General features: G+C 41.9%; 179 protein-coding genes, 15 tRNA genes, 1 other RNA gene and 1 pseudogene. 98 read left to right on the top strand and 98 right to left on the bottom strand.

Features of this window, described 5'->3' with window-relative positions; genetic code table 11:
• Nucleotides 1-279: 279 nt before the first annotated feature.
• Nucleotides 280-564, bottom strand: a complete 285-nt coding sequence (locus AC5YCI_RS04000) for a hypothetical protein (protein ID WP_496128253.1) — start codon at nucleotides 562-564, stop codon at nucleotides 280-282.
• Between the two features lie 168 nt (nucleotides 565-732).
• Here AC5YCI_RS04000 and AC5YCI_RS04005 point away from each other — a divergent pair, with 168 nt between their 5' ends.
• The 7 genes from AC5YCI_RS04005 (at nucleotide 733) to pal (ending at nucleotide 6,820) form a co-directional block, all read left to right on the top strand.
• Nucleotides 733-1,638 carry a TonB family protein gene (locus tag AC5YCI_RS04005; RefSeq protein ID WP_496128252.1) on the top strand — a complete coding sequence of 302 codons (906 nt, stop codon included), beginning with the start codon at nucleotides 733-735 and terminating at the stop codon, nucleotides 1,636-1,638.
• A 189-nt stretch (nucleotides 1,639-1,827) separates the two neighbouring features.
• A complete protein-coding gene (ybgC, locus tag AC5YCI_RS04010; RefSeq protein WP_496128251.1) occupies nucleotides 1,828-2,235 on the top strand; it encodes a tol-pal system-associated acyl-CoA thioesterase in 408 nt (135 codons plus the stop codon).
• A gap of 24 nt (nucleotides 2,236-2,259) precedes the next feature.
• Nucleotides 2,260-2,958 carry a protein TolQ gene (gene tolQ / locus AC5YCI_RS04015; RefSeq protein ID WP_496128250.1) on the top strand — a complete coding sequence of 233 codons (699 nt, stop codon included), beginning with the start codon at nucleotides 2,260-2,262 and terminating at the stop codon, nucleotides 2,956-2,958.
• Nucleotides 2,958-3,404: a protein TolR gene (gene tolR, locus AC5YCI_RS04020; RefSeq protein ID WP_496128249.1), complete on the top strand. Its 447-nt coding sequence runs from the start codon at nucleotides 2,958-2,960 to the stop codon at nucleotides 3,402-3,404. The genes tolQ and tolR overlap by 1 nt, the downstream gene beginning before the upstream one ends.
• 3 nt (nucleotides 3,405-3,407) lie before the next feature.
• Entirely contained in the window at nucleotides 3,408-4,766 is a 1,359-nt protein-coding gene (gene tolA / locus AC5YCI_RS04025) for a cell envelope integrity protein TolA (protein ID WP_496175261.1), read from the top strand.
• Between the two features lie 170 nt (nucleotides 4,767-4,936).
• Nucleotides 4,937-6,214: a Tol-Pal system beta propeller repeat protein TolB gene (tolB, locus tag AC5YCI_RS04030; RefSeq protein ID WP_496128247.1), complete on the top strand. Its 1,278-nt coding sequence runs from the start codon at nucleotides 4,937-4,939 to the stop codon at nucleotides 6,212-6,214.
• 27 nt (nucleotides 6,215-6,241) lie between these two features.
• Nucleotides 6,242-6,820 carry a peptidoglycan-associated lipoprotein Pal gene (gene pal, locus AC5YCI_RS04035; protein WP_496128246.1) on the top strand — a complete coding sequence of 193 codons (579 nt, stop codon included), beginning with the start codon at nucleotides 6,242-6,244 and terminating at the stop codon, nucleotides 6,818-6,820.
• Nucleotides 6,821-6,853: 33 nt separating this feature from the next.
• Here the strand turns inward: pal and AC5YCI_RS04040 are convergent, their stop codons facing one another.
• On the bottom strand, nucleotides 6,854-7,039 hold the full coding sequence (locus AC5YCI_RS04040; protein WP_496128245.1) for an NF038105 family protein: 186 nt from the start codon (nucleotides 7,037-7,039) through the stop codon (nucleotides 6,854-6,856).
• A 183-nt stretch (nucleotides 7,040-7,222) separates the two neighbouring features.
• Between AC5YCI_RS04040 and AC5YCI_RS04045 the strand changes: the two genes are divergently transcribed.
• The 5 genes from AC5YCI_RS04045 (at nucleotide 7,223) to AC5YCI_RS04065 (ending at nucleotide 10,490) form a co-directional block, all read left to right on the top strand.
• Nucleotides 7,223-8,197: a class 1 fructose-bisphosphatase gene (locus AC5YCI_RS04045; RefSeq protein ID WP_496175262.1), complete on the top strand. Its 975-nt coding sequence runs from the start codon at nucleotides 7,223-7,225 to the stop codon at nucleotides 8,195-8,197.
• Between the two features lie 48 nt (nucleotides 8,198-8,245).
• Complete coding sequence (locus tag AC5YCI_RS04050) at nucleotides 8,246-9,022, top strand: TrmH family RNA methyltransferase (protein WP_496128243.1); 777 nt, start codon at nucleotides 8,246-8,248, stop codon at nucleotides 9,020-9,022.
• A gap of 157 nt (nucleotides 9,023-9,179) precedes the next feature.
• Entirely contained in the window at nucleotides 9,180-9,794 is a 615-nt protein-coding gene (locus AC5YCI_RS04055) for an RNA polymerase sigma factor (RefSeq protein WP_496128528.1), read from the top strand.
• Entirely contained in the window at nucleotides 9,791-10,111 is a 321-nt protein-coding gene (locus AC5YCI_RS04060) for a hypothetical protein (protein WP_496128242.1), read from the top strand. Before AC5YCI_RS04055 ends, AC5YCI_RS04060 begins: the two co-directional genes overlap by 4 nt.
• Entirely contained in the window at nucleotides 10,101-10,490 is a 390-nt protein-coding gene (locus AC5YCI_RS04065) for a DUF3106 domain-containing protein (protein WP_496128241.1), read from the top strand. Before AC5YCI_RS04060 ends, AC5YCI_RS04065 begins: the two co-directional genes overlap by 11 nt.
• A gap of 26 nt (nucleotides 10,491-10,516) precedes the next feature.
• Here the strand turns inward: AC5YCI_RS04065 and hda are convergent, their stop codons facing one another.
• Nucleotides 10,517-11,224, bottom strand: coding sequence for a DnaA regulatory inactivator Hda (gene hda, locus AC5YCI_RS04070; protein ID WP_122899650.1), 708 nt, complete (start codon nucleotides 11,222-11,224; stop codon nucleotides 10,517-10,519).
• Between the two features lie 40 nt (nucleotides 11,225-11,264).
• Nucleotides 11,265-12,467, bottom strand: coding sequence for a chloramphenicol efflux transporter CxpE (gene cxpE, locus AC5YCI_RS04075; RefSeq protein ID WP_496128240.1), 1,203 nt, complete (start codon nucleotides 12,465-12,467; stop codon nucleotides 11,265-11,267).
• A 134-nt stretch (nucleotides 12,468-12,601) separates the two neighbouring features.
• Between cxpE and purM the strand changes: the two genes are divergently transcribed.
• On the top strand, nucleotides 12,602-13,672 hold the full coding sequence (purM, locus tag AC5YCI_RS04080) for a phosphoribosylformylglycinamidine cyclo-ligase (RefSeq protein ID WP_496128239.1): 1,071 nt from the start codon (nucleotides 12,602-12,604) through the stop codon (nucleotides 13,670-13,672).
• A 6-nt stretch (nucleotides 13,673-13,678) separates the two neighbouring features.
• On the top strand, nucleotides 13,679-14,308 hold the full coding sequence (purN, locus tag AC5YCI_RS04085; protein ID WP_496128238.1) for a phosphoribosylglycinamide formyltransferase: 630 nt from the start codon (nucleotides 13,679-13,681) through the stop codon (nucleotides 14,306-14,308).
• 32 nt (nucleotides 14,309-14,340) lie between these two features.
• On the opposite strand, the gene AC5YCI_RS04090 is transcribed toward purN, so the two are convergent.
• Nucleotides 14,341-15,129, bottom strand: coding sequence for an alpha/beta fold hydrolase (locus AC5YCI_RS04090; protein WP_496128237.1), 789 nt, complete (start codon nucleotides 15,127-15,129; stop codon nucleotides 14,341-14,343).
• Nucleotides 15,126-16,148 carry a signal peptide peptidase SppA gene (gene sppA / locus AC5YCI_RS04095; protein ID WP_496128236.1) on the bottom strand — a complete coding sequence of 341 codons (1,023 nt, stop codon included), beginning with the start codon at nucleotides 16,146-16,148 and terminating at the stop codon, nucleotides 15,126-15,128. Before sppA ends, AC5YCI_RS04090 begins: the two co-directional genes overlap by 4 nt.
• Before the next feature lie 120 nt (nucleotides 16,149-16,268).
• Here sppA and AC5YCI_RS04100 point away from each other — a divergent pair, with 120 nt between their 5' ends.
• Nucleotides 16,269-17,261 carry a lysophospholipid acyltransferase family protein gene (locus AC5YCI_RS04100; RefSeq protein WP_496128235.1) on the top strand — a complete coding sequence of 331 codons (993 nt, stop codon included), beginning with the start codon at nucleotides 16,269-16,271 and terminating at the stop codon, nucleotides 17,259-17,261.
• Here the strand turns inward: AC5YCI_RS04100 and AC5YCI_RS04105 are convergent.
• From AC5YCI_RS04105 to AC5YCI_RS04115, 3 genes and pseudogenes are all read right to left on the bottom strand, one after another.
• Nucleotides 17,194-19,602, bottom strand: a pseudogene (locus tag AC5YCI_RS04105) (DNA internalization-related competence protein ComEC/Rec2); the annotation flags it as partial. The gene AC5YCI_RS04100 and the pseudogene AC5YCI_RS04105 sit on opposite strands and share 68 nt — an antisense overlap.
• 83 nt (nucleotides 19,603-19,685) lie before the next feature.
• Nucleotides 19,686-20,366 (bottom strand): lipoprotein-releasing ABC transporter ATP-binding protein LolD, encoded by a 681-nt coding sequence (gene lolD, locus AC5YCI_RS04110; protein ID WP_496128234.1) that lies wholly within the window; start codon nucleotides 20,364-20,366, stop codon nucleotides 19,686-19,688.
• The gene (locus tag AC5YCI_RS04115; protein ID WP_496128233.1) at nucleotides 20,359-21,594 is read right to left on the bottom strand and encodes a lipoprotein-releasing ABC transporter permease subunit; all 1,236 of its coding nucleotides are present in this window, start codon (nucleotides 21,592-21,594) and stop codon (nucleotides 20,359-20,361) included. The genes lolD and AC5YCI_RS04115 overlap by 8 nt, the downstream gene beginning before the upstream one ends.
• A 24-nt stretch (nucleotides 21,595-21,618) precedes the next feature.
• Between AC5YCI_RS04115 and AC5YCI_RS04120 the strand changes: the two genes are divergently transcribed.
• Nucleotides 21,619-22,194 (top strand): PilZ domain-containing protein, encoded by a 576-nt coding sequence (locus AC5YCI_RS04120; protein WP_496175263.1) that lies wholly within the window; start codon nucleotides 21,619-21,621, stop codon nucleotides 22,192-22,194.
• Here the strand turns inward: AC5YCI_RS04120 and AC5YCI_RS04125 are convergent.
• On the bottom strand, nucleotides 22,174-23,085 hold the full coding sequence (locus AC5YCI_RS04125) for a DMT family transporter (protein ID WP_496128231.1): 912 nt from the start codon (nucleotides 23,083-23,085) through the stop codon (nucleotides 22,174-22,176). The genes AC5YCI_RS04120 and AC5YCI_RS04125 overlap by 21 nt on opposite strands.
• Nucleotides 23,085-23,555, bottom strand: coding sequence for a YaiI/YqxD family protein (locus tag AC5YCI_RS04130; RefSeq protein ID WP_168401668.1), 471 nt, complete (start codon nucleotides 23,553-23,555; stop codon nucleotides 23,085-23,087). Before AC5YCI_RS04130 ends, AC5YCI_RS04125 begins: the two co-directional genes overlap by 1 nt.
• Nucleotides 23,556-23,782: 227 nt before the next feature.
• On the opposite strand from AC5YCI_RS04130, the gene AC5YCI_RS04135 reads away from it, so the two are divergent.
• A complete protein-coding gene (locus AC5YCI_RS04135; RefSeq protein ID WP_496175264.1) occupies nucleotides 23,783-24,712 on the top strand; it encodes a hypothetical protein in 930 nt (309 codons plus the stop codon).
• Between the two features lie 40 nt (nucleotides 24,713-24,752).
• On the opposite strand, the gene serC is transcribed toward AC5YCI_RS04135, so the two are convergent.
• The 8 genes from serC to AC5YCI_RS04175 all read right to left on the bottom strand — a co-directional run bounded on the left by serC (nucleotide 24,753) and on the right by AC5YCI_RS04175 (nucleotide 33,450).
• Nucleotides 24,753-25,835, bottom strand: coding sequence for a 3-phosphoserine/phosphohydroxythreonine transaminase (serC, locus tag AC5YCI_RS04140; protein ID WP_496128229.1), 1,083 nt, complete (start codon nucleotides 25,833-25,835; stop codon nucleotides 24,753-24,755).
• 169 nt (nucleotides 25,836-26,004) lie between these two features.
• On the bottom strand, nucleotides 26,005-26,472 hold the full coding sequence (locus AC5YCI_RS04145) for a hypothetical protein (RefSeq protein WP_496128228.1): 468 nt from the start codon (nucleotides 26,470-26,472) through the stop codon (nucleotides 26,005-26,007).
• A gap of 43 nt (nucleotides 26,473-26,515) precedes the next feature.
• On the bottom strand, nucleotides 26,516-26,863 hold the full coding sequence (locus AC5YCI_RS04150) for a hypothetical protein (protein WP_496128227.1): 348 nt from the start codon (nucleotides 26,861-26,863) through the stop codon (nucleotides 26,516-26,518).
• A gap of 126 nt (nucleotides 26,864-26,989) precedes the next feature.
• Entirely contained in the window at nucleotides 26,990-27,391 is a 402-nt protein-coding gene (locus tag AC5YCI_RS04155) for a DUF3887 domain-containing protein (RefSeq protein ID WP_496128226.1), read from the bottom strand.
• A gap of 62 nt (nucleotides 27,392-27,453) precedes the next feature.
• The gene (gene gyrA / locus AC5YCI_RS04160) at nucleotides 27,454-30,390 is read right to left on the bottom strand and encodes a DNA gyrase subunit A (protein ID WP_496128225.1); all 2,937 of its coding nucleotides are present in this window, start codon (nucleotides 30,388-30,390) and stop codon (nucleotides 27,454-27,456) included.
• A 307-nt stretch (nucleotides 30,391-30,697) separates the two neighbouring features.
• Entirely contained in the window at nucleotides 30,698-31,630 is a 933-nt protein-coding gene (locus AC5YCI_RS04165; RefSeq protein ID WP_496128224.1) for an FAD-binding protein, read from the bottom strand.
• Between the two features lie 15 nt (nucleotides 31,631-31,645).
• On the bottom strand, nucleotides 31,646-32,395 hold the full coding sequence (locus tag AC5YCI_RS04170; protein ID WP_496128223.1) for an electron transfer flavoprotein subunit beta/FixA family protein: 750 nt from the start codon (nucleotides 32,393-32,395) through the stop codon (nucleotides 31,646-31,648).
• A gap of 449 nt (nucleotides 32,396-32,844) precedes the next feature.
• Nucleotides 32,845-33,450 (bottom strand): LysE family translocator, encoded by a 606-nt coding sequence (locus AC5YCI_RS04175; RefSeq protein ID WP_496128222.1) that lies wholly within the window; start codon nucleotides 33,448-33,450, stop codon nucleotides 32,845-32,847.
• A gap of 112 nt (nucleotides 33,451-33,562) precedes the next feature.
• Between AC5YCI_RS04175 and AC5YCI_RS04180 the strand changes: the two genes are divergently transcribed.
• On the top strand, nucleotides 33,563-34,051 hold the full coding sequence (locus AC5YCI_RS04180; protein WP_122899692.1) for an Lrp/AsnC family transcriptional regulator: 489 nt from the start codon (nucleotides 33,563-33,565) through the stop codon (nucleotides 34,049-34,051).
• A 40-nt stretch (nucleotides 34,052-34,091) separates the two neighbouring features.
• Here AC5YCI_RS04180 and AC5YCI_RS04185 read toward each other — a convergent pair whose 3' ends face one another.
• The 6 genes from AC5YCI_RS04185 to AC5YCI_RS04210 all read right to left on the bottom strand — a co-directional run bounded on the left by AC5YCI_RS04185 (nucleotide 34,092) and on the right by AC5YCI_RS04210 (nucleotide 39,399).
• The gene (locus tag AC5YCI_RS04185; RefSeq protein WP_496128221.1) at nucleotides 34,092-34,460 is read right to left on the bottom strand and encodes a hypothetical protein; all 369 of its coding nucleotides are present in this window, start codon (nucleotides 34,458-34,460) and stop codon (nucleotides 34,092-34,094) included.
• Between the two features lie 132 nt (nucleotides 34,461-34,592).
• Nucleotides 34,593-35,513, bottom strand: coding sequence for a tyrosine recombinase XerC (locus AC5YCI_RS04190; RefSeq protein ID WP_496128220.1), 921 nt, complete (start codon nucleotides 35,511-35,513; stop codon nucleotides 34,593-34,595).
• A 46-nt stretch (nucleotides 35,514-35,559) separates the two neighbouring features.
• Nucleotides 35,560-36,405, bottom strand: a complete 846-nt coding sequence (gene dapF / locus AC5YCI_RS04195; RefSeq protein WP_496128219.1) for a diaminopimelate epimerase — start codon at nucleotides 36,403-36,405, stop codon at nucleotides 35,560-35,562.
• A gap of 13 nt (nucleotides 36,406-36,418) precedes the next feature.
• Nucleotides 36,419-37,663 (bottom strand): diaminopimelate decarboxylase, encoded by a 1,245-nt coding sequence (lysA, locus tag AC5YCI_RS04200; RefSeq protein WP_496128218.1) that lies wholly within the window; start codon nucleotides 37,661-37,663, stop codon nucleotides 36,419-36,421.
• A gap of 42 nt (nucleotides 37,664-37,705) precedes the next feature.
• Complete coding sequence (lptM, locus tag AC5YCI_RS04205) at nucleotides 37,706-37,879, bottom strand: LPS translocon maturation chaperone LptM (protein WP_496128217.1); 174 nt, start codon at nucleotides 37,877-37,879, stop codon at nucleotides 37,706-37,708.
• 119 nt (nucleotides 37,880-37,998) lie between these two features.
• Nucleotides 37,999-39,399 (bottom strand): amino acid permease, encoded by a 1,401-nt coding sequence (locus AC5YCI_RS04210; RefSeq protein ID WP_496128216.1) that lies wholly within the window; start codon nucleotides 39,397-39,399, stop codon nucleotides 37,999-38,001.
• A gap of 296 nt (nucleotides 39,400-39,695) precedes the next feature.
• Between AC5YCI_RS04210 and AC5YCI_RS04215 the strand changes: the two genes are divergently transcribed.
• On the top strand, nucleotides 39,696-41,042 hold the full coding sequence (locus tag AC5YCI_RS04215) for an alanine/glycine:cation symporter family protein (RefSeq protein WP_496128215.1): 1,347 nt from the start codon (nucleotides 39,696-39,698) through the stop codon (nucleotides 41,040-41,042).
• A gap of 50 nt (nucleotides 41,043-41,092) precedes the next feature.
• Here AC5YCI_RS04215 and AC5YCI_RS04220 read toward each other — a convergent pair whose 3' ends face one another.
• The gene (locus tag AC5YCI_RS04220) at nucleotides 41,093-41,464 is read right to left on the bottom strand and encodes a hypothetical protein (RefSeq protein ID WP_496128214.1); all 372 of its coding nucleotides are present in this window, start codon (nucleotides 41,462-41,464) and stop codon (nucleotides 41,093-41,095) included.
• 161 nt (nucleotides 41,465-41,625) lie between these two features.
• Here AC5YCI_RS04220 and radA point away from each other — a divergent pair, with 161 nt between their 5' ends.
• Both radA and AC5YCI_RS04230 read left to right on the top strand, forming a co-directional pair.
• Entirely contained in the window at nucleotides 41,626-43,020 is a 1,395-nt protein-coding gene (gene radA, locus AC5YCI_RS04225; protein ID WP_496128213.1) for a DNA repair protein RadA, read from the top strand.
• Nucleotides 43,021-43,133: 113 nt separating this feature from the next.
• Nucleotides 43,134-44,141, top strand: coding sequence for a Tim44 domain-containing protein (locus tag AC5YCI_RS04230; RefSeq protein ID WP_496128212.1), 1,008 nt, complete (start codon nucleotides 43,134-43,136; stop codon nucleotides 44,139-44,141).
• A 202-nt stretch (nucleotides 44,142-44,343) separates the two neighbouring features.
• On the opposite strand, the gene AC5YCI_RS04235 is transcribed toward AC5YCI_RS04230, so the two are convergent.
• Nucleotides 44,344-45,537: a trypsin-like peptidase domain-containing protein gene (locus AC5YCI_RS04235; protein WP_496128211.1), complete on the bottom strand. Its 1,194-nt coding sequence runs from the start codon at nucleotides 45,535-45,537 to the stop codon at nucleotides 44,344-44,346.
• A gap of 137 nt (nucleotides 45,538-45,674) precedes the next feature.
• Between AC5YCI_RS04235 and AC5YCI_RS04240 the strand changes: the two genes are divergently transcribed.
• From AC5YCI_RS04240 to AC5YCI_RS04265, 6 genes are all read left to right on the top strand, one after another.
• The gene (locus AC5YCI_RS04240; RefSeq protein WP_496128210.1) at nucleotides 45,675-46,433 is read left to right on the top strand and encodes a Nif3-like dinuclear metal center hexameric protein; all 759 of its coding nucleotides are present in this window, start codon (nucleotides 45,675-45,677) and stop codon (nucleotides 46,431-46,433) included.
• A gap of 140 nt (nucleotides 46,434-46,573) precedes the next feature.
• Entirely contained in the window at nucleotides 46,574-47,200 is a 627-nt protein-coding gene (sodB, locus tag AC5YCI_RS04245) for a superoxide dismutase SodB (RefSeq protein ID WP_122899714.1), read from the top strand.
• Between the two features lie 135 nt (nucleotides 47,201-47,335).
• Nucleotides 47,336-47,411: transfer RNA gene (locus tag AC5YCI_RS04250), tRNA-Asn, on the top strand.
• Nucleotides 47,412-47,590: 179 nt separating this feature from the next.
• Nucleotides 47,591-47,666: transfer RNA gene (locus AC5YCI_RS04255), tRNA-Asn, on the top strand.
• 172 nt (nucleotides 47,667-47,838) lie between these two features.
• Nucleotides 47,839-47,914, top strand: a tRNA-Asn gene (locus AC5YCI_RS04260).
• Nucleotides 47,915-47,965: 51 nt separating this feature from the next.
• Nucleotides 47,966-48,430, top strand: coding sequence for a DUF2726 domain-containing protein (locus AC5YCI_RS04265; RefSeq protein ID WP_496128209.1), 465 nt, complete (start codon nucleotides 47,966-47,968; stop codon nucleotides 48,428-48,430).
• Here AC5YCI_RS04265 and AC5YCI_RS04270 read toward each other — a convergent pair.
• A complete protein-coding gene (locus AC5YCI_RS04270; protein WP_496128208.1) occupies nucleotides 48,420-48,638 on the bottom strand; it encodes a hypothetical protein in 219 nt (72 codons plus the stop codon). The two genes, AC5YCI_RS04265 and AC5YCI_RS04270, sit on opposite strands and share 11 nt — an antisense overlap.
• A 101-nt stretch (nucleotides 48,639-48,739) precedes the next feature.
• On the bottom strand, nucleotides 48,740-50,479 hold the full coding sequence (locus AC5YCI_RS04275) for an FAD-dependent monooxygenase (RefSeq protein ID WP_496128207.1): 1,740 nt from the start codon (nucleotides 50,477-50,479) through the stop codon (nucleotides 48,740-48,742).
• Nucleotides 50,480-50,645: 166 nt separating this feature from the next.
• Here AC5YCI_RS04275 and AC5YCI_RS04280 point away from each other — a divergent pair, with 166 nt between their 5' ends.
• Complete coding sequence (locus AC5YCI_RS04280) at nucleotides 50,646-51,518, top strand: LysR substrate-binding domain-containing protein (protein WP_496128206.1); 873 nt, start codon at nucleotides 50,646-50,648, stop codon at nucleotides 51,516-51,518.
• On the opposite strand, the gene AC5YCI_RS04285 is transcribed toward AC5YCI_RS04280, so the two are convergent.
• From AC5YCI_RS04285 to glnA, 5 genes are all read right to left on the bottom strand, one after another.
• The gene (locus AC5YCI_RS04285; protein WP_496128205.1) at nucleotides 51,515-52,750 is read right to left on the bottom strand and encodes an alpha/beta hydrolase family protein; all 1,236 of its coding nucleotides are present in this window, start codon (nucleotides 52,748-52,750) and stop codon (nucleotides 51,515-51,517) included. The two genes, AC5YCI_RS04280 and AC5YCI_RS04285, sit on opposite strands and share 4 nt — an antisense overlap.
• Nucleotides 52,751-52,831: 81 nt before the next feature.
• Nucleotides 52,832-53,710 carry a 4-hydroxybenzoate octaprenyltransferase gene (gene ubiA / locus AC5YCI_RS04290; protein WP_496128204.1) on the bottom strand — a complete coding sequence of 293 codons (879 nt, stop codon included), beginning with the start codon at nucleotides 53,708-53,710 and terminating at the stop codon, nucleotides 52,832-52,834.
• Nucleotides 53,711-53,721: 11 nt separating this feature from the next.
• Nucleotides 53,722-54,189 carry a chorismate--pyruvate lyase family protein gene (locus AC5YCI_RS04295; protein WP_496128203.1) on the bottom strand — a complete coding sequence of 156 codons (468 nt, stop codon included), beginning with the start codon at nucleotides 54,187-54,189 and terminating at the stop codon, nucleotides 53,722-53,724.
• Nucleotides 54,189-54,467 (bottom strand): hypothetical protein, encoded by a 279-nt coding sequence (locus tag AC5YCI_RS04300; RefSeq protein WP_496128202.1) that lies wholly within the window; start codon nucleotides 54,465-54,467, stop codon nucleotides 54,189-54,191. Before AC5YCI_RS04300 ends, AC5YCI_RS04295 begins: the two co-directional genes overlap by 1 nt.
• 95 nt (nucleotides 54,468-54,562) lie before the next feature.
• Nucleotides 54,563-55,978: a type I glutamate--ammonia ligase gene (glnA, locus tag AC5YCI_RS04305; protein WP_496128201.1), complete on the bottom strand. Its 1,416-nt coding sequence runs from the start codon at nucleotides 55,976-55,978 to the stop codon at nucleotides 54,563-54,565.
• Between the two features lie 852 nt (nucleotides 55,979-56,830).
• On the opposite strand from glnA, the gene AC5YCI_RS04310 reads away from it, so the two are divergent.
• From AC5YCI_RS04310 to AC5YCI_RS04335, 6 genes are all read left to right on the top strand, one after another.
• Entirely contained in the window at nucleotides 56,831-57,418 is a 588-nt protein-coding gene (locus tag AC5YCI_RS04310) for an anthranilate synthase component II (protein WP_496128200.1), read from the top strand.
• 11 nt (nucleotides 57,419-57,429) lie between these two features.
• Nucleotides 57,430-58,476, top strand: a complete 1,047-nt coding sequence (gene trpD, locus AC5YCI_RS04315) for an anthranilate phosphoribosyltransferase (RefSeq protein ID WP_496128199.1) — start codon at nucleotides 57,430-57,432, stop codon at nucleotides 58,474-58,476.
• Between the two features lie 13 nt (nucleotides 58,477-58,489).
• Complete coding sequence (gene trpC, locus AC5YCI_RS04320; protein WP_496128198.1) at nucleotides 58,490-59,296, top strand: indole-3-glycerol phosphate synthase TrpC; 807 nt, start codon at nucleotides 58,490-58,492, stop codon at nucleotides 59,294-59,296.
• Between the two features lie 10 nt (nucleotides 59,297-59,306).
• The gene (locus AC5YCI_RS04325) at nucleotides 59,307-59,990 is read left to right on the top strand and encodes a Smr/MutS family protein (protein ID WP_496128197.1); all 684 of its coding nucleotides are present in this window, start codon (nucleotides 59,307-59,309) and stop codon (nucleotides 59,988-59,990) included.
• A 93-nt stretch (nucleotides 59,991-60,083) separates the two neighbouring features.
• A complete protein-coding gene (folE, locus tag AC5YCI_RS04330; RefSeq protein WP_171525750.1) occupies nucleotides 60,084-60,632 on the top strand; it encodes a GTP cyclohydrolase I FolE in 549 nt (182 codons plus the stop codon).
• A 47-nt stretch (nucleotides 60,633-60,679) separates the two neighbouring features.
• Nucleotides 60,680-61,036 (top strand): cupin domain-containing protein, encoded by a 357-nt coding sequence (locus AC5YCI_RS04335; RefSeq protein ID WP_496128196.1) that lies wholly within the window; start codon nucleotides 60,680-60,682, stop codon nucleotides 61,034-61,036.
• A gap of 20 nt (nucleotides 61,037-61,056) precedes the next feature.
• Here the strand turns inward: AC5YCI_RS04335 and AC5YCI_RS04340 are convergent, their stop codons facing one another.
• A complete protein-coding gene (locus tag AC5YCI_RS04340) occupies nucleotides 61,057-62,436 on the bottom strand; it encodes a GGDEF domain-containing protein (protein ID WP_496128195.1) in 1,380 nt (459 codons plus the stop codon).
• A gap of 413 nt (nucleotides 62,437-62,849) precedes the next feature.
• Between AC5YCI_RS04340 and AC5YCI_RS04345 the strand changes: the two genes are divergently transcribed.
• Entirely contained in the window at nucleotides 62,850-63,176 is a 327-nt protein-coding gene (locus AC5YCI_RS04345) for a hypothetical protein (RefSeq protein ID WP_496128194.1), read from the top strand.
• Nucleotides 63,177-63,226: 50 nt separating this feature from the next.
• Nucleotides 63,227-63,781: a DUF4385 domain-containing protein gene (locus AC5YCI_RS04350; RefSeq protein ID WP_496128193.1), complete on the top strand. Its 555-nt coding sequence runs from the start codon at nucleotides 63,227-63,229 to the stop codon at nucleotides 63,779-63,781.
• Here the strand turns inward: AC5YCI_RS04350 and AC5YCI_RS04355 are convergent.
• From AC5YCI_RS04355 to hemE, 4 genes are all read right to left on the bottom strand, one after another.
• Nucleotides 63,759-65,651, bottom strand: coding sequence for an Lnb N-terminal periplasmic domain-containing protein (locus tag AC5YCI_RS04355; protein WP_496128192.1), 1,893 nt, complete (start codon nucleotides 65,649-65,651; stop codon nucleotides 63,759-63,761). The genes AC5YCI_RS04350 and AC5YCI_RS04355 overlap by 23 nt on opposite strands.
• 41 nt (nucleotides 65,652-65,692) lie before the next feature.
• Nucleotides 65,693-66,157, bottom strand: a complete 465-nt coding sequence (locus tag AC5YCI_RS04360) for a DUF3015 family protein (protein WP_496128191.1) — start codon at nucleotides 66,155-66,157, stop codon at nucleotides 65,693-65,695.
• 172 nt (nucleotides 66,158-66,329) lie between these two features.
• A complete protein-coding gene (locus tag AC5YCI_RS04365) occupies nucleotides 66,330-67,127 on the bottom strand; it encodes a DUF817 family protein (protein ID WP_496128190.1) in 798 nt (265 codons plus the stop codon).
• Nucleotides 67,128-67,136: 9 nt separating this feature from the next.
• Nucleotides 67,137-68,207: a uroporphyrinogen decarboxylase gene (gene hemE / locus AC5YCI_RS04370; RefSeq protein ID WP_496128189.1), complete on the bottom strand. Its 1,071-nt coding sequence runs from the start codon at nucleotides 68,205-68,207 to the stop codon at nucleotides 67,137-67,139.
• 204 nt (nucleotides 68,208-68,411) lie between these two features.
• Between hemE and AC5YCI_RS04375 the strand changes: the two genes are divergently transcribed.
• On the top strand, nucleotides 68,412-69,641 hold the full coding sequence (locus AC5YCI_RS04375; RefSeq protein ID WP_496128188.1) for a L,D-transpeptidase family protein: 1,230 nt from the start codon (nucleotides 68,412-68,414) through the stop codon (nucleotides 69,639-69,641).
• 140 nt (nucleotides 69,642-69,781) lie between these two features.
• Nucleotides 69,782-70,480: a pirin family protein gene (locus AC5YCI_RS04380; RefSeq protein ID WP_496128187.1), complete on the top strand. Its 699-nt coding sequence runs from the start codon at nucleotides 69,782-69,784 to the stop codon at nucleotides 70,478-70,480.
• A gap of 36 nt (nucleotides 70,481-70,516) precedes the next feature.
• Here the strand turns inward: AC5YCI_RS04380 and AC5YCI_RS04385 are convergent, their stop codons facing one another.
• The 4 genes from AC5YCI_RS04385 to greB form a co-directional block, all read right to left on the bottom strand.
• Nucleotides 70,517-73,279, bottom strand: coding sequence for a M16 family metallopeptidase (locus AC5YCI_RS04385; protein WP_496128186.1), 2,763 nt, complete (start codon nucleotides 73,277-73,279; stop codon nucleotides 70,517-70,519).
• 154 nt (nucleotides 73,280-73,433) lie between these two features.
• Nucleotides 73,434-73,524, bottom strand: a tRNA-Ser gene (locus tag AC5YCI_RS04390).
• Nucleotides 73,525-73,700: 176 nt separating this feature from the next.
• A tRNA-Ser gene (locus tag AC5YCI_RS04395) sits at nucleotides 73,701-73,791 on the bottom strand.
• A 95-nt stretch (nucleotides 73,792-73,886) separates the two neighbouring features.
• Nucleotides 73,887-74,375: a transcription elongation factor GreB gene (gene greB, locus AC5YCI_RS04400; protein ID WP_496175265.1), complete on the bottom strand. Its 489-nt coding sequence runs from the start codon at nucleotides 74,373-74,375 to the stop codon at nucleotides 73,887-73,889.
• A 359-nt stretch (nucleotides 74,376-74,734) separates the two neighbouring features.
• Between greB and AC5YCI_RS04405 the strand changes: the two genes are divergently transcribed.
• Complete coding sequence (locus tag AC5YCI_RS04405; RefSeq protein WP_496128184.1) at nucleotides 74,735-75,847, top strand: MltF family protein; 1,113 nt, start codon at nucleotides 74,735-74,737, stop codon at nucleotides 75,845-75,847.
• Between the two features lie 47 nt (nucleotides 75,848-75,894).
• Here the strand turns inward: AC5YCI_RS04405 and AC5YCI_RS04410 are convergent, their stop codons facing one another.
• Together AC5YCI_RS04410 and ttcA are read right to left on the bottom strand one after the other, a co-directional pair.
• Nucleotides 75,895-76,278, bottom strand: coding sequence for an SCP2 sterol-binding domain-containing protein (locus tag AC5YCI_RS04410; protein ID WP_496128183.1), 384 nt, complete (start codon nucleotides 76,276-76,278; stop codon nucleotides 75,895-75,897).
• Between the two features lie 137 nt (nucleotides 76,279-76,415).
• Nucleotides 76,416-77,339 (bottom strand): tRNA 2-thiocytidine(32) synthetase TtcA, encoded by a 924-nt coding sequence (ttcA, locus tag AC5YCI_RS04415; RefSeq protein ID WP_496128182.1) that lies wholly within the window; start codon nucleotides 77,337-77,339, stop codon nucleotides 76,416-76,418.
• A 494-nt stretch (nucleotides 77,340-77,833) separates the two neighbouring features.
• On the opposite strand from ttcA, the gene AC5YCI_RS04420 reads away from it, so the two are divergent.
• Both AC5YCI_RS04420 and htpX read left to right on the top strand, forming a co-directional pair.
• Nucleotides 77,834-78,694 carry a lytic transglycosylase domain-containing protein gene (locus AC5YCI_RS04420; RefSeq protein WP_496128181.1) on the top strand — a complete coding sequence of 287 codons (861 nt, stop codon included), beginning with the start codon at nucleotides 77,834-77,836 and terminating at the stop codon, nucleotides 78,692-78,694.
• A gap of 123 nt (nucleotides 78,695-78,817) precedes the next feature.
• Nucleotides 78,818-79,723: a protease HtpX gene (gene htpX / locus AC5YCI_RS04425; RefSeq protein WP_496128180.1), complete on the top strand. Its 906-nt coding sequence runs from the start codon at nucleotides 78,818-78,820 to the stop codon at nucleotides 79,721-79,723.
• Between the two features lie 42 nt (nucleotides 79,724-79,765).
• On the opposite strand, the gene AC5YCI_RS04430 is transcribed toward htpX, so the two are convergent.
• The 3 genes from AC5YCI_RS04430 to AC5YCI_RS04440 form a co-directional block, all read right to left on the bottom strand.
• On the bottom strand, nucleotides 79,766-80,320 hold the full coding sequence (locus tag AC5YCI_RS04430) for a DUF4112 domain-containing protein (protein ID WP_496128527.1): 555 nt from the start codon (nucleotides 80,318-80,320) through the stop codon (nucleotides 79,766-79,768).
• Between the two features lie 84 nt (nucleotides 80,321-80,404).
• Nucleotides 80,405-81,736: a magnesium transporter gene (gene mgtE, locus AC5YCI_RS04435; RefSeq protein ID WP_496128179.1), complete on the bottom strand. Its 1,332-nt coding sequence runs from the start codon at nucleotides 81,734-81,736 to the stop codon at nucleotides 80,405-80,407.
• A 95-nt stretch (nucleotides 81,737-81,831) separates the two neighbouring features.
• The gene (locus AC5YCI_RS04440) at nucleotides 81,832-84,930 is read right to left on the bottom strand and encodes a multidrug efflux RND transporter permease subunit (protein WP_496175266.1); all 3,099 of its coding nucleotides are present in this window, start codon (nucleotides 84,928-84,930) and stop codon (nucleotides 81,832-81,834) included.
• 198 nt (nucleotides 84,931-85,128) lie between these two features.
• Between AC5YCI_RS04440 and AC5YCI_RS04445 the strand changes: the two genes are divergently transcribed.
• Entirely contained in the window at nucleotides 85,129-86,262 is a 1,134-nt protein-coding gene (locus AC5YCI_RS04445; protein WP_496128177.1) for a glycerophosphodiester phosphodiesterase, read from the top strand.
• A gap of 55 nt (nucleotides 86,263-86,317) precedes the next feature.
• On the opposite strand, the gene AC5YCI_RS04450 is transcribed toward AC5YCI_RS04445, so the two are convergent.
• Nucleotides 86,318-87,937 carry a YadA C-terminal domain-containing protein gene (locus AC5YCI_RS04450; protein ID WP_496128176.1) on the bottom strand — a complete coding sequence of 540 codons (1,620 nt, stop codon included), beginning with the start codon at nucleotides 87,935-87,937 and terminating at the stop codon, nucleotides 86,318-86,320.
• A gap of 560 nt (nucleotides 87,938-88,497) precedes the next feature.
• Between AC5YCI_RS04450 and AC5YCI_RS04455 the strand changes: the two genes are divergently transcribed.
• The gene (locus tag AC5YCI_RS04455) at nucleotides 88,498-88,881 is read left to right on the top strand and encodes a hypothetical protein (RefSeq protein ID WP_496128175.1); all 384 of its coding nucleotides are present in this window, start codon (nucleotides 88,498-88,500) and stop codon (nucleotides 88,879-88,881) included.
• Nucleotides 88,882-89,221: 340 nt separating this feature from the next.
• On the opposite strand, the gene groL is transcribed toward AC5YCI_RS04455, so the two are convergent.
• From groL to AC5YCI_RS04475, 4 genes are all read right to left on the bottom strand, one after another.
• Nucleotides 89,222-90,856 (bottom strand): chaperonin GroEL, encoded by a 1,635-nt coding sequence (groL, locus tag AC5YCI_RS04460; protein ID WP_496128174.1) that lies wholly within the window; start codon nucleotides 90,854-90,856, stop codon nucleotides 89,222-89,224.
• A 51-nt stretch (nucleotides 90,857-90,907) separates the two neighbouring features.
• Nucleotides 90,908-91,198 (bottom strand): co-chaperone GroES, encoded by a 291-nt coding sequence (locus AC5YCI_RS04465; protein ID WP_067729023.1) that lies wholly within the window; start codon nucleotides 91,196-91,198, stop codon nucleotides 90,908-90,910.
• Nucleotides 91,199-91,383: 185 nt separating this feature from the next.
• Nucleotides 91,384-92,154: a metallophosphoesterase family protein gene (locus AC5YCI_RS04470; RefSeq protein ID WP_496128173.1), complete on the bottom strand. Its 771-nt coding sequence runs from the start codon at nucleotides 92,152-92,154 to the stop codon at nucleotides 91,384-91,386.
• Nucleotides 92,135-93,070 (bottom strand): diacylglycerol/lipid kinase family protein, encoded by a 936-nt coding sequence (locus AC5YCI_RS04475; RefSeq protein WP_496128172.1) that lies wholly within the window; start codon nucleotides 93,068-93,070, stop codon nucleotides 92,135-92,137. Before AC5YCI_RS04475 ends, AC5YCI_RS04470 begins: the two co-directional genes overlap by 20 nt.
• A gap of 414 nt (nucleotides 93,071-93,484) precedes the next feature.
• On the opposite strand from AC5YCI_RS04475, the gene AC5YCI_RS04480 reads away from it, so the two are divergent.
• The 3 genes from AC5YCI_RS04480 (at nucleotide 93,485) to AC5YCI_RS04490 (ending at nucleotide 97,461) form a co-directional block, all read left to right on the top strand.
• Entirely contained in the window at nucleotides 93,485-95,314 is a 1,830-nt protein-coding gene (locus AC5YCI_RS04480; RefSeq protein ID WP_496128171.1) for a phosphoenolpyruvate carboxykinase (GTP), read from the top strand.
• 307 nt (nucleotides 95,315-95,621) lie between these two features.
• Nucleotides 95,622-96,938 (top strand): MFS transporter, encoded by a 1,317-nt coding sequence (locus tag AC5YCI_RS04485; RefSeq protein WP_496128170.1) that lies wholly within the window; start codon nucleotides 95,622-95,624, stop codon nucleotides 96,936-96,938.
• 94 nt (nucleotides 96,939-97,032) lie between these two features.
• Nucleotides 97,033-97,461 (top strand): hypothetical protein, encoded by a 429-nt coding sequence (locus tag AC5YCI_RS04490; protein ID WP_496128169.1) that lies wholly within the window; start codon nucleotides 97,033-97,035, stop codon nucleotides 97,459-97,461.
• A gap of 24 nt (nucleotides 97,462-97,485) precedes the next feature.
• On the opposite strand, the gene AC5YCI_RS04495 is transcribed toward AC5YCI_RS04490, so the two are convergent.
• Nucleotides 97,486-98,154, bottom strand: coding sequence for a class I SAM-dependent methyltransferase (locus AC5YCI_RS04495; RefSeq protein WP_496128168.1), 669 nt, complete (start codon nucleotides 98,152-98,154; stop codon nucleotides 97,486-97,488).
• 311 nt (nucleotides 98,155-98,465) lie between these two features.
• On the bottom strand, nucleotides 98,466-99,314 hold the full coding sequence (folD, locus tag AC5YCI_RS04500; protein WP_496128167.1) for a bifunctional methylenetetrahydrofolate dehydrogenase/methenyltetrahydrofolate cyclohydrolase FolD: 849 nt from the start codon (nucleotides 99,312-99,314) through the stop codon (nucleotides 98,466-98,468).
• A 154-nt stretch (nucleotides 99,315-99,468) separates the two neighbouring features.
• Between folD and AC5YCI_RS04505 the strand changes: the two genes are divergently transcribed.
• From AC5YCI_RS04505 to AC5YCI_RS04525, 5 genes are all read left to right on the top strand, one after another.
• A tRNA-Cys gene (locus tag AC5YCI_RS04505) sits at nucleotides 99,469-99,542 on the top strand.
• A gap of 10 nt (nucleotides 99,543-99,552) precedes the next feature.
• Nucleotides 99,553-99,638, top strand: a tRNA-Leu gene (locus tag AC5YCI_RS04510).
• Between the two features lie 118 nt (nucleotides 99,639-99,756).
• A complete protein-coding gene (locus AC5YCI_RS04515) occupies nucleotides 99,757-100,479 on the top strand; it encodes a hypothetical protein (protein WP_496128166.1) in 723 nt (240 codons plus the stop codon).
• A 110-nt stretch (nucleotides 100,480-100,589) separates the two neighbouring features.
• Nucleotides 100,590-100,675: transfer RNA gene (locus tag AC5YCI_RS04520), tRNA-Leu, on the top strand.
• Between the two features lie 68 nt (nucleotides 100,676-100,743).
• Nucleotides 100,744-100,829: transfer RNA gene (locus AC5YCI_RS04525), tRNA-Leu, on the top strand.
• Between the two features lie 108 nt (nucleotides 100,830-100,937).
• Here the strand turns inward: AC5YCI_RS04525 and AC5YCI_RS04530 are convergent.
• From AC5YCI_RS04530 to rlmE, 4 genes are all read right to left on the bottom strand, one after another.
• Complete coding sequence (locus AC5YCI_RS04530; protein WP_496128165.1) at nucleotides 100,938-101,252, bottom strand: DUF5713 family protein; 315 nt, start codon at nucleotides 101,250-101,252, stop codon at nucleotides 100,938-100,940.
• Between the two features lie 75 nt (nucleotides 101,253-101,327).
• Nucleotides 101,328-102,182 (bottom strand): dihydropteroate synthase, encoded by an 855-nt coding sequence (gene folP / locus AC5YCI_RS04535; protein WP_496128164.1) that lies wholly within the window; start codon nucleotides 102,180-102,182, stop codon nucleotides 101,328-101,330.
• Nucleotides 102,183-102,253: 71 nt separating this feature from the next.
• A complete protein-coding gene (ftsH, locus tag AC5YCI_RS04540; RefSeq protein ID WP_496128163.1) occupies nucleotides 102,254-104,149 on the bottom strand; it encodes an ATP-dependent zinc metalloprotease FtsH in 1,896 nt (631 codons plus the stop codon).
• 136 nt (nucleotides 104,150-104,285) lie between these two features.
• Nucleotides 104,286-104,936 carry a 23S rRNA (uridine(2552)-2'-O)-methyltransferase RlmE gene (rlmE, locus tag AC5YCI_RS04545; RefSeq protein ID WP_496128162.1) on the bottom strand — a complete coding sequence of 217 codons (651 nt, stop codon included), beginning with the start codon at nucleotides 104,934-104,936 and terminating at the stop codon, nucleotides 104,286-104,288.
• A gap of 195 nt (nucleotides 104,937-105,131) precedes the next feature.
• Between rlmE and yhbY the strand changes: the two genes are divergently transcribed.
• Both yhbY and AC5YCI_RS04555 read left to right on the top strand, forming a co-directional pair.
• On the top strand, nucleotides 105,132-105,455 hold the full coding sequence (gene yhbY, locus AC5YCI_RS04550; protein WP_496128161.1) for a ribosome assembly RNA-binding protein YhbY: 324 nt from the start codon (nucleotides 105,132-105,134) through the stop codon (nucleotides 105,453-105,455).
• Nucleotides 105,456-105,464: 9 nt separating this feature from the next.
• Complete coding sequence (locus tag AC5YCI_RS04555; protein ID WP_496128160.1) at nucleotides 105,465-106,004, top strand: DOMON-like domain-containing protein; 540 nt, start codon at nucleotides 105,465-105,467, stop codon at nucleotides 106,002-106,004.
• A gap of 33 nt (nucleotides 106,005-106,037) precedes the next feature.
• On the opposite strand, the gene AC5YCI_RS04560 is transcribed toward AC5YCI_RS04555, so the two are convergent.
• Nucleotides 106,038-106,607, bottom strand: coding sequence for a hypothetical protein (locus AC5YCI_RS04560; RefSeq protein WP_496128159.1), 570 nt, complete (start codon nucleotides 106,605-106,607; stop codon nucleotides 106,038-106,040).
• A 310-nt stretch (nucleotides 106,608-106,917) separates the two neighbouring features.
• Here AC5YCI_RS04560 and carA point away from each other — a divergent pair, with 310 nt between their 5' ends.
• The 7 genes from carA to AC5YCI_RS04595 all read left to right on the top strand — a co-directional run bounded on the left by carA (nucleotide 106,918) and on the right by AC5YCI_RS04595 (nucleotide 114,706).
• Complete coding sequence (gene carA / locus AC5YCI_RS04565; protein WP_496128158.1) at nucleotides 106,918-108,060, top strand: glutamine-hydrolyzing carbamoyl-phosphate synthase small subunit; 1,143 nt, start codon at nucleotides 106,918-106,920, stop codon at nucleotides 108,058-108,060.
• Nucleotides 108,061-108,073: 13 nt separating this feature from the next.
• Complete coding sequence (gene carB / locus AC5YCI_RS04570) at nucleotides 108,074-111,304, top strand: carbamoyl-phosphate synthase large subunit (protein ID WP_496128157.1); 3,231 nt, start codon at nucleotides 108,074-108,076, stop codon at nucleotides 111,302-111,304.
• Between the two features lie 92 nt (nucleotides 111,305-111,396).
• Entirely contained in the window at nucleotides 111,397-111,873 is a 477-nt protein-coding gene (greA, locus tag AC5YCI_RS04575; protein WP_496128156.1) for a transcription elongation factor GreA, read from the top strand.
• Nucleotides 111,874-112,073: 200 nt separating this feature from the next.
• The gene (locus tag AC5YCI_RS04580) at nucleotides 112,074-112,700 is read left to right on the top strand and encodes a CatB-related O-acetyltransferase (RefSeq protein WP_496128155.1); all 627 of its coding nucleotides are present in this window, start codon (nucleotides 112,074-112,076) and stop codon (nucleotides 112,698-112,700) included.
• Nucleotides 112,701-112,739: 39 nt separating this feature from the next.
• Nucleotides 112,740-113,639 (top strand): hypothetical protein, encoded by a 900-nt coding sequence (locus AC5YCI_RS04585; RefSeq protein WP_496128154.1) that lies wholly within the window; start codon nucleotides 112,740-112,742, stop codon nucleotides 113,637-113,639.
• Between the two features lie 65 nt (nucleotides 113,640-113,704).
• A complete protein-coding gene (locus AC5YCI_RS04590; RefSeq protein ID WP_496128153.1) occupies nucleotides 113,705-114,055 on the top strand; it encodes a hypothetical protein in 351 nt (116 codons plus the stop codon).
• Nucleotides 114,056-114,262: 207 nt separating this feature from the next.
• Nucleotides 114,263-114,706, top strand: coding sequence for a universal stress protein (locus AC5YCI_RS04595; RefSeq protein ID WP_496128152.1), 444 nt, complete (start codon nucleotides 114,263-114,265; stop codon nucleotides 114,704-114,706).
• On the opposite strand, the gene AC5YCI_RS04600 is transcribed toward AC5YCI_RS04595, so the two are convergent.
• The gene (locus tag AC5YCI_RS04600) at nucleotides 114,690-115,052 is read right to left on the bottom strand and encodes an MGMT family protein (RefSeq protein WP_496128526.1); all 363 of its coding nucleotides are present in this window, start codon (nucleotides 115,050-115,052) and stop codon (nucleotides 114,690-114,692) included. The two genes, AC5YCI_RS04595 and AC5YCI_RS04600, sit on opposite strands and share 17 nt — an antisense overlap.
• Nucleotides 115,053-115,110: 58 nt before the next feature.
• Nucleotides 115,111-116,610, bottom strand: a complete 1,500-nt coding sequence (locus tag AC5YCI_RS04605) for a cation:proton antiporter (RefSeq protein ID WP_496128151.1) — start codon at nucleotides 116,608-116,610, stop codon at nucleotides 115,111-115,113.
• Nucleotides 116,611-116,807: 197 nt separating this feature from the next.
• Between AC5YCI_RS04605 and AC5YCI_RS04610 the strand changes: the two genes are divergently transcribed.
• Complete coding sequence (locus AC5YCI_RS04610; RefSeq protein WP_496128150.1) at nucleotides 116,808-117,365, top strand: hypothetical protein; 558 nt, start codon at nucleotides 116,808-116,810, stop codon at nucleotides 117,363-117,365.
• Here the strand turns inward: AC5YCI_RS04610 and ypfJ are convergent.
• Entirely contained in the window at nucleotides 117,358-118,260 is a 903-nt protein-coding gene (ypfJ, locus tag AC5YCI_RS04615; protein ID WP_496128149.1) for a KPN_02809 family neutral zinc metallopeptidase, read from the bottom strand. The two genes, AC5YCI_RS04610 and ypfJ, sit on opposite strands and share 8 nt — an antisense overlap.
• Before the next feature lie 43 nt (nucleotides 118,261-118,303).
• Nucleotides 118,304-119,227 (bottom strand): DUF808 domain-containing protein, encoded by a 924-nt coding sequence (locus AC5YCI_RS04620; protein WP_496128148.1) that lies wholly within the window; start codon nucleotides 119,225-119,227, stop codon nucleotides 118,304-118,306.
• 158 nt (nucleotides 119,228-119,385) lie between these two features.
• Between AC5YCI_RS04620 and trpS the strand changes: the two genes are divergently transcribed.
• Nucleotides 119,386-120,399 (top strand): tryptophan--tRNA ligase, encoded by a 1,014-nt coding sequence (trpS, locus tag AC5YCI_RS04625; protein WP_496128147.1) that lies wholly within the window; start codon nucleotides 119,386-119,388, stop codon nucleotides 120,397-120,399.
• A gap of 340 nt (nucleotides 120,400-120,739) precedes the next feature.
• On the opposite strand, the gene sucD is transcribed toward trpS, so the two are convergent.
• The 9 genes from sucD to sdhC form a co-directional block, all read right to left on the bottom strand.
• Nucleotides 120,740-121,651 carry a succinate--CoA ligase subunit alpha gene (sucD, locus tag AC5YCI_RS04630; RefSeq protein WP_496128146.1) on the bottom strand — a complete coding sequence of 304 codons (912 nt, stop codon included), beginning with the start codon at nucleotides 121,649-121,651 and terminating at the stop codon, nucleotides 120,740-120,742.
• A gap of 11 nt (nucleotides 121,652-121,662) precedes the next feature.
• Nucleotides 121,663-122,829: an ADP-forming succinate--CoA ligase subunit beta gene (gene sucC / locus AC5YCI_RS04635; protein WP_496128145.1), complete on the bottom strand. Its 1,167-nt coding sequence runs from the start codon at nucleotides 122,827-122,829 to the stop codon at nucleotides 121,663-121,665.
• Nucleotides 122,830-123,006: 177 nt separating this feature from the next.
• Nucleotides 123,007-124,440, bottom strand: coding sequence for a dihydrolipoyl dehydrogenase (gene lpdA / locus AC5YCI_RS04640; protein ID WP_496128144.1), 1,434 nt, complete (start codon nucleotides 124,438-124,440; stop codon nucleotides 123,007-123,009).
• Nucleotides 124,441-124,500: 60 nt separating this feature from the next.
• Nucleotides 124,501-125,715 carry a 2-oxoglutarate dehydrogenase complex dihydrolipoyllysine-residue succinyltransferase gene (gene odhB / locus AC5YCI_RS04645; protein ID WP_496128143.1) on the bottom strand — a complete coding sequence of 405 codons (1,215 nt, stop codon included), beginning with the start codon at nucleotides 125,713-125,715 and terminating at the stop codon, nucleotides 124,501-124,503.
• 18 nt (nucleotides 125,716-125,733) lie between these two features.
• Nucleotides 125,734-128,553 carry a 2-oxoglutarate dehydrogenase E1 component gene (locus AC5YCI_RS04650; RefSeq protein ID WP_496128525.1) on the bottom strand — a complete coding sequence of 940 codons (2,820 nt, stop codon included), beginning with the start codon at nucleotides 128,551-128,553 and terminating at the stop codon, nucleotides 125,734-125,736.
• A gap of 812 nt (nucleotides 128,554-129,365) precedes the next feature.
• Nucleotides 129,366-130,076 (bottom strand): succinate dehydrogenase iron-sulfur subunit, encoded by a 711-nt coding sequence (locus AC5YCI_RS04655; RefSeq protein ID WP_496128142.1) that lies wholly within the window; start codon nucleotides 130,074-130,076, stop codon nucleotides 129,366-129,368.
• A 14-nt stretch (nucleotides 130,077-130,090) separates the two neighbouring features.
• Complete coding sequence (locus AC5YCI_RS04660; protein ID WP_496128141.1) at nucleotides 130,091-131,989, bottom strand: FAD-binding protein; 1,899 nt, start codon at nucleotides 131,987-131,989, stop codon at nucleotides 130,091-130,093.
• Between the two features lie 12 nt (nucleotides 131,990-132,001).
• Entirely contained in the window at nucleotides 132,002-132,367 is a 366-nt protein-coding gene (sdhD, locus tag AC5YCI_RS04665; protein ID WP_496128140.1) for a succinate dehydrogenase, hydrophobic membrane anchor protein, read from the bottom strand.
• A complete protein-coding gene (gene sdhC, locus AC5YCI_RS04670; RefSeq protein ID WP_122902215.1) occupies nucleotides 132,367-132,765 on the bottom strand; it encodes a succinate dehydrogenase, cytochrome b556 subunit in 399 nt (132 codons plus the stop codon). Before sdhC ends, sdhD begins: the two co-directional genes overlap by 1 nt.
• 1,010 nt (nucleotides 132,766-133,775) lie before the next feature.
• Here sdhC and gltA point away from each other — a divergent pair.
• On the top strand, nucleotides 133,776-135,053 hold the full coding sequence (gltA, locus tag AC5YCI_RS04675; RefSeq protein WP_496128139.1) for a citrate synthase: 1,278 nt from the start codon (nucleotides 133,776-133,778) through the stop codon (nucleotides 135,051-135,053).
• Between the two features lie 49 nt (nucleotides 135,054-135,102).
• Here the strand turns inward: gltA and AC5YCI_RS04680 are convergent, their stop codons facing one another.
• Complete coding sequence (locus AC5YCI_RS04680; RefSeq protein WP_496128138.1) at nucleotides 135,103-135,588, bottom strand: type IV secretion protein Rhs; 486 nt, start codon at nucleotides 135,586-135,588, stop codon at nucleotides 135,103-135,105.
• 252 nt (nucleotides 135,589-135,840) lie between these two features.
• On the opposite strand from AC5YCI_RS04680, the gene AC5YCI_RS04685 reads away from it, so the two are divergent.
• The gene (locus AC5YCI_RS04685; RefSeq protein WP_496128137.1) at nucleotides 135,841-137,466 is read left to right on the top strand and encodes an NAD+ synthase; all 1,626 of its coding nucleotides are present in this window, start codon (nucleotides 135,841-135,843) and stop codon (nucleotides 137,464-137,466) included.
• A gap of 194 nt (nucleotides 137,467-137,660) precedes the next feature.
• On the opposite strand, the gene AC5YCI_RS04690 is transcribed toward AC5YCI_RS04685, so the two are convergent.
• A tRNA-Met gene (locus AC5YCI_RS04690) sits at nucleotides 137,661-137,737 on the bottom strand.
• A 166-nt stretch (nucleotides 137,738-137,903) separates the two neighbouring features.
• Between AC5YCI_RS04690 and AC5YCI_RS04695 the strand changes: the two genes are divergently transcribed.
• Nucleotides 137,904-138,317: a hypothetical protein gene (locus AC5YCI_RS04695; RefSeq protein ID WP_496128136.1), complete on the top strand. Its 414-nt coding sequence runs from the start codon at nucleotides 137,904-137,906 to the stop codon at nucleotides 138,315-138,317.
• Between the two features lie 39 nt (nucleotides 138,318-138,356).
• Here the strand turns inward: AC5YCI_RS04695 and AC5YCI_RS04700 are convergent.
• The 4 genes from AC5YCI_RS04700 to coaD form a co-directional block, all read right to left on the bottom strand.
• Nucleotides 138,357-138,433, bottom strand: a tRNA-Met gene (locus tag AC5YCI_RS04700).
• 72 nt (nucleotides 138,434-138,505) lie between these two features.
• Nucleotides 138,506-138,883, bottom strand: an RNA gene (gene rnpB / locus AC5YCI_RS04705) — RNase P RNA component class A.
• A gap of 26 nt (nucleotides 138,884-138,909) precedes the next feature.
• Nucleotides 138,910-139,173 carry a YfhL family 4Fe-4S dicluster ferredoxin gene (locus tag AC5YCI_RS04710; RefSeq protein ID WP_496128135.1) on the bottom strand — a complete coding sequence of 88 codons (264 nt, stop codon included), beginning with the start codon at nucleotides 139,171-139,173 and terminating at the stop codon, nucleotides 138,910-138,912.
• 1 nt (nucleotide 139,174) lies between these two features.
• The gene (gene coaD / locus AC5YCI_RS04715; protein ID WP_496128134.1) at nucleotides 139,175-139,666 is read right to left on the bottom strand and encodes a pantetheine-phosphate adenylyltransferase; all 492 of its coding nucleotides are present in this window, start codon (nucleotides 139,664-139,666) and stop codon (nucleotides 139,175-139,177) included.
• A gap of 160 nt (nucleotides 139,667-139,826) precedes the next feature.
• Here coaD and smpB point away from each other — a divergent pair, with 160 nt between their 5' ends.
• Nucleotides 139,827-140,303, top strand: coding sequence for an SsrA-binding protein SmpB (smpB, locus tag AC5YCI_RS04720; RefSeq protein WP_122901633.1), 477 nt, complete (start codon nucleotides 139,827-139,829; stop codon nucleotides 140,301-140,303).
• A 50-nt stretch (nucleotides 140,304-140,353) separates the two neighbouring features.
• Here the strand turns inward: smpB and AC5YCI_RS04725 are convergent, their stop codons facing one another.
• The 3 genes from AC5YCI_RS04725 to rluD are packed head-to-tail and all read right to left on the bottom strand — an operon-like array spanning nucleotide 140,354 to nucleotide 142,798.
• Nucleotides 140,354-140,914, bottom strand: a complete 561-nt coding sequence (locus AC5YCI_RS04725; protein ID WP_496128524.1) for a flavodoxin family protein — start codon at nucleotides 140,912-140,914, stop codon at nucleotides 140,354-140,356.
• A gap of 30 nt (nucleotides 140,915-140,944) precedes the next feature.
• Complete coding sequence (gene pgeF, locus AC5YCI_RS04730; protein WP_496128133.1) at nucleotides 140,945-141,694, bottom strand: peptidoglycan editing factor PgeF; 750 nt, start codon at nucleotides 141,692-141,694, stop codon at nucleotides 140,945-140,947.
• A gap of 51 nt (nucleotides 141,695-141,745) precedes the next feature.
• Complete coding sequence (rluD, locus tag AC5YCI_RS04735) at nucleotides 141,746-142,798, bottom strand: 23S rRNA pseudouridine(1911/1915/1917) synthase RluD (protein ID WP_496128132.1); 1,053 nt, start codon at nucleotides 142,796-142,798, stop codon at nucleotides 141,746-141,748.
• Between the two features lie 71 nt (nucleotides 142,799-142,869).
• Between rluD and AC5YCI_RS04740 the strand changes: the two genes are divergently transcribed.
• Both AC5YCI_RS04740 and AC5YCI_RS04745 read left to right on the top strand, forming a co-directional pair.
• Nucleotides 142,870-143,826, top strand: coding sequence for an outer membrane protein assembly factor BamD (locus AC5YCI_RS04740; protein WP_496128131.1), 957 nt, complete (start codon nucleotides 142,870-142,872; stop codon nucleotides 143,824-143,826).
• A gap of 138 nt (nucleotides 143,827-143,964) precedes the next feature.
• Complete coding sequence (locus tag AC5YCI_RS04745) at nucleotides 143,965-145,854, top strand: DNA primase (protein ID WP_496128130.1); 1,890 nt, start codon at nucleotides 143,965-143,967, stop codon at nucleotides 145,852-145,854.
• 10 nt (nucleotides 145,855-145,864) lie between these two features.
• Here AC5YCI_RS04745 and hemA read toward each other — a convergent pair whose 3' ends face one another.
• Complete coding sequence (hemA, locus tag AC5YCI_RS04750) at nucleotides 145,865-147,148, bottom strand: glutamyl-tRNA reductase (RefSeq protein WP_496128129.1); 1,284 nt, start codon at nucleotides 147,146-147,148, stop codon at nucleotides 145,865-145,867.
• Between the two features lie 78 nt (nucleotides 147,149-147,226).
• Between hemA and AC5YCI_RS04755 the strand changes: the two genes are divergently transcribed.
• The 11 genes from AC5YCI_RS04755 to panD all read left to right on the top strand — a co-directional run bounded on the left by AC5YCI_RS04755 (nucleotide 147,227) and on the right by panD (nucleotide 153,251).
• Nucleotides 147,227-148,939: a tetratricopeptide repeat protein gene (locus tag AC5YCI_RS04755; RefSeq protein ID WP_496128128.1), complete on the top strand. Its 1,713-nt coding sequence runs from the start codon at nucleotides 147,227-147,229 to the stop codon at nucleotides 148,937-148,939.
• A gap of 3 nt (nucleotides 148,940-148,942) precedes the next feature.
• Nucleotides 148,943-149,521 carry a lipoprotein insertase outer membrane protein LolB gene (lolB, locus tag AC5YCI_RS04760; RefSeq protein WP_496128127.1) on the top strand — a complete coding sequence of 193 codons (579 nt, stop codon included), beginning with the start codon at nucleotides 148,943-148,945 and terminating at the stop codon, nucleotides 149,519-149,521.
• A gap of 9 nt (nucleotides 149,522-149,530) precedes the next feature.
• Nucleotides 149,531-150,361: a 4-(cytidine 5'-diphospho)-2-C-methyl-D-erythritol kinase gene (gene ispE, locus AC5YCI_RS04765; protein WP_496128126.1), complete on the top strand. Its 831-nt coding sequence runs from the start codon at nucleotides 149,531-149,533 to the stop codon at nucleotides 150,359-150,361.
• Nucleotides 150,360-150,434 (top strand) — tRNA-Gln (locus AC5YCI_RS04770). Before ispE ends, AC5YCI_RS04770 begins: the two co-directional genes overlap by 2 nt.
• A 30-nt stretch (nucleotides 150,435-150,464) precedes the next feature.
• A tRNA-Gln gene (locus AC5YCI_RS04775) sits at nucleotides 150,465-150,539 on the top strand.
• Between the two features lie 18 nt (nucleotides 150,540-150,557).
• A tRNA-Gln gene (locus AC5YCI_RS04780) sits at nucleotides 150,558-150,632 on the top strand.
• Nucleotides 150,633-150,722: 90 nt separating this feature from the next.
• Nucleotides 150,723-150,797 (top strand) — tRNA-Gln (locus tag AC5YCI_RS04785).
• A gap of 36 nt (nucleotides 150,798-150,833) precedes the next feature.
• Nucleotides 150,834-151,787 carry a ribose-phosphate pyrophosphokinase gene (locus AC5YCI_RS04790; RefSeq protein ID WP_496128125.1) on the top strand — a complete coding sequence of 318 codons (954 nt, stop codon included), beginning with the start codon at nucleotides 150,834-150,836 and terminating at the stop codon, nucleotides 151,785-151,787.
• Between the two features lie 98 nt (nucleotides 151,788-151,885).
• Complete coding sequence (rplY, locus tag AC5YCI_RS04795) at nucleotides 151,886-152,182, top strand: 50S ribosomal protein L25 (protein WP_496128124.1); 297 nt, start codon at nucleotides 151,886-151,888, stop codon at nucleotides 152,180-152,182.
• Nucleotides 152,183-152,201: 19 nt separating this feature from the next.
• Nucleotides 152,202-152,780, top strand: a complete 579-nt coding sequence (gene pth / locus AC5YCI_RS04800) for an aminoacyl-tRNA hydrolase (RefSeq protein WP_496128123.1) — start codon at nucleotides 152,202-152,204, stop codon at nucleotides 152,778-152,780.
• A gap of 90 nt (nucleotides 152,781-152,870) precedes the next feature.
• Entirely contained in the window at nucleotides 152,871-153,251 is a 381-nt protein-coding gene (gene panD / locus AC5YCI_RS04805; protein ID WP_122901651.1) for an aspartate 1-decarboxylase, read from the top strand.
• A gap of 57 nt (nucleotides 153,252-153,308) precedes the next feature.
• On the opposite strand, the gene AC5YCI_RS04810 is transcribed toward panD, so the two are convergent.
• Complete coding sequence (locus tag AC5YCI_RS04810) at nucleotides 153,309-153,803, bottom strand: DUF1289 domain-containing protein (protein WP_496128122.1); 495 nt, start codon at nucleotides 153,801-153,803, stop codon at nucleotides 153,309-153,311.
• 159 nt (nucleotides 153,804-153,962) lie between these two features.
• On the opposite strand from AC5YCI_RS04810, the gene trhO reads away from it, so the two are divergent.
• The 3 genes from trhO (at nucleotide 153,963) to AC5YCI_RS04825 (ending at nucleotide 156,404) form a co-directional block, all read left to right on the top strand.
• A complete protein-coding gene (gene trhO / locus AC5YCI_RS04815) occupies nucleotides 153,963-154,895 on the top strand; it encodes an oxygen-dependent tRNA uridine(34) hydroxylase TrhO (RefSeq protein ID WP_496128121.1) in 933 nt (310 codons plus the stop codon).
• Nucleotides 154,896-155,001: 106 nt separating this feature from the next.
• Complete coding sequence (locus AC5YCI_RS04820) at nucleotides 155,002-155,616, top strand: DedA family protein (protein WP_496128120.1); 615 nt, start codon at nucleotides 155,002-155,004, stop codon at nucleotides 155,614-155,616.
• Nucleotides 155,617-155,879: 263 nt separating this feature from the next.
• On the top strand, nucleotides 155,880-156,404 hold the full coding sequence (locus AC5YCI_RS04825; RefSeq protein WP_496128523.1) for a hypothetical protein: 525 nt from the start codon (nucleotides 155,880-155,882) through the stop codon (nucleotides 156,402-156,404).
• A gap of 41 nt (nucleotides 156,405-156,445) precedes the next feature.
• On the opposite strand, the gene AC5YCI_RS04830 is transcribed toward AC5YCI_RS04825, so the two are convergent.
• Both AC5YCI_RS04830 and AC5YCI_RS04835 read right to left on the bottom strand, forming a co-directional pair.
• Nucleotides 156,446-156,970 (bottom strand): YecA/YgfB family protein, encoded by a 525-nt coding sequence (locus AC5YCI_RS04830; protein WP_496128119.1) that lies wholly within the window; start codon nucleotides 156,968-156,970, stop codon nucleotides 156,446-156,448.
• Nucleotides 156,971-157,042: 72 nt separating this feature from the next.
• On the bottom strand, nucleotides 157,043-157,249 hold the full coding sequence (locus AC5YCI_RS04835) for a PA3496 family putative envelope integrity protein (protein ID WP_122901603.1): 207 nt from the start codon (nucleotides 157,247-157,249) through the stop codon (nucleotides 157,043-157,045).
• Nucleotides 157,250-157,608: 359 nt separating this feature from the next.
• On the opposite strand from AC5YCI_RS04835, the gene rpoD reads away from it, so the two are divergent.
• The 6 genes from rpoD (at nucleotide 157,609) to AC5YCI_RS04865 (ending at nucleotide 164,115) form a co-directional block, all read left to right on the top strand.
• Nucleotides 157,609-159,501 carry an RNA polymerase sigma factor RpoD gene (gene rpoD / locus AC5YCI_RS04840; protein WP_496128118.1) on the top strand — a complete coding sequence of 631 codons (1,893 nt, stop codon included), beginning with the start codon at nucleotides 157,609-157,611 and terminating at the stop codon, nucleotides 159,499-159,501.
• Nucleotides 159,502-159,626: 125 nt separating this feature from the next.
• Entirely contained in the window at nucleotides 159,627-159,914 is a 288-nt protein-coding gene (locus AC5YCI_RS04845) for a YbeD family protein (protein WP_496128522.1), read from the top strand.
• A 110-nt stretch (nucleotides 159,915-160,024) separates the two neighbouring features.
• Nucleotides 160,025-160,684 (top strand): lipoyl(octanoyl) transferase LipB, encoded by a 660-nt coding sequence (gene lipB, locus AC5YCI_RS04850; RefSeq protein ID WP_496128117.1) that lies wholly within the window; start codon nucleotides 160,025-160,027, stop codon nucleotides 160,682-160,684.
• 65 nt (nucleotides 160,685-160,749) lie between these two features.
• Nucleotides 160,750-161,292 (top strand): hypothetical protein, encoded by a 543-nt coding sequence (locus tag AC5YCI_RS04855; RefSeq protein ID WP_496128116.1) that lies wholly within the window; start codon nucleotides 160,750-160,752, stop codon nucleotides 161,290-161,292.
• On the top strand, nucleotides 161,285-162,469 hold the full coding sequence (locus AC5YCI_RS04860) for an iron-containing alcohol dehydrogenase (RefSeq protein WP_496128115.1): 1,185 nt from the start codon (nucleotides 161,285-161,287) through the stop codon (nucleotides 162,467-162,469). The genes AC5YCI_RS04855 and AC5YCI_RS04860 overlap by 8 nt, the downstream gene beginning before the upstream one ends.
• A 251-nt stretch (nucleotides 162,470-162,720) precedes the next feature.
• Nucleotides 162,721-164,115: an APC family permease gene (locus AC5YCI_RS04865; protein WP_496128114.1), complete on the top strand. Its 1,395-nt coding sequence runs from the start codon at nucleotides 162,721-162,723 to the stop codon at nucleotides 164,113-164,115.
• Nucleotides 164,116-164,160: 45 nt separating this feature from the next.
• Here the strand turns inward: AC5YCI_RS04865 and AC5YCI_RS04870 are convergent, their stop codons facing one another.
• The 8 genes from AC5YCI_RS04870 to rplU all read right to left on the bottom strand — a co-directional run bounded on the left by AC5YCI_RS04870 (nucleotide 164,161) and on the right by rplU (nucleotide 170,433).
• The gene (locus AC5YCI_RS04870) at nucleotides 164,161-164,628 is read right to left on the bottom strand and encodes a hypothetical protein (protein WP_496128113.1); all 468 of its coding nucleotides are present in this window, start codon (nucleotides 164,626-164,628) and stop codon (nucleotides 164,161-164,163) included.
• A 98-nt stretch (nucleotides 164,629-164,726) separates the two neighbouring features.
• Nucleotides 164,727-165,203, bottom strand: a complete 477-nt coding sequence (locus tag AC5YCI_RS04875; protein ID WP_496128112.1) for a tRNA (cytidine(34)-2'-O)-methyltransferase — start codon at nucleotides 165,201-165,203, stop codon at nucleotides 164,727-164,729.
• A 31-nt stretch (nucleotides 165,204-165,234) separates the two neighbouring features.
• Entirely contained in the window at nucleotides 165,235-166,611 is a 1,377-nt protein-coding gene (gene cysG / locus AC5YCI_RS04880) for a siroheme synthase CysG (RefSeq protein WP_496128111.1), read from the bottom strand.
• 79 nt (nucleotides 166,612-166,690) lie between these two features.
• The gene (gene serS, locus AC5YCI_RS04885; protein ID WP_496128110.1) at nucleotides 166,691-167,962 is read right to left on the bottom strand and encodes a serine--tRNA ligase; all 1,272 of its coding nucleotides are present in this window, start codon (nucleotides 167,960-167,962) and stop codon (nucleotides 166,691-166,693) included.
• Between the two features lie 102 nt (nucleotides 167,963-168,064).
• Nucleotides 168,065-168,829 carry an RsiV family protein gene (locus AC5YCI_RS04890; RefSeq protein WP_496128109.1) on the bottom strand — a complete coding sequence of 255 codons (765 nt, stop codon included), beginning with the start codon at nucleotides 168,827-168,829 and terminating at the stop codon, nucleotides 168,065-168,067.
• A 138-nt stretch (nucleotides 168,830-168,967) separates the two neighbouring features.
• Nucleotides 168,968-169,654, bottom strand: coding sequence for an outer membrane lipoprotein periplasmic chaperone LolA (gene lolA / locus AC5YCI_RS04895; protein ID WP_496128108.1), 687 nt, complete (start codon nucleotides 169,652-169,654; stop codon nucleotides 168,968-168,970).
• A gap of 194 nt (nucleotides 169,655-169,848) precedes the next feature.
• A complete protein-coding gene (rpmA, locus tag AC5YCI_RS04900; RefSeq protein WP_122901581.1) occupies nucleotides 169,849-170,103 on the bottom strand; it encodes a 50S ribosomal protein L27 in 255 nt (84 codons plus the stop codon).
• 18 nt (nucleotides 170,104-170,121) lie between these two features.
• Complete coding sequence (gene rplU / locus AC5YCI_RS04905; RefSeq protein WP_122901579.1) at nucleotides 170,122-170,433, bottom strand: 50S ribosomal protein L21; 312 nt, start codon at nucleotides 170,431-170,433, stop codon at nucleotides 170,122-170,124.
• A 408-nt stretch (nucleotides 170,434-170,841) separates the two neighbouring features.
• On the opposite strand from rplU, the gene sdsA reads away from it, so the two are divergent.
• The 9 genes from sdsA to AC5YCI_RS04950 all read left to right on the top strand — a co-directional run bounded on the left by sdsA (nucleotide 170,842) and on the right by AC5YCI_RS04950 (nucleotide 182,855).
• Entirely contained in the window at nucleotides 170,842-171,819 is a 978-nt protein-coding gene (gene sdsA / locus AC5YCI_RS04910; protein WP_496128107.1) for an All-trans-nonaprenyl-diphosphate synthase, read from the top strand.
• Nucleotides 171,820-171,826: 7 nt separating this feature from the next.
• Nucleotides 171,827-173,872 (top strand): site-specific recombinase, encoded by a 2,046-nt coding sequence (locus AC5YCI_RS04915; RefSeq protein WP_496128106.1) that lies wholly within the window; start codon nucleotides 171,827-171,829, stop codon nucleotides 173,870-173,872.
• A 138-nt stretch (nucleotides 173,873-174,010) separates the two neighbouring features.
• On the top strand, nucleotides 174,011-174,619 hold the full coding sequence (locus AC5YCI_RS04920) for a phosphatase PAP2 family protein (RefSeq protein WP_496128105.1): 609 nt from the start codon (nucleotides 174,011-174,013) through the stop codon (nucleotides 174,617-174,619).
• A 26-nt stretch (nucleotides 174,620-174,645) separates the two neighbouring features.
• Nucleotides 174,646-175,890 carry an efflux RND transporter periplasmic adaptor subunit gene (locus tag AC5YCI_RS04925; protein WP_496128104.1) on the top strand — a complete coding sequence of 415 codons (1,245 nt, stop codon included), beginning with the start codon at nucleotides 174,646-174,648 and terminating at the stop codon, nucleotides 175,888-175,890.
• A 9-nt stretch (nucleotides 175,891-175,899) separates the two neighbouring features.
• The gene (locus tag AC5YCI_RS04930; RefSeq protein WP_496128103.1) at nucleotides 175,900-179,076 is read left to right on the top strand and encodes an efflux RND transporter permease subunit; all 3,177 of its coding nucleotides are present in this window, start codon (nucleotides 175,900-175,902) and stop codon (nucleotides 179,074-179,076) included.
• On the top strand, nucleotides 179,076-180,533 hold the full coding sequence (gene adeK, locus AC5YCI_RS04935) for a multidrug efflux RND transporter AdeIJK outer membrane channel subunit AdeK (protein ID WP_496128102.1): 1,458 nt from the start codon (nucleotides 179,076-179,078) through the stop codon (nucleotides 180,531-180,533). Before AC5YCI_RS04930 ends, adeK begins: the two co-directional genes overlap by 1 nt.
• A 98-nt stretch (nucleotides 180,534-180,631) precedes the next feature.
• The gene (locus AC5YCI_RS04940; protein ID WP_496128101.1) at nucleotides 180,632-180,982 is read left to right on the top strand and encodes a YbjQ family protein; all 351 of its coding nucleotides are present in this window, start codon (nucleotides 180,632-180,634) and stop codon (nucleotides 180,980-180,982) included.
• A 3-nt stretch (nucleotides 180,983-180,985) separates the two neighbouring features.
• Nucleotides 180,986-181,423 carry a YbjQ family protein gene (locus tag AC5YCI_RS04945; RefSeq protein ID WP_496128100.1) on the top strand — a complete coding sequence of 146 codons (438 nt, stop codon included), beginning with the start codon at nucleotides 180,986-180,988 and terminating at the stop codon, nucleotides 181,421-181,423.
• Between the two features lie 292 nt (nucleotides 181,424-181,715).
• On the top strand, nucleotides 181,716-182,855 hold the full coding sequence (locus tag AC5YCI_RS04950) for a GGDEF domain-containing protein (RefSeq protein WP_496128099.1): 1,140 nt from the start codon (nucleotides 181,716-181,718) through the stop codon (nucleotides 182,853-182,855).
• Nucleotides 182,856-182,860: 5 nt separating this feature from the next.
• Here AC5YCI_RS04950 and AC5YCI_RS04955 read toward each other — a convergent pair whose 3' ends face one another.
• Both AC5YCI_RS04955 and AC5YCI_RS04960 read right to left on the bottom strand, forming a co-directional pair.
• Nucleotides 182,861-183,667, bottom strand: a complete 807-nt coding sequence (locus tag AC5YCI_RS04955; RefSeq protein WP_496175267.1) for an SDR family oxidoreductase — start codon at nucleotides 183,665-183,667, stop codon at nucleotides 182,861-182,863.
• Nucleotides 183,668-183,677: 10 nt separating this feature from the next.
• Nucleotides 183,678-184,337, bottom strand: coding sequence for a hypothetical protein (locus AC5YCI_RS04960; RefSeq protein WP_496128097.1), 660 nt, complete (start codon nucleotides 184,335-184,337; stop codon nucleotides 183,678-183,680).
• 160 nt (nucleotides 184,338-184,497) lie between these two features.
• On the opposite strand from AC5YCI_RS04960, the gene AC5YCI_RS04965 reads away from it, so the two are divergent.
• A complete protein-coding gene (locus AC5YCI_RS04965) occupies nucleotides 184,498-187,392 on the top strand; it encodes a valine--tRNA ligase (RefSeq protein ID WP_496128096.1) in 2,895 nt (964 codons plus the stop codon).
• 66 nt (nucleotides 187,393-187,458) lie between these two features.
• Here the strand turns inward: AC5YCI_RS04965 and AC5YCI_RS04970 are convergent, their stop codons facing one another.
• Nucleotides 187,459-188,235 (bottom strand): hypothetical protein, encoded by a 777-nt coding sequence (locus AC5YCI_RS04970; RefSeq protein WP_496128095.1) that lies wholly within the window; start codon nucleotides 188,233-188,235, stop codon nucleotides 187,459-187,461.
• A gap of 92 nt (nucleotides 188,236-188,327) precedes the next feature.
• Nucleotides 188,328-188,572 (bottom strand): integrase core domain-containing protein (locus AC5YCI_RS04975; protein WP_496175268.1); only part of this gene is annotated, 245 nt, incomplete at its 5' end.

Here is a 188,572-nt window from a genome sequence, read left to right on the forward strand (position 1 = left end):
TAAAGTATGAGGTCGACCTGATTTCTTTTTGAGTGATTCTGCTATTTCTAGAACCTCTACCATCTCAGTAAAAACTTGTCGAGGTACGCCAACTAAGCGTTTGAATTCAGAATCTGAAAAACGGTTTAATTTCTGATATCTCATGAAATTTATATGGAGGTGATTTTTACTTTCGCAAGAGGTCTAATTTTCTTCAAAATCCTGAGCTTTATTTATAAAATTATGAACAATATTAATATATTCCGCACCTAATTTTCTTAACTCTCTTTCTTTAACGATTTACTTCTCAAGGTTGATTTGATTGTTTAAAGAATCAAAAGACATCTCTGTTAATTTAAAACTTTTCTGTCCATACCAATAAGCCAACCCTGTAGCACATAATCCTAAAAACACAGCGATTCCTGTGGCATAGTCAAAAGCAGCTATCGACATATCAGTACTTTTTTCAAATGATTTTATTGCTGTGGTATCTGTAGAGACATTTAAATCAAGATAAATCTTTTCACCATTTGGTTGTTGTAAAACAATCATCTGATTTTTTGCTAGTTGTTCTGTATCTGCCATTTTCCCCTCTTAAAATAGCAACCATATCAAGCGGCTATCGTATAAGCAAAAAGCCAAAAATTAAATAAAAACTAAGCTTTAAAAATTACACTTGAGAATGAGAATTATTTACTTTAATTATCCATTAAATTTCTTTATGATCAGACACAAATTTATAAGGGAATTCTAATGAATATTAAAATTTTAGGACTAAGCTTTTTATTATTGAGTCCACTCATTGCATTACAAGCACAAACGCCAAAAACAGTTGCACAAGTGCAGCCACAATGGAAAACACCCCCAACACTCAATTACACAAACAAAGACCTAGAAAATCAAAATCGTAAAACCACCTTACATATCATGGGTAATCCTCAAGGGAAAGTCATCAATACCCGCATCATACAAAGTTCAGGCATCGCTGCACTGGATCAAAAAGTGCAAGATGCTGTTATGGCCAGTGAATTTCTCCCCTATCCGAATGTATTTGAAGTGACGCAATCCTTTGAAATGACCATCTCTCCATTACAAGACAGTAAAATTTGGTTAGTAAAACCGTATATTTCTTATCAAAACCTCGACCTACAAGGCCAAAACCGTTATCTGACCTTACAAATTACCCGCGACCCAAAAGGCTTTATTGATGCGATTACAATCTTACAAAGCACAGGCCTTCAACATTTAGATGAAAAAATCATTGCACAAGTCAAAGATGCACGCCTTAACCCTAAAACCACCCCTCAAAAATTAACCCTACCTTTGAGCTTAGGCACACGATTTAACCAACAACAAAGCCGTAAAGTGACATTAAAGGATGATCTGCCTGTTAATGAAGCTGCTAAAATTTGGCGTCATTTCCCGCATATTCAATACACGCAACATGATCTGGCTGGGCAAACTCGCCATTTAAGCTTTCGCCTCAGCTTTAATGAAGCAGGCAATCTCGCCAAAAGCACCCTCACACAAAGCAGTGGCATCCCACAATTAGACGCCAAGATCTATCAACAAATTAAAACTGCGCTGCTTTATAGTCACCACGCGCCTGTCACCTTAAATATTCCAATCGTCTTAACAGCAAAAGATCCCCAGCAATGACCCTCAAACCTCAGCCAATATCTAGTGCCTGACAGGATACTTTTTGCCAATACAGCTTTTTTATAATTGGTGACTTCAGCCATAGGCGATGAGATTGATTCTGCTAAACTTCGCATAATCCTAACACTCGCTTTAAAGTCTGATGCAGGCGCGGCAGACATATTTTAGATTTCATACTGGAACGCACTTATGAGCAATAGATTTGAATTCCCTATTCGTATTTATATTGAAGATACTGATGCTGGTGGTATTGTTTATCATGCGAACCATATTCGCTTTATGGAACGCACGCGTACCGAATGGTTACGTGCTTGCGGGATCGAACATTATTGGCATCAAAAAGATTACAACTTTGTGGTGCATAAAATTAACTTAAAATATATGCGTCCAATTTTAATGGATGACTTAATTACCGTAACTGCAACTGTTGTTTCTTGTAAATCAACCTCATTTGTATTGCAACAGAATATTTATCGTGGTGAAATCATGCTAGCTTCAGGTGAGGTCGAGTTGGCATGTATTGATGCCAATATGAAACCTCGCCGACTTCCAGAGGAAATGCGTGAACTCATACGTAACACCATGGAAGCGGATTAGAAAAATGAATTGGCACATGTAACTATGGCAACACAAATCGAATCTTCCCTACACATCTCAGATCTTATTTTACAAGCGAGTCCAGTGGTACAACTGGTGATGCTGATTTTATTATTGGCATCCATTTGCAGTTGGTATTTGATTGCTAAGTTACATTTGACCTATAAAAAAGCCAGCCGTGATGATGAACATTTTCAAAAAATGTTCTGGTCTGGCGCTGAATTATCCACCTTGTATAACAATGCCCAGCTCAATACCAAACGTACTGGTCTTGAAGATATTTTCTATCACGGTCAAGGTGAGTTTTTAAAATTACAAAAACGCCATGCCTCTGTTGCGCAAAGTATTGACAGTACAGAACGTATTTTACGGGTGGGTTTAAGTCGTGATCAGGCGCATTTAGAGCAAGGTTTAGGCATATTGGCCAGTATTGGTTCTGTAGCACCTTATATTGGTTTATTTGGTACAGTATGGGGCATTATGAATGCCTTTATTGGTTTATCGGATGTCGATCAAGTCAGTCTTGCCACTGTTGCTCCCGGTATTGCCGAAGCCTTAATTGCTACTGCCATTGGTTTATTTGCCGCGATTCCTGCGGTTTTAGCCTTTAACCATTTTACCAGCCAAGGCGATCAAATTTATAGCGACCGCGCCTTGTTTGCCGAAGAAATGGTGGCCCTGTTACAAGCACAATCTGTAGGTAAACCACAGGACGATGCCTAATGCGACACTCAGGCCGTTTTAACCGTATTAAAAAACCACTCAATAGTGATATGAATGTGGTGCCCTACATTGACGTCATGTTGGTGTTATTGGTGATCTTTATGGTCACTGCACCCATGATTACCAGTGGCATTCAAGTTGATTTACCTAAAGCCAATGCAACACCACTTGAAAATAAATCGCCGCCGGCGATTGTGACCTTAGATCAAAATGGTCAGTATTTACTTAAATACCAAAACCATAACAATGATCAAGCCTTAAGCTTGGCTGAGTTAGAGGCTGTGCTACAAGCAGCGCAAAGCGAACAACAGCAGCAAAATAGCGAGCTCACAGTGGTGATTAATGGCGAACAATCACGCCCGTATGGCGAAGTGATTCAACTGATGAACCAGCTGCAAAATTCCGGTTTAAGCAAAGTTGCCTTGCTGACCGAGCCGGTATCTTAAAAAATGAAAAACTTTCAAAAGCCCCCATTTGCGCAAAAGAAATTAGCGCTGGCTTTTACAGCAGGCGTGCATGTGCTTGCCATTATGGGTTTACTCTACGTAGGCATGAGTAAGCCACTACAGCCCCCTAAGCCTCTAGAAACTGTGCTGATCCGTCCTGAAGATTTAGTGCCTGAACCTATAGTTGAAGAAAAAACGCCTGCTCTTATAGAAGAGGCGGAAAGCGCAGATACAAACGTAGCGAATCAAATTACCCAAACCGCAGCGCCTACTGCTAATGCGCCTGTGATTCCTGTGCCCGTACCGACTCCTAGCCCCAAAGTACAGCCAGATAGTAATCAGCTCAACGCGCAAAAAGCAGCCGAACAAGCCAAACGCGCCGAACAACAAGCCGCCCAAGATGCAGCAAAAGCCCAAGCACAAAATAAAGCGGCAGAAACTGCACGCTTAAAAGCCCAAGCTGAAGCAGATGCTGCCAAACAAGCCGCGGCTCAAGCTAAAGCTGACGCTGCCAAAGCCAGTGCCGCAGACAAAGCCCGCGCTGAGGCGGCTGCGCAAAAGGCTGAAGCTGCGGCTAAAGCCAAGGCTGATGCGGCTGAAAAAGCTAAAGCGGATGCCGCTGCAAAAGCTAAAGCCGATGCAGCTGCAAAAGCTAAAGCCGAGTCTGCTGCCAAAGCCGAGGCAGCTGCTAAAGCTAAAGCCGATGCAGCAGCCAAAGCCAAAGCCGATGCAGCAGCAAAAGCTAAAGCCGAGGCTGCTCAAAAAGCCAAAGCCGATGCAGCTGCTAAAGCTAAAGTCGATGCAGCTCAAAAAGCCAAAGCCGATGCAGCTCAAAAAGCCAAAGCCGAGGCAGCTGCAAAAGCTAAAGCCGACGCAGCTGCTAAAGCCAAAGCTGATGCGGCTGAAAAAGCTAAAGCCGACGCAGCTGCAGAAGCCAAAGCCGATGCAGCAGCAAAAGCCAAAGCCGAGGCTGCGGCAAAAGAACGTGCCGAGGCTGCTGAACGTGCCAAAGCCGAAGCTGCGGCTGAAGCAAAAGCCTCTGCTGCGGCCAAAGCCAAAGAAGAAGCTGCCGCTAAAAAAGCTGAAGCGAGAAAAATTGCCTCTACTGCTAAACGTGACTTTGAGAGCAAAATTCGTCGTGCGTGGGATATTCCAAGTGGTGCAACAGGACAAAGCGCCACTGCCCGTGTCACTTTAAGTGACAGCGGTAGTGTCCTGTCTGTAGTGGTCAGTTCAAGTAATCCTGACCTCAAAGCCAGTATTGAAGCTGCTGTACGTGCAGCTGCACCGTACCCAATGCCCTCTGATCCAGAGGCACGCAGTCAGGCACGTAGCTTTACTTCAAGTTTTACCGCCCGATAAATCAAAAGCGCGATTTGAAGCCAAAATCGCGCGTTTTTTCCACTCAAATTTACAAAGTTTGAGTAATAAAGCGCTCAACTGGGGCTTTTTTATTACAGAATATCTGTCATGATAACCAACAAAATTTTCACAAAAATTCAAATCTTTTGAGTATTTAAAGGACTAAGGATATGACGCGTAAACACCTACTCGGCTTAGCATTAATGACCGCCTTAGGCGCGAGTCTTAGCAGCCAAACCTTTGCTCAACTCCATCTAGAAATTGTCAAAACTGCCGAAGAAAGCCCTAAAATTGCCATTGTCCCGTTTAGCAGTGACTCTAGTATTTATCCGATTGTCGAAAATGACTTAAATCGTTCAGGCAAATTCTCAAGCGCCTCGAAAAACTTACCGGCAACTGCTGCCAATGATCAGCCTAATGCAGGTGCTTGGAAAGCAGCAGGGATTCCTTACTTAGTTACAGGATCAAGTAAGACCAATCCAGATGGTAGTATTGCCATTCATTATCAACTCTATGATGTAGAAAAAACCACTTATCTACTAAATGAAATGCTCACTGTACCTGCTTCACGCACGCGTCAGGCAGCACATATGATTAGTGATACTATTTTCCAAGCCTTAACAGGCATTGCTGGCGATTTTAGTGGTCGTATTGCCTATGTACTGCGTAACCCAGCCACACCTGAGCAGCGTTATACCTTACAAATTGCCGACACCGATGGTGAACAGCCAAAAACGATTCTGACTTCGCGTGATCCTATTCTATCGCCAGCTTGGACACCCGATGCCAAAAGTATTGCCTATGTATCGTTTGAAACTAAACGTCCTGCGATTTACTTACAAAATCTTGCTACAGGCAGCCGTGAAAAAATCACCAGCTTCCGGGGTTTAAATGGTGCACCAAGTTTCTCACCCGATGGCAAAAGCATGTTATTTACTGCATCCATGCATGGCAACCCAGAAATCTATCAAATGGATTTAAGCACGCGTAGCTTACAGCGCATGACCAATAACAGCGCCATTGATACTGAAGCACGTTATACCCCAGATGGTAAAGGCTTTATCTTTACTTCAGATCGTGGTGGCTCTGCACAAATTTATCGTTATGACTTTGAATCGGCTGATACCAAACGTGTCACCTTCCGTGGTGCTTTTAACGCGCGCGGTACTTTAAGTGCAGATGGCAAAAAAATTGCTCTGGTCCATCGTCCAAGTGGCAGCAACTATAAAGTTGCCATTCAAGATATTAATAGCGGCGTGACCAATGTGCTCACCCCAACCAGCTTAGATGAATCACCAAGCTTCTCACCAAATGGGCAAATGGTGGTGTATGCCACACGCGAAGCGAATCGTGGTTTATTGTCAATTATGTCACTCGATAGCCGTTTCCGTGTCAACTTACCAAGTGAAGTGGGCGAAGTACGTGAACCTGCTTGGGCACCCAAATAAAGCTTAAATTAAATAAGGATGATGAAGATGAAAAAAATGCCAACGCTGCTCTTGCCAATTTTAGCAACAGCCCTACTCTTTACAGGCTGTGCCAGCCGTAAACCGGTTAATCCAGTGATTAGCGATAACGCTTTAAACAACAACACTCCAAGCGTTACAGTCGATACTCAAGGCTTAAGCGAAGATGCAGCGCTTGCTGCACAAAGCTTAACCGGTGCTTCAGCCAAAGGGGTCACTGAAGCCAATAAAGCCTTTTTAGCCAAACGTGTGGTGCATTTTGACTATGACAGCACAGAACTCTCAACTACAGATGTACAAACCCTACAGGCCCATGCTCAGTTTTTAATGGCCAATGCCAATTCACGCGTTGCTTTAACCGGCCATACCGATGAACGCGGTACACGTGAATACAACATGGCACTCGGTGAACGTCGCGCTAAAGCGGTAGAAAGCTTTTTAGTCAGCAGTGGCGTTAGTGCTACACAATTAGAAGCGGTCAGCTATGGTAAAGAAATGCCTGTCGCAACCGGTAGTAATGAAGCAGCATGGAAAGAAAACCGCCGCGTAGAAATCAATTACGAAGCAGTCCCGCCTTTGCTCAAATAAAGCCTAAAAAAAGCGCTCATTAGAGCGCTTTTTTTATGACGGCTGTTGCTCATCCTGTTTAGGTTGCAACGATTCAATTAAATCATGTTTGTTAAACTCTTTATATTCAGGTTTAGCCTCATAGTCCTGCCAAGCTTGTTTAATATTGTCGGCAGAAATCTCATCTAGACTAATTGCTTCACTTGGAGTTGGGGTTGCATCAAACTTATGTGTGGTCATTGCGATCCTCCTCGCCTTATTTCTTATCCTTTAAATCAACATAGCAGTTTTTAATGAACTTGCAAGGGTAAAATCATAGCAAAAGGTCGAGTTTAATTTTTCTTTTTGTTGGTTCTCCTCTAAAATAGCGGCCATCTTTTCTTATTATCTATGTGTGCATGAGCACTGCGGAGTTTTCCAGCGATGGCATATCTTACTCTTTCCCAATTTCTACAACAACAAAGCGGGAACTTAACACCTGAACTCGCTCAAGTGATTGAAACAATTGCAAACACGTGTAAAAGCATTGATGTATTGTTACAAAAAGGCGCGCTTGCCGGTGTATTGGGCAGCGCACAACATGAAAACGTACAAGGCGAAGAGCAAAAGAAACTCGACGTCATTTCAAATGACTATTTAATTGATGCCCTGAAAGTTCACCCACATGTCGGCGGCTTAGCCTCTGAAGAGTTAGACGAATTTACCCCTGCACAAGAGAACGGTGAGTTCTTGGTGCTATTTGATCCGCTAGATGGTTCAAGCAACATCGATATTAACATGTGCGTAGGTACCATTTTCTCAATTTTGCCGGCTAAAAATGCAGTAACGCAAGCGGCTGACTTTATGCAAGCAGGTCAGCAGCAAGTGGCTGCAGGTTATGTGCTCTATGGTCCATCAACCATGATGGCGTTAACTGTTGGTGCAGGCACGGTGTTCTTTACCTTTGACTTAGACAGCCAAGAATTCTTGTTAACCACACAAGACATTACAGTTGCAGCAGACACCAAAGAATATGCCATTAATGCCTCAAACCAACGTCATTGGGAGCAACCAGTACAACGTTATATCGATGAATTACTAGCAGGTAAAACTGGTCCACGCGAAAAAGACTTTAATATGCGTTGGGTTGCATGTATGGTGGGTGATATTCACCGTATCCTGTGCCGTTCTGGTATTTTCATGTACCCATACGACTTAAAAGATCCGAAAAAAGCCGGTCGTTTACGTTTAATGTATGAAGCGAATCCAATGAGTATGCTCATGGAACAAGCTGGCGGTGCCTCAACCACAGGTCGTGTACGTATTTTAGAGATCCAACCAACTGACTTACACCAACGTGTACCTGTCATTATTGGTTCAAAAAATGAAGTTGATCTTGTGACCAGCTACCATAACTAATCTTTGAATGCCCATAAGCTCTTCAGTTTATGGGCATGAGCTTCTCCCATGTCGACTATTTTTTTAGAATCTAAAGATAATCCTAAGATTAAGCATTTACGTGCTTTAATTGAACAAAACAGCTATCGCAAAAAGCAAGGTCAAACTGTGCTTGAAGGTACACACTTGTGCCAAGCATGGTTAGAACAAAATAGGAAAATTAACTCAATTTTCACGACTGAAAAATCACTCACCCATCCAGAAATTTGCGACATTTTAGACCTTTATCAAGGTTCAGTTTTTGTCATTGCAGAAAGCTTATACCGTGACTTAAGCACCTTAGGTACCACCTTACCGTGCTTAGCCGTGATTGATCAGCCCACCTCACGCCAAAGCCTTGACTTTGCAGCAGATACATTAATTTTAGAAAACGTACAAGATCCGGGTAATGCAGGTACTTTACTACGTTCTGCAGCCGCTGCTGGCATCAAGCAAGTCATTTGTACCAAAGGTTCAGCATCTCTGTGGTCACCACGCGTATTACGTGCGGGTATGGGGGCGCATTTTAGCTTACAGACTTTTGAAAATGTGACTTTAGAAGACGTGTTATCACGTTTTGAAATTCCAGTGTATGTGACCAGTTCACACCAATCCACTAGCCTCTATGAACAAGATCTCAGCCAAGCGTGTGTTTGGATTTTAGGCAACGAAGGTCAAGGTGCATCTAGCTATGCCCTAGAACATGCCAAATCTGTGGCCATTCCACAGCCGGGCGGTCAAGAATCTTTAAACGTGGCGATTGCAGGTTCGATCTGTTTCTTTGAAATGGTGCGTCAGCGTCTGTAATTGTGTGTTTTGTTTTAACGTTGAACCATCTACTTAAAATTTAAAGTACACTAGAAAAATAATTAAAGAATTGTCAACCCAATCATTATTTCCAGCGTTATAACACTATGACAATGGAAATAATGCTGGGTATCCAATGACAGGATTTTCCATCTCTATGGATTTAGCACCCAAACAGTCTCAAAGCCAAGATGCCAGTATTCTTAAGAGTACGGCCGAGCAACGCCTTAAGCTTTTTATGCAAGAGGTGACTGGACGCGCTTTAGTCATGATGGAGAGTGCCACCCAAGGTCAACAAGGTATTGCTATGGACTTAGTCCAAGAGGCTTTTATCTCATTGCATAAATCCTATAGCGATCGCCCCAATGATGAATGGTATCCCCTGTTTTACACCATTTTAAATAACAAATTACAAGATTGGCGACGTAAAGAAGCACGGCGCGCCAATCCATTTTCTTTCTTTAAAAAAGTCAGCTTGGATGATGAAGAGATTGAACTGCATGATGTCGTTGATGAACATGCCATTAATCCAGCCGATTTTGTTGACCAACATGTCACTGCTGAAGAAATTCAAGCAGCGATTCAACAACTCCCCTTACGCCAGCAACAAGCCTTTATGCTCCGCGCATGGGAAGGGTTTGATACCCACACCACCGCACAGATTATGAACTGCTCAGAAGGCAGTGTAAAAACTCATTATCACCGTGCGATTCAAGGCCTGCGTGCCACGCTCGCACATTTAAATCCACATCTGGGAGGGTCATCAACATGAAACATGATGATTACTTAAAACAAGTCACTTCCAAACTCGATCACTTAGCTGACCGTCCCCACGACAAAGCCCAAGTGATGAATCAGGTCTTTGAACGTATTCAACATAAAAAGACATCACGTTACGGTTTATGGAAAATGTCAGGTTTTGCCTTAGCGGCTGCCATCACCGGCATCGCAATTTTACCGCACTCAAATGACATGACTGAACAACCTGTTAATCAAGCCGTTGTATCACCAAAACTTTCGCCACAGATGGTTGAAGATTTGGAAATGCTGATGGTGCTAGGTGAAGACCGAGGTCCGCATGGCAGCTAAGAAACTGGCTTTAGCCTTGTGTGCCATTGGCTTTTTACAAAGCAGTTTTGCAGGCTTTGAACGTTTTTGGCTATTTTCTAAAGATGCCAATAGCCAAGTCGACAGTTGGGAAAGCATGTCTGAAGCTGAACAAATGGCAGCGATTAAACGCTATCAAAGTTTAAAAGAATTACCACAAGAACAAAGCAGTAGCTTGCAACAGCGTATTGATTGGTTTACCCAATTGCCCGAGCAAGAAAAACAAAAGATGCGTGAAGTTTGGCAAAAAATGAGTAGCACTGAACGTCGTGAACTTGGACAACGCTTAGAAAAAGCCCGTCCTGAAGAGCGTAGTGCCATTCGTGATGAATATATTGTCAAATACACGCAAGCGGAATAAAAAAAAGCCTCATCAGAGGCTTTTTTTTATTCTTGATATTCATCAATTAAAGCAAAAATCTGTCTTAAAGTCGCACCGCTAAGCTTAGTTTTTTCACCTTTTAACAATTGAATCAATTGCTCTAAGCTTTGCAATAAAATGGAGGCTTGGTGTGGGCCATGGTTAAGCAAGTAATCAATAATTTGCTGATCAATATGAATACCACGGCGATCAAGCACAGAATTAACCAAGGCATAGCGATCGGCATATAAACTGCCATTGGGGACACGTACACTCACCGCTTGGGTTAAGCGTGACTGTAAATCAGGTAATTCAAGTTTCAGTTCAATTGGTGCCATACGCGATGAAAACACCAATTGGCCACCTTCTTGATTATTATAATTAATCAGATGAAATACTGCCTTTTGCCAATGTGGCACGCCACTGATTGCCTCAATATCATCTAAGGCGACTAAGTCATAACGCTCAAGTGAGGTAATGGCTTCTGTTGGCGCATCGAGCAACTCAAGTAAAGATACTTGAATGGCAGATTTACCCACATCAAGATAAGAGTCGCAAATCGCAGAAAGCAGATGACTTTTTCCAGTCCCTGCCCCACCATAGACATAAAAACGACTGACTAAACCAGCATGAAGCTGACGGACTGCATCAATCACGTGTCCCCATCCTGGACCCGAAAAATCGCTAATTCGAGCGTCGAGTTGAGGTTCAATGTCTAATTGCAGTTGGCGCATATATGTCGTATAGCCTTTTCACTTACATGTTATTGTCAGGTCAATCCATCTTACTCGATTTTTCATTGAGTTGCTGCGTTTTTAAGTCAGGATTTTTCATTTCTACATGTACATCGACTTGCTCTGTGACGATGTTTACTGCGCCATCTTCGGTCGCATTAACCGTGAGTTGCGGCTGAGCTTGATAAAGTTGACTGGTTTCGTAAAATTCCCGCACATGACGCAGTAATACTACAATTACAGCAGCCACAGGTAAGGCAATCAGCATGCCTAAGAACCCAGCCAATTGTGCACCTGCCAACACGGCAAAGACCACGGCAACTGGCGATAGACCAATTTTATCACCCAATAAAAATGGCTGTAAAATATAACCCTCAATGGCTTGCCCGACCATAAACACTACTAGTACCAGTGCCAACTGCATCCAATCTAAACCAAATTGGAAAAGACTGGCAATCACCGCAGCAATAATACCGACAGCAAAGCCTAAATAAGGAATGATGCTGGCAAGGCCTGCGATCATGCCAATGATTAAGCCTACTTCCAAACCAATCAATTGTAGACCGACGGCATAGACCACACCCAACAATACCATGACCAAAAGCTGACCTTTTACAAAGGCACCTAAAACGCTGTGACACTCGCCCACTACATGCAAGGTATTGGCTTCATAACGACGTGGAATTAAGCGACGTAAACCATCGAGCATACGATCCCAGTCCAGTAGGAAATAAAAGGCAATAATCGGAATTAACACCACCGTACCGCCAATCTGAATAAAGTTTAAACCCGACTGTGCTAACTTTAGCGCCATGGCTTGTACACTGTCAGCACTATAGTTGGTTTGCACATAATCCATAATCACGGTAGAGAACTGTTGGGTATCAATTTCCATTTCATCGACATTAAAAGTCTCAGATACCCAAGGCAAGAAAGTATAATTAACCCAATGAATCCCTGCAGGAATACTGTCTCTTGCATACTTTAACTGCTCCCAAATCAGCGGCACTAAGTACCAAACTGCTAAGGTCATTACAATGGCAATACCCACAAAGACACAGGTAATCGATAGCCATCTTGGTAGACCATAATCATGCAGCTTATCGACCAAGGGGCTAAATAAATAGGCGATTAAAAACGCACCGACAAAGGGAATAACCACTGGTTTTAATAAGTAGAGAATCCAGACAATTAGAGCGATGCCCGCCAATATAAAAATACGACGCAAGGTTTTGTCACCCATAATTTCGCCTTTTTCCTTGTTATTGGTTATGAAACTTAAAATATTTCAATAAAGATAGCATTTTGCCTCATAAATAACATAAGAGTTTCGTATATTCAGGTTATAATCGCCGCGCGAATGCGGAGACTTCAATTATGAGCAACTCAACTTCTACCCCAAACACCGGTTTAAGCTACAAAGACGCGGGTGTCGACATTGAAGCGGGCGACGCGTTAGTCGATCGTATCAAATCAGTCGCAAAACGCACATCACGTCCAGAAGTGATGGGAGGCCTTGGTGGCTTCGGCGCTCTTTGTAAAATTCCTAAAGGTTATGAAGAACCTGTTCTCGTATCAGGCACAGATGGTGTTGGTACAAAATTACGTTTAGCACTTAATTTAAACCGTCATGACACCATTGGTCAGGACTTGGTGGCAATGTGTGTAAACGACCTTCTTGTCTGCGGTGCTGAACCGTTATTCTTCCTTGATTACTATGCAACAGGTCACTTAAATGTGGACGTAGCAGCTAATGTCGTAACAGGCATTGGTGCAGGTTGTGAACTTGCAGGCTGTGCGTTGGTGGGCGGTGAAACTGCTGAAATGCCAGGCATGTATGAAGGCGAAGACTATGACCTTGCAGGCTTCTGCGTAGGTGTGGTTGAACACAGCAAAATCATTGATGGCTCTAAAGTAAAAGCGGGCGACGTGTTAATTGGTGTGGCATCAAGTGGTGCACACTCAAACGGTTACTCTTTACTTCGTAAAATCTTAGACGTAAAAAATGTTGATTTAACTCAACTCGTTGACGGTCGCCCACTTGCAGATGCTGCAATGGAACCGACTCGTATTTACGTAAAACCAATTCTTGAATTACTTAAATCTGTTGATGTACATGCCATGGCACACATCACAGGTGGTGGTTTACCTGGTAACTTACCACGCGTATTACCAAACGGTGCACAAGCGATTGTCAATGAAGGTTCATGGGAGTGGCCTGAATTGTTTAAATTGCTACAACGTGAAGGCGGCGTAGAACAGTTTGAAATGTACCGTACATTTAACTGTGGTGTTGGTATGGTGCTTGTGGTTGATGCAGCCGATGCAGACAAAACTGTTGAACTTCTTACCAGTCTTGGCGAAAAAGCGTGGGCAATGGGTTCAATCGTCGATAATGCTGAATCAGTTGCTGGTGCAGATGAAAAAATCCGCGTTGTATTCGCTTAAGTTGTAATGATTAAGATTGCAGTTTTAGTTTCAGGTAGCGGTTCTAACCTCCAAGCCTTGATTGATGCCAATCTATCGGGGCAAATTGTTGGGGTTATTTCCAATAAACCTGAAGCCTATGCCTTACAGCGTGCCCAAAGAGCTGGTATTGCCACGGCAGTCATTGAACATAAATACTATCCAAGTCGTGAGAGTTTTGATGCTGTGATGCATCAACAACTCCTCGATTGGGATGTAGATTTAGTGATTTTGGCTGGGTTTATGCGTATTCTAAGCGCAGACTTTGTGCAAAACTGGCAGGGTAAGATGATTAACATTCATCCTTCGCTGTTGCCACATTACAAAGGTATGCATACCCATCAACGTGTGCTTCGTACTGGCGATGCCTATCATGGCTGTACGGTACACTATGTGACTGCGGAGCTTGATGCAGGTCAAGCCTTAGCACAAGGTGTATTACGTGTTGGTACACATGATAACGAAAGCAGCCTCGCTGAACGTGTGCATAGACTTGAACACTTGATCTATCCGCAAGTAGCGGAGTGGATTTGTAATGGCACTTTAGTGCATACAGCACAAGGTCTATTGTACCGGGGTCAGCCTTTGACTGAACCGCTACAATTTACCAAGCTTTAAAGCATAAAAAACGCAGCCTCGGCTGCGTTTTTTTAAATCAATTTCTTTAAATATTGCACCAGCTCAACTGGATGTTCTAGTGGGAACATGTGGCCCCCTTTAAACACGCTATAAGGAATACCGAGTTTTTGCTGAATCCGCTTAGGAAAGCCTTTTTCATTAAAAATACTGTTTTCCCCCACCACCAAATGCATCGGCACACTTGGTTCAGGTATGGGCTGCCAATATTTTGAAGGATTAGTTCTAAAAATATTCACTTCATCCATTTTAGCAATGGTTAAGGTCACACCACCACGTATGGGATCATCTGTTAATGCATGCTGAATATAAGCATTGAAGCAATCATCATCAAAGTCTTTATAAAAACCTTTAGGACGTAAACTGAGCGCTGCTTGCTCACGACTGTCCCAATGATCACGGCGCTTTTTAGACAAGCCGGCAGGACTCAGTTGATCCAGCTTCTTCGGCTGTAAACGTTTCATCAACGCTAAGGCCAATGCAGTTTTACCGACCAATAAAGGTGGATCAAGCAAAATCACTTGATTAAATAATTCAGGTCGCGCATAGGCCGCTTGCATCGTCAACACCGAACCCAATGAATGGCCAATCCCAATTACAGGCCGCCCTGCCGCTTGACGTACAATGCTATCAACCACTTGTTGAGTTAAGCTTTTCCACCCCTCATCAATGGGATAGCGTTTATCTGTGCCTAAAGGCTCGGTATATACCACATCGTACTCATCTGAGAGTAAATCAAAGAGCTTTTGATACACCTGACTCGGTACACCATTGGCATGCGCGAAATGAATTAAAGGTTTCATCTTAGTTTTGGGTCTTGTTCTGTTTGCAATTGTTGTTGCACAGATGATGCAATACCTTGACCAATTTCGCTACCCATACGACCTAAAATCGAATCTAAAGGATTATGTTCAATGGTGTAATTGACGGTTTTATCCAACTTAAGTTCACGTTTGAGGGTGTTGATGCTGCCAATACGATCCGCAACACCTAGTTTAACGGCTTGATCACCCGTCCAGAATAGCCCTGAGAAAATTGCCGGGTCATTGGATTTGAGTTTATCACCACGTCCATCTTTCACCGCTTGAATAAAGTGACTATGCACGTTATTTAACACATCTTGCACATGCGTTTGCTGCGCAGGATCAATCGGTTGGGTCATCGACAATAGAGCTTTGTTGTCACCTGCGGTCATGGTGCGATCTTGTACGCCTAATTTTTGCATTAAGCCATTAATGCCATAATTGGGCATAATCACCCCAATTGAACCGACTAGGCTTGATGGATTGACAATAATTTGATCAGCTGCAGAGGCAATATAATAAGCACCTGAAGCACCCGTATCGCCAATCACGGCATAGAGTTTTTTCTCGGTATGCTGCTGTTTTAAATAGCGAATCTCTTGCCAAATTTCATCGGATTGAACTGGTGAACCACCCGGTGAGTTAATGTTTAATACCACCGCTTTGGCTTGGCTATTGCTAAAGGCTTTATTTAAGGCTTTGATGGTATTTTCACTGTTGACACTTTGTTTATCTGCACCAATGGTACCAATCACATCCACCACCGCCAAATGCGCCGAACTAGTCCCTGCAACCGCATCACTTTTACCGGCGCTAGAGCACCCTCTGCCCATCGCTAAAACAATAAACAATAAATAGGCAAAGGTCAGACATTTAAAGAAAATACCCCAACGGCGTGCACGGCGCTGTTCTTCTACCGATGCCAAAACCGCTTTTTCAAGTAATTTCCATTCTGGTCCTGTGGGTGGTGTAGGCTGTACCTTTATTTCATCTTGTGGTTTTGGTGGCCAATCGGACATAAAAATGACCCAATGTAATTAAAATTGCCCTCATTATATACAATGATTGTGCTTGCACTGTCTAAAGTCGTTACTTTTCGCCTATAATAATTTTCTTTTCTGGCGAAATCTTATCCCTCCATGACTGAGCCCATTCAACAGACCTCGACCTATCGTTTGCTCAACTTTGTTAGCCGCCAACCGATACAGTTATCACGTTTTGTTGCCAAAATGTTAGCTGGTTTGGTGAATAATTTTAAGATTTCTAAAACATCTAATACCATTCGTCTTAACTTACAAATTGCCTTTCCAGAGATGACAGCGCAAGAGCGTGAGCGGATTTGTCGTGCAGCAGTTAAAAATGAACTGTGCTCCTATTTTGAGTTTTTTAGTATTTGGGGTTCGAGCAACCAAAAAAATATTAGCCGTATCCATCATATTCACGGTCGTGAAATTTTGGAAGCCGCTTTAGCCGAACAAAAAGGCGTGGTTTTGGTGGTTCCACATTTTGGTACATGGGAAGTCATGAATGCGTGGGTAGCCCAGCACACCACCATGACCATTATGTATAAGCCAGTTAAAAATCCAGCAGCTGATCAATTTGTACGTCAGGCACGTAGCCGTGAGCAAGCCAATCTGGTGCCTACCGATGAGTCTGGGGTACGGCAAATTTTTAAAGCCTTAAAACAAGGCGGTACTACGGTAATTTTACCAGATCATACCCCCAATATTGGCGGAGATATGGTGCCGTATTTTGGTGTACCTTTAGCGTCCAGTAACTTAAGTGCCAAACTGATTCAAAAAACCAAAGCCAAAGCCATTTTACTCTACGCTCTACGTAACGATCGCGACGGTTTTGATATGTATATGGAAGCCATTGATGACGCTATCTATCAAGGCAGCGCCAACCAAGGTACAGAAATTATTCATCATGCGCTTGAAGATCTGATTCGTCGTTATCCAGAGCATTATCACTGGAGCTATAAACGCTTTAAGGCCAATCCTGCTTTGAGCGGTTTATATAATGCGCCAACGGCTGAGGCCCTCGCCCGAGTTGAGGCATTACGCGTTGCAGCCACAGCCGCTCGCGACGCTGAGCTTGCAGCAACAGCTGATCTTGATCATTCATCATAAAAGTTAAACTGCCCTGCTCAATGGTACTTAGCATTGGTATGTTTAAGGCGTGTAGACGTGCTTGTACCTCTTCAGTGGGATGACCATAACGATTGGCAAATCCCGCTGAGACAACGGCCACTTGAGGGCGATAATGCTGTAAAAAAGCATAGGCAGAACTGTGTTTACTGCCATGATGGCCTAAGACCAACACATCCACCTTTAAATGTGGATAATGCAGTAACAGTTGATGTTCAGTTGGCCAACCCGCATCGCCCATCAATAAAAAATGTGTCGTTTGGCTTTGGCCTTGATACGTCACATACAACACACAAGAGGTCTCATTTTTGGCCTGATTGGCCGTGGCTAAAGCGCTTTTCGGTGGTGAAAGCACTTCAAAACTCAGCCGCTGCCAATGCCACTTTTGCCCACGTTGGCAATACTCAAACGGAAGCGAATGCTGACCTAAAGATTCATTGCTCATGAGGTTGGCAATCTTGATTTTTGCTGCTACCGCCGGATAAGCACCACTATGATCTTGATCTAAATGGCTTAAGATCACTTGATCGAGCTGTTGAATGCCACTACGCAACAAAAACGGTAAAATTACATTTTCGCCTAAGCTAAAACGGCGTTCATCTGGACTACCCCCCACATCTACCATCAGTGCTTGTCCTTGATCACGAATCAAAACCGCCTGCCCTTGCCCCACATCTAAGACATGTAGTTCAAATGGCTGACGGCTATGGTCATAAAAAAATATTGGCATTAAACAGACGAGTGCCCAAAATTTAGGGATTAAACCACGCGGTAAAAACAAGATCACTAGGGCTAAAATCAGCGCGATGAGTTGCCAAAAATTCATGGCCCATGGCAGCAACTGCGGTTGAAACCAAGCATCTAAAAGCTGTAAAACCGCCAACAAAACGCTCAGTATCGCATCATTTATATGCCATAACATTGCGCCTAGCGGCTCAGACAGCAGCCACGCTACACCTGCTACAATATCTAGTGGCACTACCACTAAACCCAAATAAGGAATGGCAATTAAGTTACTGATTGGGCTGATCCATGCCACTTGCTTAAAAAAAATCAGCATTAAAGGCAGCAAGGCAATAAAAATTTTCCACTGCGATTCCACCAACAAGCCTATAGCCTGCTTTACACGCTGTATTGTGCTAAAAGCCGTTTGATCTTGGCGCTGTATCGTTTGGTAAATTCTAAGCAAAATAAAACATGCGCCATACGACAACCAAAAGGCTGCGGATAACACACTAAAAGGATCAAATAACAACAGTAAGGCCGCGCTATAAGCCAATAATTTTAAAGGCTGTAAGGCTTGACCAAACAGTAACAGCACACAGCTTAAACTTACGATCAGTAGTGTGCGTAATGCTGGAATTTCAAAGCCCACAAAAGCACAGTACAAGGCCACAGCAATGACAAACGGCGCAATCAGGACATAGGTTTTGGGCAATTTCAAATAGAGCTTAGGCTGATAGCGACCAATGAGTTGTTGTAAACCCCAACACAACATAGCCGCAAAAATCAGTACATGTGGCCCAGAAATCGCCAATAAATGACTGATACCCAAACGGCGAAAATCGTCTTCCGTCTCAGGAGTTAATAAACTGCGATCCCCAGTTAACAAGCCGAGTAATAGCCCTTTATGCTTCATGGGTTGCTGGATCATAAACTCACGTACAGCCAGACGCTTTTTTTCAATACTCAGCTGTAGTTTTTGACCTAAACCAAGGGGATAACGTTGTTGTAATTGCTGCACTTCACTGGCAGATAAAGGCCGAAGCTGCTCAATACGCAGCGTCGCCATAATGTTTTGTTGTACATACCATTTTTCTTGATCAAAAGCCCCACGCGTGGCATAGCCATGTGCAGGTCGCACTTGCCCCTGAATCTGATAATACTGCCCCAGTTGCAAAACGGGGGTTTTGGCTTGCCCCGTTTTTTCATTAATCGCCGTATAACTAAGCCAAGTGACGGGCTCAGGCTTAAAGCCTAACACTTGTACCGCTTGCACAATGCTGCGTTCACTGCGTTGATTAAGTCGCTCGACATAAACCACCACATCTACCGCTGCAATTTGCGTTTCGCGTAAGGCCAATCTTTGTTCTAATGCCGACTGGGCATAGCTATACCCGAGCACACATGCCACGAACATGCCAAGCATGGCATTGCCAACACCTAACCACACCTGTTGCAATTGATGCTGTAGATACAATTGCAGGAGTAACAGCAGCAAAAACAGCAGCGCCAGCGCAAAACCAATCTGAGGCAGACCTGCAATCTGCTGCCCCATCAATGCAATGCCCGTTAACCATGCCAAAGCTAAACCAATGTACATGCTCCAACCATCCCGTGTCAGCGCTTACAGACATGATAAAGCCCACCGAAGTGGGCTTCAATCAAAACGCGATAACAGGTATTTTAGTCGACCCAGACCCCATCTTGCATATGCAAAATTGAATCGGCTGCTTTGGCTAGTTCTTCATCATGAGTCACAATCAGCATCGCCATATTAAACTCACGGCGTAAATCCGTCAGCAACTCAAAAATTTTCACTGCGGTTTTACGGTCTAAATTACCCGTAGGCTCATCAGCTAGCATTAAAGCCGGCCTAGCCACGAGTGCCCGCGCCATGGCGACACGCTGACGTTCACCCCCAGAGAGCTCACCTGGTTGATGAGTTAAACGATGCGATAAGCCCACCCGTTCTAGTAAATATTCTGCTTGTGTTTTCACCTTTTTAAAGCTAGCCCCTTGGCGCAGCATTAATGGCATAGCGACATTTTCAAGCGCAGTAAATTCAGGCAATAGATGATGGAATTGATACACAAAACCTAAATGTTCATTTCTTAAAAAACCACGCTCAGCTTCGCCTAAAGTGTCAAAACGCTGGCCTTGTAAATACACTTCACCACTGGTCGGGCAATCGAGCCCACCCAAGACATGCAACAAGGTACTTTTACCCGAACCACTTGAACCCACGATCGAGACAAATTCACCCGCCTTGACCCCAAGGGATAAGTCTTTAATCACTTCAACATGGTTTTTACCATCATTAAAGGTTTTGTTGATGTGACGCGCTTCTAAAACAAAATTACTCATAGCGTAGCGCCTCCGCAGGTTGAATTTTGGCTGCGCGGAGCGCTGGATAAATTGTGGCTAAGAAGCTTAATACCAGCGATAAACTCACAATGATTAGCACATCTTGCCAACGCAAATGCGATGGTAAATAGTTAATAAAGTAAGCATCAAATAAATTTAAGCCTAAAGTGTTGTTGAGCCAGCCAATCACCGAGCTGATGCTTGAGGCAAAAGCAACACCTAAGATTGCTCCTGCAACTGTACCAATCACACCAATAATCGTGCCTTGCACCATAAAGATTTTGGTAATCGTGGCAGGTGAAGCACCCAAAGTACGTAAAATCGCAATATCGGCTTTTTTATCCGTCACCACCATCACTAGGCTTGAAACAATATTAAACGCAGCAACTAGGACAATTAAGAACAGCAATAAACTGACCATCGCCTTTTCCATCTGAATGGCGCTAAATAAGTTACCGTGGGTATAGGTCCAATCTGAGGCATAGAAACCACCTGGTAAATCACGCACAATTTCATTGGCGACGGTAGGTGCGGCAAAGATATCATCGAGCTTCATACGTACGCCTTGTGCACCATCGGGTAGACGTAACAAGGTCGAGGCATCATTTAAGGCAATATACCCCATCATCGAATCCACTTCAGCACCAATACTAAAGATCCCGACAATTTTAAAGCGTTTAAAACGCGGTACCACACCCGCTGGTGAAGGCGTCGCTTCTGGCAGCACCAAGGTAATATTATCACCAATGCCTAAACCTAAGGCATCGGTCATTTGTTTACCCAAAACAATACCAAACTCACCTTTTTTTAAGTCATCTAAATTACCCGCCACCATATGGTCTTGAATAATAGAAACCTTGCGCTCATATTGTGGCTCGATCCCTGTGACCATAATACCAGAGACTTGACCGTGCGCAGTGAGCATGCCTTGCAATTGGGTAAAAGGTGCTGCCCCAACAACATGTTTATTTTGCTCTACTTTTTTGGCAAGTTCTGGCCAATCTGTTAAAATTTGTGTAGACGAAACTGTGGCTTGTGGCACCATTCCTAGGACACGATTTTTAAGTTCACGGTCAAAACCATTCATGACCGACAGCACTGTAATCAATACCGCGACCCCAAGGGTCAACCCGATCATTGAAACCAGTGCAATAAAAGAAATAAAGTGGTTACTCCGCCGTGCGCGAGTATATCTCAACCCTATATACAGCGAGATTGGTTTAAACATACCATCTAGTCCGAGGTAATAATCATGGAAAATATTCAGCCTCAACACGAGCGCACTGAGCGTCGCGTGATGTCTCGTATTGATGCCGCTTTAAGAATAAATTATCAGTTAATTTCTGAAGCTGCTGCCTTAGCTGATCCCTATGCTGCCAATTTCATTTTACCGCGTTACTTTTTACTGCAAGCCGAATTGGATCAGTTTGATCATGCTTTGACATTTGAGCTGAGTAAATTAACTGAAAAAGATCAACAAATTGCTAAAATCTTATCCTTATTCAATCAAAAATTAAACTTATTTACAGGCGCATTATACGATTCTATTGTACAAAGCATGTTACCTAGCCCTGAGCGAGTCAATTTTTCTGAAACAGGCTTAAGCTTTTATAGCCGTGAAGAAATTAGCAAAGGTAGCTATTTGCATGTCACATTAAGTCATGCTGAGAATTTTTTTCATATTGCCGCCAGCGTGCAAGTGATCTATAGCCAATTGCAAGCCGATGGACAATATCGTAATGGTGCCTATTTTGTGACTATTTCAGCGCAAGATCGAGCTAAACTTGCTGAATGTATTGAAAAAAATTTAGCCGATTTTTCGTTGTAAATTACGACTGGTTTTAAAATCACGATAGAAATATACCGCTAAACCGAACAGTAATACTCCAGCACCAACAAACACCATCAAAGAGAGTTTTTCTTGATTCAGCCATGCACCCAAAAAAATAGCCAACATCGGCGTCATGACCGTGGTTAAGGATAAGGTGGTGGCTTTAATATTTTTCACCAATTTAAAGTAGCAAAACATGGCAATTAAAGATGCCATAATCACGGTATAGAGCAAGGCTCCAATACTCTTTAGGCTTGGCATAGCAGTTGGTGCATATTGCCAAATAAACGGCAAGATACATAAGGCCATGAGGGTCGAAACTAAAATCGAACCTGTGGCCTGTGCCACTGGGGCAACATGCATGGCATTGACTTTTTTGACCCAAAAAATCGAAGCCGCATAGCTCAAGACACTTATCAGCATTAAGGCAATACCAATGGGATGAACATGCTGATTTTCACCTGCAAAGCAAATTAAACTTAAGCCAAATAAGGCAATCAACATCCCAAGCCATTGCATGAGATGCAGTTTTTGCTTAAAAAAGCTCAGTCCAATCAGACCTGCCATAATCGGTGCTAGACCAAACATCAGCGCAATCAGACCTGAACTTAAATAGGCGGTTGCCATATAAGTAAAAAATTGCGAACCAATCAAACTAAAAGCACCGGCTAAATAACTATGCAGCGCGACTTTATTGAGAGGAAAATTTTGCCTAAGAACCAGCATTAATACAGCGGCTAAAGGTAAAGCAATAAAAAAGCGTAACACCAATGCCCATAACGGATGTAGATCATCCACACTCCAAACAATCGCTAAAGGCGTGGTCGACCAAATAAATACCAATAAGGCATAGGTCAAGATTAAATTGCTTTTGCTTAAATTGGCCATTACTGCGCGGTCTTACGTTTTTGCTTAAAAATGGTTTGATCTAGGCTATTGGAAAATTCACGCTTATCACGCTCGGATAAAGGCGGTGGTCCACCAGTTTGTACGCCTGCACCACGTAAGGTTTCCATAAAATCACGTAAATGTAGGCGCGCTTTAACATTGGCCTCAGTATAAATTTCACCGCGTGGATGGATCGCAATTCCACCTTTTTCAATCACTTGTGCCGCAAGTGGAATATCTTGAGTCATGACAATGTCATGTTGTTTCATACGCTCAATAATTTCTTTATCGGCTTGGTCGGCACCGCTCATCACTTGAATGGAATTAATTCGTAGTGACGGACGAATGCCGACATTTTGGTTGGCCACAAAGGTCACTTCAAGCTGATGACGGTCTGAGGCACGCATAATCACATCACGTAAAATTTTAGGTAATGCATCTGCGTCAACCCACAATTTAAATGGCAGCACTGCCGCATCCTAAATTTAAAAACTCAAAGCTTAGTGTAGCAAAATTGTGGCGGTCGCGCTGAGCTAAGCTAAGCTTAAACCAGATTTTAAGAGGCAATGTTTTAGAATATCTGTACAGTAATACGCTAGGCGTTTGTATTTATTTGCCTAAATTTGAGGCATGTCCCTTGAAAAAATTAAATCATCCTCGATTAAATAACTAAACCACTCAAAGTTCTATTGTGCATATGAAAAATCAAAATAGACCAGAAATGATCACCATTGAAGATCAAAACTTTGGCAGCCATGTTGAGCATTGGAATTTACTTACCGAAAATCCAAGCAGCGATGTGCCCAAATGGATGGGGCTTGCGCTGGATGCGCCTGTGATGCCGATGGGTCTATGCACGCAAGAGTGTGATATGGATGCCAATACTTGGCTGATTCAAGGCCCAAAACAATCGCATATTTTGATCAATCAAGTGATTGATGTCGAAAATAATCGTCCCAAAAAAGTTAAAACTGCCTTTCCTAGTTTTACAAGCCCATATAAAGTGCAAGCACAAGTCGAACGCATTATTACCTGTAAAACCAATACTCAAGCGGTATTACGTTTAAACTTGGGCAATAACAATATTGTCTATGCCTTTGATAGTTTATATAGCGTCAATCATCATTGTTATGACGCAAAGCAGCCGTATATTGCCGAACTGAATGCTTGGGCCTATGAATTAGAAGCTGTTGGTGAACATGAACAATTGGTGGTGGATGACCCTGCCTCAATTAAACATCACCGCGCGTTAAATGATATTTTAGCGGCCAATGATGGTGTTGCGCCTGCGGACTTACATCAACAAATTCAAGCATGGCAACCTAAATCTGAAGAAGATAAGGAACCTGTTACGGTTGATTTCTCTAAGATGGTCGCCTACTTGTATGGTGAAACCTTAGGTCAAGAAGATGAAGCATGGTTCCAAGGTCAAGTGGTAGGTAAAACCAGCATGCAATTTATGCAGCAAGATTACACGCTTTATGACGTCACTCTATTACGTGAAGATAATTCTGAAGCGACTTTAATTCGCATTGCCACGCGTGATCCGCAATACAGCAAGTTTAATGTGGGTCAATATATTCGCGGTAATATTTGGCTACAAGTCAATATTCAGCAATCTGCATAAAAAAAGCCCAAGTTTAACTTGGGCTTTTTGACTTTAAGGCTTAAGCATTGCGTTTAGCAAAGTCATCCATAAAGTTAACTAAAGCTTGTACACCTTCAAGTGGTACAGCATTATAAATGCTGGCACGCATACCGCCCACTGAACGGTGACCTGCGAGATTTAATAAATTGTTTGCTTCAGCTTCAGCCAAGAACTGTTTTTCAAGCTCAGGTTTTGCCAAAGTAAACGGTACGTTCATAATCGAACGATATTCTTTGGCAATTGGATTGGCATAGAAATCGCTAGCATCGATATAGCCATACAGTAATTCAGCTTTGGCTAAATTTACCTTATGGATTGCCTCTACGCCACCTTGCTCAAGTAACCATTCAAACACCAAGCCTGATAAATACCACGCATAAGTAGAGGGTGTATTCACCATTGAATCATTTTTGGCTTGTGCTGAGTATTTTAAAATGCTTGGGATGCTCTCTACAGCTTGATCAAGTAGATCATCACGAATAATGACTAAGGTTAAACCTGCAGGGCCAATATTCTTTTGCGCACCAGCATAAATTAAACCAAACTTAGATACATCAATCGGTGCCGATAAAATGCTTGATGATAAATCGGCAACCAATGGTTTATCCGTTTCAGGAATGTTTTTAAACTGAAGACCACCAATGGTTTCATTATCCGCATAATGTACATATGCTGCATCAGCAGATAAGTTCCAAGTATCTTGCTCAGAAATCGCTAACTTGCCAGCGCTGTCTTTAATGCCTGCTTCAATGACGTTAATGTCGCCATAACGTTTCGCTTCTTTAAGCGCTTTTTCTGACCAAATACCAGTATGGATATAATCAGCTTTGCTGTTTTTACCTAACAAGTTTAAAGGAATCGCTGAGAATTGTAGCGATGCACCACCTTGTAAAAACAAAACTTTGTAGTTTTCAGGAATATTCATGAGCTTACGCAAGTCTGCTTCAGCTTTGGCTGCTACCGCAACATAGTCTGCACTACGGTGGCTCATTTCCATAATGGATAAGCCTTTGCCTTGCCAATCCAACATTTCAGCTTGAGCTTTTTCTAAAACGGCAGTGGGTAATGCAGCAGGGCCAGCACAGAAATTGTACGCGCGCATGATTTTTCCTTGTCAATGTGAAACACAATAGAAATGGCATTTAAGCATATCTTGTGCACTCTTGCATAAAATTATTTCAATCTAATTTTTCAAATACAGTTAAAAAATCAATATAGATTCAAGAGATAATTTGAATAAAAAAGAGATAAGTTTATTTGCATGGATTATCTTAATGCTTTTCAGTGACAATTTTTTCACAATAGCGGCGTAACATCTGACTATAAAATCGCCATGCACCATAGAGTAAAATTAACATTAAAAGTTCAGCAAAAAATAAGCCTGTACAGTCTTCGCCTAGATAAGATCGACCTGTGAGGCGACCTAGTCCAAAACTCATGGCTATATCTAATAGGCTCAGCGTCAAAGCCCATCGCGCAAAACGCGCATATGAACGCTGTAAATCTTGATGACCTTTATCAGCTGTGTTTTTATACAACAGTGCACAACAAAAATGTGCCGTCAGAGCTAATCCCGCAATACTCAATGCCTGATAGAACACATCCGTATGAGGAATCTCCCAGTAACGAATGCCTTTACCAATCATCGAAGCTCCCACCATAATACAGCTAAAAATTGCGATGGTGATGATGATCAATTTGATCCAAAATAAAGATTGCTGCTGCGGTCGCTGATTCATATAAATGAGGCTATTTTATAATAAGAAACGAGATGAGATGTATTCATGGCAGATTAGAATGCTTATTTTTGTGGATATGACGCAGTATGAAATATCGTAGCCCCCAATATCCTACACACATCACTACACTTAAAATGATGCTGGACAGGTGCCACTGCGTTGATACTTTAGAATCAACAATATAATCGCCCGTACATAAATCTGCCACGACAACCAAAATTGCATAAGGCCATAACATGACAATAGGTTCGGGCTGCTGCCGCATGCGCTTAGCATATAGGCCAAACCCCAAACTTAAACTGAATAAACTTAAAGCTAATTTACCCAATGCTGTCATCGCAATGCCTAGTTGGACAAGCGCATAAAATCCCAGATAGTTTAAACTGACCATACATAACAATGCCAAACATACGGCGCAAGCTTGTCGTATAGGCAACTGAATCAGCATAAAAAAGGTCAAATCACAAAAGTATTTGACCTTATCATCTTTGTAAATGACACGCAAATGCTGCTGTATTTATTCACCAAACACTTGAATATTAATATTGGTAATTTTTTCGCTGCCACTAGGTTTGTCAAAACTGACATCGTATTGCACTAAGTTTTTTGGATAGGCAATTTCATAACTGACTTTATATTCACCTGCATTTGGCATGCTTTTGCTCATAATTTTCTTATATTTTATTGTCTCTTTAGGAATTGAGCTGGCAAATTTCTTTAACAGTTTTGGATTTTCTGTAAAATGTGCTTGTAGTTTAGGGTCTAAATGCTGTACAAATTTTTCAAAATCACGTTGGCTTAAATCTTGATAAGCGGCTTCGGCAGCTTGGGCTTGCGCTGGGCTTGGATCAGCTAAATCTTGTTGTCCACAACCCGCTAAAGCCAATACAGCACCACATGCCAATAATTGAGTTTTCATCGGTTTATCCTAAAAAATTAAAGAAAAAAGGACGCCGAAGCGCCCTTTTTTAAAGTCAAAGCTTAGTCTTGAGTCACATCTTGTGATACGTCAGTCATTGACATCTCTGTATCAGCAACGATTTCAATTTCATCTTCTTCGACAGCTTCAATAGCTTCAACGCCCACTAAGGTTTCGTCTTCTGCTAAGCGAATCAGACGTACACCTTGAGCATTACGACCCGTTTGCGCAATTTCAGAAGCGCGCGTACGAACTAAAGTACCACCATCAGAAATTAACATCAGTTCTTTGCTGATATCAATCGCAACCGCACCGACCAATTCACCATTACGCTCTGAGGTCTTAATGGCAATCACGCCCTTACCACCACGTTTTTTGGTTGGGAAATCATCTACTGGGGTACGTTTACCATAGCCATTGGCAGAAGCACACAGCACTTCACCGGTTTCAGGCACCACGACTAAAGATACAATACGACTAATGAATGCGCTTTCGCTGTCTTCATCATCATGGTCGAGCTCTTCTTCAACGTCTTCTACAGCTGCGCCAATGGTCACACGCATGCCGCGTACACCTTTGGCCGAACGACCCATGGCACGTACATCAGTTTCTGCAAAACGAATCGCTTTACCTTCGTTAGAGAACAACATGATTTGCTGTTCACCATCGGTAATTGCCACACCAATTAAGGTATCTTCTTCATTGAGTTCAATAGCACGTAAACCATTTGAACGTACATTACTAAATTGATCTAACTCAACACGTTTGACCGTACCTGACGCGGTTGCCATAAACACAAAGTAGTTTTTGCGTAGGTTAATGGTTTCAGCGGCAAATTCAGCCAACAACGCATCATCAAATTCAGCCGTTTCTGCTTCAAGTTCAGTGCTGAGTTTTTTCAACACTAAACGTAATTCATCTGACAATTCATCACTGCTGTCATCAAAATTAGTTAAGGCTTGGCTTAAATCTGCAAAGTGCGTAGCAACTACAGCATTTTGCTGTAATTTGGCAGCATTATTGGCAACCAATGCTTTAAAGTCGGCAATACGAACTTTAAATTTCTTCGGTACGTCAATTACCGGTAAAATTGCAGTGATGCTTTCATTGGCTTCAAGCGGCAATAAGTTGATGATTGGACGACCTTTGGCACCACGTGAGGCTTGTGGCACTTCAAATACGCGTAAACGATAGACTTTACCCACATTGGTAAAGCACAGCACGGTTGCATGGTTTGAAGTCACAATCAAATGACGAATATAGTCATCTTCTTTCATGGAAGTTGCCGATTTACCACGACCACCACGGCGCTGCGCTTGATAATCAGACAATGGCTGAGTTTTTGCATAACCTGATTGAGAAACAGTGAGTACCACTTGTTCTTCAGGAATCAAATCTTCACGTGAGAAATCTACGCGTGATTCAACAATTTCGGTACGACGTGCATCACCATATTGTTGTAAAATCAACACTAACTCTTCACGAATCACCGTCATTAAACGACTAAAGTCATTTAAGATATCGGTTAGATCGGCAATTTGCGCCAAGATTTCAGAATATTCAGCTTGTAACTTGTCTTGTTCTAGACCCGTTAAACGGTGCAAACGTAACTCTAAAATAGCAGCAACTTGCGCTGGCGATAAGCGGTAAACATTGGCATTTAAGCCAAATGGACGCTGTGGATCTTCGCCTTCAATCTCATCAGGACGAATCGACACAGAACCTGCCGCATCAAGCAGTGCTTGTACGCCACCCGCTTGCCATTCACCCGCTTGTAACAATTCGCGTGCTTCAGCAGGATTGGCTGAGGAACGAATGGTTTCAATGATCGAGTCGATGTTGGCAAGCGCAACGGTTAAACCTTCTAAGATATGCCCACGTTCACGTGCTTTACGCAACTCGAACATGGTACGGCGTGTCACTACTTCTTGGCGGTGACGAATAAATGCCGCGATAATATCTTTTAGGTTCATCAATTTAGGCTGACCATTGTCTAGGCAAACCATATTGATGCTAAATGAGTTTTCTAATTGCGTGTTTAAGAACAGATTATTCACAATCACTTCAGCGTTTTCACCACGCTTTAAGTCGATTGCAATACGCATACCCTCTTTATCAGATTCGTCGCGTAGTTCTGAAATCCCTTCAAGTTTTTTCTCTTTTACCAGTTCCGCAATACGCTCAATAGTTTTGGCTTTATTGACCTGATAGGGAATTTCAGTAAAGACAATGGTGGTACGACCAGTTTTGGCATCTTCTTCAAAATGGTATTTACCACGAATATGCAAACGACCTTTACCAGTACGGTAGGCATCGACAATGCCCGATTTACCGTAGATGATGCCACCTGTTGGGAAATCTGGGCCTGAAATATGTTCCATTAAACCTTCAATGGAAATATTCGGGTTATCAGCATACGCAAGACAAGCATTGATGACTTCAGTCATGTTATGCGGTGCCATGTTGGTTGCCATACCTACCGCAATACCCGTTACCCCGTTAATGAGCAAATTAGGTACGCGAGTTGGCATGACTTGAGGAATACGCTCAGAGCCATCGTAGTTATCTTCCCACTCCACCGTGTCTTTTTCTAAGTCAGACAACAATTCATGGGTAAGTTTTTGCATACGCACTTCGGTATAACGCATTGCCGCAGCAGAGTCGCCATCAACCGAACCAAAGTTACCTTGGCCATCGACCAATTGGTAACGTAAGCTAAACTCTTGTGCCATACGAACAATGGTTTCGTATACAGCAGAATCACCATGCGGGTGATATTTACCGATTACATCGCCGACAACACGGGCAGATTTTTTATACGCTTTGTTATAATCATTGCCTAATTCGTGCATAGCGAATAGCACACGACGATGCACAGGCTTTAGACCATCTCGAACGTCTGGTAATGCACGAGATACAATCACACTCATAGCATAATCGAGATATGAACTCTTCAGTTCATCCTCAATGGCAATCGGTCTAATTTCCGATACGCTCATGCATACTCCTTATTCTATAAGCCCAAATTAGGCTTATATTCATCACTTAAATCTTGCAAACTTTTAGCTTAAAAACACTAAGCTAAAATCTAAAAATCAGCCGTAAATTATAGCATAAAAATGCTCTATTGCGCCGATTGTCATGCGCTTAATTTGAGTTAATTTTCTCTATTTTTTATGATCATTTTGGTGAGTTGAACTTGCATTTTTTTTTGCATTTTAAATGCTTCTCTTACCCATTTTGCTCAAGCACATGCCATAAAAAAAGCCCCTGTTTAAACAGGGGCTTTTTTTCTACTGGGTAGAATTAGATTTTAGATACTAATTCAGGCACCACAGTATTTAAGTCGCCCACTAACCAGTAGTCAGCCACTGCATTAATTGGTGCTTCTTCGTCTTTGTTGATCGCAACGATCACTTTAGACTCTTTCATACCTGCCAAGTGCTGGATTGCACCTGAAATACCCACTGCGATATATAGGTCAGGGGCAACGATTTTACCTGTTTGACCTACTTGCATATCGTTTGGTACGAAGCCTGCATCTACCGCAGCACGTGATGCACCTTGCGCTGCACCTAACTTGTCCGCTAACGGATCAAGAATAGTGTGGTAGTTTTCACCAGAACCCACACCGCGACCACCTGATACTACAATACGTGCAGCAGCAAGTTCAGGACGCTCAGATTTCACGATTTCTTCGTTGATAAAAGTAGATACGCCTGCGTCACCTTGTGATGCAACCGCTTCAACTGCTGCAGAACCACCTGTTGCAGCAACTGGATCAAACGCTGTACCACGTACCGTACCCACAACAATAGATTCAGAAGACTCTACAGTTGCAATCGCGTTACCTGCGTAAATTGGACGCTTGAAAGTATTTGCAGATTCAACAGCAATGATGTCTGTAATCATGCTCACATCAAGAAGTGCAGCAGCACGTGGTAATACATTTTTACCAGATGTCGTAGACGCTGCTAAAACGTGTGAATAACCTTGTGCAACTTGCGCTACAAGTTTCGCTACGTTTTCAGCCAATTGGTTGGCATAAGCTGCATCGTCAGCAAGTAATACTTTGCTTACGCCTGCAACTTGTGCTGCTTGGTCTGCAACCGCTTGCGCGCCTGAACCTGCAACCAATACTGTGATATCACCACCGATTTTTTGTGCTGCAGCAACAACGTTTAAAGTCGCAGCGTTTAACGCTTTGTTGTCGTGTTCAGCAATAACTAAAATAGCCATGAGTTCAGTCCTGCCTTAGATCACTTTCGCTTCGTTTTTAAGTTTTTCTACAAGCTCATCTACAGACTTCACTTGTACGCCCGCTTTACGTTCTGCTGGTGCTTCAACTTTCACTGTTTTAAGTTTAGTGGTTGCTGTTACGCCATAATCTGCAGGAGACTTAGTTTCAAGCGGTTTTTTACGCGCTTTCATGATGTTTGGTAGTGCCGCATAACGTGGCTCATTCAAACGTAAGTCAGTTGTGATAATTGCAGGTAAGCTTAATTCAACAGTTTGTAAACCACCGTCGATTTCACGCGTCACTTGCACTTTAGCACCATCTACTTTGACTTCTGAAGCAAAAGTACCTTGACCTGCGTCAAGCAATGCACCAAGCATCTGACCCACTTGGTTTGAGTCATCATCAATGGCTTGTTTACCTAAAAGGATCAATTCTGGTTGTTCAGCTGCAACCACACCTTTTAAGATTTTTGCCACTTCTAATGCACCAAGGTCATCAGCAGTTTCAACCAAAATACCACGGTCTGCACCAAGCGCCATTGCTGAACGAATTTGTTCTTGCGCTTCTTTAGGACCCACTGAAACCACGATGATTTCAGAAACTGTTCCCTTTTCTTTTAGACGAACCGCTTCTTCCACTGCGATTTCACAGAACGGGTTAATGGACATTTTAACGTTAGTAAGGTCAACCCCACTGTTGTCCGGTTTAACACGAACTTTAACGTTGGCATCTACCACACGTTTTACTGCAACAAGAGCCTTCATGTAATCCTCGGCTGTTTTAGCAAATTAAATATTGAAAAAAGTTAAAAACTTTTCACTTAAAATTTTTTAGGTGCCCTATCTTGCAATGCACACGGCATTTCGGTCAAGCATCATTTAAGTAAAGCTGAATAAAAAGATGCTTTTTTTACTGAACGATGCGTTCATGTTTTTTTTAACTGGATAAATTGACAGCATCTTGTGCAATTTTTGTTATTTTTTAATATTTGATTTATATTATTTTTTTCGCTGATTTTAAACATCAGCTGTGCTTATTAAAAAAAATATAGCTTTTAAAAGCCTAGACCAAAGACTAAATTTTAGGCAAAAAATATAAAACTGATGCGTAAAAATTGGATGCTTTTTAGTCAATTTACTGGCTTTTTATTTTGCCAAGCCCTCAGAATTTGCCATAAAAAAGCATGCTGTATAGAGCATGCTTTTGAAAGCTGTTAGTTGATAATCAACCATGTGGCAGCCAGCGCCAATAAACCACCTGAACCCGCATCAATCCATTTTTGTTTACGTGCATCGATTTGGGTGTTTTGACTCAGCTTGGCAAAGATTAAACTTAAACTGCAATACACCACAAAAATTAAGCCAATAAAGATCAACGATAAAATCAGACCTTGCGTTACAGTGTTGGCAGATTGATCAATAAACTGCGGTAAAATCGCAAAATAAATCAACATGCCTTTAGGATTTAACAGCGCGGTAAAAAAGCCTTTTTTAATCGGGCTCGCTACAGCTTTATTTTCAATGCGTAAATTTTTATTTTGGAACACTGATTTGATTAAGCTAAAGGATAAATATAAAAGATAGGCAATCCCTAACCAGCGAATACTTTCAAATAAAATCGGGAAAGATACAATAATTGCAGCAATACCAAGCGCCACTAAAATAGAGTGTACCAAGTAGCCGCAACACACCCCAACCGTTGCCATCATGCCCGCTTTTGCATCTTTACCCAGCACTTGTGACAAGATAAACAGCATATCTGGTCCAGGTGTAAAAATTAAAGGGATTACCGTTAAGGCAAATAATGCAAATACAGACATGTCCTTCTTCCTATCTGTTTTTAGAAAACACAAATAGTATCTGTGAATTACTACAAAATAGGATTGCAATTATTCTATAATAAGACTTATTTTTCGAATTTTCTTCTATTTTATGAAGCTTTCTCCTAAACATATTTCAGTAAAGTTAGATAGGATAGACAAAACTATCATTCAGGCTTTGCAAAATAACGGCCGTATTCAAAACAATGATTTAGCCCGTGAAATTGGATTGTCGCCTTCATCTTGCCTACGTCGCGTCAAACTCTTAGAAGAAGCGGGCGTGATTCAAAGTTACACCACAGTGGTTGACCCACAAAAAGTCGGGTTACAACTGATTTTATTCTCACGGATTTGGTTGGTGGGACAAGATGCCGAAACCATTGACACCTTTATTGAGGCGATGCGTGAATTACCGCAAGTCATGGAATGCTATATTATTTTAGGTGAATGCGATGCCATGCTCAAAGTGGTGGTGCCCGATTTAGAAAGTTATCGTAAGTTTCAATCGACACATTTGACCAAGAAAAATGGTATTACCAGTGTTAAAACGGATTTACCGAGTCAAATTATTAAACAGAGTTTTCAATTGCCTTTGGATTAAGTACTTGTATAAATATGCCCTCAAACCTGAGGGCATTTTTTTAAGCTTGCTTGGCCGCTAAAAAATCACGATGCACATGACTTAAATCAATCAAGTCATATTGGCTTAAATGAAAAATTTGCCACACAGCTAAGAAATCTTCTTTTAAATCAATCTCACCTTTGACCACAGGACGCGCTTGCCATTGCTGATCCGAAATCCATAAAAAGGTTTGACCAGTAATATCTATGGCTTGTGCTTTACCTTCAGCATTTAGGCCTTGTACTTGAGCAGCAGCGGGTAAGGCAGCTTCAAGTTTAGGCAGCGTAATTTCAACAAAATGTTTAATTTGACGTAAACCATAGCCTGCAAAAATTTCTTTTTGTCTTGGGCTGAGTTGTTGATATTTTTGTTCAATGTCCGCAATCATACTGCTTGCCTATACACACTTTAAATAATCTTAAATTCTGCTGCTCTTTATAGCTTAAATTGTGCTGTTTTATTATTCGACAATAGTTTAAAAAATAATCTTGACTTTAACAGAGCGACACGCAAGCACGGTTTAGTTTTTCTGTTGCTGGGCGCGTGGATGTGCTTGGTCATAGACTTGGGCCAAACGATCAAAATCCACATGGGTATAAATTTGCGTGGTGGTCAAGTTGGTGTGGCCTAACATCTCTTGCACTGCACGCAAATCACCACTATTGGAGAGTAAATGACTAGCAAAACAATGTCTTAATAAGTGCGGGTGCAAATCAATATTGACCCCGGCACGCTGTGCTTGATATTTCACTCGATTTTCAATTTGTCTGGCACCTAAACTTGTACCTCGCTGACTGACAAATACAGGCGCATGCGGGCCAAACTCAGCATTGAATTGGGTATATACTTTTAACCATGCAAATAAGCTGTCTTTGGCTTTGGTACCAAATGGCACAATACGGGTTTTATTGCCTTTACCGGTAATTCTTAATAATTGCCGATTAAAATCGAGATCTTTAATGGTGAGGTTTTGAATTTCAGCTAAACGTAAACCGCTTGAATAAAATAACTCTAATAAGGCTTTATCACGTAACCACAGCAAGGCTTGTTGGGGCTCAGTTGGCGCAGGCTGATCTAAAATTTGATTGACCGTTTCAATATCGAGCATACCCGGTAAAGCACGGGGCTGGCGTTTAATTTGAAAATCTGCCGCCGGATTATGTTGCAGATGATCGCCCTCTACCGCCCATTTCATAAATTGGCGAATCGCAGAGAGTAAGCGTTGAATGCTATTACTACTCAACTGTTGTTGTTCAATTTTTTCAGCCACATATTCACGTAAATCACTACTTTCCAAATCAGTGAGATTTAAGTTTTTTTGCGCACAGAAATCTAAAAAATCACTGACATCACGCTGATAGGCCACTAAGGTATGCGGTGATTGTTGCTGCACTTCACGTGTAGTCAGCCAAAGGCCAAGTAATGCTTTAGGATCGAACATAATGCCTCAAAAAAGTGAAGCCGGTAAATTTACCGGCTTAACACCATTAACCTTGGAAATAGCTCAGGTCAAGTCGACCTTCATAGACATTTGCAGTTGGACCGGTCATCCATACCACATCGCCTTCTTGCCATTCAATCAGCAGCTTACCGCCAGCCAGTTCGATTTCTACCGAATTGCCCAGTAAACCACGGCGCATGCCTGAAACAGCTGCCGCACAAGCCCCCGTACCACAGGCTAAGGTTTCACCCACACCGCGTTCAAAGACGCGTAAGCGAGCAGATTTTTCGTTAATAATCTGCATAAAACCAGCATTGACTCGTTGTGGGAAACGCGCATGTGATTCTACTTGTGGTCCTAAACCGGCCACATCAGCAGTCAGCACATCATTCACAATCGTCACTGCATGCGGATTGCCCATATTCACCACATCAATCGTGAGGTGTTCTTGATTGGCTACTTCAAGTTCATACAAAGGCGCAGCAGCATCGGCCATAAATGGGATCTGTTCTGGTAAGAATTTAGGATAACCCATGTTCACCCGCACCCAGCCATTGGCACCGAGTTCTGGTTCGACAATACCTGCTTTGGTTTGTACTTTGATTTTGGTTTTGTTGGTCAGTTGACGCTCATGCACAAAACGTGCAAAACAACGTACCCCATTACCACACTGCTCAACCTCAGAACCATCGGCATTAAAAATGCGATATTTAAAGTCGACGTTAGGTAAATCAGGTGGCTCGACTACAAGCAACTGATCAAAACCAATGCCAAAGTGACGATCAGCCAGACGCTGAATGGTGAGCGTATCTAAATAAGCGCGCTGGCTAATTAAATCCACCACCATAAAGTCATTGCCTAGACCATGCATTTTGGTAAATTCTAATAACATCTTGTTTTATCCTTTAAGGCAACAGACGTTCACGTTCCCAAAGCGATTCAATCGTTTCACGCTCACGAATCACATAGGCATTTTCGCCATCCACCATCACTTCTGCAGCACGGCCACGGCTGTTGTAGTTTGAGCTCATCACAAAGCCATATGCACCCGCACCCATAACGGCTAACACATCATTTTCTTGAATGGCAAGCTCACGCTGTTTACCTAAGAAGTCACCGGTTTCACAAATGGCACCTACGACATCCCATTCTTGAGTCTCGACGTCAGTACGTGGGCAAACCGCTTGAATATCCATCCACGCCTCATATAAAGCCGGACGAATTAAGTCATTCATCGCTGCATCAATAATGGCAAAGTTACGGTGTTGTGTCGGTTTAAGTAAATCAACTTTAGTCAGTAACACACCGGCATTGGCAGAAATACTACGCCCAGGTTCCATATACACTTTAAGGCCCAATTTTTCTAAAGCTGGACGTAAAGCGTTGGCATATTCAGTGACGGTAGGTGGTACTTCATCTTTATAGGTTACGCCTAAACCACCACCAATATCGATGTGTTTAAGAGTAATCCCCATGTCTTTAAGTGTGTCGATCATGACAATCACACGATCTAGCGCATCGACAAAAGGCTGCGTTTCTGTAAGCTGTGAACCAATATGACAGTCAATTCCCACAATCTCTAAATGCGGTAATGAGGCTGCATAAGCATAGGTATCAAAGACGCTGTCTGATGGAATACCAAATTTATTTTCTTTTAAACCGGTTGAAATGTACGGATGGGTTTTTGCATCGACATCTGGATTGACACGCAATGAGATCGGTGCTTTTTTGCCTAAACGTGCTGCTACTTTTTCAATTCGGTCCAGCTCGGCATAAGATTCAACGTTAAAGCAAGCAATCCCGACGTCCAAGGCTTTTTCAATATCGGCTTCTGATTTACCCAAACCAGAGAAGACGATTTTACTTGGCTCACCGCCTGCTTTCAGGACACGTGCCAATTCGCCACCTGTCACAATGTCAAAACCTGCACCTTGCTTGGCCAATACATTGAGTACAGCAAGATTCGAGTTTGATTTCACCGCAAAACAGATCTGATGATCGATAAACTCAAAAGCACGATCCATATCTGCATAATGTTTTTCAAAGGTTGCCTTTGAATATACATATAACGGTGTACCATGTTGTTCAGCCAATGCTTGTAATGAACATTGCTCGGCGTGCAACACCCCATCAATACGGGTAAAACTCATGAATCTATCCTTTTTCAATATACGCTAAGGTGTAGCGGCAAATTATTGCGGCGCTACAGGTTGTGACTGCTCGGTAGGTTGCGCTGGGTAAAGCAAATATTTGGCACGGTGGTCGTAGTCAGGATCGCTTGGCAGTTGCAAAGCACCCGTTTGACCACAGGCAGATAAAGCAAGACTTAAGCAACACACACTTAAGACACAAAAGGCTTTCAACATCACGATTATCTCTAGATAATTTTGATGCAGTATAACGCGATCATTTCGCTGACCCAAGAGATTAACCATAGATAAAAAAAAACGCCAGCACTCGCTGACGTTTTTTTAATTCAAATTAATTATTTGTTTTTGGGCTTATAAAAACCAAAATAACCTAAAGCCAAGATCACCAGCCATATCGGACTGACCAATAGCGCTTGACGGGTATCTTCTTCTAAAGCCAACACCACAATCATACTGAGGAAGAATAAAATCACCACTGCACACGTGAACAAGCCACCTGGCAATTTAAAACGAGATTTGGCATGTAGCTCAGGACGTGTTTTGTAATACACGATATAGCTCCACATGATAATAATCCACACACAGATAAATAAAATCGTAGAGAGCGTTGTGGCTAAAGTAAAGGCACGTACCGTATCTGGCACAAAGTATTGTAATGCTGCACCAAGTAATAAACATACCGCTGAGAAATACAATGCATTGGCAGGCACAGCACGTTTATTCAGTTTAGCAAATGATTGTGGCGCTTGTTCTTCACGCGACAAACCAAACAGCATACGCGAAGTGGAAAACACCCCACTGTTCATCGATGACATGACCGATGACAACACCACCAAGTTCATAATAATTGCCGCAGCTGCAATGCCTGCTTGGCTAAACAAGTTGACGAATGGCGAGATATTCGGATCAATTTGATTCCAAGGAGTCACTGACATCACCACCAGCAACGCCAACACATAGAAAATAATGATACGAATTGGAATAGAGTTGACCGCTTTAGGTAAATTCTTTTCAGGGTCTTTGGTTTCCGCAGCCGTGGTTCCCACTAATTCCACCCCAACAAAAGCAAAGATGGCAATTTGGAAACCGGCCAAAAAGCCCATTGCCCCAGTTGGGAATAAGCCACCATGTGACCAAATATGGCTAAATGATGCCACATGACCAGTATCTGAGGTAAATCCAGTAAAGATCATCCATAGACCGACCCCAATTAATACCACAATGGCAATAATCTTAATGAGGGCAAACCAAAATTCTAATTCACCAAACAGTTTAACCGTGACTAAGTTTAAACCCATGATAAAAATAATCGCGGCAACACTAATCATCACCCCCTCAAATGGAGTAAAGGGTAAACCATGATTAAAGAACTGCAGGTAGTAAATGATAGCGGATAAATCAGCGATCCCGATGGTGATCCAGCATAGCCAATAGGTCCAACCGACAAAATAGCCGGCCCAAGGCCCAATCAAATCCGTTGAAAAGTCGATAAATGATTTGTAGTTGAGGTTTGATAGCAATAGCTCGCCCAAGGCGCGCATCACTAAAAACACCATAAAACCAATAATCATATAAATGACGACAATAGAGGGTCCAGCAAGGCTAATCGTTTTGCCTGAGCCCATAAACAAACCTGTACCAATGGCACCGCCAATTGCGATCAACTGTAAATGACGATTGGACAAGCTTCGTTGTAATTCGCCCGAATTTGGCGAATTGTGTTGTTGATTTGACATTATTTTCAATTCATCTTCGATGTCCATCGCGACAAATTAGCTTAAAAGTGCTAAAAAACAAAAAAAATATCGCATCATCTATATTTTCTACAGATTTTATCAAATTCATTTATTTTTCTTATGCTCAAAATCAATAAGTTAAGCATCAGCAGAAAAATGCACGCAATAGTCACCGTCTGCTTGAAAAATGTGCAGTTTTATGTGAAGAATGTTGGCTTGACTAAAATTAAAACAGAGCACAAGCATGGCATATCACTTGCATGCTGTTGATCCTAAACACAACAAGAAGAGAACGTATGCAGTTACAGAGTTTGATGGAAACCCTTAGCGGCTGGGTTTGGGGTCCTTATATGCTCGTCCTGATTGTCGGGACAGGTATATTTTTGACCTTCCGCTTACTATTTTGGCAATTTCGCATGTTGCCTTTGGCTTTTAAACAAGTCTTTGGCAAACATCCACAGCATAAAGATGGCGATATTTCACAGTTCGCCTCCTTAATGACCGCCCTGTCTGCCACCATTGGTACAGGGAATATTGCAGGGGTCGCAACCGCCTGTGTTTTAGGTGGGCCAGGGGCCGTTTTTTGGATGTGGATGACCGCACTTTTTGGCATGGCGACCAAATATGGTGAAGGTGTGCTGGCAGTCAAATATCGGATTAAAAACGAAAAAGGCGAAATGTCAGGTGGCCCGATGTATTACATTGAACGCGGCTTAAAATGGAAATGGTTGGCACTGATTTTTGCCCTATTTGGCACCTTAGCTTCGTTTGGGATTGGCAGTTCAGTGCAATCCAATACCGTGGCCCTTGCCGTCGAAAATAGCTTAGGCATTGACACCTGGATCACCGGCATCATCATCACAGTTTTTTCAGCTTTAGTGATTTTAGGCGGAATTAAAACCATTTCCAAAGCATCATCAGTGATTGTACCCATTATGGCCATTGGTTATGTCTTGGGAGGTTTAGTTATTATTTTTAATAATCTTGAATTGGTAATCCCTGCCTTAAAGATGATTGTAACCTATGCTTTTACTGGTGAAGCGGCACTCGGCGGTGCAGTCGGTGCTGCGATTCGTTATGGTGTGGCGCGTGGGGTCTTTTCCAATGAGGCAGGTATGGGTTCAGCCCCAATTGCAGCTGCAGCAGCGAAAACCGATCACCCTGCCCGTCAAGGTTTAGTCTCTATGACCGGTACTTTTATTGATACTATTATTGTCTGCTCAATTACCGGTATTGTATTGGTGATGGGCTTTATCATAGCGGGCAATAGTTTTGGTGAGCAAACGGGTGCGGTACTCACCATTAGCGTGTTTGACAAACTATTACCAGGTGTTGGCGGTTGGGTGGTCACTTTTGGTATTATTTTCTTTGCATATTCGACCATTTTAGGTTGGAGCTATTATGGCGAAAAATGTGCCACTTATTTATTGGGTGAAAAATTCGTACTGCCCTATCGCATTATTTATATTGCCTCAGTTTTTATTGGTTGCGTAGCCACCCTTGATTTAGTCTGGTTATTTGCTGACACCTTTAATGGTTTAATGGCAGTACCTAACTTAATTGCCCTATTGCTGTTGTCTGGGGTCATTGCCAAAGAATCCAAAGATTTTATCGCACGGCGTAAATCCGGCGAATTGTACTAAAATAAAAAGCCACGTTTAACGTGGCTTTTTTTATTGTGGCTTGAAAGGACTTATTGTAAGCGTGTGGTCATGGCAACTGCACGATCCGCCATCAGTTCAAGTGCCGTTTCTAAAGACAAGACAAAGAAATACACGCCTTCGAGTTTCATATTACCATCATCATCTTCTAAATACTCGCACAGCTCACGATATAGCGCATCATCTTCATCAACAGCGAGGTCAATGTAAGTATGCTGTAATTCATGATCATTTAGGCTTTCTTCTTCTAAACCTAAACAATCTGTATAGGCAATTTCGTGGTCTTCTAGCCATGCCAAGACAATTTCATTGATTGGACTGTCTGGATCTTCAAAATGAAGAAACAATACATCACGGTTTTTTTCACGCGCAATGGCATCAATATAAGGAATTGGTTGTGACATGCACGATTTCACTTTTATAAATACAATATCGCATTATACGAAGCAAATGCTGACGGTTGTATTTTTTTAGCTAAATAAAGCGACAAAGTGTGTCGTAAAAATTTGGGATTTAAGCACAGCCTCGCTATGCTTGAGCAGTCTATGGAGTGTTGTGCAAAATTATGGCCAAAGCAAAAAGTGTGTATCGCTGTGAACAATGTGGCGCAGATCATCCCAAATGGTCAGGTCAATGCAGTGAATGTGGAGAATGGAATAGTTTAGTTGAAGTGAGTGTGGCCCCTGTGGTGACACACCGAGCTGCCAGCAAAAGCAGCGGCGGGGGGTATGCAGGTCAAGCTGCCACCATTACTACACTCAATCAAGTTTCTGTATCACGCGAAACGCGTTTACATACTGGCATTGGTGAATTTGACCGCGTTTTAGGCGGCGGTTTAGTTACAGGCTCTGTGGTGTTAATTGGCGGTGATCCGGGGATTGGTAAATCAACCATTTTGTTACAAACCGCAACCCATATGGCTTCACAAGACAGTGCAGCACTTTATGTGACGGGTGAGGAATCTTTATCGCAAGTCGCACTACGCGCACAGCGCCTAGAACTCCCTACTGAACATTTAAAAGTCATGGCCGAAACTTGTGTGGAACGCATTTGTGAAGTGCTGGCGCAGCAGCGCCCTGCTGTGGCTATTCTAGATTCGATTCAAACTTTATATACCGAAAGCTTACAATCTGCCCCAGGTGGCGTATCGCAAATTCGTGAATCAGCTGCCATTTTAACCCGTTATGCTAAAAACAGCGGCACAGCCTTATTTATTGTTGGTCATGTCACCAAAGAAGGTTCTTTGGCAGGCCCACGCGTTTTAGAACACATGGTCGACTGCGTGTTGTATTTTGAAGGTCAGTCAGACTCACGCTATCGTATGATTCGTGCGGTCAAAAACCGTTTTGGTGCGGTCAATGAACTGGGCGTATTTGGCATGACCGATAAAGGCTTACGCGAAGTGGCCAATCCATCTGCCATTTTTTTAAGCCGTTATGATGAAGCAATTCCCGGTTCAATTGTCATGATCAGCCGTGAAGGCACACGCCCATTGTTGGTAGAAGTACAAGCCTTGGTCGATGACGCGCATGGTCAACCGCGCCGCGTGGCACTCGGTTTAGAGCAAAACCGCTTAAATATGCTGCTTGCAGTGATGCATCGTCATGGTGGAGTGCAAACCTCAGGTCAAGATGTTTACGTGAATGTGGTGGGCGGCTTAAAAATCACCGAAACAGGTTCCGATTTGGCTGTGCTACTGGCCTGCGCCTCAAGCTTACGAGGTAAAGCGCTGCCACAACAATTGGCAGTATTTGGAGAAGTCGGTTTATCAGGTGAAATCCGCCCTGTTCCAAATGGGCAAGAACGTTTAAAAGAAGCCATCAAACATGGTTTTAAATATATTATTTTGCCGCGTGGTAATGCACCACAAAAAGACATTAATGGCGTCACCATCGTCAGTGTGGCGCGTTTACACGAGGCATTATCAGAAGCAATGCGTTTGAGTGAAGAATTAACCTAAAGGCTTTGTATGTAAATCCTGCAAGATGCAAAAAAATATATTTTTATTGTTGAAATTGTCTAGAAATGACGGCATAAATACAGGGTAAAATTTTATTTTTTAAGGATACTTTGATGGAAGTTCGACAGCGTAGTTTGATTACAGGTATTTTAGCTGCTGCTCTTTTGGTTGCACCAATGGCAGAAGCGAAACGTGCTGGTAGTGGTAAAAGTCATGGTATGAGCCGTCAAGCTGCACCTACTCAATCGTATCAACAGCCGCGTCAAGCCACCCCTGCTCAACAACCTGTCGCACCTGCTACTGCTCCAGTACAACAAAAATCTGGTCCGGGTGTTGGTGGTATGGTTGCAGCTGGTGTTGCCGGTGCAGCGATTGGTGCTGTAGCAGCCAATGCTTTAGCAGACGATAAACCAGCATCACAAGCACAAGCAGCTTCTGAAGTTGCCCCAGTTGAAGAAGAAAAAGGCGGTATTCCAGGTTGGATTTGGATCTTACTCGCTGCTGCCGTTGCTTTCTTCTTGTTCCGTAAAATGGGCGCAAAAAAAAAAGTAGCTTCTAATCCATACGCACCAAACAATGGCGCCAATAATGCGCCATTTGGTCAAGTGCCACCTGCTGCATCAAATGATAACTCAAATATCTTTGGTCAAAATGTAGGTGGTTCTACACCAAGCAACAATGCCCCATTTGGTCAAGCACCGCAACAAGCGCCAGCGTTTGGCACAGCCTATACCAATAGTGGCAACCAATTACCAGATGGTACAGAACCTGCTGCCTTCTTACGTATTGCACGTCAACGCTTTAACCATATTCAGTCGATGAATACTGCCAGCAATATTGGCGAAATTCAGCGTTATTTAACCCCTGATCTGTATCAGTCAATGTATCAAGACATTATGGCCAATCAAGATCAAGACGTTGCTGAGTTCTCGAACTTAAATGCCATGGTGGTTGAATCGACCACTGAAAATGGTCAATACATTGTCAGCGTACGCTTTACAGGTACAGTCAGCGAAGACTTAAACAGCTTGCCACAACCATTTACTGAAATTTGGCACTTTGTTAAACCTGCAGGTTCTAACCAAGATTGGTTAGTAGCAGGCATTCAACAAGAAAGCTAAGTTTTCAACTAAAAAAAGCCTGTGCCTGTCACGGGCTTTTTTTATAGCTATTGTTTAGTTTTTTGATCCGTGATCCGTAATCCGTAATCCGTAATCCGTAATCCGTAATCCGTAATCCGTAATCCGTAATCCGTAATCCGCAGATTAAGTTAAATCTTAAAAACAACAGCAATAAAAAAGCCCCTCTTGAGGGGCTTTTAATTTAACGACTTTGCGGTAATGGAATATATTGATGATTTGAATTTTGCTGAGCCACTGCTGGTCGTTCAGCCACCATCACCTCAGCCTCTAAGGCTTGGTCTTTACGTAGCAAGCTAATTTTCACTTTGCTATTGGGTACTTGCAAACCTACATAATTAACCAAGAAGCTCGCTGAGTTGATTTCCTCACCATTGACTTTCATCAACACGTCACCATTTTGGATACCCGCTTTAGCTGCAGGGCCATTTGGTTCAACCTCTGCCACTACAACCCCTTGGGTTTTTGTAGCTAACACATCGGTTTGTTCCACAGGCAACAATTTTAAGCCAACATAACCACGAATCACTCGCCCATGTTGCAAAATTGAATTTAACACATGCTGACAGACAGGTGCAGAAATGGCAAAACCAATACCTAATGAGCCACCCGACTGTGAGAAGATCGCGGTATTTACCCCGATTAAATTACCTGCCACATCAATTAATGCACCACCTGAGTTACCTGGGTTAATGGCTGCGTCGGTTTGTACAAAATCTTCATAGTTGTTAATTCCAAGACCTGAACGACCTGTCGCTGAAATAATCCCTTGGGTGACTGTTTGCCCTACGCCAAACGGATTACCAATCGCCAGCACCACATCACCCACTTCATTACCACTGAGTTTAAATGGCAATACAGGCAGTTGATCCAGCTCAATTTTAATGACTGCCAAATCTGTTTCAGGATCAGAACCAATCACTTTAGCTAACGCACGGCGACCATCATGCAGCGCCACCACAATTTGATCTGCTTGTTCAATCACGTGGTTATTGGTCAGGATGTAACCATCTTGACGGACAATCACCCCAGAACCTAGGCTATTTTCATTACGATCTTGGGTAAATTGATCTGGCAATTGGTTGCCAAAAAATTCACGAAACATCGGATCATTGAGTAAAGGGTGATCGACTTTTTTGACCTTTTGCGTAGTAAAAATATTTACCACCGCAGGCGCCGCCACTTTGACCGCAGCGCTATAGGAGGCAACCCCACCAGTACGGCTAGTATTGACTAAAGGCTCGACTTTTTCGGCCGGCATTTTTACGCCATCAACTGCCACAGGCGCAGTTGGTTTTTGTTGTTGTTGCCATATAAAAAATCCAGCAATCACCAACACAAGTAAGACCCAAGGTAACCAGATTAAGGTGCGGCGCACAGTTGTTTTCCTCTATTTAATATTGTCATCATGCCTAATATTTAGTGTGTATTGTAAGCCCAATTGACACATTGTTTTGTTGGCTTTAGTTACAATTTAACATAGGCTAAATACATCACTACACTCGAGAATTTACTATGGCAAAGTTAAGCGACATTATTCAATGGTGTGATCACACTTTAAAAGCACAGGAGTTTAAAGATTACGCACCTAATGGTCTGCAAATTGAAGGCAAAGCTGAAGTGAATAAAATCTTATGTGCGGTTACTGCCTCACAAGATGCGATTGATGCAGCCATTGCTCAAGGCGCAGATTTACTCTTAGTACATCATGGCTATTTTTGGAAAGGCGAAGCTTACCCGATTACAGGTATGCGTGGTAAACGCATTAAAAGTTTGATTCAACATGATATTTCTTTGGTAGGTTACCATTTACCTTTAGATAGTCACCCCACTTTAGGCAATAATACTGCAATTGCTGATCTTTTAGAACTTGAAAATATCGAAGCACTTGATCCATCAGAGCGTCACCCTATTGGTAATATCGGTTATTTAAAAACACCAATGTCCCCAGAAAGCTTTAAAGCGTTACTGACCCAGCGTTTAGGTTTTAATACCATTCATTTAGCAGCAGATAAAACGAGCATACAAAAAATTGGTTTTTGTACCGGTGGTGCACAAGACTTTATTCATAAAGCTGCCAGCCAAAAGTGTGATGCCTATATTTCAGGTGAAGTCTCAGAACGCACTTTTTATGAAGCACAAGAATTAGACGTACACTATTATGCCTGTGGGCATCATGCGACAGAACGCTATGGTGTGCAGCGTCTAGCCCAAGCCTTAAGCGCCGAATTTGGCATCGAAACGGTGTATTTTGAATTGAATAACCCGATCTAATCTTTTATTTTTATTTATCTGTATAAATTCAGGCTTTATTGTGTATTGTTATTAAAGATCAATGCGCCATTTGGTCCAGAATCGATTACAATAACCACACTTTTTAATCTCAAAACCCAGCATTAGCAAGGAATTGAAACATGACAACGATTACTTTACCGGCTCTTCCGTACGGTTACGAAGATCTTGCTCCACACATCAGCAAAGAAACTTTAGAATTTCACCACGACAAGCACCATAATACTTATGTTGTTAACTTAAACAACTTGATCAAAGGTACTGAACTTGAAGGTAAAACTTTAGAAGAAATCATCAAAGCGTCTGCTGGTGATGCCTCTAAAGCAGGTATCTTCAACAATGCTGCACAAGTTTGGAACCACACGTTCTACTGGAACTGTATGGCTAAAAACGGTGGCGGTGCTGCAACTGGCGCGTTAGCTGCTAAAATTGACGAAGCGTTCGGTTCTTACGAAAAATTTGCTGAAGAGTTTGCTGCTGCTGCAACAACTCAATTCGGTTCAGGTTGGGCTTGGTTAGTTGCTGACGAAGTAAACGGTAACTTATCTATCCTTAAAACGTCTAATGCTGATACACCAATGGCTCACGGTAAAGTTGCTGTATTAACCATCGACGTTTGGGAACACGCTTACTACATCGATTTCCGTAACGCACGTCCTGCATACATCAAAACTTTCCTAGAAAGCCTTGTAAACTGGGATTACGCGAACGCGAAATATGCCGGTCAAGAAGCTGGTGTTGAAAAATAAGTTTTATTTTTCAGTGTAAAAAATCACCCGCTTTAGGGTGATTTTTTATTTTTTGTTTAAAAATAATGCAAGCAATTCATTTATATTAAAAAATTATTGACCATCTAGAAAAATTCTCTATAATCGCTCTCAGATTCTCCAATAGCTCAGTCGGTAGAGCGACGGACTGTTAATCCGCAGGTCCCTGGTTCGAGCCCAGGTTGGAGAGCCAAGATTCTTAAAAAACCCACTCTTTGCAGTGGGTTTTTTATTGACTAAAGTTTCACAATATTAAAAATACTTTAGATTTAAACCACTTGCTTAAATTTAAATCATTTAAAAGCAATTTAACTGATTTTTTAAAATTCTCACTTGACCCCTTTTAAAAATTCTCTATAATCGCTCTCAGATTCTCCAATAGCTCAGTCGGTAGAGCGACGGACTGTTAATCCGCAGGTCCCTGGTTCGAGCCCAGGTTGGAGAGCCAAGATTCTTAAAAAACCCACTCTTTGCAGTGGGTTTTTTATTCTTTAAAATATATGCCTGTGCCCTAGTTTTTATCTAATTTCAAACAATCTGCTTGTTTTTAAAACAGTTATGATTTTTTTAACTTAAATAACTTGACGCCATAGCAATTTGCTTTATAATCGCCTGCAGATTCTCCAATAGCTCAGTCGGTAGAGCGACGGACTGTTAATCCGCAGGTCCCTGGTTCGAGCCCAGGTTGGAGAGCCAAAATTCTAAAAACCCACTCCAATTGAGTGGGTTTTTTCTTATGTGTGATTTATGCAAGTATTCAGCTTAACGCAAATCATCTTCTTTATGATTGGCTGCATGGCAACATTGGCCTTGGTGTTGCTTGTGCTTCGTCGCCCTGCTGCACCCCAAAAACCTAAAACCTATTATCCTAAAAAAGTCATTACCAATTTTGAAAGTAAACTTTTCTTTCAACTCAAAGCCGCTTTTCCAGAACCCAACTATTATATTTTGGCGCAAGTCGCATTTACTGCTTTAATTACCAGTCAAGATATTCAGGTTAGAAATAAATTTAATCGCAAAGTCACGGACTTTGTGGTGCTAAATAAGCACTTAGAAGTGCTGGCAATTATTGAACTCGATGATCCTAGCCATATAGGCCAAGAAGCACGCGATGCTGCACGTGATGCAATGTTTCATGATGCTGGCTACCGTGTGATTCGTTATACCGCCATTCCATCGGTACGCCAGCTACAAAAAGATCTTAAGGCTTAGGACTGGCTTCTGAAGCGGCTTTTTCTGCAGCTTCACGCGCGGCAATACGATCTAAAATTTCTTGCTGCTGTTTTTGATAAGCTTGCTGATTTTTAGCATCACTCTTAATCGCAAAAAATGCCACTGCCACCAATAAGACCGGAATGATTAAACCTAGACTTGCCAGTAAAATAACTTTAGGCGTTAAACGTTTGCTATTTGTCGACATCAATGACACTCCATAGCGTTAAACAAAAATAGGCGCATCATTCTAGCAAGCCCAGTTAGCAAAGCAATGAAAAAAGCCGACCTCATGTCGGCTTGTCTATTTTAGAGATTTAAGTTGAGCTGCTGCAAGACGTTGCTCAGCGTGGCTTGATGATCCACATCTGCTGTGACAGAGGACATACGCCATGCAATATAACCATCTGGACGCACTAAAATCGCGCCATTGTCATCTATTTCAGATTTAGCCTGCCATGTGGCATAGACATCACGATAATCACGCGAACCAATCTGAATAACATCTAAGTAGTCTAGGCCTAAGGCTTGTACGGCTTCACGCCACGCTTTACCCGACAATCCTGTGATCAAAGTAAAGCGACCTTTCCCTGTGATATCTAGCGTGGAATGTTTACGTCCTTTGCGATCGACCAACCACGTATGTGGAATTTTGGCGCCTGGTCGCGTGGTGGCTTGTAAATACAGTTCTTGATCTTTGACAAAGACTTCTTCAGATTCATCAGCAATCACAGCCGATGATTGATAACGTTGATTCAGCTCTACCCCTTGGGCATTAAACTCATGATGTTTAATTTCTAGAGCTTGATAAAGCTGTTTACGTATTTTTGCTGCTTCTTCAGTTTCTGCAAAAATACGTTCTAACATTTGCGCTTGGGTTTGAATACCTTGATCAAAACCAAAAACCTGTTTTAAATATTTATAGTCAAAGCGTGATTGATTAGCACGCGCTACAATTTGTTTACCTACAGGTGCACGTTCATCACTATAGGATTGCAATAATTCAGGTTGTGCCCAGCCTTTCACCGCATAAGCCAATTTCCAAGCTAAATTAAACGCATCTTGCATACAGGTATTTGAACCTAAGCCACTTGATGGTGGATGACGATGCACCGCATCCCCCCCACAGAAGACTCGACCCTTTGAATAATGAGTGGCATAGGTTTGATTAACATACCAATATGAGAGTTTTTCAATCTCTAAATCTTCAACATGTGCACCCACAAAAGCATCTAAACGCGCTTGCACTTGCTCTGTGGTGACTTGTGGCTCGCCTTGGCTAATATCAAAGCCCCAACCCATAATCCATTCATTCCATGGGCTAATGGCGCGTAATAAGCCCATACCAATCTCACCAAAGCCCGCTTCAGGATTAACAATCCATTGTAAAATTGCCGGACGATGCTGCACATATTGGCTTAAATCAGCTTTAAAGGTCACATATACCGTACCTGCACGCGACATGACACCTTCTAATGGCAACTCCAACTCCTCAACCACTTTAGAGCGCGCGCCATCCATACCCACCAAATATTTGGCACGTAGACTAAATTCAGTATGGGTAATTTTATTTAAGAACCGTGCAGTAACACCGTGTTCATCTTGTTCATGGGATAAATATTCGGTATTAAAATTATAAATCGCGCCACGCTCGCCGGCATTTTTCACCAACAAGGCTTCCATTTTGGGCTGAATTAAATCAATTAATGGACATGGGCTGCCTTTTAAATAGTCGCCATAACGTTCATCACCTGTTCCCCAAGCGCTCATACGAGCAATTTCTTCTCCCACCAAACTGGTGGTAATTAGACTCTCGCCCATTTCGTGCCACGGCGTAGCAATTTGTTTGGCTTGCTCTTCGACCCCCAAATCACGCAGCACTTCCATGGCACGTTGATTGGTAATATGCGCACGGGGACTGTTGGCCAGCCAATTAAATTGGGTAAACAGTTGAACTTTGATGCCATAGGTGGCCAAAGCCAAACCTAAAGTTGAACCTGCCGGTCCTGTGCCAATCACCAAAACGTCGGTGTCATAATGCGCTGCCATGTGCGACTTCCTCTTACAGCAAGGGCTTAAATTGATGCCTCAGTATAAAAACTGTCTATCATGCTGCAAGGCATATAAGTTTTGCCTATAGACGCCTAGATTTTCCCTATACTTTAGGAGGATTGTTGTTTACATTAAATCGGCTAAAGATTCACAGGGCTCAACGATGGAACTGCGTCATTTACGTTATTTTGTGACTGTGGCAGAAGAACACAGCTTTACCAAAGCCGCGCAAAAATTATTTACCACCCAACCGTCCTTAAGTCAGCAAATTAAAGATTTAGAACAAGAAGTCGGAGTGCAGTTACTCGATCGCTCTGCTCGTCAAATTAGCCTAACCCAAGAGGGGCAAGCATTTTTAAGCTATGCACAAGCTGCATTAGATAATGCTCATTTAGCCATTGCCGCAGCACGCCAAGTGGCGCAGCAAAAACAGAATCAAATTCATATTGGTTTTTTAAACGTGGCAGAAATTAAACTCATGCCGCAGCTGTTGGCCAAGCTGAAACAGCATATGCCAAGCTTGCAATTACATATTCAAAGTTTGACCTGTTTAGAGCAAATCCAAGCCTTAAAAAATGCTGAACTCGATTTAGCTTTTACTCGTTATCAGCTAGATGAGGCTGAATATGCGCATCATTTAATTTTACAAGAACCTTTGTATTTGGTGGCATCACAAAAACTGTATCCACACCAGCAACCCATGTCTAAAAAAACTCTCCAGCGCCAAACGTTAATTTTATGTGAACAAACTGCCTCACCTGTGCTGTATGAAAAAATCCAACAGCACTTTGATTTCGAGCAGATGCAAAAACAACAATTGATGTGGGTGACCAATGTTTTACAGCATATTAATTTAATTAATATGGGCTTTGGGTTTAGCTTTTTACCCGAATACGCTTTAAAATTTTTAAATCAGGATATCGTTACGATTAAAACTGAGTTTGCCTTACCGCAATTGGCACTCTATGCCAATTACCGTAAGGACTCAGCCAATCCAGCACTGGGCTTTATTTTAAAAGAACTACAAGCGCTTTAACGTGCTGGCATATGTTGCTGAATAAACTCCACCACTTCTTTATTTTTAAATACAATGGCTTGAGTATGCGTTGCACCTTCGACCAAATGCAGCTCGACCTCTGTACCTTTGGCGGCTAACTCTTCAGCCAACTGCTCAGTCACCACATAAGGCACAGCAGCATCCAGTTTACCTTGTACAATCATGACCGGCTTGGCAATGTATTGGGTTGCCGGTTGATTCTCTGCTAAAAAGGCAGCAATTACTGGATTTTGGTCAAAGTTTGGCGTTAAGCCCGGATAGTCTAAAACAGTTTTCCCTGGATTTTCTGCCACATATTGCAAAATATCTTGGGTAAAACGTGGGCCTAATTCACTTAAACATAAACCATTATCACCCGTAGTGCCTAAAGCGGCAGCTACAATTGGTTGGGAGCGCGACTCAAATACACTATTATAGTCAAAATCTGGCTTATAAGCTTGAATCCCTGTGGTGACATAGGCGGCATAAGACAATAACTCAGCATAACCTGCAGCTGCGGTGCCCTTTTCAACTAAACCCACACTTTCTGCTAAAAGCACATCTTTTAATAAGTTCGGAGCAATATGTTGAATGATATAGCCCAAACTTGAAGCAGGTGCAGCTGCCACTGCTCCCAAATAATGAGCATCTTGCTGGGCAAACTCAGCTGTAGCAAGTGAAGCATGCCCGCCTTGTGATTGGCCAATACTCATCCATGTACCTTTAGCCTCCTTCGCATAACGTTCTTGATAGGCTTTTTGTGCATAAATCGCCGATTTAGCTGCACTTTGTAAATGTAGATAAGGATGAATCCCTTTTTCACCTAACCCTTCGTAATCAGGTGCCACAATCACATAGCCTGCGGCCAATAAACTTTCAGCCAATATTCTAAAACGTGGATTGAGTTGATTATTACTTGGCGCACACTGATCGCCACTGCCCACCGTGCCATGTTCCCAAACCACCACACGCCAACCGTCCTTAGGTTTTGCTGTACGTGGCGTGAAGACCAAGGCAGAAGCTGTTACTGGCTGGCCTGTGACACTAGGCATGGTATATTTCATGACATTAATACGACTAGCCGCCAAAACACGATCATGCTGATAGTTGCTTTCACTCAGATAAGTGTCATAACGAGCCGCGCTATGGCTGTCATTGTCATCATTACATGCAGTTAAAAACAAGCTGCTACTACACGTCAGGGCAAGTAAGGTCTTTTTCCAAATTGACATTTTTTATTCCTAATTGATTTTATTGTTATGCCTTGTTAATTAAACATAAAAAAAAGCATCTGACTAGGATGCTTTTTAAAATTAAATCAGACTCAAGAAAATACCTAAAAAGAATATCAGTCCAACCCAGCGATTGTGCCTGAATGCCCAAAAGCACATCCCTGGTCGTTTATCTTTCGTTTTTGTCCATTGGTAAATAAAATCAGCCGCAATCACCAAGAGCGCAACTAAGCCAAATGGCATGAGTAAGTTTTCTAAATATAGAGCGCTGCTAAATAAACTGAGTGCCAGTGCTTGTAGTAAAGCAATGATTTGGATGTCATAACGTCCAAACAAAATTGCGGTAGATTTCACCCCAATCTTTAAATCATATTCACGGTCAGTAATAGCATATTGAGTATCATAGGCTACAGTCCATGCCAAATTACCAAAATACAGTAACCAACACGTTAAATCAGGGGTTTGTCCCACTGCAGTATAAGACATCGGAATCGCCCATGAAAATGCTGCGCCCAATACCACTTGTGGCAAATGGGTGTAACGCTTCATAAAGGGATAAACAAAAGCTAAAGCCAATGCCCCAAATGACCAATAAAAGGTTTCAATGGGTAAAAACAGTAGCATCAACGCACTCGCAAGTACCAAGCCTAAAAACACATAAATCGCTTCACGCGCGCGAATCACGCCTGTAGCCAAAGGCCGTGTTTTTGTTCGCTCTACCGCACCATCAACTTTACGATCAGCAAAGTCATTAATGGCACACCCTGCGGCACGCATAAAAATGGTGCCTAATATCATGGGAATAAGGATATTTAAGCTCGGTGTACCTTGATTAGCAATCCACAGCGCCCACATCATTGGCCAAAACACCAATTCGGTGCCAATCGGTTTATCAAAACGACATAAATAATAATAAGCGCCAATTCGCTCGCGCCAAGTGGTTGCGTGTACCATTGCCATATTGATTTCGCCTACTGCTTTTGAATAAAGTCATAAAAAGCGGGTAAAAAACTCTCTTGTACGATAAATTTACACCCATGCCAAGTATAGCAGCTCTGACGTGTCCAACCATCTTCAAGCCACAAGACACGGCGCTCACATTGAGGTGTGGTTCTTTGAAATAAGTACCAACCAATGGGTTTTTTACCAATATGTCGAAAAATACGCGCTTTTTTTTGCAAGCTTAAAATGGGAAAAATACTTTTGGCTTTGACCCAAGGCTGCGCATCTGAGCCATATAAATAGGCTTCTCGTACCCATGCCGTATGCTGATACGGCATCTGCAACCATTTGGCGTCCACAAAGCTCAAACGCGCAAAATGCTCATGTAACGGTTGCACCCGAAACTGCCCTCGCCCCAGTTGGGTGAGCTGCTGGGTTAAAGAACCTTCTGCATAAAGCCAAGCCTGAAGCTCGGCAGGTATTGGTAGTTTGGACATTAGGCTGTATCAGTTTTAGCAATCACTTTAAATTGACCTTGCGGTGTTTTAATTAAAATAAAACCTTCTGCACTTAAATAAAATTCTTGAGGATAGTCAAAATCTAAAGCCAGTTCAGGGTTTTTAAGCTCGACAAATTGCGCCTGTTTATAACCTTCAAGCGTACGCCCTAGTTCCAAATAGGTCACTTCTGAAAAATTAAGTTTAAATCCCTTGTCATGATCTTGTGGATCATTCCATGGGAAAAAGCCGGTATGTTTTTTACGTGGTTTTGCCATAACGCTTCAATTCTGGTGAAATCATTTGATCTTAAAGTAAATATACAAAAAACCCGCGACAAGCGCGGGTTTTTTTCACTTTTAATTCTAAAGAATTACAAGCTGTAGTACATATCAAATTCAACTGGATGCGTAGTGGTATTCAAACGACGCACTTCTTCAGTTTTAAGTTCGATATAAGCATCTAGCATTTCTTTGGTGAATACACCACCTTTAAGCAGGTAATCGTGATCCGCTTGAAGTGCTTCTAATGCCATATCTAGGCTATGTGCCACTGTTGGGATTTTCGCTTCTTCTTCCGGTGGAAGATCGTATAAGTTTTTGTCTGCAGCTTCACCTGGGTGAATCTTGTTTTGAATACCGTCGATACCCGCCATTAACAATGCCGCGAAACCTAAGTACGGGTTCATCATTGGATCAGGGAAACGTGCTTCAATACGCTTGCCTTTCGGGCTAGATACGTAAGGAATACGGATCGATGCAGAACGGTTACGTGCTGAGTAAGCCAACATAATCGGTGCTTCATAATGCGGTACTAAACGCTTGTACGAATTCGTAGACGGGTTAGTAATTGCATTTAATGAACGTGCATGTTTAATAATACCGCCAATGAAGTAAAGCGCCATTTCTGAAAGACCCGCATATTCATCACCTGCGAACAAGTTTTTGCCGTCTTTAGAAATTGACATATGCACGTGCATACCAGAACCGTTATCACCTACCATTGGCTTCGGCATAAAGGTTGCAGTTTTTGCATACTGGTGTGCAACGTTCCACACCGCATATTTAAACTGTTGAACTTCGTCCGCTTTACGAACCATGGTGTTAAAGCTTACACCAATCTCAAGCTGACAAGATGCAACTTCGTGGTGATGAACTTCAACGCGACCAGGACCCATGATTTCTTCAATTTTTGCACACATATCAGCGCGCATATCTTGTGAAGAATCTACTGGTGGTACTGGGAAGTAACCGCCTTTCACACGTGGACGGTGACCTGAGTTACCCGCTTCGTAGTCTTTACCCGTTGACCAAGCAGCTTCTTCAGCGATTAATGTATGGCGCGCGCCAGACATATCGATGTCCCATTTTACTTCGTCAAATACGAAGAATTCCGGTTCTGGACCGAAGAATGCAGTATCACCGATACCTGTAGATTTTAGGTATTCTTCAGCACGACGAGCAATCGAGCGAGGGTCACGTTCATAACCTTGACCAGTTGAAGGTTCAATGACATCACACGTCACAACAACTGTAGGTTCTGCAAAGAACGGGTCGATAAAACCTGTTTCTGCATCTGGACGTAAAATCATGTCTGATGCTTCAATGCCTTTCCAGCCAGCGATTGACGAACCGTCAAACATTTTACCGTCTTCGAAAGTATCTTCGTCAATACTGTCTGCTGGGTAAGTGACATGTTGCTCTTTACCCTTAGTATCCGTAAAGCGGAAATCGACCCATTTTGCGCCACTTTCTTCGATGAGTTGAAGGACCTTGTTCGCCATGCTCATTTTGCTCCGATGATTTTTTGTTGCACTCAACCGTGCGTGTTAGTAGTTGGCTGTTGTAAAGCAATTCCCATACCAACTTTTAAAAGCCATGCTAAAACGTTGAAATCTTTGCCAGGATACGCGATTTAAGCCAATTACTTTGCCGCTATTATACTGTGTAGACAGGGAAATGCACCATATTCAAACATGCTTGGGCGCAATTCTTATAAAACAACCAACACATGCTCTATAATAGTGCATTAACCTGCAAAACTCAGCAACTTCCGTACATTTTTCGAGCAAAAAATAGCCTGTATTTTTAGATTTATTAAGGATAGATTCAAATTGGGAAAGTTTTTTATCATCAATTGGTCTTAATTGTTTAAAACATCAACAATTGTTTTTATATAAGCGCATGATTTTAGAAAATTAGTTAAATTTTATCTTTGTTTTATATAAGAAAAAAACAATCTCTTTTACTTTTTAATAGCTTTTTCAGATGCTAAAACCAGATTTAATTCAGCACAATCTAGGTGCATTTTTAATTCTTGATTCGCTTAGGCGACTTAACAAATATTGATTAACTGCACTACAAAGTTCATTGTGTTGCCTTGATTTGAAGCATGCCTTGGCTTTGAGTGATCACTTGGTTGTGTGCTGAGCTGTAATCAAGTCGGTTAAGGCGCTTTTTAAAGCTTCAAGTTCAGTAAAATGCGGATGAGCTCGAAATAGTTCAGCAGAAAATGTAGATTTTTTGTTATGATGCCAATCGTCTTATTTTTCACCCAATCATTTTGGTTGATTCTTGAGATGAACTCTATATTAGGACAACTTCGCACAGTTAAGTGCATAATTTTTCAATAGGTTAAGCTCATGCTTTTAATGATCGACAACTATGACTCCTTTACTTATAACATCGTGCAATATTTTGGCGAGTTAAACCAAGAAGTAAAAGTAGTCCGTAATGATGCCGTGACGTTGGAAGATATCGAGCGATGGCAACCGAAGTATTTGGTCATTGGGCCAGGACCATGTTCACCGAGTGAAGCCGGCATTTCAATTCCTGCCATTCAACATTTTGCTGGCAAGATTCCCGTGCTTGGGGTGTGCTTAGGCCATCAAAGTATTGGACAAGCCTTTGGCGGCAATATTGTGCGTGCCAAACGCGTGATGCATGGTCGTTTATCGGATATGTACCATACCGATACTGGAATTTTCAGCAATTTACCCTCGCCTTTCTCAGCAACGCGTTATCACTCCTTGGTGATTGATCAAGCGACTTTGCCTGAGTGTTTGGAGGTGACTTGCTGGACCAATGAAGCAGATGGCTCCATGGAAGAAATTATGGGCGTTAAACATAAGACATTGCCGGTAGAAGGCGTGCAGTTCCACCCAGAATCCATCTTAAGTGATCATGGCCATCAAATCTTTAAAAACTTCCTTGAAAATTATGCAAATTGATTGAGCGCACTATGAATATTCAACAAGCCTTAAGTAATATTACTAAAAACATCCATTTAACTGATGCACAAATGCAAGATGTCATGCGTAGCATCATGTCTGGCGAAGCCAGCGATGCACAAATTGGCGCCTTTATGATGGGTTTACGCTTAAAAGGCGAAAGTATCGAAGAAATTACCGCTGCTGCGCGGGTGATGCGTGAGTTTGCGATTAAAATTGATGTATCTGATCTTGACTATTTAGTCGATATTGTCGGCACAGGCGGTGACGGTCAAAACTTATTTAATGTGTCTACTGCTTCAAGTTTTGTGATTGCTGCCGCAGGTGCCACCATTGCTAAACACGGTGGTCGCGGTGTATCAGGTAAATCAGGTTCTTCAGATTTACTTGAACAAGCAGGCATTCAGCTTGATTTAAATATGCAACAAACTGAGCGCTGCATTCGTGAAATGGGCGTGGGGTTTTTATTTGCACCCAATCACCATCAAGCCATGAAATATGCTGCTGGTCCACGTAAAGAGTTAGGCTTCCGTAGTATTTTTAACTTACTCGGCCCGCTCACCAATCCTGCTGGAGTCAAACGTTTTGTGATTGGGGTGTTCTCGCAAGAATTATGTCGTCCAATGGCAGAAGTATTGATGCATTTAGGTGCAGAGCACGTCATGGTGGTCCATTCACATGATGGTTTAGACGAAATTAGCCTCGCCGCTAAAACCTATGTGGCAGAACTCAAAGACGGTGAAATTTTTGAGTGGACCATTCAACCGGAAGATGTCGGTATTGAATCACAAACTTTAAGTGGTTTAAGCATTGAAAGCCCAGCCGATAGCTTAAAACTGATTAAAGATGCGCTCGCTAAGAAAAAATCAGCGATTGGCGAAAAAGCCGCCAACATGGTTGCGCTGAATGCCGGTGCAGGTCTTTATGTCTCTGGTTTATGCGTCAACTATAAACAAGGTGTGGCCTTAGCGCATGACATTATTTATGGTGGTCAGGCACTCGAAAAAATGGGCATCTTAGCCGAATTTAGCAAAACCTTAAAAGAATACGACGTTTAACAGGATGTAGACCATGATTGAGATTGCCAACACGATTTTAGGGAAAATTGTTGAGCGTAAACATGATGAGTTTAAAGCACGCTTAAAACAAAAAAGTTTGTATGATGTCGAGCAACTCGCACAAGCGGCAACCCCAGTGCGCGGTTTTGCGCAAAACTTGCAAGGCAAACGTCCAGGTGTGATTGCTGAAATAAAAAAAGCCTCTCCCTCTAAAGGCATTATTCGTGAAAACTTTAATCCTGCAGAAATTGCCGAACAGTATGAAGCCGCGGGTGCTGCCTGCTTATCTGTACTGACAGATGTAGACTTTTTCCAAGGAAACGACGAAAATATCCAGATTGCACGCACACATTGCAGCTTACCTGCGCTGCGTAAGGATTTTTTAATTGATCCTTATGGGGTCATTGAAGCACGTGCTTTACATGCTGATTGTATTCTGTTAATTGTGGCCTGTTTGTCTGACCAACAGTTAGAAGAAATGTCAAAAACCGCATTTGAACACCATTTAGATGTATTGGTTGAAGTACATGATGAAGCAGAACTTGAGCGTGCCTTACAATTGTCTGAGCGTTGTTTACTTGGCGTGAATAACCGTAACTTAAAGACCTTTGACGTTGACCTCAATACTTCGTTACGCTTGAAAAAGCTGCTTGAACCCTCACGTTTGTTGGTGACAGAAAGCGGTATTGCCACCCCTGCTGATGTCGCGATGATGCAAGCCAACGATATTCACGCCTTTTTAGTGGGCGAAAGTTTTATGAAACAGCCTCGTCCTGATCATGCCTTTAACGCATTATTTGGGCAGCCTCAACCAATTTAATTGATCTCCTATGAGTAATAACGATTCTTCCCTGTCTAAAGACCAGTACAACCTACTGAAAGCTTTTAAGAAACAGATTACGAATCCGCATGCAGCGGTCAAAGCACCTGAACCCAAAGTGGTTGAGGTGGCTGACCCTGTAGCTGAAGACATGGCTTTATTTGCCAAAGAAATGCGTGGTGTAAAAAAACTTGCAACCAGCAATACTGCCAAAACGCCAGTGATCAGCAAGAAAAAATTAGATGCGCAGACTCTAGCAAAACGGGCAGCAGCCATGGGGCCAATGGAAACTGATGAGACTTTGCTCTCAGATACGGTTGCCACTTTGAATCCTGTCGGTAGTCAATCCAATTTAAGCTATCGTATTGCCACTTTGCAGCATAGAGTGTTCGAGGATTTAAAAGCTGGTAATTTACGTTGGTTTGAAGCGGTCGATCTACATGGTTGTACCGTAGAAGAAGCACGCGTTGCTGTGCTGCAAATTATTCAAATGGCCAAAGACGAAAACCAAAACGTGATTAAAATTGTACACGGCAAAGGCCCAGATGCAATTTTAAAAACTTATGTTAACGGTTGGCTACGCCAACACCGTGATGTTTTGGCTTTTGTCAGTGCGCCTGAAAAACAAGGCGGTACTGGAGCGGTATTAGTGTTACTAAAACGCACAGAAAAAAACCCAAAGTTTAATCAGTAATCGGATTTTTCCCCAAAGGCGGGCATTTTGATAGTTTTCTGTTACAATGCCCGCCTTGTTCAATCTCAGTGTAAGTGAACACGTCTTATGTCTATGCAGCAATCCTACGCAAATATCCTAACTGCCGTTGGTGAAGATCTAGATCGCCCAGGTCTTAAAGATACACCTGTGCGTGCTGCTAAAGCTTTTTCGTATTTAACGTCTGGTTATAGCAAAACATTAGAAGAAGTGACCAATAACGCAGTCTTCCCTTCTGATAACCGCGAAATGGTGTTAGTGAAAAATATCGAATTTTATTCACTCTGTGAGCATCATTTACTGCCATTTTATGGCCGTGTGCATATTGCTTATTTACCAGAAGGTAACGTTTTAGGCTTATCTAAATTTGCCCGCATTACCGAAATGTTTGCGCGTCGTTTACAGATTCAAGAAAACCTAACCCAGCAAATTGCCGAAGCTGTTGCAGAAGTCACAGGTGCGCGCGGTGTTGCTGTGGTGATTGATTCCGCCCATATGTGTATGATGATGCGCGGTGTAGGCAAACAAGAATCAACTACGCGAACCGTATCTTTTACAGGTGATTTTAAAACCAATAAAGATGAGCGTCGTGAATTCTTATCTGCAGTGCCAGAAAGTTATTAAGCAAATCAGCCTCAACATGTTTGAGGCTTTTTTATGGATGAATATATATGACACAGCTTTACATTGCCGGACAAGGCCTTGCTACAAGTGAATCAAGCATCGACTATCCACGCCCTGATCGTTTAGTCAAAAATAATCCCCAGCGTTTAACCCAAAGTTTATATGAACATCCCAATATGAATGCTGGCATTTGGCAATGCGAAGTGGGCGCTTGGCATATTGTCTTCGCTGAAAATAAACAAGAATTTTTTCACGTCTTAGAAGGTGTGGTTCGCTTGCACGATCAAAATCAAAGTGTGGTAGAGATTAAAGCCGGTGATGCAGGTGTCATTCCACCGGGGTTTAAAGGCACCTTTGAAGTGGTCGAAACAGTCAAAAAATACTTTGTGGTGGTAGATGCATAGCATCTACCCTTTACACATAATTATGCCAACTCAGGCACAGGGGTGTGACAGAGTAACTGACTATATACTCGATTGCGACCTTGTTGTTTGGCCTGATATAAGGCCGCATCGGCAGCATCTAATAAGCGTTGATAATCAGGATGTCCATCATAATTGACGCAGCCAATGCTCACTGTTAGTTGTACATTCTCACCATTGGCGAGCGCCAGTCGCTGTGCTGCAATATGGGCACGAATATTCTCTGCAATTATCTGTGCCTGAGCAAAAGATGTGTCTACCAGTAATACTAAAAACTCTTCACCGCCGACACGAAATGCATAGTCACTGCCACGAGTATAATGCCTTAAGGTATCTGCGATCATTTTTAACGCCAAGTCACCTTGGGCATGGCCATAACGATCATTGAGCTGTTTAAAGAAATCTGCATCAAGAGCAAGTAAAGCCAATGCCGCATGATTTTGACGAGAAAAATGAATTTCACGGGCCAAAATGGTATTTAAATACCGCCGACTCATTAATTGGGTTAAAGGATCATTACCCGCTTGTAAATAATCCACCATTTGAAACAGCTGTTCTAACAAATTTTGAATTTCACGGTTAATCTGACGAATCTCTTGAATAGTTTCTAAGGGATCTTGATCGAGTTGCTTCGTTTTTAAATCATCTATATCTTGAATACGCTGTAAAATTAAATCGACTTGTGCCGTACCTTGAAAGGCATAAGCTGCTTTATGAATGAACCATAAACCAAATTCAGATTTAGACAAAACCGGATACTGGCGTACATCTTGATGAGAAAACACCCGATACATCAAATCATTTTCCCAATGAAGTAGACTGCTGCGCTGATGATCTTTTTGGATCGCTACATCTTGTATGGCAGAAAATGCCCGATAGCTTTGTTTGTTTTCGTGTTTCTCTACCGTATTTTCCTCATAAGAACAACACATCACTTCTGTCGTTAAACCAATCACTTGGATAAAGTAACTATTTAGACGAGCATCATAGGCTGTAGGATGTTCTGCCTGTACTCGAAAAATATTGGCATAAATTTCACGTACGCCTCGCATAATTAACCATGACGGAATACCCACCCGTGCATGAACACGCCCCACTTTTTGCTGTTGTTCAATTGCGGCTTGATATGTATTTTGCAGAGGGACTTGAAAGGTTGCCAGTAACCAGTTTTTCAGCGTCTGCTTAAGGCGCTTTTGCACGATATCATCGCCAAAAAACTCTGCGGCTTTAGGTAACAACAACATTTGTTCATAAAATGCCAGTACCAAACAGTCCACATGTCGAGCAATAAACGCTGCGGCTAACTTCAATTCGTTGTGTTGATACTGCTGACAAATACTTTGCCAAGCCAATACTGTGTCTGATGGAACAAGCGCTTGCATGGAGGGAGAAACCGTCAAATTTGACAAAACGCCATCATAATCTTCTGCATAAATAGACACAATTCTAGATTTCTAAAAATTAGTCATTTACAAAAAAGTGCTCTCATTTAATTTGCTTTTTCAGTTTTTCTGATCACTATCGCGATTAAATGCAAGTCTTTTCAGTTCAATCATGCACATGAATCCGATTCAAGCCACCCTCATGCCAATCAACATACATTCCCTGCATTAAGCCATGAAAACTTCGCGAAAATATCAATGCGTGCTTAAAATCTAGACTCATTTTATCTGTATTTTTTAATTTTTATTTAAACTTCTTACAGCGAATCTACATATCACTACATAACTACAGCCCTATGCAACAAATTTTGAGCCTACATTAAAGAGGTCAATCTACACAGGATGGAATCCACATGGCAGCAACAGCAAAAAAAACCGAAAAGAAAACCTCGACTGCAAAAGCCAAAAAAGCCACTGAGGACAAAGTCAAAAAGTCCAACAAAACCAGTAAAGCAGATCAAGACAAAGCAGTAACCAAAAAGGCCAAAACAGTCAAAAAACCGGCTAAAAAAGCTGAGACCAAAGACACAAAGTCCGAAGTTAAGAAAATAGCCAAAACCAAGAAGTCGGATACTGACGCTAAAGTCAGCAAAAAGGCAGCAAGCACTAAAAAGCCAAGCAAAGCCAAAACCACCAATAAGGCTAAAGCGACCACAAGCAAAGCTAAAAAAGACAAATAAGCCACGATAAAGCCCCTCTACAGGGGCTTTATTTGCGATCAGGAGTACATATGCCCAAGACAACAGCAGAGGTCCCACGGCGTGCAGCACGCGTAAACTCGAATAGTTTTGACTATAGTTTAGATTTCAAAACAATTAACTTTAGAGAGCGTCCAGAACTGTATCGTATTGGACGTGGTGAACAAGGGGTGTTGTTGGTTGAACCCTATAAGTCGGAAATTTTACCGCATTGGCGCTTTGCTGACCCTGCAAAAGCCACTTTAAGCAGTGACACAATTTACCAACTTTTTTTAGATTATTTAAAACAACATGATTTTATTGGCGCAGATATGGCACGTAAATTTCTACAAATGGGCTATACCCGTGCGCGACGTTATGCCAACCATAAAGGGGGTAAAAAATACAAGGGCCCTGTGCCTGTAGATAAAAAAGGCTTGAGCGGTGCACATGGACGCGAAGAATTGCCTCGCTCAGCTGAAGATCCCATCAAGGCACAAGCCGCAGCCATTTTTAAGCAAAAATGGGATATGGCTCAACAGCATCCTGACTACTTAGCACAAAAACAGCAGTTTCTAGCATGGATTAAAAATACTGTACAAAGCTAAAACTCAAACGATCCCAATTTTTGTGGTCTTGTAATTGATATTCATAACCCACACGTAGGGTCTGATTAGGCTGAATCACGTATTGCAACTCTGTTTTGGCCTTCATTTGCCATTGATCAACATCATCCCAAAATGGCAATTCGACCTGCACAACACTATTGATCTGATCCGACCATAAACTTTGACAACCTGCTGTCGGACCAATTCCAGTGCGCCAGCCCAAGTCTAATGCTTTACCTGCCTGAAATTGATTTTGTAATTGCCCATAGCATAAATGTTGATCACGGCCGAGCAACCAGCTGTAACCTAACTGGGTTTTTAAATTCACTAGCCCGTGCTGATCATCCTCACTAAAATTGCCATGCCGATCAAGCGCTTCTTGTTGCCAGCCCAAATTAAAGCCCCAGCTAATATCACTTTTAAATGCCGTGATAGGACTATAAGAATTAACACTCAATAGATTCAATTCAGTGAGTTTAATTCGATCATCACGATATTGCACTGCCCCCTCTAACACCTGTAATTGTGTGCCCAAACGAAAACCAGCTTGCGGATCGATTAAATCGTGATAAGCCTGTCGATGCGAAATTTCAACAAACTCTTGACCTTGTACCTGCCCTACTTTTAATTGAATATTCTGAGCATGGTGACTTTGACTTGGATCAAGCTGTGGCTGTATCGGTAAATCACGTTGTTTCTCTACCTCTAAATAGCTTCTTAAACTCAAAATACGTCTTAATTTGGGTTGCGCCTCACTCGCTGCGACTTCTCGGCTGGTGAGCTGCAGATACAAAGCGTCATAAGCCATTTCTAAAATTTTAGCTTGTTCTAATGGATCATAGTGGCGTATGAACTCTGCCATTTTTTCGCTAGGTTTTTGCGTGAGTTGCTGCGCTACCAGTGCTAGTTTTTGTCCGTGTGCTTTCGCTTGCGTATTTAATTGGGTTTCTAACGCTGGACGATAAACCACATCTTTAACCAAACCATGTGCTTGAATCGTTTTTAAAGTCTCAACTGGAATGGCAATGCGTTGAAACTGTTGTTGTAGGTTTAATGCAGGTCGGACTAAGTCAATCAGACCCAATAAGCGATAAGCACAGTTATCTGAAATAAAATAATACGGGAAAGAAACATTTTGCATTTCCCATAAATGCTGCACCATAAATTGGGTTTCTTCAGGTGTTAAATTGAGTTCATATTCCCATAAGTCTCGACTTTCAAAATCGCCATATTCTTTTACCTTACGGTAGTAGGGTAAAATCGAATATTCCCCTGGGTATTGTCCAGTTAGTCCTTTGAGGGCAAATGACCAATCACTTTGTCCTGCCACCGTAGCCGCATAATTCACTGCATAAGAAACCAGGCTTAAATCTTGGCTTTTCTCCGGATCAATCCTGAGTAAAGTATGCCCAAACATCGAACTCGGATTGCCCATAAAGTCAGTGGCATAAATTAAAGTGGCCCGATGCGGCTGGATCTGTTGCCACCAAGCCTCTAGTTTAGGACAACTCACTTTAGGCAAAGCATGTAGATCAATATTTAATTGTTGAATTAACCATTGGCTGCGTGCGGGAAAACGACAACGCATGGCTTGATCAGGTAGAGCATTTTGAAATAAGGCTTCAACATGGGCCGCTAATTCTTGTTGAGGATTTTTTTGTCCATTGGGCGTTAAAAAGAAACCTGTATAGCTGACCTCACTAAGGCCAGACTGTTGATAGGTCAAATGTTGCCAAGTAGGATGTTGATGCAATTGCAAGCGTTCAGCCTGTTGGATATAGCTATTATGTGCAAAGCTGATACTCGGGACTAAGCTTAATACGAAGGTAAAACACAGAAAGCGTGGCACTGATAAAGATGCTCTAATCATAAGTCAAAGGAGTGCTCTGCCCGAAGGCAGAGCCTAGTCTGTTAAACGTAAGCTTTAAGTACGTCGTCTTGAGCCATCACATGTTGTAAAGATGCCAAAACTTCTAAGCTGTTTTCAGAGGCATAAATTTTTGTAAAGTTGGCTTTAGAGACCGCAAAGAAATGCGCTTTATCTTGGGCTTTAATATTGAGTAATTCTGCCAAAACGTTGAGGTTCTCACCTTCACCCACCGCCATATCACGCGCTAGATTTTCTGAATTTTCATTGGTAAAGGTCACCACTTTAGCGGACACAGTACCATTGCCATTACAACCGAGCGTACCAAAGGTAATACCAAACAATTGGTTTAAGAAAATACCATTGGTGGTGGCTGCCATAATTTTTGGAATTTTACCTGATTGACCTGCCCAGACTTGAGAGCCAATACCACAACCGGCATCACTATCTGCAAATGCTGTCATTGAACCCAAAGCAAGTACACATCCTAGAACAACTTTTTTTAACATATGGAAATCTCCAGCAATTCTTATGGTTTTTTAGTTATTGTGTATAAAAATTATTCTACACATCTTTAAAATAGCCGTATCATTTTTAAAATACAAAACTTTTCTTTTCAGTTTAATCATAAAATTAATAAGCTTCTATTTTTAAAAGATAAAAAAAGCGGGAATTTCCCGCTTAATGTAATTGCCAGGTCCCCTTGTCCGAGCGTTGGCCTAAAATTTTGAGTACCAAGACCAAACTGAGCAACAGGAGTAAATACCAAGAACCAAGTTTCCCCCACCCAACCATATGCCATGCATCCACTTGGCTTGGATACAACCAAATTTGATAAAAGGTACTGATGTTTTCAGCAATCCAAATTAAGAAAGCCAATAACCAAAGTACGGGTAATATAGGTAGGGTCAATTGATGCTCGGCCAGAGAAAAACGAATCTTGGTTGACCAAAACATCCATGTACTCCATGCAAATAAAGCATAGCGAATATCAGGTACAAAAAACTTAGTCATAAAATTCATATAAGACAGCACAGCCAAGATCAGCATATGACTAAATCTAGGTAGATGACTGACACTCACCTGATATAAACGCAAGGATCGGGCAAAAAAACTCCCCACTGCCGAATACATAAAACCTGCAAACAACGGCACGGTTAAAATTTTAAACACTGCAGGCTGTGGATAATGCCACGAGGCAATCGCAGGATGGGTTAAAAAGATCTCCATGATCATTGCCATGATATGAAATAAGGCAATCACTTTGGCTTCAGCCCAAGATTCAAGCTTTAAATATAATAAACAGGCTTGAATTAGCAATGCATAGATCAACAGATAGTCATAGCGGAATAAACCATAAAATTCCTGACTCCCCATAGAGGCCGTTAAAGCAAAGGCAAGCAGCAATAAAATACCAAATAAGGCAGCCGAAGCTGCCTTATAGGAGAATTCTATGCTGGATTTAAAAATATTCAGCACAACTCAACCTTATAAATATTTAGCGCTATATTCATGTACGGTATCAATAAAGGCTTTAGGATGCTCAGGATTCACCCACTGGGTAATACCATGTCCTAAATTAGCGATATACCCGGTTTTTTCACCACCTGCATAAGCATCGTCAAGCATCGCTCGAGTCGCTTGAGCAATCGCTTGTGGTGTGGCATATAAAGTTGCAGGGTCTAAGTTACCTTGGAGTGCCGCACGGCCTGCTACAGTTTGACGGGCAACTTGCAAGTTGGTTGTCCAATCTAAACCAAAGGCATCTGCACCGGTTGCAATCATTGGCTCTAACCACTGACCACCACCTTTAGTGAATAAAATCACGGGAATTTTACGGCCCTCTTTTTCACGTTGTAAGCCGGCCACAATTTTTTGCATATAGTTCAGTGAGAATTCTAAATACTCACGATGCGCAAGCGCTCCGCCCCAGCTATCAAAAATTTGTACCGCTTGTGCACCCGCATCAATTTGCGCATTTAAATAATCGGTCACTGCCACAGCCAAACGATCCAATAAAGCGTGCAATACTTCAGGCTGTGCATACATCATCTGTTTGGTAAAACGAAAATCTTTGCTTGAACCCCCTTCAACCATATAGGTCGCCAAGGTCCAAGGACTACCTGAAAAACCAATCAGTGGAACTTGGCCACCGAGCGCTGAACGAATCGTGCTGACCGCATTCATGACATAATCTAAATCAGATTTGGCATTAAAAGCGGGTAAGTTGGCAACGTCTTGTTCAGTACGTACGGTTTTATGAAATTTTGGTCCTTCACCCGCTTCAAAATATAAACCTAAACCTAAAGCATCAGGCACAGTTAAAATATCAGAAAACAAAATCGCAGCATCTAGATCATAACGGCGTAGCGGCTGTAAGGTGACTTCACAGGCAAAATCATTGTTTTTGCAAAGAGACAGGAAATCGCCTGCTTGAGCACGGGTGGCGCGATACTCAGGTAAATAACGGCCCGCTTGGCGCATCATCCATACAGGGGTGGTATCTACTGGCTCACGCAATAAGGCACGTAGAAAACGATCGTTCTTTAAGGTCGTCATTACTTTCCTATCTCAATCTATAAGTCTTAAGCGCATCATAACAAAAAGGCTCTAAATTGAATAACTTCTTGTGTGGCAAAAAAGCGATTAGGCTAAGTGGGAAAATGCATCCTGACACAAAACAACTACTGCAAAACAACCAATTTTCTGTAATACTTGTCACGTTTCTATCAATGTAAATGAATAATTTTAAGGTTGAATTACATGTTCGTTCGCACAGTGCTCGCAATGAGCTTAAGTTGCATGCTTGCTGGTACGGCTTTTGCCACAGCGCCTGCTGAACAACCATTAAAGCCTCAAGTGGTGTCTAGTGCGGTAGCTGATCCAATTGATCCGTTAGCGACCACTGCTTCTTCTGCACAGATTACGCAACAAGAACAACAAGACTTAAATCAAGCGTCAAAAACGCTCGATGATTTACAAAAAGCTGAAAATATCAATGCAGCCACAGGAATTGAACCGGCGAGTGCTACGACAGTACCAACATCGGAGCCAACAGTAACAACGTCTACGCCTCAACCTGCTGTAAAAGCTTCTTGGACCCTAGATGGCTTAAACAATGCCACATGGTATGAAAATATTGGTAAAGGTCAATTTCCTGTCTACGCACGTGCGCATGTGATGTTAAGCAATTCATATGCATCACCGGGTGCTATTGATGGTAGTAGTGGTAAAAACACCCTTAAGGCTATCTCTACTTTCCAACAAATCAACGGCTTAAAACCAACAGGTGAACTGGACAAAGCCACTTGGGATGCTTTGGTTGCCAAACAAGGTTCACGCCCTGCTTTTGTGGAATACACCATTACTGCAGCTGATGCCAAAGGTCCATTTGCCAAGTCAATTCCACGCGATTATGCCTTACAGGCCAAAATGCCAGGTCTGTACTACACCAGTTTGGTAGAAATGTTGGCTGAAAAATTTCATATGGATGAAGGTTTCTTAAAACAACTTAATCCAAAATCAGGCTTTAAAGTGGGTGATCGTATTGTCGTGGCAAACGTCAGCAATAAATTACCTGAAGATATTCATTTGATTGTGGCACATAAGGGTGCTAAACAGCTGTATTTATTTAACAGCCGTAACCAGATGATTGGTTCTTTCCCAGCAAGTATTGGCAGTACCAGTACTCCTTCACCAACGGGCACTTATAAAATTACTGGTGTAGCGCGTAACCCGTATTATAGCTACTCACCATCAAATTTTATTCAAGGCAATAACACCAAACCTCTGTCTTTACCACCAGGTCCAAATGGTCCAGTCGGTAATATTTGGATTGGTTTAAGTAAAAAATCATTTGGTATTCACGGTACACCAAGCCCATCGATGATTTCTAAATCATACTCACATGGTTGTATCCGTTTAACCAACTGGGATGCCAATAATTTAGGCAGTAAAGTCAAATCTGGCGTTACAGTTAAATTCTTAGAGTAATTCAAATGAGTCCGCTTAGGCGGGCTTATTTCTTACCTGATCGTTTCATATTTAGAACAAAGTGTCACTTTTATCGGCTTTAGTCTTATATTTCTTCAATCTATAATGCTCAGCAACAGATAAGAAATATGGAGCGACACATGAACGCTTATTTACACCGCAGTGAAGATCGTGGCCACGTCAAAATGGGCTGGCTAGACAGCAAACATAGTTTTTCGTTTGGCAGTTGGTATAACCCCAAATACATGGGTGTTAGCAGCTTAAGAGTGATTAATGACGACCACATTGCAGGTCAGCAAGGTTTTGGTACGCATCCACATGACAATATGGAAATCTTAACCTGCGTGCTCAAAGGTACCATTTCCCATAAAGACAGCATGGGTAACAGTGGCGATATTAAAGCTGGCGAATGGCAGTTGATGAGCGCAGGCAGTGGGATTCAGCACAGCGAGATGAACCGCTATGATGAAGAGGTGCATTTACTGCAAATTTGGATTCACAGTAATGAGCATGACGCTGTACCCACTTATCAACAAATTGAATGTGACGTCACCAAGCAACCGAACCAATGGCATGTGATTGCAGGTGCTAAAGCGCATGCCCACATGCATTTACGCCAAAATGCTGAAGTAAAATCTGCTTTACTGGAGCAAGATCAGATCTTAGCGGTTAAAACTGAATATGGTCTTAACTATATTCATGTGATCAGTGGTGCTGTAGAAATTGGCGAGCATCTAGTCAAAGCAGGCGATGCTTTGTTATTTCGTGATATTGCTGAAGTTAAAGCACTGAATGCTGCACAGATGATTTGGTTTGATCTCACTGAACAAGCTAAATAAAACAAGCCCGCAATTGCGGGCTTGTTTATGCCTTATTTATTCAGGCTTGCCATATTGATCTGCCATCACTTCTATTAACTGCTCGGGCTGAATATAAGTTTGAATAACACGATGAATATCTTTGGTGGTGAGTTTAGCAAAAGCTTGATCACGCTGGATTCGGCTTTGCATATTTTCATCATGCTCTAGTTGACTGGTTAACATTTTGTGAATATTACGTTCATCTTCCAAATTGGTTACGCGACGTTTTAAAATGGCGGCTTTGGCTTCTTCTAGCTCTTGCGCTGTCACTCCATTTTGAATTAACTCACGCAAAACTTGATGTATGGCTTTTGAAACTTGCTGTGCTTGGCCTGCAGAATAATTCGCTGCAATCGTTAAAGCCCCTGACTTCACCTCTCGATGAGTATTTAAGCTACTACTAAAGCCATACACCAAACCATTTTTTTCACGTAATTGTTTAGCAAGACGTGAGGAAAGCTGTGAATGACCTAAAATATGATTAAACACTGTGAATGCAGGTGAATCGGGATCTTCACTACTCAGTGGTAAAGTTAACATCGCTACATAACTGCCAAATTCACGCGGTTCCGCAAAAAGATGATGTTGCTGTGCGGTATAGGCTTTATAACGCGGCAACACACGAGCAAATGAGCTCTGCCCCGGCCAGTAGCCTAACTCTTTTGCCAAGAATTGCTGCATAGTATTGGGATTAAACTCACCCGTCACCGCTACTTGTGCCTGCTGTAAATTAAAAAACTCCTGATAAAAAGCTTTCACTTGAGCATTACTGGCCTTTTTTAACTGCGCTTTACTGAGTTCAGGCTCGAAATGATAACGCATATCTCCGGGTTGATATTGTTCTAGAATTTGACCCAGTTTTAAAGCAACCACCGTATCAGGTTCAGTATAAGCGCGATCTAACATGGCAAGACTTTGCTGACGAATCAGTTCAAACTCTTTCTCTTCAAATTTGGGCTGTTTTAAGTTATCTAAAATAAATTTGAAATAATCGGCAAAATACTCTTTTTTGGCAGACACCTGAATGGTAAAACTATTACTACTGCTTGATACATTTGCACGGCCACTGACACGAATAGACTCATCAATCAGTTTTTGACGTTCATACTGTTCTGAACCACGCAAGAGTAAGTAGGCTGTCAGGCCAATCAACTCACTGCGGTTAAATAAACTCTCTGCGTTACCAAAATCTATAGAAATGGTGGCATAGGTTTTATCATCACGCGTGGTGGTTGGAAACAATGCATATTTAACACCGTTCTCTAAACGACCACGCTCAATTTGTTGATCCACCTGATTAAGCTTCAGTTTTGCAGTTTTCACATAACTTTTAACTTCAGTTTTATAGGTTTTTACGTCTTTGAATGCCACCTCAGGTACATCTTGCTGATCTAAGGTTTTGGCTGGAGTAGTCGCTTTTTGCGTTGCCGCTTGTTTTTGCTCTTCAGGTGTCGGGGTAATCGTCGCACTTATCCGATTCTTAGCACTTAAAAACTGATTGAGACTTTGATTTACTGTATTAACATCTAAAGCTTGTAATTTCTCTTGATCACTAAAGAAAGCTTGCCATTGCCCTTCACGATCCACCACATAATGACTTATTAGACCCAACATTGCTGCTGAGCTTTTTAAGATATTTTCCACACCATTTTTTTGCATGTCTTTAATACGTTGCAATTCAGTATGATTAAAACTTGCTGGAGAGTGTTCAACTTGCGCAAGTAAGCTAGTCTGCACCGCTTTAGCATCATGCTGCGGTGAATAGACTGCTGCCATGACACTGACATTACGTTCTTGATCGCTTGCATCTAAAGCCATGACCCCAGTAGCAATGCCTGATTCAACCAAAGGTGCGTATAATTTGCCTGTCGGTTCTAAACTATATAAATAAGGTGCAAACGATAAGGCATAACTTAAAGTTTGATCCTTAGGCTGCATGTAAAAATTCACCTGTAGATAGTCACTGCCTTTTGCGACACTAAACTGACGTTGCTGTATATTATTTAAATCAAATTTTATTTTGGCCGCCGCGGCTGGCAAAGCACGTTTGGCAATTGGACTAAATTGTTGATCAATCTGCTTTAATACTGCAGCTTTATCAAATTTACCTGTCATGACCAATACCGCATTATTGGGTGCATACCAATCTTGGTAATATTGCTGCAAATCAGGCAAAGTAATCGATTCAAGCTCTTTAAGATCACCAATGGGTAAACGCCCCAAATGTTGATTGCCGTAGGCTGATTTGACCATTTGATCCATCAGTACTGCCATGGGTTGATCTAAACGTATTTCACGCTCACGTTTAACAATATCAATTTCACCGGCAATCCATTTTTCTTGCAAAACCAAGTTGTGCATACGCTCGGCTTCTAGATGCAAAATCTCATTCACTGCTTTTTGTTCAGCACGAATCACATTGCTATACTGGGTTGAATAGTAACTGGTACTGGCATTGTTAGAGAGTGTATGCTGATTAAGACGACGTTGAAATTCTGCACCTGCAACCGCCTTGGTGCCTTTAAATGCCAAATGCTCAAGTAAATGTGCTAAGCCACCCTTGCCTTGTGGGTCATTGAGTGAGCCTGTTAAATAAATGGTATTCATATAGACACGGCTTTCTTTGGGATTTTCTGCCAAAATCACCCGCATACCATTTTTAAGTTGATATTCTTCGATGTTATGCGCTGAATGTAAAAGTACTGGTGTTGCTCCGACGGTCATACTGCCGGCGAGCAGCCATAAAGACACAGACAACTGTTTAATGCGCATTAACATAAATTAGACCTAATCATAGTAAATTTTTATTCTCATTTTTTATGAGAAAAATAAAGTAATGATAATTATTCACATTTATATTGGCTTGTCTACTTTTACAGCAGAATCGAGATATAAAAAAAATCCCCAATCATTGATTGGGGATTTTTGAATTTGGCGGAAGCGGTGAGATTCGAACTCACGGAGGGGTATAAGCCCTCGTCGGTTTTCAAGACCGGTGCATTAAACCGCTCTGCCACGCTTCCATGTGCGCTATCATATAAAGATTTTTTAAATTTGGCAAACCATTTTTAGCAAGCTTGCTGATTTTTACAGCAAAAAATGCTTCAAAAGTAAACATTTGAGTTTTTAGATAAGTTTTGCCCTATTTAACACATTTTGAAAAAAAAATCCTCAATCATTGATTGAGGATTTTTGAATTTGGCGGAAGCGGTGAGATTCGAACTCACGGAGGGGTATAAGCCCTCGTCGGTTTTCAAGACCGGTGCATTAAACCGCTCTGCCACGCTTCCATGTGCGCTATCATATAAATATTCTGTTGGCTTGGCAAATATTTTTTTACTATTTTTCGGCTATTTGCACAAAATAGCGGCAAAAAATACGTTATTTAGCAATTTTTAGGCATGTCATAGCGAATTTGATTAATGTACCAAACTTTTTTACCCAAAGGTGTGACCACCGTCACCTCGTCATCAACTTCTTTGCCCAATAATGCGCGAGCCATGGGCGAATCAATCGAAATATGCTGTGGATGGTGATCATAAATTTCATCCACGCCCACAATTCTTAAAGTTTTGACTTCACCTGCTTCGTTTTCAATTTCAACCCAAGCACCAAAATAAACCTTCCCCAATTGCTGCTCAGAAAAGTCGATAATCTTAAGTTCTTCTAAACGCTTGCCTAAGTAACGTACACGGCGATCAATCTTACGTAACAGCTGCTTATTATACTGATAATCGGCATTTTCTGAGCGATCACCAAGGCTTGCAGCCCAATTGACTTTTTTAGTGATTTCAGGCCGTTCGTGATGCCAAAGCTGCTGTAACTCAGCCACCAGTTTGTCATGCCCAGCACGGGTAATCAGATTAGATTTCATAGAAAATTGACAATCAGATGTATGTAAATTTAAAACATTTTTGTCGACCTTATAACAGAAAAACACAAATCCGCAAAATTTAAAATTTTATATTATTAAAAATCAACAACTTAAAAATTATATTTTATTTATTTTTTCAGCAAAATTTGACAAGGCGGATTTTCACATTTATTATGCCGCCATGTTTATTTATTGTCCATTTTTTAATCACTGTAGTTTTTCTACACAATTTTCAATTTTTCCCATGTCATTTTGAATGACGTTCATGACTGCCCACCCCGAATTGAATTTATCACTCTTGACCAAGTGAAGGCTTTGCTTTGACTTGACGGGCATAAATTACTTGTAGCGGAGACAACATGCACAGTAGTTCAACCTCAGGCGCGAGGCTTAGCCTTAAATCTGTTACTTCCTCTCTTCCAGTAAAAGCACTTGCACTTGCAACAGCCATTATTCCGTTTCACAGCATTAACGCCAGCAAAGCGCATCAATATGATCAAGTTGTGAATCAGAAAAAACTTACCGTGGTCAGTGTGGCCAACCCAACGACTGTATTTGAAGATGGTCGTCATTTACATGGTTTTGGTTATGATTTGGTACGTAACTATGCCAACAGTTTAAACGTAAAGCTTGATTTTAAAGTGGTGCAGGATAATGCCACTGCTTTAAAATGGGTGGCGCAAGGTAAAGCCAATTTTGCCATGACCACTGCGAGTGTTTCGAGCATTGAGCAAAAAAAACTGACTTCTTTTTCAGCCAGTTGTGGTGATTTATCTAGCTTACAGAGCAATGGCTTAAATACCGAATTGAACTGGGTATTTAAACAAGCGGACGATCCATTATCTGAAACCGCCAACGGCTTTGTTTGCCGTGCTAAACAAAGTGGTTCAATGCGTCAGTTAGCCTCTTTTTATAACCGCAATGTAGTCAAACCTGAAACATGGCGTGTTATTCAGCGCGATTTGAAAAATCGTATGCCAATTTATAAGACCAACTTTACCCAAACGGCTCAACAATATGGCCTAGATTGGCACTTATTGGCAGCCATTGGTTATCAAGAGTCATATTTAAAGCCCAATTCAGTTTCGCCTACAGGCGTGCGTGGCTTAATGATGTTGACCAATAACACGGCTAAAGCGATGGGCGTCAGTAACCGTACTGATCCAAAGCAAAGCATTCAAGGTGGTGCGAAGTATTATGATCAAATGCTGAGTCGTTATAGCCATATTCCTTTCCCAGATCGTAACTGGTATGCCTTAGTCGCTTATAACATGGGACCGGGTGCTGTGGCTGGAATTCAGAAAAAAATCCGTGCTCAAGGCAAGGATCCGAATAACTGGGTAAATTTATATGCCTATTTAGATCGTAACAAAGCCAGCAATGGTCGTTACCGTCAAGCAGTACAATACGTGACCCGTATTCGTGCTTATTTAGAGCATATTAAAACCACACCACAATTGGTCAATATCTAAAAAAAAAGCTTAACCCGAGGGTTAAGCTTTTTTTATTGCAACATGCGTTAAGCAGTAGCTGCTAAAATATTTTTGAATAAGGCTTTTTGTTCAGCACTTGGTTTTGCGGTTTGTAGAGCCATCAGTTGTGACATATCACCTTGTACTTTAATCTTACCGGTCATAAACGCTTGCATGGCTGCCGTCATATCAAACTCTAAAAACACTTTACGTAAGGTTTCACCATCCATCGTTAAAGTGGTTTTGGCTTGTTCAGCGAGACCTTTTTGCAGCTTACCACCTGCCAGTGCAAGTTCTGTCGTACCGGCTGCATCATTGACAATTAAGTTGATGGCTAAGGCATTTAACGCAGGAGGTAAATTCAGCTCGCCCGCCTGTGCTGTTAATGATTCTACTGTTGCAAACCAATCATCCGTTAAAAACGCTGGCATGTCTCATCCTCAATTATTTCTGTTATTGCTAAAATGGTTTTACTCTTTTATAGCATGTAATCACCTATTTAGCCCATGCTTTTTTTAAGATAAAAAAATAGGTGTCATCAAGACACCTATTGATTGAAGCCTATTACTTATTCAGCAGCAAAGCCTAGGTTCACCATAGTAATACGTTTACTTGCGCCTTCTGTTTCATCTACTGTACACGTACCTTTAAAGTCAAATTCACGTTCGCTATCTAAAGCTTCAAAGTCAAATAAGTCACGGTCGGCCAGTTGCGATGGTGAAACGTTTTGTAGTGCACCAAAAATGCTGTGTAGACGTTTTGGATGCTCTTTATCCCATTGACGTAACATGTCATTAAGCATGGCACGCTGTAAATTCTCTTGTGAACCACATAAATTACATGGAATGATTGGGAACTTACGCATCTCTGCGTATTTAATAATATCTTTTTCTTCCACATAGGCCAGTGGACGAATCAAGATGTTCTTTTTGTCTGAAGACAAGAGTTTTGGTGGCATTGCTTTTAAGCTACCACCATGGAACAAGTTCAAGAAGAAAGTCGCTAAAATATCATCACGATGATGCCCTAACGCCACTTTGGTCGCGCCAATTTCTTGAGCAAAGCCATATAACGAGCCACGGCGTAAACGTGAACATACCGCGCAGTACGTTTTACCTTCTGGAGTCAGCTTTTTAGTAATACTGTAAGTGTCTTTTTCTAAGATATAGTACGGAATGTTATTTTCTTCTAAATAACGCGGCAGTACATCTTCTGGGAAACCTGGTTGCTTTTGGTCAAGATTGACTGCAATCACATCAAAGTTAATCGGTGCAATACGCTTAAACTGCAACAAGATATCAAGTAAGGTATAACTGTCTTTACCACCTGAAATACACACCATGACTTTGTCGCCATCTTCGATCATTTTAAAATCACGAATAGCATGACCGACCTGACGGCGTAATTTTTTCAAAAGACGATAGTACGCAGAGCTGGTTGGGAGTTCTGGCTTAAAATTAAAGCCTTGATTGGACTCAACTGGCGAGAACATAGACGAGATTAACCCATAAATACAAATAACGCGGAATTTTAGCCGATTCAAGCTTAAAGCGCAGCAAAAGAATGTAAATTCTGCCCAAATGCAAGTGCTGTCATCAAATTGTCGCTAAAGGGTTGATAAATTAATCAATCTAATATTTTTGCAACAAAATTTTGCTCAACACAGTTGTTCGACACACTTTTCCACAAAAGCTGTGGATAACTTTGTGGATTCTCTAACACTTGACAAGGTCTGCCGCCCATCTAATAAGGCTTCTATTTAAATTGATCATTTTTTGATCAATTTAATATTTGTTTTTAATCAATAACTTAAATATGTCAAGTCGATGAAAATAAAAAAAAATTAATTTTTTTTTATTTCTGAGCTGCTGTTTTAACACCCGTTTTTATAAACAACTTAATAATTAAACAATCAAGAGCTTTCGTGATGGATTTTTTTTGCTAAACTGAAGGCTATTGTTTGGGGACAGATTTTAAATTACTACAATGAAAATCGACTTCGCCATTTTGGGGATGTGTACAACTGTGGTGAGCTTATGCTGGAGTAGCTTCAGTTTTGCTGGGGAAACCATCTATCAACTCAAAGATCAGAACGGCACCACTTTATTAACCAATAAACAGACCAAGTACACACATTTAAAGGTTGAGAAAAAGACCTTCTATCCTGACAGTAATATTCATTCTTATGGTAATTATGGCGCTAACGAAGCGGCAGTAGCCCCGAGTCAAAGTCGGAATAAAAATGCCTTTGATCATATTATTCAACAAGCCGCGCAGACACATGGCGTTTCTGCAGGTTTAATTAAAGCTGTCATGCACACCGAATCAGGATTTAATGTACATGCACGCTCCCCTGTCGGTGCACAAGGTTTAATGCAACTGATGCCAGCCACAGCTAAACGTTTTAATGTCTCTAATGCCTATGATCCGCAGCAAAATATTATGGCGGGTGCTAAATATTTAGCCTGGCTACTCAAACGCTTTAATGGCAATACCTCTTTAGCACTGGCAGGCTACAACGCAGGTGAAGGGAATGTGCAAAAATACGGGGGTATTCCACCGTTTCGTGAAACCCAAGATTATGTACGCCGCGTCAATAGCCGCTATCAAAACCTATATGCGGGTGGCTTAACTAGCACGCCGCGCTCTGCGATTCAAAACGCTAGCCAAGCTCCACAAGGTGCAACAGTTATTGCTCAATCGAGCAACTATAGCCAAACTACCACCCCAAGCTATAGCCGTGAGGTGATTCGTTTAGCTGATGGCAGTTATACTGATCGTCCGGTACGTGGTTCATATAGTACAGGTCATGCGATTGCTTCAGCTTCGATTACTTTTGACAATTAATCCGATTTTTTTGCTCAAGTTTGGTTATTTTTTCTTGAATTTTCAGCTCATTCACCGCATATTGAAAGATATGATTTTCATTCATAAATCAGATTATATTTTTACGATAAGAGGATTTTCTCAATGATGCGGATTGGTTTGTTCTTGCTAACCAACCTCGCGGTACTGGTTGTAGCTGGCATTATTTTGTCACTCTTCGGTGTCGGTAGTTACCATGGCGCGGGTGGCTTGAATCTAGGCAACCTGTTGGTGGTCTGTTTTGTGTTTGGTATGGTCGGCTCAATGATTTCGCTATTCATGTCGAAATGGATGGCTAAAAAGACCACAGGTACAGAACTGATTGACCCAAATGCACCTCGTAACCAAGCAGAAGTTTGGTTGTTACAAGAGGTTGCGCAGCTTTCTCAACGTGCTGGTATTAAGATGCCAGAAGTTGGTATTTTCCCATCTTATCAATCGAATGCCTTTGCAACCGGTTGGAACAAAAATGATGCTTTGGTTGCGGTTTCGACTGGTTTACTTGAGCGCATGAATAAAGATGAACTGCGTGCAGTATTGGCCCATGAGATCGGTCACGTTGCCAATGGCGACATGGTGACACTTGCCTTAGTACAAGGTGTAGTCAATGCCTTTGTCATGTTCTTTGCGCGTATTGTCGGTGACTTTATTGACCGTAACGTGTTTGGTCGTGAAGAAGGTGAAGCCCCTGGTCTTGCCTATTTTGCCATTACCATTGTACTCGATATTGTATTTGGTATTTTAGCCTCAGCCATCGTGATGTGGTTCTCGCGCTACCGTGAATACCGTGCCGATGAAGCAGGTGCACGCTTAGCTGGTAAACAAGCCATGATTTCTGCTTTACTTCGTTTACAAGCAGAAACTGAAATGCCAGATCAAATGCCAAAAGAAATGAAGGCATTCTCAATTTCAGCCGGTCAAGAACAAGGATTTAGCTTAGCCGCTTTATTCCAAACCCATCCGACCATTGAACAACGTGTAGCAGCTTTACAACAACTTGATTGTCCTTAATTGAAGTTGCTTGATTAAAAGGCCTCCTCTCTAGGGGGCTTTTTAATGGCCAAATATATTGATTAACCCAATCACGCCAAAATACAGTGCCACTAAAAAAACAATGATAAACAATGCACCAAGTAAATCAGGAATGTGCACCCAAAGCCAAGCCACAACAGGATGACGCCAAAACTTTGAATGTTGCTGCTTTTTTTCTAATTCTTCATGTAAAAATGGATGCACAATGTGATGATCGCTTTGGATTTGATATTCTTCGCGAATATGTTCATGCACCACATTTAAGGCTCTTTTACTCGGGCGAATAAAGACATCAAACACTGTACCCGCCACAGGAATAAAGCCAACCACTGCATCCATCACAGCCAATTTAATCACGGGATTAAGCTTATGCTGTGGCACGCCAATTTGGCGGGCCTTATAAATGGCATAACAGGTCAAAGCAAAACCGGCAAGATCTCCAGCCACAGGTAAGGTACTTAAAGCTGCATCAGCGCCTACGCCCTGTTTGGTAAATGGAATCCGCACCAATGAGTCCATCATAGTGGCAAATTTAGCCAAATCTCGCTCTAGGCGAATAACTTCTTGGCGTGACATTTTCGCTTGCTGTGCTGTTGGCATAGTGGACCTTGATGTATAAATGCTATTGAAAGCACATAAAAATGTATGGATTTCCTCAAGTTAAAATAACAGTTGCGAGGCGATAAATAAATACACCACTACGCCTGTTGCATCACAAATTGAGGTCACGAGTGGCCCTGAGGCACTGGCAGGATCAAGTTTAAGTTTGTTTAAAATAAACGGTAAGCTCATACCAATCAGTGCGCCTAACAACACAATGCCCATCATACTAAATGCCAAAACAACCGCCACCATGATATCACCGCGGATATAGCCTAAAATAGACACTGCAATGGCCATGGTAGCGCCTAAACATAGTGCCACTAAGCTTTCACGTCCAAGTAAGCCAAACCAGTCTTTAAGCTCCACATCTCCAGTGGCTAAAGCACGTACCATTAAGGTGGCAGATTGTGAACCAGCATTGCCGCCACTGCCCACCAGCAGCGGTAAGAAAAAGACTAATACAATATGCGTGGCGATAATCTCTTCAAAGTGGGCAATCCCTAGACCTGACAATAAACTCCCAAAGACTAAAATGACCAGCCAAAAGACACGTTTTTTATATAGGGTGAAAATTGAGGCATGTTTGAGGCTTAAACTGCCCTCATTTTGCACGGCGCTGCCCTTTAAAAAATCTTCATCAGTTTCAGCACGCATCACATCCATGGCATCATCATAGGTCACAATACCCACAAGACGTTGTTGTGCATCGACAATCGGCAAAGCCAAAAAATCATAATGTGCCAGTCGTCGAATCACCTGTTCTTGATCCTCTTCAACATGTGCATAAATTAGATCCTGACACATGGCCTCAGCAATCTTGATACTAGGCTCAGCCTGAATGATTTGTCGCAGTGAGATTACCCCTAACAACTGCTGTGCAACATCAACCACATAAATCAAATTTAAGGTTTCACGATCCGCAGCAACTTGGCGTAACGCCTCAATTGCTTGTTGTATACTCATATCGGGGGCAAGTGTGACAAAGTCAGAACTCATAATCGAGCCGGCTGAAAAATCAGGATAGGCGGTCAACTCACTGAGCTGTTGCTGTATCTGTGGTGGTAGATGTTTTCGTAGTTGTTGCTGTAAATCGGGCGCTAATAACTGATAAAGATCGGTCCGATCATCAGAATGCATCTGCTCTACAATGCCACTTAAATCTTGCACATGTAAATGCTGTGCCAATTGTACTTGCATAGCATGCGGTAAATGTTCAAAAATGCGGCCACGTTGTTGGCTGTTGCACAGTACTTGAATTTGCTCAGCCAAGCTTAATTCCGCTACAGCATCACTAATGGTTTGATGATGGCGTGTTGCAAAAAGCGTATCTAACTCGTTGGCTCGATCTTGCTTGAGACGCTGCAATATCTGTTGTTTTATATGATTCATCGCAATTTTTTAGCATTGTTTAACTTTATTCAAACAGATTTTACCGCCCTTAGATAGCGATAAAAAAAGGGATGCTTGCGCATCCCTTTAAAGATTTACTCTGTTATTGGCTTTAGCTTGGTGTTGCGACGAATCAGTACATACATAAACGGAATAAAAATCAGTACCAATACAGTACCAAAAATCACACCGCCCAAAACACTGGTGCCAATTTCTTGACGGCTGGCTGCGCCTGCACCGCTGGCTAAGACTAATGGCACAATGCCGGCACCAAAGGCCAGTGAAGTCATCAAAATTGGACGTAACCGTAAACTTGCCCCCTCAATCGCCGCTTCTATCACATTGACTCCACGCGCTTGTGCCAATGCTGCAAATTCAGCAATTAAGATGGCATTTTTACACGATAGACCAATGGTGGTGAGTAAGGCAATTTGGAAATAAATGTCATTTGGAAAACCTGCCAAATAACTAAAAATCATATTACCACCAACACCCAATGGAATTGCGGTCATCACAGCGGCAGGAATTGACCAACTTTCATATAAAGCTGCAAGGCATAAGAAAATAAAGCCAATTGAGATCAGATATAACCACATAGCTTGATTACTAGAGCGTTGTTCCTCAAAAGATAGACCGCTCCATGACAGGTCAACACCGCCTAAGTCATCAATCATATTTTGAATATCCAACATGGCCTGACCGGTGCTGCTATTTTTAGCCTGATCAGCCTCCATCTCTAACGCAGAGTAGCCCATATAACGATTCACCACTTCAGGACCACCGCTCCAACTTAAAGTAGAGAAATTGCTAAATGGCACCATTTGGTTATGGCTGTTACGCACCGACCACTGGGCTAAATCTTCAGGTGTAGCACGAAATTCTGCATCACCTTGCATAATCACCCGTTTAATGCGCCCACGATCAATAAAGTCATTAATGTAGTTACCGCCCCATGCCGCTGATAAAGTCGAGTTAATCGCATTTTGGGTTAAGCCTGCTGCCATCGCTTGCTTTTGGTCAATGCTGACGTTGAGCTCGGCTTTTTCAGGATTAGATTTTTTATCCAAATTTTCAAAACTGTTATAGTGATGTGCTTGGCTTTGTAACTGTGTAAATTGCGCATCTAAATATTGACGACCTTGCCCTTCAACATCACGTAGCCAAAAACTCAACCCATCCGTTTGGCCTAAACCATTGACTGATGGCGGCAGCATCATATTAATTTGTGCATTAGGATGCGCTTTAAAATGCGCCAATGCACGTTCGCGAATTGCTTGAGCAGAATTCTCTTGACCACGGCGTTCATCCCAATGTTTTAATGCAATGAAACCTTGGGCCAAATGTTGTCCTGAACCCGAGAAGTTACGCCCATAACGCAGCATGACCAGATTAACATTGTCTTTTTCTTGACTTAAGAAATACTCACGAATTTCTTCGCCCACTTCACGGGTTTTAGATAAAGGTGCACCATCTTGTAATTTAAGCTGCACACTCAAAATCCCTTGGTCTTCACTGGGAATAAAACTGGTGGGTAAAGCGCGGTAAAATAAGGCAAATACGCCAAGTAGACCGATAAATACCACCAAGGTAATGAGCTTATATTGAATCGTAGCGCGCGCTAAGGCTAAATAGCGCTGTTTTAGCTTGTCTAATGTTTGATTAAACCAGATTGCCCATTTGGCTTGCTTGGTTTGAGGTTTTAAAATTAAGGCACATAAAGCAGGCGTTAAAATTAATGCCACAGCCAATGATAAGCTCATGGCCGCTACCAATGTAATGGAGAACTGGCGGTAAATGACCCCCGTCGATCCGCCAAAAAATGCCATTGGAATAAATACAGCAGTTAAAACCAAAGTAATTCCGACCAAGGCGCCGCTAATTTCCTGCATCGATTCAATAGCAGCTTGCTTGGCCGTCATGGCTTGTTCATGCATCAAACGTTCTACGTTCTCGACCACCACAATTGCATCATCTACCAACAAGCCAATCGCAAGTACCAAGGCAAATAAGGTAAGCGTATTAATACTCATCCCGAGCAGATATAAAATTGCCATGGTACCTAAAATCACCACAGGCACCGTAATGGTGGGAATTAAGGTGGCACGCCAATTTTGTAAGAAGATGAACATCACGATCACCACCAAAATAATCGCCTCAAATAAGGTTTTTACTACCTCTTTCATCGACTCTTTCACAAATGGGGTGTTATCGCGTGGATAAACGATCTTATATCCTTCAGGCAGTTGTTTTCTTAAGCGCTCCACCTGTTGGTCAATCAATGCTGCGGTGGCAATCGCATTGGCACCTGAAGACAAGGAAATCCCCATCCCCGCCGATGGATAACCATTAATGGTGTTATAAGATTGGTAATTTTCTGCACCAAGTTCAATACGGGCCACATCTTTTAAGTAAACAAACTCACCATTTTGGCTAGATTTTAAAATAATCTCTTCAAATTCTTTTACGGTGCGTAAACGACTCCCTGAGGTGACTTTGGCATTGAGATATTGTTCAGTTGCTGTTGGTAATTCACCAATGGCACCGGCAGCCACTTGTGTATTTTGCGCTTCAACGGCTGCCCGAATATCGCTTGGTATTAAATTATATTGGCGCAGTTGATGCGGGTTAAGCCAAATACGCATGGCATATTGCGAGCCAAATACGTCAACCTCACCGACACCATCAACGCGTGCTAACTCTTGTTCCAAATGGGTCAGCATATAATCCGACAACGCAATGTTGCTGCTTTTGGCGGTTTCATCATATAGACCAATTACCATATGGGTGTCGCCTAAGGATTTAAAGACATTAACCCCTTGGCGTTTTACATCTTCAGGTAAACGATTAAGTGCGCCATTAATGGCATTTTGCACTTGCACTTGAGCCGTATCTGGGTCAGTACCGTTTTCAAAACTAATGCTAATTCGTGCCCGCCCGGAGGCATCACTACTCGAACTAAAATATAATAAATTATCTAAGCCCTTGATTTGTTGCTCAAGAACTTGGGTAACACTTTCTTCTACTGTTTCTGCTGAAGCACCACTATAGGTTGTAGCGACAGTAATACGGGGCGGTGCAATATCAGGGTAGCGTTCTACCGGCAAACTCATCACCGCGAATAAACCAAACGCCATCACAATAATGGCAAGCACCCCAGCAAAAATAGGTCGTTCAATAAAAAATCTAGAGAGCATGAGGATTCTGTAACATGCTGATTACAGCACTATAAAAAGAGGCAAATGAGAATAAATATTGTCTGTCTATTGACTAAAACACAAGCAAAATCTGAGTACTGATACAATTATGAAGAAATCATGAAGATTGTCTTCTTGTCATGTGGTTTTAAAGTTTGACTGCCACACTTAACTTTCCAATATAAATTTGAGCAAATGATGAGAATAAAAATTTGTCTAGCAATGGGTCTATTTGTCCTTGCCGGCTGTAATGATGATAATAAAACCAGTCACAGTCCTGCGTTGCCAGAATATCAAGCCCCTAAACTTATTATTGTTGGGCATCGTGGTGCGAGTGGTTCACGTCCTGAACACACTTTAGCAGCCTATCAAAAAGCGATTGACGATGGCGCAGATTTTATTGAACCAGACTTAGTTCCGACCAAAGATGGTTATTTGGTTGCTAGACATGAAAGTGAAATTAAAGACACCTCCAACATTGACCTCTTTCCACAATATGCCGATCGTTACCAAACCAAGGTGATTGATGGTGTGAGTTATACAGGCTGGTTTACCGAAGACTTTACCCTCAATGAATTGCAACAGCTCAAAGCACGTGAACGTATTCCAGATGTGCGCCCTAGCAACACCCAATATAATGACCTTTATGATATTCCAACTTTAGAACAAATTATTGAATTGGCCGATGCGCATTATCGTAAAACTGGCAAAATCATTGGGCTCTACATTGAAACAAAACATCCTAGCTACTTCGCCAGTTTAAATTTGGCCATGGAAGATAAGCTACTGAGTACGCTTGCCAAATATGAATATACCCGTGATATTGCGCCAGTCTACTTGCAGTCATTTGAAGTCACCAACTTACAATATCTCAATGAACAACTAGAACGTCATAAAACACTAAAACATAGCAAAATTGTGCAGCTCTATAGCAATAAAGATAGCCAACCTGCCGATTATGCATTGCAGGGGGTCAATAAGCGCTATGCAGACTTAGCAACCCCTGAAGGACTAAAGTTTGTGGCAAGTTATGCTGATGGCGTAGGTCCAAGCAAAACCTACATTTTACCCAACAAACAACCTGCCACCCCAACTTCCTTTGTGCAAGATGCCCATCAATATGGTTTAAAGGTGCATCCTTATACGCTACGTTCAGAAAACAATTTCTTACCTGATTATTTAGATTGCAGTAGCAATCCAGCCGAGTACTGCGAAACAGGTGCCTTAAAAGAATTTGAATTATTTTTTAAAGCCGGTGTAGACGGGGTATTTACTGATGATCCAGCTCTAGGTCGCAAAGCTGCAGATTTATTTCTAGCAAACCATCCTTAAAAAAAATCCCCGCAACATGCGGGGATTTTTTAATCTTATATATGTGCGGGATAAATTATTTACCACCAAACACATAAGCTACACCTAAACGACCGCCAACTTCACCATTACCTGCAGCACCCAATGCAGCACTTAATGAAGTACGCCCGTCAGCAAGCACACCTGCTAAGCCTAATGCACCAGCAGATTCACCTTCATAGTGACCGACACCACCAAATACAGCAAACTGGCCTGCGCCAATATTTGGAATTTGTTGTTGTGCTGCTAAGGCAATCGCAATACCGCGGTAAGCAGTTTCTTCTACATCATCAATACGTTTGTTTAAACGTGCTGCCGTAGAACCAAACGCTCCAATTTGCGCATCTGTATACGCATTTGCTGAAGCCAATACTTTGACATCTTCTGCTTTAGCAGCGTCTAAAGTTTTTGCATCTTCAGCTTTAGCAAAGTCTTGTGCTGCCGTTAATGTCTCACTGGCTTTTGTATCACTATAATAACGTGACGTTTCTTGGGTTGTTAGGATGGCTTGATCTAAACGTGAAACTTCAGACGTTACTTTATTGTCGATAATTGTGACATTATCGTCTAAGCGTTTTACTTCTACATCTAAATTTGTAACTGTTGCACCTACCCCATCAATACGATCGTCTAAACGCACAACTTCATTATCTACCTTAGTTTGTAAAGTATTTAATTCGTCTTTACTCGCTTTTTCATCCAAAGTTTTTTGCAGATCTTTTCCAGCTAAAATAAGCTTCTCTGTTACAATTTCTTTGGCTGATAAATTATCAGTAGTAATTTGACCTGCTTCAATTATGGTCTGAGTTTGGCCTAAGCTATTTTTATCAAGGATAACTAATTTATCGTTCGTCAATGTTGAGGATTGCTCTGTACCTGCTACATGGTCAATTTCCTTAACTTCTACTCCATATGATGGCTTATGGTCTTGTAAGCCTTTAGCATCCACACCTGTCTGATTAGCTAAAGAAATATCACCTACTGTAATTAGCTGTGATTCTTTTTCTATTGGAAGAGAATTATCATCCCATTCTGCAAAACTACCACTTAATGTAGGAATACCAGAGTAACCACCATCGCGACTATCATTGACTAAATTCCCTTGACCATATTTATATTGCTCTTCGCTTAGAGTTTTATAGCCATATTGCAAAAAATTACTATCTACAACTTTAATTTCTTTTGCACTATCATATGAGTGCTCTTCTTTTAAAGAAAGTCCTGCCAAAACACGATCGTAATTGCTTTCATCAACACCATCAATTTCATTACCTACACTAAATGACAAATGTGGTACATTAACACCGTTAATATTTTGTGTAGTTTCGTTTATATTTTCTATCTCAAAATATTGAGCATTGTTACTTCCTAAAGATGTAACTTTAAGAAAGTATTCATTATTTGAGCTTTTGTACAACTCATTTAAAATACTCGTTTCTTGATTTGAATTAGAGTTAATAATATTACTTTGAGATCCCAAGTCAACAAATTGGTGTGATGAATAGTCTCGATCCCCCCACCAACCATCAACAGTAGATTGCCAATCTGGTTGACTCGTTTGCCAACTAGACCAATCAAGTGTCGCAGCTTGAAGATTAGAAGTTAATGCCAATGCTAATGTTAATGCTGATAATTTAGAAGCAGTTTTAATTTTCATAAAGTTCTCCGATTATTATAAAAAGCCTGGTTTACCCTAGGACTTTGTAAACCAGTAAAACGTTGGGCACCGCCAAAGCCTATAAAAGCAGCAACCCGAACAATCCTCTGATGGATGCAGACATAATAATCAAACAAAAACTTACATATCAATCAATATTTGATTTAAATATAAAATAATAATTTATTTTTAATATAAAATTCTGTTAAACACATCACAATCTTTTGATATGTAAAAAAGTAAATTTCATGCTTTATTAAGAAAATAACAGCACCCGAATGTAAAATTACATTAGGATTAAATAATTCCCAGTCCCCAAAAAATAAAATTTAAAACTTTGTTTTTAAGCGATAAAAAATAAAATTACATTGAAAAAATAATTAAAATTTATTCAAAAATCGATTATTGCTAAATAATTACTACATTTTTAATCTATTTTATTTGCTATGCTAAGAATGTTCTCAAAGCAATGAAACGTAAAATTTCTCGTACAATAGTCCATATTGATTAATATGTATTTTGTATAAAATATAGTTCTATATGTGTTGTGTCAGTTTTACATGAGCAGTCAACAAGAAAAGCAGTTATTCTCAGAACGCTTAAAACAAGCGTTAACCCAAGCCGGTTATCCGATTAGTCCGACTTTTTTATCAACCGAATTTAACTACCGCTATGATGGTCAACCCATTAGCGTGCAATCAGCAAATAATTGGTTATTGGCTAAGGCTATCCCAAATCAGGATAAACTTGCTGTACTGTCCATTTGGTTAAATGTCTCCAACCAATGGCTACGCTTTGGTGATCAAGATGCAACGCATGCGACGCAAGCCGTCCTAGAAAAATCAAACGATGTAGATTTAGATTTCTTTTTAAAGTTTAAAAAATTATCCCATCAACAAAAGCAGATTTTAAAACAATTGCTTGATGAGTTTACGAAGTCTTAGCATGTGCAAGCAGCTGAATATATTTTTTTTGTTGTTCTTGATAGTATTGTATTAAATCTTCGTATTCTCGAATTTTACGATAGAGACGCTGCACTTCTTCTTTAGGTATTAATAGCATTTCTGGTTGTTTTATTTTATTGTTCATATGTATGAATAAGATTGACTTCTGATTAAATAATAAGCATTTGTTGTAACATAAAACAACCAAAAATACTAATAGAATTGTGACAAAAAACACACCTTAGTATGATTTGTAGAAATATTTAGCATTCATCTATTGAAATTAACATAAAAAAAATCCCCGCAATATGCGAGGATTTTTTTATGAATGAGAGATGACTTACATCATACCGCCCATACCACCCATACCGCCCATGTCAGGCATTGCAGGTTTGTCTTCTGGGATTTCAGTGATCATACATTCAGTTGTAAGCATTAGGCCTGCAACAGATGCAGCATGCTCTAAAGCAGAACGTGTTACTTTAGCAGGGTCAAGAATACCCATTTCTAGCATGTCGCCATACTCTGAAGTTGCAGCGTTGTAACCAAAGTTACCTTCACCGTTTTTCACTGCATTGATCACTACAGATGGTTCATCGCCAGAGTTTGCTACGATTTGACGTAAAGGCGCTTCAATAGCACGGCGTAAGATATTAATACCTACGTTTTGGTCATCGTTGGCACCTTTAACATCGTCAAGCGCTTTAGCAGCACGTACCAATGCCACACCACCACCTGCAACAACACCTTCTTCAACCGCAGCGCGAGTTGCGTGAAGTGCGTCGTCTACACGATCTTTCTTCTCTTTCATTTCAACTTCAGTTGCAGCACCGATTTTGATCACTGCAACGCCGCCTGCCAATTTAGCAACACGTTCTTGCAGTTTTTCTTTATCGTACTCAGAAGTCGATTCTTCGATTTGTGCACGGATTTGCGTAACACGCTCAGCGATTTGCGCAGCATCACCTGCACCATCCACAATCACAGTGTTTTCTTTAGATACGGTCACTTTGTGTGCAGTACCTAAATGATCCAGTGTAGTTTGCTCTAAAGACATACCAATTTCTTCAGAAATCACTGTACCGCCAGTTAAGATCGCGATGTCTTGTAACATTGCTTTACGACGGTCACCAAAACCAGGTGCTTTTACTGCACATACTTTAATGATGCCGCGCATGTTGTTCACAACAAGAGTTGCAAGCGCTTCGCCTTCAACATCTTCAGCAATAATTAAAAGTGGTTTACCCGTTTTCGCCACTGCTTCTAATACAGTGATTAATTCACGGATGTTGCCAACTTTTTTGTCTACTAAAAGAATGAATGGGTTTTCAAGTTCAGCAGTTAAAGTATCTTGTTTGTTAGCAAAGTATGGAGAGATATAACCACGGTCAAACTGCATACCCTCTACAACGTCAAGCGCATCTTCAAAGCCTGAACCTTCTTCAACAGTGATCACGCCTTCTTTACCTACGCGTTCCATTGCTTCAGCAATTAAACGGCCTACAGTCGTGTCAGAGTTTGCAGAGATCGAACCCACTTGCTCAATCGCTTTAGTATCTGATGCAGGTTTAGCAGTTGCTTTAATTTCAGCAACTAATGCTTTAACTGCAAGGTCAATACCACGCTTAAGATCCATTGGGTTCATACCAGCAGTCACTGATTTGATCCCTTCATTTAAGATCGCTTGCGCAAGTACAGTTGCAGTTGTTGTACCGTCACCTGCGATATCATTGGTTTTTGAAGACACTTCGCGTACAAGCTGTGCGCCCATGTTTTCAAATTTATCTTTTAATGTAATTTCTTTAGCAACAGAGACACCATCTTTAGTGATGTGCGGTGCACCGAAAGAACGGTCGATGACAACGTTACGACCTTTAGGACCTAAAGTCACTTTTACCGCATCGGCAAGTACGTTTACGCCTGCGATCATTTTTGCGCGAGCTGAATCACCAAATTTTACGTCTTTAGCTGACATGTTTTAACTCCAAATTTTTTAAAAATTATTTAAGTGAATTAAAAGGACAAATTAAGCTTCAAGAACCGCTAAGATGTCAGATTCTTTCATAATTAAAAGCTCTTCGCCGTCAACTTTTACAGTTGTACCTGCATAAGTACCGAACAATACTTTGTCGCCCACTTTAACGTCTAAAGCGCGTACACCATTGTCCGTAATTTGACCATTACCTACAGCAATGATTTCGCCTTGTGCTGGCTTTTCCGCAGCAGAACCTGGAAGTAAAATACCGCCAGCCGTTTTTGTTTCTTCTTCAACACGACGGATTACTACGCGGTCATGTAATGGACGAATGTTGCTCATAGAAAACTCCATCAAATAAGTCTTAAAGTAAAAGACGTCAACTTCGACTTTTTTATTCCTTCAGTCAACGCCATTAAAATCTATGACTCAGTTGTGGGGATGGAAAAAAACGCTTCAAGGGCAAAAATTAAAAAAAATGCATTTTTTGCTCATTTTTTAATCTTTAGCGATAATTTTGTTTAATCTTAAGCATTCGCGGCGCCTCGAATAAAACATTGTTTCACATGATCAAAATAATAATGCGTAACTTGTCCATTGGCGTGCAGTGTATTTAAGCTATTCGGTAAGCCTTGATGTAGACGATAGGAAGTGGCAGTGCCTGCCTGAATGGCAAGCACGGGATGCTGGGCTCTTAGATGATAAATTTGATTTAGGTCATGCACAGCTGTTTGATGTAAATGCCCATGCAACACTGCATTAAGTCCACTTTGGCTCCAAGTTTCTAGCGCGATTTTGCCTAAAATTGGACAATCTTTAAGACCATGTCGATTATGCGGCGGTGTATAAAAAGGTTGATGGGCCAGTAACACTTTATATTTATGAGGTGGTGCTGCTTTAAGCTTGGCATCAATGCGTTGAATTTGCTCAAGCGAAATATGGCCTTTGGTATGATAACGCCGACGAATACTATTTAAACCTAAAATATAAAAATGCTCAGTCTCTAAAGTACTTTCTAAACTGCCAAAAAATAATTGATAGGTATAAAAGGGTTTGACTGCCCGTTGCCAAACCGCGTATAGCGGAATGTCATGATTACCTGGTACCACCAAATACGGCAATTTCAAGCTGTCTAAAAATTGTTTGCAGGCATAAAACTGACTTAGTCGCGCGCGTTGAGTCAAATCACCACTCACCACAACAGCTTCTATAGGATTATTTAAACAAAACTCTCGAATCGCGGTTAAACAGACTGGTTTTTCAGTCCCAAAATGTAAATCAGACAGATGCAGTAACATGAGGCACCACCACCTTTAATGCAGCATGATCCACCCAAATTTTTAAAGGCGGTTTGACTTTGACCAATTCACCATCAATCGCAAGACTTAGCTTTTTGGCCCGACTATGAATAATCACCTGATCTGCAGCAAAGCTATGTACATCTGCTGTACGTTCTAACTGACCCCGTATAAGCTGCCATAACATTTTAAATAAAGTGAATTTATCGGTCTTGGCCACCACCACACCTGCGACTTTGCCTGCCGCTGCATCTTTGGCAATTTTTAAATTGAGTTCTGCCAACTGTAATTGATTATTGCCTAAAAACACTAAAGGTGTGGTCACTGGATAACGTTGTCCATCAACCTCCACATCAAGCTTTAATTCTTTACGATCTCGAATAAGTACATCTAAACCTGAGGTATAGGCGTTTAGGGTTAAACGCCCCAAATAATGGTTATAACGTTCACGTTTTTGAATAAAAAGTGGATACAAGCCTAAACTGGCATTATTTAGATAAATATACTGATTTAAACGCGCCACATGTACAGACTGAACTGCGCCTTGGCTAATCACTTGAGCTGCTTCAATTAAATCCAAAGGAATACCCAACACACGCGCCACATAATTAAAGGTGCCTAAAGGCAAAATCCCCATTTTAATGGGGGTATGCAACAAGTAAGCCGCGACCGCATTTAAGGTTCCATCCCCCCCTGCTGCTACGACTACCCCTTCAGGTTGCTGTTGATGGCGCTCTAAGACATGCTGCATCATCTGTTGAAATTGCGCCTCATCACGCATTTCAAAACTTTGAATGCTAAAACCTGCTTCACTCCATAAGGTCATGATTTGTTCATAGACGCTTTCTTTATGATTAGCATGAAAACCAGATTTTTGATTATAGATAACCGACAGGGGAATTAAAGCGGGCGCCATAGGAATTTCCTTTTATCATGCTGCTAATTTCGAGCAATTTACAGGCAAAGAAAACAGCTTTTATGTAAAATTCAAATCAGCATCATTTATTTAATCAATCATAAAATTTATTTAAAAAATGATTATAAGATATTGTTTTTTAAAACAATAATAAAAATAAATACTCGACATAAAAGCAATGAATCCCCAAAAAAAAATACAATATTAGTTGTAACATATTGTTTCATATGATTTTTTTAAAATTTAATTCTTTAAAAGCCAAAAAAATCAGCATCATGCTTTAGTCTTATTTTTTTTGCAATTTTATGCTTTAATAGCGCCACTTTTTTTCATATTGAGTTCAATTTCTGCACTGCATGCGAGATTGAGCTGTACTTTTTGTACATTTTGTACATATTTGAGATAGGCCTCACCATGACCCAAGTGAACGCACCAGCATTCGTTCGTCACCCTAAGCTTATTGCATGGGTTGAAGAAATTGCACAATTAACTAAACCTGCAAAAATCGAATGGTGTGACGGTAGCCCAGAAGAATATCAACGTTATATCGACTTGATGATCGCTAACGGCACAATGCAAGCGCTTAACCAAGAAACTCATCCAGGTTCTTACCTTGCGAACTCTGATCCTTCTGACGTTGCTCGTGTTGAAGGTCGTACTTATATTTGTTCAGAAAACAAAGAAGACGCTGGCGCAACGAACAACTGGGAAGCTCCAGCTGAAATGCGTGCTCGTCTGAACGGTTTGTTTGACGGTTCAATGAAAGGTCGTACTTTATACGTGGTTCCTTTCTCTATGGGTCCTTTAGGTTCTCATATTGCCCACATTGGTATTGAACTCACTGACTCTCCTTATGTTGCTGTTAGCATGTCTAAAATGGCACGTATGGGTAAAGCAGTTTATGACGTTTTAGGTACTGATGGTGACTACGTACCTTGCGTACACACAGTTGGCGCGCCGTTAGAAGAAGGTCAAAAAGACGTGGCTTGGCCATGTAACCCAGACAAATGGATCGTACATTACCCAGAAACACGTGAAATCTGGTCTTATGGTTCAGGTTACGGCGGTAACGCATTACTGGGTAAAAAATGCTTAGCTTTACGTATTGCGTCTTATATGGGTCGTCAACAAGGTTGGTTAGCTGAACACATGCTGATCCTTGGCGTGACAAACCCACAAGGCGAAAAACACTACATCGCAGCAGCATTCCCATCTGCATGTGGTAAAACAAACTTCGCGATGTTAATTCCACCAGCAGGTTATGAAGGTTGGAAGATTGAGACTGTAGGTGACGATATTGCTTGGATCAAACCAGGTGAAGACGGTCGTCTATATGCAATCAACCCAGAAGCTGGTTTCTTCGGTGTAGCACCTGGTACAAATACCAAAACTAACCCGAACTGTATGGCAACACTTCATAAAGACGTGATCTATACCAACGTTGCTGTGACTGACAATGGCGAAGTTTGGTGGGAAGGTCTTTCTAAAGAAGCACCTGCAAATCTTACCAACTGGAAAGGTCAACCTCACACTGGTGAAGAAAAAGCGGCTCACCCGAACGCACGTTTCACCGTATCTGCAGGTCAATGTCCTTCGATTGATGCTGACTGGGAAAATCCAGCAGGTGTTCCAATCTCTGCATTTATCTTTGGTGGTCGCCGTGCGGACACAGTGCCTCTAATTTCAGAAGCATTTGACTGGGTTGACGGTGTTTACAAAGCGGCAACAATGGGTTCTGAAACCACTGCTGCTGCTGTTGGTCAACAAGGTATCGTTCGTCGTGACCCGTTCGCGATGCTTCCTTTCGCTGGCTACAACATGGCCGACTACTTCACGCATTGGTTAGAAATGGGCGAGCAAGTTGCTGCTAAAGCTGAAGCTGCGGGCAACAAACTTCCTGGTATCTACAACGTGAACTGGTTCCGTCGTGATGCTGAAGGCAACTTCGTATGGCCTGGTTTCGGTCAAAACATGCGTGTTCTTGAGTGGATCATTGATCGTTGTGAAGGTCGTGCAACTGCTGTTGACACGCCAATCGGTCGCGTTCCAACTTATGAACAGTTGAACTGGACAGGTACAGACTTCTCTAAAGAGCAATTTGACCTTGTGACTTCTCAAGACAAAGATCAATGGATCAAAGAACTTGAAAGCCACACTGAATTGTTCGACAAGCTTGGTGATCGTATGCCAGAAGCGTTGAAAAAACGTCAAGCAGAGCTTTTAGAAGCGGTTAAATCTGCATAATTGCTGATTTAAGTCAAAAAAAGGTCGCGTAAGCGGCCTTTTTTTTATGCACCAAAATATAGCGAAAATCTTATCTTCTGAGAATATATGCGCTAATAAAATACCAACTTATTAAAAAACACAATAAAACTTAAGCATTTGTTAAATTTTAATCATTTTATTAATAGGTGATTAAGTACTAAGCTAATTTTGCACTAATGTCTTATCTGATTCATTTCAATAAACACTTATAACTCAGCCACAATAATTTTATTAATTGCCATGTGAGGGTCATGGACAATTAATCTCAATGATTCGAGGAGAATTCATGAGTCAAACTACACCAACATCACCGCCAACCATTGACCGTAAAACACGGGTGAAATCGATTATCGGGGGGTCTGCAGGTAACTTAGTCGAATGGTATGACTGGTATGTATATGCCGCATTTACGCTTTATTTTGCACCACGATTTTTCCCAGAAGGCGATGACACGGTTAAATTATTGCAAGCTGCTGCTGTATTTGCCCTAGGCTTCTTAATGCGTCCGATTGGCGCGTGGGTCATGGGCATTTATGCTGATCGCAAGGGTCGTAAAGCAGGCCTTTCTCTTTCTGTATCATTAATGTGTTTAGGTTCCTTAATGATCGCCTGCGCACCTACTTATGATACGGTAGGGATGCTAGCGCCCGCAATCTTATTACTTGCACGTTTATTACAAGGCTTAAGCGTTGGTGGTGAATATGGTTCGAGTGCCACCTATTTAAGTGAAATGGCGGGTAAAAACCACCGCGGCTTCTTCTCGAGTTTCCAATATGTCACCTTAATTTCAGGACAGCTTTTAGCGCTATGTACGCTCATTGTATTGCAGCGTACTATGAGTGAAGCAGCACTGAGCGATTGGGGCTGGCGTATTCCATTTTTTATTGGTGCAATCTTAGCGGTTGTGGTGTTTTGGATTCGTCGTGGTTTAGTCGAGAGTGAATCTTCTAAGCAAGCACAAAAACAAGCGGCTGAGGGTGGGCCTAAATCGGGCGCGATTGAACTATTTACCAAGCATCCTAAAGCAGCGTTTACAGTAATTTTATTAACTGCGGGTGGTACATTAGCATTTAATACATTTACCACCTATTTGCAAAAGTATTTGGTGAATACTTCAGGTTTTGAAAAAACTACAGCAACAGAAATTACTACTGCTGCAATCTTTATCTTTATGTTAATCCAACCTGCAATTGGTGCGCTTTCAGATAAAATCGGTCGTAAGCCAATTATGATTGCCTTTGGTGTACTCGGTGTACTGTTTACTATTCCAATCTTCAATGGCTTAGCGACAACATCAAGCCCAACCACAGCGTTTATGCTGTGTATGAGCGGTATGTTAATTGTATCGGGCTATACTGCGATTAATGCTGTAGTGAAAGCAGAATTGTTCCCTGCTCATATTCGTGCTTTAGGAGTGGCCTTACCTTATGCAATTGCCAATACATTATTTGGGGGTACTGCAGAGCTTGTAGCATTAAGCTTTAAAAATGCGGGACATGAAACTTACTTCTTCTACTACATTACCTTTATGATTGGTATTTCTTTAGTGACTTACATCTTTATGAAAGATACTAAGAAACATTCGATGATTACTGACAATTAAATATTGTTGTGTAGCAGATGTAAAAAAGCGCCCAGTCAGGGCGCTTTTTCTTTATGATACAACAGCCTAAAACCAACAATAAATGGAATGCTTTATGCAAAATATCTATAAATTCGCGGCTTTGTCTGCGCTTGTTTTATTAGCAGCTTGTCAAACCACTCCACGTAGCTATAACGGCGTTACAGGTTATAGCGTTGAAACCCAAACCCCAAATAGTGCCACCTTAGCTTACACTTTAGCAGGCCGTCAAAATCAGCAGTTAGATGCCAATAAGTTACAGGCAGCCTGTCAAAAGGTTTTAGGGCATCAACACCATTATCAAATTAAAGTCCTGAGCATCAATGAAATTGCTAATCCTACGCAAATGGATGAGTCTTATGGACGTCAAATTGGCAATACACGCACCCAATTTGCTTTAAGCAATACACAAGAGCTTCATAGCCAACAAAACTATGCCACCTTACAAGCGCTAGAAGCGCGTCCAAGTACACTACATGTGGTACGTTATACCTGTAGCCTGTAATCTGCTCAGTCTTGTAAGACGCTCTTACAGCGTCTTATAAAAGCTTACATTACGAAATTCAGGTGATTCATCTAAATCTGGCCATGTGGTGGCACTTCGCTCATCTAATTTTTGGTATTTTGGATGACTAAAGTTTTTAACACGGCTATCTGCGACCCATACTTCTGGGGCAAATTTTAAAAATTCATCTAAGAAAAAACGATTACACTGGTCATACAGCACATCAGCAGCCAACAATATATCGACTTGTTCAGCTTTATATAGATCATCTAAATATTCAAGCTCAACACCATTCAGTATTGCATTGGCACGGCACGCATCAAGACTAACCTTGTCGATATCACAACAAATTACACGTTTAGCACCAGCCATTTTTGCCGCAATCGCACCCCCCCCCGAACCTGCACCAAAATCCAACACCACTTTATCTTTAACATGATGAGGCTCTGCCAATAACCATTGCGCCATTGCCAAACCTGATGCCCAGCAGAAGATCCAATACGGCGTATCATTCCAAATCCGACGAATCACGTCATCATCGAGTTTATCGGTTGGAAAAACAGGTGGAATGAGCCAAAGAGAGATTGGAGTTTCGGGCAATTGCTGCGCATATAATTCACAATTAGGAATCACAGTATGCAAGGATTTTAGTAAATGTTCAGGCGCTTTGGGAAATTGGAACGTGCAGGTCATTAGAATTTTATTTTTCGGATATGCAAAATTTGATGTTAAGAACAGACATTAAATTCAAATGAAAGTTCCCTCTCCTGAGCGAGATTTAAAGCACTGCTTTTAAATCGAAGCGCAAGGGAGAGCTAAAAAGAGGATTATTTATAAAAAAGTACCCTCGTCCTAGCCTTCTCCCTGAGCCATATATAGTGTAAAAGAGGCCTTAGAATCTCCCCTAACCCCTCTTTAGACAAGAGGGGGAAAATTCCCTCCTGAGCTAAATTTACAGCACTGCTTTTAAATTTAGCGCAGGTGGAGGGTTAAGGAGGATTAAATTAACCCAACGCCTTCTCAGCCGCTTCAACCGTTTGACGGATCAAAGTTGTGATGGTCATTGGACCTACACCACCTGGAACTGGTGTATACGCAGATGCAATCTCTTCAATACCTTGTAATTGAATATCACCTACACCGCCGCCATCACGTGGATGGAAGCCAGCATCAACAACCACAGCGCCTTGTTTGATCCAATCTTTTTGGATTAATTCTGCTTTACCTACTGCACCAACAATGATGTCTGCTTGCTTCACAAAGCTTGCAAGATCTTGCGTACGTGAATGGCAAATGGTCACAGTGGCATTGGCTTCAAGCAACATAGCAGCCATAGGTTTGCCTAAAATTGCAGAACGACCGACAACAACCGCATGTTTACCTGCAATTTCAATGTTGTTTTCTTTTAAGATCGTCATGATGCCCGCAGGAGTTGCAGAACCATACGCTGTTTCACCCATTGCCATACGACCGTAGCCCAAGCAAGTTACACCATCGACGTCTTTTTCAAGTGAAATAGCATCAAAGCAAGCACGCTCATCAATTTGTGCAGGCACTGGATGCTGTAACAAAATACCGTGAACATCAGGATTGGCATTAAGTTTCTCAATTTCAGCCAATAACTGTTCAGTCGTGGTCTCTTTTGGAAGTTCAACTTTTAATGAATCCATACCGACGCGGCGGCACGCATTCCCTTTCATACGTACATAAGTTGCAGATGCACCATCGTCACCGACCAAAATAGTCGCAAGGATTGGAGTACGACCTGACTTTGCTTTTAACGCTTCTACGCGAGTGAATAAGTCAGCTTCAATTTGCTTTGCCAATGCACGACCATCTAAAACTAATGCCACGGCACTTCTCCCAAGTGTTGATATGAATCAATTTTGCACATAATACATGATATTTTCAGGTTTTTTTCGCTATATGTATATTTTATAAGCATTTGAGTAATATCCCCTATTGCGTTTTTTTCTGACCCTGCTAATATACGCATCAACAAGACGTGGCGGGGTGGCAGAGTGGTCATGCAGCGGACTGCAACTCCGTGTACGCCGGTTCGATTCCGACCTCCGCCTCCATCTTGTTAAAGCCCGAGTGGTGAAATCGGTAGACACAGGGGATTTAAAATCCCCCGCCCACAAAGCGTGCCAGTTCGAGTCTGGCCTCGGGCACCATTTTATACAACTTAAAATGGTGTAAATAAAGAACCCAGCATTAAGCTGGTTTTTTTATGCCTAAAATTTATAAATCGATTATATTAAAACATTATTTTTCTCGTTTCAGCTGGACACTATGCGGTCTGATCAAAAAATCTCGCAATATTTACAAGAGCTTGAAGCTAAACACCCACAAGCCCTGCGTGGTAATTTTCTATTCTACAGTGCTTTAAAAACCAAAGGCATGCTGGATGAACTCAAAGAACTCATCCCTTGGGCTTTAGCCGCTCTGATCTTTATTCCAAGCCATTTTATTTTAAAACATTTCATCACACGCTTTGGTTATGCCGAACATGCCCTACACCTTGCGACTTTAAGCATTATGCTAGTGTTTATGCTGTATGTACCATTAATTTTAAAACAAGCCAAACATAGCTCACATTACTTTTATCAGCAGCAAAAACATGCACCGATTAAATTAGCTACACTGATTATTTTACAAGCGCTAAACATGGTTTACCTAGACAGTGTGTTTTTACAAGGCATATTGCTGTTCTTTGCTATTAGTTTTGGCTTTGTACGTTTTTATAAAGAAAATCTATTTCGTGAGCAGGCTACATTGCATGACTACTCTGCTCTACAGCAAATCCGACGCGCCAGTTTTTGGAGCTATAAACAAACCATTGCTGCAAAATGGCGTTATCGTCTAATGAAAAAAGGCACCAAACAAGCCAAATTACAAAGTGTGAAAATTCAATATTATTTAACTTTACATGTACAGCTCTATAAATACGAGCATGAATTTTGCAAAAAAGTAAAACACACCGACATCGAAAAGTACTTAGATAGCTTAATGTAAGGAAAATCTGTGCTTTTATTAAACACAAACACATGATTTGCTTAAAAATATAGCAAATAATCAAAACAATGCTTGCCATATAAAAATTAGTTCTTTATTATTGCGCTCATGCCCGAGTGGTGAAATCGGTAGACACAGGGGATTTAAAATCCCCCGCCCACAAAGCGTGCCAGTTCGAGTCTGGCCTCGGGCACCATTTTAAATTAGTTCGTTAAAATGGTGCGGTAAAAACTTTTAAGTCTTTAACAAAAAAATTGAACTAAAGCCCGAGTGGTGAAATCGGTAGACACAGGGGATTTAAAATCCCCCGCCCACAAAGCGTGCCAGTTCGAGTCTGGCCTCGGGCACCATTCTTAACTTAAAGAATGGTGCAACAAAGAACCCAGCGTTAAGCTGGTTTTTTTATGTCTAAAATTTAATAGGCATAAAAAAGCCCCGTAATTTACAGGGCTTTGATTCTACCATTCACGGTTTGAGACCAATTCTTCCATCTCAAGGTCCATATAACCGTACTCTTGCGCCACCATCATCATGGCTTCAGCAATATAATCGGCAGCCGTATCATCTAAACTTGAATCTAGATCTTCAAACTGTGGTTTCATCTTATTCAGCTCAATCACGGTTGCTTGGGCAAAATGATAGATTTCCGCTTCAGATAAATTACCTTTAGCAATTTTTTTGGCAAACTGTTCAACGAGTTGCTTCACTTCAGCAACGAGAATATCGGGATAATATTCATCATCAAACATTGGGAGAAGTAAATCTGCAAACATACAGCTCTCTAAACTAAATGCATTAAAGCGAGCCTATATAACATAATTTAACCAATTCACCAAATTTACAGCCTATTAAAGTCCGCCTTGCATGGCTTGCCAAACTTTAAGTGCATCGGCTGTCGCTTTAACATCATGCGCACGTACCATACATGCACCTTGTTGTACACTGAGTAAATGCCCTGCCACAGAACCAATCGCACGTTGCTGTGCTTCTGCTCCACCTAATGCTGCCCCAATAAAACGTTTACGAGATAATGCAGATAGTATTGGATAACCAAGCTGATTAAGCTGATGTAACTCATTTAATAACTGTAGATTTTGCTCAGCATTTTTAGCAAAGCCGAAGCCTGGATCAATCATGATGTGTTCAGGCTTTACGCCTGCATCTAGCGCATCTTGTACACGTTCAGATAACTCACGCATGACATCTTGCGTGACATCTGTATATTGATCAAGATTGTTCATGGTGGTGGGTTCACCACGCATATGCATAATAATCACAGGGATATTTAAGGCAGCTGCAGTTTCAATTGCCTGTGGACGGGTTAAAGCACGTACATCGTTCCAAATATGTGCCCCTGCCGCAACTGCGGCCTGCATTACTTTAGGCTGTGAGGTATCAATTGAAATTGCGACAGGATACTGTGCTAAAGCTTCAACCACAGGCACAACACGCTGTAGCTCTTCTTCTACACTCACCGCAGCTGCACCTGGACGGGTTGATTCACCACCAATATCAATCACTGTAGCACCTTCGGCAATCATAGCTAAAGCACGCGCTAACGCAGCATCTTTACTATTATACTGCCCACCATCACTAAAAGAGTCTGGTGTTACATTTAAAATACCCATGACATGAGGGCGAGACAGGTCAAGTTGCACATGACCACATTGCCAAATACGTTGCGGTAAAGGCATTAGCTGCATATCAATCTCCTTATTACAAATTGCATTTTAACAGCCCCAATAAAAAAGAGCCTCAATTGAGGCTCTTTTTATTAGCTACTGCTACTTGGTAGCGGTGGCGGTGTGGTTGGTGCCTCTACAGGCGTCACATCCAACACAGGGTTATCAGCAACATATACTTTTGGTGGCTGTGGCTCTCGACCTTCCATGATGTCACGGATTTGGTCACGATCAATAGTTTCCCATTCCATCAGCGCTTTAACCATCGCATGGGCAATATCTTTGTTATTTTCTAAGATATCACGGGCAACTTTATATTGTTCATCTAAGATACGACGGATTTCACGATCAATCTCAAGCTGAGTGGTTTCCGAAATTGTACGGCTACCAATACTGCCCATGAAAGATTGCTGTGAATCATCTTCATAGACCATAACGCCCATCTTGTCAGACATACCGTATTTGGTCACCATCGCACGCGCCATTTTAGTGGCACGCTCAAAGTCATTTGATGCACCAGTCGACATTTGATTAATGAACACTTCTTCGGCAATACGACCACCAAACAAGATTGAAAGTTCATTTAACATTTTGTCTTTGTAATGGCTGGTTTGGTCATGTTCTGGCAACTGCCAAGTCACACCCAAGGCCCAACCACGCGGCATAATTGTCACTTTATGTACAGGGTCAGTACCTGGCAGCATTTCCGCGACAATCGCATGGCCTGCTTCATGGTAAGCCGTAGCACGACGTTCTTCTTCACGAATCACCATCGATTTACGCTCAGGACCCATATACAGCTTGTCTTTAGCATCTTCAAAGTCATGCATATCGACAGTGTTTTTGTTACGACGTGCAGCAAACAAAGCCGCTTCGTTGACAAGGTTTGCCAGCTGTGCACCAGAGAAGCCCGGTGTACCGCGTGCTAAGACTTTTACATCAACACCAGTTGTAGAAGGTAATTTGCGTAAATGTACATTTAAGATTTGCTCACGACCTTTAATGTCAGGCAAACCGACCATCACTTGACGGTCAAAACGACCTGGACGCAGTAATGCTTTATCCAATACATCGGCACGGTTGGTTGCAGCAATGACGATAATACCTTCATTGCCTTCAAAACCATCCATCTCAACCAACATTTGGTTGAGTGTTTGTTCACGTTCGTCGTTACCGCCGCCCGTACCTGAACCACGGTGACGACCAACAGCATCAATCTCATCAATAAAGATGATACATGGCGCATGGCGTTTAGCTTGTTCGAACATATCGCGTACACGTGATGCACCCACACCCACAAACATTTCGACGAAGTCAGAACCTGAAATACTAAAGAACGGAACTTTCGCTTCACCTGCAATCGCCTTAGCAAGCAAAGTTTTACCCGTACCCGGAGGACCAACCATTAACACGCCTTTTGGAATAGTTGCACCAAGACGTTTAAATTTCGAAGGGTCTTTTAAGAAATCTACGATTTCAACCACTTCTTGTTTTGCTTCGTCACAGCCTGCAACATCGGTAAAGGTCACTTTAATTTGGTCTTCGGTCAGCATTTTTGCTTTCGACTTACCAAAACTCATTGGGCCATTTTTACCGCCTGCACCACCACCCATGTTGCGCATAAAGAACATGAATAACAAAATGATTAAAAGCACAGGGAAACTTGCAATGAGAAGTTGCATCAATAAACCTTGGCGCTGAGGTGCAGTACCTTCAACGACAACATTTTTCTCAATCAGGCTTGGCATCAGTTCAGGATCTTGAACCGCTGGGCGAATGCTCTCAAATTGAGTGCCATTAGTCTTTTCGCCACTAATTCTTTCGCCATCAATTGTAACTTGCTTAATTTGGCCAGCATCCACCGCAGCAACAAACTCTGAATAGTTCATTGCTGTTGGCTTATCACTGCTACTGATATTGCTGAAAATCAGAATCAGTACGCCAAGTATCACCAGCCACAATACGGCATTCTTGAAGAGATCGCTCAAAGCTTTATTCCCATATCAATCTAATTTGATCATGCCCGAGGTGGGTGTGATCCTAAAGGTTTCGCTGAAGATCAGCTGTCAAAGTTGAAAAAGTACAAAATGCACAATTTTTAACGGCTTGGCAAGTAGACTTTGTTTATTTAAACGCTTTCTTACGCCCTTGACCCAATAAGAAAACTTCTTTTGAGCGCGCACGTGATGCCGCAGGTTTAGCCGTTTTTAATACATCAAAGTTAGTGACAACTTCTTTACGGAATTCGTCAAAGCCTGTGCCTTGGAAGACTTTGACCAAAAACTGTCCCTTAGGGCCAAGTACTTTAGTCGCAAAGTCAAGCGCTAACTCACAAAGATAAATTTGACGCGGCTGATCAACAGCCTTATTACCAGATGTATTGGGGGCCATATCAGAAATTACAACGTCTACTTGGCGTCCATCTAAAATTTCGAGCAATTTATCAAACACTTCTTGCTCACGAAAATCGCCTTGTAAGAAGGTCACGTCAGGCAATGCATCCATTGGCAAAATATCGGACGCAATCATCAGGCCCTTACTACCGACCAATTTTCCAGCAATTTGTGACCAACTTCCTGGCGCTGCACCCAAATCCACCACGGTCATGCCTGGTTTGATCATTTTATATTTTTCTTGAATTTCAAGAAGTTTATAGGCTGCCCGGGCACGATAACCTTCCTTTTGTGCTTTTTTTACAAAAGGATCATCTAAATGCTCTCGCATCCAGTCACGACTACTTTTGGATAATTTTTGGTTGGTAATGCGTGTCGCCATAACTCTCTAAATACAAAAAACTTCTAATCTTTAAGTGTACGTGAAAAACACAGTTTTTGCAGTATCCAAGTGTATCTAAATTGCCAAGCAATGCAGATTTTTTCTATGAACAAGATCGATTATTTGCACAGTTTTTACAGCGTTTAAGCTTGCAATTTGCTATACTAAGCCGTTTTTAAAATTAGGTTATATTTCATGGCGGCTTTATCTATTCAGGAACGTAAGCGTTTACGTCAAATTGGTCACGCACTTAACCCAGTGGTGATGCTTGGCGGTCAAGGTTTAACTGAGAATGTCATCGAAGAGACTAACCGTGCTTTAAATGATCATGAGCTCATTAAAGTGAAAATTGTAGCGGAAGATCGCGAAGCACGTGCAGCGTTAATTGAAGAAATTGCGCAAGTAACAGATGCTCAAATTGTACAAACGATTGGTAAAATTGTATTGCTTTATAAAAAAGCGGCAAAACAAAACCAAAAGTTATCTAACCTTGTGCGTCACGCACATTTGTCTAACTAATTTTAGATTATGGCAAGTTATGAACTCAGCGCCTTTGAACGTCGCTTTGAGGCGATTTCAATTGTAGGTGCCATTGAGAGTTTAAGCCCATATACCTTAAATGTAGGCTTTTGGGTACGTGATCCAAATCAATGGATTATGTGGCCTAAAGTTGTTGCTGATCAAACACGTCAAGATTTTCTTTGGCAAGATACTTGTTTTGAGATGTTTATTGGCGTGAAAGGTGAAGATTATTATCGTGAGATTAATCTTTCCCCAAGTGAAGCTTGGCAAGTGTATCAATTTGAAGAATATCGTTATCCAGAAGATATGCCACCGAAAGCGGCATACGATATTGAATTGAACAGTTTAAAACGTACGCATTATGGTTTAAGCGTCAGTCTAGACTTAACTGAGTTTATGTTAAAACATAAATTAAAATGGTCAGATCTGTTTATCGGTTTAACTGCGGTACTTCATACCACACAAGGCCAACACCTGTATGCCATGCAGCATAGCGGTGCGCAAGCCGACTTTCACAACAAACGTGATTGGTTACATGTATTTTAAAAAGTGAGCGTCAAGCTCACTTTTTTTTATCTCTTAAACCTGAGGTTTACTGTCATCTTTTGCTTCAGGTTTAGCCGCTTTATTTAAAGCTTCTAAGGTATGTTCTTTAGAACGCTTAAAGGTTTCTGTCAGTTGTTCTTTGTGTTTGAGTGAAATTTCACTTACATCTTGTTTTAGCTCTTTACCAAGCTTAGATAAGTCTTCAAGGACTGCATTAAACTCTGCTTTAACAAAAGCACTAATTTCAGACAAATCAGCTGTTTTAAGCCCTTTTAAGTTTTCTAAGCGTTGTAATAAATCTTGTTTCAGTTGACCAATCTTTTCTTGCACGCCTAGATTCTTTTCTGTGCCTTTTTCATCACTTGATTTGTCAGCGACCACTTGCTCAACCTCAGCTTTGACTTCAGCAATTTTGTCTTGAACCTGTTCGAGCTTGGGTGCTACTTTGTCTTGGGCTTGCTCAACCTTAGCTGTCACTTTGTCTTTGACTTCCGCTGCTTTTTCAAGCACCTTATCTTTGGTTTCTACAGCTTTAGTTGCAGACTTATCAGCAGCTTCTTTTACTGGCGTTTTTGTTTCTGGTGTTTTATTTTGTTCAGTCATTTGTCGTTCCTATTTTTGTTTATGATCTAATCAGCTTAATGGAAGTTGATAAAATTTAAGTTTTGATTTGTTAGACAATTCTAAAATGCTTACATTTTTTTGCATCTGCTCAACAAACAGACTTTCAGGCAAAAATCAAGGGATTTATCTTACATATTCAAGTGAAACTAAATGGACTTCCCCTTGTTTAGAGCGTATAATGCCGTGTTAAGTTCAAGCGAGCAGACAGAGGGAGGATAGGTTAAAAAAACAACCTTCCTTTTTTTTCGTCTTCTCGCTTTTTTACAGCCTAAATTTCAGGAGCTTTGGTTTGAGCACTCCCGCCATTTTAGCCCTTGCCGACGGTACGATCTTTAAAGGAACGTCTATCGGTGCATCGGGTAGTACGACTGGTGAAGTCGTTTTCAATACTGCCATGACTGGCTATCAAGAAATTTTGACTGACCCAAGTTATGCACAGCAACTTGTAACTTTAACTTACCCACATATTGGTAACACGGGTTGCAATGAAGAAGACGCTGAGTCAGGTCGTATTCATAAAGTATGGGCCAACGGTTTAATTATCCGTGACCTTCCTTTATTGCATAGCAACTTCCGTGCCGAACAATCACTGGGTGATTACTTAAAAGCACATAACGTTGTTGCCATTGCCGATATCGACACTCGACGATTAACACGTATTTTACGTGATAAAGGCGCACAAAACGGCTGTATCTTAGCTGGCGAAAATGTAACAGAAGAACAAGCATTAGAAAAAGCGCGTGCATTTGGCGGTTTAAATGGTTTAGACCTGGCTAAAGAATGTTGTGACCCAGAAGGTTTTGAGTGGACTGAGGGTTCTTGGACACTTGGCCAAGGCTTTAAACAACCTGAACTTAAATTCCATGTTGTTGCATACGATTACGGTGTCAAAACCAACATCTTACGTATGCTCGCAGACCGCGGTTGTAAATTGACTGTTGTGCCTGCACAAACTCCTGCTGCTGACGTACTTGCACTGAATCCAGATGGCGTATTCTTATCGAACGGCCCTGGCGATCCAGCTGCATGTGACTACGCAATTGAAGCTGTAAAAACCATTGTAGAAGATGCTCGCAATATTCCTGTATTTGGTATTTGCTTGGGTCACCAAATTCTTGCTTTAGCAAGTGGCGCTAAAACTGTGAAAATGCCTCACGGTCACCACGGTGCCAACCATCCTGTACAGAACATCGAAACTGGTACAGTGATGATTACTTCACAAAACCACGGCTTCGCGGTAGATTTCGACACTCTACCTGCAAACCTAAAAGCAACGCACAAATCGCTGTTCGACCAAACTCTTCAAGGGATTCATCGTACAGACAAGCCTGCGTTCAGCTTCCAAGGTCACCCTGAAGCAAGCCCTGGTCCACATGACTGCGCACCATTGTTCGATCATTTCATCGAACTTATCGAAGCATCTAAGAAGTAATTAAGGAAGCATCATGGCTAAACGTACAGACATTAAAAGCATCTTAATTCTAGGTGCTGGTCCAATTGTAATTGGTCAGGCGTGTGAATTTGACTATTCAGGCGCACAAGCATGTAAAGCACTTCGTGAAGAAGGCTACCGCGTTATTTTGGTCAACTCGAATCCAGCGACCATTATGACTGACCCTGCAATGGCAGATGCAACGTATATCGAACCGATTACATGGCAGACTGTTGCAGCGATCATTGAGAAAGAACGCCCAGACGCAGTTCTTCCAACCATGGGTGGTCAAACTGCATTGAACTGTGCCCTTGCCCTTGATGAGCACGGCATTTTAGAAAAATACAATGTTGAATTGATTGGCGCGACCAAAGAAGCGATTGAGAAAGCTGAAGACCGTAAATTGTTCGATGAAGCAATGCGTAAAATCGGTCTTGAATGTCCAAAAGCTGACATTGCTGAGTCAATGGAAGAAGCTTTAGAAATTCAAGCGCGCTTCGGCTTCCCTGTGATCATTCGTCCATCATTCACCATGGGTGGTTCAGGTGGCGGTATCGCCTACAACCGCGAGGAATTCATTGAAATCTGTGAACGCGGTTTCGATCTTTCTCCAACCAAACAATTATTGATCGATGAATCTTTAATTGGTTGGAAAGAATACGAAATGGAAGTTGTTCGTGACAAAAACGACAACTGTATCATTGTATGTACCATTGAAAACTTTGACCCAATGGGCGTGCACACAGGTGACTCAATCACGGTTGCGCCTGCGCAAACATTAACGGACAAAGAATTCCAGTTACTACGTAATGCATCTTTAGCGGTTCTTCGTGAAATTGGTGTAGAAACAGGTGGCTCTAACGTTCAGTTCGGTATTTGCCCGAAAACTGGTCGTATGGTTGTGATCGAGATGAACCCGCGTGTATCACGTTCATCTGCCCTTGCTTCTAAAGCAACTGGTTTCCCAATTGCGAAAATTGCGGCGAAATTGGCTGTAGGTTATACCCTTGATGAGTTGAAAAATGACATCACTGGCGGTACAACACCTGCATCATTCGAACCTGCAATTGACTACGTTGTAACTAAGATTCCTCGTTTTAACTTCGAGAAATTCCCACAAGCTGACGCAACACTGACTACTCAGATGAAATCTGTGGGTGAAGTGATGGCGATTGGTCGTAACTTCCAAGAGTCTATGCAAAAAGCGCTTCGTGGTCTTGAAGTGGGTGCATCTGGCTTTGACGAAAAAATCGAAGTGGGTACTGAAGGCGCTAAAGATAAAATCTTACAAGAGCTTAAAGTTCCAGGTCCTGAGCGTATTTGGTACGTAGGCGATGCATTCCGTCATGGTTTCACCTTAGACGAAGTCTTTGCTGCAACCAATATCGACCGTTGGTTCTTGATCCAAATCGAAGACATCATCAAAACTGAAGAACAAATCAAAACTTTAGGTTTTGGTGATTTGAATGCCGACAATATCCGTGCATTCAAACGTAAAGGTTTATCGGATCTTCGCATTGCGGACTTGATGGGCATTTCACAAAAACAATTCCGTAAACACCGTTGGAACTTAGGCGTAATGCCAGTTTACAAACGTGTGGATACATGTGCAGCTGAATTCGAATCTGATACAGCTTACATGTACTCAACTTACGATGAAGAATGTGAAGCAAACCCATCGAACAAAGACAAGATCATGGTGATCGGTGGCGGTCCTAACCGTATTGGTCAAGGTATCGAGTTCGATTACTGCTGTGTACACGCGGCGCTTGCAATGCGTGAAGACGGCTATGAAACCATCATGGTGAACTGTAACCCTGAAACGGTTTCTACAGATTACGACACCTCTGATCGTTTGTACTTCGAACCAATTACCCTTGAAGATGTTCTTGAAATCGTACGTATCGAGAAGCCAAAAGGCATTATCGTACAGTACGGTGGTCAAACACCTTTAAAATTGGCGCGTGCTTTAGAAGAAGCAGGTGCACCAATCATTGGTACATCTCCTGATGCAATTGACCGTGCAGAAGACCGTGAACGTTTCCAACAAATGATTCAACGTCTACAACTTCGTCAACCAAACAACAGCATCGTAAAATCTGCTGAAGAAGGTATGGCGGAAGCTGCGAAAGTTGGCTACCCACTTGTGGTACGTCCTTCTTACGTACTCGGTGGTCGTGCGATGGAAATCGTGTATAACGATGAAGAATTACGTCGCTACTTACGTGATGCGGTTCAAGCATCTAACGATGCCCCTGTTCTGCTTGACCGTTTCTTAGATGATGCCATTGAAGTAGACGTTGACTGCGTATCTGACGGTAAAGATGTGGTGATCGGCGGTATCATGCAACATATCGAACAAGCGGGTATTCACTCAGGTGACTCAGCATGTTCGATTCCTCCGTACTCTTTATCTAAAGAAGTGCAGGACGAAATGCGCCGTCAAACCATCGCAATGGCAAAAGAGCTTGGCGTAATTGGTTTGATGAACGTTCAGTTTGCGGTTAAAGGCGACGACGTTTACATCCTAGAAGTGAACCCACGTGCATCACGTACTGTACCGTTCGTGTCTAAGTGCATCGGTGAATCTTTAGCGAAAGTGGCTGCACGTTGTATGGCGGGTCAATCTCTTGAGTCGCAAGGCTTTACTTCAGAGATTATTCCTGAACACTTCTCTGTAAAAGAAGCAGTGTTCCCATTCAACAAGTTCCCTGGTGTTGACCCAATCCTTGGCCCTGAGATGAAATCTACAGGTGAAGTGATGGGCGTTGGTAAAACATTTGGCGAAGCATTCTACAAAGCCGTGCTTGGTGCAAATGAACGTTTACCGGGTCTACCAACGACAGGCGAAATCAAACACGCTTTCATCTCTGTTCGTGACTCAGACAAGCCACGCGCAGCAGGCATCGCGAAGCAACTGATTGACTTGGGCTTCAAGATTCTTGCAACTGATGGTACATTTAAAGTACTTAGCGATGCGGGTCTAGCATGTGAACGCGTTAATAAAGTGACTGAAGGTCGTCCTAACATTGTGGACCGTATTAAAAACGGCGAAATCCACCTTGTGATTAATACGACTGAAGGTAAAAAGGCACAAGAGGATTCATTCTCGATCCGTCGTTCAGCGCTTCAAGGTAAAGTGTATAACACAACCACCTTGAATGGTGCAGACGCAGTATGCCAAGCTTTAGCCATTAAATTACCAATGGACGTATACCGTTTACAAGACCTAACCAAAGGTTAATTTATTTCCCGAGAAGTCCCGCTGCCTCTTGGTGGCGGGACTTTTTTATTTTTTAGACCGGTATTTTTTATACTTAATTTTGAGGGACAACTATGCAACGTTATCCTATGACTCCTGAAGGCAAAGTTGCCTTAGAGAAAGAATTACATCAGCTAAAAAGTGTTGAACGTCCGCGTATCATTGCAGCAATTGCTGAAGCGCGTGAACACGGCGATTTAAAAGAAAACGCAGAATACCATGCAGCGCGTGAGCAACAAGGTTTCTGCGAAGGTCGTATTCAAGACATCGAAGGTAAACTTGGTGCTTGCCAAGTGATTGATGTTAAAACACTTGAGCAAACTGGTCGTGTGGTTTTTGGTGTTACAGTGACCATTGAAAACTTAGATACTGAAGAACAAAAGACCTATAAGATTGTAGGTGATGACGAAGCAGACTTTAAGATCAACAAGATCTCTGTAAACTCGCCAATCGCGCGTGGTTTATTAGGTAAAAATGAAGGCGATGATGTGAAAATCGTAACGCCACAAGGCGAAGTAGAATACGAGATTTCTAAAGTTGAATATCTTTAATTTCTAAAGCCTTGTGCTGCACAAAGCCCCTCAATTGAGGGGTTTTTTAGTATTCTACCTTGGTCAATCTCCCCATACCCCTCTTTAAAAAAGAGGGGCTTTTCTCCTTTTTTTAAAGGGAGACTTTACTAAGCCAATCTTATCCAAACAAGGCTTAACTACGTTATAATTCTGCTACCCCACATCACCACCGTTTTCCTATGTCTGAAAAGCTGATCAATTCTCCTGTTAACCATTGGTGCGAGTTCGAATTTATTTCTAAAACGGTAAAAAATCCGAATATTCACATCAAAGGCAACTACAGCTATTACTCAGCCTATTGGGATCAAGGTTTTGAGCGCTGTGTGGTACGTTATTTACATGATAAGCCCTCTACGCCTGAACGCCCGATTGATCAGCTCTATATTGGTAATTTTGTCTGTTTTGGCGCGGAATGTGTGATTATGATGGGTGGCAATCAATTACACCGTACCGATTGGGTTTCGGCTTTTCCGTTTGATACACGTAGTTTTGTGCCTGCGGGTGACACCGTGATTGGCGATGGTTGTTGGATTGGTAGCCGTGCCATGATTATGCAAGGTGTAACGCTTGGTGAAGGTGCTGTGGTTGCTACAGGTGCTGTTGTGACTAAAGACGTACCGCCTTATGCTGTAGTGGGTGGTATACCTGCAAAGATTATTAAATATCGCTTTCCTGAAGATGACATCAAAAAACTACTTTCTCTTAAGCTCTATGATTTAGACGAAAAGCAGTTTTTAAAAATGCGTGAACAGTTGCAGACGAATGATATTGAAAGCCTAATTCAATATATACAAAATCCAAACTAAGTTTTATATTTAACATAAATTCAATAAATTTCAATAAAGATGCGCTTATCTCCAAAAACACTAGAAAAGCTTCGTGAACTAATTAATGAAATTACTCAATATAGGTCAGGCCCTAAGATTATAGAATTTTTTTCTACTTTTGATTATGTTGATGTATATGGGAATGACTACTTAAGAAAATATGGTCAAGGTTTTCCATCTAGATGGATATATACAGATCAACGGCTATCACAAATTAATAATTCTCCTAAAATGGTTGCCTGCATCAAAAATCTATTTACTCCCATTGATTACATGGATAATTTGAAAAGACTCGATGATCTAATCACTGAATTTAACAAATATCTTCAATTTGATAGATACCAAATCAGTAGAGTAAATACTGAGATAAAAATTAGAGCGGTAAATGAAATAAATATAGATGATTCATTACAATCTAAACATACAACCTCAGAAAACCAATTTATAAAACATGAGTTTAAACTCGATTGCTCTAAAATTAATTTAATTCCAACTTTATTACCTATTATTGATAATCGGATGTTGGAAATAGAAAAATCCTTCAAAGCAGAGGCTTACCTATCCGTTATTTTATTAGCAGGAAGCACTCTAGAGGGCGTTCTTTTAAATATTGCTTCTCAAAATCAAAAAGCTTTTAATACCTCCTCTAATAGCCCTAAAAAAGATGGAAAAGTTAAAAGCTTTGATCAATGGACTCTTAATAATTTTATTGAGGTTTCGCATTCAATTGGCTTAATCGAAAAAGATACATACAGATTCAGCAAGGAGTTAAGAGATTTTAGAAATTACATTCATCCATTCCAACAAATGACTGAAAACTTTATCCCAAGGGAACAGACTGCAAAAATTTGTTTGCAAGTTCTGAAATCCGCAATTTCAGATATACAAATAAACCAAAGTAAACTTGCACGTTACTGAGATTCTATAGAGAACTATATGAGATCTTGCTAAGTTAAAAACTCTTGTCTACAAGGATTAAGACAATGTCTAAACTTCTATTAAGCTCATTATTATGTACTTTAAGTATTGCAAGTTTTGCAGCTTCTCGGATGCCCCAACCTACAACTGTTGACAGTATATATGTTGAAATTGCTAAAAACTTTAACACTATTCAATGCCAAGAATTCCCAACCCAACAACAAAAACTAGATGAAGTGCATAAACAACTCAAATCTGCCAATATCATGAGCTATAACGCACGCATCAGCGATGATGGTCGTATGTATCCTACGGTGTGTGGTGGTCAAATGGGGCATTTGGCGATATTTAAAATTGCCGAAAAAGATTTGAAAAGCGCGCAGCAACTAGGCTTTGTCCGCTTTCCAATACACTAAATATCTGCACCTTCGGGTGCTTTTTTAAGGTTGGGTATTGAAAAAATGCGCTGAATTTAAAGCACAACTTGACTACTTTTATTCGCTTTTTCTAGGTGGATAATCCTGCAATCCACCAAGTTTATCCCTATGAATTTACTTGGTTTTATTCTATTTAATTTTCAGTTAAGATCAATAAATAAACAAAGCAACTATAAGGAAAATAGTATGACCTACCAACATATCCTTGTTCCGATTGATGGTTCAGACACTTCATTGGCTGCAGTCGATAAAGCAGCTCAATTTGCCAAAGCCTTTAATGCTAAAATTACTGTTGCACAAGTGATGGCACTAGATCCTTATATCGCGGCTGAATATATTTCAGGTGCACAAACGAATGACATGATTGAACGCGCGCGTCGTGCCATTTTAGATGATTTAGCCACTGCTCAAGCTAAGTTTGCTGAGCTCGGTGTCGAAGTTGAAACCCAGCTCTTAGAAGGTCAAATGGTGCATCGTGAATTGATTGAGGCAGCGCAAAAATTAGCTGTCGATTTAATTATTATTGGTTCACATGGTCGTACGGGTTTGAAAAAATTATTCTTAGGCAGCGTGGCACAAAATGTACTCAGTGAAGTCCATATTCCTGTTTTGGTTATTCGTCATCCTTAACTGACGCAGCAAGCTCTCCACCAAGGTGTGGGGAGCGTTCGATGTGCCAAGCATATTTTTTAAGATCGACCCGCTGCTTTTCCACCATAACACCCTCTTGTCGCAGTAAATGACACTGTCGGTTTTCACCGTGATGCAAACCTTGCGTACAAATCTTACCCTGACTATTGAGCACACGATGCCATGGTAGATCACTGCTTGCATCTAAACGTTTGAGTACATAGCCAACTAAACGTGCATGCTGAGGTAAACCTGCCAGACGAGCCACCTGACCATAACTGGCAACACGTCCATAAGGAATCTCTGCCACCACAGCTAAAATCAGTGGAGCAAGTTCATTAGCCATTGACATAGCTTCTCCTTAATAAAAACAGCCACTTTAACGTGACTGCTGTGAGATGAGCTTAAAAGTTTTCCGGACTTTCTAGCCGTTTCACTTCTTGAACTTTTTCAGGATTATGGACTGCTGCCACACCATCATCCGCACGGGTATCAATTAAATGATCGGCTTGGTAGACCGTAATAATTTCATTGCCATGCGCATCCTCACCCACCAAGTATTGAAAACCCTTGCGGTTAAGCTTATGACACATACGTTGATACCAACCTTTAAAACCTGTGGTTTCTTCATTGGGATTATAGTAAAAAGCATTCATGACTGCGGGTAAACCCAAACCACACACGAGGCCCGATAACAGTACTGCAATAAAGGTATAGCCGATTAAGATACTGCTATATTCACTTAGCTGTGGCACATTGGCCACCGCGAGAATTAAGGCCAAGGAAATCCCACCACGTACCCCACCCCAAGATAAAATGGTCAAACTCCCGTTATAGCTTTTTTTACGAAAGCTTGGGAAAAAGGCAAAAGATAAATAATTGGCGGCAAAACGTGACACATGCAAAATAATAAAAGCCACAATTCCGCCTAAAATTAAGCTAAAGCTTAAATCTAGGATAAACAGCTCTAAACCAATTAAAGTAAATAAGAAGGAGTTAATAATCCCTTCAACCGTATGCCAAAAATGATTCACTTCGCGGATTTCACGCTCTTGTAAAATCTCTTTCCATTTATTCCCCACAATCAAACCACCAATCACGCAGGCAATCGGTGCTGAAGCATGGGCAAACAATGCCACTAAATACGAGCCACAGGCCAAAAGTGCGGTAGTGAGAATTAATGACTCCATTTCATGCTTACCACGTAGCAAACGTAAAATACCGTGACCAAAGGCAGTACCAATCACCACTGCCACAACAATCTCATACAGCAGGGTTTCTAACACGCCAATTACGGTGAAATGCTCACCTTGTAGCACGTTTAATAGTGTCATAAATACCGCAATACACATGGCATCATTAAACAGTGATTCACCTTCAAGTTTGACCATTAGATGATGTGGAGCGCGCACTGAGCTCAGCACACCTTTGATCCCAATCGGATCAGTTGCCCCAAGTGCTGCACCTAGCAACAACAGCACCATTAAATCAACCTGATGCCCAATTAAGAATTGATAGCCATATAAAGCAATACCAAAGAACACAGCGCATAGCACTAAGGCAATACTGGCCAAAATCCCAATCGGTTTCCAATGGCTACGTAAATCAGAAACTTTAAATTTAAGTGCCGATGAGGTTAAGATAAAACAGATCACACCATTAATTAAAAAGTCATAAAAATCAATATGTCTGACGGCTTCTTCAATATTATGTAGATTAATAACAATAAACGGATTGCCATTGAGCAAGCTTGCAGCCCACTGCAAAATAAAAACAAAAATAGCAGAAACAATGGGGACGCCAATCGCTTGCGGAAAGCCTAATACCCTTTTATTAAAGATGGTGGTTGCTATCGAGAGCGCAAAAATAACTGTAAATACTTGTAAAAAAAAATAATTTCCCATCACCCTTCCGTCTATAGAATGGAGTTTGGCAGCAGCGGAGCAATTCAACCATTTCCAATAAAAATACTTTGTGAATAAGCATTTATTCACATGATTAGTCTAACGCTTTTTCCATCGATTCCCGTGCAGAAATCATAGTTTTTTTGTGCTATTTGCCCTACACTCATGCGCTGTTTTGCTTCAGCTTTTGGTTTCCTATGCATCACACTGTAAAAACGATCTTCCGTCTTTGTTTGGCAACGATGATTTTTTTCATCACCTTGGCCTTACTATTTACTTGTGCGGTAAAAATTCAAGAGATTGTAAATGCTGATCAAAATTTTATGCAAAAGCAAAGTTTTAGCTTAAGCTCCACGGCGAAAGAACAATTTGTCTTACTCTCTAACAACCAAGACCCTGACAATGCAGTATTTATCCTAATTGCCAATCAAGGTTATGTTGCCAAGATTAACTGTGAACATCACGCTAAAGATCTTTGTGTTGATGATGATAATAAGAGCCATACACGTCAAATTAGCCAAGCCAATTTAGTTAAAGCAGGCCAATGGTTCTATATTCAGGATGTTGCTTATCGTGACAGCCGTAGTGGTAAAACTGCCGAATTCCATTATACAGATGCTCAAATTCAACAGTTTTATCAAAATGACGTGTCAGCGCTGAAATATACGGTATTTGGTATTGCTTTATTTGCAGCCATTGCCTTATATGTCAGCAGCCGAATTTTGCGTCATTTCCGTCGCTTCTTAACTAAATAGGTTGATTAAAGGTATCGCATTGATTGATCTGCCCACCTTTAAAGCCAATATCAAACCATGTCATACGCTGGGCACTGGTGCCATGGGTAAAACTGTCTGGCACAGCATAGCCTTGCGCTTGTTTTTGTAAGTAATCATCACCAATTTTATGCGCTGCATCCATCGCTTCAGCAATGTCCCCTTGCTCTAAAAATTGAGTACGCTGATGGTTGTGATGGGCCCAAACACCTGCTAAACAATCCGCTTGTAATTCTTGACGTACGGACAAAGCATTTGCCTGCGCTTTAGAGGCTTGACTACGCGCTTGTTGTACTTGACCAGAAATCCCTAAAATAGTTTGAATATGATGCCCAACTTCGTGTGCCACCACATAGGCTTGGGCAAAATCACCTGCTTGGTCTTGGCGTGACAATTGGGTGGTATTTTGCTCCCCTGTAATGCCCATTTGCGTGCGCATATCTTTAAAAAATGCGGTATCAATATACACTTTTTGATCGGCCGGACAATAAAATGGCCCCATGGCAGATTGTGCAGCACCACACCCTGAATTGACTGCACCACTAAACATCACCAATTTAGGCGGGATATATTGTTGACCCAATTGCTGTTGAAAAACTTGACTCCATGTATCTTCGGTATCTGCCAATACCACACTGACAAATTCCATCGCTTCTTGTTGTTCAGGCGTGGGCTGATCTAAACCCACTGCCTGACTGGTTTGACCTTGGGTGACTTGTTTGGTGGTTTGGTAGGCTTGCTGTGGGTCAACGCCAAAGAATTTCCACGCTACAAACGCCACCACCAAACCTAAAACACTAATTCCACCTGCTTTTGCAGCACCGCCACCGCGACGATCTTCTACATTATTGCTGCTACGACGCCCTTTCCACTGCATAGTTTATTATCCTTATTCAATGACTTGCCTATTGTAACGGGCTTTAACGGCTTTTCACACCTGACCAAATTTTTTGAATGCCTTTTACAAGACCAAGTACAATCAAACCAGCAATCATGCCAATCACAAAATTAATTAGTGTTGGTGTTAAGGCACCAATAATATTGCCAACGTTTGGAATATGCTCAATATGATCAACAGCATCCTCAGTTAAATGATGCAGCAGTGGAATCGCATGATTAATGATGCCGCCACCCACTAAAAACATCGCTAAGGTGCCTACAATCGTTAAAGTCTTCATTAAGATGGGAGCAAATGCCAATAAACCACGACCAATTTTTTGCTGTAAAGCCGAAGGTTTTTCAGTGAGATAAAGACCAATGTCATCAATTTTGACAATCAAAGCCACTAAGCCGTAGACACCTACTGTCATTGCAATTGCAATCACGGTTAAAACAGTCACTTTGGTCACAAAAGCTGCTGCTGCTACAGTGCCTAAAGAAATGACTATAATTTCTGCCGATAAAATAAAATCGGTACGAATCGCGCCTTTAATTTTATCCTTTTCCATGCTGCGTAGTTCATTTTCGGTATGTGCCAGTTCAACTTTGGCTTCTTCTAAGGTTTTTGCTTTTTTATGTTGAATGCTATGAATAACTTTTTCGACCCCTTCATAACATAAAAACAATCCTCCTAGCATTAATAATGGATTAATCAGCCACGGCGCAACCACACTAATACCTAGAGCCAAAGGCACTAAAATCAGTTTATTGACAAAAGAACCTTTGGCGACCGACCACACGACCGGTAATTCGCGATCTGCTTTTACCCCACTGACTTGCTGGGCATTTAAGGCCAAATCATCACCTAATACCCCAGCGGTTTTTTTGGCGGCCATTTTACTCATCACTGCCACATCATCCATAATCGTGGCAATATCATCTAGTAATAACAGTAAACTACTCATGGTTTATTTCTCTGTTTTATTTTTATTGAGTTTAAAACTACAAATTTAAAAACTCTGTACAGCATTTATTAAGCGTGAGCTGACACAACCAAAACTTATGCCGTACAATGTGGGCATTCATCGCCATATTGATGTAGTACAACGACTTGGAAGACAGCATGACGACTCCAGATAATCGTCCAGTAATCTTAACTGGCGACCGTCCAACCGGACAATTACACTTAGGCCACTTTGTGGGCTCATTACGTTCACGCGTAGGTTTACAAGATTCACATCATCAGCACCTCTTATTGGCTGATGCGCAAGCTTTAACAGATAATGCCGACAACTTTGAAAAAGTGCGTCGCAATATTATTGAAGTAGCCACTGACTATTTAGCGGTAGGCATTGACCCAAAAAAAACGACCATTTGCGTACAGTCGTGCCTGCCAGCACTCAATGAACTGACCATGTTGTATCTTAACTTTGTCACTGTGTCACGTTTAGAGCGCAACCCAACCATTAAGTCTGAAATTCAGATGCGTGGTTTTGAACGTGATATCCCCGCAGGTTTTTTATGCTACCCAGTAGCACAGGCTGCTGATATCACAGCATTTAAAGCAACAGTTGTTCCTGTTGGTGAAGATCAAATTCCTATGATCGAGCAAACCAACGAAGTGGTACGTCGCTTAAATCGTCAAGTGGGTCGTGAATTACTGCCTGAATGTAAAGCTTTACTTTCAAATGTCGGTCGTTTACCGGGCTTTGATGGTAAAGCAAAAATGTCAAAATCTTTAGGCAATACCATTGTGTTAGATGCCACAGATAAAGACATCAAAAAAGCAGTCAATGCCATGTACACAGATCCAAACCACTTACGTATTGAAGATCCAGGTCAAGTCGAAGGTAACGTAGTATTTACCTACCTTGATGCTTTTGATCCAAACAAAGAAGAAGTTGAGGAACTTAAAGCACATTATCGCCGTGGTGGTTTAGGTGATGGCGTCGTGAAAAAACGTCTTGAAGGGGTACTTAAAGAATTATTAGGTCCAATTCGTGAGCGTCGTATCGAATTGGCCAAAGATCCTGATTACATTATGGATGTACTTAAACACGGTACAGATAAATGCCGTGACATTACGCAACAAACTTTAGATGAAGTAAAAACAGCACTTGGTGTGTTCCGCTTCTAATTCTATTTAAAAATAAAGCCCTTCCACTTGGAGGGGCTTTTTTATGCCATGGCTTTATGTAAGTTTAACTTCACAATTGGCCCGATTTATTCACATTGTGCTGTAGATTTTAACGTAATCTGACACTTTATTACCTGAATACTGCTGAACTTACAGGTATGAAGGCTTACTATAACCCTATAGCGAACAGGTTAACGAAGATTCTCCTCTGTGACCTTTAAGTTACCCCTGAACCTGTTGACTCAACAGATTCGTTTTTCTGCGTAATGAATACCCCAATCATTACGCATTTTTTTTGCCTGAAAATTGCCTCTAACGAGGCAATCTAGAGCTGGAGTATTTAGGTCAAAGCAATCGCAGGGTCCACCAGACCTTTATCTCTTAATACAGAGAGCATGGTTGAGCCTAGTTCTGCAGGGCTACGGGTATAGGCCATGCCCGCACGTTCAAAAGCCGCAAACTTTTCTTCTGCTGTACCTTTACCACCTGAAATAATGGCGCCTGCATGTCCCATACGTTTGCCTTTAGGCGCAGTCACACCTGCAATATAACCCACTACAGGTTTCGTCACGTTCGATTGAATATATTCAGCGGCCTCTTCTTCTGCCGTACCACCAATTTCACCAATCATAATAATCGCTTCAGTTTGCGGATCATCTTCAAATAGCTTTAAGCAATCAATCTGATTCATGCCCGGAATTGGATCACCACCAATACCAATACAGGTCGATTGGCCTAGTCCAAGCTTAGTGGTTTGAGAAACTGCTTCGTAGGTTAATGTACCTGAACGCGAGATAATGCCAATTTTGCCCTTTTGATGAATATGTCCTGGCATAATGCCAATTTTACATTCACCTGGGGTAATAATGCCGGGACAGTTTGGGCCAATTAAACGTGCATTGTTACCATAAGTTTCTAGATAACGTTTGGCTTTAAGCATATCTAACGTCGGAACCCCTTCAGTGATGACCACAATCAGCTCTAAACCAGCATCAATTGACTCAATAATAGAGTCGAGTACGAACGGTGCAGGGACATAAATAGAAGTGGCGTTGGCGCCAGTTTCTTGTACTGCCTCACGAACGGTATTGAACACAGGACGCTCTAAATGACGTTGCCCACCTTTGCCGGGAGTGACACCACCCACTACTTTAGTGCCATAAGCAATCGATTGTTCTGAATGAAAAGTACCATTTTTACCAGTAAAGCCTTGCACCAACACTTGGGTATTTTTATTGACCAGTACGCTCACGATTATTCTCCTTATGCTTGTACCGCAGCGACAACTTTTTCTGCTGCATCGGCTAGACCTTGGGCTGAAATCAGTTTTAAACCTGATTCATCTAACAATTTGGCGCCTAATTCGGCATTATTGCCTTCTAAACGTACCACTACAGGAATCGTCACATCCACTTCACGTACTGCTGCAATAATCGCTTCGGCAATCATGTCACAACGAACAATGCCACCAAAAATATTAATCAGTACAGCTTGCACAGAGGTATCTGCCAAAATAATTTTAAAGGCTTCAATCACGCGCTCTTTCGTCGCTCCGCCCCCCACATCGAGGAAATTGGCTGGTTGACCACCATATAATTTAATAATGTCCATGGTCGCCATAGCAAGGCCTGCACCATTGACCATACAACCAATATTACCCTCTAAAGCCACATAGTTAAGGTCATGTTCTGAGGCACGTAATTCACGCTCATTTTCTTGCGATTTATCACGTAGTGCAGCAATTTCTGGCAAACGGTATAAAGCATTGGAATCAATGCCAATTTTGGCATCAACGCATAAAATTTGTCCGTTTTCACGAATCGATAATGGATTAATTTCAAATAAAGCAAAATCGTTGTCAACAAAAGCTTGATATGCGCCAGTCATGATGGTGACGAACTGGTTGATCTGTTCATTTTTAAGTTTTAAAGCAAAGGCAACTTCACGCGCCTGAAATGGTTGTAGCCCCACCAATGGATCGACTTCAACTTTAACAATTTTTTCTGGGCTTTCTTCAGCGACTTTTTCAATTTCCACGCCACCTTCAGTAGAGGCCATAAAAGTCACACGGCGGCTAGAACGATCCACCACTGCACCTAAATATAGTTCGCGCTCAACAGGATAAACATCTTCACACACTAAGATTTGATGAACAGGTTGTCCCAAACTATCGGTTTGATAGGTCACTAAACGCGTACCCAATAAATTCTTGGCATAGTCAGCAGCTTCATCAGCTGATTTCACCACTTTGACACCACCTGCTTTGCCACGCCCACCGGCATGCACTTGGGCTTTCATCACCGCAAACTTGCCGCCTAGTTGTTTAAACGCCTCGCGCGCTGCTTGTTCAGTTTCTACGACAATACCTTCCTGAACTGGCATACCATATTTTTTTAATAGCGTTTTAGCTTGATACTCGTGTAAGTTCATGCAACAACCTTTGATTTATTGATCTTATATTTTGGCTTTATAGGGCAAACATCCGTCGAACTGTCTATAAAGCATTTTTTGCAGTCTTATTTTTAGATGATAAATCATCCAAACACAACCTTTTGGCATAAAAAAAGAGCAGCGGATGCTGCTCTCTTGGCATAATCTTAAAAAAGATTATTTACGTTTACGCTGAATCGCATGAATCGCACGGCCATCTACCGCTAAAGCTGCTTCATGCACAACTTCAGAGAATGTTGGATGACCAAATGTCATCAACTGAAGATCTTCAACAGATGATACAAATTCAAGCGCAATCATACCTTGGTGAACGATATCAGACGCAGCAGGTCCAATCACGTGCATACCAAGTAAACGATCTGTTTTCGCATCAGCAACAAACTTCACGAAACCAGCATTTTCGCCAGCCGCCATAGCACGACCGTTGGCAGCAAAACCGAATTGACCCGTCTTCACTTCGTGGCCTTTCTCGATGGCTTGCTGTTCTGTTAAACCTACCCACGCCGCTTCTGGGTGTGTGTAAATTACAGAAATAATGGTGTCGTAGTTGACTTGTGCAGCATGACCGTGAATACGTTCAACTGCCATGACGCCTTCTTCCATTGCTTTATGCGCAAGCATTGGACCACGAACTAAGTCACCAATTGCGTATACGCCGTCTACAGACGTTGCACACCAATCGTTGACTTCAACCAAACCACGTTCAGTGAGTTTAATACCACAATCTTCAGCCAATAAGCCTTCAGCATAAGCACGACGACCCACACAAACGATCAATTTGTCGAAAGTTTGAGTTTTGTCTTCGCCGCCTTGTGTATATTTCACAGTCACTTCACGGCCGTTGATTTCTGTACCAGCAACTTTAGCGCCAACACGGATATCAAGACCTTGCTTGCCAAGTACTTTTTGGTAGTCTTTTGCCAATGCTTTATCAGCCATTGGTAAGAATGCATCCATTGCTTCAAATACAACAACTTCTGCACCCAAACGACGCCATACTGAACCAAGTTCAAGACCAATTACGCCCGCACCAATTACGCCTAAACGCTTAGGTACTTCTTGGAATTCAAGTGCGCCAGTTGAATCAACAATGATGTCTTGATCAACAGGAGCAACTGGAATATTTACAGGCACAGAACCTGTCGCAAGAATCACGTACTTAGGCTCTAAAATTTGAGTTTCGCCTTCGTGCGATACAAACTCAACTTTTTTACCCGCAAGTAACTTACCTGTACCTTTTAACCATTCGATACCGTTACCTTTTAATAGGCCATCGATACCTTTAGTCAATTGGTTCACGATTTTATCTTTGCGCGCAAGAAGCTTAGTCAAATCAAACTTCACTTCACCCGTCGTGATCCCGTGGTCATCTAAGTGATGCACTGTATCTTCATAACGGTGAGAAGAATCAAGCAATGCTTTAGATGGGATACAACCCACGTTTAAGCATGTACCACCTAAGGATGGCTCGCCTTTATGAATACGTTTTTCGATACACGCAACTTTGAAACCAAGTTGTGCAGCACGAATTGCAGCTTCGTAGCCACCTGGGCCACCACCGATTACAACTAAATCGAATTGTTGAGACATTATTCTCTCCAAAAATGGGCTTAGAGGATCACTCTAAGCCCATGGATTTATTCTTTAAAATTAAAGGTCAAGGATTAGACGAGCTGGTTCTTCTAACAATTCTTTGATTGTTACTAAGAAACCTACCGCTTCTTTACCATCGATTAAACGGTGGTCATAAGAAAGTGCTAAATACATCATTGGTAAGATTTCTACTTGACCATTTACTGCCATTGGGCGCTCTTGGATTTTATGCATACCCAAAATCGCTGTTTGTGGTGTGTTCAAGATTGGTGTAGACAGAAGTGAACCGAAAGTACCACCATTAGTAATGGTAAATGTACCGCCAGTCATATCTTCGATACCTAATTTACCGTCACGCGCTTTACCAGCATATGCACGAATACCATTTTCAACTTCAGCATAGTTCATACGGTCTGTATCACGTAATACAGGCACTACTAAGCCACGCTCAGAAGATACAGCAACACCGATGTCATAGTAACCGTGATATACGATGTCGTCGCCATCAATTGATGCATTTACCGCTGGGTAGCGTTTAAGTGCTTCAGTTGCCGCTTTAACAAAGAATGACATGAAGCCTAAACGTGCACCATGGCGTTTTTCAAATGCGTCTTTGTATTGGTTACGCATTTCCATGATTGGTTTCATGTTCACTTCGTTAAACGTCGTTAACATTGCAGTTTCTTGCGTAGCCGCAAGTAAACGTTCAGCAACACGCTTACGAAGACGTGTCATTGGAACACGTTTTTCGATACGCTCACCTACAGCAACGCTTAAAGGTTGAGCAGCAGGAGCCGCTGGTTTCGCTTGATGGTTAGCAACGTCTTCTTTAGTAATACGACCGCCACGGCCAGTGCCTGCAACGTCAGCAGCATTTACGCCAGTTTCAGTTAAGGCTTTACGTACAGCAGGTGCTTGGTCTTGAACTTGCGCACGTTCAACGATTGGCGCATTACCTGCTTCAGTATTCGCTGCAGCTTGTTCAACTTTCTCTTCAGATTGAACTGCTTGAGTTTGTGCAGCGCCAGATACCGCGCCTTCTTCAAACTGAGCAATCACTTCAGATGAAAGTACTGTGTCACCTTCATTTTTAATGATTTGTGCAATCGTACCGTCGGCAGGAGCCACAACTTCTAATACAACTTTATCTGTTTCAATGTCACAGATCACTTCATCACGTGATACTGCTTCACCTGGTTGTTTGTGCCAAGTTGCGATTGTGCCGTCTGCAACTGATTCTGGGAATACAGGTGCTTTAATTTCGGTTGCCATGATTTTAGAATCTCCTGATTATTCTACGATCGCTAAAGCTTCATTTACGAGCTGAGCTTGTTGTTTTGCATGTAAGTATGGTGAACCACATGCCGGTGCAGCAGAAGCTTCACGGCCTGCGTAACTTAACTTGATTTGTTTACCTGAAGTCATTAAGCCTTCATATAAACGCGGTGCAATGAATAACCAAGCACCTTGGTTTTTCGGCTCTTCTTGTGCCCAAACAAGTTCCGTAACATTTGGATATTGAGCAAGAACTTCCGCTAAACGCGCTTCTGGGTACGGATATAATTGTTCAATACGGACAATCGCAGTATTGTTCAATTCTTTTTCACGACGTTTTTCCAGTAAATCGTAGTAAACCTTACCACCACACAATACAACGCGTGTTACGTCAGCTTTGTTGATGTTGTCGATTTCGTCGATCACAGTTTGGAAAGTACCCGTTGCAAGCTCATCAAGATTAGATGTTGCTAACTTGTGACGAAGTAAAGACTTCGGTGAAGTTACGATGAGTGGCTTACGAATTGGACGGATCGCTTGACGACGTAATGCATGGAAAATCTGCGCTGGTGTCGTTGGTGTGATCACTTGCATGTTGTCTTCAGCACATAGCTGTAAGAAACGTTCTAAACGTGCAGATGAATGCTCTGGACCTTGACCTTCAAAGCCGTGTGGAAGAAGCATGGTTAAACCACACACACGTTCCCATTTGGTTTCGCCAGATGAGATGAATTGGTCAATTACAACCTGCGCACAGTTTGCGAAGTCACCAAATTGCGCTTCCCAAATGATTAAACCGTGAGGAATAGTCGTTGCATAACCATATTCGAATGCAAGTACAGCCATTTCAGAAAGAAGTGAGTCGTACAATGCAAAACGTGGTTGATTTTCTTTCACATGGCAAAGTGGAATGTAAGTTTCGCCATCCACTTGGTTATGAAGTTTCGCGTGACGGTGTGAGAATGTACCACGACCCACGTCTTCACCTGTAATACGAACCAAGTAACCTTCATCAAGTAATGTTGCGTAAGCTAAAGTTTCCGCAGCACCCCAGTTTAAAGGCATTTCGCCAGTTTGCATTTTCAGACGGTCGTCAATCACTTTTGACACCTGACGTTGCATCACGAAACCTTCTGGAAGTTTACGCATGCCTTCGCCAAGCTCTTTTAAACGCTCAACTGGGAAAGTAGTATCCCAAACGTCTGTGTAGTCATGACCCAAGTAAGGTGTCCAATCTACAAACATTTTTTTGTTTGGTTCTAATACCAATGCATTGGCAACGTGCTTACCAGCTTCTAAATCAGAACGGTAGTCTTCAACCATTTGGTCTGCTGCAGCACGATCAAGAACACCTTCTTGAACAAGCTTATCTGCATATAAAGTACGTGTTGTGGTCTTTTTGTTGATCACTTGGTACATTAATGGCTGAGTTGCAGCAGGTTCATCGGCTTCGTTATGACCACGACGACGGTAACAGAACATGTCAATCACAACGTCTTTGCGGAAGGTATGACGGAAATCATGCGCAAGTTGTGCAACAAACAATACCGCTTCAGGATCATCACCGTTCACATGGAAGATCGGTGCTTGGATCATTTTCGCGATATCAGTACAGTATTCTGTAGAACGCGCATCACGTGGATCAGAAGTTGTGAAACCAACTTGGTTGTTCACTACAATGTGAACTGTACCACCTACCGTATAACCACGCGTTTGTGACATTTGGAAGGTTTCTTGGTTGACACCTTGACCTGCAAATGCAGCATCACCGTGAACGATGATTGGTAATACATCATCACCGCCAATGTCTTTACGACGTACTTGGCGCGCACGTACCGAACCTTCAACTACAGGTCCAACGATTTCTAAGTGCGACGGGTTAAACGCAAGTGCTAAGTGAACTTCGCCACCTGCAGTCATCACGTTAGATGAGAAACCTTGGTGGTATTTAACGTCACCAGAACCTTTCTTATGCAGTGATTTACCTTCGAACTCACCAAAAAGATCTGCTGGGTTTTTACCCATGATGTTTACAAGAAGGTTTAAACGGCCGCGGTGAGGCATACCGATCACAACTTCTTTACAACCTACAGAACCTGCACGTTGAATTACGGCATCCACCATAGGAATGAAAGATTCACCACCTTCCACACCAAAGCGTTTTGCACCAACGAATTTATTACCTAGATATTTTTCTAAGCCTTCAGCTGCAGTTAAACGCTCTAAAACGTGTTTTTTCTCATCTGCAGTAAAGCTAAATTGACCACGTGCACTTTCAAGACGTTGTTGAATCCAACGTTTCTCTTTGGTGTCAACAATGTGCATGTATTCAGTACCTACTGTTGCACAGTAAGTTGCTTCTAATGCAGCAATGATTTCAGCAAGGGTTGCTTCTTCTTTACCAATCGCAAGATTACCTGTGTTAAACACAGTATCAAGGTCAGATTTGGTTAAACCGTGTGCGTCTAATTCTAAATCAAACGCTTGTTCACGTTTTGCAAGACCTAGTGGATCAAGTTTGGCTTTTTGGTGACCGCGGTTACGGTAAGCAGCAATAAGTTGCAGAACGCCAATTTGACGACGCTCATGCTCAGAACTCACTGCGCTTTGAACCACAGGCTGTACACGGCTTGAATTGCGACCTAAAAGTAGGAATTGCTCACGTACATTGCTATGTGGTTGATCACCTTTAGGGAATTTATCGAAGTAAGCGCGCCAGTCAGCACCAACTGAATCTGGTGACGCTAAATAATGTTCGTAAAGTTCTTCAATATACGCTGCACTGTCAGCGGAAAGTTCAGTGTCAAGACGCAGAGCGTCAGCAACTTCTTGCATTTGTGGACCCATTTCCTATTGCAAAAACATTTCAGGATGCTTATTCAGCAAACCCATGATTGATAATGTCAAATTGGTGGCATGACATTAGTCCCCATTGGACATCAGCCATGAGGCGTTATCACTACGTTACAATAACGTAAATAATGAATCATAACGCCCCTCAGCGGCATCATCACTCATCACATACCCGGCAAAACCGAGCAATTTTTTGCAAATCGACTTAGCAAAATAAACCTGCTTGAGTTTACTTGGCTAAGGCGGTTTCTACAGTGTATTTATACGCCATTTTAACAGTTTAACTGTAGAAAAAATGTATGTATCCAACACCAATTTTCTATATGTAACAGCCTTTTAATCCTAACATGAAGCTGATTTTGGATTAATTTTTTTCAGCTATAGCCAGCATCAAGCTACTAAATAGTCAGTATATTGTAACGTATGCGATCGAATCTGAGGTAAACATTCGATGTAGACCAAAGTCCAAAGACTAGATAACAAAAAAGAGCATCTTGTTCCAATCTGCCCTTTGCCATTACCGTTACCGTTACCGTTACCGTTACCGTTACCGTTATATGATAACATTTTAATGCCGTCTGTGTAGCACGAGCGAACGCTTTGTAGCCTCAAATAAACAAATTCCTTAACCGGATTGCGAGTCAGCGCAAAAAATAAACAATATCCTATTTTGAGCTCCATATTTGTCTTAGTCTTGAATAAGTTAAATGGATCAAAAATAATGATACTGTTATACAGCATTTAGATATAAAAAAAGCACACCTTTTGGTGTGCTTTTTTTTGACGTGGCAGAATTAACCTGCGTTGTCTAACAACATGCTACGGATGTGACCGATGGCCTTCGTTGGGTTTAGACCCTTAGGACATACAGACACACAGTTCATGATGCCTTTACAACGGAATAAAGAGAATGGGTCGTCAAGACGAGCCAAACGCTCTTGCGTTGCTGTATCACGCGAATCGATGATGAAACGGTATGCATTTAACAATGCTGAAGGACCCAAGAATTTGTCTGGGTTCCACCAGAATGATGGGCATGATGTTGAACAACATGCACACAGAATACATTCGTATAGACCATCTAAGTGTTCACGCTCTTCAGGAGACTGTAAACGCTCTTTCGGTGGTGCAGGTTGGTTGTTGATCAGGAACGGATGGATCTTGTTGTACTGATCGTAGAACTGATTCATATCTACCACCAAGTCTTTAATTACTGGAAGACCTGGTAATGGACGAATGGTAATCACTTCTGGTAAGTCGTTTAGGTTCCAAAGACACGCTAAACCATTTTTACCGTTAATGTTTACACCATCAGAACCACAAATACCTTCACGGCACGAACGACGGAACGTTAATGATTCGTCTTGTACTTTTAAAGCTAAAAGCGCATCAAGCAACATACGGTGCTTATCAGTCAACTCTAGTTTAAACGTTTGCATGTACGGTGCTTTATCCTTATCAGGATCGTAGCGGTAGATATTAAATGTACGAGTACCTCTACTCATCTCAACTCTCCTAATTAGAATGTACGTGGTTTCGGTGGAATAGCATCCACTGATAATGGACGGTAACGTACTGGTTTGTACTCAAGACGGTTGTCTGCAGAGAACCATAATGTATGCTTCATCCACTCATCATCACGACGGCCGTAAGGATAAGATGGGTGATCTGGTGGTAACTCGAAGTCTACAACCGTATGCGCACCACGACATTCTTTACGAGCAGCCGCAGAAATAAGCGTCGCTTTAGCAACTTCGTATAAGTTTTCCACTTCTAGCGCTTCAATACGTGCAGTGTTGAAGACTTTAGATTTGTCTTTTAAGTGGATATTACGAACACGTGGCTCAATCGCAAGAATTTCTTTTACGCCTTTTTCAAGAAGTTCTGATGTACGGAATACGCCAGCGTGGTCTTGAACGATGTCACGAATCGCATCCGCAACGTCTTGTGCATTTTCACCTGTTGTAGATTCATCTAATTTACGAATACGTGCAACAGTTTGCTCAAGCACAGTGGTAGGAAGTGGCGCATACTCATCACCGTGGTGTTTAGTCACGTAGTCAATGATGTGTTCACCCGCAGCTTTACCAAATACCACTAAGTCAAGCAGAGAGTTGGTACCTAAACGGTTTGCACCGTGTACAGATACACATGAACATTCACCAATTGCATAGAAGCCTTTCACTGGTTTAGTGAAGTTACGACCTTCTGCATTGGTAGAGTAAACATCTTTATCTTTGTCGTAGTGTGCAACTAACGCTTCAGTTTCACGAGTTTCAGGTACAACCACTTGACCATGAATATTCGTTGGAATACCACCCATTTGGTAATGGATTGTTGGTACTACAGGAATTGGTTCTTTAGTGATGTCAACGTTTGCGAACTTCTTACCAATCTCAAATACAGATGGAAGACGTTTCATGATCGTATCCGCACCCAAGTGCGTCATATCAAGTAAGATGTAATCGCCTTTAGGACCACAACCACGGCCTTCTTTAATCTCTTGGTCCATAGAACGTGATACGAAGTCACGTGGTGCCAAGTCTTTTAAAGTTGGTGCATAACGTTCCATGAACGGTTCGCCGTCTTTGTTACGAAGGATAGCACCTTCACCACGACAACCTTCAGTCAACAATACGCCGGCGCCCGCAACACCTGTTGGGTGGAATTGCCAGAATTCCATATCTTGTAATGGAATACCCGCACGAGCTGCCATACCAAGACCGTCACCAGTGTTGATATATGCGTTTGTAGATGCACGGTAAACACGGCCCGCACCACCTGTAGCAAACAATGTTGCTTTCGCTTGGAATACTGCAATTTTACCTGTTTCTTGGTCAATTGCGGTTACGCCGAGTACGTCGCCTGCTTCGTTACGAATAAGGTCAAGTGCAATCCATTCTACGAAGAATTGCGTACCCATTTTCACGTTGCCTTGGTAAAGCGTATGAAGAAGCGCGTGACCTGTACGGTCGGCAGCAGCACATGCACGTGGCACTGCTTTTTCACCGTAGTTTGCTGAGTGACCACCAAACGGACGTTGGTAAATCGTACCGTCAGCGTTACGGTCAAATGGCATACCTAAGTGTTCAAGCTCATAAACCACTTGTGGCGCTTCGCGAGTCATAAACTCGATTGCGTCTTGGTCACCTAACCAGTCCGAACCTTTTACAGTGTCGTAGAAGTGGTAGTGCCAGTTATCTTCTTGCATGTTACCAAGAGATGCACCAATACCGCCCTGCGCTGCTACAGTGTGTGAACGTGTTGGGAATACTTTCGTTAGTACCGCAACTTTTAAACCTGCTTGAGCAAGTTGGTAAGATGCGCGCATACCAGAACCACCACCACCAACGATGACTGCATCGAAAGTTTGGTGTGGAATATTTGTGTAATCTTCTTTAGGGGTTATAGCGCCCATGATTGTTTCCTATCAATTCGCCCAAAAAATCTGGATTGCCCAAATTGCATATGCAAATACAGCAATGATTACCGCCGAAGTTAATACGAGGCGTAAACCATTTGCTACAGGACCCATTGCGCGAGTTGTCACGTAATCCGTGAACACTTGCCACATACCAATCCAAGCATGTGCAACTAAAGATAAGACGGCCAATAAAGACATAATCTTCATTGGTGTGGTCATCATAAAGCCATACCATTGATCAAAGCTGAAATCACCATTACATAGGATCCAACCAAATACCACAACTGTGTAAACCGCTAAAACGACAGCACTTACACGTTGCAGAAACCAATCACGAGAACCTGAACCTGTTAAACCAGTAGCACTTTTCATTAGAGTACGATCCATACAAATGACGCAACGATACCGATTGCAGACAAGATTAATGCGATAGTAGCTGCTGTGCGACCGCTTTGCAGTTCTTCTGCAATACCTTGGTCAGCAAGTAAATGCTTAATACCTGCAATGAAGTGGTAAATTAAGCCGGCTACAAATACCCATACGATAAAGCGCACGACAAAACCAGACATGATGTCTTGAACTTGCGCAAAACCTTCAGGAGAAGACAATGACTTGTCTAAAATCCATAAAAGTACCGGAACGAGTAAAAATACGATGACACCAGAAAGACGGTGTAGAATTGATGCAATAGCCACAGGGGATTTTAAGTTTACGTCTAAAACTTGACCCATGGACAAATTGACAGGTCTGTTGCTTTTCACAGCGGGCATCCTGTAAGTAAAAACTCCATCCGGAGTTTGTTGGAATTAATTCGAAGGAAAGCTGGCATTTTTAGGCATTTATCATAAGTGCCTAAACTTAAAACGACATCGAATTATAAAACGTCGACTATTAAAATACAAACAGTGCTACTCGGGTTTTAACCAAAAAAACCTTAAATAAGAATCATTAACAAAGATATAAATAGTTAAAACCAATATGAATTAACTATAAATTACGCTATATCATTGGTTTTGCAGCACTATCGCATTTTTTTATTAATCGTTTTTGCCTTTAGCATATTAAAATTACATTTAGACTAAAGATAGAGAAATCTTTTAAATCACTCCCCTCTTCATTATAAATTTAAGCCTAAAGCTTCGCCAAGCTTTTATTTTTTAGCAAAATATTGGTCATTTATTTAAAAAACAGATGATCAATATCATCAAATTAAATAGAGACTTATCTAATTTTACATAAAAAAAAGTAGCACAGTTTTAGATTAAAAGTTATACATCAGCCTACTCAAGTACAGCATTTAGTGTGTTTTTTAGGCAAATTTTAAATATTGATCAGCTACTTTTTAGCCAAACGATTCATTTCTTGGTATTGGCTTAGTGCTTTTTATGATTAGAAAAAGTGATGCATATTAGTGAATACATTCAACCTAAGTTATGAAAACTCTACTATTTTAGTGCACTATTGCTGAAATATATGCTGGGATAGCTAGAGCTTTTGCCAATTAAAAATCGTCCAAATTTAAGCCATTAGACTTAATTTTTTCTGCACAAGGCGTGTTTTTGACTTATTATATCGCGTCGGTGTAAATCGCCTGTTTTGTCATATGCATAATTTTTGACTCTATCAAGCATGAGATGTCATTTTTTTATCCATAAGTATAATTGACAAAACTTGCACACCCTCTAATCTTATAGCAATTTTTTGACCGGTCTGATTCAACTATTAATTAAAAATGTTTATGAGTCAGATCTAATATTCACCAGGACAGGAGATCAATTGAATGTCTGAAGTAACTGGCAAGAAAGCCGTATTACAGCTTGATGGCAAAGAAATTGAATTACCGATTTACAGCGGCACTTTAGGCCCTGACGTAATCGACGTTAAAGATGTATTGGCTGCAGGTCATTTTACTTTTGATCCTGGTTTTGTCTCTACAGCTGCTTGTGAGTCTAAAATCACGTTCATTGATGGTGGTAAAGGTATTCTTTTACACCGTGGTTACCCAATTGACCAATTGGCAACTAAAGCTGACTACTTAGAAACTTGCTACTTACTTTTAAATGGTGAGCTTCCAACTGCTGAAGAAAAAGCTGCATTCGATGCTAAAGTTCGCAACCATACAATGGTTCATGATCAAGTCGGTCGCTTCTTCAACGGTTTCCGTCGTGACGCGCATCCTATGGCGGTTATGTGTGGTGTTGTAGGCGCGCTTTCTGCGTTCTATCACAACGGTTTTGACGTTGAAAACGTTGATCACCGTGAAATCACTGCAATCCGTTTAATCGCAAAAGTACCGACTCTAGCGGCTTGGACGTACAAGTACACAATCGGTCAACCGTTTGTTTATCCACGTAACGACTTAAGCTATGCGGAAAACTTCTTGTACATGATGTTTGCAACACCTGCAGATCGTGACTACAAAGTTGATCCTATTCTTGCAAAAGCAATGGACCGTATCTTCACGCTTCATGCTGACCACGAACAAAACGCGTCTACATCGACTGTACGTCTTGCTGGTTCTACTGGTGCGAACCCATATGCATGTATCGCAGCGGGTATTGCAGCACTTTGGGGCCCTGCTCACGGCGGCGCGAACGAAGCTGTTCTTAAGATGCTTGATGAAATCGGCACTGTAGAAAACGTTGCTCCGTTCATGGAAAAAGTGAAAACTAAAGAAGTTAAACTGATGGGCTTCGGTCACCGAGTTTACAAAAACTTCGATCCACGTGCGAAAGTAATGAAAGAGACTTGTGACGAAGTGTTAACTGCACTTGGTATCAATGATCCACAACTTGCACTTGCAATGGAACTTGAACGTATTGCGTTATCTGACGAATACTTCATCAAGCGTAACTTATACCCTAACGTAGACTTCTACTCAGGTATCATCTTAAAAGCGATTGGTATCCCAACAGAAATGTTTACGGTAATCTTCGCGCTTGCACGTACAGTTGGTTGGATCAGCCACTGGTTAGAAATGCACAGCGGTCCTTACAAGATCGGTCGTCCTCGTCAGCTTTACACTGGCGAAACGCAACGCGATATCCAAGGTCGTTAATTCTTTAAGAATTAAAGATTTTGAAAAACCGCCCCTTCGGGCGGTTTTTTTATGCCAACTTTGCTCGTGTTAAAAAAGGAATACAGGCTTCATAAGCACTGCATTCTTGACCTTTGGCACGTCTTAAAAAATAGTCTTGTACCATTTGCGCTTGTTGTTCAATGCCGTATTTAAAAAATGCTTTGCCTTCTTGCAACACATAACTGTATTTACGATTAAATAGGGCGCGCAACAATACGCGCATCCCTTGTTGGACTTGCCAGACATGGGTTAATTCATGAATTAACCAGCTTTGCTGGCTTATAGATTGTATTGAGAAATCCTCACACCAATTGGCAATATTAAAATAAATCTTACCATTGGGACTTACTCCATAATCTTTGAGCACCAAACGATGGGCAACAATTTCTACTGTTTCTAAATTTAAGCTGTCGCCAAAGACCGACTGTGCCAAACACTTTTCGCCCTGAGTTAATGCTCTACGCTTGATAATAAACCACTGCCCAAATCCGGTTTTGCCCTTGGCTTGCGCCATATTGCACCTACATATTATTAAACCTGACTAACAAGGCGTATTATGCAAAGAAAGACAGGCTTTTTTGGATGTATCGGGCTTTTTTTTACGATTTCATTACGCAGTGTGCAGCAATTCGTATATAGTAGAACCCGCAAATTACTTATTTTAAGACTTTATTTTGCTGTTCAACACTTCTACATAATCTTGGACTTATAGCAATAACAAACTCAAGTTATGTACATATCCTGATAGGTATAGGATTTTATTGGAATGAAAAATTTTAACATTGCCCTTGCACAGTTCTCTCCGCATATTGGCAATATCGAAGCCAATACTCAAAAAATGCTGGAACAAATCAATGCTGCGAAACAACAAAAAGCTGATTTAATTGTTTTTCCTGAGTTAGCAATCATTGGTTATTCTGCAGAAGATTTATTATTACGTCCAAGCCTAAGCAAACGTACTGAGCAAGCTTTTGCTGCATTAAGTGAAGTCAAAGACATTGTCTTGGTGTTTGGTTTTGTCCATCAAGCTGAAGATGGTCAACGCTATAACTCAGCAGCTGTCATGAAAGATGGTCAAGTGCTTGGCATTTACAACAAACAAAACTTACCTAACTACAGCGTGTTTGATGAAAAACGTTATTTTAACGAAGGTCATCAACACCTCGTATTTGAATATTTAGGTCATAAGTTTGGTGTGCTGATTTGTGAAGACGTTTGGGCTTTACCAACCGTGCAACAAGTGGCACAGCTTAATGTTGAAACGGTATTGGTACTCAATGCTTCACCTTATGAAGTGGGTAAACCACAGCACCGTGTGCTGACCATGCAGGAGCTGGCTAAGCAATTACAGCTTAACTTGGTTTACGTAAACCAAGTCGGTGGCCAAGATGACATTATCTTTGATGGTACCAGCTTCTTAATTAACAAAGATGGCTCAGTTGCACTACAAGCAGCCACCTACCAAGAACAGCTGTATATCGCTGAATACGACGCCGATCAACAACGCTATAAGCAAGCTGAGATTGTCCCAGCGCTTGATACCATGGCTGAGATTTACCAAGGCCTGGTCATGGCAACTCGTGACTATGTACAGCGTTCAGGCTTCCCTGGTGTGATCTTAGGCTTATCTGGTGGCATTGATTCAGCCTTAACACTTGCGATTGCTGTAGACGCCATTGGTGCCGATAAAGTTCAAGCCGTGATGATGCCATATACGTATACTGCACAAATCAGTGTAGAAGATGCTGCAGCACAAGCCAAAACTATGGGTGTAACCTTTGGTATTGCCGAAATCAATCCAATTGTGAATAGCTTTATGCAAACGCTATTCCCATTCTTTGGTGAAGCCAAAGCTGATACCACAGAAGAGAACTTACAAGCACGTTCTCGTGGTACCTTATTAATGGCACTGTCTAATAAGTTTGGTAATTTGGTGCTGTCTACAGGCAATAAATCTGAGCTATCTGTGGGTTATTGCACTCTATATGGCGATATGGTTGGTGGTTATGCAGTACTCAAAGACGTGTATAAAACCATTGTATTTGAATTGGCGAAATACCGTAACAGCATTGCAGATACACCTGTGATTCCTGAACGTGTGATTACCCGTCCACCTTCAGCAGAACTCAGCCCAGATCAAAAAGATCAGGATTCTTTACCGCCATATGACATCCTCGATGCAATTCTTTACGCCTATATTGAAGAAGATATGAGCCAAGAAGATATCATTGCCAAAGGCTTTGAGCGTGAAGTGGTTGAGAAAGTGATTCGACTGACTGACCGTAGCGAATATAAACGTCGCCAAGGTGCAATTGGTCCACGTATTTCATCGCGTGCTTATAGCCGTGAACGTCGTTATCCAATCGTGAATGGTTGGAAGCCCGGCATCTAAACTGAAGCCTTAATAAAAATCGTCAACATCGCCTGCTTATAGAAGCAGGCGATTTTTTTATAGATGGGGGTTAAACTCAAATATAGCTTAATCATGCATGAAACAGCTGCTCACCGAGTGATGATCGCCATTCATAAAGGCTCAATATTTTTTAGACAAAAAAAGAGACCAAGCTGAGAGCTTGGTCTTTAAAATGGTGGCTATGACGAGACTTGAACTTGTGACCCCCGCATTATGAGTGCGGTGCTCTAACCAACTGAGCTACATAGCCGTAAACTGTGCGCGTATTATGTAAATATTTTACACTCAGGTCAAGGCATTTTATTTACGAATGTTCACAGTTTAAACAAATAACGTAACTTTGTTATTTTTTTGCGCAAAATCCAGCAAAACATGCTATTTCAAGTAAATAATCTAATAAAACTTGGGTTTACATCATGATGAAATTTCTTATCTTAAACAGCATCTGTTTAATTTTACTCACGGGCTGCCAATTCGTTTCGCCGATTGTGACTGACTATAATGGGGTACGAATGGATGTAGCGCGTTATATTAATCATTCATGGCGCTTTAGCTTAAAAGAACGTGAAATATTAGTGGCCTATGCCAAGCAACAGCAAAAGATTACTGCTTGGCAGCGTTTGACTGTACCAGAACAACAACAGTTGGTAGAACAACGTTTAGTAGGACGTCATTGTGCAGCACAGAAGATCAATCCTAAAAAACTCGACTTAGTTGACCAACAAATATTTGCTAACAGCGATCTACAAGCAAAGCTTCAAGCCATGTATGCGCTACAACAAAATGTGAATATTCAGCTTGATCAAGTTCAATGCAGTGAAAAATTCTAGACAAAAAAAAGACCACATTAGTGAATGTGGTCTTGAAAATGGTGGCTATGACGAGACTTGAACTTGTGACCCCCGCATTATGAGTGCGGTGCTCTAACCAACTGAGCTACATAGCCGTAAACTGTGCGCGTATTATGTACCTAATTAAAATATCCGTCAAGTACTTTTTTCACAATTTTGTAAAAAATTTTTGAAGTGAGCCGATAAGCCGGGTTCTGTCGTGAACGATCATTCCTCTAGGCGCACAATCACTCATGCGCTCAAGCGACCTACCCGAATCCAGCATGGGCCATGCCTAATGGATTCCTATTTGGTCTTGCTTCCGGTGGGGTTTACCTCGCCATGAACTGTTACCAGCCATGCGGTGCGCTCTTACCGCACCCTTTCACCCTTACCTTCGATTCTAATTGCTTAGAAACATATTGAAGGCGGTCTTCTCTCTGCTGCACTTGCCGTCGGTTTACACCGCCCAGGCGTTACCTGGCACCTTGCCCTATGAAGCCCGGACTTTCCTCCCCTGCTTCAATCACGGAGATTTCCACAGCAGCGATCGTCTGGCTCACTTCGAGCGGCATTCTAACAAACTTTGCAATTAATTGCTTGCGCTTTTTTGAGCAGTTAGTCGTTTATATTTATCCATGAGCTCGTCAGGGCTTTCCACATGCTGAGGATCAAGCGGAATACAGTCGACTGGACAGAATAATTGACACTGCGGTTTGTCATGATGCCCAACACATTCGGTACATAGGTCAGGGTGAATCTCATAGATCACTTCACCCATAAAAATCGCCTCATTAGGACAGACAGGCTCACACACGTCGCAATTAATGCATTCATCGGTAATATATAGGGACACTCTACCAACCTTGTTGTAGCTTGCGTTTAAAGGCGTCAACCACCACTGGCGGTACAAACTTAGTCACATCACCTTGTAAACGCGCAATTTCACGCACCAACGTAGAAGAAATAAATGAATATTGCTCCGACGGGGTTAAAAACACTGCTTCAAATTTAGCATCCAACTGACGGTTCATATTGGCCAATTGAAATTCATATTCAAAATCAGAAACAGCACGTAAACCACGTAGTACCGCAGTTGCCTGTTGCTCACGGAAAAAATTCACCAGTAAACCATCAAAACCAACAAATTCTACGTTAGATAAATGACTTAAAGATGCCTGTGCTAAGGCCACCCGTTCGTCCAAAGTAAAGACTGGGTTTTTATGATGACCGATGGCAATCGCCACCACAACTTCATCAAACATTTTGGCCGCACGTGTCACAAGATCGATATGCCCATTGGTAATCGGATCAAATGTGCCTGGGTAAATCACGCGAGTTTTAGACATCCATTGTACTCTAGTTTATTTTGTTCGAGCCTTATTCTAGCAAAAAGCGGCTTTTTTAGTGAACCAAAAGTTAAACTGGGTAAATTTTTTCAAACATTTATGAATTGTCAGCATGGCGCGCTTGGGGCACAATAGTCTTTAAGTTGGGAAGTGTCTTATTATGGCAAAAGTATCGGTAGTGAAAAAAAATAATGGCGGGACCATTGCACAGAATAAACGTGCACGTCACGACTATTTTATTGAAGAAAAATTTGAAGCAGGTTTATCGTTACAAGGTTGGGAAGTCAAATCGTTACGTGCTGGCCGTATGACCTTAAGCGAAAGCTATGTCACCTTTAAAAATGGTGAAGCGTATTTGTTTGGTGCACAGATTCAGCCTTTATTGTCTGCATCGACGCATGTCGTGCCAGAAGCAACACGTACACGTAAACTGCTGCTGAGCCGTCGTGAACTGGACAAATTATTGGGTGCTGTCAATCAAAAAGGTTATTCTTGTGTACCTTTGGCCTGTTATTGGAAAGGCCCTTTAGCCAAGTTAGAAATTGCTTTGGTCAAAGGTAAGCAATTACATGACAAACGTGCCACGGAAAAAGACCGTGATTGGCAACGTGATAAAGCCCGCATTATGCATAAATAATAAAAAACCTCCATTTTGGAGGTTTTTTTGGTTTTAAACTCATCAAAAGCTTAAGCTTTAGAAGCTAAACGCGCCAAGGTTAAAGCAATATATTCACCAAACCAAATCGCGGTGTCTAAATCGCCTTGCGGTGGCGTCACTTCAACCGGTGCATTATCGGATTGGGTCATTAAACCTAAGCAGCTGGATAGGCGGTTGAGATCAGTGTCACTCGAACCAGTTGCCATTAAAGGCAAACCACACCACAGCATGCCATGTTGCATGGCAAATAAATTAATTTGCTGTAGTACCATGAGTTTATCGCCACTTAAGCCACCTGAATTAGTAAAGCCTGCCGCCAACTTGCCTTGCCAACTCCGTTTTTGCCAACGTTTCGATGAACCATCCATAAAGGCTTTAAACGCAGCAGGTGCACTGCCCATATAGGTTGGGCAACCAAAAATAATGGCATCGGCTGCATCTAAGGCATCCCAATCTAAATGCTCAATTGACATATTAACGACACGAATACCCGTTTCTACAGCCCCTTTAGCAATATAAGTGGCCACTTTAGCGGTATGTCCATAAGGACTGTGATAGACAATTGCGAGCGATTTATTAGATAAAGACATAGTCATCAATGCAGATCATTTTAGTCAAGTTTAGCAGTTTTTAGCCATAAACACGAATGTTGCCATACGTCCAGTTTTGGCTTCACGGCGATAAGAAAAATATTCATCCGCCTGACGATAGCTACATTGATCACCGCCATAAACCTGAGTTACGCCATGCTCGGCTAAGATATAACGCGCAATGGCATATAAATCGGCATAAAATTTATCTGCTTGTTTACCATGCATAAATGCTATTTCTAAAGCTGGATATTTATCGCAAAATGCGGCTTTTACTTCTGCACCAATTTCAAAATTGGCTTGACTAATCGCAGCACCTAGCCATGCCCAGGTCGGTTGAGTGTGCATAGCAGCAATGGTATTTTCGATAATGCCATGGGCTAAACCTTTCCAACCGGCATGTAAATTGGCGACTTCTGTACCCTCCGCATTACCTAATACCACAGGTAAGCAATCGGCGGTCATCATCATTAAGGCATGACCTTGAGTGTTGGTGACTAAAGCATCACCCTCTTGTGCCACTAATGTGGCTTGCTCTTCAACCCGATGACACAGCACGCTATGGGTTTGATTCATCCATGTAACTTTATTGACACCAAAGGCATTAAGCTCATTGAGTAATTGCATACGGTGTTGTTGCACACGCTTGGCATCATCACCCACATGTAGCGCCAAGTTAAAACCATTTAGGCTTGGATTGTCTGTCGGTACAACAGCGTCATGCGCAATGCGCGTTTGTGCTACATAAACGCCCTGAGGCAAACCAGAAACAAATTGCATGCTGTTTGTCCTTAAAATAAAAATGGCTATATTGCTATAGCCATGTTGAGATTAATATGCCTTGTTTTCGCTACGTAATACTTCAATTAAAGCATTAAAGTCTTCTGGCCATGGGGCTTCAAACATCATCTCTTCACCTGTACGTGGATGCACTAGGCCCAGTTTTACCGCATGCAAAGCTTGGCGTCTAAAACCACGTAAAGTGGCATTGAGTAATTCTGATGCACCTGCTGGTACACGCACTCGTGGCATATATACTTGATCACCGACTAAACCAAAACCGATATAGCTAAAGTGCACACGGATCTGATGCGTACGACCAGTTTCTAAACGCGCTTGCACACGGGTAAAGTGTTGGAAGCGTTCTTTCACGTTATAGTGCGTCACCGCATCTTTACCGCCCGGTAATACGGTCATTTTGACCCGATCTACTGGATGGCGTTTAATTGGCTCATCGACTGTACCACCTGCAATCATATTGCCGTACACAATCAGATCATAAACACGATAGACCGATTTTTTAGCCAATTGCTTGGTTAAGGCAAATTGCGCTTCTAAGTTTTTCGCCACCACCAATAAACCTGAGGTGTCTTTATCAATACGATGGACTAAACCAGCACGGGTGAGTTCCGCTGATTTTGGATAATGATGCAACAAAGCATTCACTAAAGTGCCTGAACTATTGCCTGCCCCTGGATGTACCACCATACCGACAGGCTTATTGACGACTAAAATATCGTCATCTTCATAGATGATATCCAGTGGAATATCTTCAGGTAGGCTGCGTGTTTGCGCCTCTAGCTCAACATCAAGGCTTAAAACTTCTGTGCCTTCACATTTGTATTTCGGTTTAACCACTTGGCCATTGACCAATAAATGGCCTTCTTTGAGCCACTGTTTCAGTTTTTCGCGGGAGAAATCGTTCCAAACTAAAGCCGCTACTTGGTCAATACGTTGACCTAGATAGCTTTCATCTAATTGAACTTGCAACGTTAAACGTGTTGCAGTTGTTTCTGAAGTATGGTTATCTGCATCCTCTGAATCTTCAAGCAAATTGAAATCAGTTTCAGGGATATTAGAATCGGAAGATTGTACTTGGGTCATTTGCTCATTCAGACAAAAGTGATTTAATGGTGCAATTGTAGCTTATTGCCCGTATTAACAGAGGAATTTTTATGTCGCTGCCACGTTATAAAATTACAATGCTTGCGCTTACGCTTGGCGCTGCATCTGCAATCGTGGGTTGTAGCAGTAATCCAAAAAAACAAGTGGTCGATACTGGGCCACAATCGAGTGAACAAGTTTATATTCAAAAAGCCGAAAAAGCACTGGAACGCGGTCAATATGTCGAAGCTGCAAAAAATTTAGAAGCGATTGATACATATTTCCCCACAGGTGATTATGCCACCCAAGCCCAGCTTGAGTTGATGTATGTCAAATTCCAACAAAAAGACTATGAAGGTGTTGTGGCTCTTTCAGAGCGTTTCATCCGCAGCAACCCTGAACACCCGCAAGCAGAGTATGCCTACTATGTGCGTGGTGTGGCCAATATGGAACAAAACTATCACTCGATGTTGCGTTATACCTCACTTAAACAAGCACACCGTGATGTGAGCTATTTAAAAGTGGCGTATCAAAATTTTGTTGATTTTATCCGTCGTTATCCATCAAGCACTTATGCAGTCGATGCAGCGCAGCGTATGCAATTTATTGGTCAAGAGTTGGCTGAAGCTGAGATGAATGCGGCACGTTTTAACTTAAAACGTAAAGCATGGGTGGCAGCACTTGAACGCAGTCAATGGGTAGTCGAGCACTATCCAAAAACCCCACAAATTCCAGAAGCTTTAGCTACTATTGCCTATAGCTATGAAAAATTAGGTGATCAAGCTTCGGCACAGCAATATATTGATGTGTTAAAGCTCAATTACCCACATTTGGTCAAAGCCAATGGTGAAGTCAATTTACGTGCCGCACGTTCTGAAGAAAGCTTCTTGAATCGTGCCACTTTAGGTATTTTTGGCCGTGAAGCTAAAACCAATTTAGATCAAGACCCAGCAACGCTAGAGACACCAAAACGCAGCTTAAGCAATCGATTAAGCTTTGGTTTACTCGATCGTCCAAGCCAAGACTAATCTTAAGGTTCGCATTTTTGTTGAGGGCAAGTTATTATACTTGCCCTTTTCGTCTTAATCGGCATTGATTAGGCGCACAAATTGGTTTAGTTTTTAAACGCATCTTTTTCTTGTTTGGTTAAATGGCACTGACACACGATGGCAATTCCTCAGCATATTATTGATCAAGTCGTGGATCGCACCGACATTGTCGATTTAATTAGTCAGCGTGTAAAACTGAAAAAAACCGGCCGTACCTATTCAGGTTGTTGCCCGTTTCACCAAGAGAAAAGCCCGTCTTTTCACGTTTATCGTGACAAACAGTATTTTCACTGCTTTGGCTGTCAGGCCAACGGGAACGCCATTCGTTTCTTAATGGATATCGACAGCCGAAATTTTGTTGATGTCATGAAAGACTTGGCATCACAAGCAGGCATCGAACTGCCTAAAGACGATATCGACAATAAAAAACGCATTGCTTATAAACGCGAAATCAAAAAACCTGTAGCAATCGCTGCCCCACAGCCCACTCAATCAACTGGCGCGCCCAATTCCTCCGAAGAAGCCAGTTATTTTGACTATCCACCGCCAAATGATGAAATTGATTATTCAGCGCAATTTGCGGATTTTGACCCCTTTAGTACCCAAGCAGAAGTAGAACAAGAAGGCGACTTATATACCCTCCTTGAAAATATTGCCCAGTTTTATCAAGCCCAATTACCGCATAGTCAAACTGCACAAAATTACTTTAAACAACGTGGTTTAAGTCAAGATACCATTGCCTATTGGCGTTTAGGTTATGCACCTGAAGATTGGCAACATCTAGAAAAAGCTTTTCCACAAGATATAGAGGGCTTAAAACTACTCGGTTTAATTCGTACCAGTGACAAAGGTCGTGATTTTGACTTATTGCGTGATCGGGTGATTTTCCCCATTCGCGACAGCAAAGGTCGTGTAGTAGGTTTTGGTGGCCGTGCACTCAATGACGACATCAAACCTAAATACATCAACTCGCCTGATTCTGAAGTGTTCCATAAAAACCAATTGCTGTATGGCTTATATGAAGGCCGTAAGCAAAAAGCCCATGATTGGTTGATGGTGGAAGGCTATATGGATGTCATTGCGCTACAACAATATGGCATCTATGGTGCTGTGGCAACTTTGGGTACCGCCAGTAACACTGAACATTTAAATATTTTATTTAAGCAAAACTCGTGTATTACTATTGCCTTTGATGGTGATGCTGCTGGACAAAAAGCCGCACGGCGCACGCTTGAAATTGCCTTACCTCTATTAAATGATGGACGTGAACTGAAATTTTTTGTGTTGCCTCACAATCACGATCCAGATTCCTTAATTCGTCGTGAAGGATTGGAGAGTTTCCAGCGTCTGCTCAAACAAGCCCCGCTATTGTCTGATTTTGTCTTTGCGCATCTAACTCAAAACCATGATGTGAATACCCCTGAAGGTAAAAGTCAGGTGATGGCGGAATTACGTCAACTGACTGACCTTTTGCCAAAACATGGCTCATTCCGTTATCTACTCAGTCAATCTTTTAAAGAAAAGTTAGGTTTTGGGCGTAAATGGACACCTAAGGTCAATAATGATGCTTCGTTGTCTTTTAATATTCATACCCGCGATGAAGACTTTGCCGTGGCAATTTTAATGCATCATCCATTTTTATATATTCATTTTGAAACTTTGCGTGCCTTAATGCAGCCAGATGAACTTTTGTCACGCATACTAGATCGTTTAGACGGTATTTTTGATCAACTCCCCGATGATCAAGAGCTTGCCACCTACTATGTTTTGGGTGCTTGTAGTCGTTATGCGCATGAAATTGCAGACATTATGCAACGCACCAATATTGAAGCTTTAACCGAAGCGCCAGAAATGGCCGATAAATTGGCTGCTGAATATGCCTTATCACTACAAGAGAAGTATTTAAAGCAAAAATTAAAATCACCAAAATCATTGGTAGAATCGAGTAATTTACGCCAACAACTGAATGAACTGACCAAAAAAATCAGCTTAAGATTGGTGTCTTAAGCTGATCATGTTAACGCTTGGGCTTGCGTGGATGCTGTATGGTGTTATCCAAGCTGTCGCGAATAAAACTAAAATGCGCAGGATTATCAGCTTTGGCAGCCTCACGTAATAAAATTGAGGTTGGATGCAATAATTTTTGCGCCAAACGATGCGAAAAATCTTGCATCACGCTTGCTGCATCTTCACCTTTGGCAATACGCGCTAAAGCCAAATCTAGTTCTTGCTGACGCAAGCTTTCGCCATGCTCGCGATAAGCATAAATACTACTACCAGCTTCCTTGACCTTTTGTTGGGTCATTAACTCGGTTGCCAGCTGATTGACCATCACTTCGGCTTCGACTGCCGCTTGGCGACGCTGCGCTAAGTTTTCATCAATGACACTTTGTAAGTCATCGACACCATATAAATAGACGCCATCTAAGTTTTCCACTTTTGGGTCAATATCACGTGGTACAGCTAAATCTACCAGTAACATCGGTTGATAACGACGTTTTTTTAGCGCAGCTTTAACTGCGGCAAACTCAATGACCTGATGCAAACTACCAGTACAGCTTGAAATCACATCAGCACGATGTAAATGCGCATCAAGTTGATCAAAATCAATAATTTCAACTTCAACCCGCTGTGCAATTTCTTGGGCAAGGTTTTCAGCACGGCTACGGGTACGGTTACAAATCATGATTTTACCGACGCCCATTTCGGCTAAATGCTTAGCAACAAGGCTATTCATTTCGCCGGCAGCCACCACCATCACGGTGAGTTTTTCAGGGTGACTAAATACTTGTAGAGCCAACTGCGCCACAGCATAGCCCATAGACACCGCATGACTGCCGACTGCCGTTTCCGAACGCACGCGTTTGGCTGCATAAAACGCATATTCGAAAATACGATTTAAGGTTTTAGAAACCGTAGCAGAATCCTTAGCTAAAGCCAGCGCAGTTTTCACCTGCCCTAAAATCTGTGGCTCACCCAACATTAGCGAATCAAGACCACTGGCCACCCGCATCAGATGTGTCACGGCTTGCGCATTTTCATGACGATAGACATGATTTTGTAACTGTTTGACATCTAAACCGTTCACTTGTGCCAGCCAGTTGAGTACCACATCTGCATTATCAGACATCGCATAGACTTCGGTTCGGTTACAGGTAGACACCACCACCAGATCGTTTAAACGCGGGTCGTGACTTTGCCCTGCCAAGAGCTGGCTTAACTTTTCAGGGTTAAACGCAATTTGCTCACGCAGTTCTACAGAGGCGGTTTGATGGTTGACACCCAATGCAAAGAAAGACATATCAGATCATCATTTCGCTAAATTTATGCTATTGTGCAACATCGGTGTCATAAAAAGCATTACTTGGATTAAGAAAAATTGCGTCAAATAAATGGCCAAAACAGCACTTCAACAATAAAGCAATATTCTAGCACATTGTTACTCATGGGTAGCATGCTGTGCAGCACACATCTTTTGGCTGCAGCTACAGCCTATAATGCCAACAATTACACTGCAATCCAACAAAGTATGATTGCTGAATTTGCATTGGCCTATACTGACACCGCCACTGCCCTACATAACTATACCGTTTTGGCCATTAAGAGCAATTCCACCACTGTTAAGCAACGGGCACTGAATATTGCACTTGAACAAAACGACCTCAAAGCAGCGCTCGATATTGCCACACATTGGGTGGTACAAGAACCTAGCGATGTACCGGCTTTATTTTACTTAGCCCATATTGCCTTACAAGCACATGAATATGAACTTGCAGCAGAAAGCATTGATAAAATCCTACGCCATGACCCAAGTGCTGATCTTGAGAAAATTCTAGCCGGCATTGCGCCAGAATCTCAACAAGACCAAGCGGCGTTGATTGATGCCTTACAAAATAGTCAAGGCAAAGACAATCCCTCTATTTTGGTCATCATTGCTGCCCTAGAAGCACAAACGGGTGATTTTCAACAAGCCTTAAGCACCATTAATCGCGCTTTAAAAAAGCGTCCTAATGCCAGCAACTTCATTCTCATGAAAGCCAATTTACTCAGCGCCTTAGGCGATGAAGCGCTCACCCGCAAATGGTATAGTAAGGCTTCTCGGCAGCATAAGTCCAATTTAGAAATACGTTTAGCAGAAGTGAAATATCTGATTAAGATCAACGACTCAGAATTGGCCTTAGAAAAATTAGAAAAAATTCTATCTAAATGGCCCAAAGCCGAAGAAGCCCTATTTATTGCGGGCTTAACCAGTATTGACTTAAAACAATATGAACGTGCCGAACGCTATTTGGTGGAACTGCGTAACTCCAGTCAATATCAAAATGATGCCTACTACTATCTAGCCCTCAACGCAGAACGTAAGGGTCACTTTGAAACGGCTAAAGCTTACTATCGTTTGGTAGATGGCAGTTTATATGCCGTATCTAGACAAAATTTGATTAACATTTATAGCGAACAACAACGCCTAAATGATGCGTTACGTTTTTTAACCCAAGAACGCGTCAACTATCCGCAGCATGCCAGCTTTTTATATCAAGCACAGGCAGAAATCTTAAAAAAAATGGGCAATAAACGTGCAGCCATTGGTTTACTTGAAGAAGCCATTCAGCATTTAAGTGATGATCCTGAACTGATTTATGCCGAAGTTTTGCTATTAGACCCGTTTTTACAACGTGACCGTCTGGACCAACTGCTTACCCTATTATTAGATTTAGAGCCCAATCATCCAGCTTATTTAAATGCTTATGCCTACACCTTAGCCTTACAAAACCGTCGTTTAGACGAAGCACGCGAGTATGCAGAACGCGCGTTAGACATGGCGCCGGATCAAGCTTCGATTATGGATACCCTAGGATTTGTGGCGTATTTGCAAAATGATTTTAGCACTGCCGCGCAGGTGCTTAAAAGCGCATACATGATGAGTGACAGTATCACGATTGGAATACGCTATGCACGAGCGGTGTATATGCAAGGCGATTTAGCCGGGTTTTATGAAATTTTAAAACAATTGCAACAAAAACATCCTAACGACAAACAGTTAGAACCCTTAAATTCATTACTAGTTCCCCAAACCTTGCCAAAGAGTTCTTGATTTATGTTACAGCTCCCACGTTTTGCCTTGCTTGGTACATTACTTGCCAGCTTAACATTGACCGCTTGTCAGCCTTTTAGCCAACCGCAGCTTAAACCTACTCCACAATTACAAGACAGCCAAAATTTTAGCTTACAAGGCAAAATTGGTGTACGCACGCCACAGCAATCTGGTAGCGCTTTTTATACCTGGGTACAGCAGCATAACCAATTTGAAATTGAACTGAGTGGTATTTTAGGCATTGGTAAAACCCAAATTAGCGGAGAAAAAAACGGCGAAGTTAGTCTCAACAGCAGCCAAACCGGTTTAATTCGTGCTGCCAGTCCAGAAGAATTACTCAAACGCGCTACAGGTTGGGATGCACCAATTACCTATTTAATGGATTGGATTCAAGCCAAACCTGCCACAGAAGATGCAAAGCTTAGCAAAGACGACCAACAACGCATTCGCCAAATTATTGAGGCCGGTTGGGTGGTGGATTTAAGTTATAACCAAAGCTCGCTCCCAAATCGGTTAATTTTAAAGCAAGCGCTTGAAAATGGTCAGGAAAACCGTATTACTATGCTCATTCAAGATCGTTAAGTGAAAGTTATGTTACGCGTCCCCTCTCCTGCCAAACTGAATTTGTTTTTACATATTACTGATCGTCGTAGTGATGGCTACCACGAATTACAAACCATTTTTCAGCTCATTGATTTGTATGACTGGCTAACATTCAAGCAAACCGACAATACAGACATTACAATTGATGGTTTAAACAACGTTGATCTTGAACAAAACTTAATTTTTAAAGCCACGCAACTGTTAAAACCATTTGCCAAAGCACCAACTGGTTTGAAAATCAGCGTCGAAAAACACATTCCCATGGGTGCAGGCTTGGGTGGTGGCTCATCCAATGCCGCTACAACGCTGATTGTACTCAATCAACTGTGGCAGTGTGGATTAAGTATTGAACAATTGGCACAACTTGGCCTTAAACTCGGTGCAGATGTCCCTGTATTTGTACATGGTAAAAATGCCTGGGCTGAAGGCATTGGCGAGCGTTTAAGTTGGATAAATTTAGCTCAAAAACAGTATATTGTGCTTAAACCTGATTGTTTTATCAGCACACAATTACTTTTTTCACAAAAAACGTTGACAAGAAATGAAAAGGTCTTTAAATTCTGCGGCTATCAGCAAACGCCATCTGATTTTAAGAATAACTTTGAGCCTCTGGCACGAAGCTTATACAAGGAAGTCGATGAAGCGATGCAATACTTAGATCAGTTCGGTGTTGCAAAACTTACAGGTACAGGTGCTTGTGTTTTTGTTGAAGCGACTTTAGATATGCCAGTTGATGACATTCTAGCAAATGCACCATGTAAAGCTTACTTGGTGAATAGCTTAAACGAATCGCCATTGATGGATTTTAAAGTAGATTAGGGGTATCGCCAAGTGGTAAGGCACCGGGTTTTGATCTCGGCATCCGTTGGTTCGAATCCAGCTACCCCTGCCATTTTCACCTGTAAAATAGATGTACTGTATTAGGGGTATCGCCAAGTGGTAAGGCACCGGGTTTTGATCTCGGCATCCGTTGGTTCGAATCCAGCTACCCCTGCCATCTTACAGTCATCAAATTAGGGGTATCGCCAAGTGGTAAGGCACCGGGTTTTGATCTCGGCATCCGTTGGTTCGAATCCAGCTACCCCTGCCATTTTCTCAAAAAAGACAGAACAGTCTTTATTGCTTTAAAGTTAAAAATTCTTGACATTAAGCAATAAAAATATTAAAGTTCTGCCGCATTAGGGGTATCGCCAAGTGGTAAGGCACCGGGTTTTGATCTCGGCATCCGTTGGTTCGAATCCAGCTACCCCTGCCATCTATTCCCATATATTCTAACCGCCAAGGGTGCTTCATGCCCAATCTTGTCGTTTTTAGTGGAACTGCGCATCCACAATTCGCTCAAAAAGTCGTAAGCCATTTACACATTCCTCTAGGTGCTGCATCTGTTTCTACCTTCTCTGATGGTGAAATTGCTGTAGAAATCACTGAGAACGTGCGTGGTAAAGACGTATTTATCGTACAACCTACTTGTGCTCCAACCAACAATAACCTGATGGAAATTTTGGTAATGGCGGACGCGCTTCGTCGCGCAAGTGCTGGTCGTATTACTGCTGTCATCCCTTACTTCGGTTATGCTCGTCAAGACCGTCGTCCTCGTTCAAGCCGTGTGCCAATTACTGCCAAAGTTGTTGCAGATATGCTAACAACTGTAGGGATTGACCGTGTGGTGATGATCGACTTACACGCTGACCAAATCCAAGGTTTCTTCGATATCCCTGTAGACAACATCTACGGTACGCCAGCATTACTTGCTGATCTACGTCAACAGTCACATCACAACCTTATGGTTGTTTCGCCTGACGTTGGTGGTGTAGTCCGTGCTCGTGCTGTTGCAAAACAAATGGGTGATATTGATCTTGCGATCATCGATAAACGTCGTCAAAAAGCGAATGAATCACAAGTGATGCATTTGATTGGTGATGTAAAAGATCGTGACTGCGTTATTGTAGATGACATGGTCGATACAGCAGGTACTTTATGTAAAGCTGCTGATGCATTGAAAAACTTTGGTGCTCGCCGTGTTGTTGCCTACGCAACTCACCCAGTTTTATCTGGTAAAGCAATCGAAAACTTGAAAAACTCAGTGATCGATGAATTGGTTGTTACAGACACGATTCCGCTTTCAGAAGAAGCTTTAGCGCTTGGTAAGATTCGCCAAGTTTCAGTTGCAAGCATGGTAGCTGAAACAATTCGTCGTATTAACAACGAAGAATCTATTAGCGCAATGTTCGATTCTTATCTATAATCGAACGCTTAAATTTCAAAGCCCTGCCTTTTGGCGGGGCTTTCTATCAACTAGACTGGTCGCAAGTCTAGTCCATTAACTTAAATAGGATGTCTATCATGGCAAACTTCGTATTAAATGCAGTAGCACGTGAAGAAGCAGTTCAAGGGAAAGGTGCGAGCCGCCGCCTTCGTCTTCAAAACAAAGTTCCAGCAATTATCTACGGTGGCGAAGCTGCTCCTGTAGCGGTTACTTTAGAACTTCGTGAACTTGTTAAAGCATTAGAAAGCAACGAATTCTTCGCTGAAGTTGTTGAAATCAACATCGACGGTAAAACTGAAAGCGTTAAAATCCAAGCGCTTCAACGTCACCCTGCAAAAAACACACCTATGCACGCTGACTTCAAACGCGCATAAGTGTTTATTGGTGTAATTAGTGGCTAATCTTTCGCTAATTGTTGGTTTGGGCAATCCCGGTCGGGAGTACGCCCAAACCCGCCATAATGCAGGCTTTTGGTTTGTCGAACGCCTTGCAGAGCGTTATGGTATCAATTTAAAAAACGACCCAAAATTTAACGGCATTAGCGGCCGTGGCAATATCGAAGGTCAAGACGTTCGCTTATTGTTGCCGACGACTTTTATGAACCTATCGGGTAAAAGTGTCGTGCCTTTTGCTAAATTCTATAATATTGCACCTGAAAGCATGCTCATCGCCCATGATGAACTGGATATGAATCCTGGTGTCATTCGCCTAAAAACCGGTGGTGGTCATGGTGGTCATAACGGCTTACGTGATATCGTGCCGCATACAGGTCCGAATTTCCATCGTCTACGTATTGGGATCGGTCATCCGGGTGCCAAAGATCAAGTCTCAAGTCATGTGCTAGGTAGAGCGCCGAGCAGTGAACAAACCCTGATGGATGATGCGATTCATCATGCCCTCGCACAAATCAAATTATTGGTTAATGGCGATATTCAACCAGCCATGAATCAAATTAACGCGTATAAGCCTTAAAATTTATCCTCTTGCGCATTGTGCATTTTCCACGCACAATGCGGTGCGCTCTGGTGCGCTCGAAAATTAATGGATGAATTGGGAGCTTGTATGCTGTCTCGTTTACTTAAATGCAAAATTCACCGTGCAGTGGTAACTCATGCTGAATTACATTACGAAGGCTCATGTGCCATTGATGGCACCTTGATGGATTTGGCGGGTATTCGTGAATATGAAGAAATTCATGTTTGGAACGTCACCAATGGCAAACGTTTTACTACCTATGCCATTCGTGGTGAAAATGATTCAGGCATGATTTCTGTCAATGGTGGTGCAGCTCACCAAGCGGACGTCGGTGACTTAGTAATTATTGCTACTTTTGGTGACTTTAATGAAGTTGAGGCTGCTTTGCATCAACCTCGTTTGGTGTATGCCAACCCAGACAATACTGTGAATCACACAGCAAATTGTATTCCGGTACAAGTGGCTTAAATTTTTTAAGTGCTAAAAAAAGCTCGCAATTGGCGAGCTTTTTTGTGGACAGCTGGCTTAAATCTTTTCAATTTCGATTTTGCCTTGCAACAAGTGATAGCGAATGCCTTTGGCGCGTACAAAAGCCAAATCATAAGATGCATTAGCCAATGCCAAAACGCGGCGTTCAAATTCATCCCAGAGCGGGCGCACTTGCTTATAGTGAATGCCTAAACCACTGTCATCCGTAAAATGGCGGTTTTTCTCACAAAGTTTTAGAGCATGATACAGCTTACGCCCACGACTGGCATTGGGACGTAAACGTACGCGTTTCGACTGCACAAAGCCTTCTACCTGCACTAAGTTTGCCTGCGGTAACATTGGGACTAAAATTTGGTCTAACTGCGCATCTAAGCGGTTCCATACTGCGGCATGTTGCTCAGGCGTATATTGATTCCAATGAATCACTTCATGGCTAAAACGTCGGCATCCACGACAAACCAAATCACCAAATACCGTAGAACAACGTCCTGCACACGGGGTTAAAGAGGCAATTCGACGCTCATTGCTCAAAATAAAAACTCCACATTTTGCCTTAAGATTTAGCGCGCCTAGCATAGCCTGAGATGGGCAGTTTAAAAAGGCATATTTTTTGTATGGAAATTTTGAATCTCTAGACAATATCAGTTAAAATGCGCGCTTTAGAATTTACTAGCTACATTTGGAGTCTCCATGAACGCTACTGTAGAACAGCTTGCACCTGTAGAACAGCAAGCGACCGTTAACTGGGTTGTTGCAGCACTTTACCAATTCAAAGAAGTTCAAGATCCTGCTGATCTGCAACAACGTCTTTTAGACTTGGTAAAAACCATCAATCTATGCGGTACTCTGATTGTAGCTGGCGAAGGCATTAACGGGACAGTTGCCGGTGATCGTGCAGCCATTGATACGATTCATCAATTCCTTTTAAACGAAGGCTTTAACGAAATGGAATACAAAGAGTCTGATAGCTCTGAAAAACCATTCCGTAAAATGAAAATTAAATTGAAAAAAGAAATCGTGACTTTAGGTGTACCAGTTAAGCCTCGCGATTTAGTCGGTCACTATCTTGATCCTAAAGAATGGAACGAACTCATCGCACGTGATGACGTGATTTTAGTGGATACCCGTAACGATTATGAATATAAAGCGGGTACCTTTAAAGGCGCGATTGATCCTAAAACTGAATCATTCCGTGAATTCCCAGAATATGTAAAAAACAACCTTGAACAGCACAAAGACAAGAAAATTGCCATGTTCTGTACGGGTGGTATTCGCTGTGAAAAATCAACTTCTTTGCTGTTACAAGAAGGCTTCACTGAGGTTTATCACTTAAAAGGCGGTATCTTAAAATACCTAGAAGAAACCCCACCAGAAGAAAGCATGTGGGAAGGTGAATGCTTTGTATTTGACGGTCGTACTGCAGTTACTCACGGTGTAGAAGAAGGTCAAAACGTCAAATGTCATGCATGTGGTTGGCCATTAACTCCTGAAGAAGTCGAACTGCCAAGCTATGAACATGGTGTGTCATGCGTATATTGCATCGACAAAACCACTGAAAAGCAAAAAGAAGGCTTCCGTATGCGTCAATCACAAATTGCCGCAGCAAAACGTAAACGTCTATAATATAAAAGCCCGCGTTAAGCGGGCTTTTTTAATTTACAAAACAAAGCTTTATATAAAAATAAAACTCACCTAGTATAAATTCACTGTCTATTTATCTATCTCTCTTATGAATTTGACTGCTTGGATTATTGGTATTATGGAACGTTTGGGCTACTTTGGTATTGCCTTACTGATGTTCCTAGACAATGTCTTCCCCCCTATTCCCTCTGAAATTATTATGCCCTCTGCAGGTTATTCTGCTTCACAAGGCACTCTCACCCTCTTGGGAGTAATTATTGCGGGTAGTTTTGGCTCACTCTTGGCTGCAGCAGCTTTGTATTGGGTGGGCTATCAATTTAGCCATGCTGCCATTTTCCGTTTCGTGGATCGTTATGGTAAATATTTATTTATTAAAAGTGATGATGTTAAAAAATCCTTAGCTTGGTTTGAAAAATACGGTCATCGTATGGTGTTTTTTGGTCGGATGGTACCTGCGGTACGCTCGCTGATCAGTATTCCTGCTGGCATGAGCCGCATGCCGTTTTGGAAATTTATGCTGTTTAGCAGCTTAGGTACGATTATTTGGACGACTTTTTTAGCCTGTGTCGGATTTTACTTTGGCGAGAATCAAGCGCTGATGCATCAAATTTTTAGTCAAGTGGGTTATGGCATTGTGGCTATTGTACTGTTGATCATTGGTGTGATTTTTTATCGTCGTTGGCAACGTAAACATAAAGCTTGATGTAAAAAGTCAACACTACATACCTGCTGTAACCTGATGCTACGCTTTTACCCTCATCAGCTACAGCAGATTGCTCTACCTTAATGAACTTATAACAACAATTTTAAGGTGAGCTTATGTCAGATCAACATCGTCCAGATATCAATGAAGTTAATCAAAGCTTATCGTCTGAACAGCGTGAGAAACTAGCTCGTGATGCGATACAAGCTCAGTCCCTAAACACAGATACACCTACGGGAGATGGCATTGTAGAAACCCATCCGCTGCATGCCAATGTCGATCAAGGCATTGAAAACAACTTAAGTGATCAACAACACCAGCATTTAAATGCCGATCCGCTCAGTGGTGAACCCGGCGCCCATCCAATTGGTACAGGCGTGGGTGCCGCAGGTGGCGCTGCTGCAGGCGCGGCTATTGGTGCAGTCGGTGGTCCTGTAGGCGCAGTCGTTGGCGGTGTAGTTGGTGCAGTGGTCGGTGGACTGGCGGGCAAAGGTGCCGCCGAAGCCATTAATCCAACCGAAGAAGACCATTATTGGCGCGAGCAAAGCGTTAATATGCCCTATTACCAACACACCTTAAAGCAATATCCTGATGCAAGCTACCAGCGTGATTATCAACAAGCCTATCGTTTAGGTTATGAAGAAAGACGCTTACATCCTGCAGATACTTCATTTAGTCAGGTAGAAGCCGAGCTAGAGCAAAAATGGCAGCAAGTCAAAGGTGAATCACGTTTAACTTGGCAACAAGCCAAACAAGCCAGCCAAGATGCTTGGCAACGGCTTACATAGGCCATAAAAAAAGCACCCGAGGGTGCTTTTTAAATAAAAACTTAGTTTGGTGTGTGATACATCAAATAAATTTCGTTTAAGTTATCTGGAATTTCTTCCGCTAACTCATCCATCAACTGACCATTACGGCGGAATGATTCCATTTGTGGATCTTCTTCGTCAATGCCACTAAACACCATAATCGGTAAAGTTAAGTCAACCAATTGTTCTTCAAACTCATCGGTAAACCATGCTTCTTCGTTTAAGAACATTGCGTCAACAAAGCCAACGCTCCAGTCACCTAAACTTGATTCAGTGTCTGCTTCTTCAATTTCAAAAGGAAATTCAATCCCTTCTTCATTGGCCAAGCTTTGGCGAATTGAGTCTAACCATGCTTTAACCTGTGCGATGATTTCTGCTGGAACCTTTTTCTGATTGCCTTCAAACAGCTCATCTAACCATTTGTCAAACTGAGGGCCAACTGCAATAGCACATAAAAAACCATGTGTTGCTGCAAAATCTAGACCGTATTCATTTTGGTCACCATCTAGATATTCACTTAACTGGTCTAAATCAAAAGCACTCATCTAATATCCAAACTTAGAAATATCGAAAGGTTTAGCATAGCATTTATTTAAGCCATGCCACATTGAAATTGATTAATCTTCATCGTCAAAATCGTCATCATCGTCGATGTCGTAATCAAATTCCTTAAGTTCACGTTCTAAACGACGTTGCGCGAGTAATTCATCGATGAGGCGGCGTTTTTCCAACGACTCTTTAGCACTCAGCTTAGTTGAGGCCTCTTCAAAACTAACATCATCATCACCGTAGCTATCATCTAGTTCAAAATCTGTCGAAGACACTAAAACTACCTCTAATGAAAAAATGTAATGGGTCTAGGCGCTATTTATCTGCCTTTTTTTATATTGTCAAGTTTTATTATTTCACTTGGCTTAAATTTACCATTTTGTACTTGTTTTTCGTCTAGATTTTTGTGTATTTTTTGCACACAGCATCATTCAATGTTAAACATGTTAAGATGCACATAGATTTACAGCAATGCAGCTTTTTAAGCTTGTAATTTAGACAAGCATCCCCATATTGTACTGTAACTATATATTTATAAATCATGCCTGAGCGATCAATTCAAAAACTATTTTTGAGAATTGTGCTATCATGCACGGTTTTTTACTGCCACAGATTCAATGAAGAGTAAGCAAAGATGAGCGATATGACTTCCCCTACTTCTCAAGTAGCGGCGCTGATTAGCCGAGGCAAAGAGCAAGGTTACTTAACGTACGCTGAGGTTAACGATCATCTCCCAGACTCAATCACGGAAAGTGAACAGATTGAAGACATTATTCAAATGCTTCAAGACGTCGGTATTCCAGTGCATGAACGTGCGCCTGAATCTGATGACACCATGTTCGATTCGAACAATGCTGATGCAGCCGATGAAGTGGCTGAAGAAGAAGCAGCTGCGGTACTTGCCTCGGTAGAAAATGAGCCTGGCCGTACCACTGACCCTGTACGTATGTATATGCGTGAAATGGGTACAGTTGAGCTTTTAACGCGTGAAGGCGAGATCAGCATTGCCAAACGTATTGAAGAAGGGATTCGCGACGTTCTCAATTCAATTGCTTATTGGCCAAATGCAGTTGAAGTTGTACTCCAAGAATATAATGACTATGTTGCAGGCGAACGTCGTCTTGCTGACATTTTATCTGGTTATTTAGACCCAGAAACTGATGAAGATATTCCTGAAGTTTTAGAAGACGATGCGGACTTAGACGATGATGAAGAAACATCTACGACTAAGCCAACCAAAGATGTCAAACTTGACGATGATGACGAAGAAGAAGAATCTGAAAGCGATGATGATTCTGAAGCCGATTCAGGTCCTGATCCAGAAATTGCCAAAGCGCGTTTTGCTGAGCTGTCTGACGCTTGGAAAAACACCAAGAGCGTGATTGAAAAACATGGTCGCAACAGCCCTGAAGCCAATGAAGCTTTAGAAGCACTTGCCACTGTGTTTATGATGTTTAAATTTACCCCGCGTCTTTTTGATTTAATTTCAGAAATGATTCGTGGTACACACGACTCAATTCGTAGTTCTGAACGTGAAGTGATGCGTTATGCAATTCGTCGTGGTCGTATGGACCGTACTCAGTTCCGTACCTCTTTCCCAGGTCAAGAATCAAACTTTGCATGGTTAGATGAGCAAATTGCCAAAGCCAGCCCAGATCAAAAAGGCTATCTTGAAAAAGTTCGCCCAGATATTTTAGCGTTCCAACAAAAGATCGCGGATATTGAAAAAGAGCTTGGCTTAAGCGTTAAAGATATCAAAGACATTTCAAAACGTATGGCAGTTGGCGAAGCCAAAGCGCGTCGTGCTAAAAAAGAAATGGTTGAAGCTAACTTACGTTTGGTGATTTCGATTGCGAAAAAATACACCAACCGTGGTTTGCAGTTCTTGGATTTAATTCAAGAAGGTAACATCGGCTTGATGAAAGCGGTAGATAAGTTTGAATACCGCCGTGGTTATAAGTTCTCAACTTATGCAACATGGTGGATTCGTCAGGCGATCACCCGCTCGATTGCTGACCAAGCGCGTACCATCCGTATTCCAGTACATATGATCGAAACCATTAACAAGATTAACCGTGTTTCGCGTCAATTGTTACAAGAAATGGGGCGTGAACCAACACCTGAAGAATTAGGTGAACGTTTAGAAATGGACGAAGTGAAAGTACGTAAAGTACTGAAAATCGCCAAAGAACCCATTTCGATGGAAACCCCAATTGGTGATGATGAAGATTCGCATCTAGGTGACTTCATTGAAGACAGCAACATTACGTCTCCAATTGATGCGGCAACGTCTGAAGGCTTAAAAGAAGCAACCCGTGAAGTGTTAGAAAACTTAACCGAACGTGAAGCAAAAGTCTTAAAAATGCGTTTTGGTATTGATATGCCAACCGATCATACATTGGAAGAAGTGGGTAAACAGTTTGACGTGACCCGTGAGCGTATTCGTCAGATTGAGGCGAAAGCATTACGTAAATTACGTCATCCTTCACGCTCAGAACACTTACGTTCATTCCTTGAGAATGACTAATCTATCGCTAAGACAATACGCACTTGAATATGGGGCAAACTGCCCCATAATATGAGTATTAGCGCATACATCAAAATACCTGCTTAATGCAGGTATTTTTAATCTAGAGGTATCCCATGATTGACATGACCAATCGTACTCCATCACGCGAACTGCAAGAAGATCTATGGGTCTTCCCTATGGACTATCCAATTAAATTGATTGGTCTTGCAGGTACCGAGTTACATGTGGCTGTAACTGAGATTTTCGTAAAACATTTTCCAGATTTTGATGGCAGCAGCATGACCATAACGCCTTCACGCACGGGTAAGTATCACTCTTTAACTGCCCAGCTGCGTTTTGAAGAACTTGAACAAGTACATGCTGTCTATGCAGACCTTGCAGCTTGCCCGCTGATTAAAACTGCACTTTAATTTAAAAACACGTCCTCGGACGTGTTTTTTTATGCTTGTTAGCCTTTGCCCTTTTTATCTCAATTCATCTTATAATCAACAGCAATTGTTAGATGTATAGGACGCACGCTGTGACAGATGTTGCTGCCAAACCTGTTTTAATTATTCGTCATTATCATGAGTTAACTCCATATCAAGAGCGCTTTTTAGAAATGAAAAGCCTCACCGAACAACGTGATGAAAATACCCCAGATGAACTGTGGATTTTGCAGCATCACGATGTACTTACCCAAGGTCAAGCGGGTAAGCCTGAGCATGTTTTAATGCCCAGCCATATTCCTTTGGTGCAAAGTGACCGTGGTGGTCAAGTCACTTGGCATGGCCCTGGTCAATTGGTGGCTTATTTTATGTTTGACCTCAATCGTTTGGGTTGGAATGTACGCAGTTTAGTGAGCTATGCTGAAAACCTCATGATTGAGCTGCTTAACAAATACGGTATTCAAGCCTATGCCAAAGCTGATGCGCCTGGTGTTTATGTTTCCGAACGTAAAATTGGTTCGCTAGGTTTTAAAATCCGTAAAGGACGCAGCTACCACGGTTTAGCCTTAAACATTGACTGCGACTTATTTGGTTTTCATACCATTAATCCATGTGGTTATGCTGGACTTGAAATGGTACGTGTCATGGACCTCGTAGCTGACTATCCATGCTTTGATGACTTGTGCTTAGATATGATTGCAAGTTTACGTGCCAGCGGTTACTTTAGTGACATTCAAGTGATTGACGCTTAAATTAAAAAAAATGAGGGCTTCTCGCCCTCAAGCAAAAATAACTCTTTATAAAAAAGGATTCGCCTGTGATTGCAGCAAGCGCCGTCAAGCCGGCATTACAGCAGACCTACGTTAAGCTAATGATGGACATCATTGGACGTGGTCTGGTGATGGCTAGCCAAGTCGATCAAGAAGTTCAAGCTGAGGTGAGTAAGTTTCCCACAGGTTTTGTGCTGTCAATGGGTGTTTTTCCCAAAGGACCTGCATTTGTGGCCCGAGTAACCCATAATGCCCAACTTGAATTGCTCAGCGACTACACAGCAAAGCCTGATCTCACTATTCAATTTAAACATTTAAGCCATGCCTTTTTGGTATTTTCTTTTCAAGAAAGCACGGCGCAAGCTTTTGCCAATGACCGTATGGTGGCAGATGGTGATTTAAGTAATGCGATTCGTTTAGTGCGCTGCTTAAATAAGATGGAAGCACTGATTTTGCCTAAACTCTTAGCTGAGCTTGCTGTCAAAGAATATCCAAAATCTTTAGCTTTAAAACAAAAACTTTCTGGTGCCGCGCATATTTACTTAAAAGTGGCGCAATCTTATTTAAAACGGAGTAACAAACATGGCTAAGCCTTATTATGAATTTTTCTGTCCAGTCAAAGTCATTGCCGGTCATGCAGCCCTAGAACATATTCCGTTTGAACTTGCCACCTTAGGTGCCAAACGTGCGCTGATCATTACCGATAAAGGCGTACGTGCCAATAAATTATTAGCCCCAGTTGAAGCTGCATTTGTCAGTACAAACACTGTGATTGCGGCTATTTTTGACGATGTCCCTCCTGATTCAAGCTTAGATACCGTGCGTAAAGCTGCCGAGCTATATCGTCAGCATAACTGTGATGCCATTATTGCTGTGGGTGGCGGCTCGGTGATTGATACCTCTAAAGCCACCAATATTTTAGTCTCTGAAGGCGGTGATGACTTACTGCAATATTCAGGTGCACACAACTTACCTAAAGCGCTTAAGCCATTTTTTGTAATTCCAACCACCTCAGGTACTGGTTCAGAAGTCACTATGGTCGCGGTGGTCTCAGATCCTGAGAAAAATGTCAAAATGGCTTTTGCCTCTTATTATTTAATGCCGCATGCTGCCATTCTTGATCCACGTATGACCAAAACCCTGCCAGCGCATTTAACTGCCATGACTGCCATGGATGCCATGACCCATGCAATTGAAGCGTATACTGGCTTAGCGGCAAATCCAATGAGTGATGCCTATGCCACAGCCGCCATAAAAAAGGTCAGCGAAAACTTATTTAGCGTGCTCGATAATCCTGAAGATGCTCAAGCACGTTTAGAGTTGGCCCAAGCCTCGACCATGGCAGGCATTGCGTTTTCTAATTCAATGGTGGGCTTAGTACATTCATTGGGTCATGCTTTAGGCGCTGTGGCACATTTACCACATGGCCTATGTATGAATCTATTCTTACCGTATGTTTTAGAATACAACCAATCGGTGAATAGCGAAAAAATCGCTGATTTATTGCTGCCTTTGGCTGGGGCAGAAATTTATGCGCAAACACCAGCACACTTACGTGCCGAAAAAACCATTACGAGCATCATGACCATGCGTGATCGACTCTATAGCTTGACCAAATTGCCACGTACTTTACGTGAAACACATAAAGTCTCGGAAGCGCAGCTCGATGAGATCGCAGAAAAAGCCTTAAATGATGGTTCGATCATCTATAATCCTAAAGAAGCCAGCCTAAAAGATTTAAAGCAGATCTTAGAAAAAGCTTGGTAATTTGAGCATTTTAAGCCAATATAAGCCCAAATAGGCCTGATGTTTTTTTAAGCATCAGGCTTTTATTATGAATTTATCTCAGCTGGCTTACATGGCACATTTTCTGCTAGTAGCAAAGAAAGTTGCTGACAAGTGCGAACATTTCAAGTAGATTGGCGCACTTTTATTTTATCTCTGGGGGGATCGTTCGTCTCAAACGGTCCTTATACACAATGACTGATCCTTGATCAACGATTAAGAGGATAACGCCGTTGACTAATGTTTCTGGGACTCAATCGGCAGCGAAACTGCAAAAAACGCTAGGACTCTGGCACATTATTATTATTGGTTTGGCCTACATCCAACCCATGACTTTGTTTGATACCTTTGGTTTGGTGTCAGAAGAAAGTAACCTTCATGTTCCGACCTCTTATGTTTTTGCCTTAGTGGCAATTTTATTAACCTCTCTAAGCTACGGGCATATGATCCGTCGTTACCCATCCTCGGGTTCGGCTTATACCTATGCACAAAAATCAATTCACCCCAATGTTGGCTTTATGGTGGGCTGGTCGTCTTGGCTAGATTATCTATTGTCGCCAATGGTGAATATTATCTTGGCAGTGATCTACTTAGAGGCACTGTTCCCATCGGTCAATCATTGGGTATGGGTCGTAGTGCTCACCGCCTTTATGACGGGAATTAACTTACGCGGTGCGCGCTTTGTTGCCAACTTTAACAGTTTAATTGTCTTTGTACAGTTGATTGTGATTGCGGTATTTACTTACTTGGTCTACAGCAAGTTACAAGCGGGCTTTAATGCAGATGGACCAATTTCTGCTGATGCACGTTATCAATTGTGGAGCCTTGAGCCATTTTGGAACGAGTTGACCTCAGTTGGTGCACTGATTACTGGCGCAACTTTACTGTGTTTCTCATTTACAGGTTTTGACTCACTCAGTTCATTGGCCGAAGAAACCAAAGACACTGAAAAGACTTTACCAAAAGCAATTTTCTTAACTGCACTCATTGCAGGTGTGATCTTTATTATCAGCACTTACTTTATGCAGATTTACTTCCCAAATACACCGGGCAGTTATTTTGAAAATATTGCTGAAACACAACCAGAAATTCTGCTCTTAGTGGGTGGTTCGTTATTCCAAGCTTATGTTCTTGGTTTTGCGATTATTACCGTAATGGCGTCAGGGATTTCAGCTCATGCTGGTGTATCACGTTTAATGTATGTGATGGGTCGCGACGGCGTAATTAACAAGAAGATCTTTGGTCATATTAGCCCTAAAAACTTCACCCCATCGTACAATATTTTAATTGTGGGTGCGGTGGCGTTAACGGCTGGCTTTATGGACTTAGACATGGTGATTTCACTGATTAGTTTTGGTGCCTTAACTGCCTTTACTTTTGTGAACTTATCAGTAATTTCACGCTATGCTTTACGTGATGGTCGAACTAAGAATTTCAAAGACATTGTCAATTTTGTCCTTGTACCTTTATTCGGTTTTATCAGCGTATTTGCGCTATGGCTTGAAATTGAAGAAGACTCTTTAAAATATGGTCTATGGTGGGCCATGATAGGTATTTTATACTTAGGTTATAAAACCAAAGGCTTTAAACAGCCAGCCCCTCAACATAACGAATTTGATGATCGTTAATTGAGACCAATAAAAAAAGGCGCTTAAAGCGCCTTTTTTTATATCTTATCTTAAGCGACAGTTAAAGCCCAATTGGGTATCTACCAAATTATCTTTAAAGCCTAAACTTTGAATAAAAGCATCGCGGTCTTGTAAACGTTGCTGAGCTTCTGCACTTAAACGCGCTCGATTAGCATCAGCGAGTTGATAGGTATCATTCACTACACTTTGATAAATGCCACACACCTCTTGGCGCTTAGCTTTTTTAAGCTGACGACCATGCCAAGTCCGCTCAAAATCATTTGGGCTTAAGCTTTTGCCCCATGTTTTAATACGCTGCTGCATTTTAAGCTGCATGGCTTGTAAGGCTTGTTTAATTTCTGCTTGACTCACTGGTTCAGGTGCAATGCTTGGTGTAGGTGCTTCTACACTGGCTGTAGGGACTTCTGTCGCCTGTGTCATCGCGCTTAATGTCATCAGACTCAAAGATAAAACCAATACGCTTAAAGGACTTAAGTTGTGTGTTATTTTCAAGATCACGCTCTTCTTTTATCAATTCAGTTAGGGTTATAACCAAAATTACCTTTGCTCAACAGTCTTGACATCAAAAAACCACCCGAAGGTGGTATTTTTTATAATGCTTTAAAGCCTTGCTGACGCCATGCTTCATAGACAATCACAGCCGTGGCATTGGAGAGGTTTAAGCTGCGTGAGTTTTCAGCCATTGGCAAACGAATCCAATGTTGTTCTGGAAACATCATCCGTACATTTTCAGGTAAACCGCGTGTTTCAGGGCCCATAAGTAATGCCACTGGTCGGTTTAAATCCGAAGTATGCGGGGTTTCACTGCCTTTGGTGGTGAGTGGATACACCGCATCTAAACCAATACCTTTACTGGCCAAATCTGCTAAACATGCGTCAATATTGTCCCAAATCTGCATGTTGGCATATTCGTGATAATCCAAACCTGCACGTTTGAGCTTTTTATCATCGAGCTCAAAGCCTAAGGGTTTAACTAAGTGTAATTGTGCACCTGTATTGGCACATAAACGAATGATATTGCCTGTGTTTGCAGGAATTTCAGGTTCGTATAACACAACATGAATCACGGGGTTTTCTACCTATTTAAACGGCAAAGCCTTAGCCTTGCCACTGTAATTGTTCACGTAAGCGCACCACTTCACCAATAATGGTCAAGGTTGGCGCTTGAATATGATGTGCGCTGACTTGGCTCGCAATATCCGCTAAAGTGCCCACCACGACTTTTTGCTCAGGCGTCGTACCTTTAGAAACTAATGCCACTGGCATATCTGGACGTTGCCCGTGCTCTATCAAACGTTGGCAAATTTTCTCTAAGCCCACCAAACCCATATACAGCACTAAGGTCTGATTTTCATAAACCAGCTCTTGCCAAGGTAACTCTGGTGAACCCTCTTTAAGATGACCCGTTAAGAAACGTACACTTTGTGCATAGTCACGATGCGTGAGCGGAATACCCGCATAGGCTGAACAACCCGATGCCGCGGTAATACCTGGGACGACTTGAAATGGTACACCTGCGGCAAAGAGTTCTTCAATTTCTTCGCCACCCCGACCAAAGATAAAAGGATCACCACCTTTTAAGCGGCAAACACGTTTACCTTGCTGTGCATACTCGACCAATAAGGCATTAATACCTTCTTGTGGTACCGCATGATTCGAGCGCGCTTTGCCAACATAGATTTTTTCGGCATCACGGCGGCATAAGTCCATAATTGGCTCAGACACTAAGCGGTCATAAATCACCACATCAGCTTGTTGCATTAAGCGTAGCGCTTTTAAAGTGAGTAGTTCAGGATCACCTGGCCCTGCGCCCACCAAATACACTTCGCCTTTTGGGGTTTTCCACTCGTTTAAGGCTTGCTCAATAAGACGCTCTGCTTCAGCTAGATTGTCATTAAATACCTGTTCTTTGAGTGGACTTGCATATAAGTCTTCCCAAAAAATGCGGCGTTCATCTGGATTGATAATTTTCGCTTTGACGGTACTTCGCCATTGGCCCGAAAACGCAGCCAATTTACCCATACCATGAGGAATTGTGGTTTCTAACTGCGTACGAATTTGGCGTGATAACACCGGCGAGGTGCCATTACTGGCCACAGAAATCACCAAGGGTGAACGGTCAATAATCGCAGGTACCATAAAGCGGCAATGCGGTGGATCATCCACACTATTGACCAAGATATTTTGTGCTTCACAGTGTTCAAATACTGCTTGATTGACCTGTGCTTGATCCGTTGCAGCAATCACTAAACGATAGTGAGCAAGGGGAAAATCTGTACTAAAAGGCGCAGCGACATATTGCCCGTGGCTGCTTTGCACCAGTTCAAGCAAATTGGCTTCAATTTCAGGCGCCACGACATCAATCACTGCACCTGCTTTGGCTAATAGCAGCGCTTTGCGGTACGCAATATGTCCACCACCAACAATCAAACAAGGTTGCTGCTGCAACTTTAAAGAGATGGGAAAAATTTCCACGGCGACCCTCTGATTTTTCTTTGATTGTCTAAAAACAATTGCGATGCCTCAAGGCATCGCAACTTTAAAACACAATGACTTAGTCAATAAATTCTAAGCCGCCCATATATGGACGTAATACTTCAGGAATTTCGATTGAGCCATCGGCACGTTGGTAGTTTTCCATGACTGCAAGTAAAGTACGCCCTACCGCCAAACCTGAACCATTTAAAGTATGTACAAATTCAGTTTTCTTTTGATCAGCGCGGTAACGTGCTTTCATACGACGTGCTTGGAAGTCACCCATGCATGAGCATGAAGAAATTTCACGGTAGGTATTTTGACTTGGTACCCACACTTCTAAGTCGTAAGTTTTGATCGCGCCAAAGCCCATATCACCGCCACATAGCACGACTTTACGGTAAGGTAGACCAAGGGCTTGTAAGATGCCTTCTGCATGACCGGTTAATTCTTCTAATGCATCCATTGACGTTTCAGGTTTTACGATTTGCACCATTTCAACTTTGTCAAACTGATGCTGACGGATTAAACCGCGTGTATCACGACCATAAGAACCTGCTTCACTACGGAAACATGGCGTATGTGCTGCATATTTCAGTGGTAAACGTTCAGGATCAATAATTTCGTCACGGACAAAGTTGGTCACTGGCACTTCAGCAGTTGGAATTAAATAGAATTCTTTTTCACCTTGTAATTTGAATAAGTCTTCTTCAAATTTAGGCAACTGACCTGTACCACGTAATGAATCTGCATTCACTAAATACGGCACATAGGCTTCGGTATAGCCATTTTTAAGCGTATGTGTATCAAGCATAAATTGGGTTAAGGCACGTTGTAGGCGCGCAAGCGGGCCTTTTAAAACGCTAAAACGTGAACCTGTCAGTTTAGTTGCCGTTTCAAACTCTAAACCGCCCATCCACTCACCTAAGTCAGTATGATCTTTAATGTCAAAATCAAACTGGCGCGGTGTGCCCCACTTTAATACTTCAACGTTATCGTTTTCGTCACGACCTTCAGGTACAGATTCATGCGGTAAGTTTGGAATAGACAGTGACTTTTCTTCAAGCTCCGCTTGTAATTCAGCTAAGGCTTGTTCAGCTGCTTTGATTTCATCGCCAATCGCAGACATACGTACCATGATGTCCGAAGCGTCGCCACCTGCTTTTTTAATTTGACCGACTTGTTTGGCGCCCGTGTTACGCTCTGCTTGTAGCGTTTCAGTTTTAGATTGAATCTCTTTACGGCGTGCTTCTAAGTCTGCCCATTCTGCAACATCAAGCTGTACACCACGTTTTGCCAAGGCTAAATTTACAGCCTCAATATTATTTCTGAGTAATTTCGGGTCGATCATAGCCAATCTTTTTGAAGAAAAAAACTGGCTATAGTGTAAGCTGTTCAAAGCAAAAAATACAGTAATCGCCCTTGCTTGCTGTGTCTTATTACAGCAATTACCCTATTTTTGCGCTTTGGCGTAATTTGGCAAACTTGGTAAGTATTCAGGCTTTAGAATTTTGGCTAAAAATGTATAGGGTACGCTGAGTTCGGTCATGCCATCGACATAACTGCCTAGTTCATAGACGGGATAAACCAAAGTTAAGCCTTTGGCGGAAAAATAAAAATTATCACTGAGCTTTAATTGTTCAAGTTCAATATGACGCTGTTTCAGCCATGCATAATTTTTATCATACATCAGCTTAAGTAAGGCCGCTTCTTGGCCTTTGTGGATAATATCTTTGAGCGCCAAACGTTTTTCTAAGTTTAGATCAAAATTGACATATTCATGATGTGACATACTTTGCGGCAATTGACCACCATAGCTGTAACTTTGTATGGCAAACATGGCGATATTTTTACGCTGGCCAATATAATGTACAAATTGATTATTTTGCTCGAGTACAACTTTTTCGTTACTCACATCTGGCACTACCACCTCAGCATCGACTTGAAATGCCTCAGGTTCAAGCTCAGCCAAACGTGTTAAGAAGTATTCATCAATCCAAGGTAGGTTGGTTTGTACGCTTTGCATGTCATATAAGGTGCAGCCCTTTTCGGTACACACTTCATTACGTGCCAACTTCACTTCCATGGCTTGGCTTTCAAGCAAAACTACTTTGGGTACTTGCGGTTTAGGATCACTGGGGCGCGGTGCATCTTTGGGTTGGCACGCCATAAGCCCCAACATTAACGTCAATACGATCCACACGGTAGACTGTTGCATGACACCTTTTACCTCAAGCCAAAATGAAGCCACACTATAGCGCCACAAAAAAATTCTGCATGTTAAAAATCCAAGTAAAAGAACATTTTTTAAACAAGTAAAAAAGCAGCCCGTAGGCTGCTTTAGAAGCGATATATGTTATTGATCAATAATGTCCGTACCCTTTGGTGGGGTAAAGTTAAAGGTCGAGGCTGGAATCTTGGCATTGACTTTGGTGTTGCTAAAACGCACGTGTGTAGTTTGACCCAATGAATCTTCAAGAATCATTAAAGTAGGTGCATTTTTAGCCCCAAAACTAATGGTTAAACTTTGAAATGCGCCCTCTTTATTTTTTGGATACAAAGTGTAATAAGTTTTGCTTTGATCTGGCTGTGAGATCCGGTATGCCTGCTGAATTTGCGCAGTATTACCGGATAACAACAACGCTGGCGTATTGGCCACTTGCTCATCCAAGCTTTGGCGTACTGCTTGTTTTAAATCAGGATCGTAAATCCACACGGTACGGCCAGTACTGACAATGGTTTGTTTGACAGGGCTATTAATTTGCCAATGGAATTTGCCTGGGCGTTCAACCTTCATGACCCCTTTGAAAGTTTGATTCATGTGCTGAGCCGTCAAAGCTTTGTTATTTTTGGCTTTGGCTGAGGTTTTGGTGCTTTGCTCAAAGTTGGCTGTTAGGCTTTGAATACCGCTCAATTGTTTAACTAAGTTTTGAGTCGCAACCTGTTCTGTTGCCGGCGCGGCATAGGTACTTGTGACCATCAGCGGTGTCAGGCTCGCTGCACCCACTGCCATTGCACTTAGTGTTTTACCTAACATATTCATGTGATCACCTTAGTTATCAGTTATGTGTTTCGCTCATGTTAAACCAAATTTACCGCTAAATATGGGAGAAAATTGGCAGTTTTGTTGTTTTATTTCAAGTAAATGTAGGATTTTATCCATCATGATGGAGTTTTAGCTGCATATGACGCATAAAAAAAACCCGCAACAGGTGCGGGCTTTTTTTCTATTAAAACTTACGCTTCAACAGATACGTAGCGACGGCCAAATTGACCTTTCACTTCGAATTTTACTACGCCATCAGCAGTAGCAAATAGAGTATGGTCACGGCCCATACCTACGTTTACACCAGCGTGGAACTCAGTACCACGTTGACGAACGATGATGTTACCAGCTGTAACTGATTGACCACCGTAGATTTTTACGCCTAACATTTTAGGATTCGAGTCGCGACCGTTTTTAGTCGAACCACCGGCTTTTTTAGATGCCATCTCTATATTCTCCTAGAATTAGCCTGCGATCGCAGTAATTTTCAACTCAGTAAACCATTGACGGTGACCTTGTTGTTTACGATAGTGCTTACGACGACGCATTTTGATGATGCGGATTTTGTCGTGGCGACCGTGGCTAACTACTTCAGCAGTTACAGTAGCGCCAGCTACAACTGGAGCACCGATTTGAATGCTTTCGCCGTTAACAAGCATTAATACGTCATCAAACGTAATAGATGCGCCAACTTCAGCTTTCAATAATTCAACTTTAAGGGTTTCACCCTCAACAACACGGTGTTGTTTACCACCGGTTTGGATTACTGCGTACATAGTGTACTCCAAAATACCCGTGTGTTCGTGCCAATACAACAACATATTGAACTTCAAACGAACGCCACTGGGGGTTATACGAAGCGAGGAATTTTAAGTGATTCTCGGCTAAACAACAAGCCATTTTACATAAAATATTGTCTGTAGAAAAAAGCAGCAAAAGCTTAAATTCCTGATACTATTTGACCGACATGGCTGATTTTGTGTAAGTTTCAGCAATTAAAATAAGTTTTTAGCTATTCGGTACGCACTTAAAGCCTACCCAGTCGACCTAGAAATGGTTGAAATGTTGTAAAATGGCGGCTTTTTCGAGCGTCTTCAACAAACATGGGCATTTGCACATGCCTATGTTTAAGATAAATTGTTACACTCTCTTTGCAATTTTATATTTATAGAGGTTTGTCTTTCATGGCCATCGACTTTAAGCAAGATATTCTCGCTCCTGTTGCTCAAGACTTTGCTGCGATGGACACATTTATTAATGAAGGCATTACCTCAAAAGTTGCCTTAGTGATGGCAGTGAGTAAACATGTGGTCGAAGCAGGTGGCAAACGCATGCGTCCAATTATGTGTTTATTGGCAGCCAAAGCCTGTGGTGTTACTGATTTAGACGCGCATCGTCGTTTAGCAGCCATCATTGAAATGCTACATACCGCAACCTTAGTGCATGACGATGTAGTCGATGAATCAGGTTTACGTCGTGGCCGTCCAACTGCCAATGCCACTTGGAACAATCAAACTGCAGTCTTGGTGGGTGATTTTTTAATTTCACGCGCTTTTGACTTACTGGTGGATTTAGACGATTTAAAATTACTTAAAAACTTTTCCACGGGCACCTGTGAAATTGCCGAAGGCGAAGTGTTACAGTTACAGTCTCAGCATCAACCTGACACCACAGAACAGACTTATTTAGCCATTATTCATGGCAAAACCTCACGCCTATTTGAAATGGCAACTGAAGGTGCGGCAATCTTGGCTAAAAAACCAGAATTTGCCTTAGCCTTGAAAAAATTCGCCGGTCATTTTGGCAATGCTTTTCAAATTATTGATGATATTTTAGACTACACCTCAGATGCAGAAACTTTAGGTAAAAATATTGGTGACGACTTGATGGAAGGTAAACCGACCTTGCCATTGATTGCCGCACTCAAAAATACCCAAGGGGATGAGCATGCCATTATTCGTAAAAGTATTGCCACAGGCGGTACCGACCATTTAGACCAAGTGATTCAAATTGTGCACAATTCAGGTGCACTTGATTATTGCCGCCAACGTGCCACCGAAGAAACCGAAGCTGCGATTGCCGCATTACTTGAATTACCTGAATCTGAATCCCGCCAAGCGTTAATGAACCTTGCACATTTAGCCTTACATCGTATTCAATAAGTTGCGTATGCAGATAAAATTTAACGACCTTTTACTTCAAATGCAGCAGCAGCTCGAATCGCGAGCGCCGCTGCATGATGAAACACTCATCCAACTGGTCGATCGTTTACGACCAAGTGACCCTCAGCTACAACACGAAATTCATGATCATCTACAGGCTTTAATTGACTGTTTAATTCGTGTGCCCTACGCGGTGAGCACCTTACAAACTTTTATTTTAAGACTGATCAGCCAATATAAACAAAGTGGCTTATATGCCGATACAGGTATTTTATCGCAAGATGGTTTTTGGAATCAGCTCTTTAAACGCTTAGGCGCACATTTCCTGCCATTAATTCCAGATGAAAGCCAATTACAACAATTACTCCGCAGGGTATTTCATCAGCGCAGCGATAAAAACTGGCTTGACAATATTAGTGACCAAGATTGGCAACAGTTATTTATTTTACTGTCGCAAGGTCATAGCAACCAAAGCTATAAACTACAGATTAAAAGTGAGCTCATTAAAGCCATTACCGTACTGTCTTATCGCATTAGCGGGATTGGTTTGTATCCAGAATTTATTGATGCTTATCCGGAGCTAACCGAATACGAATCACCTTTCTTGGTGCAAAACCGCGAGATCATTGATTTCATCCGTCACTACAAAGACTTGCATCGTAATACCGAGCATATGATGGTGGTGGCGCCACCTGATGCTGCCCAAGCCTTGGTGATGATTGAACAATGCCATGATGTGGTGCAAAAAATTCGTCGCTCCACTAAGCGGATTGGGGTCAGTGTCAGTCTGACCTATTTATTAACTTTGCTTGAACAATGTTTAGAACGTCTAGAGCTGCTCCTAAACTTAATTGTTGAAGATAACGATAGACGCTTTAAGATCCTAAAAGAGCTACTAATTGATGTCACTGCCACCAGTTATGATGAACTCAGTGTGCGCTCTTTACTGACCACCAACAGTGAATTGATAGCCTTACAGGTCACTGAAAACGCCAGCAAAACTGGTGAACACTATGTAAGTACCGATAAACAGGGCTTCTTTGGCATGTATAAGTCCGCCGCTGGTGCCGGACTGATTATTGCTGTGATGGCCACTTTAAAGACCTTGATGGCACGTGTGTCGATGGCCCCCTTGATGCAGGCTTTTTCCTACAGCATGAATTATGCATTGGGTTTTATGCTGATTCATGTCCTGCATTTTACTGTGGCCACCAAACAACCTGCCATGACCGCAGCCGCACTTGCCTCTACGGTACAACGTGGCAAAGGCTCGAAGATGGCACAATTGGCAGAAGTGGCTGTACTCATTGTCAACATTATTCGCACCCAATTTATTGCGATTTTAGGTAATATCTCGATTGCTATTCCAACTGCTGCATGTATTGCTTTTTTCTGGGATGCAGCGCTGCACGAACCCTTAATGACCCATGCCAAAGCCGCAAAAACTTTACATGATTTAAATCCGTTTACCTCATTGGCTGTCCCCCATGCGGCGATTGCCGGAGTATTTTTATTTTTCTCAGGCTTATTGGCTGGGTATTTTGACAACATGGCGGTCTATCGAAAAATAGGACCACGCCTTAAAGCCCATCAACGTCTAAAAAAATGGATGGGCCAAGAACGTCTTAATCGTTTTGCAGATTATATAGAGCGTAATTTTGGTGCTTTAGCCGGTAATTTCTTATTTGGTATTATGCTTGGCAGTATGGGAACGATTGGCTTTTTGCTCGGGTTACCACTCGATATCCGCCACATTGCCTTTGCTTCAGCCAACTTTATTCAAGGCTTAATAAACATTAACCAACCTGATCTGGGTTTGGTCATTGTGTCCTTGCTTGGTGTCTTACTGATTGGTTTAACGAACCTTTTTGTCAGTTTTACTTTAACAATTATTGTGGCCTTACGTGCGCGTCGGGTACGCTTTGAACAATGGCAACCTTTAGCAAAATTAGTCCTGACTCATTTTTTAACCCGACCCAGCGACTTTTTTTGGCCCCCTAAGCAAGCCATTGCTATAGAACAAGAATTGCAAAAAAAATCAGGCATATCGTAATTCTTATACAGAAAAACCTGATGAAAACCTATAAATTTGCATAACTTACACACGCTTGAAAAGAAGTGTACTGACAAGTACACTTTAACACTAAGGATTAACCGCGCTGTAATCGGTTGTCATATTTAGGGGTCTTCGATGCCTTATTGCCTGCTGCTGTTAGGTTTTTTATTGTTATTTTTCAGTATATTGATTCTTAATTCCCCCACTTTAAATGCTTTAGATCTAAGCGCAGTGGTGTACTTGAGTCAGCAACGTAATGAAACGTTCAATCAAATATCAAGCAGCTTATCTGTGCTAGGCGGCATGCCTTTTGTATTATTTTTCACCACACTATGGTGTTTTGTCTTAGCGTGGTATAAAAAATATTCAAAAATACTTTTTATTGGTCTTGGACTTATAGGAAGTATCGCTTGTGCTTGGCTACTTAAATATCTCATTGCCAAACCGCGTCCACCTGAAATCTATCATCTTGTAGAAAGCTACGGATCATCGTTTCCAAGTGCGCACAGTTTCTATGCAGCAAGCCTTGCCGCATTGGTGCTATTGGTCAGTCGAGGTCATCAGCTATACCGCTATTTGGCAGTATTGGCATGCTCTTGGTTGTTGGTCATGGGAGGATCACGAGTATATTTAGGCGTACATTACCCTTCTGATGTGATTTCTGGTTGGGGCATTAGTTTTATATGGATCAGCTTGCTGTATTTGCTTGGCAAATCTCAGTTTTGTCCTAAAAACAAATTTTAAATAAACATCTTAATTGAGGTGGAATAATGATGTCTGCAAAGCTTTGGGCACCCGCCCTGACTGCTTGCGCATTAGCAACAAGTCTGGTGCTTGTTGGCTGTAGCAAAGACGAAAATAAACAGGCAGCCGCTGCTCAGCAGCAAATGCCGCCAACCGAAGTTGGTGTCATTGTTGCCCAGCCACAAAGCGTCGAGCAATCAGTCGAACTTTCTGGCCGTACTACAGCCTTTGAAGTGTCTGAAGTACGCCCTCAAACCAATGGCGTGATTTTAAAGCGTCTGTTTGCTGAAGGCAGCTATGTGCGTGAAGGTCAAGCGCTGTATGAAATTGATTCACGTACCAATCGTGCCAATCTCGACAGCGTACGTGCGAATTTAGCGCGTCAACAAGCCAATTTAAACGTGTTACGCGTTAAAGAAGGTCGTTATCGTCAATTGGTCGGTTCTAACGCCATTTCTAAACAAGAATATGACGATGCTGTGGCACAAGTGAAATTGGCTGAAGCTGATTTAGCTGCCACACAGGCCGAGCTACGTAATGCTGAAATTAACCTCGGTTATTCAATTGTACGTGCACCAATTTCTGGTCAATCGAATCGTTCAACAGTGACCGCCGGCGCTTTAGTGACCGCCAGTCAAGCTGAGCCTTTAGTGACCATTCAGCGTCTTGACCCCATTTATGTTGATATCAACCAATCAAGTGCCGAGCTATTGCGTTTACGTCAGCGTCTATCTCAAGGGAGCTTAAATAGCTCAAACAACACCACGGTGAAGTTAAAGCTTGAAGATGGTAGCTATTATCCTGTTGAAGGTCGTTTGGCATTTTCTGATGCCAGCGTCAACCCTGATACGGGTACAGTAACCTTACGTGCTGTGTTCCCAAACCCGAACTATTTATTGCTGCCAGGCATGTTTGCCACTGCAAAAATTGTACAAGGTGAAGTGCCAAATGCTTACCTGATTCCACAAGCGGCTATTACGCGTACCCCAACTGGTCAAGCCATGGCAATGTTGGTTGATGCCAATGGGAAAGTTGCACCGCGTCCAGTGACCACCACGGGTGCGCAAGGTACCGATTGGATTGTCACCGAAGGTTTAAATCCAGGTGATAAAGTGATCGTTGATGGTATTGCTAAAGTGAAACCTGAACAGCAGGTGGTTGCTAAACCGTATCAACCTAAAGCGGCTGCGCCTCAAGCTCAAGCCCCAAGTGCGGATCAACAACCTGCCAGCGAAGCAAAATCAGCACCTGAACAAAAAGCGCAAGCTTAAGAGGTAAGGATGGCTCAATTTTTTATTCATCGCCCAATCTTTGCTTGGGTGATCGCATTGGTGATTATGCTGGCGGGTGTGCTCACCTTAAGCAAAATGCCAATCGCACAGTATCCAACCATCGCACCACCCACAGTGACGATTTCTGCGACTTATCCTGGTGCTTCTGCTGATACCGTAGAAAATACCGTGACGCAGCTGATCGAGCAACAGATGAATGGTCTCGATGGTCTACGCTACATTTCATCAAACAGTGCCGGTAATGGTCAGGCATCAATTACCTTAAACTTTGAACAAGGTATTGATCCCGATATTGCACAAGTTCAAGTCCAGAACAAACTGCAATCGGCAACTGCTTTATTACCAGAAGATGTACAACGTCAAGGTGTACGTGTTACCAAGTCCGGTGCCAGCTTCTTACAAGTATTAAGCTTCTATTCACCGGATGGTTCACTGACCGGTAACGACATTAAAGACTATGTTAACTCCAACATCTCTGAACCTTTAAGTCGTGTGGCAGGTGTAGGTGAGGTACAAGTTTTTGGTGGCTCATACGCTATGCGTATTTGGTTAGATCCGGCTAAAATGGCCAGTCTACAAGTGACGCCAAGTGATGTATCTGCTGCGATTCGTACCCAAAACGCGCAAGTTGCGGTGGGTCAATTAGGTGGTGCACCGGCAATTGAAGGTACGGTTTTAAACGCGACCGTTACTGCGCAAAGCTTACTGCAAACGCCTGAACAATTTGCCAACATCTTCTTAAAAAATACCTCTAACGGTGCACAAGTCCGTTTAGGTGATGTAGCAAAAGTTGAACTTGGTGCAGATAACTATCAGTTTGATTCTAAATATAACGGTAAGCCATCTGGCGGTGTCGCAATTAAACTTGCTACCGGTGCCAATGCCTTAGATACTGCGCAAGCGGTTGAAGCCCGTTTAAAAGAATTACGTCCTAACTATCCTGCGGGCTTAAAAGACGAACTGGCTTTTGACACCACACCTTTTATTGAACTCTCAATTAAAAGTGTAGTCAAAACCTTAATTGAAGCGATCATCCTGGTTTTCATCGTGATGTTCTTGTTCTTACAGAACTGGCGCGCCACGATTATTCCAACCATGGCAGTGCCTGTGGTGGTACTGGGAACTTTCGCAGTCATCAACATGTTTGGCTTCTCGATTAACACCTTAACCATGTTTGCGATGGTACTGGCCATTGGTCTTCTGGTCGATGATGCCATTGTCGTGGTGGAAAACGTTGAGCGTGTTATGGTCGAGGAACATCTAGATCCTGTGACCGCAACAGAAATCTCGATGAAGCAAATCTCAGGCGCTTTAATTGGGATTACCTCGGTGCTGTCTGCGGTATTCGTACCTATGGCATTCTTTGGTGGTACGACAGGGGTTATTTATCGTCAGTTCTCGATTACTCTTGTTACCGCCATGGTGTTATCACTGCTTGTAGCGTTAACCTTTACGCCAGCGCTATGTGCCACCATGCTCAAACAGCACGATCCAAACAAAGTTCCAAGCAACAATATCTTTGCTCGCTTCTTCCGTTGGTTTAATAGCAGCTTTGACAAAATGTCAGAGAAATACCAAGGCGGCGTCAACCGCATGACCCACAACAAGATTTTCTCTGGTGCGGTTTATGTCGTGGTACTTGTCGGAATTGTGTTCTTGTTCCAAAAACTGCCTTCTTCATTTTTACCTGATGAAGACCAAGGTGTGGTGATGACACTGGTACAACTACCACCAAACGCAAGTTTGGAGCGTACTGGCGAAACCATGGATGCCATGACGGGCTTCTTCTTAGAGAATGAAAAAGACCACGTTGAATCTGTGTTTAGTGTGGCAGGTTTCTCATTTGCCGGTGTGGGTCAAAACGCAGGTATGGCGTTTATTAAACTCAAAGACTGGTCAGAACGTACAACACCTGAATCGCAAGTCGGTGCGATTATTGGCCGTGGTATGGCACTTAATATGATCGTAAAAGACGCGACTTATATTATGCCTTTACAGCTGCCAGCGATGCCAGAACTTGGCACCAGCTCAGGCTTTAACTTACAGCTTAAGGATGCTGCAGGTAATGGTCATGCTAAATTAATCGAAGCACGTAATATGATCCTTGGCATGGCCGCACAAGACTCACGTCTTGCTGGTGTTCGTCCAAATGGTCAAGAAGATACACCGCAGTACAAAGTGATTGTTGACCATGCACAAGCCGGTGCGATGGGCGTCAGCATTGCTGAAATTAACAGCACTATGGGTATTGCTTGGGGTGGTTCATACGTCAACGACTTTATTGATCGTGGTCGTGTGAAGAAAGTTTATGTCCAAGGTCAATCTGATTCACGCATGATGCCGGAAGACTTAGATAAGTGGTATGTGCGTAATAACAAAGGCGAGATGATTCCATTCTCAGCATTTGCTACAGGCGAATGGACCTATGGTTCACCACGTCTAGAACGTTATAACGGCTTATCATCAGTCAACATTCAAGGTACACCCGCACTGGGCGTCAGCTCAGGTGATGCGATGCTTGCCATGGAAGAGATTGTGGCCAAACTGCCTCAAATGGGCGCAGTCGGTTATGACTTTGAATGGACAGGTTTATCACTCGAAGAACGTGAATCAGGCGATCAAGCACCATTCTTATATGCGCTATCGCTCCTGATTGTATTCTTATGTTTAGCCGCCTTATATGAAAGTTGGTCAATTCCATTTTCGGTATTATTGGTGGTGCCATTAGGTATTATTGGTGCTTTGGGCTTAACTTTTGGCGGCATGGTGTTGTTCCAAAATCCAAACCTATCCAACAATATTTACTTCCAAGTGGCGATTATTGCGGTCATTGGTTTGTCGGCTAAAAATGCGATCTTGATTGTTGAATTTGCCAAAGAGTTGCAAGAAAAAGGCGAAGAGCTATTTGATGCAACTTTACATGCAGCCAAAATGCGTTTACGTCCAATTATTATGACCACTTTAGCTTTTGGTTTTGGTGTACTGCCACTTGCCCTCTCTTCAGGCGCGGGTGCGGGTAGCCAACACTCAGTGGGTTATGGTGTATTAGGTGGTGTAATCAGTTCAACATTACTTGGTATTTTCTTTATTCCAGTCTTCTATGTATGGATTCGTAGCATCTTCAAATACAAACCAAAGCCACCACGTACGGAGAATATGTCTTAATGCAAACTCTATGGTCTACAACTGGCCGTGGTCTTGCACTTTCTGCACTTGCGCTTGCTTTGACTGCATGTCAAAGCATGCGTAACCCAGAACCTCAAGTGCAAGCGACCACTTTACCTGTGGCTTATGTTGCGCCTGCAACAGGTCCTTCAGTGGCAGAGCAAGGCTATAAGGATTTCTTTGCCGATCAACGTTTGGCACAAGTGATTGACCTTGCCTTAACCAATAACCGTGACTTACGTATTGCTGCACTCAATATTCAACGTGCCCAGCAAACCTACCAAATTACTGAAAACAACCAATTACCAAGTATTGGGGTCAGTGGTAGTGTATTACGTCAAGACACGGTCAATAGCAAACCGATGACCAGCTATAATGTAGGTCTAGGGGTAACTGCTTATGAGCTTGATTTTTGGGGGCGAGTACGTAGCTTAAAAGACAATGCTTTAGACACATACTTAGCAACCGCAAGTGCACGCGATGCCACGCAAATTGCACTGGTTGGTCAAGTTGCACAAGCATGGTTAAGCTACTCTTTTGCTGCTGCCAATTTGGCTTTAGCTGAACAGACCTTAAAGGCACAACTTGAGTCTTATAACCTGAATAGAAAACGTTTTGAGGTTGGGATTGATAGTGAAGTGCCAGTACGTCAAGCGCAAATCTCAGTAGAGACTGCACGTAGTGATGTGGCCAATTACAAAACCCAAATCACTCAAGCACAAAACTTACTTAACCTCTTGGTGGGTGAGCAAGTGCCTAGCAGCTTGTTACCCAATCAACGTGTGACGCGCATTACTGCCAATAATGCCATTCGTTCTGGTTTACCAAGTGATTTACTTAACAACCGTCCGGATATTCGTGCGGCAGAGTATCGTTTATCTGCAGCAGGTGCCAATATTGCCGCAGCCAAAGCGCGTATGTTCCCAACGATTAGCTTAACCGGTTCGGCAGGTTTAGGCTCACGTGAGCTTAGCGATTTATTTAAATCAGGTTCATTTGTCTGGTCATTGGGTCCAAGCCTAGATATTCCACTTTGGGATTGGGGCACACGTAAAGCCAATATCAAAATTTCAGAAACTGATCAGCAAATTGCTGTATCAGACTATGAAAAATCGATTCAAAATGCGTTCCGTGAAGTCAACGATGCCTTAGCGGTACGTCAAAATATTGGCGAGCGCTTGGCAGCACAGCGTAGTTTAGTCGAAGCCACCAATAAAAACTATCAATTGTCACAAGCGCGTTTCCGCGCGGGTATTGATGGCTTCTTAACGGTGTTAGATGCACAGCGTGGCAATTATACAGCGCAGCAAGGTTTATTATTGCTCGAACAAGCCAATTTAAACAACCAAGTTGAACTGTATAAAGCCTTAGGTGGCGGTTTAAAAACTTACGCAAGTGACCCTTTAGTTAATCCAGCTTCTTCAGCTGAACAAGCAGAACTGCGTAATACCCCATAAATGTTAAATTAAAAAAAGCTCACCTGGTGTGGGCTTTTTTTATTGCTTTTTAATAGATTTTTTCCTATGGTCAAGGCATTAATTAAGAGAAGAACTAGATGTTATTGAGTAATTTAGAAAGCATGCCCGGCTATACGATTTGCCGCCAAATTGATGTGGTCTATGGCAGTACCGTACGCAGCAAACATGTTGGACGTGATTTATTGGCTGGTCTTAAAAATATTGTTGGTGGTGAACTGACCGCTTATACCGAACTACTAGAAGAATCACGTCAAGAAGCCCTGAACCGTATGATTGCCAAGGCCCAAAGCTTAGGTGCCAACGCGGTGATTGGGATTCGTTTTTCGACCTCAAATATTGCCCAAGGTGCCTCTGAACTGTTTGTCTATGGCACGGCGGTGGTGGTTGAACCCATCATGCCAAAACTGCCCGATCCTTTTGCGAGTTAAACCATGGAAAATTTACTTTTCCAATTGGGTGTATTTGCCCTGCTGTTTGTGATTGGCTTTACCTTTGGGCGCTACAACGAGCGTAAGCATTTAGCAGAACTTGAAATGAATGAAGCGCGCCTTGCCTATATTACGGTAGATAATCAACGTTTGATCCAAAGCACACAGCCAGGTCAGCTTATTAGCAGCAATGTGGTGATTTCACATGACTACTTTAAATTTGTACTGGCCAGCATTCAAAATTTCTTTGGTGGACGTTTAAAAAGTTATGAAAGTATTTTAGAGCGTGCCCGACGTGAAGCGTTGATACGTTTAAAATTAGAGGCCGAAAAAGTAGGTGCCACCCATATTATGGGCCTACGCCTGAGCACCACAGAAATGGGTATGCAAGGCAGTATGGTTGAAGTCTTTGCTTATGGGACAGCCATTCAACCTGCCTAATTTTGTATGTGCCGACCTTTCTCAAGCTCAAACTTTGAGCTTGAGGAAAGCTTGCTGAATTGACCTTGGATCGGAGGCTGTACACCACACCGATTACATTTTAGCTGCAACTTTTGCAGGGGATTAGGATAGAATGGCACGCGCTCTTTGTATGCTCACCACGATTAAGTCAAATCGTTTTAGCTTTGCTGTTATTTAAAAACTTACACTCGCTGATACTCTGCTCAGCTGCTGCAACACCTGTAGATGCTCAATGCTCACCATCCATTTTTATTTTCTCGACTAGCACACCATGCTCACCTCTGATCTTAACATCTACAGCTTACTCATCCCAAGTTTAGTGCTGTGTTTGAGCCTGATTACGCTGCTCATCGCTTATAACAAGAATTTAGGCAATTATTTGGTGAGCTACGCTACGGGACTGTTTTTAATTGGTGTGACCATTTTTTTAAATACCACCCTATCCACAACACTGCTAAATAGCTTTGCCAGTATATTAAGCCTAATTTATTTTAGCTCTTGTGCCCTACACGCCCAAGCGCTGTATATCCGTTTAAAGTTGCCATTTTCATTGCGACGTTGTTGCATGTTTATGCTATTAGGGATGCTAGGCGTCGCGTTTTTTTCTCACTATTATGCCTACCAAAACGCCCGTATTGTTAGCATTGCTTTGGTTACCGCCTTAATCTACTTGCACCGTCCCATCTTATTTTTTAAGGTCAAAACACGCCTCAAGATAGATTATTATCTCAAAATATTTACTTACGTGATGTTGGGCCTTGTCTTATTTAGAGCAGGCTTAATCATCGCTCTACATTCAACTGACGAGTATATTGCACAAAATGAAGGCTTATGGGCGTTGACCCAGATGATCATTGTGTTTGTGAATTTAGTGTTTTTTAGCTTATTTGTTAGCAGTTCTATTTTTGATTCTATAACCAAACTCAAACAAGAACGTTTGTTAGATCCACTGACCGGACTGCTCAACCGACGCGGTTTTAATATGTATGTGGCTAAACTCAAAGCTGCCATGCCCCATCAAAATGCAATTTTAATGGCCGATTTAGATCACTTTAAAAACATTAATGATCAATACGGCCATCATATTGGTGATCTTGCCCTGCAACATGTCAGTCGTCTGTTACAGCACAATCTTCGTGAACAAGATCAGGTCTTTCGCATCGGTGGCGAGGAATTTATTATTTTATTAGCACAAGTCAGCAATGAAAATGCCGATGAAATTGCTGAGCGCATTCGAAAAAACATTGAACAAGAAGCGCTGCTTTATCAAGGTCAAAGCATTAATTTATCTATTAGCATTGGCATTAGCTTTTTTAAACATGGCCAGCAACTCGACACAGCCTTATTAGATGCCGACCAATTGCTGTACCAAGCTAAAAAAATGGGTCGTAATCAAGTTCAACGCGCTTAAAGCCATTATTTGACTTTGATGTTACGGATCATTTTATACAGCAGCTTGGGTGATAAACGTGACACTATGACCCCTATTTTTTCCTTAAGCCCACCCACCACAATATATTCTTGCTCATCCAATAAAGCCGCAACCACAGTCTGCGCAAACTCATCGGCATCTAAGCCATTCTCAATCGCACTGTCTTGATGCCCTTGTGGCTTACCCTCACCATTTAAAGCATTAAACGACACGTTGGTTTTCACAAAACCCGGAAACACTACCGATACTTTAACCCCATGCTCTGCCACTTCGGCGCGTAAGCTATTGGCCCACATATGAATGGCAGCTTTGGCGGCTGAATATGTGGCGCGGTACTGGGTCCCCAATAAGCCTGCGACACTGGAAATAAAGACAATACGACCCGTTTTTTGCGCCAAAAAGGTGGGTAATACCGTTTTGGTTAAAAACACCTGTGAGAAATAATTAATTTCCACAATGGCACGTTCAGTCTGCATCGTAGTGTCTTGAATCAACGCACGCTGACTTAAACCTGCATTATTAATTAAGTAATCAATGCGCCCCTTATGTTGGAGCACTTGGGCATAAGCATGACGGATATCTGCCTCATTGGTGACATCACATGCCACCACCAGATGACGTTCTGGATGGCTCAGGCTCAAACGCACCTGTTCTAGTACCTCTTGACGACGTGCGCTTAATACCAGTTGTGCGCCTTGCGCTGCAAAAGCTTTAGCTAAAGCCTCCCCTAAACCTGAAGATGCCCCAGTAATCCAGACCACTTGATCGGCCAAATTGTGCTGTGTTGTCATGTTATGATTCCTAAGGGTTATGTATAGAAATAAAGGTTAAAAAATGTTTTAAGTAGGCTTGGGCATGCTCAGGACTTAACTGCTTAGCCATTTTTTCTAAACGTTTGTAGCCCATCTGCGTGGTGAGACCAATGACACCGGCTAAGCTTTTATCGACCACAAAATTAAATTTGAGTTTTTTCTTAGGCTCACGTACCAACTGAGTTACGCCTTGGTCAATAATTTCAATCAAACTACTAAAAGCAGCAGGGATTTTGCTTGGGTCTTCCGTCAGAAATTGACATTGCGTCTTAAACTTGCTGGCTAATGCTGGGGGAATAGGATATTTCAGCCAAATTTGTCCCTCTTGTACTGAGGTCATTTCAGCCAAATCATTAATCAACAGTTTAAGCCGTTCATTGTTTAACAGTTGCATCGACCACGGTAAATGTTTACGAATGCTGGCAATAATTTGCTCGACGGTGTGTTCAGATTCAAATTGCGATTGCTCGGCAGAAATTTGGCTTAAATAACCAAACACTTGCTCGACAATTTGACAAGCAATGTCTGCTAAATTCTCGCCCACTGGCTGAGCCAAACTTTGCGCATGACCCAAATTTAACAATTGCTGTAACTCTAAAAACCGTCGATAGGTGGTAGGCTGTAAATTCAGTTGCACCATATCATCCATAATGGCCTCTTGTTATTGTTGTCCGGAAAAACTCCGCTTTAGCATAGGCCAACTTGACGGATAAACCAATTGCATAAACTTTGATTTTGCCTCATCCCGCAGCTTCATATTTTTTGCTACAATGATTGCAATTTTTATCCACTTTTGATCTGTTCGAACTATGACTGATTCAGCGCAAAATATCGCGACAACCTACGATCCGACTGAGATCGAGAAAAAATGGTACCAAACTTGGGAAGAGCGTGGTTACTTCAAGCCATCTGAAAAAGGCGAGTCTTTCTGTATCATGATTCCGCCACCAAACGTCACTGGTAGCTTGCACATGGGTCATGGTTTTAACAATGCCATCATGGATGCTTTAACCCGTCATAAGCGTATGTCTGGTTTTAACACGCTTTGGCAACCAGGGACTGACCACGCAGGTATTGCAACGCAAATGGTGGTTGAGCGTCAGCTCGGTGCACAAGGTATTAGCCGTCATGATTTAGGTCGTGAAAAGTTCATCGACAAAATCTGGGAATGGAAAGAACAATCTGGCGGTACCATTACCCGTCAAATCCGTCGTTTAGGTTCATCTGTGGATTGGTCACGTGAACGCTTTACCATGGATGAAGGTTTATCAAATGCTGTTAAAGAAGTGTTTGTAAAACTACATGAAGATGGTTTGATCTACCGTGGTAAACGTCTGGTTAACTGGGATCCAAAACTTCAAACTGCGCTTTCTGACTTAGAAGTTGAGTCTGATAAAGAAGAAGCAGGTTCATTGTGGCACTTCAAATATTTCTTTGAAGATAAGTCACTTCGCACACATGATGGTAAAGATCACATCGTTGTGGCAACCACTCGTCCTGAAACTTTGTTGGGTGATACAGCTGTTGCAGTTGCACTAGATGATGAACGCTATGCGGCATTGGTTGGTCAAAACATCATCCTACCAATCACAGGTCGTGCTGTTCCAATCGTTAAAGATGAATATGTAGACAAAGAATTTGGTACAGGCTGTGTGAAAATCACTCCTGCGCATGACTTCAATGACTATGAAGTGGGTAAACGTTGCGAATTACCAATCATCAACATCTTCAACAAAAATGCTGAAGTGCTTGCTGAGTTTGAATATATCGCCAAAGCGGGCGAACAAATTTCTAAAACCATTCCTGCCCCTGCGGACTATATTGGTTTAGAGCGTTTTGAAGCACGTAAAAAGCTCGTTGAACAAGCTGAAAGCGAAGGTTGGTTAGACCAAATTCAACCATACACGCTTAAGCCACCTCGCGGTGACCGCTCAGGTGTGATCGTTGAGCCACTTCTTACAGACCAATGGTATGTGAAAATTGCACCGCTTGCTGAACCTGCAATTAAAGCAGTGAAAGATGGCGACATCAAATTTGTCCCTGAGCAATACAGCAATATGTACATGGCTTGGATGAACAACATTCAAGACTGGTGTATCTCACGTCAATTGTGGTGGGGTCACCGTATCCCTGCTTGGTACGATGCGGAAGGTAATGTTTACGTTGGACGTTATGAGGAAGAAGTTCGTGCGAAAAACAACATCCCTGCCGATGTTCAGTTAGACCAAGACGAAGACGTGTTAGATACATGGTTCTCTTCTGGTCTGTGGACATTCTCAACTTTGGGTTGGACAGGCGATGCTGAGAAAGATAAAGAAAACTATTTCTTAAATACCTTCCACCCGACTGATGTGTTGGTAACAGGTTTCGACATCATCTTCTTCTGGGTTGCCCGCATGATCATGATGACCATGCACTTCATGAAAAATGAAGATGGCACACCACAAGTACCGTTTAAAACCGTATATGTACACGGTTTGGTACGTGATGGCGAAGGTCAGAAGATGTCTAAATCTAAAGGTAACGTGCTTGACCCATTAGATTTGATTGACGGTGTTGATCTTGAAACACTCGTACAAAAACGTACCACAGGTTTGATGAACCCGAAACAAGCAGCGAAGATTGAAAAATCAACCCGTAAAGAATTCCCTGAAGGTATTCAATCTTACGGTACTGATGCGGTTCGTTTCACTTTCTGTGCGCTTGCAAATACGGGTCGTGATATCAAATTTGATATGAAACGTGTTGAAGGTTACCGTAACTTTGCCAACAAAATCTGGAACGCTACGCGTTTCGTGATGATGAACTGCGAAGAGCAAGTGATTGGTCAAGAAGTCCGTCAAGACCTTTGGGAATTGCCTGAACAGTGGATCGTGAGCCGTCTACAAAAAGCAGAACAAGCAGTGCAAACCGCATTTGCAACCTACCGTTTAGACTTGGCTGCACAAGCGATTTACGAGTTCATTTGGAATGAATACTGTGACTGGTATGTTGAGCTGACGAAGCCTGTTCTAAATGATGAAAACGTATCGGTTGAGCGTAAAGCTGAAGTGCGTCGTGTTCTTCTTTCTGTGATGGAGGCGTCTTTACGTTTAGCACATCCATTGATGCCGTACCTTACAGAAGAAATCTGGCAAACACTTGCGCCGAAACTGAACATCGTTGGCGAAACCATTATGCTTGCACCGTACCCTGTTGCTGACCAAGCCCTTATCAACGAACAAGCTGAAGCAGATATGCAATGGCTTCAAGGTTTGATTGGTGCGGTACGTAACATCCGTGGTGAGATGGGTCTAGGTAATGCTCGCTTGTTGCCTGTTCTGCTTCAAAACACCACTGATGCGGAAAAAGCGCAAATTGCTCGTATTGAACCGTTGTTTAAAGCATTGGCGAAAGTTGAAAGCATTACATTCCTAAACGATGCTGAACAACCGCCATTGTCTTCATCTTCAGTAGTTGGTCATGTGTCTGTATTCGTTCCAATGAAGGGCTTAATTGACCCGAAAGCGGAATTGGGTCGTCTACAAAAAGACTTAGACAAGGTTCAAAAACAGCATGACCAAATTGCAACTAAACTTGGTAATGAAGGTTTTGTGGCGAAAGCACCTGCGGCTGTGGTTGAAGGCGAGAAAGTGAAACTTGCTGAATTTGCTGATCAGTTAGCGAAGATTAAAGCGAATATGGAGCAGATTGCGGCGCTGTAAGGTGTTGTTAGTTTGATCTAATTTGTGTATAAAGGGCTGATTATTCAGCCCTTTATTTTAAATTCACTATACCAACATATATCCCCAAGAATATCTTATTATTTTATCTAGAAAACGACTATCATCATCAGATAAACAATATTTTGCACCAAATTTATCCTTAAATTCTTTTAGAAATTCTTGCGTGATAGTCATAAAATATTTTGGCAATTCAAAATGGCTTAAATTTTTTAAAAAATCATCTTCACCGTATAATTGATTAAGTAATTTTCTTGCTTCTTCAAGAGTCTTTTGTTGCTTAAAGAATGCCTCATTATTCTCATCAATTGTTTCAGGATCGGTTTCAACTAACGTTGTTCCATGTGCTAAAATATTTCTTAAACTAAATAAAATTTTTATCTTTCTATAAAGATCTTTATTAATTTCTTTACTTATATCAAATTTTAAAAAACCTGTATAAAAAGAGAATAATTTTTCAATACCACCCTCACTTTCTAAACGAATAAGAAAACTATCTAAAATATTTTCATATGATGATTTTCCAGTAGCTCCTTTTTTTGAGTTTTCTTCAATATGCCTATTAATCTCATTTCTTAAATTTTGAGATAATACGTACCTTAAAGCTCCCTCAATTATTGCAGCATTCAACGAAAGTAAAGGGAAGTTATATACATAGTTATCTATTATTTTTTCTTCTTTCTCAAAAGTTGGCATAAAACTAGCGTTAATTACATCCTGAGAGCTATCAATTTTCTTTGGTGTATTTTTTCTCTTATGCAAAAGAGCAAGTTGCTCATAACTGCGTAACAAAACTTGGTGAGTAGCTAAATTCAAATAAGACATTTTTTACCCCTTGTAAAAGTAAGTTTAATCTTCTTATTCTACCCTCACCCCAGCCCTCTCCCATAGGGAGAGGGAGCAGTCATTTGTAGTGGTCAACAAATATTGGACACAGTTTTAAGTTCATTTTCAGCCTGACAAGGACTGATACCATCGTTAAATCGATGAGGTCGTATCTGATTGTAGTATTCCATCAGATACAGACCAACATCTAGCTTCGCTTCTTCAATTGAGCTGTATCCCAATTTGGGAATCCACTCAGTCTTGAGACTTCTAAAAAGCCTTTCTGTTGGGGCATTGTCCCAACAGTTTCCTTTACGACTCATACTTTGTTGCATGG

This window comes from Acinetobacter sp. CY17, assembly GCF_059515825.1.

Excerpts from the sequence above, each read along its gene's own strand:
- AC5YCI_RS04000 (WP_496128253.1), bottom strand. The coding sequence starts at position 564 with ATGGCAGATACAGAACAACTAGCAAAAAATCAGATGATTGTTTTACAA.
- AC5YCI_RS04005 (WP_496128252.1), top strand. The coding sequence starts at position 733 with ATGAATATTAAAATTTTAGGACTAAGCTTTTTATTATTGAGTCCACTC.
- ybgC (WP_496128251.1), top strand. The coding sequence starts at position 1,828 with ATGAGCAATAGATTTGAATTCCCTATTCGTATTTATATTGAAGATACT.
- tolQ (WP_496128250.1), top strand. The coding sequence starts at position 2,260 with ATGGCAACACAAATCGAATCTTCCCTACACATCTCAGATCTTATTTTA.
- tolR (WP_496128249.1), top strand. The coding sequence starts at position 2,958 with ATGCGACACTCAGGCCGTTTTAACCGTATTAAAAAACCACTCAATAGT.
- tolA (WP_496175261.1), top strand. The coding sequence starts at position 3,408 with ATGAAAAACTTTCAAAAGCCCCCATTTGCGCAAAAGAAATTAGCGCTG.
- tolB (WP_496128247.1), top strand. The coding sequence starts at position 4,937 with ATGACGCGTAAACACCTACTCGGCTTAGCATTAATGACCGCCTTAGGC.
- pal (WP_496128246.1), top strand. The coding sequence starts at position 6,242 with ATGAAAAAAATGCCAACGCTGCTCTTGCCAATTTTAGCAACAGCCCTA.
- AC5YCI_RS04040 (WP_496128245.1), bottom strand. The coding sequence starts at position 7,039 with ATGACCACACATAAGTTTGATGCAACCCCAACTCCAAGTGAAGCAATT.
- AC5YCI_RS04045 (WP_496175262.1), top strand. The coding sequence starts at position 7,223 with ATGGCATATCTTACTCTTTCCCAATTTCTACAACAACAAAGCGGGAAC.
- AC5YCI_RS04050 (WP_496128243.1), top strand. The coding sequence starts at position 8,246 with ATGTCGACTATTTTTTTAGAATCTAAAGATAATCCTAAGATTAAGCAT.
- AC5YCI_RS04055 (WP_496128528.1), top strand. The coding sequence starts at position 9,180 with ATGGATTTAGCACCCAAACAGTCTCAAAGCCAAGATGCCAGTATTCTT.
- AC5YCI_RS04060 (WP_496128242.1), top strand. The coding sequence starts at position 9,791 with ATGAAACATGATGATTACTTAAAACAAGTCACTTCCAAACTCGATCAC.
- AC5YCI_RS04065 (WP_496128241.1), top strand. The coding sequence starts at position 10,101 with ATGGCAGCTAAGAAACTGGCTTTAGCCTTGTGTGCCATTGGCTTTTTA.
- hda (WP_122899650.1), bottom strand. The coding sequence starts at position 11,224 with ATGCGCCAACTGCAATTAGACATTGAACCTCAACTCGACGCTCGAATT.
- cxpE (WP_496128240.1), bottom strand. The coding sequence starts at position 12,467 with ATGGGTGACAAAACCTTGCGTCGTATTTTTATATTGGCGGGCATCGCT.
- purM (WP_496128239.1), top strand. The coding sequence starts at position 12,602 with ATGAGCAACTCAACTTCTACCCCAAACACCGGTTTAAGCTACAAAGAC.
- purN (WP_496128238.1), top strand. The coding sequence starts at position 13,679 with ATGATTAAGATTGCAGTTTTAGTTTCAGGTAGCGGTTCTAACCTCCAA.
- AC5YCI_RS04090 (WP_496128237.1), bottom strand. The coding sequence starts at position 15,129 with ATGAAACCTTTAATTCATTTCGCGCATGCCAATGGTGTACCGAGTCAG.
- sppA (WP_496128236.1), bottom strand. The coding sequence starts at position 16,148 with ATGTCCGATTGGCCACCAAAACCACAAGATGAAATAAAGGTACAGCCT.
- AC5YCI_RS04100 (WP_496128235.1), top strand. The coding sequence starts at position 16,269 with ATGACTGAGCCCATTCAACAGACCTCGACCTATCGTTTGCTCAACTTT.
- lolD (WP_496128234.1), bottom strand. The coding sequence starts at position 20,366 with ATGAGTAATTTTGTTTTAGAAGCGCGTCACATCAACAAAACCTTTAAT.
- AC5YCI_RS04115 (WP_496128233.1), bottom strand. The coding sequence starts at position 21,594 with ATGTTTAAACCAATCTCGCTGTATATAGGGTTGAGATATACTCGCGCA.
- AC5YCI_RS04120 (WP_496175263.1), top strand. The coding sequence starts at position 21,619 with ATGGAAAATATTCAGCCTCAACACGAGCGCACTGAGCGTCGCGTGATG.
- AC5YCI_RS04125 (WP_496128231.1), bottom strand. The coding sequence starts at position 23,085 with ATGGCCAATTTAAGCAAAAGCAATTTAATCTTGACCTATGCCTTATTG.
- AC5YCI_RS04135 (WP_496175264.1), top strand. The coding sequence starts at position 23,783 with ATGAAAAATCAAAATAGACCAGAAATGATCACCATTGAAGATCAAAAC.
- serC (WP_496128229.1), bottom strand. The coding sequence starts at position 25,835 with ATGCGCGCGTACAATTTCTGTGCTGGCCCTGCTGCATTACCCACTGCC.
- AC5YCI_RS04145 (WP_496128228.1), bottom strand. The coding sequence starts at position 26,472 with ATGAATCAGCGACCGCAGCAGCAATCTTTATTTTGGATCAAATTGATC.
- AC5YCI_RS04150 (WP_496128227.1), bottom strand. The coding sequence starts at position 26,863 with ATGGTCAGTTTAAACTATCTGGGATTTTATGCGCTTGTCCAACTAGGC.
- AC5YCI_RS04155 (WP_496128226.1), bottom strand. The coding sequence starts at position 27,391 with ATGAAAACTCAATTATTGGCATGTGGTGCTGTATTGGCTTTAGCGGGT.
- gyrA (WP_496128225.1), bottom strand. The coding sequence starts at position 30,390 with ATGAGCGTATCGGAAATTAGACCGATTGCCATTGAGGATGAACTGAAG.
- AC5YCI_RS04165 (WP_496128224.1), bottom strand. The coding sequence starts at position 31,630 with ATGGCTATTTTAGTTATTGCTGAACACGACAACAAAGCGTTAAACGCT.
- AC5YCI_RS04170 (WP_496128223.1), bottom strand. The coding sequence starts at position 32,395 with ATGAAGGCTCTTGTTGCAGTAAAACGTGTGGTAGATGCCAACGTTAAA.
- AC5YCI_RS04175 (WP_496128222.1), bottom strand. The coding sequence starts at position 33,450 with ATGTCTGTATTTGCATTATTTGCCTTAACGGTAATCCCTTTAATTTTT.
- AC5YCI_RS04180 (WP_122899692.1), top strand. The coding sequence starts at position 33,563 with ATGAAGCTTTCTCCTAAACATATTTCAGTAAAGTTAGATAGGATAGAC.
- AC5YCI_RS04185 (WP_496128221.1), bottom strand. The coding sequence starts at position 34,460 with ATGATTGCGGACATTGAACAAAAATATCAACAACTCAGCCCAAGACAA.
- AC5YCI_RS04190 (WP_496128220.1), bottom strand. The coding sequence starts at position 35,513 with ATGTTCGATCCTAAAGCATTACTTGGCCTTTGGCTGACTACACGTGAA.
- dapF (WP_496128219.1), bottom strand. The coding sequence starts at position 36,405 with ATGTTATTAGAATTTACCAAAATGCATGGTCTAGGCAATGACTTTATG.
- lysA (WP_496128218.1), bottom strand. The coding sequence starts at position 37,663 with ATGAGTTTTACCCGTATTGATGGGGTGTTGCACGCCGAGCAATGTTCA.
- lptM (WP_496128217.1), bottom strand. The coding sequence starts at position 37,879 with ATGTTGAAAGCCTTTTGTGTCTTAAGTGTGTGTTGCTTAAGTCTTGCT.
- AC5YCI_RS04210 (WP_496128216.1), bottom strand. The coding sequence starts at position 39,399 with ATGTCAAATCAACAACACAATTCGCCAAATTCGGGCGAATTACAACGA.
- AC5YCI_RS04215 (WP_496128215.1), top strand. The coding sequence starts at position 39,696 with ATGCAGTTACAGAGTTTGATGGAAACCCTTAGCGGCTGGGTTTGGGGT.
- AC5YCI_RS04220 (WP_496128214.1), bottom strand. The coding sequence starts at position 41,464 with ATGTCACAACCAATTCCTTATATTGATGCCATTGCGCGTGAAAAAAAC.
- radA (WP_496128213.1), top strand. The coding sequence starts at position 41,626 with ATGGCCAAAGCAAAAAGTGTGTATCGCTGTGAACAATGTGGCGCAGAT.
- AC5YCI_RS04230 (WP_496128212.1), top strand. The coding sequence starts at position 43,134 with ATGGAAGTTCGACAGCGTAGTTTGATTACAGGTATTTTAGCTGCTGCT.
- AC5YCI_RS04240 (WP_496128210.1), top strand. The coding sequence starts at position 45,675 with ATGGCAAAGTTAAGCGACATTATTCAATGGTGTGATCACACTTTAAAA.
- sodB (WP_122899714.1), top strand. The coding sequence starts at position 46,574 with ATGACAACGATTACTTTACCGGCTCTTCCGTACGGTTACGAAGATCTT.
- AC5YCI_RS04265 (WP_496128209.1), top strand. The coding sequence starts at position 47,966 with ATGCAAGTATTCAGCTTAACGCAAATCATCTTCTTTATGATTGGCTGC.
- AC5YCI_RS04270 (WP_496128208.1), bottom strand. The coding sequence starts at position 48,638 with ATGTCGACAAATAGCAAACGTTTAACGCCTAAAGTTATTTTACTGGCA.
- AC5YCI_RS04275 (WP_496128207.1), bottom strand. The coding sequence starts at position 50,479 with ATGGCAGCGCATTATGACACCGACGTTTTGGTGATTGGCACAGGACCG.
- AC5YCI_RS04280 (WP_496128206.1), top strand. The coding sequence starts at position 50,646 with ATGGAACTGCGTCATTTACGTTATTTTGTGACTGTGGCAGAAGAACAC.
- AC5YCI_RS04285 (WP_496128205.1), bottom strand. The coding sequence starts at position 52,750 with ATGTCAATTTGGAAAAAGACCTTACTTGCCCTGACGTGTAGTAGCAGC.
- ubiA (WP_496128204.1), bottom strand. The coding sequence starts at position 53,710 with ATGGCAATGGTACACGCAACCACTTGGCGCGAGCGAATTGGCGCTTAT.
- AC5YCI_RS04295 (WP_496128203.1), bottom strand. The coding sequence starts at position 54,189 with ATGTCCAAACTACCAATACCTGCCGAGCTTCAGGCTTGGCTTTATGCA.
- AC5YCI_RS04300 (WP_496128202.1), bottom strand. The coding sequence starts at position 54,467 with ATGGCAAAACCACGTAAAAAACATACCGGCTTTTTCCCATGGAATGAT.
- glnA (WP_496128201.1), bottom strand. The coding sequence starts at position 55,978 with ATGAGCATGGCGAACAAGGTCCTTCAACTCATCGAAGAAAGTGGCGCA.
- AC5YCI_RS04310 (WP_496128200.1), top strand. The coding sequence starts at position 56,831 with ATGCTTTTAATGATCGACAACTATGACTCCTTTACTTATAACATCGTG.
- trpD (WP_496128199.1), top strand. The coding sequence starts at position 57,430 with ATGAATATTCAACAAGCCTTAAGTAATATTACTAAAAACATCCATTTA.
- trpC (WP_496128198.1), top strand. The coding sequence starts at position 58,490 with ATGATTGAGATTGCCAACACGATTTTAGGGAAAATTGTTGAGCGTAAA.
- AC5YCI_RS04325 (WP_496128197.1), top strand. The coding sequence starts at position 59,307 with ATGAGTAATAACGATTCTTCCCTGTCTAAAGACCAGTACAACCTACTG.
- folE (WP_171525750.1), top strand. The coding sequence starts at position 60,084 with ATGCAGCAATCCTACGCAAATATCCTAACTGCCGTTGGTGAAGATCTA.
- AC5YCI_RS04335 (WP_496128196.1), top strand. The coding sequence starts at position 60,680 with ATGACACAGCTTTACATTGCCGGACAAGGCCTTGCTACAAGTGAATCA.
- AC5YCI_RS04340 (WP_496128195.1), bottom strand. The coding sequence starts at position 62,436 with ATGCAAGCGCTTGTTCCATCAGACACAGTATTGGCTTGGCAAAGTATT.
- AC5YCI_RS04345 (WP_496128194.1), top strand. The coding sequence starts at position 62,850 with ATGGCAGCAACAGCAAAAAAAACCGAAAAGAAAACCTCGACTGCAAAA.
- AC5YCI_RS04350 (WP_496128193.1), top strand. The coding sequence starts at position 63,227 with ATGCCCAAGACAACAGCAGAGGTCCCACGGCGTGCAGCACGCGTAAAC.
- AC5YCI_RS04355 (WP_496128192.1), bottom strand. The coding sequence starts at position 65,651 with ATGATTAGAGCATCTTTATCAGTGCCACGCTTTCTGTGTTTTACCTTC.
- AC5YCI_RS04360 (WP_496128191.1), bottom strand. The coding sequence starts at position 66,157 with ATGTTAAAAAAAGTTGTTCTAGGATGTGTACTTGCTTTGGGTTCAATG.
- hemE (WP_496128189.1), bottom strand. The coding sequence starts at position 68,207 with ATGACGACCTTAAAGAACGATCGTTTTCTACGTGCCTTATTGCGTGAG.
- AC5YCI_RS04375 (WP_496128188.1), top strand. The coding sequence starts at position 68,412 with ATGTTCGTTCGCACAGTGCTCGCAATGAGCTTAAGTTGCATGCTTGCT.
- AC5YCI_RS04380 (WP_496128187.1), top strand. The coding sequence starts at position 69,782 with ATGAACGCTTATTTACACCGCAGTGAAGATCGTGGCCACGTCAAAATG.
- AC5YCI_RS04385 (WP_496128186.1), bottom strand. The coding sequence starts at position 73,279 with ATGTTAATGCGCATTAAACAGTTGTCTGTGTCTTTATGGCTGCTCGCC.
- greB (WP_496175265.1), bottom strand. The coding sequence starts at position 74,375 with ATGAAATCTAATCTGATTACCCGTGCTGGGCATGACAAACTGGTGGCT.
- AC5YCI_RS04405 (WP_496128184.1), top strand. The coding sequence starts at position 74,735 with ATGCACAGTAGTTCAACCTCAGGCGCGAGGCTTAGCCTTAAATCTGTT.
- AC5YCI_RS04410 (WP_496128183.1), bottom strand. The coding sequence starts at position 76,278 with ATGCCAGCGTTTTTAACGGATGATTGGTTTGCAACAGTAGAATCATTA.
- ttcA (WP_496128182.1), bottom strand. The coding sequence starts at position 77,339 with ATGTTCTCGCCAGTTGAGTCCAATCAAGGCTTTAATTTTAAGCCAGAA.
- AC5YCI_RS04420 (WP_496128181.1), top strand. The coding sequence starts at position 77,834 with ATGAAAATCGACTTCGCCATTTTGGGGATGTGTACAACTGTGGTGAGC.
- htpX (WP_496128180.1), top strand. The coding sequence starts at position 78,818 with ATGATGCGGATTGGTTTGTTCTTGCTAACCAACCTCGCGGTACTGGTT.
- AC5YCI_RS04430 (WP_496128527.1), bottom strand. The coding sequence starts at position 80,320 with ATGTCACGCCAAGAAGTTATTCGCCTAGAGCGAGATTTGGCTAAATTT.
- mgtE (WP_496128179.1), bottom strand. The coding sequence starts at position 81,736 with ATGAATCATATAAAACAACAGATATTGCAGCGTCTCAAGCAAGATCGA.
- AC5YCI_RS04440 (WP_496175266.1), bottom strand. The coding sequence starts at position 84,930 with ATGCTCTCTAGATTTTTTATTGAACGACCTATTTTTGCTGGGGTGCTT.
- AC5YCI_RS04445 (WP_496128177.1), top strand. The coding sequence starts at position 85,129 with ATGAGAATAAAAATTTGTCTAGCAATGGGTCTATTTGTCCTTGCCGGC.
- AC5YCI_RS04450 (WP_496128176.1), bottom strand. The coding sequence starts at position 87,937 with ATGAAAATTAAAACTGCTTCTAAATTATCAGCATTAACATTAGCATTG.
- AC5YCI_RS04455 (WP_496128175.1), top strand. The coding sequence starts at position 88,498 with ATGAGCAGTCAACAAGAAAAGCAGTTATTCTCAGAACGCTTAAAACAA.
- groL (WP_496128174.1), bottom strand. The coding sequence starts at position 90,856 with ATGTCAGCTAAAGACGTAAAATTTGGTGATTCAGCTCGCGCAAAAATG.
- AC5YCI_RS04465 (WP_067729023.1), bottom strand. The coding sequence starts at position 91,198 with ATGAGCAACATTCGTCCATTACATGACCGCGTAGTAATCCGTCGTGTT.
- AC5YCI_RS04470 (WP_496128173.1), bottom strand. The coding sequence starts at position 92,154 with ATGTTACTGCATCTGTCTGATTTACATTTTGGGACTGAAAAACCAGTC.
- AC5YCI_RS04475 (WP_496128172.1), bottom strand. The coding sequence starts at position 93,070 with ATGGCGCCCGCTTTAATTCCCCTGTCGGTTATCTATAATCAAAAATCT.
- AC5YCI_RS04480 (WP_496128171.1), top strand. The coding sequence starts at position 93,485 with ATGACCCAAGTGAACGCACCAGCATTCGTTCGTCACCCTAAGCTTATT.
- AC5YCI_RS04485 (WP_496128170.1), top strand. The coding sequence starts at position 95,622 with ATGAGTCAAACTACACCAACATCACCGCCAACCATTGACCGTAAAACA.
- AC5YCI_RS04490 (WP_496128169.1), top strand. The coding sequence starts at position 97,033 with ATGCAAAATATCTATAAATTCGCGGCTTTGTCTGCGCTTGTTTTATTA.
- AC5YCI_RS04495 (WP_496128168.1), bottom strand. The coding sequence starts at position 98,154 with ATGACCTGCACGTTCCAATTTCCCAAAGCGCCTGAACATTTACTAAAA.
- AC5YCI_RS04515 (WP_496128166.1), top strand. The coding sequence starts at position 99,757 with ATGCGGTCTGATCAAAAAATCTCGCAATATTTACAAGAGCTTGAAGCT.
- AC5YCI_RS04530 (WP_496128165.1), bottom strand. The coding sequence starts at position 101,252 with ATGTTTGCAGATTTACTTCTCCCAATGTTTGATGATGAATATTATCCC.
- folP (WP_496128164.1), bottom strand. The coding sequence starts at position 102,182 with ATGCAGCTAATGCCTTTACCGCAACGTATTTGGCAATGTGGTCATGTG.
- rlmE (WP_496128162.1), bottom strand. The coding sequence starts at position 104,936 with ATGGCGACACGCATTACCAACCAAAAATTATCCAAAAGTAGTCGTGAC.
- yhbY (WP_496128161.1), top strand. The coding sequence starts at position 105,132 with ATGGCGGCTTTATCTATTCAGGAACGTAAGCGTTTACGTCAAATTGGT.
- AC5YCI_RS04555 (WP_496128160.1), top strand. The coding sequence starts at position 105,465 with ATGGCAAGTTATGAACTCAGCGCCTTTGAACGTCGCTTTGAGGCGATT.
- AC5YCI_RS04560 (WP_496128159.1), bottom strand. The coding sequence starts at position 106,607 with ATGACTGAACAAAATAAAACACCAGAAACAAAAACGCCAGTAAAAGAA.
- carB (WP_496128157.1), top strand. The coding sequence starts at position 108,074 with ATGGCTAAACGTACAGACATTAAAAGCATCTTAATTCTAGGTGCTGGT.
- greA (WP_496128156.1), top strand. The coding sequence starts at position 111,397 with ATGCAACGTTATCCTATGACTCCTGAAGGCAAAGTTGCCTTAGAGAAA.
- AC5YCI_RS04580 (WP_496128155.1), top strand. The coding sequence starts at position 112,074 with ATGTCTGAAAAGCTGATCAATTCTCCTGTTAACCATTGGTGCGAGTTC.
- AC5YCI_RS04585 (WP_496128154.1), top strand. The coding sequence starts at position 112,740 with ATGCGCTTATCTCCAAAAACACTAGAAAAGCTTCGTGAACTAATTAAT.
- AC5YCI_RS04590 (WP_496128153.1), top strand. The coding sequence starts at position 113,705 with ATGTCTAAACTTCTATTAAGCTCATTATTATGTACTTTAAGTATTGCA.
- AC5YCI_RS04595 (WP_496128152.1), top strand. The coding sequence starts at position 114,263 with ATGACCTACCAACATATCCTTGTTCCGATTGATGGTTCAGACACTTCA.
- AC5YCI_RS04600 (WP_496128526.1), bottom strand. The coding sequence starts at position 115,052 with ATGGCTAATGAACTTGCTCCACTGATTTTAGCTGTGGTGGCAGAGATT.
- AC5YCI_RS04605 (WP_496128151.1), bottom strand. The coding sequence starts at position 116,610 with ATGGGAAATTATTTTTTTTTACAAGTATTTACAGTTATTTTTGCGCTC.
- AC5YCI_RS04610 (WP_496128150.1), top strand. The coding sequence starts at position 116,808 with ATGCATCACACTGTAAAAACGATCTTCCGTCTTTGTTTGGCAACGATG.
- ypfJ (WP_496128149.1), bottom strand. The coding sequence starts at position 118,260 with ATGCAGTGGAAAGGGCGTCGTAGCAGCAATAATGTAGAAGATCGTCGC.
- AC5YCI_RS04620 (WP_496128148.1), bottom strand. The coding sequence starts at position 119,227 with ATGAGTAGTTTACTGTTATTACTAGATGATATTGCCACGATTATGGAT.
- trpS (WP_496128147.1), top strand. The coding sequence starts at position 119,386 with ATGACGACTCCAGATAATCGTCCAGTAATCTTAACTGGCGACCGTCCA.
- sucC (WP_496128145.1), bottom strand. The coding sequence starts at position 122,829 with ATGAACTTACACGAGTATCAAGCTAAAACGCTATTAAAAAAATATGGT.
- lpdA (WP_496128144.1), bottom strand. The coding sequence starts at position 124,440 with ATGTCTCAACAATTCGATTTAGTTGTAATCGGTGGTGGCCCAGGTGGC.
- odhB (WP_496128143.1), bottom strand. The coding sequence starts at position 125,715 with ATGGCAACCGAAATTAAAGCACCTGTATTCCCAGAATCAGTTGCAGAC.
- AC5YCI_RS04650 (WP_496128525.1), bottom strand. The coding sequence starts at position 128,553 with ATGCAAGAAGTTGCTGACGCTCTGCGTCTTGACACTGAACTTTCCGCT.
- AC5YCI_RS04655 (WP_496128142.1), bottom strand. The coding sequence starts at position 130,076 with ATGAGTAGAGGTACTCGTACATTTAATATCTACCGCTACGATCCTGAT.
- AC5YCI_RS04660 (WP_496128141.1), bottom strand. The coding sequence starts at position 131,989 with ATGGGCGCTATAACCCCTAAAGAAGATTACACAAATATTCCACACCAA.
- sdhD (WP_496128140.1), bottom strand. The coding sequence starts at position 132,367 with ATGAAAAGTGCTACTGGTTTAACAGGTTCAGGTTCTCGTGATTGGTTT.
- sdhC (WP_122902215.1), bottom strand. The coding sequence starts at position 132,765 with ATGCCCGCTGTGAAAAGCAACAGACCTGTCAATTTGTCCATGGGTCAA.
- gltA (WP_496128139.1), top strand. The coding sequence starts at position 133,776 with ATGTCTGAAGTAACTGGCAAGAAAGCCGTATTACAGCTTGATGGCAAA.
- AC5YCI_RS04680 (WP_496128138.1), bottom strand. The coding sequence starts at position 135,588 with ATGGCGCAAGCCAAGGGCAAAACCGGATTTGGGCAGTGGTTTATTATC.
- AC5YCI_RS04685 (WP_496128137.1), top strand. The coding sequence starts at position 135,841 with ATGAAAAATTTTAACATTGCCCTTGCACAGTTCTCTCCGCATATTGGC.
- AC5YCI_RS04695 (WP_496128136.1), top strand. The coding sequence starts at position 137,904 with ATGATGAAATTTCTTATCTTAAACAGCATCTGTTTAATTTTACTCACG.
- coaD (WP_496128134.1), bottom strand. The coding sequence starts at position 139,666 with ATGTCTAAAACTCGCGTGATTTACCCAGGCACATTTGATCCGATTACC.
- smpB (WP_122901633.1), top strand. The coding sequence starts at position 139,827 with ATGGCAAAAGTATCGGTAGTGAAAAAAAATAATGGCGGGACCATTGCA.
- AC5YCI_RS04725 (WP_496128524.1), bottom strand. The coding sequence starts at position 140,914 with ATGTCTTTATCTAATAAATCGCTCGCAATTGTCTATCACAGTCCTTAT.
- pgeF (WP_496128133.1), bottom strand. The coding sequence starts at position 141,694 with ATGCAATTTGTTTCTGGTTTGCCTCAGGGCGTTTATGTAGCACAAACG.
- rluD (WP_496128132.1), bottom strand. The coding sequence starts at position 142,798 with ATGACCCAAGTACAATCTTCCGATTCTAATATCCCTGAAACTGATTTC.
- AC5YCI_RS04740 (WP_496128131.1), top strand. The coding sequence starts at position 142,870 with ATGTCGCTGCCACGTTATAAAATTACAATGCTTGCGCTTACGCTTGGC.
- AC5YCI_RS04745 (WP_496128130.1), top strand. The coding sequence starts at position 143,965 with ATGGCAATTCCTCAGCATATTATTGATCAAGTCGTGGATCGCACCGAC.
- hemA (WP_496128129.1), bottom strand. The coding sequence starts at position 147,148 with ATGTCTTTCTTTGCATTGGGTGTCAACCATCAAACCGCCTCTGTAGAA.
- lolB (WP_496128127.1), top strand. The coding sequence starts at position 148,943 with ATGTTACAGCTCCCACGTTTTGCCTTGCTTGGTACATTACTTGCCAGC.
- ispE (WP_496128126.1), top strand. The coding sequence starts at position 149,531 with ATGTTACGCGTCCCCTCTCCTGCCAAACTGAATTTGTTTTTACATATT.
- AC5YCI_RS04790 (WP_496128125.1), top strand. The coding sequence starts at position 150,834 with ATGCCCAATCTTGTCGTTTTTAGTGGAACTGCGCATCCACAATTCGCT.
- rplY (WP_496128124.1), top strand. The coding sequence starts at position 151,886 with ATGGCAAACTTCGTATTAAATGCAGTAGCACGTGAAGAAGCAGTTCAA.
- panD (WP_122901651.1), top strand. The coding sequence starts at position 152,871 with ATGCTGTCTCGTTTACTTAAATGCAAAATTCACCGTGCAGTGGTAACT.
- trhO (WP_496128121.1), top strand. The coding sequence starts at position 153,963 with ATGAACGCTACTGTAGAACAGCTTGCACCTGTAGAACAGCAAGCGACC.
- AC5YCI_RS04820 (WP_496128120.1), top strand. The coding sequence starts at position 155,002 with ATGAATTTGACTGCTTGGATTATTGGTATTATGGAACGTTTGGGCTAC.
- AC5YCI_RS04830 (WP_496128119.1), bottom strand. The coding sequence starts at position 156,970 with ATGAGTGCTTTTGATTTAGACCAGTTAAGTGAATATCTAGATGGTGAC.
- rpoD (WP_496128118.1), top strand. The coding sequence starts at position 157,609 with ATGAGCGATATGACTTCCCCTACTTCTCAAGTAGCGGCGCTGATTAGC.
- AC5YCI_RS04845 (WP_496128522.1), top strand. The coding sequence starts at position 159,627 with ATGACCAATCGTACTCCATCACGCGAACTGCAAGAAGATCTATGGGTC.
- AC5YCI_RS04860 (WP_496128115.1), top strand. The coding sequence starts at position 161,285 with ATGGCTAAGCCTTATTATGAATTTTTCTGTCCAGTCAAAGTCATTGCC.
- serS (WP_496128110.1), bottom strand. The coding sequence starts at position 167,962 with ATGATCGACCCGAAATTACTCAGAAATAATATTGAGGCTGTAAATTTA.
- AC5YCI_RS04890 (WP_496128109.1), bottom strand. The coding sequence starts at position 168,829 with ATGCAACAGTCTACCGTGTGGATCGTATTGACGTTAATGTTGGGGCTT.
- lolA (WP_496128108.1), bottom strand. The coding sequence starts at position 169,654 with ATGAATATGTTAGGTAAAACACTAAGTGCAATGGCAGTGGGTGCAGCG.
- rpmA (WP_122901581.1), bottom strand. The coding sequence starts at position 170,103 with ATGGCATCTAAAAAAGCCGGTGGTTCGACTAAAAACGGTCGCGACTCG.
- rplU (WP_122901579.1), bottom strand. The coding sequence starts at position 170,433 with ATGTACGCAGTAATCCAAACCGGTGGTAAACAACACCGTGTTGTTGAG.
- sdsA (WP_496128107.1), top strand. The coding sequence starts at position 170,842 with ATGGCCATCGACTTTAAGCAAGATATTCTCGCTCCTGTTGCTCAAGAC.
- AC5YCI_RS04915 (WP_496128106.1), top strand. The coding sequence starts at position 171,827 with ATGCAGATAAAATTTAACGACCTTTTACTTCAAATGCAGCAGCAGCTC.
- AC5YCI_RS04920 (WP_496128105.1), top strand. The coding sequence starts at position 174,011 with ATGCCTTATTGCCTGCTGCTGTTAGGTTTTTTATTGTTATTTTTCAGT.
- AC5YCI_RS04925 (WP_496128104.1), top strand. The coding sequence starts at position 174,646 with ATGATGTCTGCAAAGCTTTGGGCACCCGCCCTGACTGCTTGCGCATTA.
- AC5YCI_RS04930 (WP_496128103.1), top strand. The coding sequence starts at position 175,900 with ATGGCTCAATTTTTTATTCATCGCCCAATCTTTGCTTGGGTGATCGCA.
- adeK (WP_496128102.1), top strand. The coding sequence starts at position 179,076 with ATGCAAACTCTATGGTCTACAACTGGCCGTGGTCTTGCACTTTCTGCA.
- AC5YCI_RS04940 (WP_496128101.1), top strand. The coding sequence starts at position 180,632 with ATGTTATTGAGTAATTTAGAAAGCATGCCCGGCTATACGATTTGCCGC.
- AC5YCI_RS04945 (WP_496128100.1), top strand. The coding sequence starts at position 180,986 with ATGGAAAATTTACTTTTCCAATTGGGTGTATTTGCCCTGCTGTTTGTG.
- AC5YCI_RS04950 (WP_496128099.1), top strand. The coding sequence starts at position 181,716 with ATGCTCACCTCTGATCTTAACATCTACAGCTTACTCATCCCAAGTTTA.
- AC5YCI_RS04955 (WP_496175267.1), bottom strand. The coding sequence starts at position 183,667 with ATGACAACACAGCACAATTTGGCCGATCAAGTGGTCTGGATTACTGGG.
- AC5YCI_RS04960 (WP_496128097.1), bottom strand. The coding sequence starts at position 184,337 with ATGGATGATATGGTGCAACTGAATTTACAGCCTACCACCTATCGACGG.
- AC5YCI_RS04965 (WP_496128096.1), top strand. The coding sequence starts at position 184,498 with ATGACTGATTCAGCGCAAAATATCGCGACAACCTACGATCCGACTGAG.
- AC5YCI_RS04970 (WP_496128095.1), bottom strand. The coding sequence starts at position 188,235 with ATGTCTTATTTGAATTTAGCTACTCACCAAGTTTTGTTACGCAGTTAT.